Source organism: Sagittula salina (genome assembly GCF_017813235.1).
Lineage (GTDB): Bacteria > Pseudomonadota > Alphaproteobacteria > Rhodobacterales > Rhodobacteraceae > Sagittula > Sagittula salina.
Genome location: NZ_JAGISH010000002.1, coordinates 55,800 through 281,664 on the forward strand (window position 1 = coordinate 55,800; position 225,865 = coordinate 281,664).

At 65.7% G+C, this 225,865-nt stretch carries 212 protein-coding genes, 2 tRNA genes, 1 other RNA gene and 2 pseudogenes (2 of these 217 only partly in view); 125 read left to right on the plus strand and 92 right to left on the minus strand.

Features of this window, described 5'->3' with window-relative positions; all coding sequences use genetic code 11:
* Positions 1–68 carry the 3' end of a 5-oxoprolinase subunit C family protein gene (locus J5474_RS04215; protein WP_209359565.1) on the plus strand. It extends 964 nt beyond the left edge of the window, so the window shows 68 of its 1,032 coding nt (coding positions 965–1,032); the start codon falls outside the window, past its left edge; the stop codon is at positions 66–68.
* Between the two features lie 373 nt (positions 69–441).
* Here the strand turns inward: J5474_RS04215 and metF are convergent, their stop codons facing one another.
* Positions 442–1,308, minus strand: coding sequence for a methylenetetrahydrofolate reductase [NAD(P)H] (metF, locus tag J5474_RS04220; RefSeq protein ID WP_209359566.1), 867 nt, complete (start codon positions 1,306–1,308; stop codon positions 442–444).
* 131 nt (positions 1,309–1,439) lie between these two features.
* On the opposite strand from metF, the gene J5474_RS04225 reads away from it, so the two are divergent.
* Complete coding sequence (locus J5474_RS04225) at positions 1,440–2,345, plus strand: LysR family transcriptional regulator (RefSeq protein ID WP_209359567.1); 906 nt, start codon at positions 1,440–1,442, stop codon at positions 2,343–2,345.
* Between the two features lie 49 nt (positions 2,346–2,394).
* On the opposite strand, the gene J5474_RS04230 is transcribed toward J5474_RS04225, so the two are convergent.
* Positions 2,395–2,760: a hypothetical protein gene (locus J5474_RS04230; protein ID WP_209359568.1), complete on the minus strand. Its 366-nt coding sequence runs from the start codon at positions 2,758–2,760 to the stop codon at positions 2,395–2,397.
* Positions 2,761–2,914: 154 nt separating this feature from the next.
* A complete protein-coding gene (locus tag J5474_RS04235) occupies positions 2,915–3,121 on the minus strand; it encodes a cold-shock protein (RefSeq protein ID WP_209359569.1) in 207 nt (68 codons plus the stop codon).
* Between the two features lie 290 nt (positions 3,122–3,411).
* On the opposite strand from J5474_RS04235, the gene J5474_RS04240 reads away from it, so the two are divergent.
* On the plus strand, positions 3,412–3,726 hold the full coding sequence (locus tag J5474_RS04240) for an ArsC/Spx/MgsR family protein (protein WP_209359570.1): 315 nt from the start codon (positions 3,412–3,414) through the stop codon (positions 3,724–3,726).
* Between the two features lie 29 nt (positions 3,727–3,755).
* Here J5474_RS04240 and J5474_RS04245 read toward each other — a convergent pair whose 3' ends face one another.
* The 5 genes from J5474_RS04245 to thrS form a co-directional block, all read right to left on the minus strand.
* The gene (locus J5474_RS04245; protein ID WP_209359571.1) at positions 3,756–4,304 is read right to left on the minus strand and encodes a DoxX family membrane protein; all 549 of its coding nucleotides are present in this window, start codon (positions 4,302–4,304) and stop codon (positions 3,756–3,758) included.
* Entirely contained in the window at positions 4,301–5,104 is an 804-nt protein-coding gene (locus tag J5474_RS04250) for an HvfC/BufC N-terminal domain-containing protein (RefSeq protein ID WP_209359572.1), read from the minus strand. The genes J5474_RS04245 and J5474_RS04250 overlap by 4 nt, the downstream gene beginning before the upstream one ends.
* Positions 5,101–5,991, minus strand: coding sequence for an MNIO family bufferin maturase (gene bufB, locus J5474_RS04255; RefSeq protein WP_209359573.1), 891 nt, complete (start codon positions 5,989–5,991; stop codon positions 5,101–5,103). The genes J5474_RS04250 and bufB overlap by 4 nt, the downstream gene beginning before the upstream one ends.
* A gap of 68 nt (positions 5,992–6,059) precedes the next feature.
* Positions 6,060–6,362: a BufA1 family periplasmic bufferin-type metallophore gene (locus tag J5474_RS04260; RefSeq protein WP_209359574.1), complete on the minus strand. Its 303-nt coding sequence runs from the start codon at positions 6,360–6,362 to the stop codon at positions 6,060–6,062.
* 394 nt (positions 6,363–6,756) lie between these two features.
* Complete coding sequence (gene thrS / locus J5474_RS04265) at positions 6,757–8,700, minus strand: threonine--tRNA ligase (protein ID WP_209359575.1); 1,944 nt, start codon at positions 8,698–8,700, stop codon at positions 6,757–6,759.
* Between the two features lie 118 nt (positions 8,701–8,818).
* On the opposite strand from thrS, the gene J5474_RS04270 reads away from it, so the two are divergent.
* The 11 genes from J5474_RS04270 (at position 8,819) to J5474_RS04320 (ending at position 18,753) form a co-directional block, all read left to right on the plus strand.
* Positions 8,819–10,078 carry an MFS transporter gene (locus tag J5474_RS04270; protein ID WP_209359576.1) on the plus strand — a complete coding sequence of 420 codons (1,260 nt, stop codon included), beginning with the start codon at positions 8,819–8,821 and terminating at the stop codon, positions 10,076–10,078.
* 44 nt (positions 10,079–10,122) lie between these two features.
* Positions 10,123–10,794, plus strand: a complete 672-nt coding sequence (locus J5474_RS04275; RefSeq protein WP_209359577.1) for a DNA-3-methyladenine glycosylase I — start codon at positions 10,123–10,125, stop codon at positions 10,792–10,794.
* A gap of 228 nt (positions 10,795–11,022) precedes the next feature.
* The gene (locus J5474_RS04280; RefSeq protein ID WP_209359578.1) at positions 11,023–12,459 is read left to right on the plus strand and encodes a lysozyme family protein; all 1,437 of its coding nucleotides are present in this window, start codon (positions 11,023–11,025) and stop codon (positions 12,457–12,459) included.
* 271 nt (positions 12,460–12,730) lie between these two features.
* Positions 12,731–13,471 (plus strand): alpha/beta hydrolase, encoded by a 741-nt coding sequence (locus J5474_RS04285; RefSeq protein ID WP_209359579.1) that lies wholly within the window; start codon positions 12,731–12,733, stop codon positions 13,469–13,471.
* Complete coding sequence (locus J5474_RS04290) at positions 13,468–14,379, plus strand: alpha/beta hydrolase (protein ID WP_209359580.1); 912 nt, start codon at positions 13,468–13,470, stop codon at positions 14,377–14,379. The genes J5474_RS04285 and J5474_RS04290 overlap by 4 nt, the downstream gene beginning before the upstream one ends.
* Before the next feature lie 28 nt (positions 14,380–14,407).
* Positions 14,408–14,836, plus strand: a complete 429-nt coding sequence (locus J5474_RS04295; protein ID WP_209359581.1) for a VOC family protein — start codon at positions 14,408–14,410, stop codon at positions 14,834–14,836.
* Between the two features lie 373 nt (positions 14,837–15,209).
* The gene (locus J5474_RS04300; protein ID WP_209359582.1) at positions 15,210–16,172 is read left to right on the plus strand and encodes an ester cyclase; all 963 of its coding nucleotides are present in this window, start codon (positions 15,210–15,212) and stop codon (positions 16,170–16,172) included.
* Positions 16,173–16,541: 369 nt separating this feature from the next.
* Positions 16,542–17,252, plus strand: coding sequence for an alpha/beta fold hydrolase (locus J5474_RS04305; protein WP_209359583.1), 711 nt, complete (start codon positions 16,542–16,544; stop codon positions 17,250–17,252).
* Positions 17,253–17,386: 134 nt separating this feature from the next.
* An RNA gene (gene rnpB, locus J5474_RS04310) (RNase P RNA component class A) lies at positions 17,387–17,817 on the plus strand.
* 129 nt (positions 17,818–17,946) lie between these two features.
* On the plus strand, positions 17,947–18,114 hold the full coding sequence (rpmG, locus tag J5474_RS04315) for a 50S ribosomal protein L33 (protein WP_007799108.1): 168 nt from the start codon (positions 17,947–17,949) through the stop codon (positions 18,112–18,114).
* 285 nt (positions 18,115–18,399) lie between these two features.
* Positions 18,400–18,753: a hypothetical protein gene (locus J5474_RS04320; RefSeq protein ID WP_209359584.1), complete on the plus strand. Its 354-nt coding sequence runs from the start codon at positions 18,400–18,402 to the stop codon at positions 18,751–18,753.
* A gap of 447 nt (positions 18,754–19,200) precedes the next feature.
* Here the strand turns inward: J5474_RS04320 and J5474_RS04325 are convergent, their stop codons facing one another.
* Together J5474_RS04325 and J5474_RS04330 are read right to left on the minus strand one after the other, a co-directional pair.
* On the minus strand, positions 19,201–19,980 hold the full coding sequence (locus J5474_RS04325) for a Bax inhibitor-1/YccA family protein (RefSeq protein WP_209359585.1): 780 nt from the start codon (positions 19,978–19,980) through the stop codon (positions 19,201–19,203).
* Between the two features lie 124 nt (positions 19,981–20,104).
* Complete coding sequence (locus tag J5474_RS04330; protein ID WP_342454006.1) at positions 20,105–20,347, minus strand: DUF1127 domain-containing protein; 243 nt, start codon at positions 20,345–20,347, stop codon at positions 20,105–20,107.
* A gap of 162 nt (positions 20,348–20,509) precedes the next feature.
* On the opposite strand from J5474_RS04330, the gene J5474_RS04335 reads away from it, so the two are divergent.
* Positions 20,510–21,403, plus strand: coding sequence for a LysR family transcriptional regulator (locus J5474_RS04335; protein ID WP_209359586.1), 894 nt, complete (start codon positions 20,510–20,512; stop codon positions 21,401–21,403).
* 7 nt (positions 21,404–21,410) lie between these two features.
* Here J5474_RS04335 and J5474_RS04340 read toward each other — a convergent pair whose 3' ends face one another.
* Both J5474_RS04340 and J5474_RS04345 read right to left on the minus strand, forming a co-directional pair.
* Complete coding sequence (locus J5474_RS04340) at positions 21,411–21,815, minus strand: hypothetical protein (protein ID WP_209359587.1); 405 nt, start codon at positions 21,813–21,815, stop codon at positions 21,411–21,413.
* Positions 21,816–21,869: 54 nt separating this feature from the next.
* Positions 21,870–22,895 (minus strand): alkane 1-monooxygenase, encoded by a 1,026-nt coding sequence (locus J5474_RS04345; protein WP_209359588.1) that lies wholly within the window; start codon positions 22,893–22,895, stop codon positions 21,870–21,872.
* Positions 22,896–23,129: 234 nt separating this feature from the next.
* On the opposite strand from J5474_RS04345, the gene J5474_RS04350 reads away from it, so the two are divergent.
* Positions 23,130–24,815, plus strand: a complete 1,686-nt coding sequence (locus tag J5474_RS04350; protein ID WP_209359589.1) for an NAD(P)H-dependent oxidoreductase subunit E — start codon at positions 23,130–23,132, stop codon at positions 24,813–24,815.
* A gap of 37 nt (positions 24,816–24,852) precedes the next feature.
* Here J5474_RS04350 and J5474_RS04355 read toward each other — a convergent pair whose 3' ends face one another.
* Complete coding sequence (locus J5474_RS04355) at positions 24,853–25,098, minus strand: hypothetical protein (RefSeq protein ID WP_209359590.1); 246 nt, start codon at positions 25,096–25,098, stop codon at positions 24,853–24,855.
* Positions 25,099–25,330: 232 nt separating this feature from the next.
* Positions 25,331–26,101: a lytic transglycosylase domain-containing protein gene (locus J5474_RS04360; RefSeq protein WP_342454007.1), complete on the minus strand. Its 771-nt coding sequence runs from the start codon at positions 26,099–26,101 to the stop codon at positions 25,331–25,333.
* Positions 26,102–26,203: 102 nt separating this feature from the next.
* Here J5474_RS04360 and ftsY point away from each other — a divergent pair, with 102 nt between their 5' ends.
* On the plus strand, positions 26,204–27,343 hold the full coding sequence (gene ftsY, locus J5474_RS04365) for a signal recognition particle-docking protein FtsY (RefSeq protein WP_209359591.1): 1,140 nt from the start codon (positions 26,204–26,206) through the stop codon (positions 27,341–27,343).
* A gap of 24 nt (positions 27,344–27,367) precedes the next feature.
* Here the strand turns inward: ftsY and J5474_RS04370 are convergent, their stop codons facing one another.
* Complete coding sequence (locus J5474_RS04370) at positions 27,368–27,856, minus strand: MgtC/SapB family protein (protein ID WP_209359592.1); 489 nt, start codon at positions 27,854–27,856, stop codon at positions 27,368–27,370.
* 67 nt (positions 27,857–27,923) lie between these two features.
* On the opposite strand from J5474_RS04370, the gene J5474_RS04375 reads away from it, so the two are divergent.
* Both J5474_RS04375 and J5474_RS04380 read left to right on the plus strand, forming a co-directional pair.
* Positions 27,924–28,826 (plus strand): EamA family transporter, encoded by a 903-nt coding sequence (locus tag J5474_RS04375; RefSeq protein ID WP_209359593.1) that lies wholly within the window; start codon positions 27,924–27,926, stop codon positions 28,824–28,826.
* Between the two features lie 40 nt (positions 28,827–28,866).
* Entirely contained in the window at positions 28,867–29,478 is a 612-nt protein-coding gene (locus tag J5474_RS04380) for an inner membrane-spanning protein YciB (protein WP_209359594.1), read from the plus strand.
* A 480-nt stretch (positions 29,479–29,958) separates the two neighbouring features.
* On the opposite strand, the gene J5474_RS04385 is transcribed toward J5474_RS04380, so the two are convergent.
* Positions 29,959–30,393 carry an Lrp/AsnC family transcriptional regulator gene (locus tag J5474_RS04385; protein WP_209359595.1) on the minus strand — a complete coding sequence of 145 codons (435 nt, stop codon included), beginning with the start codon at positions 30,391–30,393 and terminating at the stop codon, positions 29,959–29,961.
* Between the two features lie 143 nt (positions 30,394–30,536).
* Here J5474_RS04385 and J5474_RS04390 point away from each other — a divergent pair, with 143 nt between their 5' ends.
* The 4 genes from J5474_RS04390 (at position 30,537) to J5474_RS04405 (ending at position 36,584) form a co-directional block, all read left to right on the plus strand.
* On the plus strand, positions 30,537–31,655 hold the full coding sequence (locus J5474_RS04390; protein WP_209359596.1) for a type III PLP-dependent enzyme: 1,119 nt from the start codon (positions 30,537–30,539) through the stop codon (positions 31,653–31,655).
* A gap of 124 nt (positions 31,656–31,779) precedes the next feature.
* Positions 31,780–34,074, plus strand: coding sequence for a xanthine dehydrogenase family protein molybdopterin-binding subunit (locus J5474_RS04395; RefSeq protein WP_209359597.1), 2,295 nt, complete (start codon positions 31,780–31,782; stop codon positions 34,072–34,074).
* 741 nt (positions 34,075–34,815) lie between these two features.
* Positions 34,816–35,883, plus strand: a complete 1,068-nt coding sequence (locus J5474_RS04400) for a DUF2235 domain-containing protein (protein ID WP_209359598.1) — start codon at positions 34,816–34,818, stop codon at positions 35,881–35,883.
* A 224-nt stretch (positions 35,884–36,107) separates the two neighbouring features.
* On the plus strand, positions 36,108–36,584 hold the full coding sequence (locus J5474_RS04405) for a CoA-binding protein (protein ID WP_245216233.1): 477 nt from the start codon (positions 36,108–36,110) through the stop codon (positions 36,582–36,584).
* A gap of 87 nt (positions 36,585–36,671) precedes the next feature.
* Here J5474_RS04405 and J5474_RS04410 read toward each other — a convergent pair whose 3' ends face one another.
* The 3 genes from J5474_RS04410 to hisF all read right to left on the minus strand — a co-directional run bounded on the left by J5474_RS04410 (position 36,672) and on the right by hisF (position 38,240).
* A complete protein-coding gene (locus tag J5474_RS04410) occupies positions 36,672–36,983 on the minus strand; it encodes a phosphoribosyl-ATP diphosphatase (RefSeq protein WP_209359599.1) in 312 nt (103 codons plus the stop codon).
* A gap of 15 nt (positions 36,984–36,998) precedes the next feature.
* The gene (locus tag J5474_RS04415) at positions 36,999–37,406 is read right to left on the minus strand and encodes a hypothetical protein (RefSeq protein ID WP_209359600.1); all 408 of its coding nucleotides are present in this window, start codon (positions 37,404–37,406) and stop codon (positions 36,999–37,001) included.
* Positions 37,407–37,481: 75 nt separating this feature from the next.
* The gene (hisF, locus tag J5474_RS04420; RefSeq protein ID WP_209359601.1) at positions 37,482–38,240 is read right to left on the minus strand and encodes an imidazole glycerol phosphate synthase subunit HisF; all 759 of its coding nucleotides are present in this window, start codon (positions 38,238–38,240) and stop codon (positions 37,482–37,484) included.
* 352 nt (positions 38,241–38,592) lie between these two features.
* On the opposite strand from hisF, the gene J5474_RS04425 reads away from it, so the two are divergent.
* Complete coding sequence (locus J5474_RS04425; RefSeq protein ID WP_209359602.1) at positions 38,593–39,051, plus strand: methyltransferase family protein; 459 nt, start codon at positions 38,593–38,595, stop codon at positions 39,049–39,051.
* Between the two features lie 41 nt (positions 39,052–39,092).
* On the opposite strand, the gene J5474_RS04430 is transcribed toward J5474_RS04425, so the two are convergent.
* Positions 39,093–39,593, minus strand: coding sequence for a rhodanese-like domain-containing protein (locus J5474_RS04430; protein WP_209359603.1), 501 nt, complete (start codon positions 39,591–39,593; stop codon positions 39,093–39,095).
* A gap of 327 nt (positions 39,594–39,920) precedes the next feature.
* On the opposite strand from J5474_RS04430, the gene J5474_RS04435 reads away from it, so the two are divergent.
* The 5 genes from J5474_RS04435 to J5474_RS04455 all read left to right on the plus strand — a co-directional run bounded on the left by J5474_RS04435 (position 39,921) and on the right by J5474_RS04455 (position 45,277).
* The gene (locus J5474_RS04435) at positions 39,921–41,492 is read left to right on the plus strand and encodes a Re/Si-specific NAD(P)(+) transhydrogenase subunit alpha (protein WP_209359604.1); all 1,572 of its coding nucleotides are present in this window, start codon (positions 39,921–39,923) and stop codon (positions 41,490–41,492) included.
* Positions 41,493–41,509: 17 nt separating this feature from the next.
* Positions 41,510–42,985 (plus strand): NAD(P)(+) transhydrogenase (Re/Si-specific) subunit beta, encoded by a 1,476-nt coding sequence (locus J5474_RS04440; RefSeq protein WP_209359605.1) that lies wholly within the window; start codon positions 41,510–41,512, stop codon positions 42,983–42,985.
* A gap of 738 nt (positions 42,986–43,723) precedes the next feature.
* Positions 43,724–44,266: a DUF3291 domain-containing protein gene (locus tag J5474_RS04445; protein ID WP_209359606.1), complete on the plus strand. Its 543-nt coding sequence runs from the start codon at positions 43,724–43,726 to the stop codon at positions 44,264–44,266.
* 121 nt (positions 44,267–44,387) lie between these two features.
* A complete protein-coding gene (locus J5474_RS04450) occupies positions 44,388–44,822 on the plus strand; it encodes a hypothetical protein (RefSeq protein WP_209359607.1) in 435 nt (144 codons plus the stop codon).
* An 80-nt stretch (positions 44,823–44,902) separates the two neighbouring features.
* Positions 44,903–45,277, plus strand: a complete 375-nt coding sequence (locus J5474_RS04455) for a hypothetical protein (RefSeq protein WP_209359608.1) — start codon at positions 44,903–44,905, stop codon at positions 45,275–45,277.
* Between the two features lie 45 nt (positions 45,278–45,322).
* Here J5474_RS04455 and J5474_RS04460 read toward each other — a convergent pair whose 3' ends face one another.
* The gene (locus tag J5474_RS04460) at positions 45,323–45,838 is read right to left on the minus strand and encodes a hypothetical protein (protein ID WP_209359609.1); all 516 of its coding nucleotides are present in this window, start codon (positions 45,836–45,838) and stop codon (positions 45,323–45,325) included.
* Between the two features lie 266 nt (positions 45,839–46,104).
* Here J5474_RS04460 and J5474_RS04465 point away from each other — a divergent pair, with 266 nt between their 5' ends.
* On the plus strand, positions 46,105–46,704 hold the full coding sequence (locus J5474_RS04465) for a biotin transporter BioY (protein WP_209359610.1): 600 nt from the start codon (positions 46,105–46,107) through the stop codon (positions 46,702–46,704).
* A gap of 173 nt (positions 46,705–46,877) precedes the next feature.
* Here J5474_RS04465 and J5474_RS04470 read toward each other — a convergent pair whose 3' ends face one another.
* Complete coding sequence (locus J5474_RS04470) at positions 46,878–48,086, minus strand: bifunctional alpha/beta hydrolase/OsmC family protein (protein WP_209359611.1); 1,209 nt, start codon at positions 48,084–48,086, stop codon at positions 46,878–46,880.
* Positions 48,087–48,178: 92 nt separating this feature from the next.
* Between J5474_RS04470 and J5474_RS04475 the strand changes: the two genes are divergently transcribed.
* From J5474_RS04475 to J5474_RS04485, 3 genes are all read left to right on the plus strand, one after another.
* Entirely contained in the window at positions 48,179–48,484 is a 306-nt protein-coding gene (locus J5474_RS04475) for a hypothetical protein (RefSeq protein ID WP_209359612.1), read from the plus strand.
* A gap of 160 nt (positions 48,485–48,644) precedes the next feature.
* Entirely contained in the window at positions 48,645–49,253 is a 609-nt protein-coding gene (locus J5474_RS04480; RefSeq protein WP_209359613.1) for an NUDIX hydrolase, read from the plus strand.
* A gap of 35 nt (positions 49,254–49,288) precedes the next feature.
* Positions 49,289–49,849: a helix-turn-helix domain-containing protein gene (locus J5474_RS04485; protein WP_209359614.1), complete on the plus strand. Its 561-nt coding sequence runs from the start codon at positions 49,289–49,291 to the stop codon at positions 49,847–49,849.
* Positions 49,850–50,095: 246 nt separating this feature from the next.
* Here J5474_RS04485 and J5474_RS04490 read toward each other — a convergent pair whose 3' ends face one another.
* Positions 50,096–51,469 (minus strand): L-serine ammonia-lyase, encoded by a 1,374-nt coding sequence (locus tag J5474_RS04490; RefSeq protein WP_209359615.1) that lies wholly within the window; start codon positions 51,467–51,469, stop codon positions 50,096–50,098.
* Positions 51,470–51,572: 103 nt separating this feature from the next.
* Positions 51,573–52,300, minus strand: a pseudogene (locus tag J5474_RS04495) (glutathione S-transferase family protein).
* Between the two features lie 228 nt (positions 52,301–52,528).
* Here J5474_RS04495 and J5474_RS04500 point away from each other — a divergent pair.
* Together J5474_RS04500 and msrB are read left to right on the plus strand one after the other, a co-directional pair.
* A complete protein-coding gene (locus tag J5474_RS04500) occupies positions 52,529–53,101 on the plus strand; it encodes a fasciclin domain-containing protein (RefSeq protein ID WP_209359616.1) in 573 nt (190 codons plus the stop codon).
* A 179-nt stretch (positions 53,102–53,280) separates the two neighbouring features.
* On the plus strand, positions 53,281–53,730 hold the full coding sequence (msrB, locus tag J5474_RS04505) for a peptide-methionine (R)-S-oxide reductase MsrB (RefSeq protein WP_209359617.1): 450 nt from the start codon (positions 53,281–53,283) through the stop codon (positions 53,728–53,730).
* A gap of 338 nt (positions 53,731–54,068) precedes the next feature.
* Here msrB and J5474_RS04510 read toward each other — a convergent pair whose 3' ends face one another.
* The 3 genes from J5474_RS04510 to J5474_RS04520 form a co-directional block, all read right to left on the minus strand.
* Positions 54,069–54,692, minus strand: coding sequence for a J domain-containing protein (locus J5474_RS04510; protein WP_209359618.1), 624 nt, complete (start codon positions 54,690–54,692; stop codon positions 54,069–54,071).
* Between the two features lie 533 nt (positions 54,693–55,225).
* The gene (gene gatB / locus J5474_RS04515) at positions 55,226–56,740 is read right to left on the minus strand and encodes an Asp-tRNA(Asn)/Glu-tRNA(Gln) amidotransferase subunit GatB (protein WP_209359619.1); all 1,515 of its coding nucleotides are present in this window, start codon (positions 56,738–56,740) and stop codon (positions 55,226–55,228) included.
* A gap of 172 nt (positions 56,741–56,912) precedes the next feature.
* Positions 56,913–58,022, minus strand: coding sequence for a hypothetical protein (locus tag J5474_RS04520; protein WP_209359620.1), 1,110 nt, complete (start codon positions 58,020–58,022; stop codon positions 56,913–56,915).
* A gap of 618 nt (positions 58,023–58,640) precedes the next feature.
* Here J5474_RS04520 and J5474_RS04525 point away from each other — a divergent pair.
* Positions 58,641–59,570 carry a transglycosylase SLT domain-containing protein gene (locus tag J5474_RS04525; RefSeq protein WP_209359621.1) on the plus strand — a complete coding sequence of 310 codons (930 nt, stop codon included), beginning with the start codon at positions 58,641–58,643 and terminating at the stop codon, positions 59,568–59,570.
* 136 nt (positions 59,571–59,706) lie between these two features.
* Here the strand turns inward: J5474_RS04525 and J5474_RS04530 are convergent, their stop codons facing one another.
* From J5474_RS04530 to pepN, 3 genes are all read right to left on the minus strand, one after another.
* Positions 59,707–60,570, minus strand: coding sequence for a lysophospholipid acyltransferase family protein (locus J5474_RS04530; RefSeq protein ID WP_209359622.1), 864 nt, complete (start codon positions 60,568–60,570; stop codon positions 59,707–59,709).
* A gap of 235 nt (positions 60,571–60,805) precedes the next feature.
* Entirely contained in the window at positions 60,806–61,549 is a 744-nt protein-coding gene (locus J5474_RS04535) for an SDR family oxidoreductase (RefSeq protein WP_209359623.1), read from the minus strand.
* Positions 61,550–61,767: 218 nt separating this feature from the next.
* Positions 61,768–64,332 (minus strand): aminopeptidase N, encoded by a 2,565-nt coding sequence (gene pepN, locus J5474_RS04540; protein WP_209359624.1) that lies wholly within the window; start codon positions 64,330–64,332, stop codon positions 61,768–61,770.
* Between the two features lie 149 nt (positions 64,333–64,481).
* On the opposite strand from pepN, the gene J5474_RS04545 reads away from it, so the two are divergent.
* Positions 64,482–64,802 (plus strand): hypothetical protein, encoded by a 321-nt coding sequence (locus tag J5474_RS04545; protein WP_209359625.1) that lies wholly within the window; start codon positions 64,482–64,484, stop codon positions 64,800–64,802.
* A gap of 266 nt (positions 64,803–65,068) precedes the next feature.
* Here J5474_RS04545 and J5474_RS04550 read toward each other — a convergent pair whose 3' ends face one another.
* Entirely contained in the window at positions 65,069–68,830 is a 3,762-nt protein-coding gene (locus J5474_RS04550) for an efflux RND transporter permease subunit (protein ID WP_209359626.1), read from the minus strand.
* A complete protein-coding gene (locus J5474_RS04555) occupies positions 68,827–70,761 on the minus strand; it encodes an efflux RND transporter periplasmic adaptor subunit (RefSeq protein WP_245216235.1) in 1,935 nt (644 codons plus the stop codon). Before J5474_RS04555 ends, J5474_RS04550 begins: the two co-directional genes overlap by 4 nt.
* Positions 70,762–71,152: 391 nt before the next feature.
* On the opposite strand from J5474_RS04555, the gene J5474_RS04560 reads away from it, so the two are divergent.
* The 3 genes from J5474_RS04560 to der all read left to right on the plus strand — a co-directional run bounded on the left by J5474_RS04560 (position 71,153) and on the right by der (position 74,919).
* On the plus strand, positions 71,153–71,809 hold the full coding sequence (locus J5474_RS04560) for a tetratricopeptide repeat protein (RefSeq protein ID WP_209359627.1): 657 nt from the start codon (positions 71,153–71,155) through the stop codon (positions 71,807–71,809).
* Between the two features lie 194 nt (positions 71,810–72,003).
* Complete coding sequence (locus J5474_RS04565; RefSeq protein ID WP_209359628.1) at positions 72,004–73,332, plus strand: outer membrane protein assembly factor BamB family protein; 1,329 nt, start codon at positions 72,004–72,006, stop codon at positions 73,330–73,332.
* A gap of 120 nt (positions 73,333–73,452) precedes the next feature.
* Positions 73,453–74,919, plus strand: coding sequence for a ribosome biogenesis GTPase Der (gene der / locus J5474_RS04570; protein WP_209359629.1), 1,467 nt, complete (start codon positions 73,453–73,455; stop codon positions 74,917–74,919).
* A gap of 198 nt (positions 74,920–75,117) precedes the next feature.
* Here the strand turns inward: der and J5474_RS04575 are convergent, their stop codons facing one another.
* Both J5474_RS04575 and serS read right to left on the minus strand, forming a co-directional pair.
* Positions 75,118–75,846: a hypothetical protein gene (locus tag J5474_RS04575; RefSeq protein ID WP_425342862.1), complete on the minus strand. Its 729-nt coding sequence runs from the start codon at positions 75,844–75,846 to the stop codon at positions 75,118–75,120.
* A 2-nt stretch (positions 75,847–75,848) separates the two neighbouring features.
* Positions 75,849–77,141, minus strand: coding sequence for a serine--tRNA ligase (gene serS / locus J5474_RS04580; protein WP_209359630.1), 1,293 nt, complete (start codon positions 77,139–77,141; stop codon positions 75,849–75,851).
* 205 nt (positions 77,142–77,346) lie between these two features.
* On the opposite strand from serS, the gene J5474_RS04585 reads away from it, so the two are divergent.
* Positions 77,347–78,108, plus strand: a complete 762-nt coding sequence (locus J5474_RS04585; protein WP_209359631.1) for a calcium-binding protein — start codon at positions 77,347–77,349, stop codon at positions 78,106–78,108.
* 502 nt (positions 78,109–78,610) lie between these two features.
* Here the strand turns inward: J5474_RS04585 and J5474_RS04590 are convergent.
* The gene (locus J5474_RS04590) at positions 78,611–79,228 is read right to left on the minus strand and encodes a trypsin-like serine peptidase (RefSeq protein ID WP_209359632.1); all 618 of its coding nucleotides are present in this window, start codon (positions 79,226–79,228) and stop codon (positions 78,611–78,613) included.
* Between the two features lie 409 nt (positions 79,229–79,637).
* Between J5474_RS04590 and yajC the strand changes: the two genes are divergently transcribed.
* The 6 genes from yajC to ccmB are packed head-to-tail and all read left to right on the plus strand — an operon-like array spanning position 79,638 to position 84,240.
* Complete coding sequence (gene yajC / locus J5474_RS04595; RefSeq protein ID WP_209359633.1) at positions 79,638–79,925, plus strand: preprotein translocase subunit YajC; 288 nt, start codon at positions 79,638–79,640, stop codon at positions 79,923–79,925.
* A gap of 6 nt (positions 79,926–79,931) precedes the next feature.
* Positions 79,932–81,602 (plus strand): protein translocase subunit SecD, encoded by a 1,671-nt coding sequence (gene secD, locus J5474_RS04600; RefSeq protein WP_209359634.1) that lies wholly within the window; start codon positions 79,932–79,934, stop codon positions 81,600–81,602.
* A 1-nt stretch (position 81,603) separates the two neighbouring features.
* Complete coding sequence (gene secF / locus J5474_RS04605) at positions 81,604–82,575, plus strand: protein translocase subunit SecF (protein WP_209359635.1); 972 nt, start codon at positions 81,604–81,606, stop codon at positions 82,573–82,575.
* Between the two features lie 2 nt (positions 82,576–82,577).
* Positions 82,578–82,931 (plus strand): Mth938-like domain-containing protein, encoded by a 354-nt coding sequence (locus tag J5474_RS04610; protein WP_209359636.1) that lies wholly within the window; start codon positions 82,578–82,580, stop codon positions 82,929–82,931.
* Between the two features lie 23 nt (positions 82,932–82,954).
* Positions 82,955–83,587, plus strand: a complete 633-nt coding sequence (gene ccmA / locus J5474_RS04615) for a heme ABC exporter ATP-binding protein CcmA (protein ID WP_209359637.1) — start codon at positions 82,955–82,957, stop codon at positions 83,585–83,587.
* Positions 83,584–84,240 carry a heme exporter protein CcmB gene (gene ccmB, locus J5474_RS04620; RefSeq protein WP_209359638.1) on the plus strand — a complete coding sequence of 219 codons (657 nt, stop codon included), beginning with the start codon at positions 83,584–83,586 and terminating at the stop codon, positions 84,238–84,240. The genes ccmA and ccmB overlap by 4 nt, the downstream gene beginning before the upstream one ends.
* A 64-nt stretch (positions 84,241–84,304) precedes the next feature.
* On the opposite strand, the gene J5474_RS04625 is transcribed toward ccmB, so the two are convergent.
* Positions 84,305–84,931, minus strand: coding sequence for an NAD(P)H-dependent oxidoreductase (locus J5474_RS04625; protein ID WP_209359639.1), 627 nt, complete (start codon positions 84,929–84,931; stop codon positions 84,305–84,307).
* Positions 84,932–85,173: 242 nt separating this feature from the next.
* On the opposite strand from J5474_RS04625, the gene J5474_RS04630 reads away from it, so the two are divergent.
* Genes J5474_RS04630 through J5474_RS04640 form a run of 3 tightly spaced genes read left to right on the plus strand, consistent with a single transcriptional unit; the run spans position 85,174 to position 86,621 of the window.
* Positions 85,174–85,923, plus strand: coding sequence for a heme ABC transporter permease (locus J5474_RS04630; protein ID WP_209359640.1), 750 nt, complete (start codon positions 85,174–85,176; stop codon positions 85,921–85,923).
* A 10-nt stretch (positions 85,924–85,933) separates the two neighbouring features.
* Entirely contained in the window at positions 85,934–86,089 is a 156-nt protein-coding gene (ccmD, locus tag J5474_RS04635; RefSeq protein ID WP_209359641.1) for a heme exporter protein CcmD, read from the plus strand.
* Complete coding sequence (locus tag J5474_RS04640) at positions 86,079–86,621, plus strand: DsbE family thiol:disulfide interchange protein (RefSeq protein ID WP_245216237.1); 543 nt, start codon at positions 86,079–86,081, stop codon at positions 86,619–86,621. The genes ccmD and J5474_RS04640 overlap by 11 nt, the downstream gene beginning before the upstream one ends.
* A 310-nt stretch (positions 86,622–86,931) precedes the next feature.
* On the opposite strand, the gene J5474_RS22975 is transcribed toward J5474_RS04640, so the two are convergent.
* From J5474_RS22975 to acnA, 3 genes are all read right to left on the minus strand, one after another.
* On the minus strand, positions 86,932–87,057 hold the full coding sequence (locus tag J5474_RS22975; RefSeq protein ID WP_280842489.1) for a hypothetical protein: 126 nt from the start codon (positions 87,055–87,057) through the stop codon (positions 86,932–86,934).
* 323 nt (positions 87,058–87,380) lie between these two features.
* The gene (locus J5474_RS04645; protein ID WP_209359642.1) at positions 87,381–87,533 is read right to left on the minus strand and encodes a hypothetical protein; all 153 of its coding nucleotides are present in this window, start codon (positions 87,531–87,533) and stop codon (positions 87,381–87,383) included.
* Between the two features lie 350 nt (positions 87,534–87,883).
* Entirely contained in the window at positions 87,884–90,673 is a 2,790-nt protein-coding gene (acnA, locus tag J5474_RS04650) for an aconitate hydratase AcnA (protein ID WP_209359643.1), read from the minus strand.
* Positions 90,674–90,992: 319 nt separating this feature from the next.
* Here acnA and J5474_RS04655 point away from each other — a divergent pair, with 319 nt between their 5' ends.
* Positions 90,993–91,688, plus strand: a complete 696-nt coding sequence (locus J5474_RS04655; protein WP_209359644.1) for a DUF1223 domain-containing protein — start codon at positions 90,993–90,995, stop codon at positions 91,686–91,688.
* A 119-nt stretch (positions 91,689–91,807) separates the two neighbouring features.
* Here the strand turns inward: J5474_RS04655 and J5474_RS04660 are convergent, their stop codons facing one another.
* Both J5474_RS04660 and J5474_RS04665 read right to left on the minus strand, forming a co-directional pair.
* Entirely contained in the window at positions 91,808–92,707 is a 900-nt protein-coding gene (locus J5474_RS04660; RefSeq protein WP_342454008.1) for a lysophospholipid acyltransferase family protein, read from the minus strand.
* A 164-nt stretch (positions 92,708–92,871) separates the two neighbouring features.
* On the minus strand, positions 92,872–93,927 hold the full coding sequence (locus tag J5474_RS04665) for a flagellar motor switch protein FliG (RefSeq protein WP_209359645.1): 1,056 nt from the start codon (positions 93,925–93,927) through the stop codon (positions 92,872–92,874).
* Positions 93,928–94,122: 195 nt separating this feature from the next.
* Between J5474_RS04665 and J5474_RS04670 the strand changes: the two genes are divergently transcribed.
* Complete coding sequence (locus J5474_RS04670; RefSeq protein WP_209359646.1) at positions 94,123–94,788, plus strand: response regulator; 666 nt, start codon at positions 94,123–94,125, stop codon at positions 94,786–94,788.
* Between the two features lie 415 nt (positions 94,789–95,203).
* On the opposite strand, the gene J5474_RS04675 is transcribed toward J5474_RS04670, so the two are convergent.
* From J5474_RS04675 to J5474_RS04685, 3 genes are all read right to left on the minus strand, one after another.
* Entirely contained in the window at positions 95,204–95,353 is a 150-nt protein-coding gene (locus J5474_RS04675; protein WP_209359647.1) for a carbohydrate-binding module family 14 protein, read from the minus strand.
* Positions 95,354–95,665: 312 nt separating this feature from the next.
* The gene (locus tag J5474_RS04680; protein ID WP_209359648.1) at positions 95,666–96,184 is read right to left on the minus strand and encodes a hypothetical protein; all 519 of its coding nucleotides are present in this window, start codon (positions 96,182–96,184) and stop codon (positions 95,666–95,668) included.
* A 101-nt stretch (positions 96,185–96,285) separates the two neighbouring features.
* Positions 96,286–96,777, minus strand: coding sequence for a Hint domain-containing protein (locus tag J5474_RS04685; RefSeq protein WP_209359649.1), 492 nt, complete (start codon positions 96,775–96,777; stop codon positions 96,286–96,288).
* A 216-nt stretch (positions 96,778–96,993) separates the two neighbouring features.
* Here J5474_RS04685 and J5474_RS04690 point away from each other — a divergent pair.
* The 3 genes from J5474_RS04690 (at position 96,994) to eutC (ending at position 99,260) form a co-directional block, all read left to right on the plus strand.
* Positions 96,994–97,077, plus strand: a tRNA-Leu gene (locus J5474_RS04690).
* 69 nt (positions 97,078–97,146) lie between these two features.
* Positions 97,147–98,520: an ethanolamine ammonia-lyase subunit EutB gene (locus J5474_RS04695; protein ID WP_209359650.1), complete on the plus strand. Its 1,374-nt coding sequence runs from the start codon at positions 97,147–97,149 to the stop codon at positions 98,518–98,520.
* A gap of 8 nt (positions 98,521–98,528) precedes the next feature.
* Positions 98,529–99,260: an ethanolamine ammonia-lyase subunit EutC gene (gene eutC / locus J5474_RS04700; protein WP_245216239.1), complete on the plus strand. Its 732-nt coding sequence runs from the start codon at positions 98,529–98,531 to the stop codon at positions 99,258–99,260.
* A 27-nt stretch (positions 99,261–99,287) separates the two neighbouring features.
* Here eutC and J5474_RS04705 read toward each other — a convergent pair whose 3' ends face one another.
* On the minus strand, positions 99,288–100,538 hold the full coding sequence (locus J5474_RS04705; protein ID WP_209359652.1) for an MFS transporter: 1,251 nt from the start codon (positions 100,536–100,538) through the stop codon (positions 99,288–99,290).
* A gap of 172 nt (positions 100,539–100,710) precedes the next feature.
* Here J5474_RS04705 and J5474_RS04710 point away from each other — a divergent pair, with 172 nt between their 5' ends.
* Positions 100,711–101,346, plus strand: a complete 636-nt coding sequence (locus J5474_RS04710; protein WP_209359653.1) for a DNA-3-methyladenine glycosylase family protein — start codon at positions 100,711–100,713, stop codon at positions 101,344–101,346.
* A 105-nt stretch (positions 101,347–101,451) separates the two neighbouring features.
* The gene (locus J5474_RS04715) at positions 101,452–102,117 is read left to right on the plus strand and encodes an alpha/beta hydrolase (RefSeq protein WP_209359654.1); all 666 of its coding nucleotides are present in this window, start codon (positions 101,452–101,454) and stop codon (positions 102,115–102,117) included.
* A gap of 40 nt (positions 102,118–102,157) precedes the next feature.
* On the opposite strand, the gene J5474_RS04720 is transcribed toward J5474_RS04715, so the two are convergent.
* Genes J5474_RS04720 through J5474_RS04745 form a run of 6 tightly spaced genes read right to left on the minus strand, consistent with a single transcriptional unit; the run spans position 102,158 to position 107,957 of the window.
* Positions 102,158–102,739 carry a VOC family protein gene (locus J5474_RS04720; RefSeq protein WP_209359943.1) on the minus strand — a complete coding sequence of 194 codons (582 nt, stop codon included), beginning with the start codon at positions 102,737–102,739 and terminating at the stop codon, positions 102,158–102,160.
* Between the two features lie 29 nt (positions 102,740–102,768).
* A complete protein-coding gene (locus J5474_RS04725; protein WP_209359655.1) occupies positions 102,769–103,791 on the minus strand; it encodes a uroporphyrinogen decarboxylase family protein in 1,023 nt (340 codons plus the stop codon).
* A 60-nt stretch (positions 103,792–103,851) separates the two neighbouring features.
* Positions 103,852–104,688, minus strand: a complete 837-nt coding sequence (locus J5474_RS04730; protein WP_209359656.1) for a c-type cytochrome — start codon at positions 104,686–104,688, stop codon at positions 103,852–103,854.
* 59 nt (positions 104,689–104,747) lie between these two features.
* On the minus strand, positions 104,748–106,259 hold the full coding sequence (locus J5474_RS04735; RefSeq protein ID WP_209359657.1) for an amidohydrolase family protein: 1,512 nt from the start codon (positions 106,257–106,259) through the stop codon (positions 104,748–104,750).
* A 28-nt stretch (positions 106,260–106,287) separates the two neighbouring features.
* On the minus strand, positions 106,288–107,091 hold the full coding sequence (locus J5474_RS04740) for an IclR family transcriptional regulator domain-containing protein (RefSeq protein ID WP_209359658.1): 804 nt from the start codon (positions 107,089–107,091) through the stop codon (positions 106,288–106,290).
* Positions 107,092–107,093: 2 nt separating this feature from the next.
* The gene (locus J5474_RS04745) at positions 107,094–107,957 is read right to left on the minus strand and encodes a dioxygenase family protein (protein ID WP_209359659.1); all 864 of its coding nucleotides are present in this window, start codon (positions 107,955–107,957) and stop codon (positions 107,094–107,096) included.
* 123 nt (positions 107,958–108,080) lie between these two features.
* On the opposite strand from J5474_RS04745, the gene J5474_RS04750 reads away from it, so the two are divergent.
* The 12 genes and pseudogenes from J5474_RS04750 to J5474_RS04805 form a co-directional block, all read left to right on the plus strand.
* Positions 108,081–108,893, plus strand: a complete 813-nt coding sequence (locus tag J5474_RS04750; RefSeq protein ID WP_209359660.1) for a citryl-CoA lyase — start codon at positions 108,081–108,083, stop codon at positions 108,891–108,893.
* 4 nt (positions 108,894–108,897) lie between these two features.
* Positions 108,898–110,043, plus strand: coding sequence for a CaiB/BaiF CoA transferase family protein (locus tag J5474_RS04755; protein WP_209359661.1), 1,146 nt, complete (start codon positions 108,898–108,900; stop codon positions 110,041–110,043).
* A 49-nt stretch (positions 110,044–110,092) separates the two neighbouring features.
* Complete coding sequence (locus tag J5474_RS04760; RefSeq protein WP_209359662.1) at positions 110,093–110,506, plus strand: YciI family protein; 414 nt, start codon at positions 110,093–110,095, stop codon at positions 110,504–110,506.
* A gap of 23 nt (positions 110,507–110,529) precedes the next feature.
* Entirely contained in the window at positions 110,530–111,579 is a 1,050-nt protein-coding gene (locus tag J5474_RS04765; protein WP_209359663.1) for a C4-dicarboxylate TRAP transporter substrate-binding protein, read from the plus strand.
* 5 nt (positions 111,580–111,584) lie between these two features.
* Entirely contained in the window at positions 111,585–112,139 is a 555-nt protein-coding gene (locus J5474_RS04770; protein WP_245216240.1) for a TRAP transporter small permease subunit, read from the plus strand.
* Positions 112,136–113,446 (plus strand): TRAP transporter large permease, encoded by a 1,311-nt coding sequence (locus J5474_RS04775; protein WP_209359664.1) that lies wholly within the window; start codon positions 112,136–112,138, stop codon positions 113,444–113,446. The genes J5474_RS04770 and J5474_RS04775 overlap by 4 nt, the downstream gene beginning before the upstream one ends.
* A 24-nt stretch (positions 113,447–113,470) precedes the next feature.
* Positions 113,471–113,998: an NADPH-dependent FMN reductase gene (locus tag J5474_RS04780; RefSeq protein ID WP_209359665.1), complete on the plus strand. Its 528-nt coding sequence runs from the start codon at positions 113,471–113,473 to the stop codon at positions 113,996–113,998.
* A gap of 40 nt (positions 113,999–114,038) precedes the next feature.
* Entirely contained in the window at positions 114,039–114,890 is an 852-nt protein-coding gene (locus J5474_RS04785; protein WP_209359666.1) for a fumarylacetoacetate hydrolase family protein, read from the plus strand.
* 182 nt (positions 114,891–115,072) lie between these two features.
* Entirely contained in the window at positions 115,073–115,714 is a 642-nt protein-coding gene (locus J5474_RS04790) for a hypothetical protein (protein ID WP_209359667.1), read from the plus strand.
* 276 nt (positions 115,715–115,990) lie between these two features.
* Positions 115,991–116,455 carry a hypothetical protein gene (locus J5474_RS04795; protein WP_209359668.1) on the plus strand — a complete coding sequence of 155 codons (465 nt, stop codon included), beginning with the start codon at positions 115,991–115,993 and terminating at the stop codon, positions 116,453–116,455.
* Positions 116,456–116,642: 187 nt separating this feature from the next.
* Positions 116,643–117,227: an HNH endonuclease gene (locus J5474_RS04800; protein ID WP_209359669.1), complete on the plus strand. Its 585-nt coding sequence runs from the start codon at positions 116,643–116,645 to the stop codon at positions 117,225–117,227.
* A gap of 193 nt (positions 117,228–117,420) precedes the next feature.
* Positions 117,421–119,091: pseudogene (locus J5474_RS04805) on the plus strand (methyl-accepting chemotaxis protein); the annotation flags it as partial.
* Positions 119,092–119,379: 288 nt separating this feature from the next.
* On the opposite strand, the gene J5474_RS04810 reads toward J5474_RS04805, so the two are convergent.
* The 3 genes from J5474_RS04810 to J5474_RS04820 form a co-directional block, all read right to left on the minus strand.
* Positions 119,380–119,889, minus strand: coding sequence for a bactofilin family protein (locus J5474_RS04810; protein WP_209359671.1), 510 nt, complete (start codon positions 119,887–119,889; stop codon positions 119,380–119,382).
* A complete protein-coding gene (locus tag J5474_RS04815) occupies positions 119,879–121,186 on the minus strand; it encodes a DUF5930 domain-containing protein (RefSeq protein ID WP_209359672.1) in 1,308 nt (435 codons plus the stop codon). Before J5474_RS04815 ends, J5474_RS04810 begins: the two co-directional genes overlap by 11 nt.
* Positions 121,187–121,538: 352 nt before the next feature.
* A complete protein-coding gene (locus tag J5474_RS04820) occupies positions 121,539–121,988 on the minus strand; it encodes a peroxiredoxin (RefSeq protein ID WP_209359673.1) in 450 nt (149 codons plus the stop codon).
* Between the two features lie 71 nt (positions 121,989–122,059).
* Between J5474_RS04820 and J5474_RS23100 the strand changes: the two genes are divergently transcribed.
* The 5 genes from J5474_RS23100 (at position 122,060) to lpdA (ending at position 130,056) form a co-directional block, all read left to right on the plus strand.
* On the plus strand, positions 122,060–125,329 hold the full coding sequence (locus tag J5474_RS23100) for a YhdP family protein (RefSeq protein WP_209359674.1): 3,270 nt from the start codon (positions 122,060–122,062) through the stop codon (positions 125,327–125,329).
* 17 nt (positions 125,330–125,346) lie between these two features.
* Entirely contained in the window at positions 125,347–126,393 is a 1,047-nt protein-coding gene (queA, locus tag J5474_RS04830) for a tRNA preQ1(34) S-adenosylmethionine ribosyltransferase-isomerase QueA (RefSeq protein WP_209359675.1), read from the plus strand.
* A gap of 153 nt (positions 126,394–126,546) precedes the next feature.
* Complete coding sequence (locus J5474_RS04835) at positions 126,547–127,791, plus strand: MFS transporter (protein ID WP_209359676.1); 1,245 nt, start codon at positions 126,547–126,549, stop codon at positions 127,789–127,791.
* Positions 127,792–127,918: 127 nt separating this feature from the next.
* On the plus strand, positions 127,919–128,497 hold the full coding sequence (locus J5474_RS04840) for a DUF924 family protein (protein WP_209359677.1): 579 nt from the start codon (positions 127,919–127,921) through the stop codon (positions 128,495–128,497).
* 182 nt (positions 128,498–128,679) lie between these two features.
* Positions 128,680–130,056, plus strand: coding sequence for a dihydrolipoyl dehydrogenase (gene lpdA, locus J5474_RS04845; protein WP_209359678.1), 1,377 nt, complete (start codon positions 128,680–128,682; stop codon positions 130,054–130,056).
* 154 nt (positions 130,057–130,210) lie between these two features.
* On the opposite strand, the gene J5474_RS04850 is transcribed toward lpdA, so the two are convergent.
* The 3 genes from J5474_RS04850 to J5474_RS04860 form a co-directional block, all read right to left on the minus strand.
* A complete protein-coding gene (locus J5474_RS04850; RefSeq protein WP_245216242.1) occupies positions 130,211–131,389 on the minus strand; it encodes an HD domain-containing protein in 1,179 nt (392 codons plus the stop codon).
* A gap of 23 nt (positions 131,390–131,412) precedes the next feature.
* The gene (locus tag J5474_RS04855; RefSeq protein ID WP_209359679.1) at positions 131,413–131,694 is read right to left on the minus strand and encodes a hypothetical protein; all 282 of its coding nucleotides are present in this window, start codon (positions 131,692–131,694) and stop codon (positions 131,413–131,415) included.
* Between the two features lie 73 nt (positions 131,695–131,767).
* Entirely contained in the window at positions 131,768–132,421 is a 654-nt protein-coding gene (locus tag J5474_RS04860; protein WP_209359680.1) for an alpha/beta hydrolase, read from the minus strand.
* A gap of 229 nt (positions 132,422–132,650) precedes the next feature.
* On the opposite strand from J5474_RS04860, the gene iscR reads away from it, so the two are divergent.
* The 14 genes from iscR (at position 132,651) to J5474_RS04930 (ending at position 144,123) form a co-directional block, all read left to right on the plus strand.
* Entirely contained in the window at positions 132,651–133,115 is a 465-nt protein-coding gene (iscR, locus tag J5474_RS04865; protein WP_209359681.1) for a Fe-S cluster assembly transcriptional regulator IscR, read from the plus strand.
* A 151-nt stretch (positions 133,116–133,266) separates the two neighbouring features.
* On the plus strand, positions 133,267–134,310 hold the full coding sequence (locus J5474_RS04870) for a cysteine desulfurase family protein (RefSeq protein WP_209359682.1): 1,044 nt from the start codon (positions 133,267–133,269) through the stop codon (positions 134,308–134,310).
* A gap of 14 nt (positions 134,311–134,324) precedes the next feature.
* Positions 134,325–135,845 carry a Fe-S cluster assembly protein SufB gene (gene sufB / locus J5474_RS04875; RefSeq protein ID WP_209359683.1) on the plus strand — a complete coding sequence of 507 codons (1,521 nt, stop codon included), beginning with the start codon at positions 134,325–134,327 and terminating at the stop codon, positions 135,843–135,845.
* A 58-nt stretch (positions 135,846–135,903) separates the two neighbouring features.
* The gene (locus J5474_RS04880) at positions 135,904–136,710 is read left to right on the plus strand and encodes an FkbM family methyltransferase (protein ID WP_209359684.1); all 807 of its coding nucleotides are present in this window, start codon (positions 135,904–135,906) and stop codon (positions 136,708–136,710) included.
* Entirely contained in the window at positions 136,707–137,018 is a 312-nt protein-coding gene (locus J5474_RS04885) for a heavy metal-binding domain-containing protein (protein WP_209359685.1), read from the plus strand. The genes J5474_RS04880 and J5474_RS04885 overlap by 4 nt, the downstream gene beginning before the upstream one ends.
* Positions 137,019–137,176: 158 nt before the next feature.
* Positions 137,177–137,380 carry a hypothetical protein gene (locus J5474_RS04890; protein WP_209359686.1) on the plus strand — a complete coding sequence of 68 codons (204 nt, stop codon included), beginning with the start codon at positions 137,177–137,179 and terminating at the stop codon, positions 137,378–137,380.
* 40 nt (positions 137,381–137,420) lie between these two features.
* Positions 137,421–138,020, plus strand: a complete 600-nt coding sequence (locus tag J5474_RS04895; protein ID WP_209359687.1) for a hypothetical protein — start codon at positions 137,421–137,423, stop codon at positions 138,018–138,020.
* A 145-nt stretch (positions 138,021–138,165) separates the two neighbouring features.
* A complete protein-coding gene (gene sufC / locus J5474_RS04900) occupies positions 138,166–138,921 on the plus strand; it encodes a Fe-S cluster assembly ATPase SufC (protein WP_209359688.1) in 756 nt (251 codons plus the stop codon).
* Positions 138,921–140,198 carry a SufB/SufD family protein gene (locus J5474_RS04905; protein ID WP_209359689.1) on the plus strand — a complete coding sequence of 426 codons (1,278 nt, stop codon included), beginning with the start codon at positions 138,921–138,923 and terminating at the stop codon, positions 140,196–140,198. The genes sufC and J5474_RS04905 overlap by 1 nt, the downstream gene beginning before the upstream one ends.
* A gap of 3 nt (positions 140,199–140,201) precedes the next feature.
* Positions 140,202–140,741 (plus strand): YIP1 family protein, encoded by a 540-nt coding sequence (locus J5474_RS04910; protein ID WP_209359690.1) that lies wholly within the window; start codon positions 140,202–140,204, stop codon positions 140,739–140,741.
* Entirely contained in the window at positions 140,738–141,328 is a 591-nt protein-coding gene (locus J5474_RS04915) for a YIP1 family protein (RefSeq protein ID WP_209359691.1), read from the plus strand. The genes J5474_RS04910 and J5474_RS04915 overlap by 4 nt, the downstream gene beginning before the upstream one ends.
* Positions 141,321–142,541, plus strand: a complete 1,221-nt coding sequence (locus J5474_RS04920) for a cysteine desulfurase (RefSeq protein WP_209359692.1) — start codon at positions 141,321–141,323, stop codon at positions 142,539–142,541. The genes J5474_RS04915 and J5474_RS04920 overlap by 8 nt, the downstream gene beginning before the upstream one ends.
* A 110-nt stretch (positions 142,542–142,651) precedes the next feature.
* Positions 142,652–142,728: transfer RNA gene (locus J5474_RS04925), tRNA-Arg, on the plus strand.
* Between the two features lie 1,002 nt (positions 142,729–143,730).
* Positions 143,731–144,123 carry a hypothetical protein gene (locus J5474_RS04930; protein WP_209359693.1) on the plus strand — a complete coding sequence of 131 codons (393 nt, stop codon included), beginning with the start codon at positions 143,731–143,733 and terminating at the stop codon, positions 144,121–144,123.
* Positions 144,124–145,765: 1,642 nt separating this feature from the next.
* On the opposite strand, the gene J5474_RS04935 is transcribed toward J5474_RS04930, so the two are convergent.
* Positions 145,766–146,221, minus strand: coding sequence for a hypothetical protein (locus J5474_RS04935; RefSeq protein WP_209359694.1), 456 nt, complete (start codon positions 146,219–146,221; stop codon positions 145,766–145,768).
* Between the two features lie 117 nt (positions 146,222–146,338).
* Positions 146,339–147,379, minus strand: a complete 1,041-nt coding sequence (locus J5474_RS04940) for a zinc-dependent alcohol dehydrogenase family protein (protein WP_209359695.1) — start codon at positions 147,377–147,379, stop codon at positions 146,339–146,341.
* Between the two features lie 101 nt (positions 147,380–147,480).
* Between J5474_RS04940 and J5474_RS04945 the strand changes: the two genes are divergently transcribed.
* From J5474_RS04945 to J5474_RS04955, 3 genes are all read left to right on the plus strand, one after another.
* Positions 147,481–148,257 carry a DUF2182 domain-containing protein gene (locus J5474_RS04945; RefSeq protein ID WP_209359696.1) on the plus strand — a complete coding sequence of 259 codons (777 nt, stop codon included), beginning with the start codon at positions 147,481–147,483 and terminating at the stop codon, positions 148,255–148,257.
* 19 nt (positions 148,258–148,276) lie between these two features.
* Entirely contained in the window at positions 148,277–148,978 is a 702-nt protein-coding gene (locus J5474_RS04950; RefSeq protein ID WP_209359697.1) for a DUF1326 domain-containing protein, read from the plus strand.
* A gap of 806 nt (positions 148,979–149,784) precedes the next feature.
* Positions 149,785–151,212: a cryptochrome/photolyase family protein gene (locus J5474_RS04955; protein ID WP_209359698.1), complete on the plus strand. Its 1,428-nt coding sequence runs from the start codon at positions 149,785–149,787 to the stop codon at positions 151,210–151,212.
* A gap of 292 nt (positions 151,213–151,504) precedes the next feature.
* Here J5474_RS04955 and J5474_RS04960 read toward each other — a convergent pair whose 3' ends face one another.
* Positions 151,505–152,116 (minus strand): response regulator transcription factor, encoded by a 612-nt coding sequence (locus J5474_RS04960; protein ID WP_209359946.1) that lies wholly within the window; start codon positions 152,114–152,116, stop codon positions 151,505–151,507.
* A 314-nt stretch (positions 152,117–152,430) separates the two neighbouring features.
* On the opposite strand from J5474_RS04960, the gene J5474_RS04965 reads away from it, so the two are divergent.
* Both J5474_RS04965 and J5474_RS04970 read left to right on the plus strand, forming a co-directional pair.
* Positions 152,431–153,090, plus strand: coding sequence for a putative pterin-binding protein (locus tag J5474_RS04965; protein ID WP_245216243.1), 660 nt, complete (start codon positions 152,431–152,433; stop codon positions 153,088–153,090).
* Positions 153,087–155,891 carry an ATP-binding protein gene (locus tag J5474_RS04970; protein WP_209359699.1) on the plus strand — a complete coding sequence of 935 codons (2,805 nt, stop codon included), beginning with the start codon at positions 153,087–153,089 and terminating at the stop codon, positions 155,889–155,891. The genes J5474_RS04965 and J5474_RS04970 overlap by 4 nt, the downstream gene beginning before the upstream one ends.
* Before the next feature lie 203 nt (positions 155,892–156,094).
* Here J5474_RS04970 and J5474_RS04975 read toward each other — a convergent pair whose 3' ends face one another.
* Entirely contained in the window at positions 156,095–156,526 is a 432-nt protein-coding gene (locus J5474_RS04975) for a hypothetical protein (protein WP_209359700.1), read from the minus strand.
* A gap of 188 nt (positions 156,527–156,714) precedes the next feature.
* Between J5474_RS04975 and J5474_RS04980 the strand changes: the two genes are divergently transcribed.
* From J5474_RS04980 to J5474_RS05010, 7 genes are all read left to right on the plus strand, one after another.
* On the plus strand, positions 156,715–157,923 hold the full coding sequence (locus J5474_RS04980; protein WP_209359948.1) for an SAM-dependent methyltransferase: 1,209 nt from the start codon (positions 156,715–156,717) through the stop codon (positions 157,921–157,923).
* 3 nt (positions 157,924–157,926) lie between these two features.
* Complete coding sequence (locus J5474_RS04985; protein WP_209359701.1) at positions 157,927–158,367, plus strand: TrgA family protein; 441 nt, start codon at positions 157,927–157,929, stop codon at positions 158,365–158,367.
* Positions 158,368–158,371: 4 nt separating this feature from the next.
* Entirely contained in the window at positions 158,372–159,487 is a 1,116-nt protein-coding gene (locus tag J5474_RS04990; RefSeq protein WP_209359702.1) for an NUDIX domain-containing protein, read from the plus strand.
* A gap of 73 nt (positions 159,488–159,560) precedes the next feature.
* Positions 159,561–160,589, plus strand: coding sequence for a cysteine synthase A (locus tag J5474_RS04995; RefSeq protein WP_209359703.1), 1,029 nt, complete (start codon positions 159,561–159,563; stop codon positions 160,587–160,589).
* Between the two features lie 134 nt (positions 160,590–160,723).
* Positions 160,724–163,147: a DUF3772 domain-containing protein gene (locus J5474_RS05000; RefSeq protein ID WP_209359704.1), complete on the plus strand. Its 2,424-nt coding sequence runs from the start codon at positions 160,724–160,726 to the stop codon at positions 163,145–163,147.
* A 12-nt stretch (positions 163,148–163,159) separates the two neighbouring features.
* Positions 163,160–163,879, plus strand: a complete 720-nt coding sequence (locus tag J5474_RS05005; protein WP_209359705.1) for an alanyl-tRNA editing protein — start codon at positions 163,160–163,162, stop codon at positions 163,877–163,879.
* A 49-nt stretch (positions 163,880–163,928) separates the two neighbouring features.
* Positions 163,929–164,813, plus strand: a complete 885-nt coding sequence (locus tag J5474_RS05010) for a DMT family transporter (protein ID WP_209359706.1) — start codon at positions 163,929–163,931, stop codon at positions 164,811–164,813.
* 11 nt (positions 164,814–164,824) lie between these two features.
* On the opposite strand, the gene J5474_RS05015 is transcribed toward J5474_RS05010, so the two are convergent.
* The 4 genes from J5474_RS05015 to J5474_RS05030 form a co-directional block, all read right to left on the minus strand.
* Positions 164,825–166,243: a protein adenylyltransferase SelO gene (locus J5474_RS05015; protein ID WP_209359707.1), complete on the minus strand. Its 1,419-nt coding sequence runs from the start codon at positions 166,241–166,243 to the stop codon at positions 164,825–164,827.
* A 275-nt stretch (positions 166,244–166,518) separates the two neighbouring features.
* Entirely contained in the window at positions 166,519–166,965 is a 447-nt protein-coding gene (locus tag J5474_RS05020) for a GNAT family N-acetyltransferase (protein ID WP_209359708.1), read from the minus strand.
* A complete protein-coding gene (locus J5474_RS05025; RefSeq protein WP_209359709.1) occupies positions 166,962–167,906 on the minus strand; it encodes a nucleoside hydrolase in 945 nt (314 codons plus the stop codon). Before J5474_RS05025 ends, J5474_RS05020 begins: the two co-directional genes overlap by 4 nt.
* A 174-nt stretch (positions 167,907–168,080) precedes the next feature.
* Positions 168,081–169,022 (minus strand): radical SAM protein, encoded by a 942-nt coding sequence (locus tag J5474_RS05030; RefSeq protein WP_209359710.1) that lies wholly within the window; start codon positions 169,020–169,022, stop codon positions 168,081–168,083.
* A gap of 228 nt (positions 169,023–169,250) precedes the next feature.
* On the opposite strand from J5474_RS05030, the gene zwf reads away from it, so the two are divergent.
* The 9 genes from zwf (at position 169,251) to J5474_RS05075 (ending at position 179,016) form a co-directional block, all read left to right on the plus strand.
* A complete protein-coding gene (zwf, locus tag J5474_RS05035) occupies positions 169,251–170,702 on the plus strand; it encodes a glucose-6-phosphate dehydrogenase (protein WP_209359711.1) in 1,452 nt (483 codons plus the stop codon).
* A 26-nt stretch (positions 170,703–170,728) separates the two neighbouring features.
* Complete coding sequence (gene pgl / locus J5474_RS05040) at positions 170,729–171,406, plus strand: 6-phosphogluconolactonase (RefSeq protein ID WP_209359712.1); 678 nt, start codon at positions 170,729–170,731, stop codon at positions 171,404–171,406.
* Positions 171,407–171,469: 63 nt separating this feature from the next.
* Positions 171,470–173,044 carry a glucose-6-phosphate isomerase gene (gene pgi / locus J5474_RS05045; protein WP_209359713.1) on the plus strand — a complete coding sequence of 525 codons (1,575 nt, stop codon included), beginning with the start codon at positions 171,470–171,472 and terminating at the stop codon, positions 173,042–173,044.
* Between the two features lie 225 nt (positions 173,045–173,269).
* Positions 173,270–174,019 carry a PRC-barrel domain-containing protein gene (locus tag J5474_RS05050; protein ID WP_209359714.1) on the plus strand — a complete coding sequence of 250 codons (750 nt, stop codon included), beginning with the start codon at positions 173,270–173,272 and terminating at the stop codon, positions 174,017–174,019.
* Between the two features lie 174 nt (positions 174,020–174,193).
* Positions 174,194–174,814: a holin-associated N-acetylmuramidase gene (locus tag J5474_RS05055; RefSeq protein ID WP_245216245.1), complete on the plus strand. Its 621-nt coding sequence runs from the start codon at positions 174,194–174,196 to the stop codon at positions 174,812–174,814.
* On the plus strand, positions 174,805–175,374 hold the full coding sequence (locus J5474_RS05060) for a holin family protein (RefSeq protein ID WP_209359715.1): 570 nt from the start codon (positions 174,805–174,807) through the stop codon (positions 175,372–175,374). Before J5474_RS05055 ends, J5474_RS05060 begins: the two co-directional genes overlap by 10 nt.
* A 241-nt stretch (positions 175,375–175,615) precedes the next feature.
* Positions 175,616–177,592, plus strand: a complete 1,977-nt coding sequence (locus tag J5474_RS05065) for a heme lyase CcmF/NrfE family subunit (protein WP_209359716.1) — start codon at positions 175,616–175,618, stop codon at positions 177,590–177,592.
* An 8-nt stretch (positions 177,593–177,600) separates the two neighbouring features.
* A complete protein-coding gene (locus J5474_RS05070; protein ID WP_209359717.1) occupies positions 177,601–178,077 on the plus strand; it encodes a cytochrome c-type biogenesis protein in 477 nt (158 codons plus the stop codon).
* A gap of 162 nt (positions 178,078–178,239) precedes the next feature.
* Positions 178,240–179,016 carry an enoyl-CoA hydratase-related protein gene (locus J5474_RS05075; RefSeq protein ID WP_209359718.1) on the plus strand — a complete coding sequence of 259 codons (777 nt, stop codon included), beginning with the start codon at positions 178,240–178,242 and terminating at the stop codon, positions 179,014–179,016.
* A 45-nt stretch (positions 179,017–179,061) separates the two neighbouring features.
* On the opposite strand, the gene J5474_RS05080 is transcribed toward J5474_RS05075, so the two are convergent.
* From J5474_RS05080 to gltX, 3 genes are all read right to left on the minus strand, one after another.
* Positions 179,062–179,634 carry a hypothetical protein gene (locus J5474_RS05080; protein ID WP_209359719.1) on the minus strand — a complete coding sequence of 191 codons (573 nt, stop codon included), beginning with the start codon at positions 179,632–179,634 and terminating at the stop codon, positions 179,062–179,064.
* Positions 179,635–179,917: 283 nt separating this feature from the next.
* On the minus strand, positions 179,918–181,210 hold the full coding sequence (gene gltA, locus J5474_RS05085; RefSeq protein ID WP_209359720.1) for a citrate synthase: 1,293 nt from the start codon (positions 181,208–181,210) through the stop codon (positions 179,918–179,920).
* Between the two features lie 82 nt (positions 181,211–181,292).
* Positions 181,293–182,705, minus strand: a complete 1,413-nt coding sequence (gene gltX, locus J5474_RS05090) for a glutamate--tRNA ligase (protein WP_209359721.1) — start codon at positions 182,703–182,705, stop codon at positions 181,293–181,295.
* A 100-nt stretch (positions 182,706–182,805) separates the two neighbouring features.
* Between gltX and J5474_RS05095 the strand changes: the two genes are divergently transcribed.
* Positions 182,806–184,890: a ComEC/Rec2 family competence protein gene (locus J5474_RS05095; RefSeq protein WP_209359722.1), complete on the plus strand. Its 2,085-nt coding sequence runs from the start codon at positions 182,806–182,808 to the stop codon at positions 184,888–184,890.
* Here the strand turns inward: J5474_RS05095 and lexA are convergent.
* From lexA to J5474_RS05130, 7 genes are all read right to left on the minus strand, one after another.
* The gene (gene lexA, locus J5474_RS05100) at positions 184,884–185,579 is read right to left on the minus strand and encodes a transcriptional repressor LexA (RefSeq protein WP_209359723.1); all 696 of its coding nucleotides are present in this window, start codon (positions 185,577–185,579) and stop codon (positions 184,884–184,886) included. The two genes, J5474_RS05095 and lexA, sit on opposite strands and share 7 nt — an antisense overlap.
* Positions 185,580–185,690: 111 nt before the next feature.
* Entirely contained in the window at positions 185,691–186,857 is a 1,167-nt protein-coding gene (locus tag J5474_RS05105; RefSeq protein WP_209359724.1) for a molybdopterin molybdotransferase MoeA, read from the minus strand.
* The gene (gene moaC, locus J5474_RS05110) at positions 186,854–187,330 is read right to left on the minus strand and encodes a cyclic pyranopterin monophosphate synthase MoaC (protein WP_209359725.1); all 477 of its coding nucleotides are present in this window, start codon (positions 187,328–187,330) and stop codon (positions 186,854–186,856) included. The genes J5474_RS05105 and moaC overlap by 4 nt, the downstream gene beginning before the upstream one ends.
* Before the next feature lie 7 nt (positions 187,331–187,337).
* The gene (gene trpC, locus J5474_RS05115) at positions 187,338–188,141 is read right to left on the minus strand and encodes an indole-3-glycerol phosphate synthase TrpC (RefSeq protein ID WP_209359726.1); all 804 of its coding nucleotides are present in this window, start codon (positions 188,139–188,141) and stop codon (positions 187,338–187,340) included.
* Positions 188,138–188,800 carry a uracil-DNA glycosylase gene (locus J5474_RS05120; RefSeq protein ID WP_209359727.1) on the minus strand — a complete coding sequence of 221 codons (663 nt, stop codon included), beginning with the start codon at positions 188,798–188,800 and terminating at the stop codon, positions 188,138–188,140. Before J5474_RS05120 ends, trpC begins: the two co-directional genes overlap by 4 nt.
* A complete protein-coding gene (gene trpD / locus J5474_RS05125; protein ID WP_209359728.1) occupies positions 188,797–189,816 on the minus strand; it encodes an anthranilate phosphoribosyltransferase in 1,020 nt (339 codons plus the stop codon). Before trpD ends, J5474_RS05120 begins: the two co-directional genes overlap by 4 nt.
* A complete protein-coding gene (locus J5474_RS05130) occupies positions 189,813–190,394 on the minus strand; it encodes an anthranilate synthase component II (RefSeq protein ID WP_209359729.1) in 582 nt (193 codons plus the stop codon). The genes trpD and J5474_RS05130 overlap by 4 nt, the downstream gene beginning before the upstream one ends.
* A 184-nt stretch (positions 190,395–190,578) precedes the next feature.
* Between J5474_RS05130 and J5474_RS05135 the strand changes: the two genes are divergently transcribed.
* Positions 190,579–192,348: a divergent polysaccharide deacetylase family protein gene (locus J5474_RS05135; RefSeq protein ID WP_209359730.1), complete on the plus strand. Its 1,770-nt coding sequence runs from the start codon at positions 190,579–190,581 to the stop codon at positions 192,346–192,348.
* 126 nt (positions 192,349–192,474) lie between these two features.
* On the opposite strand, the gene J5474_RS05140 is transcribed toward J5474_RS05135, so the two are convergent.
* The 3 genes from J5474_RS05140 to J5474_RS05150 form a co-directional block, all read right to left on the minus strand.
* Positions 192,475–193,134, minus strand: coding sequence for a DUF1638 domain-containing protein (locus tag J5474_RS05140; RefSeq protein ID WP_209359731.1), 660 nt, complete (start codon positions 193,132–193,134; stop codon positions 192,475–192,477).
* Positions 193,115–193,288 carry a hypothetical protein gene (locus J5474_RS05145; protein ID WP_209359732.1) on the minus strand — a complete coding sequence of 58 codons (174 nt, stop codon included), beginning with the start codon at positions 193,286–193,288 and terminating at the stop codon, positions 193,115–193,117. Before J5474_RS05145 ends, J5474_RS05140 begins: the two co-directional genes overlap by 20 nt.
* A gap of 225 nt (positions 193,289–193,513) precedes the next feature.
* Positions 193,514–194,218 carry a corrinoid protein gene (locus J5474_RS05150; RefSeq protein ID WP_209359733.1) on the minus strand — a complete coding sequence of 235 codons (705 nt, stop codon included), beginning with the start codon at positions 194,216–194,218 and terminating at the stop codon, positions 193,514–193,516.
* Positions 194,219–194,398: 180 nt separating this feature from the next.
* On the opposite strand from J5474_RS05150, the gene J5474_RS05155 reads away from it, so the two are divergent.
* The gene (locus J5474_RS05155) at positions 194,399–195,484 is read left to right on the plus strand and encodes a PA0069 family radical SAM protein (RefSeq protein ID WP_209359734.1); all 1,086 of its coding nucleotides are present in this window, start codon (positions 194,399–194,401) and stop codon (positions 195,482–195,484) included.
* A gap of 43 nt (positions 195,485–195,527) precedes the next feature.
* Here J5474_RS05155 and bmt read toward each other — a convergent pair whose 3' ends face one another.
* The 5 genes from bmt to J5474_RS05180 form a co-directional block, all read right to left on the minus strand.
* Entirely contained in the window at positions 195,528–196,541 is a 1,014-nt protein-coding gene (gene bmt, locus J5474_RS05160; RefSeq protein ID WP_209359735.1) for a betaine--homocysteine S-methyltransferase, read from the minus strand.
* 942 nt (positions 196,542–197,483) lie between these two features.
* Positions 197,484–199,049 carry a glutamine-hydrolyzing GMP synthase gene (guaA, locus tag J5474_RS05165; RefSeq protein WP_209359736.1) on the minus strand — a complete coding sequence of 522 codons (1,566 nt, stop codon included), beginning with the start codon at positions 199,047–199,049 and terminating at the stop codon, positions 197,484–197,486.
* Positions 199,050–199,118: 69 nt separating this feature from the next.
* Positions 199,119–200,378 (minus strand): OmpP1/FadL family transporter, encoded by a 1,260-nt coding sequence (locus J5474_RS05170; protein ID WP_209359737.1) that lies wholly within the window; start codon positions 200,376–200,378, stop codon positions 199,119–199,121.
* A gap of 188 nt (positions 200,379–200,566) precedes the next feature.
* On the minus strand, positions 200,567–201,424 hold the full coding sequence (locus tag J5474_RS05175) for a delta-class carbonic anhydrase (RefSeq protein ID WP_245216246.1): 858 nt from the start codon (positions 201,422–201,424) through the stop codon (positions 200,567–200,569).
* 208 nt (positions 201,425–201,632) lie between these two features.
* Positions 201,633–201,827 (minus strand): hypothetical protein, encoded by a 195-nt coding sequence (locus J5474_RS05180; RefSeq protein ID WP_209359738.1) that lies wholly within the window; start codon positions 201,825–201,827, stop codon positions 201,633–201,635.
* Between the two features lie 224 nt (positions 201,828–202,051).
* On the opposite strand from J5474_RS05180, the gene J5474_RS05185 reads away from it, so the two are divergent.
* Positions 202,052–203,596: a trimethylamine methyltransferase family protein gene (locus J5474_RS05185; protein ID WP_209359739.1), complete on the plus strand. Its 1,545-nt coding sequence runs from the start codon at positions 202,052–202,054 to the stop codon at positions 203,594–203,596.
* A gap of 90 nt (positions 203,597–203,686) precedes the next feature.
* On the opposite strand, the gene J5474_RS05190 is transcribed toward J5474_RS05185, so the two are convergent.
* A complete protein-coding gene (locus tag J5474_RS05190) occupies positions 203,687–203,974 on the minus strand; it encodes a DUF6477 family protein (protein ID WP_209359740.1) in 288 nt (95 codons plus the stop codon).
* Positions 203,975–204,247: 273 nt separating this feature from the next.
* Here J5474_RS05190 and J5474_RS05195 point away from each other — a divergent pair, with 273 nt between their 5' ends.
* Complete coding sequence (locus J5474_RS05195; RefSeq protein WP_209359741.1) at positions 204,248–205,366, plus strand: DUF6456 domain-containing protein; 1,119 nt, start codon at positions 204,248–204,250, stop codon at positions 205,364–205,366.
* A 387-nt stretch (positions 205,367–205,753) separates the two neighbouring features.
* Here the strand turns inward: J5474_RS05195 and J5474_RS05200 are convergent, their stop codons facing one another.
* On the minus strand, positions 205,754–207,256 hold the full coding sequence (locus tag J5474_RS05200) for a catalase (protein WP_209359742.1): 1,503 nt from the start codon (positions 207,254–207,256) through the stop codon (positions 205,754–205,756).
* A gap of 316 nt (positions 207,257–207,572) precedes the next feature.
* Between J5474_RS05200 and lipA the strand changes: the two genes are divergently transcribed.
* On the plus strand, positions 207,573–208,523 hold the full coding sequence (gene lipA, locus J5474_RS05205; RefSeq protein WP_209359743.1) for a lipoyl synthase: 951 nt from the start codon (positions 207,573–207,575) through the stop codon (positions 208,521–208,523).
* Between the two features lie 377 nt (positions 208,524–208,900).
* Here the strand turns inward: lipA and J5474_RS05210 are convergent, their stop codons facing one another.
* From J5474_RS05210 to hpt, 3 genes are all read right to left on the minus strand, one after another.
* A complete protein-coding gene (locus tag J5474_RS05210) occupies positions 208,901–209,773 on the minus strand; it encodes a cytochrome c (RefSeq protein WP_209359744.1) in 873 nt (290 codons plus the stop codon).
* Entirely contained in the window at positions 209,774–210,223 is a 450-nt protein-coding gene (locus J5474_RS05215; protein ID WP_209359745.1) for a c-type cytochrome, read from the minus strand.
* Positions 210,224–210,350: 127 nt separating this feature from the next.
* The gene (hpt, locus tag J5474_RS05220; RefSeq protein WP_209359746.1) at positions 210,351–210,899 is read right to left on the minus strand and encodes a hypoxanthine phosphoribosyltransferase; all 549 of its coding nucleotides are present in this window, start codon (positions 210,897–210,899) and stop codon (positions 210,351–210,353) included.
* A gap of 66 nt (positions 210,900–210,965) precedes the next feature.
* On the opposite strand from hpt, the gene J5474_RS05225 reads away from it, so the two are divergent.
* The 4 genes from J5474_RS05225 (at position 210,966) to J5474_RS05240 (ending at position 214,195) form a co-directional block, all read left to right on the plus strand.
* Positions 210,966–211,409, plus strand: a complete 444-nt coding sequence (locus J5474_RS05225; RefSeq protein WP_209359747.1) for a type II toxin-antitoxin system RatA family toxin — start codon at positions 210,966–210,968, stop codon at positions 211,407–211,409.
* 110 nt (positions 211,410–211,519) lie between these two features.
* Entirely contained in the window at positions 211,520–211,984 is a 465-nt protein-coding gene (locus tag J5474_RS05230; protein ID WP_209359748.1) for a hypothetical protein, read from the plus strand.
* Positions 211,985–212,118: 134 nt separating this feature from the next.
* Positions 212,119–212,679 (plus strand): hypothetical protein, encoded by a 561-nt coding sequence (locus tag J5474_RS05235; RefSeq protein WP_209359749.1) that lies wholly within the window; start codon positions 212,119–212,121, stop codon positions 212,677–212,679.
* A 259-nt stretch (positions 212,680–212,938) separates the two neighbouring features.
* Positions 212,939–214,195 (plus strand): MmgE/PrpD family protein, encoded by a 1,257-nt coding sequence (locus tag J5474_RS05240; protein WP_209359750.1) that lies wholly within the window; start codon positions 212,939–212,941, stop codon positions 214,193–214,195.
* A gap of 50 nt (positions 214,196–214,245) precedes the next feature.
* On the opposite strand, the gene J5474_RS05245 is transcribed toward J5474_RS05240, so the two are convergent.
* From J5474_RS05245 to J5474_RS05260, 4 genes are all read right to left on the minus strand, one after another.
* The gene (locus tag J5474_RS05245; protein ID WP_209359751.1) at positions 214,246–215,424 is read right to left on the minus strand and encodes an ammonium transporter; all 1,179 of its coding nucleotides are present in this window, start codon (positions 215,422–215,424) and stop codon (positions 214,246–214,248) included.
* Positions 215,425–215,771: 347 nt separating this feature from the next.
* Entirely contained in the window at positions 215,772–216,245 is a 474-nt protein-coding gene (locus J5474_RS05250; RefSeq protein ID WP_209359951.1) for a CinA family protein, read from the minus strand.
* Entirely contained in the window at positions 216,245–216,739 is a 495-nt protein-coding gene (locus J5474_RS05255; protein WP_209359752.1) for a phosphatidylglycerophosphatase A family protein, read from the minus strand. The genes J5474_RS05250 and J5474_RS05255 overlap by 1 nt, the downstream gene beginning before the upstream one ends.
* Positions 216,739–217,869 (minus strand): bifunctional 2-C-methyl-D-erythritol 4-phosphate cytidylyltransferase/2-C-methyl-D-erythritol 2,4-cyclodiphosphate synthase, encoded by a 1,131-nt coding sequence (locus tag J5474_RS05260; RefSeq protein ID WP_209359753.1) that lies wholly within the window; start codon positions 217,867–217,869, stop codon positions 216,739–216,741. Before J5474_RS05260 ends, J5474_RS05255 begins: the two co-directional genes overlap by 1 nt.
* A 197-nt stretch (positions 217,870–218,066) precedes the next feature.
* Between J5474_RS05260 and dusB the strand changes: the two genes are divergently transcribed.
* From dusB to J5474_RS05290, 6 genes are all read left to right on the plus strand, one after another.
* Positions 218,067–219,047: a tRNA dihydrouridine synthase DusB gene (gene dusB / locus J5474_RS05265; protein ID WP_245216247.1), complete on the plus strand. Its 981-nt coding sequence runs from the start codon at positions 218,067–218,069 to the stop codon at positions 219,045–219,047.
* A complete protein-coding gene (locus tag J5474_RS05270; RefSeq protein WP_209359952.1) occupies positions 219,047–220,129 on the plus strand; it encodes a two-component system sensor histidine kinase NtrB in 1,083 nt (360 codons plus the stop codon). The genes dusB and J5474_RS05270 overlap by 1 nt, the downstream gene beginning before the upstream one ends.
* Positions 220,129–221,499, plus strand: a complete 1,371-nt coding sequence (locus J5474_RS05275) for a response regulator (protein ID WP_209359755.1) — start codon at positions 220,129–220,131, stop codon at positions 221,497–221,499. Before J5474_RS05270 ends, J5474_RS05275 begins: the two co-directional genes overlap by 1 nt.
* Before the next feature lie 196 nt (positions 221,500–221,695).
* Positions 221,696–223,939, plus strand: coding sequence for a sensor histidine kinase NtrY-like (locus tag J5474_RS05280; RefSeq protein WP_245216248.1), 2,244 nt, complete (start codon positions 221,696–221,698; stop codon positions 223,937–223,939).
* Complete coding sequence (gene ntrX / locus J5474_RS05285) at positions 223,936–225,354, plus strand: nitrogen assimilation response regulator NtrX (protein ID WP_209359756.1); 1,419 nt, start codon at positions 223,936–223,938, stop codon at positions 225,352–225,354. Before J5474_RS05280 ends, ntrX begins: the two co-directional genes overlap by 4 nt.
* A 45-nt stretch (positions 225,355–225,399) precedes the next feature.
* Positions 225,400–225,865, plus strand: partial view of a hypothetical protein gene (locus J5474_RS05290; RefSeq protein ID WP_209359757.1) — the 5' portion only. 149 nt of this gene lie beyond the right edge of the window; 466 of the gene's 615 nt are visible here — the first part of the coding sequence; it begins with the start codon at positions 225,400–225,402; its stop codon lies off the right edge, out of view.

Below are 225,865 nucleotides of genomic sequence, written 5' to 3' on the forward strand. Positions count from 1 at the left end.
CGTATCAACTGGTCAGCGGCATGGTCCGTGGCGACGAGTTCGACGCCACCTGGCCGCATTCGACCTGACCGGCGGGCGGGAAACACTTGGGCGGCCCGTTTTTGGCTGGGGAAGAATGCAGGGGAAAATGTCGTCCGGAACGCACCCCGATGCGGATCACTGCGTCACGCCGGACCGGATCATGGCGGACCTGATGCCGGACATCGCGCCCGCCCTGATCGCCGCATCCGTTTGGAAACCCGGAGCTTTCGGGCCGAAGCGGTGGCGGAGCGGGTCCGCGGGGTCCTGTGGGATGGGGGGCGGGCGGCCTGGCGAGGATCGACAAAGACATCAGACCCCGTCCACGCGACGGGGCACGGGCCGACAGGAAACGGCCAGACCAGAAAAAGCCCGGCGCGATGGATGCGCCGGGCTTTTTCCTGCTGTAGCGGTCGCCGTGGATCAGGCGACGTGTTCCAGCTTCACTTCCGGGGTGACGCCAAGGGCAAAGCATACGTCACGGGTCAATTCCGGGCGGTTGAGCGTATAGAAGTGCAGCCGTTCCACGCCGCCCTCGATCAGCTCGTCGCAAAGCTCGGTGCAGAGCGCCGTGGCCAGGAGATCGGTGCGACCGTCGCGTTCGGCGGTTTCGAAAGCCTCGATCACCCATGTCGGGATCTTTGTGCCGCAACCCTCGGCGAAGCGGCGCGCACCCTTCCAGTTCTCGATCGGCAGAATGCCCGGCGTCACGTATTGGTCGATGCCCGCCTTTGCGCAGGCGTCGCGGAACCGGAAGAACGTGTCCGCCTCGAAGAAGAACTGTGTCAGGGCCTCGGTGGCACCGGCATCGAGCTTGCGCTTCAACCAGTCGATGTCGGCTTGCCCGCTGGCGGCTTCCGGGTGCACGTCGGGGTAGGCGCCGACGCGGATGGTGAAATTGCCCTCCTCGGCCAGTGCCTCGATCAGCTCGACAGAGTTGGCGAAGCCCTGCGGGTGCGGTTCGAACCCGGTGGAGCCCTTCGGCGGGTCGCCGCGCAGCGCCACGATGTCCGACACGCCGACCTTGGCGAAATCACGGGCGACCTGCAGTGTCTCTTCTTTGGTGGCATCGACGCATGTCAGATGCGCCGCGGTACGCAGGCCGGAGTGCTTGTGGATCGTCGCCACCACGTCGCGCGTCAGATCCCGCGTCGTGCCGCCCGCGCCGTAAGTGACAGAGACAAAGCGCGGGCCAAGCGGCGCCAGAACCTGCACGCTATCCCAAAGGCGGAAGGTGCCCTCGATATTTTTCGGCGGAAAGAACTCGAGGCTGATTTCGGGCTTTGTCATGGGGCTTCTCTCGGTCGGGCCCTGACGCGTCGATTGCGACGCTTGGGCAACTGTTTACGGCTTGCTCTCTATATGGCACGTGCAGCATGGTGAGACAAACTCATATATCTCATCTCTAACATGAGGCGCACATGCATATCGAATTCCGCCACCTGCGGACGATCAAGGCAATTCACGATCACGGCGGCGTGGCGAAGGCGGCGGATGTTCTAAACATCACGCAGTCGGCCCTGAGCCACCAGATCAAGGGGCTGGAGGATCAGGCCGGGGTGGAGCTTTTTGTGCGGCGGTCCAAACCGATGCGGCTGTCGGCGGCGGGAATGCGGTTGCTCAGGCTGGCGGAGCAGGTGCTGCCGCAGGTCGAGGCGCTGCAGGAGGAATTCATGGGGCTGCGCGCGGGCAAGGCGGGGCGGCTGCACATCGCCATCGAATGCCACGCCTGTTTCGAATGGCTGTTTCCTGTCCTCGAAGCATTCCGCAAGCAGTTCGGCGATGTGGACGTGGACATCCGTCCCGGACTGGCCTTCGACGCGCTGCCCGCGCTGATGAAAGAAGAAGTCGACGTGGTCATCTCCTCCGACCCGGAAGATCTGGCGGGCATCGAGTTCGTGCCGCTCTTCGACTATAGTCCGGTTTTCGTTGCCTCGGCGCAGAACCCGTTGGCACAGAAAGAGTATATCGAGGCTGAGGATTTCCGGGGTCAGACGCTGATTACCTATCCGGTGGACCGCGCGCGGCTGGATATCTTCAGCCAGCTCCTGACGCCCGCAAAGGTGGAGCCGGCGGCGATCCGGCAGGTGGAACTGACGGCGGTTATCCTGCTGCTCGTGGCATCCAACCGCGGGGTGAGCGTGCTGCCGGACTGGGTGGTGCGGGAGGTGAAGTATTCCTCGGACTACGTGACGCGACCGCTGACGAAGGCAGGCGTGACACGCAGGCTGTATGCCGCGGTGCGCAAAGAAGATCTGGAAAAACCCTATATGCAGGAGCTGATCCGGCTGGCGGGGCAGGAGGCGAAGCGGTTGCAGGCTGCGTAGGATCGCCCCGTCACGACCGTCGAGCGGCGCCGCCGTGGCGCGCCGGCTCTCAGTCGCAGCTGGCTTTTGCCTGGGCGAGCGCCAGTTCCCAGTCGTCGGCATAACGCCAGCCGGATACGCGCGGCTTGCGGCTGCGCAGCACCTGGTTCGCGGTCTCGCGAAAGCAGCCGCAATCGACGCCCGAAAGCTCCGCCTGGCAGTATGCGCCGGGATTGACGATGACACTGCGGCCGCCGCTGTCGCGCGCCTCGATCAGGCCCGGCGTCCCGTCGACCGGGCGGTATTGCTGGAATTCCGGGAAGGTACTGGCGTCCGGCTGTGTCAGGGGCGGCAAGTATTGGACGCCCGCCACAAGCGCGCCGGTGAAAAGCAGGCTGGCGCCGATCATGACGGCATTTGATCCCAGTATGGGCATGACTGTCTCCAGCGGGGCGGCCAAAATGCGCCCCGGACAGCCGGTAGTATGCGGACAAAACGCTAACGAAGAATTAGGGGACGCAGCAAGGGCCGCGACCCGCAGCAGCAGTGTCTCTTTGCAGGCACAATCTGGCGATCAGCCGATTACGGGATCAGTCCAGTTTCAGTTCGGAGGCCATGGTCCGGCCGTCACGACCTTCGCGCAGTTCGAAACTGACTTTCTGATTGTCTGCGAGGCCGGTCAGGCCCGACCTCTCGACCGCGGAGATATGAACGAAAACGTCCTTGCCGCCCTCTTCGGGCGCGATGAAGCCGTAGCCTTTGGTTGTATTGAACCATTTCACGGTGCCGCTTGGCATAGTACCCCGTGCTCCTTTCCAAGTTCCTCGTATGGCTCCGGCCAAGCCGGAACCGCCCTTCAGCGTGCCATCCGCCGCTCAGGCCTGTTGAGGGCTCGGCAGTGCTTGACCCTCGGGAAATCCTTCGACAGATGTCACACTACTTTTGGATAGGCGAACTTCTCAAATTGCAAGAAAAACCCAGTCGTGTTTCAACGGCTGCCCAATTATGTGAAATTGGTTAACGCGGTCTGTGCGTCTGTTGGGCAAAGCATGTGCCGGGCGCCGCTGGGGCCGGAAAGGGAGCGACGATGGACCTTTATGGACTGAAGACATGCGACACCTGCCGCAAGGCGCAAAAGGCGCTGCCGGAGGCGCGATACGTCGATGTGCGGCAGGAGGGCATGCCGGAGGCGGTGCTGGCGATGGCGCTGGAACGCTTCGGGACGGCGCTGGTCAACACGCGGTCGACCACGTGGCGCGGTCTGTCCGAAGCTGAACGGACGGAGGCGCCGGAGGCGCTGCTGAAGGCGCATCCGACGCTGATGAAGCGCCCGCTGATTGTCGATGGCGCGGCGATGCACCTCGGCTGGGGGGCGGATACGCGCGCGGCGCTGGGCGTCTGAGATCTGTGCGCTATCGTTTGGCCACCTGATCAGGCGGGGTGCAAGCGCGGTGCGATCAGACGGTCGAACGACAGCGCACCCGCCCCGGTGACCACCAGCGTCGCCAGCAGCGCACACCAGAGCAGGCGTTCGTCCAGCAACTGGTAACGGCCGTCGAACAGCGCGCCGGGCATCGCACCGTGGCCGATCACGTCGGTGGCGGTCTGCACAACGACAAAGCCGATCATCCCCAGCGCGGCAAGGCGGGTCATGAGGCCGGCGATGATGAGCAGCGGCAGCAACAGTTCCGCCAGCGTGCCCGCAGCGGCAATGGCGCCGTGCAGCACGGAGAGTTGATCCGGGTCGTAGCCCGCGGCCTCGAACTGGCGGGGGAAAATCTGCGCGTAGACGCCGGATTCCAGCGTCAGCCAATCGCGCAGCCCCGGCTCCGCCCGGTCGAGCAGTTTCGTTGCTGCGCTCTTCCAATAGTAGCCCAGCAAGGTCGCGGCAAAGGTCACGCGCAACATGAGCGGTAGCAGCGGGGCAAGGCGGCCGAGTACGGCAGTGATCTGAGCGGAGAGGGCGGCAAGGCGGTTCATGGCCGGTCTCCTGAGATGGCTACCCCGGTGATGGCGGCGGCGGACAAGAGCAGGGTAAGCAGGGGTTCAAGCTCGAAGCCGCGGTACGCCGCCCCCGCGTCGATGGCACTGCCCAGCGGCTGCCCGCGCATCAGCGCCGCGAGGCAGGCCGCGCCGCCGGGCGAAAGGAGGTCGATGCGGGGGTCCAGCGCGGGCCGGGTGATGAGCAGATCCTCGGCCTCGGGGCGCGGCGGGGGCGTGGAAGGGTTCAGCGCGTGGCGGTGGATCTGCCGCAGCGGCCATGGCGAGCGGAGCAGTCGCAGCGCGGAGGCAAAGGTGAAGCGGACGCGCCCAAGCGCCTCGGGCGGCAGGGACTGCAGGCAACTGGCTTGGATGGGGACGCTATCGGCGGCGCGGTAGCTGAGGCGCAGGCTGTATTCCAGCCGCGCGACATCCGGCAACCAAGGCATATGTGCCAGATCGGGCCGTGTGACGAGGAAAGCGGAAAAGCGCGCGCCATATAGCGGCATACGGGGGTCGGAGGGTGGATGCTCGCGCGCGTAGACCGAGGCGAGGCGGTCGAAATTTTCCGCCCCCAGCAGCGCGTGACAGGCGGGAAAGCCCGCGCTCAGCGCCTGTTTCAGCCCGTGGACCACGTTGTTGCGGTAGACCGCCAAGCGTCGTGGCGCCGCTCTGCCCTGCGCGTCGGTCAAGCCGTCTGGCGCAGGCCCCCCGGGGTCCATGAGCGGCCGGGAGAGAGCAGGGGCGAACGATGAAGTGAACGACGGGGCGGATGTCTTGGACACGAATGGCGGGGTCATGCGAGGATCCTTTCGGCAGTCGAAGTCCGTTCTTCGGCGCGCGCAAGGGCGGCCCCGGCGCGGGCGGCTTCGACGGCGAGGTCGGCCCACGGCGGCACGTCGTTGTCACGCTCGATCAGCAGCGGGCGCGGACCGGCGCTGTCGAGCACGAGGTCGAGCAGTGCCCAGACCGGATCGGCAACCGGGCTGCCGTGATCGTCGATCAGCAGCGGCGCGCCATGGTCATCCGAATCTTTGGCGTGTCCCGCGAGGTGGATCTCGCCCACCTCTGCCAGCGCGAAGCTGGCGATGTAGTCCTGCGCCGAGAAGTCGAGGTTGGTGGCCGAAACAAAGACGTTGTTGACGTCGAGCAACAGGCCACAGCCGGTGCGGTGCGCGATCTCCGAAAGAAACTCGGGCTCGGACCAGGTGCTTTGCTCGAAGGCAAGGTAAGAGGAGGGGTTTTCAAGAAGCATCCGCCGCCCGAGGTGATCCTGCACCTGGTCGATGTGGTCGCAGACGCAGGCCAGCGTCGCGGCGGTGTAGGGCAGGGGGAGGAGGTCGTTGAAATAGGCGCCGTCGTGGGTGGACCAGGCGAGGTGTTCCGAGAAGCTGGCGGGAGCGAGCCAGCCCAGCAGGTCGCTCAGCCGGTCGAGGTGGTCACGATCAAGTGGCGCGGGGCCTCCGATGGACAGGCCGACACCGTGCGCGGAAATCGGGAAGCGTTCGGCCAGTGCGCGCAGCTGCGCCAGAGGGCGACCGCCAAGACCGCCCGGCCCGCCCATGTAGTTCTCGGCGTGGATCTCCAGCCACGCGACGGGTGCGGGGTCATCCAGCAGGGCGGTGAAGTGTTGCGGTTTGTAGCCGACGCCGGGGGCATCGGGCAACGTGCGGGTTGAATGGGGCATGGCGTCCTCCGAAGGGGCCGGGGTAGGCCGGGGTACATCCCCGACCTACGGGAGCGATGCGTTTCGGCTCAGCTCTTCGGCAGGTCGCGTTCGAGCGCCTCGAGGCTGCCCATGCGGGACATGCCGTCCATGCCGGCGGGGAGTTCCATCGTCATGCAGGTGCCCTTGTCCACCAGTGTCCATGCGTTGCCCTGATAGTCCATGGTGGAAGTCCCTGCGCAGGTCGTCCCCGGCCCCGCGGCGCAGCCGTTCTCCCCGGCCAGCGCAACGCCATAGCATTTCTCCTGCTCGGCAGCCTGCGCGCCGGTGGCGGCGGTGAGCGCTGCGGTGAAGGCGCCGAGCAGCGCGGTCGTCTTGATGCGTGCGGTCATGTCTGTGTCTCTCCGATTGGGTGGTGATTGCGTCACCAGTGTTGCCGCCCTTGGGCCGGTCGCCCCGGCGGTGATCCAAGGGTGACGTCAGGGGAGAAACCGGGCCATTCACGGGCGCGTGGCTCACGCGGGCGTCAGCGGGCGTGAATACGGCGCCCCCAAAATGGCGTGCACCGGGGGAGAAGGGGAGAGGAGCGTAACAGATGACATCGGTTCACGCACCTTTCGGCGTGAATTGTTACAGCGCCGCCGGCGAGGGCGGCGTCGGCGGATCTTCGCACACGCAGAATGTCAGCAGTGTTACTGGCGGGTGGTCCCGAATGCAGGAGGTGCCGCCCGATAAGAAAAGGGCGGCCCCGATGGACCGCCCCGTTTCTCCAGTGTAGCCCGCGCATCAGCGCATGTCGGGCGGGGTCGCCTCTGTGCCCAGGTCTGCCAGGATGGCGTCGAGCGTCGCGGTGGAGGTCTGCTTCTCGCCAAGGCGGCGGACGGAGACGGTGCGTTCTTCGACCTCGCGGTGGCCCACGGCGAGGATCACAGGCACCTTGCCAAGGCTGTGCTCGCGGACCTTGTAGTTGATCTTCTCGTTACGGATATCCGCCTCGGCCCGGACGCCCGCCGCCTGCAGCGCCTGAACGACCTCCGCAACGTAGTCGTCCGCCTCCGAGGTGATGGATGCCACGACCACCTGACGCGGCGCCAGCCAGAAGGGCAGCTTGCCGGAGTGCTCTTCGATCAGAATGCCGATGAAGCGCTCGAAGGAACCGAGGCAGGCGCGGTGCAGCATGACGGGGCGGTGCTTTTCACCATCCGCACCGATGTAGCTGGCGTCCAGCCGTTCGGGCAGCACGAAATCCACCTGGAAAGTGCCGCACTGCCAGACCCGGCCGATTGCGTCGGTCAGCGAGAATTCCAGCTTCGGGCCGTAGAAGGCGCCTTCGCCCGGGTTCATCTCCGGTTCGACGCCCGCCGCGCGGGTCGCCGCCAGCAGCGCTCCTTCGGCCTTGTCCCAGACCTCGTCCGACCCTGCGCGGGTTTCGGGGCGGTCACTGAACAGAACTCGGAAATCGGCAAAGCCGAGGTCCTTGTAGACCGCCGAGAGGAAGTCGATGAACTTCTGACACTCCGACGCGATCTGCTCTTCGGTGGCGAAGATATGCGCGTCGTCCTGCGTGAAGCCGCGCACCCGCATGATGCCGTGCAGCGCGCCCGAGGGTTCATAGCGCGCGCAGGACCCGAATTCGGCCATGCGCAGCGGCAGGTCGCGGTAGGATTTCAGTCCGACCTTGAAGATCTCCACGTGGCAGGGGCAGTTCATCGGCTTGAGCGCGTTGACCGCCTTTTCACGGGCGTGTTCCTCGTCCACTTCAACGATGAACATATGCTCCTGATACTTGTCCCAGTGGCCGGACTTTTCCCACAGCTTGCGGTCGACGACCTGGGGCGTATTGACCTCCACATAGCCGCCACGGCGCTGCTGTCGGCGCATGTAGTCCTGCAGCATGGTGTAGATCGTCCAGCCGTTCGGGTGCCAGAAGATCTGGCCGGGCGCCTCGGGCTGGAGGTGGAAGAGGTCCATCTCGCGGCCCAACTTGCGGTGATCGCGTTTCGCCGCTTCCTCGAGGAAGTTGAGGTGCGCCTTCAACTCCTCGCGGTTGCGGAAGCCGATTCCGGTGATGCGCTGCAGATTGCGGGAGGTGTCACCAAACCAATGCGCGCCGGAAACGCCCATCAGCTTGAACGCATCGCCGGGCAGCTGGCCGGTGTGCGACAGGTGCGGGCCGCGGCAGAGGTCCTGCCAGTCGCCGTGCCAGTACATGCGGATCGGCGCGTCGCCGGGGATGCGGTCAACGAGCTCGACCTTGTACGGTTCGCCGGCGTCCTCGTAGAACTTGCGCGCGCGGTCGCGGTCCCAGACCTCCGTGCGCACGACGTCGCGGGCATTGATGATCTCCTTCATCTTCGCCTCGATCTGGCCGAGATCCTCGGGGGTGAACGGTTCCGCCCGGTCGAAGTCGTAGAACCAGCCGTGCTCCGTTACCGGGCCGATGGTGACCTTCACGTCGGGCCAGATCGCCTGCACGGCGCGGGCCATGACGTGGGCAAAGTCGTGGCGGACCAGCTCCAGCGCCGGTTCTGCGTCCTGCATGGTGTTGATTGCGATGGCGGCGTCGGCCTCGATCGGCCACGCCAGATCCCAGTGCTGGCCGTTGACGGTGGCAGAAATCGCCTTCTTGCCAAGCGATTTGGAAATCGCGGCGGCGACTTCGGCGGGCGTCGCGCCCTTGTCGAAGGAACGGCTCGCGCCATCTGGGAAGGTAAGGGAAATCTGGGACATCGGTCCTGTCTCCTCGTCGGTTTGGCGCCCACGGAACGCCCGGTTGCGGGTTATGGTCTGTGCCGCCTTCCATGACGGGGGGGACGGGGGCTGTCAAGCCGAGGGGGAAAAGCGGGGCATGAGCGAGACGAGGGAAGCGGCCTATGGCCGGCTGACCGGGGCGACGGATGCCCCGGAGGTTGAGGCGAAGAACGGTCTGCGTCACATGGTGTCGCTCTCGATGACAAAGGTTGCGGACGGGCTGATCGACCCCAAGCTGGTGCTCAGCTGGCTGGCCGGAAGTCTCGGTGTGCCTGCGGCGGTGGTCTCGGCTTTCGTGCCGATCCGCGAAGCGGGGGCGCTGCTGCCACAGATCCTGCTCGCGGGACGGGTCGAGGCGATGCGCCGCCGCAAATGGGCGTGGGTCGCGGGCGCTGTCGGGCAGGGGCTGGCGGCGGCGGCCATCGCGATCGCCGCGCTGCTGCTGGAAGGGATCGCGGCAGGTGTGGCCATCGCCTGCGCTCTGGCGGTGCTGGCGGTCAGTCGGTCGCTGGCATCGGTCAGTTACAAGGACATCCTCGGCAAGACGGTGGCCAAGACCCGGCGGGGCGCGGTCACTGGGATGGCGGGGTCGGCGGCTTCCTTCGCGGTGCTGGGATTTGCGCTCTTGCTGATCTTCGGGATCGGGCAGGGGCCGGACCAGAAAACGGGACCGGTGGTTCTGGCCATCGCGCTGGCCGCTCTGCTGTGGCTGGCTGCGGCCGCGGTATTTTCGACCGTGGAGGAGAAGCCGTCCCGGCCGGAAGACGAGGGCCCGGTGTGGGACCTCACGCCGCTGCGCGACGACCCGCAATTCAGGCGGTTCATCTTGGCCCGTGGTGCGCTGACCGTGACGGCGCTGGCGCCGCCCTACTTTGTCATGCTGGTGGGCGGGCAGGCAGCGCTCTCCGGTCTCGGTGCGCTGCTTCTGGCCTCTTCGGCGGCGTCCTTCCTGTCGTCCTATGTCTGGGGGCGGCTGTCCGACCGCTCCTCGCGGCTGGTGCTGGCACTGTCGGGATTTGTCGCGTCCGTGTTCATGGCTCTGGCGGTGGCGCTGGAGCGGTTGGGGCTGGCGGCGTCCGTCTGGGTCGTGCCGGTGGTGCTGTTCGGTTTGATGGTCGCGTACCACGGCGTGCGGCAGGGGCGGTCGGTCTACCTGGTGGATATGTCGCCGGCGGACGCCCGCGCCTCCTACGCGGCGCTGGCCAATACGCTGATCGGTGGCCTGCTGCTGGCGGTCGGCGCGCTGGGTGGCGTGTTGGCGACATTGGGGCCGGTGGTGGCTCTGGCGGGTTTTGCAGCGCTGAGTGCTCTGGGCGGTGTGCTGGCTTTGGGGCTTGACGAGGTCGAGGCGGAGTGACCGTTTCCCTGCGGAGATAGGCGCCAGCCCCGGAGGTATCGCCCATGCGCAGTTATGAAGAGATCCTTGACATCGCCGCTGACCGAAAGGGCGGACGGGCCGCCGTTCTCGCGGACGTGCCCCCGGTGAAGCCGCCCGAGGAGATCGCGGCCATTCCCGACGACCGCTGGCTGGCGCTGATGGCGCGGGTGCTGTTTCCGGCGGGCATGTCATGGGCGGTAGTGGACAAGAAGTGGCCCGGCATCGAGGCGGCCTTTCATGGGTTCGACGTGGCGCGGGTGGCGCACATGTCGGATGACTGGTTCGACGCGCTGCTCAAGGACCCGCGCATCATCCGTTCGCCGCCGAAGGTGCGGGCGGTGCAGCAGAACGCCGCCTTCATCATGGAGGTCTCGGCGGAGTACGGCTCCTTTGGCCGGCGGGTGGCGGATTGGCCGGTGGAGGACTTCGCGGGTCTCGCGCTGTGGTTGAAGGACGGCGGCGCGCGTTTGGGCGGTACCGCGGGCCCATACGTGCTGCGGCAGATGGGAGTGGAGGGTTTCATCCCCTCTCCCTCGGTCGTGGCACGGCTGGCGGCGGAGGATGTGGTGGACAAGGCCCCCACCTCCAGAAAGGCCTGGGCCGCGGTGCAGGCGGCTTTCAACACATGGAAGGCGGAGAGCGGCGAGAGCCTGACCACTATCAGCCGCGTGCTCGCGCAAAGCGTGGAGGGGTAAAACCCGAGCCGCGAAAAGAATTCAAATAAGCAAATATTTTTCGCCCAAGACTTGCGCTGCATCAAGTCCGGGGCCTGAACCCGCTGCTAACGTTCTCTCATAGCTTGCCGAGCTAAACCAGGCGCCGACAAAGGGTCGGCGCGCATTGGAGGGAAACGACAGATGTTGAATATCAGTGGAAAGATCAGACTTTTCGGTACGGTCGCCTTGGTCTTGGCAGCTATGCCGATGGCAACGGTCACCTTTGACGTGACGCCGGCCCACGCAGCAGGCAATAGCGGCGGTGGCGGCGGCAGCGACAATGGCGGCGGTGGCGGCAGCGACAACGGCGGCGGTGGCGGTGGCGGCAACGAAGGCGGCTCCGGCTCGTCCGGCGGTTCCGGCAACGCAGGCGGTTCGGACGGTTCCGGGGCCTCGGGCAGTGCCGGTTCCGGTGGCCAGCAAGGCCAGTCCGGCGGCAGGGTGATTTCGCCCGACCTGCCGATCGTGCCGGACCCCGACTCGTCTTCGAGCCGGTCCACGTCTTCCGGCAAGGCCCCGGCGGCGGCGCCGGTCCAGCGCACGGCCCCGGCAAGCTCGGGCACCGCGAACCAGGGCGGTGCAGAGCATGAGGCCGCAGGTTCGCACGGCGGGTCCGATGGCGAGGGCGGTCAGCAGGGTGAATACACCGGTGGACAGATGATCGGCCAGACCGGTGGCGGTACCGGCAAGCCGATGACCGACCTGTTCCTTGAACTGACCGGCGAGGACGACGACTCCGACCGGCCGGAATGGGCTGGTGTGCCCGGTGGCCGGGATGGCGCCGGCGGCGGTCAGCCGGACAATGCCGGCAGCACGAAGGGCGATCTTTTCGGTGACCTCTACGTGATCCTGCGCAACGATCAGGGCGTGCCGATCCTGTCTGAAGCCGGCTACGTGCAGCCGGTCGACGCAGAGGGTAACCTGATCAAGCTCGACGAAGATGGCCACCCGGAGGACGAGGAACTGGCCCAAGAGGTCGAGATCGGTCGCCTGAACGTTGGCCGTGCCCCGACGTCGGTGCTGGATCGCCGGGCTGACGAGGTCATCACCCTGCTGAAGACGGCGACCGAGGTCACGACCGATGCCGCCGGGCGACTGGTGCTGACGGTGGACGACGTGACCAAGACCATCGACTCGCCGCTGGAGAACCTTGCGATCTACGTGTCGCTGATGACCACGGGCACCATTCCGGGCGTCGATGACCTGCCGGGCGATGCCTTCGACTTCATGGTCGATGGTGCGTTGACCGCCGAGGATGTGGCCGGGTCGGTCGCCTTCCTGGCAGCCGCCACGGACAAGACGGGCGATTTCTCGGAGGATCAGGTGGCATACCTGAACGCCTTCGTCGGCATCAACACCGTGTCGGTGGGGTCCGTGACCTACTCGGACATCGACTACAGCGACTTCACCTATGACCGGGTGTCAACCTACGGTGATGTCACCGCCAACGTGCTGGTCCAACAGCCGGACGGATCGTGGCTGCCCGAGACGGTGAACATCTATGAGGTGGTGTTCGGAAGCACGAACGTTTCCGATCAAGGAACGCTGACGGCCTGGACACTGGCGGCGGACGATGCGCTGACCGTGGTGGATTACATCCACGAATACGAGGTCCCGGTGATCTTCCAGTCCGCGAGCAACTAAACTCGTAGAGTAATGTGAAATCGGATGGCCCGGCCGAAAGGTCGGGCCATTCCTGTTTTGCCGGGGCGCACCCTGTCGGGCCTCCCGATCCCCCCGGCGCATTACTGCGGCCTCGACCACCTGCCTCCCGGCAATCCACGCGCTCCGCGACGCCCTCCGCTGCTCCGTCGCGGCATGCCGGGACCGTCTTCCTGTCATGCAGGGGCGGGATGATTTCGACCTTGGCGCTGCGACCCGTTGCGGTAAGGTCACCGAAACACGGGAGGATTTCATGGCAAAGGTAGCATACATCGACGGTCCGCGCGGCGAGCGGCTGGCCTATGCGTACACGCCCGGAGAGGGGCCCTGCGTGGTGTTCCTGTCAGGCTACCGTTCGGATATGGAGGGCACAAAGGCGGTACACCTCGAAGCCTGGGCCGCGGCCCGCGGCCGTGCCTTCCTGCGGCTGGACTACGCGGGCCACGGCCAGTCCGGGGGGGTCTTCGAGGATGGCTGCATCGGGGACTGGGCCTCTGATGCGGAGGTGGTGGTACGGCATGTCTGTGCGGGGCCGGTGGTGCTGGTCGGCTCTTCGATGGGGGGCTGGATCGGTTGCATCCTGTCGCGCCGCCTGAAAACGGTGGCGGGTTTCGTCGGCATCGCGGCGGCGCCGGACTTCACCGAAGACGGGTTCTGGGCGCAGTTCACCCGGGAGCAGCGGCGGCAGGTGATGGAGGAAGGGCAGATCCTCATGCCCTCCGCCTACGAAGACCCCTACGTGGTGACGAAGAAGCTGATCGAGGACGGCCGCAAGCACCTCGTTCTGCGCGCCTCGCTCAGGATGCGCGGACCGGTGCGGTTGTTGCAGGGCACGGAGGACGAGGCAGTGTCGCGCCAGACCGCGCTGGCCATGCTCGACCATATCGAGGGGCCGGATGTGTCCCTGACGTTGGTGCGCGGCGCGGATCACCGGTTTTCGACCCCGGAGTGCCTGGCACTGGTTGAAAAGGCCATTGTCGAGGTCGGCGCGTGACGGCCCCCGCAGCCGCGCAGGCGGTGCCGGAGGGCGGCATCACAAAGTGGCTGGCGGCGGGCGAGGCCCGCCTGCCGGATCTGCGGCCGGGCGTGGAGAAGCGGGTGATCTGGCGCGGTGCGCCGGAGGCGGTGACAGATTGGGCGGTGGTCTATGTCCATGGATTTTCCGCCACGTCGGAGGAACTGCGCCCATTGCCTGACCGCGTGGCAGAGGGGTTGAGCGCGAACCTGCATTTCACCCGCCTCGCGGGGCACGGGCGGGCGCCCGCAGCCATGGCAGAGGTGACGCTGGAGGCATGGCTGCGCGACGTGGCCGAAGCGCTGGAGATCGGGCGCCGGATCGGGCGGCGCGTGCTGGTCATGGGCTGTTCCACCGGCTGCACGCTGGTGACGCTGGCGTTGCATCGCGGACTGGCGGCAGGCGTGGCCGGGGTGGTCATGCTGTCACCCAACTATCGCCTGCGCGATCCGCGCGCGTCCCTCATGACCTGGCCGCTGGCGCGCTGGTGGCTGCCTCTGGTGGCGGGGCGGGAGCATGGCTTTGCTCCCCTGTCGGAGGCGCATGGGCGCTTCTGGACCACGCGCTACCCCTCGCGCGCGCTCTTGCCCATGGCAGAGGGGCTGCGGGCGGCGACCGCTCTGGATCATGGTTCGGTACGGGTGCCTGGGCTTTTCGTATTCGACGAGCGGGACGCGCTGGTGGATCACGATCGGACGCGGCAGGTGGCGGCGGCCTGGGGTGTCCCGTCGGACGTTCAGGTGGTGACCACGGGGCCGGGGGACGACCCCGGACATCACGTCATTGCGGGGGATATCCTGTCGCCCGGATTGACGCGGCCGTTGACCGAAACGATCCTGCGCTGGGCGCGTGGCCTGCCGTCGGAACACGTCAGGAACGGCGCATAGGCTGAGGTCCGGAAACAGGGAGAGCGACATGGAACAGAGAGTTAGCCTGATCACGCTGGGATGCAGGGACATAGCCCGCACGGCGGCCTTCTACGAGGCGCTGGGATGGCGGCGGGAGGAAAGTCAGGAGGGGATCGTTGCCTTCGACCTGATCGGGCAGTCGCTGGGGCTTTATGCACTGGAAGACCTCGCCCGCGACATGGGGGTGCCACTGGAACGTCTGGGCGTCGGCGCCGCGACCTATGCTTATAACGTGGCCGAAAAGGCGCAGGTGGCGGAGGTGCTGGAGGCGGCGCGCTCCGCCGGCGCGGAGGTGCTGCGCGAAGCGCATGACGTTTTCTGGGGTGGGCATATCGCTTATTTCGCGGACCCCGAGGGTCACGTCTGGGAAGTGGCGTGGAACCCGCACTCCCTGCTCGGGCCGGACGGGGCGTTCCGCTGGGCGGGCTATACCTGAGGGTTTCCCGCGCGGCACGCTGTCGTCGGGGATAGCTGAGGGTGGGCCAACCGAACAGCGGTATGGCGCCGTCACGCGACCGTCTCTGGCGGGCTGCCTCCGGACCTCGACATGCGCTCCGTTCCGAATCTTCGATATCGCAGAAGGGGGCTCTGCCCCCTCTTCTCCTGCGGAGAATTCACCCCCGCGGTATTTTTCGAACCAAAGAAGCGGGGGACGGGGGCACCGGGCAGGCGTTGTGGTTCGGGGCGCGTGAGCACGGTGGGGGTGAAACCGCTGCGGTCGCGGTGTGATCATCGAAACGAAGACGGGCGCGGTACACCCTTCATTCACTTTTTGCAGGTCTTGCTGGAGCAGCAAGCGGAGAGGCTGAATGCAGGGATTCGATGCACGATTCAGGGATGTTCAGGATTATATCCTGACCGGCACGCGGGAGATCTGGGATGATCGCGGGTTCAGGGGGGGCATGGCGGACCTGTACCATCCCGCCATCATTCATCGTGACGCGCGCGGCGTGGCGCAGGGCGCGGAGGCGGTGGCCGCGCTTGGCCTGGCGGGACTTCTGGCGGTGCCGGACCGGCGGCTTCTGGGCGAGGACGTGATCTGGTGCGGTTCGGACCGGCGCGGTTTTCTGGCCTCTCACCGGATGGTGGCTCTGGGGCGGCATACGGCGCCGGGTCCCTGGGGCGAACCCACGGGGCGGGCGCTGCGCTACCGGATTGTGGCGGACCGGTTCGCGAAGGCCAACCGGATCAGCGATGAGTGGCAGGTGGTCGATACGGAGGCGATTTTTGGCCAGATCGGCGGCGACGTGAAGACCTGGGCCCGCGCGCGGCTGGACCGGACGGACAGCCCGGAGCCGGTCTTCTGCCCGGAGTTCGATGTGCCCGGCCCCTACACCGGGCGCGGCAATGACGAAACATGGGGCCTTGCCTTCGAACTGGTGCTTGAGCGATTGATGGCGGGGCAGCTTTCGGTGGTGCCGGAGCAATATGACGCCGCCTGTCAGCTGGCCTATCCCGGAGGCCGGGACGTGCATGGCTGGCGGGAGGTGGAGCGGTTCTGGCTGGGTCTGCGGCAGGCCTTTCCGGACGCGGAATTCGCGGTACACCATCGTATCGGTCTCGAAGAGCCGATGCTGCCGCCACGTGCGGCGCTGCGGTGGTCGCTGACCGGGCGGCACGACGGCTGGGGGCTTTTTGGTCGTCCTACGGGCGCGCGCGTGCACGTCATGGGGATCAGCCATGTGGAATTCGGACCGGAAGGCCTGCGGCGGGAATGGACGCTGTTCGACGCGGCGGCGATCTGGATGCAGATCCTCGCGGAGGAGGGGTGACAGTCCCCGGGGTATTCCCGATAGGTGCCAGGTCTCAATTTCTTTGTTTGCGGATGGTTTCGGTTGGCGCTTCAGGTTGCCGCCGAAGGGGGCATACCAGCCTTCCTGGGTGAGCCCTGCGGTCGACCGTGGAGGAACCCTGGTGGGTCCGGCGCAGCCCCCCTTGTCGGTTGCGGATGTCACTGGGGCGTGCACGCCATGGCGCCCGGGGCGAGATCGCCGTGTCAGAGGCGCTGCGACGCAGGCTTTACTTCGGGACGTTTCGGCCCTTTTGTCGGGTAGGGCTCTGGCAGCCTTGCTCAGGAAGAGGAACGGGCGGCGTGGTGTTGGGTGTTTTGGCGGGTCTTCCGGAATGCGGGGCGGTGGGTGATGCGTGAACCGGTCGTCTTTCTCCCGGACATGATGTGCGATGCGCGCCTTTTCGGGCCACAACTGGCCGACCTGTCGCGCGAGCGGGCGGTGATGGCGGCGCCAGTCAGCGGCGGTGAGCGCGCAGAGGAGATCGCGTCGAACCTGCTCGATCTGCTCCCGAAGCGGTTTGCCCTCGCCGGGTGTGGCATGGGCGGAGCCGTAGCAATGGAGATCGCCCGCCGCGCCCCGGACCGTCTGACGCGTCTGTGCCTGATGGATACCTCGCCCTTGCCGGAGACACCGCAGCAGGCGGCGGCGCGCGATCCGCAGATCATCCGGATGAAGTCGGGCAAGTTCGAAGCGGTTATCGACGAGGCGCTCCACCTCGACGGTCTGGTTGCAAGCCCGTGGCGGGGCGAAGTCATGGCGTTGATCCGGGACATGGCGCGGGGGTTGGGGCAGGAAATCTTTGTCCGGCAGATCCGGGCGCTGCAGCGGCGTCGGGACCAGCAGGCAACCCTGCGGCGGCTGGCGATGCCCTGCATGGTCCTTTGCGGCGCGCACAACCTTCGGCTGCCGGTAAAGCGGCATCAATTTCTGGCAGAACTGATCCCCGGCGCGGAACTGCGCGTGATCGAGGACGCTGCGCATTTCGCCCCGTTGGAACAGCCCGAGGCGGTGGCCGAGGCGTTGCGCGACTGGCTCTCCATGCCGCTCGTGCTACGCTGACGGGCCGCTCGTGCTACGCTGACGGCGTGGCCGAAATCCGGGAATCCACGGTTCGGATCAGGCGCGTGCCCGGGTTTGGAAACAGCGCGATGAGGGCTTGTCAGCGGGGAGCCTGGGGCGTAGTGGAAACCTGCGCGGAGGGCCGGACGGCCGCCTGGGGTGCGTGCATCCCGGGAGGAAAGTCCGGACTCGCCAAAGCATCGGTGCCGGGTAACGCCCGGGCAGGGTAACCTGACGGATAGCGCCACAGAAAACAAACCGCCACGCCGCCTTGCGGTTTCGCCCGTGAGGGGACCGGCGCGGTAAGGGCGAAACGGTGGGGTAAGAGCCCACCGGGGGGATGGCAACATCGCCCGCATGGCAAGCCCCACCGGGAGCAATGCCTAATAGGGACCTCGCGTCTGGCTGATCGCCTTCGGGCGATATCGGGACAGGGCGGCTTTGGCCCGAGAGGTTCGGGTTGGCAGCTAGAGCCATCCGGCAACGGATGGCCCAGAGGAATGGTCGTCTGAGGGCGGGGCAACCCGCCCGACAACAGAATCCGGCTTACAGGCCCTCCGCGCAACGAAAACCTGTCACATTGCCCCACAGGGCAGTTGACTCCGCCCCTGAGCACAGTAAAAGGCGGCTTCCAGATCTATTTCACGCGCGGGGCCGCCCCGGCGTTGCAAGGGACAACCCCGGGAGAATTCAAATGGCAAAGCCGACGACCATCAAGATCCGCCTGAACTCGACCGCAGGCACCGGCCACTTCTACGTGACCAAGAAAAACGCACGTACGATGACCGAAAAGATGACTGTGCGGAAGTACGACCCGGTCGTGCGCAAGCACGTCGAGTACAAGGAAGGCAAGATCAAGTGATCTTAGCCTGACGGGCGCCCTACGGGGGGTCGAAGATTTCGAAAGGGCCGTGCGGGAAACTGCGCGGCCCTGTCGTATTGACAGGGTGCTGCGATGTTTTCGCGTTTGCAGCAAGTGGCTTGGCTGGCATGGTCTACGATGGTATTCTATTAACTATCTGAATCTCATACATAACTGCTATGCATTTCTGTCTGTGGTCCGGGCGGTGCGTTTCTGTCATGCTGCAATGCAGAAACTCGAGGGCGCGCCCGTCGCTGCCCGCCATCCGATGATGAGGACCCTGACATGACCATTCGCACGCTTGCCGCACTCTCCGCCCTGCTGATGCCGTTCGCCGCCGCTGCCGAGACGGTGACACTGTCCACCGAGGCCGCCGGTGCCACGCTGCACCACGCCACAGTCGACATGTCCGTGTACTGGACGAAGGGCGAGGGGGAAAAGCTCGATCTCGTGGCCTATTACGCGCCCAAGGCGGCGGGCTCGGATGCCGGTCGCCTGCAGATGGCGCTGGGTAATGACGACTCGGTGACGTTCGGCCTGCCGGGGCAGGTGGGGCAGCTCTATACCTTCGCGCGTGACGGCAACTCTGTCAGCGTCACCACCAGCAGCACGGCAACGGTGCAAGTGGCGATGAACTAAAGCTTCACCGGTTCAGTGCACGATAACAGGGACGCATGGGTGACCATGCGTCCTTTTTGCTTTGACGGGGGCAGTCAGGCCTCGGAGTGTGGGAAACGTGCGCCTTTCGAGGCCTGACCCGTCTCGCGCCTGATGGCCTGCGGCGGGGCATCTTCGCATCTTCGGGACCGGAGCAAAGGAGCGGCGGTCTCCAGCGCCGGCACCAGATCCGGGCGCGGGGCGGGCAGGGGATCGCCGACATGGTGCAAAACGTGATTGAGGGCAGACACACGACACTTCCGGCAATCCGCCCGGCGACCCGGCCCGACCGTGCGGCGGGGCAAGACAGCCAAGGTGGGGCGGAAGCCTCTCCTTGTCGGTTTGTCGATGCTGCGCCCGCGTAGCAGAGTGTCCAACAGAAAAGGGCCGGTCTGACAGACCGGCCCTTCGTCCTGCATGCGAACGGGATTACTCTCGTTCGCCCATGAACATGAGCAGGAACTGGAACATGTTCAGGAAGGAAATGTAGAGGCTGAGTGCGCCGTCGAAGGCGGCCTTGTCCAGCCACTCCTGATCGCCATGGGACGCGTGGGCCACGTAGGTGCTCTTGATCTCCTGCGTGTGAAACGCGGTCAGGCCGGCGAAGATCAGCACGCCGATCGCGGAGATTGCCATCATCATCACGCCGGACTGCAGGAACATGTTGACGATCATCGCCACCAGCAGGCCGATCACGCCCATCACGAGGAAGGTGCCCATTCCGGACAGGTCCTTTTTCGTGGTGTAACCCCAGAGCGACAGACCCGCGAAGGCAATAGCGGTCACGATAAAGGTCTGCGCGATGGAGAAGGGTGTGTAGATCATGAAGACCGTGCCCATCGAAACGCCCATGACGGCGGCGAAGGCGAAGAAGCCCAGTTGCACCGCCGAGGCAGAGCCTCGGCGCATCAGGGCGCCCCATCCGAAGAAGATGAACGCCAGCGGCGCAAGCATCAGCACCCACTTCAGCGGCGATACATAAAGCGTGTAGCCGATTTCGGTCAGGTACCGGTCCGCGCCGATCTGGTATTCGTTCGGCACCGAAGTGACGGCCAGACCGGAGATGGCCCAAGCGGCCAACGCGGTGATCAACATGCCCACGGACATCGTGCCGTAGACCTTGTTCATGTGCGCGCGCAGCCCCACGTCAATCTGGGCCGCACGGGCGCCGGATACGCCCCGGGTCCCGATTGTGTTGTATTCAGCCATCAAAGCCTCCGTTTGGTATGGTTTACCCTCCGGGAGGCTAACCCCGGAGAACTCGTTTTCGATATTGGCAGAGACCGGCCGTCATTCAAGGTAGCGATTGGCGATTTTCAACGAAAAACAAAACTCAATCGGTCCAATGTCCGGGTGCGTCCCACGGCGGGCGTGCGGCTTCGGTTCGGGCGGCCTCGGGCGTAAGGCCGATATCGCGAAGCGCCCGCGTATCGAGGTGCGACAATGCGTGACGCTGACGCATCAGTTCGGGCCAGTGGCCGACGCGCTGCTGGAGGCGGGCGAGCAGGTTTTGGCGGGGCCTTGCGGCTGAGGGCATGGCGGGTGGCATGGCGGGGGCGATGAGCGTTGACGGCACGACGAGTCCTTTCCTGAAGCGCGAGGCGCGCAGTTGCGGGGCCGCGCAGCATCAACTTTTGTTATGAAATCCGCAAAAATATCGGGATGCTTGATATGTACCAGCGGTTTGTGCATTCTGGAAACGAATGTTCCTTACCATAGCCATCAAGGGTCGTGATGAATGCGCAATCTCGATATCACCGTTCTGAGATCCTTCGTCGCTGTGGCGCAGGCGGGGGGCGTCACGCGGGCGGCGGGTTTTCTGAACCTGACGCAATCCGCCGTCTCCATGCAGTTGAAACGGTTGGAGGAAATGTTGGGCCTGCAACTGCTCGACCGTTCCGGGCGCGGCGTGACGCTGACTCCGGCGGGGGCGCAGCTTTTGGGATATGCCCAGAAAATGGTGGAACTGAACGACGAGATCTATGCCCGGCTGACCGCCAAGGAATGGGAAGGCGAAATCGTCCTTGGTGTGCCGCACGACATCGTTTACCCCGTCATTCCCCAGGTCCTTCAGCGCATGGGGCGGTCGCACCCGCGCGTGAAGGTACAGCTGATCTCCTCCTTCACCAAGGCGTTGAAGACGCAGTTCGCGCGCGGCGAGGTGGACGTGATCCTGACCACCGAGGGCGGCGTCGACGCCGACGGAGAGACCCTGCGCCAGTTGCCTTTGCGCTGGGTCGGTGCTCCGGGCGGGCAAGCACGCAAGACGCGGCCCCTGCGCGTGGCCTTCAGCCGATCCTGCAGTTTCCGGGAACACGGGCTGAGCGCGCTCGACCGGACCGATATCCCCTGGGACCTGGCGGTGGATTCCGACAGCGACATGACAGTGGACGCCACCATCAGCGCCGATCTGGCAATCACGGCGCGGCTCTTTGGTCAGGCGCCGGCCTTTGTCGAATACATCGAGGACGAGGCGCTGCCCGACCTCGGGTCCCAATTCATCAATCTCTACGCGGGGAACGGAAAGGCCGGCCTGACTCAGGTGCTGTGCGAGTACATCCGTCAGAGTATGGCGGCACCGCGCGGCGAGTGGCCCGCGCGCGCGGGCCATCCGATGGAGGTGGTCTCCTGAGCCGCGTTCAGACGCCAACCTCCGGCCCGTAGCACATCATCGGATCGTTGTTCTGCCGTGCTTCGTACAGCACCGTCGCCCGAGGATCGTTGCGGAAAACGGCGCGCAGCTTCGAACCTTCATTGAAGAAGGTCCAGCACTGCGGGTCTTCCGGCGCATCCTCGTAGACAAAGCAGATCTCCGAGCCATCCGCTTCGTACCAGTAGCCTTCCTTGCAGCGGCCATCGAGGAAGGACCAGCGCACGCGTCGGTCGGGGAGGTATTCCTCCACCCCGTAGGACTGCTGGCCGGAGCCGTAATAAAGGGTCTTGCCATCGACGTATGATTCGAAGGCATTGGCGGAAAGCGGCTCTGCCGCCGACGCGGGCAGGGCTGCACAAAGCGCGAAAGCGAATGCGAGCACGGGTTTCATGCCACATTTCTGCCAGATTTCGGGTCCTTGGCCTAGCCTGGTGTTAAAGATTGGTTAAGCGCGTCGGCGGAGGGCGGCCGGATCGGGCAACCAGGCGCGGGCGCGCCGGTCCATGACGCGTCGCCAGAGCGGGGGCACCAAGGCGATCACCGCCATGACCGGCAATGACTGCGGCAGGATAGGCATGGCGTCGCGGTCGATCTCGAGCCCCGGGTAGGGGCGGGCCGGATGCGCGTGATGATCGGAATGGCGCGGCGCATTCAACATGAGGGCGGAGGAAAACCCCTGCGGTGCGTTCCAGCTATGCTGCGGGCCGACGGGCTCGAACTTGCCCGGGGAAATTTCGCTGCGCTGAAGACCGTAATGCTGCACGTAGTCCGATAGCAGCAACTGCAATTGCGCATAGGCCGACAGCGCGATCAGCGCCAGAACCCCCGCCGTGCCGCCGATACCCCACGCGAGCGCCAGCGAGGTCAGCGCCCCGATCCCGTAGGCTGTGTAGGGCGTGGGTCCGCGCGGGCGCAGGCGACGCTCCGCCCGGTAGCCTTCGACCAGCCCACCGCGCCAGGCCCGTAATGCGAAGCGCCAGAACCCCATGCCCAGCGGGGCGGAGTTCGGGTCGCGCGGTGTCGCGGCATGGACATGATGCACGCGTGGATGCGCCGAGGCGTGAAAACCGAACAGCACGGAGGAATAGACCGCCACGCCCAACCGGCGCAGTCCGCGCGGGGCGCGGTGGATCAGCTCGTGCGCGTTCGAATTGCTTACCTGCCCGAGAAAGAGCGCCAGCGCGAAGAACAGCATCCCCTTCTGTCCCAGAGGCTGCGGACTTTCTGTCAGCATGCAGATCCCGCCGAAAAGCAGGGGGAAATGCGCGAGACCGAGGAAGGCAGCGAGGCCATCGCCTGCCGGAAACTCCGCCTCCGGCACGTCGGGGGCAGCAAGCGCGGCCATCTTGTCCATGAAATACGTGAAGAGGGTGATATACGCCAAGGCCAAAGCGGCAAAGGGGGCGCCCCGCAGGATCGCCAGCGCCAGCAGCACCACCATGCCGAGAGTCGCCAGTGTGAACCGTACCATTCGCCCCCCCCATGCGCCGCCGGTATCATATGGCTTTGCAGGACCCGATACCACTGCCCGATACCATTGCCCGATACCATTGGATGTCTTACGTCTATCGGAACTTTCCGTCACCCATCAGGCAAAACGCGGGGCATTTATGGGCGCGCCCTCGCCGCAAGGTGTCGTTTTTCATCTGCGTGTGGGCGCGGAGCGCGGCTATTGTCCTCGCAGGACGAAGATGGAGGTGTGGTCATGGCACTGGATGAACGCAAGGGTGTCTGGAAAAATGCCCGCGGCAAGGGGCGCACCACGCCGAAGGGGCGCCAGGTCGATGACACCGCGCTGGCCGAGGTGCAAGCGCTGCTGGGCGAGACAGAGCGCCGCCGCGATCTGCTGATCGAGTTCCTCCACCTCATCCAGGATGCTTATGGCCACCTCTCGGCGGCACACCTGCGCGCTCTGGCCGAAGAAATGCGCCTGTCCATGGCCGAGGTCTACGAGGTCGCCACCTTCTACGCACATTTTGACGTGGTGAAGGAAGGCGAGACGCCGCCGCCCTCGCTGACCATCCGGGTCTGCGATTCCCTGTCCTGCGAACTGGCTGGCGCCGAACAATTGCGCGCCGCGCTTGAGGACGGCATGGACCCGGCACAGGTGCGCGTTTTGCGCGCGCCATGCATGGGGCGTTGTGACAGCGCTCCAGTGCTTGAACTCGGCCACAACCACATCGGCCACGCCACGGTGGAAAAGGTCAAGAGCGCCATCGCCGCAGGCGACACCCACGCGCGCATGCCTGTGTACGAAACCCTCGCCGCCTATCGTGCAAAGGGTGGCTATGAGACGCTGACCGCGCTGCGCGACGGCGGCGACTGGGAGGCGGTGCAGGAAACGATCCTCGCCTCCGGTCTGCGGGGGCTGGGCGGCGCGGGCTTCCCCTCCGGGCGCAAATGGGGCTTCGTGCGGGCCAATCCGGGACCGCGCTACCTTGCCGTGAACGGTGACGAGGGTGAACCGGGGACCTTCAAGGATCGCGTGTACCTCGAGCGGCATCCGCATGTTTTCCTTGAGGGAATGCTGATCGCCGCCTGGGCGGTGGAGGCCGGGCGCGCCTTTGTCTACATGCGCGACGAATACCCCGGCATCCTCGCCATGCTGCGCCGCGAGATCGCCGCGCTGGAGGCGGCTCGGATCGTGCCGGAGGGCTACATCGATTTGCGCCGCGGTGCCGGCGCCTACATCTGCGGCGAAGAAAGCGCGATGATCGAGTCGATCGAGGGCAAGCGTGGTATCCCGCGCCACCGCCCGCCCTACGTGGCGCAAGTGGGGATCTTCGACCGACCGACACTCGTTCATAACGTTGAAACGCTCTATTGGGTGGCAAAGGTTTGCCGCGAAGGGCCGGAGATCCTCTCCGGGATCGAGAAGAACGGCCGCAAGGGCCTGCGCTCCTACTCCGTCTCGGGTCGGGTGAGGCAGCCGGGCGTGCACCTGCTGCCCGCCGGGTCCACCATCCGCGACGTGATCGAGGCAGCGGGCGGGATGCTCGACGGTCACACCCTCAAGGCCTACCAGCCGGGCGGCCCGTCCTCCGGCCTGCTGCCCGCGACGATGGACGACGTGCCGCTCGATTTCGACACGTTGCAACCGCACGGCAGTTTCATCGGATCGGCGGCGGTGGTTGTGCTGTCGCACCAGGACAGCGCGCGGGAGGCGGCGATGAACATGCTGCGATTCTTCGAGGACGAATCCTGCGGGCAATGCACCCCGTGTCGGGTGGGCTGCGAAAAGGCGGTAAAGCTGATGAGCGCGGATCACTGGGACACGGGCCTGCTGGAGGAACTGTCGCAGGCGATGGTCGACGCCTCCATCTGCGGATTGGGGCAGGCGGCGCCCAACCCCATCCGCATGGTTATGAAACACTTCCCCGACGAAATCTGACGCAAGGCGGGCGGGGGAATTCCCCGCCCGCGGCTATTCAGTTGTCTTCGTTCTGCTGAGCCCAGAGCACGCAATTGTCGTAGGTGTCTGGCCCGTACTTGATGATGCCGTAACCCTTTTCGACAAGGATGTTCTGTCCGCCGCCCCGGACCTGGTCACAGGCAATAAGGGCGTTGTTGGCATCGACCCTGCCGTTCTTGCTGCCGACGTAGCAGCGTTGCTGGGCATCCGCGGCCCCGGCCGCCAACCCCAAGGCCATGGCCGCGATCAGGAACTGTCTCATTTTGCTCTCCTCTTCCTTGGCACGCTTGGGTTTTCGCATGGCGCAAGGGATGCGGCCTTGATCAGGCGCAATCGACTAAATTTTTTCGGCGCGGGGCTCAATCGGTGCGATAGACGGCACAGATGCAACCGCGCGCCTTGAGCGACCGGCACAGCGACCAGGCCGCGTCGCGGCTGGGCCGCCCGAGGCGCGCCATATAGTAGCCCCTCTTCGGGCTGGCGCGGCTGTTGGATCATATGAGGAAGGGTTCGTTTTTCCCGATCTGACCCCGGCAGGCGCGCGTGACTTTCCGGAACTTCGCCAGCGCCGCCTTTTTCGTCACGCCAAAGGCGACCTGCACGCCCCAAGGCGGCAGTGGCTGGTGCACGGGGGCTACGGGCGGGTAAGGCGTCAGCCGACGGTGCCGCGCCAGCGCGTGACAGGCTGGAAGGAATGGCTCCGTTTTCGACAGGCGGTAGTCGTGTTCCTCGGGCGGGGCGTCGCGCCATGTCTCTGCGGGCAGGCCGATTATGATCGTTACGTAGTCGATGGTTTCCCGCGCCAGCCCGCCGGTCTCGGTGATCAACCCCTCGGCGCGCCGCTCGCCGCCGTTGTATCCCACCGCCGCCAGCCCGTGGTTGCCATATCGGTTCGTCATCTCGCCAAGGTACTGCGCAGAGAACTCCAGCGCGGCGGCAGGGTTGTAGGGATCGTCAAGACCGCGCAGCGCCGCCGTCGACGCGATGAACTGCGCGATACCCATGGCCTGCGCCGGGCTGAGGGCGTGCGGGTCAAAGCGGCTTTCCTGCCAGATCAGCCGGGCAAAGAAACCGGGGTCGAGCGCGTTCTCCCGTGCGAAGGCCCCGATCGCCTGACAGGTGTCATGGGCGAAATGCGAGGGCCGGATGCACTGCACGGCGCCATGCGTTCCGGTGGAGCACAGTGTGCCGGGTTCGTCCGGGCTGGCAGCCCGCACCGGCCCCGAAACACACAATACCGTCAGGATCAGCCACCACACCCGCATGGCGCCACTAAGGTCAAGCCACGCGGTGCAGTCAACTCACACTTTCATTAGCTGCCCCGGCGTATTAGGTGGGATGAACGGTATGACAGAAGGCAGGCGTGCATGTCCTTTTTCGGCAAGCTGAAGAACAAGCTGTTCAAGACGTCCTCAAAGCTGGACGAGGGCCTCGACGCCATCGTCGAGGAGGGCGAGGGCACGCAAGAGCTTGTGGCCACCCCGGCGCCCGGCTCGGCCCCCGCTCCGGCCTCCGCTCCGGCCCCGGTGTCGCAGGCCGACGCCGCGCCGGAACCGCAGGCGCCGCTCCCCTCGCTCGATCCCATGCCGCTGCCCGAAGAGACGGAACCGCAGGGCACGCATCGGCCGGGCCTGCTGGGTCGCTTGATGGGCGGCGGCCGCGAGGACGAACCGCGCCGGGTGCTGGACGACGAGATGCTGGAAAGCCTCGAGGAGCTGTTGATCGCCGCCGACATGGGCGTGGACACGGCGCTGCGTGTGACCTCGAACATTGCCGAGGGGCGCATGGGGCGCCGCGTCTCCGCCCGCGAGATCAAGGAATTGCTGGCGGAGGAAATCGCCCGCGTCATGGAAACGGTGGCGCGTCCGCTGCCGCTGTATCCGTCTAAGCCGCAGGTGGTGCTGGTGGTGGGCGTGAACGGGTCGGGCAAGACCACGACAATCGGCAAGCTCGCGTCCCAGTTCAAGGCCGCCGGCAAGTCGGTGGTGATCGCGGCGGGCGATACCTTTCGCGCGGCGGCGGTGGAGCAGCTTCAGGTCTGGGGCGACCGCGCCGGCGTGCCGGTCCTGACGGCGCCCGAAGGCTCGGATCCGGCCTCGCTGGCCTTTGACGCCATGACAAAGGCACAGGCCGAGGGCGCTGACCTGCTGATGATCGACACGGCGGGACGCCTGCAGAACCGCGCCGATCTGATGGAAGAACTGGCCAAGATCGTCCGCGTCATTCGTAAGAAGGACCCGGAGGCACCGCACAATACGCTTCTGGTGCTGGATGCGACGACGGGCCAGAACGCGCTTGTCCAGACAGAGGCCTTCCGCCAGTTGGCCGACGTTTCGGGGCTTGTGATGACAAAGCTCGACGGTACCGCAAAGGGCGGCGTTCTGGTGGCGTTGGCTGACAAGTTCGGCCTGCCGATCCACGCTATCGGCGTAGGCGAGCAGATCGACGACCTTGCCCCCTTCGATCCGGAGGAATTCGCCGCCGCGCTGACAGGGCTCCAACGCTGACAGGAGACCAACTCTGATCGGGCCCTAATCCGTGTGGGTGCCGAGCCAGCGCTCCACCTGTCCGAGCACGAATAGCACCACGACGACCAGTGCCGTGGCCATGGCAGAAATCGCGATGCTGCCCGCGCCGCAGCCAAGGCCGATGGCCCCGCATAGCCACAGCGACGCCCCCGTGGTCAGGTTCTGCACCTGTCCGCCGGAGGTAAAGATCACTCCCGCCGCGAGGAAAGCCACGCCCGCCGTCACCGCCTCGATCATGCGCAGGGGATCGTGCCGCTGTTCGCCGGTGTTGCCAAAGCTGATCGCGGACAGTTCCTGACCCACGAGAACAAAGAGACAGGCCGCAACCGCCACGAGGATATGCGTTCGGAGCCCGGCAGGTTTGCCTTGCAACTCCCGCTCCAGTCCGACAATGGCCGAGAGCAGCACCGCAACGCTGAGGCGGGTGAAGGCGAGGGATGCCGGGACGACCGAAAAGCTGGCGCCGATTTCGTCGGCGATTTGATTCCACATGCGTTTCCTCCACTTCCGTTTGGAAAGCTAACAGGACAGGGAACGAACCGGTTCCCGGAAGGGGCAGATGAGCGACTGGCTGATTTCACTCGAAGGCACCGCCGCCGGCCACACGCTGGCGCTCTGGCTGGCGCTGGCGGCAGCCCTGCTGCACGCGGTTTTTGGTGCGTTGCAGAAGGGGCGCCACGACCCGTGGCTGTCGCGCGGCGCCATCGACGGGTCTTACGGTCTTATGGCCGCGCCCTTCGCGCTGTTTGTCGTGCCGTGGCCCGAGCCGCACATGTGGCCGATCTTTGCCGGGGCCTTCGTTATTCACTGTATCTACAAGATCCTGCAGGCCTACGCCTATACGCGCGGTGCCTACACGGTGGTCTACCCGGTGGTGCGCGGCACCGGCCCGCTGTTTGCCGTGATCGGCGCGGCGCTGGTGTTCGGAGAACATTTTTCCATGGTCCAATGGCTCGGGGTGGCTGTGCTGCTGGCGGGAATCTTCGGGCTTGCCGTCTACAACTTCCTCTTCCTCGAGGTCGACCGGGAGACGCTGCCGGCCGCGCTCGCCTTTGCCGTGGCGACGGGGCTCTTCGTGGCACTCTACACCACCTATGACGCCTACGGCATCCGCGCCACTGCCAACCCGTTCACCTTCCTCGCTTGGTTCTTCTTCATAGACGGGTTCCTGATGCCGGTGATCGGTATTCTGCGCTACCGGGCGATGGCCGCGCCTCCCGCGCTGGGGCCACTGATGGCGCGGGGCGTGGTGGGGGCGGTGATCGCCTTCTTCAGTTTCGGCTCGATCATGTTGGCCACAAGACTCGACAAGGTCGGCGAAGCGGCGGTCCTGCGGGAGACCTCAACCGTCTTCGCCGCCGTCATCGGCTGGCTGGTGCTGAAGGAAACGGTCGGACCGCGCCGCATCGCTCTCATGAGCTTGATCGCGGCGGGCGCGGTGATCGTTGAGTTGGGCGGCTGAAAGGCTTATCCGGGACCGGAGCAGATGAAGGAGACAGGCCGTGGCAGACGGAAATCAAGTAAACGGCGGGCTCAAGAGCGCGCTTGAATTCGGCCCGGTTCTGGCTTTCTTCGTAGCCTACCTCTGGCTGAAGGACCGGACCTTCACCATCGGCGGCACCGACTACGAAGGTTTCGTCCTTGTTACGGCGGGCTTCATTCCGGTGTTGCTGCTGTCCATGGCGGCGCTCTGGAAGCTGACCGGCCACCTGAGCCGGATGCAGGTGGTCACGGCGGTGCTGGTGGTGGTTTTTGGCGGCCTGACGGTCTGGCTCAACGACGACCGGTTTTTCAAAATGAAGCCCACCCTGATCTACCTCCTCTTCGGGGCTGCGCTCGCTATCGGGCTGATGCGGGGCGAAAGCTGGCTCCAGTCCGTGATGGAAGGGGTCATGCCGCTCCGTCGCGAAGGCTGGATGATCCTCACCAAGCGGGTCATGTGGGTCTTCTTTGGCCTCGCCGTCCTGAACGAGATCATCTGGCGAACCATGTCGACGGAGGTCTGGGTCACCTTCAAGACCTTCGGCCTTACGGCGGCGGTGTTCGGGTTCTTCATGACCCAGGCGGGGCTCTTCCGAACCTATGCCATCGAGGATCAGGACCCCGCGGAGTGAATGTCCCGGCATGGGAAACATATCGAACCCAATGAAATCGGTGGTTTGAACCGGGTCGTTTCACCCGTTTTTAAGCCTTGGGGGGCTCCGCCCCCGCGCGCTGTGCGCGCTCCCCCGCGGTATTTTTGAACCAAAGAAGCAAGGGATTATTAACCACAAGGTGATTTCCTTCTAGGGCGGTACAGGCTGCGGAGCCGATGACCGCAACCGAAGAAGCCCCCGCCTCCCTCATGTGCGTGTTTCAAGCAAATCGGGAGCGGGGGTGGACCGGCGCGGCTGCCAAGGCTCTGCGTCCAGTGCTTCTTTGGTTCCAAAATACCGCGGGGGAGGCGCTCCGCAGGAGCGGCGGGGGCAGCGCCCCCTGCTCCCTTTCGAACCTTGGCAACGTCAAGATGGTGTTTCGATTGCCCGGCTTGACGCGTCGTCTTATCCGGGCGCCCTGCAAGTGAAGGCAAAGCTGGGCTTCCTGTACCCCTTCCCTCAGGTGCCGCGGTCGATCTTGGTGCTTAGGTGAATGAGGCTTTCGGAACTGCGCACGCCCTTGGTTTCGCAGATGCGGTCGAGCGAGGCGTCGAGAGCTTCCGTTGTCTGTGCGCAGAGCGTCACCAGCAGGTCGAAGCGACCGGAGGTCGTGTGCACGCTGTCGACCTCGGGCAGCGCCTTCAGCCGGGCAAGCAGCGCCGGGGTATCGGTCGGAGCGACCGAGATCAACACAGTGGCGCGCAGCGGGGGACGCAGGGCGGGGCCGCGCCGCAGGGTGTAACCGGCGATGGCGCCAGAGGCCTCAAGCCGGTCGAGCCGCGCCTGCACGGTGGTGCGCGCCAGTCCGAGCCGCCGCGCGAGGTCCGCCACCGGCAAGCGGGCATTGTCGGAGAGCGCCGCGATCAGGGTGCGGTCTGTATCGTCGATTTGCATGGCTTTTCCCGTCTATTTGTCGCGTAGCCTGCCACGATTGTTACAGGATGCCGATAGGAATCGACGGCGTTCGAAAAGACACTCGTTACTGAGAGCAAAGATGCAAGGCCGTCGCGGCGGCGAGAGGCGAGCGGGAGAAACAGATGCTGAGAGAAACCTTTCGGATCGATCCGGCGCGCTGGCTGGCGCGCGAGGCACCCGACGAACCTGTGTTCTTTTACGATCCGGTGCGGCTTGACCGTCAGGCGGCGCGGTTTCACAGGCATTTCCCCGGAGAGGTGACCTATGCCGTGAAGGCCAACCCCGACCCGGTGGTGATCGAGGCGCTGGCGCGGGGCGGCATGGCGGCCTTTGATGTGGCCTCGCCCGAGGAGATGGAGTTGGTCGCCTCTGTCGCGCCGCATGCGCGGCTGCATTACCATAACCCGGTGCGATCGCAGGCGGAGGTGCGCGCCGGGCGGCGGCACGGGGTGGTGTCATGGTCCATCGACCGGATGGGAGAACTGGACAAGCTGGGCCCCATCCACGACATGGAGATCGCCGTGCGTCTGAAGCTGCCCGTGGTGGGCGCGGTCTACGATTTCGGGACGAAGTTCGGCGCCTCGCCGGAGCAGGCGGAGGCGCTGTTGCGCGCGGTGGCCGCGCGGGGCGGCATTCCGTCGATGACCTTTCACCCCGGCACGCAATGCCGCGAGGCCGCCGCCTGGGAGGCCTATATCGCCGCCTGCGCTGAGGTGGCGCGGCGCGCGGGCGTCACGCTGGCGCGGCTGAACGTCGGCGGCGGTTTCCCGGCGTACCGGGAGGAGCCTTCGCCGGACCTGGAGGTAATCTTTGCCCGTATCGCGGATTGCGCCGCGCGCGCCTTTGGCCCAGGCGCGCCGCGGCTGGTCTGCGAACCGGGGCGGGCGATGGTGGCGGAGGCCTTCGAGCTGGCTTTGCGGGCCAAGGCGGTATCCGGCGGGGCGGTATTTCTGAACGACGGCATCTATGGCGGCCTCAGCGAGTGGCGTGACCTGCAGGCGTCGCAGCGGCTGACGGTGTTGCGCCCGGATGGCACGCCGCGCGGCGGTCGGCTGGTGGAGCGCGAGGTGTTTGGCCCGACCTGCGACAGTCTGGACCGGCTGTCCGACAAGGTGGCTCTTCCGGAGGCGCTGGAGGAGGGCGATTACATCCTGTTTCACGCCTGCGGCGCCTATTCCACGGCGCTCGCCACCCGATTCAACGGGTATGGCGCGCGGCGCATCGTGACGCTGCTGCACTAGGCTGTCGCGCCGTTGCGCGGGGCGGTGCAGGGGGCGCTCCGCGCCCTTGCCGTACCGTCAGACAGGCACTGGACACCGCGCCGTCAGGGGGTAGTCTCCGCTCAAACAGTTGAGGGAGGGTTCCATGGACAAGTTCGGCAAGAGCCAGTCGGTCACGCGGGTCGAGGATACGCGGTTCCTGACGGGGCGGGGGCGGTACGTGGACGACATCGTGCCGGAGGGCGCGCTGCGGGCCTATGTCCTGCGGTCGCCGGTGGCGCATGCGGTGCTGAAGGGCATCGATGCGGCCGCGGCGAAGGAGGCGCCGGGCGTCCACATGGTCATCACGCAAGGCGATCTGGAGGCGGCCGGGCTGGACGCGCAGATGACCTACACCTGCGCGCCGAACCGCGACGGCACGAAGGGCGCGGCGCCGCGTCGCCCGCTGTTGGCGGCGGACAAGCTGCGCTTTGTCGGGGAGGCGGTGGTGGTGGTCGTGGCCGACACGGTGGATCAGGCAAAGGATGCCGCCGAGCTGATCGAGATCGACTACGAGGAACTGCCGGTGAAGATGGACTATGCTGCGGGCGGCGAGACCATCCACGCCGAGGCGCCGGACAACCGGGCGTTCGATTACGGCATGGGAGACGAGGCGGCGACGGAGGCGGCCTTTGCCCGGGCGGCAAAGGTGGTGTCGCTGGAGGTGGGCGACAACCGCATCATCGTGAATTCGATGGAGCCGCGCGGTGCCTTTGCCGAATGGGAGGGCGACCGGGTGCATCTGGCCTTTGGCGGGCAGGGCGTCTGGGGGATGAAGGCGGAGCTGGCGCGCTGTTTCGGCCTGGACGCGGATCGCGTGCGCTGCACCAACCCCGACGTGGGCGGCGGCTTTGGCATGAAGGGCATGGCCTATCCGGAGTATTTCGTGCTGGCCCATGCGTCGAAGCAGGCAGGGCGGCCGGTGCACTGGATGTCGGACCGCACCGAGGCGATGCTGTCGGACAACGCGGGCCGTGATCTGGTGACGCTGGCGGAGCTGGCCTTTGACGCGGACAACCGTATCCTTGCCTATCGGTCGCATACGAAGTCGAACCTGGGAGCCTATAACTCGCAATTCGGGCAGATGATCCAGTCGTTCCTTTTTTCCCGCGTGCTGACAGGGGTTTACGACATCCAGACGGTGTGGCAGCGCAGCGAAGGATTCTATACCAACACGACGCAGGTGGATGCCTACAGAGGCGCCGGGCGCCCCGAAGCGATCTATGTGCTGGAGCGCGTGATGGACCGCGCCGCGCGCGAGCTGGGGGTGGACCCGCTCGAGCTGCGGCGCATCAACTTCATCAAGCCCGCGCAGTTTCCCTATACGACTCCGGCCGGAGAAACCTACGACGTCGGCGAATTCGAGCGCGTGATGGCGCGGGGGGCGGAGTTTGCGGATATGGCGGGCTTTGCCGCGCGCCGGGCGGCCAGTGCGGCAGAGGGCAAGCTGCGCGGTTTGGGGGTTTGTTATTACATCGAGTCTATTCTCGGGCAGCCGCATGAGGATGTGAAGGTGGAATTCACCGAGGATGGAGCACGGATCTACGTCGGAACCCAGTCCAACGGGCAGGGGCATGAAACCGTGTTCCGCCAGTTCCTGTCGGATCAGACCGGCATCCCGGCGGAGAAGATCGAGGTGATCCAGGGCGATTCGGACCTGATCGCGCACGGCGGCGGCACCGGCGGTTCGCGGTCGGTGACGACACAGACCAATGCCACGCTGGCGGCGGTATCGCTGATGGTGTCGGGCTTTGCCGAATTCCTCGCCGACCAGATGGGGGTGGAGGCGGGGGATGTGTCCTTTGACGACGAACGCTTCCGCGCGGAGGGGTCGAACCTGACCCCGACCATGCTGGAGGCGGCGCAGATGGCGCGGGAGGCGGGTCGCGAGGATCTGCTGGACTGGCAGACCCGGGCGACGTTGCCGGGTCGGTCCTTCCCGAACGGGTGCCACGTGGCGGAGGTGGAGGTCGACACCGAAACCGGCCTCGTGCGCTGCGACCGGTACGCGGTGGTCGACGATTTCGGCAATCTCATCAATCCGATGCTGGCCGAAGGACAGGTGCACGGCGGGGTCGTGCAGGGGCTGGGACAGGCTCTGACCGAACGGGTGGCCTTTGACGACGAGGGGCAGCTGCTGACCGCGACCTTCATGGATTACGCCATGCCGCGGGCCGAAGACGTGCCCTATATCGCGTTCGACACCGAACCGGTGCCGTCGACGGCGAACCCCATGGGGATGAAGGGCTGCGGCGAGGCCGGGACCGTGGGTGCGCTGGCGGCGGTGTCGAACGCGGTGCAGGACGCGCTTTGGGATCGGGGAATTCGGCAGGCGGACATGCCCTTCACGCCTGCCCGGGTATGGACCATGTTGCAGGATGGCGCGATCGCGGCGGAGTGACGGAGCGGGGTGTGCGGTCCCCGATGCGGCGGTGCAGGACACCGCCCGCCGAGGGCTGCCGCAGCGCCGTACCCGGCGCGCGATCGGTCGGGGGCCGGTGGATCACGGTGAAACGAACGGGGTAGCCGCATGGGGCATTGCCCGGCATGGCCGCCTGCGGGGCTTCGCCGCCCGGATAGACTGGCTGTTGGCGGGACTCGTCCGGCGGAGTTCTTCGCGCCCTCCACGGCGCGGGGATGCCGGTCCCGTAGCGCGGGGTCAGGGGCTGCGCTTCGGGGAGTTTCGCGCGCCATGGCCGGCCGCAGTGAAGGGGCCTGAAACGGGGGGCTGCACGAGAGATGAGGATTCCGGTTGCGGTTGCCGGTCCGGCGGTTCCGTCGTGCATGACCGCGCCCCGGGCGCGGCCGACGCGCCGGGAAAAGGAAACCTTGTTTCCACCAGCCCAGGCGGGCGGTTGCTTGCCGTGCGAAGCGCCAGTCGCGATGCCTTTACGCTGTCCCACCACGCGCAGGTCCGCTTCGTGCGGGGCATGTCCGGGTCGATGGGCAGTGCGCGTACTGCAACCGGACAGGCGCAGGCTCTGATTGCCCAGACTGGCAGGGGATGTATCGCGCGCCCTCGTCGCGGGTCGCCATTTCCGGTAGGCCGCGATGGCAAAGGCTCCGTAGCCTCCCGGATCGGGTGTCTGCCTCAAGAGGCGCGGGGATTCCCGTACCGGCAGGGAGGGCCGGAGACGTGGGAATGAGCCACCTTGGCGACCGCTTGGCCGAATGGCTACTGCCTGACGGGCCATCGCGGCATTCCGACTACGCGCCGAAACGCGGCCCGCGCGATCATGTCATCATCTTGGACGGAACGGCGTCGAGTCTCCAGCCCGGGTTCGAGAGCAACGCGGGGCTGACGTGGAAGCTGTTGCGGGAACAGGGGGAATTGTCCCTGTATTACGAGGCCGGTATCCAGTGGCGGGACTGGCGGCAGACGGGGGATGTCATCCTCGGGCATGGCATCGACGGGCAGATCCGCCGCGCCTATGGCTACCTTGCCAGCCGCTACCGCGTGGGGGATCGGATTTTCCTGCTGGGGTTTTCACGCGGGGCCTTTGCCGTGCGCAGTCTTGCCGGGATCATCGACCGCGTGGGCCTGTTGCGGGCACGCCATGCTACCGAGCGGGCCATCCGGCAGGTTTACCGCCTGTATGAATATGACCCCGACGGCGCGACGGCAGAGGTTTTTGCCCGCAAGTATTGTCACGATGTGACCCTGATCGAGATGCTGGGCGTCTGGGACACGGTGAAGGCGCTGGGGTTGCGGCTGCCGGGCCTGTGGCGGCTGGCGGAACCTCGGCACGCGTTCCACAACCACGCGCTGGGGCGCAGCGTGCGGCACGGCTTTCACGCGCTGGCGCTGGACGAGACCCGGCATGCCTTTGCGCCCGTATTGTGGGAAAGGCCCGCGCAGTGGGATGGTATCCTCGAGCAGGTCTGGTTTCGCGGCACCCATGGCGACGTGGGCGGGATGCTGGGCGCCGGTCAGCAGGCGCGTCCGCTGGCGAATATCCCGCTGGTCTGGATGCTGGAGCGGCTGGAAGCCTGCGCCGTGCCCTTGCCGCCGGGCTGGCGGCGGCGGTTTCCCTGCGACGTCGAGGCGCCTTCGGTCGGGACGTGGCAGGGATTCGGGAAGCTGTTCGTGCTGCGGTCGCCGCGCGTGGTGGGGGGCGACCCTTCGGAGCGGCTGCACGAGAGCGTCGAGGCGCCCTGGCTCGTGCGCGAAAGCGGCGGCGATGCGACGGAAGGCAGGCGGCAGGGGTGAGCGTGGCAGAGAGGCGTCATGCGGGCGTCAAGGGAAAATCTCACATTTTATTTACTGGTCTTTAATGTGTGGCATTTGCGCCTATCTCTCTAGCAGGCTCGCAGGGACGGAACCCCTGCGACACCTTCACTGTCCCTCGTTCCGTACCTTGCGCCCGGGTTTCATTCCCGGGCGCTTTTTCTTTTGCGGGCGTGTGTTACCTGTGGTGGCACGGCGCGAAGACCATGGGGGACCGGATGTACGGCGACGCTTTTCTGAAGGAGATCCTGACCCGCACAAAGGTGGTGGCGGTGGTTGGGCTTTCGATGAACCCGGTGCGGCCAAGCTACTACGTGGCGCGTTACCTCGCGTTGAAGGGCTACACGGTGATCCCGGTGAATCCCGGCCACGCGGGCAAGGTGTTGTTCGGGCAGGAGGTGCGGGCGTCTCTGACCGAATGCCCGGAGACGGTGGACATGGTCGATATCTTCCGGCGGTCGGAACACGTCGAACCCATCGTGGCGGAGGCGCTGGGGGCGCTGCCCAACCTCCGCACGGTCTGGATGCAGATCGGCGTCGTGAACCACGACGCGGAGCGGCTGGCGCAGGCGCGGGGCGTCGACGTGGTGATGCATCGCTGCCCGAAAATCGAGTATCAGCGCCTGTTCGGGGAGCTGCGCATGGGTGGGTTCAACACCGGGGTGATCTCTTCGAAGCTGTAGACGGCGAAGGGCGAGTCTGCGCGGATCGCTTAAAGGTGCCCCGCCGATCTGCCCCGCCCGGTGACCTGGCTTTGCGGTGGCGGCGGGCTACTCGGGTCGCGCGGCCTTTTCGGCGAGGCCGGACCGTGTCTGGCGGGCGGACAGCACCGCCATCACCTGCGCCACGGTCACACCACGGGCACGCAGCATCACCAGCAGGTGAAAGAGCACGTCGGCGGCCTCCGAGGCGAGTTTTTCGGGATCGTTCCGCACCGCTTCGATGATGGCCTCGACGGCCTCTTCGCCGAATTTCTCGGCGCATTTTTCCGGCCCCTTGGCCAGCAGTTTCGCGGTCCAGGAGTCATCCGGCGATGCGCTGGCGCGGGCGGCGACGATCTTTTCGAGGTCTTCGAGGGTCATGGCGGGTCCTGAAATCTAGAGACGGGTATCGGCGGTGCGGATGCGATCCATCAGCGCCCAGAGTTGCGGTTCCAGTGGCGTGCCGAGGATCTGCGCGCGGTGGAGCGGGGTGAAGACGGGGCGCGCTTCGGTCTGTTCCGCCTCCGACCAGTCGAGCAGCTGCGGCCCGTCCGGCGCGATGCCGATGCGGATGCCCCAGCGTTCGTCAGGGCCTGCGCCCTCGGTCCAGTCGCCGATGTAGAGCCGGCAGAGCGGCAGGTGGTTCGGCGCATCAAGCGTGACGCCGATGGTGTACCAGCCCGCCGACAGGTCGCCCACGTCGAGGTAGCCGGTGACCACGGTGGTCGGTTTGCCGCAACAGTTGCAGGCAGTGTAGTCCACCGCGCCCTCGCGGATGGTGACATCGCTGGCGTCGGATATCATGGGCGGGCCTCCTCTTGCCGGTTTGTGCGGTTTTACGGCGCGTTCCTCAAGAGGGGGTTAGCGGGCTCGAAGCGATCAGAGGCGGACCGGAATACCCGCGGCCGCCATGTGTTCCTTGGCCTCCTGCACCGTGTAGGTGCCGAAGTGGAAGATCGAGGCGGCGAGCACGGCGCTGGCATGGCCTTCGGTGACGCCTTCCACGAGGTGATCGAGGGTGCCGACACCACCCGAGGCGATCACGGGGATGTCCACCGCATCGGCGATGGCGCGGGTCATGGGCAGGTTGAAGCCCGATTTGGTGCCGTCGCGGTCCATGGAGGTCAGCAGGATCTCTCCCGCGCCCTTTGCGGCGATCAATCGTGCGAAGTCCACCGCGTCGATGCCGGTGGGCTTGCGCCCGCCATGGGTGAAGATCTCCCACTTGCCGGGCGCGACTGTTTTCGCGTCGATGGCGCAGACGATGCATTGCGATCCGAACTGGTCGGCGGCCTCGGCCACCACATCGGGATTGGCCACCGCGGCCGAGTTGAAGCTCACCTTGTCCGCGCCCGCGAGCAGGAGGGCGCGGACATCGGCAACGGTGCGAACACCGCCGCCGACGGTGAGCGGGATGAAACATTGTTCGGCCGTCCGAGTGACGACGTCGAACATGGTTCCCCGGTTCTCGTGGGTGGCATGGATGTCGAGAAAGCAGATCTCGTCGGCGCCCGCCGCGTCATAGGCGCGGGCGGACTCGACGGGGTCGCCGGCGTCGACCAGGTCGACGAAGTTGACGCCCTTGACCACGCGGCCGTCTGCCACGTCAAGACAGGGGATGATGCGCGTCTTCAACATGGCTCGCGGGTTAGCGCGATTCTGCGAGAGGGGGAAGGGGCGGTTTGCGTGGCGCGGCGGGGGGCGCGGGAGTGGTGCGCGGTTGCACAGGGTGGGTTTGAAGGGGAGCGAAGGCTGTCAGAGTCTGGGCGGTGTCGTCTGTTTTGAAGACTTCGGACGACCGCGCGCGGCATTCGTGCCGGCCGCGCCGCGGAGTCTGCCCCCGGTCTCCCGCGGAGCCTCTCCCGGATGTATTTGAACAGGACGGGTGCGCCCGGTTTGCCGTGGACTTGCGCAGCGACCGGGGGCACGTTGGTGGGCGGTCTTCTCGTGGGCCGTCTTGGCGTGGGCGTTTTGGAACAAGGGGGACGGAATGAAGGCGTGGGACAGGTTTCCCGATTGGCCGCCGGTCTGGTTGGCGGTGGCGCTGGCGCTGGCCTGGGCGCAGAAGACCTGGGTGCCTGTCGCGAGTTTCGGTCCCGTTTGGGCCGATCTGTTGGGCGGGCTGCTGGTCGGAGCGGGGGGGATCCTCGCGGCGCTTGCTGTTTTCGAAATGCGGCGGCATCGCACCACCTTCATCCCGCATCGCCACCCGGACCGATTGGTGACGACGGGGATTTTTTCGCGGTCCCGGCATCCGATCTACTTGGGGGATGTGCTGATCCTGACGGGGATGATCCTTTACTGGGACGCGGTGCTGGCGCTGATACTGATCCCGCTTTTCGTCTGGATACTGGAAAGACGTTTCGTGGAGCCGGAGGAGCGGCGGTTGCGCCACCGCTTTCCGCGTGACTGGATACACTATGAAAAGAAGACCCGGCGCTGGCTGTGAGCGCCGGGGCGTTGGAACGGCTGGCAAGAGCCGGGCGCGGCTTAATCGCCCCGGTGTTGGCCGAGACGTGCGTGCGTGCGCTCCTGCACCTGGGCACCGGGGTAGGTCGGCAGGCCACGCTTCAGCCAGCCGGTGCCATTGCGGCCGCCGGCCATGCCTTCCTTGATGTCGACGAGGCCGGGGAAGCCCTGTTTCGCCAGCGTCTGCGTGGCAAAACCCGTGCGGTTGCCGGTGCGGCAGATCAGCGCGATGGGGGTTGCCGGGTTTGTCTCGCGCAGGCGGGCGAGGGAGGCCACGAAGTCCTCGGAGGTCATGTCGAGGCCGATGGCCCCCTCGGCCACGCCGGTTTCGGCCCATTCGTCGGGCGTGCGGATGTCGACGAGGATGATCTCCCCGGCCTTCGCCGCGTCGAAGGCGGTATCCGCATCCATCACGGTGACGGTCTGCGCCTCGGCCCGTGCCATGCGGGTGCCAAGCGCCAGGCAGAGAAGGGCGGATGCGCCAAACGATAAGAAGGCGCGGCGGGTGAGGGTCGGGGTCATGGCTCTCTCCGGTGACGGGTCCGAGCCATGAATAGCGTGCCCTTTTGCGGAGGTCAGGAGGGTGGCCTGCGACAGGTGATCACAGGGCCAGCGGGGAGCGGGGAGGCGGCCGCACTGCATGCCAGTGTACGCAAGTTTGTTGCCGAGTTAGGACATGTTGCGCAACAAACGAATAGGTATCTTTAACTTTCTGTCGACCTGTGGTCTAGAAGCGCCAGATACGGTGGAGCGGTAGGTCAGATGCGTGGACCTATCGCCAAATCGTGATATGCCCGGTGCGGATATCCGTTATCGGTCGAGGATTTCCTGAAGAGGGGGAAGAGAAACGTGAAAATCGGGACACCAACAGAGGTCAGTGCCGGCGAGAACCGGGTGGCGATGACGCCCGATTCGGCGCTTCAGCTGCAGAAGCTGGGCTATGATTGCCTGATCCAGAGCGGCGCGGGTCAGAAGGCCGGGTTTGCCGACAAGCTGTATGAAGACGCGGGCGTGACGGTCGTGGCCACCGCCGAGGCGCTCTGGGCGCAGTCCGACATCATCGCCAAGGTCCGCATTCCGACACTGGCGGAACTGGACTACCTGACCCCCGAGAAGACGCTGATCACCTTCTTCAACCCGGGCGGCAACGCCGAGGGTCTGGAGAAGGCGAAGGAGACGGGCGCGAACGTCATCGCCATGGAAATGGTGCCGCGCATCAGCCGTGCGCAGAAGATGGACGCGCTGTCGTCCATGGCCAATATCGCAGGCTACCGCGCGGTGATCGAGGCGGGCAACAACTTTGGCCGCTTCTTCACCGGGCAGGTGACGGCGGCCGGCAAGGTGCCCCCGGCGAAGGTGCTGGTGGTTGGCGCGGGCGTCGCCGGTCTGGCCGCGATCGGCACGGCGACATCGCTGGGCGCGATCACCTATGCCTTCGACGTGCGGCCCGAAGTGGCCGAGCAGGTCGAATCGATGGGCGCCGAATTCGTCTACCTCGATTTCGAAGAGGAACAGCAGGACGGGTCGGCCACGGGCGGTTATGCCTCCGTCTCCAGCCCCGAATTCCGCGAAGCGCAGCTGAAGAAGTTCCGCGAGCTCGCCCCCGAGATGGACATCGTCATCACCACGGCGCTGATCCCCAACCGCGAGGCCCCGAAGCTGTGGCTGAAGGACATGATCGCGGAGATGAAGCCGGGTTCGGTCATCGTCGATCTCGCGGCGGAGAAGGGCGGCAACGCCGAGGGCACCGTGATGGACGAGCGTGTCGTCACCGACAACGGCGTCATCATCATCGGCTACACTGACTTCCCCAGCCGCATGGCGACGCAGTCCTCGACGCTTTATGCCACCAACATCCGTCACATGATGACCGATCTGACGCCCGAGAAGGACGGTCAGATCAACCACAACATGGAAGACGACGTCATCCGTGGCGCGACCGTGGCGCATCAGGGCGAGATCACCTTCCCGCCGCCACCGCCGAAGGTTCAGGCCATCGCGGCCAAGCCAAAGGAAAAGATCAAGGAACTGACGCCCGAGGAGAAGCGCGCGAAGGAAGTCGCCGCCTTCAAGGCGCAGACCAAGAACCAGGCCATCCTTCTGGGGGTCGGCACGGCGCTGGTGCTGCTGGTGGGGGCGTATGCGCCAGAAAGCTTCATGAGCCATTTCATCGTCTTCGCGCTGGCGTGCTTCATCGGCTTCCAGGTGATCTGGAACGTCTCGCATTCGCTGCACACGCCGCTGATGGCCGTTACCAACGCCATCTCCGGCATCATCATCCTCGGCGCGCTGCTGCAGGTCGGCTCTGGCAGCTGGCTTGTCGTCTTGTTGTCGGCCATCTCCATCCTGATCGCCACGATCAACATCGTCGGCGGGTTCATGGTGACGCGCCGCATGTTGGCGATGTTCCAGAAATCGTAAGCGGGAGAACTAGATAAATGAGCATTGGTATCGTTTCCGCCGCTTACATCGCCGCGGCGGTCCTCTTCATCCTGTCCCTCGGGGGTCTCTCCGGACAGGAAAGCGCAAAACGCGCCGTCTGGTACGGCATCGTCGGCATGGCGCTGGCGGTCCTCGCCACATACTTCGGCCCGGGCATGGGCGGCTACGTCATCGTCCTGTTGATGGTCATCGTGGGCGCGGGCATCGGCCAGTATCTCGCGACCAGGGTCGAGATGACCGAAATGCCGCAGCTGGTCGCGGCGCTGCACTCCTTCGTGGGTCTGGCGGCCGTCTTCATCGGCTACAACGCCGAGCTTGAGATGAACCGCATCGCGGAACTGGTGGCCATGGCACCCACCAGCCTGAACGCGACCGGGCTGGAGGCCTGGCTGCACGAGCAGGGCGTTCAGGGCTTTGCCGCCAAGGTGGCGCACAAGACGCCGGTCGAGCTGAACATCCTCAAGGTCGAGGTCTTCCTCGGCGTGTTCATCGGCGCGGTGACCTTTACCGGGTCGGTCGTGGCCTTCGGCAAACTCGCGGGCAAGGTGACCTCCAAGGCGGTCAAGCTGCCCGGCGGTCACGCGCTGAACGCGGGCGCGGCGATCCTGTCCTTCATCCTGTTGCTGGTCTACATGTCCAATGGTGCGGGCTGGACGCTGATCCTGATGTCGCTGCTGGCCTTCTTCATCGGCTATCACCTGATCATGGGCATCGGCGGGGCCGACATGCCGGTGGTCGTGTCGATGCTGAACAGCTACTCGGGCTGGGCGGCCTCGGCCATCGGCTTCAGCCTCGGCAACGACCTGCTGATCGTAACCGGCGCGCTGGTGGGTTCGTCCGGTGCGATCCTGTCCTACATCATGTGCAAGGCGATGAACCGCTCGTTCGTCTCCGTGATCCTCGGCGGCTTCGGCGGCGCGACGGGTCCGCAGATGGAGGTCGAGGGCGAACAGGTGGCCATCGACGTGGACGGCGTAGCCTCCGCGCTGGAGGATGCCGACAGCGTCATCATCGTGCCGGGCTACGGCATGGCCGTGGCGCAGGCGCAGCAGAACGTGGCGGAACTGACCCGCAGGCTGCGCGCCAAGGGCAAGGAAGTGCGTTTCGCCATTCACCCGGTGGCGGGCCGTCTGCCGGGACACATGAACGTGCTTCTGGCCGAGGCAAAGGTGCCCTACGACATCGTTCTGGAAATGGACGAGATCAACGAGGACTTCCCCGAAACCGACGTGGTCATCGTCATCGGCTCGAACGACATCGTGAACCCGGCGGCGCAGGACGATCCGAATTCGCCCATCGCCGGGATGCCCGTTCTCGAAGTCTGGAAGGCCAAGCAGGTCTTCGTGTCGAAGCGCGGCCAGGGCACGGGCTACTCGGGCATCGAGAACCCGCTGTTCTACAAGGAGAACACCCGCATGTACTATGGCGACGCCAAACAGTCGCTGGGTGAGCTGCTGACCCGGATCAACTGATCCCGCGATCGGATCAACAGTAGGCGCGGTCCTTCGGGTGATGCATTCCGCCCTGTGGGACATAGCCACAAGCAAGCCTGTCGCGGAAACGCGGCAGGCTGTTGATTTACCGCGATATCTGAACACGGCCCGATTTGAACACGGCCTGATTTGAACACAGCCCGATTTGAACGGCCCGATTTGAACGGCGCCTGGGCTGCATCAGGCGAAACATGTGCGAGAAAACAGTCTCGTCTGGGTGCCGTCTGGGTGTCCGTCTGGGTGTCCGCGCCGATGCAAGCGGGCGGAGAGCTCGACAAGGTCGTCGGATTCCCGATCCTCCCGCGGCATCTGCGTCGGGAGGTGAAGAACATCCCGTTCGATGGCCCGCTCGATGCCGGTCTCCGCGGGAACCTGGCGCCGTGGGTCTACAAGGCAACCTGCAACCGGCGGGCACCGTCATGAACCGACGTGGCGTTCGACGAGGCGAAGGCGGCGGGCCGGACCGGATCCCGCAAGAACCCGCCATGTTGAAAGAAGCGCATCCCTCACCACAGGAAATGGCCGCGATGGTTCCCGTCGCGGCCATTCTCATTGCAGCCAGTTCCTACAAACCGTGCCCCACAAGCCGGTATCCGTCAGCCTTCGGGGCCGCCCGTTTTCTTTCGGGACAGCGCGCTATCAGGTGCCTCCGCTCTGGTGGCGCAGTGGGTTTCGCGCTACAACTGGAGCGGTAGACGTTGCCGGTCCGGTACCCCCATGCCTCTTGCTCTTTATACCTTTGGTCATTTCATCCGCCCCGCCGAGGATGCGGTCAACGACGGGTTTCGTGCTCTGAACGACCCGATCTTTGCCCGCGTGAACCGCTCCGAAGGGTTGATCGAGCGGTCCGGCTATGCCTCCGATCCCGGACCGCAGCCCTGGGGCGCAGGAGTCTACCCCCGGCTCTACGAGGAACGCGGCGACGGATGGTCACCAGCGTCGCTGTCGCTCTGGACGGATCTGGAATCGCCTTATGCCTTGACCTATTCGGGACTGCACGCGCAGGCGTTGCGGCGCGGGCGGGAGTGGTTCCGGCAGGGCGACTGGCCGCCGCTGGTGCTCTGGTGGCAGACGGACGACGCGGACCGGCCCACATGGGCGCAGGGCGCGGAACGCTACGAGGTCCTGCACGACAACGGAGCCTCCGCCTTCGGCTTCAATTTCAGACAGGCCTTCGACCGGGACGGCAATCTCACACGCATCGACAAACGTCGTGTCCGGGCGGGCCGCGCCGCCGCAGGATCCATCGGGGTCCCCTGACGGGTCTGCCAGAACAGCCGGGACCACGGGGGTCTTTTCGCGGCGAATTCCCCTCACAGTCAAAGGTCTGCCGGTGGATACTGCCACTGGTCGCGCCGCGCGATCCCGTAGGAGTTGCCATTTGACGATCCATCGTAGTTACCTTGTTCACCCGCCCCTCGCGCTGTTCCGATACGAAGGCCGGGTTGATATGGCCATGCTGCTCGAGGCTTTTGGGGCGCATCGCGTGGACCCGGCGCATGTTCCGGGCTCTGACGTATTCGCGGATCTGACCGATCTGACCGAAGCCGCCCTCGACTTCGAAGTCCTGCGGCACCTTCTGACGGACGCCGCGATGCACTACCGTACCCCATGCGAGACGCGCCTGGTTTTCGTCGCGCCCACTGATCTGGGCTATGGCGTGGCCCGCATGTACCAAAGCATGTCCGCAGGCCTCTCCGCCCATGAGAGAGTGGAGGTCTTGCGCGACCGGACCACGGCCCTGGCGGCGCTCGGCTTGCAGCCCGATCTGGCGCTCTGGATGGCACGCGCGACGCCGGGGAGACGGCAGGGATAGGGAAGGGGCTTGTACCGCGGCTGAAATTCCGATTAAAATTGTCGGATATAATGCCCGCCGGAACAGAAAGGCCTTACGCCATGTCCCACCCAAAGCCTGCGCCCGCCACGGATCACTGGTCCGACCGTTTTCCCCGGCTGCTGGCGTCGGAGCCGCGACTCGACCTTCTGCGCTACGCGTTGCATGGGCTGGAGGATCAAAACCCCGAACACCCTTTGGCGCGCCTGTCGGAGACGCTGACCCGCGCGCTGGGGCAGGTGCCGGAAATCGCCCATCCGGGCACGCCGGAACAAAGCTTTGACGAACGCTGGCTCCTGGCTGCCTTCGAAGCGCTGCGCCGGGCAGATCTGCGGTGGTATCAGTTCCTGCTGCGCTCGCGGATGCGCGCGGGGGATGCCGCCCGGGCGCATTTCGCCCTTATGCAAGCACAGGTCTGGCTGGAGGCGCGCCTCTGACCTCTGCGGGTCAGGTGGAGGAGCGAGGAGCCTTGCCTCGAACGGTCAGGGGATGACCGAACCGCTAAGTCGGCGCTTCGGTAACAAGTCGTCATCCACGGAGGCCTCGGGGTCGAGTGTTGCCGCAGTGGGTTGCTCCCGGACCTCGCGCGCGACGCAGCCCTTGAGAAGCTCGGCAATCGACTCGGCGGCAAAATCATGGAAGGCCAGCGTTTCGGCTTCGGTGCGGAAGACGGAAACCTGAATGCCTCCGTCCGCCTCCGCGAGGCTCTGGTAGATCCGGGCCACCCCGAACGCGACATCGCCGGGCGCGAAGACGCTGATGGTCTTCTGCACGCGATAGGCGTCGTTTTTTTCGCGGACCACGCCGCGCATGCTGCCGAAATCGAGCTGCAGGTCCTCGATATTCCTCAGATCGGAAATTTCGGGCATGGTCGCCCGGTGCAGCGGGTCCGCCACGTGGTCCACCAGATGATCCCGGATCGTGGCGCGATCGATGATCCCGGTGTACACACAGATGGCATAGGCGCCGTCCGGCGCATAGTAACGGGCTATTGGCATAGCACGGCCTCGTGACACGAAGGGCGAACTGCCCAACGTCTTTATTATAAATGAGGAATTCTTGCGCTTCAAATCGCCCTCAGGTTGCTGCGGCGGGAATAGGCGGATTCCAGCCCGGCGATGTCGTCATACCGTGATCGCGCCTGTATACCGGCCGCGCCGGTCCGCTTACGGTTTTCCGCGCGTGCATCCGCGCAATATACTTGCGCGGCGTTCGGGGTTCGGGCACAACCCCGGAAATGGTTTCGACAGGATAGGGGGAACCCATGGACCTTACGTTTGACCGCGACGTGCTGGTGGATACCTTCGGTGCGAAAGAGGGCTCTGCCCTGCGCCTGAAGCAGGCGGCACTGGTGGTTTTCGGCATTGCGGCTCTGGCCGCGTCGGCCAAGATCAGCGTGCCGATGTGGCCGGTGCCGATCACCATGGGCACCTTTGCCGTGCTGAGCATGGGCGCCGCCTACGGCGCACGTCTCGGTCTGGTGACGATCCTCGGCTACATGCTGGTGGGCGCACTGGGCTTCGACGTCTTCGCGGGTTCCTCCGCCGAAAAGCACGGCCTGACCTACATGATGGGCGGCACCGGAGGCTACCTTGTCGGCTACGTGCTGGCCGTGGGTCTGCTGGGGATGCTGGCCCGCGCCGGCTGGGACCGCTCGCCGCTGAAGATGGCTGGCGCCATGCTGATGGGCAACGCGCTGATTTACGTTCCCGGCCTGATCTGGCTGGGCATGCTCTATGGCTGGGACAAGCCGATCCTCGACTGGGGCCTGACCCCCTTCCTGATCGGTGACGCGGTGAAGCTGGCGTTGGCCGCCCTGATCCTGCCCGCCGCCTGGAAGCTCGTCGGCCGCGCACGCGGCTGATCCGGCAGGGCCACGGCTCCAAGCCAACGAACACCGAAGGCCGGACCTCGCGTCCGGCCTTTTTCTGTTCCCGGCCTTTTTCTGTTCCCGACCATTTTCTGTCGGGCCCTTTTCGTTGGGCCTTGCCCTGTTTCCGCCCTTCACCGGGTCGGCGCACGCCCCCACGATTCGCCTCAGGCCAGTTCCGTTTCGATCCGCGCGCCGCTTTCCAGCGTGCGATGCACCGGGCAGCGGTCCGCGATCTCCATCAGGCGATGGCGCTGCACTGTGCTCAGATCCCCCGTCAGGATGATCCGGCGAACAAAGCGATCCAGCCGCCCATCCCCGCCGCCCGCGTCCTGCGCGTGCACCTTGTCGTGGCTCACGTCCACGGACACATGCTCCAGCGGCCAGCCTTTGCGCCGCGCATAAAGGCGGATCGTCATCGAGGTGCAGGCCCCCAGTCCGGCGGCGACGAAGCCGTAGGGCGACATGCCCCGGTTGCTGCCGCCATAGGCCAGCGGCTCATCCGCCAGCGCGTGGTGGTACGGACCCGATGTGATGTCCTGAAGGCATCCGCGCACGCCCGCCTCCGCCACGCGGGTGATCCCCTCCGGGGCACCGGGCGGCGGCGCGGGCGGTGCCAGCCGCAGCGCCCGCCGCGCCCAAGCGGCGATCACGCCCGCGGCGTATTCGGCATCCTCCTCGCGGCTGACAAGGTGATCGGCCCCGTCCAGCGTGACAAGGCTTTTCGGCTGGCGCGCGGCCTCGAACAGCCGCAGCGCGTCCGAGATCGGCACCACCGTGTCCCCCGGCGCGTGCAGCACCAGAAGCACCCGGTCGAGCCGCGCCAGCGTGTCTGTCAGGGACTCCGCCATGAGATCGTCCACCAGCCCTTGCCCGAGTGTAAAGGGCCGACCGCCTATCTCTACCTGTGCCCGTCCCTCCGCCGCGATCTGCGGCAGCGCCTGGGCAAAGCGTTGCGTCAGCCGCGCCGGTTCAAAGGCGGTCCCGATGGTCACGACCGCGCGGGCGGAGGCGATGCGCGGCGCCGCGTGCAGCGTCGCAAGCCCGCCCAGCGAATGGCCAACCAGCAACCCCGGCGCCATGCCCCGCGTATCGAGGAAGCGCGCCGCCGCCTCCAGATCGCCGACCCGGGTCCGCAGCGTGCTATTGGCGTACTCGCCCTGTGAATGCCCCAGCCCGGTGAAATCGAACCGCAGCACTGCGATACCCATGGCCGCCAGCCGCTGCGCTATACGCCGGGCGGCGTGGATGTCCTTGCCGCAGGTGAAACAATGCGCGAAAAGCGCGGTGGCAAGATGCGGCCCCATGGGCAGGTCGAGCCGAGCGGCCAGCGCCTCTCCGTCCAGCCCGTCAAAGGTTATGCGTTCGGTCGGCATGGCGCTTTCTCCCCGGCGGCGGTCAGGCACGAGGATGGTCGCGACCGCGCCGCCCGGCAAGCGGCGGCGACGGGCCTGACGGAAAGGTGAGAATGCTGCAATACATGCTGAGGACCTGCGCGCTCCTCGGTTTCGCGGCTACGGCGACCTCCTTCCTTGGCGCGCTGCATCCGGCGGGCGACAGCCTCGCGGTGTTCCGGCTGCCGATCGCCATTCTGGCCGCGCTGGCGCTGATCCGGTGCGACAGGCCACGCGCGCTGCGGTGGCCGTTGGCGGCCTTGGTGCTGGCGATGCTGGGTGGTCACGTGGCGTGGTGGATGCCGGATGCGGGCCTTGCGCCGGCACCGGGGGACATCGTGCATTACCAGCAGAACCTCTGGGGCGGGCGCAAGGGGTGACCGACTTCGCCGGCCGCGAGCTTGGCGAGGACCCGGATGTCGTCACCTGCAGGAGGTGTCGCGGCTGAACCGTCCCGTTCCGGATACGCTCGGCGCCCGCTATCCCGCGCTGCCTCGGCTCGGACCGCAACGGGCTGCTCGCGCGGATCAGGTGATCGGAATGACAGTGGGGCATACCCACGGCATTGGGCATTTCACGCCCGAATCCGTGCGCGACCAGGATGAATGGCGGCACCTTGCGGCATTCTGTGCACGATACGGGGCAGAGGCAGTGCCCTGCAATCCCCGGATCGGCGGTCATGTCACCGGGAGCGCCTGCCTGCTTTCCCCCGGCGGCGATGCGAAGCTGTTAACCCACCACCGCAAGCGTGACCGCTGGCTGCAACCGGACGGCCATTGCCACGGGCTGGCGGATGCCCGTGCCACCGCCCTGCGCGAGGCGGAGGAGGACAGCGCCCTCTCGGGGCTGCGTCTGCTGCGCGAGGATGTCTCTGACATCGATATCCACGTGATCCCCGCCATGCCGCGCGATTCCGTCCGCCCGCATTACGACGTGCGCTACCTCGTCCAGGCGGCCTCCCACACGGTTACGGTTTCCGGGCAAAGCCACGCTCCGATCCGGGGGCCTCTGCCCGCTCTCGCGCGTTACACCACCGCGCCTGCGCGACCGGCTGGCCTGTCCAAGCCTTGCAGCCACCCCGAGAGGCCCGCCTGGCGCGCCTTTCCCAACCAGGTGAAACTGTTGCTTTACGTAGGGAAATCTGCCTAGTCTCGGATGCGGGATAGATTCCCGGGGGGATAATGATGAAGAGCGAACTGACGGTTCGCCTGGCCGCGCGGCTCTCTGCCCTGCGTGCGGCGCGCGGCTGGACATTGGACCAGTTGGCTGCGGCCAGCGGCGTGTCGCGCGCCGCCCTGTCGCGCCTCGAAAACGCCGAGGTCAGCCCCTCGGCCGACGTGCTGTTCCGCCTCGCCGCCGCCCACGAGATGACACTGTCCCGGCTGATGTCCCTGATGGAGGACGGCTTTGCCGCGCAGGTGAAGCGCGATGATCAGCCGCTCTGGCGAGACGGCGAAAATGGCCTGTCCCGGCGCATCGTCTCTCCGGGGACCCCGGCGCTGGCGGGCGAGGTCGTGGAATGCAAGGTCACCCCCGGCACGCATTGGGTCCAGGAAGCGCCCGAAGTTCCGGGGCAGGAGCATCACCTCGTGATGCTCACCGGCTACATGCACGCCGTGGTCGACGGGGAGGCGCATTACCTGGCCCCCGGCGACGCGCTGCGCTACCGCGAACACGGCGAGACGCGGTTCGTGACCGCCAAGGGGCAGGGGGCGAAGTTCATGCTTTGCCGGATCAGCGCCTGACCCGGCTCGCCCGTATATGAAGAACCCTGTTTCACGCACTGGACCCGCGACCTGCTAGAGGGTTTTGCCCACGCAGTTCGATAATCGGCGGGCGTGCCCCCCGCCTCTTCATCGGTACCTTTGTCCCCCTGAGTATTTCATAAATCGAGTAAACAGAGCCCCAGGCCCCGGCTTCTTTGGTTTCCAAATACCGCCGGGGTCCGGGGCGGAGCCCCGGCGGGTCGGCTTGCAGGGCACGGCGAAACCTCAGCAGTTCGGCACGTTCACCGCCAGTCCGCCCAGCGAGGTTTCCTTGTACTTCTCGTGCATGTCGTGGCCGGTCTGTCGCATCGTCTCGATGGCGGCATCGAGTGGCACGAAATGCGTGCCATCGCCGCGGATGGCCAGCGAGGCCGCGGATACCGCCTTGATCGCGCCCAGACCGTTGCGTTCGATACAGGGCACCTGCACCAGCCCCTTGACCGGGTCGCAGGTCATGCCGAGGTGGTGTTCCAGCGCGATCTCTGCGGCATTCTCGATCTGCGCCGGGCTGCCGCCCATCACCGCCGCCAACCCGGCGGCTGCCATCGCGGCCGCAGAGCCGACTTCCGCCTGACAGCCCGCCTCCGCGCCGGAGATCGAGGCATTGTACTTTACCAGCCCGCCGATCGCCGCCGCAGTCAGCAGAAAATCGGGAATCTTCGTGCGGCTGGCCCCCGGCACGTGATCCAGCCAGTAGCGGATCACGGCCGGCACGACGCCCGCCGCGCCGTTCGTGGGCGCCGTCACCACCTGGCCGCCGGCGGCGTTTTCCTCGTTCACCGCCATGGCGTAGACGCTCATCCAGTCGTTGCACACATGCGGCGCCGACAGGTTCCGCCCGCGCTCTGCGAGCAACTGCTCGTGGATGCGCCGCGCCCGCCGCTTCACCCCGAGGCCGCCGGGCAGAACACCGTCTCCCTCCAGACCACGGTCGATGCAGGCCGTCATCACCTGCCAGATCCGGGCCAACCCCGTGTCCAGCAGATCCGCACCGCCGCGCGACACCTCGTTGGCGCGCTTCATCGCGGCGATGCTCAGGCCGGAGGTCTCCGCCATCGCCAGCATCTCTGCCGCGCTGCGGAACGGGTAGGGGACGGGCGGGCCGTCGTCGGTATCCTTGCCCGCTGCCAGTTCCGCCGCTGTCAGGACAAATCCGCCGCCGACGGAATAGTAGGTTTCCTGCAGGATCACGTCGCCCTGTGCGTCCACGGCCTCCAGCACCATGCCGTTGGCGTGGCCGGGCAGCGCCGTGCCGAAGTCGAAGCGCAGGTCGGCGCCGGGGTCGAACGCGAGCCGCCCGAGGCCATCGGGTCGCAGGGCTCTATCCTCGCGGATGCGCGCCAGCGCCGCCTCGGCCGCCTCGTGGTCGTAGGTGGCGGGAACAAATCCCGCCAGCCCCAGCACCGTGGCCCGGTCCGTCGCGTGGCCGACGCCGGTGAACGCCAGCGAACCATAGAGCGTCGCCCGCACGCCCTGCGCCGCGAAGGGTGCCGCGCGCAGCCGGTCGAGGAAGCGCGCCGCCGCCACCATCGGACCCATGGTATGCGAGGACGACGGGCCCACGCCCACCTTGAACATGTCGAAAACGGATAGGAACATTGCGCCTGCCTTCCTGCTCTTGCCTGCACCCTACAGCCTGGCGTGCGCCGCAACGACACGGAACCGACCATTTGGATGCAGTTTCCACCGGCCTGCCGAACCGTCAGGTCGCCGATCCCTCGGGCGGCACAGCCAGTTGCGGCGTGGTGAAGGGGTGCCGCCCCAAGCCCTCTGCCGTTGCCGCGCGCCGGGTTGCGTCGCGGCGCTCCAGCCGCGCCGCCATGGCGGCAAGCGCCGGGTAATCCGCCAGCGGGAACCAGGCCGTTTCGCCCCTTGGATAAAGCGCGCACCAACGCAGCAACGGCGCCAGATAAAGGTCCAGCAGGTCCACCGCCGGCCCGCGCCCTGCCGGCGCGCGTCCCGCTGGCCCGCGTCTCGCCTGTCGGGCATCGAGCAGCGCCAGCGCGCGCGGCAGGCTCATGGCCCCGTGGCCGGTGTTGTTCCATCCCTGTACCTGTGCCCGAAACGCCGCCTGCGCGGCCCGATCCGGCCCGGCGTATTTTCGGGGTAGAAGGTCATCCGCAATTGCGCGTGCAGCGTGTTCGATACGAAGAACAGCCATTTCAGGAAATCGCCGCGTCCCGGGGTGCCGGGCGCGGGGGCCAGTTTCCCGGTCTCCTCCGCCAGCCACAGCAGGATCGCCGCTGTCTCGAATATCGGGCCGCCGGGTGTCTCCAGCGCCGGGATCAGTCCGGCGGGGTTCACCGCGCGGTAGGCGGCGCTGTCCTGCGCCCGTGCGTCGCGGCGCACAAGCTGCGCGCCCAGTTCCTCCAGCGCGAGCCGGACGATCAAAGCGGCATCGTCGGGGGCGTAGTGCAGGATCGGGGTCATCTGCCATGGGTGCCACGCCGCGCGACGAGGCACCAGCCCCGCCGGAGTCCCGCGCCGGAGTCCCGCGCATGAGTCCCGCGCATGGCCTGCCGTCTGGCATCACGCCCCCGTGCGCGAACGTGATCGGCCGCGCAAAACCGCGCGGGTGTGACGGTCGTATCTGTTTGTGACCGTCGCAGGAATGACCTCGGTTCGACTACGAAGACCAGATCTCAAAGGGAGACACCCATGAAGACGCTGACCACTCTGATCGCTTCCACCGCACTGGCCGCAGGCCTCTCCACCGCCGCACTGGCCGAAAGCCACGCCATGGCCGCCAACCCGATGGTGGGCGGTGCCGAGATGTTCGCCGACAAGACCATAGTCGAGAACGCCGCCAACTCCGCCGATCACACCACGCTGGTTGCCGCCGTGAAGGCCGCGGACCTCGCAGGCACGCTCTCGGGTGAAGGGCCCTTCACCGTTTTCGCCCCCACTGACGAAGCCTTTGGCAAACTGCCCTCCGGCACCGTCGAAACCCTGCTGAAGCCGGAGAACAAGGATCAGCTGACAAAGATCCTCACCTGCCACGTCGTTGCAGCCGATGCGATGTCGGACGCCATCGCGGGCATGATTGCCGATGACGGTGGAAGCCATCCGGTGAACACTGTCGGGGGCTGCGTGCTTCAGGCGAAGATGGACGGTGAAATGATCACGCTGACCGATGAGGCGGGCGATACCGCCACTGTCACCGTGGCAGATGTGAAGCAGTCCAACGGCGTGATCCACGTTATCGACACGGTAATGCTGCCCGCAATGTGATCCAGCGCCGTGATGCTGGGGATTGCTCCATGCCGGACCATTGAGGGCGGTAGGAGTTCTCGCAATCACGATCCCGCGCCCCCGGCTTGCCCCATGGCAGCCGGGGGCGCATCATTTCGGGAAATTCGTGGATGATCGCGCCTGACCAAGACGTTCCACGACCGAAAGAAGGAGCACGCATGAAAAGACGGTATTTCCTGCTGGGCGGTGCGACCGCCGCAGTCGCCCGCCCCGCCGCTGCCTTCGAGATCACCCGGACGGAGGCCGAATGGAAGGCCATGCTCTCGGCCATCGAATACAAGGTCATGCGCGGCGAAGGCACTGAGCGCGCCTTCACCTCGCCACTCAACGCCGAAAAACGCGCGGGCACCTTCCTCTGTCGCGGCTGCGATTTGCCGCTTTATGCCGCCGAGACGAAGTTCGACAGCGGCACCGGCTGGCCGTCGTTCTGGCAGGCGCTCCCCGGCGCGGTAGAGACAAAGCCCGACCGGTCAATCTTCATGACCCGGACCGAGGTACACTGCCGTCGCTGCGGGTCTCATCTGGGGCATATTTTCGACGATGGGCCTAAACCCACGGGTAAACGGCACTGCATCAACGGCGTCTCGCTGACCTTCCGACCGGCGTAAATTTTTTTTGGCCTGTGGTTTGGCCTGTGGTTTGGCCTGTGGTTTGGCCTGTGTTTTGGCCTGTGTATTAGCCGGTGTTTTAGCCTGAGTATTCGCCTACGTGTTGGCCTGAAATCGGACCCCAGATCCCGCCAGAAACGCAGGCACCCGGTCGTTTCGACCGGGTGCCTGTCCGTGAGCAGTTCTTCGGTCGAAGAGGACCTTGTGATGGCGTCAGGGTAGGGCGCGCGCCTGTCGACAAATTCTTCGCCGCCGACCGGACCGTAAACATTTGATGTTACCGCAAAAAAAACGCCTGCAATTGGAACAGTTGCAGGCGTTGGCTGTCGCGATGGCCGTCACTTGAAGCTGCGCGAATCCTTGATCTGGTCCCATGCCCAGACGACCTCCTGCAGCTGGTCCTCCTGGCTGCGGTCGCCGCCGTTCATGTCCGGGTGCAACACCTTGATGAGCTTCTTGTAGGCCTTGCGGATCTCCGCCTTGGTCATGGTGTCCTCGGCCTCGAGAATATCCAGCGCCTTGCGTTCGGTCGGCGGCAGCTTGCGCCCGCCAGCTTTCTTGCGGCCGGGGTTGCGCGTCGCATTGTCGCCCAGAACCTGATGCGGGTCCTCGATCCCGAGACGCGCCCAGGCCTTCGCCTCCGGATCGCGCCAATCGCGGGTCTTGCGTTCCCAGACCTTGTCCGAGGAGGTCTGTGCATTCATCTCCGCCTCGGTCTTGCCGTCGAAGAAGGACCACTTGGCGTTGTACTCGCGGACGTGGTCCTTGCAGAACCAGAAGAATTCATCCAGCACGTCCGGTGCCTTCGGCGCGCGGAATTTACCCGGCTCCTGGCAGCCCTCGTGTTCGCAGACACGCTGGGAGGTTTCGGATTCGCCGGTCATGCCGCGGCGCCCGCGCGGGTTCTTCTTCTTGGCGGACTTGATCGACATATCGAATCCGAAGGGATCGGCTCTGCTCATTTCTCAACCTCTCTCGACTCGGACGCCAGATTTTAGACATTCCACCGGCCATGAACAGGGCCAGAGCGGGTTCTGACAGAAAAAAATATCAGTGCCCTATGAACTCTGCGTGAAATCGCTGCGGGTTTTGCGGGATATGGGAGGCGCGGGGAATGGTATCGCGGCGGGCCAAGCCCGTGGGCCGTGCAAACCCGGGGTGCATGGACGGGCGCGCCGTCGTCGGGGTGATAAAAAGGGGCGGGTCCATGCGGACACCGCCCCGGAAATATGAAGAAACGGATGAAATCCCCCGCAATCAATCATTTGGCAGTGGCGCCCCGATCAATCCTGAAGCTCGCCCTGACCGGCGGGGGAAACCGCGCCGACGGGCGTGACCTGAGGCTACGCAGCGGGAGATCGCCGGGATAGTCCGGGATTCCTTACCTATGGTTAACGAATGGCATGTTCGTGGCAGAAACGCGTGCGCCGCGTTGCGACCGCAAAGGTCGCGCGGAAGCAGGCGGGGCCGCGACCCCGCCGAAATCAGCCGTGGCTCAGAGGCCGAGCTTGCTCATGACGATCTCGTTGACCGCCTTCGGGTTCGCCTTGCCGCCGGTGGCCTTCATCACCTGACCGACAAACCAGCCGGCAAGCTTGGGGTTCTGCTGCGCTTTCTCGACCTGCGCCGGATTGGCGGCGATGATCTCGTCCACCGCCGTTTCGATGGCGCCGGTATCGGTGACCTGCTTCATGCCGCGCTCTTCGACGATCTTCTCCGGGTCGCCGCCTTCGGTATAGACGATCTCGAAGAGGTCCTTGGCGATCTTGCCGGAGATGGCGTCCGACTTGATCAGGCGGATGATCCCGGCCAGCTGCTCCGGCGACACCGGGCTGTCCTCGATCGAATGGTCCTCTTTCTTCAGGCGACCGAAGAGTTCGTTGATCACCCAGTTGGCGGCGAGCTTGCCGTCACCGGCTCCGGCGGCGACCTTTTCAAAGAAATCTGCGTTCACCACTTCGGCGGTCAACACGCCCGCATCGTAGTCGGAAAGCCCGAAATCGGTCACGAAACGCGCCTTTTTCTCGTCCGGGAGTTCCGGCAGGGAGGCTTTGATGTCGTCGACCCAGGCCTGCTCGATCTCCAGCGGCAGCAGATCGGGGCAGGGGAAGTAGCGGTAATCGTGCGCCTCTTCCTTCGACCGCATGGACCGCGTTTCGTTCTTGTCCGGGTCATACAGGCGGGTTTCCTGATCGACCTTGCCGCCCGCTTCGACGATGGCGATCTGGCGGCGGGCCTCGACCTCGATGGCGGCCTGGATGAACCGCATGGAATTCATGTTCTTGATTTCGCAGCGCGTGCCGAGGTGCGAGAAATCCTGCGTTTCCTGGTAGCGTTCGTAGGCGCCGGGCAGGCAGATCGACACGTTCACGTCCGCGCGCATGCTGCCGTTTTGCATGTTGCCGTCGCAGGTGCCGAGGTAGCGCAGGATCTGGCGCAGCTTGGCGATATAGGCGGCGGCCTCTTCAGGACCACGTATGTCGGGGCGGCTGACGATTTCCATCAGCGCGACGCCCGTGCGGTTGAGGTCGACAAAGGACATGTGCGGGTCCATGTCGTGAATGGATTTGCCGGCGTCCTGTTCGACATGGATGCGTTCCACGCGCACAAGGCGGGCGATGCCCGGTTCCATGTCGACAATGATCTCACCCTCGCCCACCAGCGGGTGATAGAGCTGCGAAATCTGGTAGCCCTGCGGCAGGTCGGGGTAGAAATAGTTCTTGCGGTCAAACGCCGAAGTCAGGTTGATCGCGGCCTTGAGGCCGAGCCCGGTGCGCACCGCCTGTTCAATGCAGTATTCGTTGATGACGGGGAGCATCCCCGGCATGGCGGCATCGACGAAGGCGACGTTGGAGTTGGGCTCCGCGCCGAATTTCGTGGAGGCGCCGGAAAAGAGCTTTGACCGGCTGGCGACCTGGGCGTGTACCTCCATGCCGATGACCAGTTCCCAGTCGTGCTTCGCGCCCGCGATCACCTTGGGCTTGGGGGTCTCGAATGTCAGGTCCAGCATGGCGTGTCCTCAGTGGAAAGGGTCATCCGGGGGCTTAATCCAGCGGGCGCGCGGGGGCAAGACTGTTGGCCCATGGTGCGTGGCACCGGTGCGGTGCGGGTCTTGCCGGAGGCAGGCGAGGGGCGTGCCGGGGGTAGAAACGACGGAGGGGGCACTGGCCCCGTGTCCGGTCCTACTCCTTCACCATGCGCACGCCGTCCGGGGCAAAGACGAGGCGGCGGCCCGCCTCCAGCGCGGGGGCGTAGTAGTCGGCAAGCGAGGACCAGGCGCGGATGCGACCGCGCTTTTCCAGATCGTCGCCTTCACTGCCGAGGCGACGGCCGGGGGTGCGTGCCTCTGCCCAGATAAGCGGATGAAGCTCCCGCAGGTGATCCTGCGTGATCCAGCCGAAGCAATCCGCCACCCAGCGGTGCGCGGGCGGCGCGCCCGGAAACTGGCCCACCGTCAATCCGGTGAAGGCGGCGAGGCGGTTGGCCATGTCCTGCGTCGGGCAGCGTTCGAGGATCTCGTGCAGGCCCTCGCAAAACAGGTTGCCGTCCAGACGGTGAAAGGCGGCGAGGTCGCATTCCGCTGCGCCCATGGCGACCCATGCGTACCCCGCCATGCCCCAGGCCTCGCGTGTCTGGGCAGCGACGCGGCGGGCCTCGCGGTCCAGTATCGACCACGAACCACGGCGGTCGGGCAGGGCCTCGCGGCCGAGCGCCTTCATGCTTGCGGGAAGGCGCGGGTCGAGCTCGATCAGATCCTCGTAGTCGTCGGCAAAGCGCGTGGCGGGGGCCGGGTCCGCCTCCAGCACGGCGCAGCGCAGCGCCGCCCAGAGCACGGAATGCTGTTCGAACGGGTCGAAACGGTCCGCCATATGCGCCGCGCATCCCATATGATGCGCCCATGCGGCGCGGCGCGGTTCGGCCAGCCTCGCAGCCTTTGAGCCACCACGCCAGGCCCGCGCCGTCTCCACATGCGCCATGGCCACCACGTATGTCAGCTGCGGCTGGTCCGTATCCGGCTCGTCGCCAAGGCAGGCCTCGAACGCATTGAGGGATGCGCAGACCCGGGCCGTTTCCCCACGCGCAATGGCGGTGCGGGCGGCCTCGACCACATCGGCCCGCGCCCCGAGGGCAAGAAGGTGCGCCAGCGGCGTCAGTCCCGGCGTCAGCTGGCCTTCCGCCTCGGCCGCGCGCATCTCTGCGGCGAGGGTGTCCCATGCGTCCTGCCGGGCGAGGTGGCGGCCACGCTCCAACACGGCCCTGTGGGCGGCGGCTTCCGGGGCAGGGTCGCGCACCGGGATCTCCACCCGAGGTCGCAGCGGCGGCACGCTGCCCACGCCCGGAGCCTGCCACGTCGTTCCGCCCGTCCCGCGCCATGCGTCGGAAACGCCCGCGGCAACCGGGCCGGCCGCCCCGGGCGCCTCGGGCGCCGCGCGGCGCCAGGGCTGCGCCCTCGCATCAAGGGGCGGGCCGGGGTGCGGGGGGCGCCGGGCATGGAAATACGGCAGGGTGAAGCGGGCCAAGGGCAGGGATACTCGCAGATTCGCTGCCTGGCACACAACGCCATGGCCGCGGGGGGAAGGGGAACAAAGGACACCATGAACGGCAGGGGCACGGACAACAGGGGTGGGGTCGCCGGGGACATGGACATCGAGGACCAAGCGGTAGGGGCCGGTCCAACGCCTCCCCCCAGCGACGGGGCAGCTATTGCCGCACAATCGCGCCCCATCGCGGCCAAATCGGGGCGCCATCCGGAACGGGACCGGGCGCACGTCTGGTCTTTCTCGGGTCATTCCCGGGCGCAGATCCGGCAAAGTTTTGCCGAAACCGCCCTATTCCCCACAGATTCGGGTAAGGCTGCGACCATCACGGGTCTTGCCAAGACAAGCAATTATATGCAGCCTCGCGCCGTCATGTTGCGTGTTGCTGCCCTTATCACGCTCATCGGGACAGTGTCGGTCTGGACGCCAGCGGATGCCAATCCGCTCACCGTGCCTGCCGGGCCCGCATCGCCTGAAGTCGGATCTGACCAGGCGGTCTCTGTCTCGTTGCGCCCCGTCACCCGACGCCTCACGGTGCCGAAGGCCCGCTGGGACGCGAAACCAGGTCGCAAGCACTGGACGCTGGCCTCTCTCAAGGCCTTGCGAACCCATGCTCACAATCTACCCGATATCGTACCAAAGGATATAGCAAATTATTGTCCTTCTTATCCGAGTGCGACACGGGAGCAACGGGAGGCCTTCTGGGTCGGCCTGATTTCCGCGCTGTCATGGCACGAAAGCACCCACCGTCCCACAGCGGTCGGTGGCGGCGGGTTGTGGTACGGTCTGACGCAGATCCTGCCCGGCACCGCGCGCGGCTACGGCTGCCGGGCGCGCACCGGCGATGCCCTGAAGAACCCGGAGGCCAACCTGTCCTGCGCCTTCCGAATCATGTCGCGCACCGTGGCGCGCGATCGCGTCATCAGCGCGAACATGCGCGGCGTGGCGGCGGACTGGGGGCCGTTCCACTCCCGCAAGAAGCGATCCGACATGATGGCCTGGACCCGAAAGCAAAGCTATTGCGCCGGTCTGCCACGCTCGCTGCGCCCGCTGGCCCGCACCGAAGGGCTGATGGCTCGCGCCGAACAGGCAAGGCACGACCGGGAAATGGCGCAATACGCCGAGATCCGGCCGGAGGCGCGCCCCGATGTTGTTGTCGCCCGTGCCCGCATCGACCGGATTCTCCCGCAGGCCGAGCAGCCCGTGCGAGAAGCGATGGACATGCCAGTGCTCAGCACCCAGTCCGGGCAGGAACGCTCGCTGGACCTTCGGGCCCATACACGCCCCGCCCGACCGCTCTGAACACCCGCGATAGCTCCCTGAACAGCAAAGGCCCCCGCGAGGGGGCCTTTTTCGCATCAAGATCAAGCGCGGGGCCGGCCCGGCACGTTCCGCTCTTGTGTCTCTCTGCCGACCTGGGGCCGTTCCGATGCCCCTCTCAGGCCTTGCGCCAACTGGGTCGCCGGCTCGCGTCAAGCAGCGAAACCGCCGGGGCCTTCGGCCCGCCAAGCGCCAGCGCCGCGCGGCGCAGTATTTCGATGCCCTCCTCGGATTTCGCCGGCAGGGCGGAGGGAGAAATCGGCTCCCCGATTGTGATGCGGAAGGGCTGGCGTGCCTTGTTCAGCGTTTCGTGAAACAGCGAAATGTCGCGCAACGTCGGGTGCAGCAGATCGAAGAGGTAGAACATGACCGAGTTGCGCGCCCGGATGTTTACCGGGATCACCGGCATTTCCAGTTTGCGCGCGATCATCGCCGCCGAGGCCATCCACGGGCGTTCGTGCAGGGACAGCCCGCGACGCTTCGCCAAACGCCCGGAGGGAAAGATCACCCCAAGCCGCCCTTGCTCCACCGCCGCGCGGCAATAGGCCATGGTCTCGCGCGTTTTCGCGTGGGAACGTTTTTCCTGCCGCCATTCCACCGGACAGATTATGTCGTCGAGTTGCGGCAGCACGCGCACCACGTCCTTGTTGGCAAAGAAGTAGGTGTCGGGCCGGATTTCCGCCAGCGCGTTGTACAGCATGACTCCGTCGGCCAGCCCGGTGGGGTGGTTCGACACGATCAGCGCCGGGCCCTGACGCGGGATATTGTGCAGACCCGCGACCTCCACATCTCGGTAGACCATCTCGCCCAGGAGACGAAAACCGTCCTGCGCGCTAATGTGTTCCAGTTGCGCGGCCACGTCCAGCGTGCGGTCGTATTGAAGGACCCGCTCCAGAACGGCGCGGGCAGCGGCGACAAAGGCGTTTTCCCGGACAAACCAGGGGGCACGTTCCTCGATCAGGGGGTCGATACGGTCTTTCATGCGTCAGCCACGATCACGTTTGCGTAAGGTTTCCATGACAGAGGCTCCGGTTCCTGTCCAGTTTTCTTGGCGTCCGGGCCGGTGCGGCACCGTGTTGCATGCAGGACGCAGCATGTACAAGTTGGGGCATCTGCGTGCGAAAGAAAGGCCCCCGCGCCGTTTATGATCTGTTTAGTGGATAGTTACCGCGACTTAACCATTCCCGGGGTCGTCGTTAACCTTCTTGCCATTTTCATTACCGCCCCCCCGCGACATCGAGGATACTGCGCGTCACATAGGAGGCCCGCTCCGACAGCAGCCAGAGGATCGCCTCGGCGCATTCCTCCGGTGTGCCAGGGCGGCCCATGGGCGGGGTATGGCCGATCTTTTCCAGCCGGTCGGGGACGCCACCCTTGGCGTGGATGGCCGTGGCGATCAGGCCGGGACGGATGGCGTTGACCCGTATGCCCTCGGGCGCCAGTTCATCCGCCAGTCCCAATGTCAGCGTGTCGATGGCCCCCTTGGATGCCGCGTAATCGACGTACATATTGGGCGCTCCCAACCGTGCAGCCGCGGAGGAGACATTGACGATAGCGCCACCCGCGCCCCAGCCGCGCATGAGCCCGACAGCCTGCCGGGCCACCTCGATCGCTCCGAACACATTGACGGCAAAGACCTTTTCGACCCGCTCCGGCGTCAGATCCGCAAGCGAGGCATTCTTTCCGACGATACCCGCATTATTGACCAGCCCGACGCGCCCGGGCTTGATGTCGGAGAGCTTTTCGAACATGCGCGCAATAGCCTTGGGCTTTGAGACGTCCGCCTGAAAGAGGTAGGCCTGCCCGCCCATGCTCTCGACGACCGCCGCCGTTTCCTCCGCGCCCTGCTTGTCCTGGCCGTAGTGCACGACAATGCGCGACCATCCGGAAAACGCCGCCATTCGTGCTGTCGCTGCCCCGATTCCGGCCGAGGCCCCGGTGACGATCAAAAGTCCGCTCATGAAATCCCCCCCCGGCCCCCTCCTGCGCGGGTCTGCGCTCCGGTCCGGAGGCCGCTGCCCGGCGGCGATCCTAGTCCAGTGATCACGGCCCCCACAAGCCCTGGTGGGGAAGGGACACCCCTTCCGCGTCTTCTTGGTGGAAATACCTCCGGGGGTGCGGGGGCAGAGCCCCCGCACGGATCGCCTTGCGCGTAGCGCCAGGCGAAACCGCACCGGCCTCAGCCGTTGAGGATCCGGCTCACCATCTCGTCGGTATCCCGGCTCAGCTTTGGTTTGGCCTTGATCCGTTCCAGCTCCGCTCTGGCAAATGCCCGATGTGCGGAATCGTACCGCTTCCACGTCTGAAATGCCGCGCACATCCGCGCGGTGGTCTGCGGGTTCAGATCGTCGAGGCGGATCAGCATCTCGGCCAGCAGCCGGTAGCCCGCGCCGTCCTTGCGGTGGAAGGCAGCGTGTGATCCGGCCAGGGCGCCCAGCGTGGCACGAAACCGGTTGGGGTTGGTGATGGTGAAATCCGGGTGGCGGGTCAGCCTTTCGGCACGTTCCACCGCCTCCTCCGGCGGCAGGGCGGCGACCTGAAGCCCGAACCATTTGTCCATCACCAGCCGGTCGTGCTTCCACTGCGCGTAGAAGTCCTCCAGCGCAGCCTCCCCGGTGCCGGACTTCACCATCTGGCCCAGAGCGGCAAGCTGCAGCGTCATGTTGTCCGCTGCCGCGAACTGCTCCGCGGCGGCCTTGCCACCGTCGAGCCGGGTCTGAAGCGACAGCACGGCGGAGGCCAGCGCGCGCTTGCCGGATTGTTCCGCGTCGGGGGTATAGGCGCCGGTGACGCGGGATTCTTCGGCCAAGCGGGGGAGGAGGTCGACCCAGCGTTCGGACTTGAACTGGGCCAGGGTCTCGCCGGCCTGATGGATCGCCTCCGGGTCGGGGGTGTGGCCGCGTGCGTACAGGACCTGCGCCAGTTCCGCCGCCGAGGGCCCGGCCATCATCAGAGCACGGTAGGCAGGGTCGAGGCTGTCGTCGCGCAGCACCGCTTCCAGCCCGTCAAGCCAGGCGGTGTCCGGGCCCGCGCCGTCTAGGATCATCGCCAGAAGGCAATCGCGGGCGAGGTCGCGGTTGGCCTCCCAGCGATTGAAGCTGTCGGTATCATGCGCCAGAAGAAACGCCTTTTCGCGCGGGGTAGTGTCCCGTTCCAGCACCACGGGGGCGGAGAAGCCGCGCAGGATCGAAGGTACAGGTTTCGCGGCGAAACCTTTGAAGTTAAACGATTGTTCAGAATCGTTAAGCTCCAGGACCGTGGTCGGCAGCACCTCGTCGCCGTTCGGGTTCAGCAGACCGACGGCGATGGGGATGACCTGGGGCTGCTTGTCCTTCTGGTTCGGCGTGTCGGGCGAATGCTGCCGGAAGGTCAGCGTGTAGGTGTCGCCCTCGAAGCGCTCGGAGACGGCAACGCGGGGGGTGCCGGACTGGGTGTACCAGCGCTTGAACTGCGCCAGATCGCGGCCCGTCGCATCCTCGAATACCTTCAGCCAGTCCTCGATGGTACAGGCCTGCCCGTCGTGGCGGTCGAAGTAGAGGTCGACCGCCTTCGAATAGGCCTCGTCGCCCACCAGCCGCTTGAGCATACCGATGACCTCGGCGCCTTTGTCGTAGACGGTGGCAGTGTAGAAGTTGTTGATTTCCTGAAAGCTTTCTGGCCGCACCGGATGCGACAACGGTCCCTGATCCTCCGGGAACTGGCGCCCGCGCAGATCGATGACGTCTTCGATGCGTTTGACCGGGGCGGAGCGCATGTCGGAGGTGAACTGGCTGTCGCGGTAGACCGTCAGACCCTCCTTCAGGCACAGCTGAAACCAGTCGCGGCAGGTGATGCGGTTGCCGGTCCAGTTGTGGAAATATTCATGCGCGATGATCGCTTCGATGCGTTCGAAATTCGCGTCTGTCGAGGTCTCCGGCGAGGCGAGGACACAGGAGGAATTGAAGATGTTCAGCCCCTTGTTTTCCATCGCGCCCATGTTGAAATCGTCGACCGCGACGATATTGAACACGTCGAGATCGTATTCACGTCCGTAAACGTCCTCGTCCCAGGTCATCGACTTCTTCAGCGCCTCCATGCCAAAGGCGCATTTGTCCTCGTCGCCGGGGCGGACCCAGATGTTGAGATCGACGTCGCGGCCGGATTTCGTGGTGAAGGCATCGGGGTGGCTGACCAGATCGCCCGCGACCAGCGCAAAGAGGTAGGCCGGTTTCGGCCAGGGGTCGTGCCATTCGGCAAAGCCTTCGCCGGTCTTGCCCGGATTGCCGTTCGACAGTTTGACTTTTTCCTCGCCCTCGATGCGCACGGTGAAGATGGACATCACGTCGGGGCGGTCGGGGTAGAAGGTGATCTTGCGAAAACCCTCGGCCTCGCATTGCGTGCAATACATGCCGTTCGACATGTAAAGCCCTTCGAGAGCGGTGTTTTTCGCGGGGGCGATTTCGACCTCCGCCTCCCAGGTAAAGGCGCTATCGGGGACCGCGACGGTCAGACCCTGCGGCGTGACCTGCGGGTCGACCGGCGTGCCGTCGATGCTTGCGGAGATCAACGAAAGTGCCTCTCCGTGCAGGAAGAAGTCCTGCGCCGGCGCGTCCGGGTTCGGGGCGAAACGGATGCGCGACAGGACGCGCGTCGCCTCGGGCGCGAGGCGAAAGGTGAGGTGGACGCTTTCGATGATCCAGCCGAAGGGGGTGTAATCCTTGAGGTAGACGGTTTCCGGGGCAACCTGTGCGGACTGGTCCTTCATGGCGTGCTCTCCTCTTCGCGTGGTGTTTGTGTGGCGGTTTCATGCCGGGGTTCGCGTGGGGACGGAACCGGCGCCTTCGGCCAAGTGTTATGCCTGCAAGACAGGAGCGGCAACCGGCTGCTCGCGCGAAATTTGCACAGGAGGCAACCATGTCTGCACCGCATACGAATATCCACAAACAGGAACGCCGGCACCGCGTGCCGCTGGGCGGCATGAAGCTGGGCGTCATCGTGGCGGCGCTGCTGCTGCTGATATACGTGGCCTATGAATTCGTCGCCGCGACCGGCCCGGATGATACGCAAACCGTGCCCGAAACGACCTCCTCGACGGTGGAGCAATCGGAGCCCGGTCTCGTTACGCAGGACGGCGGCACCACGCAGGAGTCTGCTCCGGCGATGGAAGCCGTGCCCGGCGAGACCGCGCCCGCGCAGGGCGAATCCGGCATCGCGGCGGAGTCCACGGGAAACTGATCCGGCTCTGATCCGGTCAGACAGGGCGCGTCCTTTGCAGGGCGCGCCTTTTGTCGTGGGCAGACCGGGGAGGTGTTCCAGTGCGCGCATGCAGCGCGAGCGTCTGACGATTCTCACCCTGACTGCAATGACCTCACTCAAGTCGTCCCGGGACGTTGGCCCATCCCGGGACGCGCTGGAAAGGGGCGGACAATGACGCTCCGTATTATGTGTTTCGGATGAAGGCCCGTCCTCCTGACCAATCTGGAGAAGCGAAGGATGGAGGGTCACTCCGCCGCGCGCAGTTCCGGGTCCACCGCAACCCTCGCCGGACGGTCGAGGTCTTCCCAGAGGATTTCCGGTGCCTTGATCCGCCGAGCCTCGCGCGCCAGCGCCCAGTCGCGGGCGATGCGCGAGCCGCGCCCGAAGGAGAGCCGGGCAAGCTGCGTGGCGATCCACTTGACGTAGGTCGTGGCCCAGATGCGGATGGCCAGCATCGAAGGGGTGAAGACCAGCGTCAGCACCGTGGCGATGCCAAGGCCGAAGACCACTGCCGTGGCGAGGTTCTTCCACCAGAGCGCCGTCGGACTGTCGACGGAATAACCGCCGCCGAAGAAGTCGAGGCTGAGGCCGAACATCATTGGCGCAAGTCCCGCCATGGTGGTGATCGTGGTCAGCAGAACGGGGCGGATGCGGTCCTCGGCGGTGCGCACGATGGCCTCGATCCGGGGCATGAAGGTGGAGTATTCCTGGAAGGTATCGATCAGCACGATGTTGTTGTTCACCACGATGCCCGCCAGCGCCACGATGCCGACGCCGGTCATGATGATGGAGAAATACTGGTCCATCAGGATCATCCCCCAGAGCACGCCCGCCACGGACATGATCACGGCGAGCAGCACCAGAACCGAATTATAGAAGGAGTTGAACTGCGCCAGCAGGATGATGAACATCAGCCCGAGCGCCCCCATGAAGGCGGATTGCAGGAAGGCCTGGCTTTCGGCCTGATCCTCCTGGTCGCCGGTCCATTCCCAATCGATGCCGTTGGGCAGCGGGTCGGTCTGGAGCCAGTCCGTCAGCACGGCAATGCGTTCGTTGGCGGTGATCGGGATCGCGGTCAGACTGCCCGATTGCAGGCCCTCGGCGATGTCCTTGATGGTCTGGTCCGAGGGCAGGGTGACGGCGGTGTAGCGTTTCTCCGCTCGGCCCGCGATGGTCTCCGGGCCGGAGGCGCCATCGGGAGCGGTGGCCAGCACGGCAAGCGCCGGGGCGGCGGCCTGCTGCGCGGGGTCATCGCCGGGAGCAATGACCTTCACGAGACTGTCGGCCACGTCCGCCTTCACGTCGAAATAACGTTTCTGGTCGATGCGGTTGATCTCGGCCAGCTTTTCGACCGGGGTGCGGGTGATGAAGTTCGACAGGGGGATGAGGCCCGAAGGTGTACGCACCTTCAGCGAATCGAGGGTGGACAGCACGCGGTCCTCCTCCGGCAGGCGCACGCGGATGTCGATTTCCTCGTCGGAGCTGTCCACGCGCATGGTGTCGAGCAGGATGCCCCGCGTCACGAGTTGCACCATGGCGCCCACGGTGGCCACGTCGGCGCCGTAGAGCCCGGCCTTTTCCACATCCACGTCGATCTGCCAGTCGATGCCGGGCAGGGGGCGGGTGTCCTCGATCAGCGTGAGGCCGGGCGTCTGCGCATATTTCTCGCGCGCGGTGGCGGTGGCGGCGACAAGGGCGTCCCAGTCGTCGCCCATCAGCCGCAGGTGCACGGGTTTGCCGGACGCCGGGCCGCGCGCCTGGGCGAGGATTTCAACCTCGATGCCGGGGATCGCCTCCAGTTGCGTCGTCAGGCGGTCTATGATCACATCGCCGTCAAGGTCGTCGAGCGTGATGTCCTCCGCGTGGGAGGCAGCGTAAGCGGCGCGGTCCTCCCAGGGGATTGTTTCCAGCTGGATCTGACCGATGGTGTCCTTCGGTGCCTCCGCCCCGCCGGTGTTGTTGGTCAGCCCGCCGTCGCCTGCAAAGGCGAAGGCGTTCTGGATGCCGGGATCGGCCAGCACGATTTCCTCGGCGCGCTGCACGATGGCGTCCTTTTCCGCGAGAGACAGGTTGCCCCGCGCGCGGACGTAGACGATCGCCTGTTCCGGTTCGCTGTCCACGAAGAAGTTCACGCCGTTGTTGTTCTGCCCGTAGTAGCCAAAGGTAAAGACCACGAAGAAGATCACCGCACCGGCGGTCATCAGCGGCATGATCGGGTTGCCCGCGATGAAGTGGATCACGTGGCCGAACGGAGACCGGCGATAGCTGCCCCGGATGCGCTTGGGCTTGCGCTGGGGGGCGGCGGCGTCCAGCACCACCGACGAGATCACCGAGAAGATCAGGAAGACCACGACGCCGGGCAGGGCGGCCGTCCAGCCCGTCGACGCCCTCGGGGCGATGTAGTCGGGGTTCAGCACCATCATCGCGCCGGTGTAGAGGCCGATCAGGGCCACCGGCACCAGTGCGATGCGCAGCCACCACGGCGCGGCGCGGCGCAGCCCCTGACCCATGCGGTGGATCTGCCGCGACCAGCGCCCCGAAACGCCGCCCATGACAGGCAGGTACACAAGGGCCACGACCAGCGACGCCGACAGCACGAAGATCAGCGTGACCGGCAACATGCCCATGAATTGCCCCGCCACGCCAGGCCAGAACAGCATTGGCAGGAAGGCGCAGAGCGTCGTCGCGGTCGAGGACACCACAGGCCAGAACATGCGGTGCGCAGCCTCCACGTAGGCGTGCATCGGGCCGGAGCCTTCCTCGATCCGCTTGTCGGCGTATTCGACCACCACGATGGCGCCGTCCACCAGCATCCCCACGGCGAGGATCAGGCCGAACATGACGATGTTGGAGATGGAAATGCCCATCAGTGCCAGCAGCAGGAAACACAGCAGGAACGACGTCGGGATGGCAAAGCCCACCAGCAGCGCCGGGCGCAGTCCAAGCGAGGCCAGCACCACGATCATCACCAGTGCGATGGCGGTCAGCACGGACCCTTCGAGCTGAGAAACCATGGATTCGACCTGTCGGGACTGGTCGTTCGACGAGCCCACGGTCAGTACCGCGCGCAGTTCGGGGGGCCAGTTCGCCTCGGCCTCCGCGATGACGGCGCGCACCTCGTCGGCGGTGTCGATGATGTTGAAGCCCTTGCGTTTGACCACCTGCAGCGCGACGGTCGTTTCGCCGTTGAAGCGCGCGGTGCCCTGCCTGTCTTCGAAAGTCAGGCGGATGTCGGCCAGTTCGCCCAGCGTCACGGTGCGCTGGCCGTTGGTCTTCACCGGCAGGTTGTAGATGTCCTGGCTTTCCTCGAAGGAGGCCGGGATCTTGACCGCAAAGGCGCCCTGATCGGTTTCGATCTCGCCCGCCGCGATCAGCTGGTTGTTGTTCTGCACGACCTGGATCAGTTCGGCGGCGGTGACGTTGTAGCTTTCCAAACGCAGCGGGTCGATGACCACCTCGACCATCTCGTCGCGGTTGCCGGCAATGCCGGCCTGCAGCACGGGGTCGAGCGATTCGACCCGGTCCTGAAGATCCTTCGCCACCTTGGCCATGGTGCGTTCGGGCACCGGGCCGGAGAGGTTCACGATGAGGATCGGGAATTCGGAGAAGTTGATTTCGTTGATGGTGTATTTCTCGGCGCCGTCGGGGAACTTGCCCTCGGCGGTGTTCATCGCGTCGCGCACATCGGCGATGATCTTGGTCTTGTCCCAGCCGAATTCGAATTCCAGCGCGAGCCCGGCGTAGCCTTCGGCGGCGGTGCCGGTCATGCTTTTCAGCCCGTCGAGGTCGGACAGCTCCGTTTCCATGGGTTTGACGAGCAGTTTCTCGCTGTCGGCGGCAGAGATGCCGGGGAAGGGGACAGAAACGAAAAGGGCGGGGATCTCGATGTCCGGTTCGCCCTCCTTCGGCAGGGTGGCGTAGGCCCAGCCGCCCGCGATCAGCGAGAGCGCGATGAAGGCGAGAACCATCCGGGCACGGGCGGCGGCCCAGTCGATGATGCCGGTCATTGGATGACTTCCTCATAGCTGGGGGCCACGGGCACGCCGTCTGTGACGTATTCCTGGCCCAGCAGGATGATGTCGGCGGACTGCGGCAGGCCGGTGACCCAGACGCCCCGGCGGGTGTCGCGCAGGACAGAGACGGGCACGAAAAGCGCGGTGTTTTCCCGCGTCACTGTCCGCACGCCCAGTTCGCCATCGTCGTCGAGTGTGAGGGCGGATTGCGGGATCAGGTGGCCTGACGCGCCCTCGGCGGCGATGGCGATATCGGCGGTCTGGCCGTCGCGGATGGTCAGGTCGGGGTTGGCGACCTCCAGTTCCACGCGAAAGGTGCGGGTGGCCGGATCGGCGGAGCGCGAGATGAAGGCGACCTCTCCGGTGACCTCGCGACCGTCGACCAGCCGCGCCCCGGCGCGCGCGCCAAGGTCGAGCTGCCCGACGGCGGTTTCGGGCACATAGGCGACGATCTTGATCGGATCGAGCTGGATCACCGTGGCGCAGGCCGATGCGGGCTGCATCAGCGCGCCCAGTTCGGCGGTGTCGGTTTCCAACAGTCCGGCAAAGGGCGCGTGGATGCGCAGGCGTTCGATCTCCTTGTCGGCGGCGGCGACACCGGCCTCTGCGGACTGGATGGCGGAAGCGGCGCTTTCCTCGCCGGTCATGGCGGCCTGAACTCCGGCGTCGGCGCTTTCGAGCTGCGAATTGGCGGAGATCACGGCGGCCTTCGATCCCTCGATGCCCGACAGGGCGGAGGACACGCGGGCCCCCGCGCCCTGCACCTGACTGCGGGCGGTCTGGACCCCGGCGGCGGCGTTCTCGATCTGGGTCTTGGCGGCGATTACCCCGGCCTCCGCGTTGCGGATGCCCGATTGCGCGGCCTGCACGGAGGCGCGGGCGCTTTCGATGTTGGAGCGGGCAGTTTCGACACCGGCCAGCGCGCCTTCGAGGTTGGATTTCGCTGCCTCGATACCGGAGGCGGCGGATTTCAGCCCCGATTGCGCGGTCTGCACGGCGGCCTTGGCGGTCTCATACGCGGCTTCTGCGGAGGCAAGGCGGGTCTGCGCGGCAAAGCCGTCGCGGGCCAGCGACTTGGCGGCGGTGAGGTTGATTTCGGCCTCGTGCAGCTGGGCCTCCGCCTGCCGGACGCGGGCCTCGGCTTCGGGGACGCGGGTGTGGGCCTCTTCGAGGGAGGCACGGGCGGCGGGGACGCGGGCCTGCGCTTCCTTCAGGCGGGCCTCTGCGGCCGGAACACCGGCGCGGGCCTCGGCCAGACGCGCTTCGGCCTCCGGCACGCGGGCTTCGGCTTCGGTCAGGCGGGCGCGGGCCTCGGGGACGCGGGCCTCGGCCTCCTTCAGGGCGGCGCGGGCGGCGGGGACACCGGCGCGGGCCTCGGCCAGCGCGGCCTCGGCTGCGGGCACGGCGGCCTTTGCCTCCGAGATTCGGGCGCGCGCGGTGGGAAGCTGGGCCTGCGCTTCGGCCAGACGGGCGCGGGCCTCGGGGAGCAGCGCCTGCGCTTCGGCCAGGCGGGCCTGAGCCTCGCGCTTGGAAACCTCGCGGGTGCCGGGATCGACCTCGCACAAAAGCTGCCCTGCCTCGACAAGCGTTCCCTTGCGCAGCGGGGCGGAAACGATCTTGCCAGAGGTTTCGGCGCGGACCTCGACCTGCCGGACAGCCTGCGTTTCGCCGCGCAACTGCACGGCGGCATCGACCTCGCGGGCGGTGGAGTGGCGCGCCATGACGCGGACGGTGCCCGGAGCCAGATCGGTGGCGGCGGCAGAAGTTCCGACGGTTTCGATCGCGGGTTCCCCCGTCGCGGTGGCGGTTTCCTCTTCCGTCTTCGGGGTTTGCCCGGAGAAGGCCATCAGGGCGTCGCGCTGGAGCACAAGGGCATAGAGGACGGCGGCCACGATGATGGCGGTGATGATCGAAACGATGCGCATGCGTGGGCGGTCCCTCATGTCGGCGGGCCGCGCGGGCGGGGTGCCCTGCGGCCGACAGGCAAATCTGCTTTGGTATACGTGTGGCGGTATACGGTCGGTATCGCGGTTCGGATTGAACCGTTTCGTTCAGTTTCTTAGGGTCTCGTTACGGCACCCGCAAGGCGGACGAATGCGTTTTGCATCGATTCCAGACCTGTTTGCGTCTTTTCCTGCCTTGATCTGGCAGGAGTGCCACGCTTGCAGGCAGGGTCGGAGCCGTGAGGAGCGCCGGGCGAGGGGGCGGAAATGGCGCGGGACGGGGCAGGGACAATGGTCCTCCAGGTGTCAGAGAGTGGTGTTGGCAAGTCCGGGGTCAGCCTGTAAGAGGGGGCAAAATGCAAGGGGGGCGCAGGTGAGCGACGCCGACAGTTTCATCGAAGAGGTGACCGAGGAGGTCAAACGCGACCGGCTTTTCGCGGCAATGCGGAAATACGGCTGGATCGCGGTGCTGATCGTTCTGGCGCTGGTGGGTGGCACGGCCTGGCGGGAATATTCCCGCGCGCAGGAGACCGCGGCCGCGCAGGCCTTTGGCGATGCGATCATCGCAGCCGATGGCAAGGAAGGCGCCGCGCGCGCCGAAGCCCTTGCGGGGATCGAGGCGCCCTCGGCTCAGGCCGAGGTGGTGGCGGAAATGCTGGCTGCGCAGGCGGAGGCCGACGCGGGCGAGACAGAGGCTGCTGTTACCCGGTTGCGGATGCTGGCGGGCCGGACCGAGGTGCCCGCAATCTACCGCCAGATCGCCGAATTCAAGGCGCTGCTGATTGGCACAAAGACGCTGCCTGCCGAGGAACGGCGCGAGGGCTTTGACGCGCTGGCCGTGGCGGGACAACCGCTGCGCTTGCTGGCGGAGGAGCAACTGGCGTTGATCGACATCGAGACCGGCGAGACGGAGGCGGCGCTGACCCGCCTGAACGCGCTGCTGGACGATGCGGAGATCACCGCGGGCTTGCGTCAGCGGGCAAGTCAGTTGATTGTGGCGCTGGGTGGCACGCTGCCCGAGCCGGCCTGAGCGGACCCAAGACGGCCTGCGGGCGCCCGGGGAATCCTCCTGGAGCACCCCCTGAGGCAGCCCGAGGTGGTCCCAAGGCGCCAAAGCAGGTCTGGGCCGGTCGGACACAGCGCGGCGGTCCCATGTCCCATGGGGCGGCGGCCCGCGGTGGCCGGTGTTACGAGAGAAGAAGACGGGGCTGGAGAGATAAGACGATGCAGCGCAAGGCATTTATCCTGACGACGCTGGCCGTTGCGGCCCTGGCCGGGTGTGCGGAGAAGGACCCGGTTCTGACCGGTGAACGGCTGAACGTCCGCGACGTTCTGGAAACGCGCGCGGTCGCGGCTGATCCGGTGCATGTCAACGAGAGCCGCGCCATAGCGCTGCCCCCGGCAGTGACGAACGCGAACTGGTCGCAAAGCCCGGTGACGCCCTCGGCACGAGTGGCCAACGCTGCGCTGTCGGCGGCGCCGCAGCCGCTGTTCTCGACCTCCATCGGTACCGGCGACACCCGCCGCAGCCGGCTGAACGCCGACCCGGTGGTGGCGGACGGCCGCGTCTTTACCATGGATTCCAAAAGCGTCGTGCGAGCGGTGTCCGCTTCGGGCGATGTGCTGTGGTCGAAGGATCTGACGCCCGCGCGCGAAAAGACCCCGGTGGGTCAGGGCGGCGGGCTGGCCGTGGGCGGGGGCACCCTGTTCGTCTCCTCGGGCTACGGATCGGTCGTGGCGCTTGACCCGGCGACGGGGGGCGAACTGTGGGAACAGAAGCTGGGCAACACCGCCACCGGCGCGCCGAGCTATGCCGACGGTCTGGTCTATGTCGTTTCGGGCGACACGACCGGCTGGGCGATCGAGGCCGGGAATGGCCGCGTGCGCTGGCAGATCGACGGGCAGGGCGACATCAACAACGTGGCGGGCGCGCCTGCGCCTGCGGTGGGCGACCAGCACGTGGTCTTTGCCTTCGGCACCGGCGCCGTGCAGGGGGCGTTCCGGCAGGGTGGCCTGCGGATGTGGAATTCCGAACTGCTGGGGCGCCGTCAGGGCGTCACCGTGGCGGGCATCGACGACGTGACCGGCGATCCGCTGATCGCCGGGGACGTGGTCTACGCGGGCAACCATTCGGGTCAGGTCGCCGCCATGTCGGTCTACGACGGCGAACGGCTGTGGAGCGCGCCCATCGGCGCGCTGGGGCCGCTGTGGCCGGCGGGGGATTCGGTGTTCTTTGTTTCCGACCGGGAACAGCTGGTGCGGCTTGACGCGGCCACGGGCGCGGAAATCTGGAAAGTCGACCTGCCGGGCTACAAGCCCAAGCGCCGTCCCAACAAGCGGCGCGATGCGGCCTATGCCAATATGGGGCCGGTCATGGCGGGCGGTCGCCTGATGGTCGCGGGCTCTGACGGGTATGTGCGGGCGTTCGATCCGGCGAACGGCGCATTGGTTGCGTCGCTCGAAGTGCCGGGCGGCGCCACGACGCGGCCGGTGGTCGCCGATGGCACGCTGTATGTCGTGTCCAAAAAGGGCGTTCTGCACGCCTTCCGCTGAGGTGGCCCGCCCGGCCAGTCGGCGAGGGTGTTCTTTCCGGGAAAATCGGGGTGGCGCGGGGGCTTTCGCCGCGCGCCGATATGGGTTATCTGCGCCTCTTGATCCGTGGAGCCGAGAGCCATGTCCTTTACACTTGCCATCGTCGGGCGCCCCAACGTGGGCAAGTCGACCCTGTTCAACCGCCTTGTGGGCAAGCGTCTGGCGCTGGTCGACGACCAGCCGGGCGTGACACGCGACCTGCGCGAAGGCGCTGCGCGTCTGGGCGACCTGCGCTTTACCGTCATCGACACCGCCGGTCTGGAAAACGAGACCGACGATTCGCTTCCCGCGCGGATGCGACGACTGACAGAACGTGCGGTGGACATGGCGGACGTCTGCCTTTTCATCGTCGATGCGCGTACCGGGCTGCTGCCGGATGACCGGGTCTTTGCCGAGATCCTGCGCAAGCGGGCGGGGCGTGTGATCCTGGCCGCCAACAAGGCGGAGGGAAACGCGGCCGATGCCGGGGTCTTCGAGGCCTACGAACTGGGTCTGGGCGAGCCGGTGCGGCTGTCCGCCGAGCACGGTGAGGGCATGAACGAACTTTACTCCATGCTGTTGCCGATCTCGGAGGAATTCGAGGAACGCGCGGCAGCGGATGCGCCGGAAACGGACGTGGCGCTGACCGACGAGGAACTGGAGAATGGCGCCGTTCCGGTGCCGACGGCGGCCAAGCCGTTGCAGATCGCGGTGGTGGGCCGTCCGAACGCGGGAAAATCGACCCTGATCAACCAGATCATTGGCGAGGATCGTCTGCTGACCGGCCCCGAGGCGGGGATCACGCGGGATGCGATTTCGATCAGCCACGAGTGGAACGGCGTGCCGATGCGGATCTTTGACACGGCGGGGATGCGCCGTCGCGCCAAGGTGCAGGAGAAGCTGGAGAAGCTGTCTGTCTCCGACGGCATCCGCGCGGTGAAATTCGCGGAGGTCGTGGTGGTACTGCTGGACGCCGCGATCCCCTTCGAGGTGCAGGACCTGAAGATCGCGGATCTGGCCGAGCGTGAAGGACGCGCCGTCGTCGTTGCTGTGAACAAGTGGGACATCGAGGACGAGAAGCAGGAAAAGCTGAAATGGCTGCGCGATCAGTTCGAACTGGTCCTGCCGCAGTTGCGCGGTGCCCCGCTGGTGACGGTCTCGGCCCGGACGGGCAAGGGGCTGGACCGCCTGCAGGAGGCCATCATGAAGGCCTACGCCGTCTGGAACCGCCGCATCACCACGGGCAACCTGAACCGCTGGCTGGAGGCGATGGTCGCGCGGCACCCGCCGCCCGCCCCCCAGGGCAAGCGGATCAAGCTGCGTTACATGACGCAGGCCAAGACCCGCCCGCCGGGTTTCGTGGTGATGTGTTCGCACCCCGACAAGCTGCCGGAGAGCTATTCGCGCTACCTTGTGAACGGCTTGCGGGAGGATTTCGACATGCCCGGCACGCCGATCCGGCTGCACATGCGCGGTCAGTCAGACAAGAACCCCTACAAGGGGCGGCGTCCTAAGAAGCCCGGCGCGCTCCGCAAGCACCTGGGCAAGCTGCAAAAGAAGCAGGACTGACGCGGTGCGCGGCCCTGCCGGGGCCGCGCACGCGATGTCTCGGCCCCGCCGGTTGGCGGGGCCTCGGGGTCACGGCTATGCCGTGACGGGTGAGTATTTGCAAAGCAGAGAAACAGAGGCCCGCGCCGGGTCGGCGGGCGTCGCGTCTGTTTACGGCTGGACGTCGGGGGCGTTCGGGCGCAGCGCTGGGGGCGGGACCTACTCGGTATCGGTGCCGCGCAGGCCGAGAATGGCGATGATTCCGAGGATGCAGAGGCCCACGACCGCAGTGTTCAGCGGGTCGGTGTTCTGTACGATGACGCCCACCAGCGCCCAGATCACCGTCAGCCCGTATTCCGGCGCGCGGTGCAGGCGGTATTGCACGGTCAGCGCGATGAGCAGCGCGAGGATGAGCGACAGCAGCGCTGCGGGCGTCGGCGGCAGAATGCCATAGCCGCCCAGCACCACGCCGAGCGCGACGCAGGCCGCGGCCGTCAGCCAGCCCGCGTAGATCGCCACCGGGGCCTGTTGCAGCCAGCGGTCTGTGATGCCGACACGAAATACCGCCTTCAGGGCCGCGGCCAGCATTGCGAAGATCAGCGCCGTGGCCAGGAGCGGTGAGACCGAGGCCACCGGCAGCCATGTGGCGCCGACGCCGAGGCTCAGGATCATCCACGGACGGTAAGCGGACCAGTCACTATCCTCTGCGCGCCGGATCGCGCCGAAGAGCGCGGCGATCACCAGCCAGAGATAGATCAGCCCCCAGATCGCGAAGGCGTAGCCGGAGGGCTGGACCGGCGGTTCGTCGATCACCCTGGGGAATTGCCCGGGTTCGAATCCGTTGAATCCGGGCACGAGAAAATACGACCCGACGAAAGCCGCGGTGGCCAGCACAAGGCCCCAGGCCCAGCCCAAAGTTTGCAGGCGGGTCTTCGTCGGTTCGGTAATCTTCAAGCCAGCGTACCTTCTGCGGTGAGGCGAGTCTTCCCGCCGAGGTAGGGGTGCAACGCTTCGGGGAGCGAAACAGATCCGTCTGCCTGCTGGCCGTTTTCCAGCACCGCGATCAGGCAGCGCCCGACGGCGAGGCCGGAGCCGTTCAGCGTGCCGACGAAGCCGGGCTTGCCACCGCCCTCTGGCTTGAACCGCGCGTTCATCCGCCGCGCCTGGAAGTCGCCGCAGGTGGAGACGGAGGAGATTTCGCGATAGGCGTTTTGGCCGGGCAGCCAGACTTCGAGGTCATGCGTCTTCTGCGCGCCAAAGCCCATGTCGCCGGTGCAAAGCACCATGGTGCGGTAGGGCAGGCCGAGCTTTTCGAGGATGGCCTCGGCGCAGCGGGTCATGCGGTCGTGTTCGTCCTCGCAAGCGTCGGGATGGCAGATGGTGACCATCTCGACCTTTTCGAACTGGTGCTGGCGCAGCATGCCCGCGGTGTCGCGGCCCGCGCTGCCTGCTTCCGAACGGAAGCACTGCGAATGTGCGGTGAGGCGGCGCGGCAGCGTGCTTTCCTCCACCGTGTCACCGTGCACCGTGTTGGTCAGAGTGACTTCGGACGTGGGGATCAGCCACCAACCGTTGGTCGTCTCGTAGCTGTCCTCGCCGAATTTCGGCAGCTGGCCGGTGCCGTACATCATCTCGGGCTTCACCAGAACGGGCGCCCAGGTTTCCTGCAGGTCGTTGTCGTCGATGTGGGTGTCGAGCATGAACTGCGCCAGCGCCCGGTGGATGCGGGCGACGGCGCCCTTCAGCACCACGAAGCGCGAACCGGAGAGCTTCGCGGCGGTCTCGAAGTCCATGCCCGTCAGAACGCCGGGCAGGTCGTAATGTTCCTTCGGCGTGAAATCGAAGGCGCGCGGCGTGCCCCAGCGGCGGAGTTCGACGTTGTCGGCCTCGTCCGCGCCGTCGGGCACGGTGGCGAGCGGCAGGTTGGGCACGCCCATGAGCAGGTCGGTCAACTGCGTGTCCAGCGCTTTCGCCTGTTCGTTCATGTCGGCCACTTCGGCCTTTTTCTGGCCGACCAGAGCGCGCAGGCGCTCGAATTCGGCCTCATCGCCGCTGGCCTTGGCCTTGCCGACTTCCTTCGAGGCCTTGTTCTGCTCGGCTTGCGCGGTTTCGGCGGCGTGGATGGCGGCGCGGCGCGCCTCGTCGAGCGCGAGCACCTGTGACGACATCGGTTCCGCCCCGCGACGGGAGAGCGCCGCGTCCCATGCGGCCGGATTTTCGCGGATGGCGCGGATGTCGTGCATCACTTTCCCTTTCCAAGGCTGACGAGTCGCCCTGCTTATGCCCGATCTTTTGCGGGGAGGGTAGGGGCCGGTCCGTCGCGTTCGGGTGGCGTTGTTTCCCGGTCGGGGACGATGTGTTTCGCGCTTAACCGGATGTTTCCGCGAATCCCGGAGGATGTCGGCAAACCCGGTCGATCGAGGCGCGCCGGGATCGAGGAGATGACCGATGGGTTTTGGCTTGCTCGCTGTCATCGGGGCGATGGTCCTGATGGCCATTCAATCGGCCGTGGACGATGTTGCCGAACTGGGGGAAGACGTTCTCCGGGACGGAAACAACGTCGCCGGGAGCAACGGGGACGACCAGATCGAAGGCGATGCCGCAGCAAACTACATCCTGCCTGGCGGTGGCGCGGATCAGGTGGATGGCGGGGCGGGGAACGACACGATCTCCGACTGGCCTCTGGGGCTGGAGAAGGCCCGGTCCGACGCCGGGCTGGTGAACCCCGACTGGAGCAGTGACACGTTGCTGGGGGGGCCGGGCGATGACGTGATTCTTGCCACGGGCGGCGCGGATGCGGTCGATGGCGGCGCGGGCGACGACCGTATCAACGGGTTGGATCTGCACCCGGACTCGCCCTACGCGCCGGACCTGCTGACGGGCGGCGCGGGCGACGACTGGCTGGTGGGTAACGATGGCGACACGCTGGTGGGTGGCGCGGGGCGTGATTTCTTTACCAACCTTGTGGAGGACGGGCAGGAGGATGCGCCCGTGATCGTCGAGGATTTCGGCCGCGGCGAGGTGATGGAGGTGCTGGTCTACGACCGGGCGCTGCTGTCGGAAGATGGCGGCGCCCCGGACCACGCGCTGCGCGACGGGCCCGATGGCGCGGTGCTGTCGGTGAAGGGCGTCGACGCGGTGGTTTTCCGGGATGCGCTGGCAAGGGACCTCAACGGGGAGATCCGGGTGCTGGACGGCCGGTCTGTCTGACGTCTCGCCCGCGTTTCGCGGGGGAGGGGCGCGGTCGTTCGACCGGTGGTGATGGTTCAGGGGGTCCAGCTATGCCATTACGTGCAGCGGCCCCAGGTGACACGACTTGGCAAGCCGGGCATTCGAAACACCATCCTCATGTTGCCACGGTTCGAAAGCGGGAAGGGAGCGCTGCCCCGTCCGCGCGGTACGCAGACACCCCCCGGAGGTATTGGGGCCAGGGAGAAACAGACGTGCGGGTGGAGCCGGGGCACGGACGGTGGCCTCCCGCCACCTGTCCGGGCTTGTGGGCAGCGATTGATGGCGTGAGGGAGGCGCTTCCTGTTTGAACGCGGGTGGGCGCATCGAACGAGATTGGGGGCGCTGCCCCCCGCCACTCCTGCGGAGCGACTCCCCCGCGGTATTTTGGAACCAAAGAAGCTTGGGTGTGATCCCGGCAAGGGGGCGCGCGCAGGTTTTTGGTGGGCGCGCCCGTCACTGATGGCGACTGAAGCTTCCGAGTTCAGGGGGTGAGCTGATCGATGAGCCAGGCGTCGAGGGGGACGGCGAGGGCTTCTTCTTCCGAGACTGCGGAGATCACGGCGACGATGCGGCGCGACGCGTCGCCTCCGGCGAAGACCGGGCCGCCGGATTGGCCCGGCTCCACCCGGCAGCGGATGCGCCAGAGGGTGCCTGCCGCCTCCCCGTAGCAGAAGGGGGTTTCGGTCAGCCGGTGGGGCGCGGATTTCTGGTAGCCCATCAGGGTCAGCGGCCCCGGCAGTCCGCCCGAGCCGGTGGTCAGGGGGGCAGGCGCGATGGCCCGGGCGAGGGTGACGAGCGCCACGTCATGTGCAAGGTCCAAGCGGCCCTCCCTGTAGGCCTGCGGGTGGACGGTGACGGCGGCCACGCGCGCGGCTCCGCCGTGGCTCTGGCCGTCCCAGCCCGCGACGAAGGTCATGTCGCCCAGTCGTTTCAGGCGTCCGTCCTGCGGCATGGTCACGCAATGGGCCGCCGTCAGTACCTTGTCCGGGGCGACGAGGCTGGCGGTGCACATTTCGCGGTGGCGGTAGCCTGAGAGGTTGAGGCGGCCAACGGCGGGTTCCGCTGCCTGTGCGGGCACTGCGGCGAGGATGAGTGCCATGAGGCCCGGAGCCATTACGCCGGTCAGAGGGGCGAGACGGCTGAGGCGGGCAGGCCTGCGGAGGCAAGGGGACAAGGCGCGCACGGCGGACTCCGGATGGGTGACGGCGCGCATGGTACGCCGGTCAAGCGCGCCGTCCATGGGTTTGATCGGCCCGCGCGGGGCGGCGGGCAGGCGCGCGGGAAGGCGAACGGAGCCAAACGGGGGATGGCAGGCGAGGGCTGGCACCCGGAGGTTGAAATATGGTGGCGCCAGGGTTTACGAAACCTTGAACAGAGGCGGCCCGGCCCGGCCAGCCGCCTTGCATCCCGCGCAAAGCGGGCATAGGTATCGCGCAATTTCGCGGAAGGCTCCACCGGACCGTCCGATAACAGCAACGATCCGACAGGAACCAGACAGGAGCGCCTCCATGGACCAGCAGACCCTTTCCTCCTTTGTGATGATGGGCCTGATCTTCGCCATCATGTACTTTCTCCTCATCCGCCCGCAGCAGAAGAAGGTGAAGGAACACAAGGCGATGATCGAGGCCATCCGGCGCAATGACATCGTGGTCACGCAGGGCGGGATCATCGGCAAGGTCGCCAAGGTCAAGGACGACAGCGAGCTGGAAATCGAGATCGCCGAGGGTGTGAAGGTCCGCGTCATGCGCGCCACCATCGCCACGGTGAAGTCCAAGACCGACCCCGCCGAGGCCTGATACCCCATGTTGCTGATCGACGCCTGGAAGCGCTGGACCATCTGGCTCATCGTCGCGGTGGGCCTGGTTCTGGCGATGCCGAACCTGTTCTACTCCCGCGTGGAGAGCCACAACGACGCCGTCGCGGCCATCGAGAAGGGCGCCGATACACCGGAGAATCGTGCAGCGGAGGGCGAATGGCCCTCCTTCCTGCCCTCCGGGCTGGTGAACCTCGGGCTTGATCTGCGTGGCGGCGCGCATCTGCTGGCCGAAGTGCGGCTGGGAGATGTCTACAAATCCCGGATGGAAAGCCTGTGGCCGGAGGTGCTGCGCGTGTTGCGCGCCGAACGCGGCACGGTGGGCACGATCCGCTGGAACTCCGCCGCCGTCGACAAGGGCGAGCTGCGGGTGCGGCTGGTGTCGAACCCGGACGCCATGCCGAAGGCCATCGAACTGGTGCAGACGCTGCGCCAGCCGGTGGTTTCGCTGACCGGCGCAGGCACGCATGACCTCGACGTGACGAGCGATGGCGACGAGCTGGTGGTGACGCTGTCGGAAGCCGAGAAACAGGCCACCGACGACCGCACCATGGCGCAGAGCCTCGAGATCATCCGCCGCCGCATCGACGAGGTCGGCACGCGCGAACCGACGATCCAACGTCAGGGCGAGGACCGCATCCTGATCCAGGTGCCGGGCATCGGGTCCGCCGCTGAGCTGAAGGCGATCATCGGCACCACGGCACAGCTGACCTTCCAGTCGGTGATATCACGGACGACGAATGCCGACGAGGCCCCCGGCGCCGGCAACGAAATCCTGCCGGCGATGGACGAGGAGGGCCTGTTCTACATCCTCGAGCAGTCGCCCGTCGTCACCGGCGAAGAGCTGACCAACGCGCAGAACACCTTTGACCAGAATGGCCGTCCGGCGGTGAGCTTCACGTTCAACACCACCGGCGCGCGCAAGTTCGGCGATTATACCGCAGCCAACATCGGCTCGCCCTTTGCCATCGTGCTGGACGACGAGGTGATTTCCGCCCCTGTGATCCAAAGCCACATCGGCGGCGGGTCCGGTATCATCACCGGCCAGTTCACCGTGGAGGAGACCATCAACCTCGCCGTGCTGCTGCGCGCGGGTGCGTTGCCCGCCGGGCTGGATTTCCTCGAGGAACGGACCGTCGGCCCGGAACTGGGGCAGGACAGCATCGACGCGGGCAAACTGGCGACATCGGTGGCCTTCGTGCTGGTGCTCGGCTTCATGTTCGCGACCTACGGGCTGTTCGGGATCTTCGCCAATATCGCGCTGATCCTGAACGTGGCATTGCTGTTGGGTGCGCTTTCGATGCTGGGGGCGACGCTGACGCTGCCGGGCATTGCGGGCATCGTGCTGACCGTCGGCATGGCGGTGGACGCCAACGTGCTGATCTTCGAGCGGATCCGCGAAGAGTTGAAGTCCGCCAAGGGCCCCGCGCGGGCGATCGAACTGGGCTACGAACGCGCGCTTTCGGCCATCATCGACGCCAACATCACCACGCTTATTACCGCTGCGATCCTGTGGTTCGTGGGCTCCGGCCCGGTGAAAGGCTTTGCCGTGACGCTGGGTCTCGGCATCTTCACCTCGGTGTTCACCGCCATCTTCGTGACGCGCCTGCTGATCGTGCTTTGGTTCGAACGCACCCGCCCCAAGACGATTGAGGTCTGACATGAAGCGCCTGAGACTTGTCCCCGACGAGACCTTCTGGGATTTCTTTTCCCGTTCGAAGATCTGGCTCGGTATTTCCGGCTTTGCCGTCGTACTCGCGCTGATCAGCTTCTTTGTGCAGGGGCTGAACTACGGCATCGACTTCAAGGGCGGTACCACGATCCGGACCGAGAGCGCGCAGGCCGTGGATGTCGGCGCCTACCGGGGGGCGCTTGCGACGTTGGGCCTGCAGGATGTCATCATCACGGAGGTCTTCGACCCGACCTTCGACGCAGACCAGAACGTGGCGATGGTGCGCATCGGGGCCGAGGACGAACAGAACGCCGTCAGCGCGGAGCGCCTCGCAGAAGCGGAGGCCGCGCTGCAGGAAGTCGCCCCCGACATCAAGTTCGTCTCCGTGGAATCGGTGGGGCCGAAGGTATCCGGCGAGCTGATCCGGACGGCGATTCTGGCTGTGACGCTCGCCATCGGCGCGGTGCTGGTCTACATCTGGCTGCGCTTTGAATGGCAGTTCGCGCTGGGGGCGGTTCTGGCTCTGGTGCATGACGTGGCGCTGACCATCGGCATATTCTCCGAGTTGCAGATCAAGTTCGACCTTTCGATCATCGCGGCGCTGCTGACCATTGTCGGCTATTCGCTGAACGACACGGTGGTGGTCTTCGACCGGGTGCGCGAGAACCTGATCAAGTACAAGTCCAAGCCGCTCAGAGAGGTGCTGAACCTGTCGATCAACGAGACGATGAGCCGCACGATCATGACCTCTCTGACCACGCTGCTGGCGCTGTTTGCGCTGCTGGCGCTGGGCGGCGACGTGATCCGAGGTTTCGTATTTGCGATGACATGGGGCATCTTTGTCGGCACCTATTCGTCGATCTTCGTGGCCTCGGCCATCCTGCTGCGTACCGGCGTGAAACGCGACTGGTCAAAGACGGATGACGCCGCCGGCACACAGTTTGGCGACGGAAACGTCTGAGGATGCGGCTGAACGAGGTTCAGTTCGGGGATGCCCGACCCGTCGATGGCTACGGGCCGGGCTTCTTCCGAGTCGCGGGGGAGGTACACGAGGGTGCGCTTCTGCTCTGGGACAAGGGGAAGGCGGGCTGGAACGGGATGCACGACACAGAGGCGCTTCTGGGCTTTGTGGGGGAGGTCGATGTGCTTTTTGTCGGCACCGGCGCGGAAATCGCGCATCTGCCGCCCGCGCTTCGCGACACACTGGAGGGCGCGGGGCTGGGGGTGGAGGTTATGAATTCGCCGTCCGCCTGCAGGACCTACAACGTGCTGATTTCCGAAGGATGCAGGGTGGCGCTGGCGGCGCTGCCTGTTTGACGGTTCGGGAGGGGCGAATTTTCATGGAAAATTCGGACACCGACAGGACATTGCGTGCCGACGATCTGACCGTGGCGCGCGGCGGTGTTGCGGTTCTCGAAGGGGTCTCCTTTGTGCTGGACCCTGGTCGAGCGCTGGTGCTGCGCGGGCCGAACGGATCGGGCAAGACCACGCTATTGCGCACAATTGCGGGATTGCAGCCCGCCACGGCGGGCGCGGTAGAGGGTGCGGGCGAACGCATCGCCTATGCCGCCCATGCCGACGGTCTGAAATCCATGCTGACGGTGACGGAAAACCTGACCTTCTGGGCACAGGTCTTTGGGTTCGCGGATATTGCCGGGGCGATGGCGGCCTTCGATCTGCTGTCCTTGCAGGACCGGCTGGCCGGGTCGCTGTCCGCCGGGCAGAAGCGGCGGCTGGGGCTGGCACGTCTGATGGTCACCGGGCGGCCGGTCTGGGTGCTGGACGAACCGACTGTCTCGCTTGACGCGGCCTCTGTCGCGCTGTTCGCGGACGCGGTGCGCGGGCATCTGGCGCGTGGCGGTTCGGCGTTGATGGCGACGCATATCGACCTCGGACTGGAGGCGGACGTGCTGGACGTGACGCCTTTCAAGGCGAAGCCGCGTGCGGCCGTGGAAGACGAGGCCTTCCTGTGATCGCGCTGCTGGTCCGGGATCTGCGACTGGCGGTGCGCGCGGGCGGGGGCTTTGGCCTTGGCCTCGCGTTCTTCCTGATCGTGACGGTTCTGGTGCCTTTCGGCGTCGGGCCGGACACGGGACTTCTGGCGCGGATCGCGCCGGGCGTGTTGTGGATCGGGGCGCTGCTGGCTTGCCTGCTGTCGCTGGACCGTATCCTTGCGCTCGACTGGGAGGATGGATCGCTTGACCTGCTGGCCACCGCGCCCCTTCCGATGGAAGGCATCGTGACGGTGAAGGCGCTGGCTCACTGGATCACCACGGGGCTGCCGCTTGTGGTCGCCGCGCCGGTGTTGGGCGTGCTGCTGAACTTGCCGCTCGGGGGCTATTCCTGGGTCTTCGTCAGCCTCGCGCTGGGAACGCCGGCGCTGTCGGTGATTGGCACCTTCGGTGCGGCGCTGACAGTCGGGCTGAAGCGCGGCGGGCTGCTTCTGTCTCTGTTGGTGCTGCCGCTTTATGTGCCGACGCTGATCTTTGGCGCCGAAGTGGCGCGGCGCGGCGCTGAAGGCCTGGACGTGCAGGTGCCGCTGCTGATGTTGGCGGGGATCAGCTTTGGCGCGCTGGCGTTGCTGCCGTTTGCCAGCGCGGCCGTATTGCGGATCAACCTCAGGTAAGTCGGGGGAGTCCCCCGACCCGAAATCCTGGCGATCAGGCCCATGAGCCCGATCGCGGTATGCGTCAGGCCACGCGGGTAAAGAGGGCTTCGGCGGATTTGCGGACCTTGGGCGCGCCCTCCAGCCAGTCGCCGTCGCCTCGGTAGCCAAGTGTCAGGATCACCTGCGATTTCAGGCCACGTTCGGCAAGCCCGAGCACCTTGTCCGCCTGCGCGGGGTCGAAACCTTCCATCGGGGTCGCATCGACCTTCTGTTCGGCGGCGGCAAGCATCGCAAAGCCAAGGGCAATATAGGCCTGCCGCGCGGCATGTTCGGCGTTTATCGCCGGGTCGCGCGGAACGTAGAGGCCCTTGAGCCCGGTGTAATAGCGGTCCGCCAACTCGGATTTGCCGCGCACTGACTCGCTCGCTGCGTGAACGCTGTCGATTCGCTCTTCTGTGTAGGTATCCCAGCTGGCGAAAACGAGCGCGTGACTGGCGTTCTCGGTGGCGGCCTGGTTCATGCCCATCATGCCGAGCGACTTCTTGATCTCGGGATTGGTGACCACGAAAACCTCGAAGGGCTGTGTCCCGGAAGAGGTGGGCGCCAGGCGGATTGCTTCCAGAATGGCTTCGAGCTTGTCTTCGGGCAGCGTGCGCGCCGGGTCGTAGGCTTTGGTGGCGTAGCGCCAGGTCATGAGGTCCTTGAGCATGTTTTGATCCCGTTTTGGTCAAAGTGCGTGCCGTGTGGAACGGCGGATGACGGGTAGCTAAACTGTTCTGTTCACTTCGCAAGAGGGCGAATCGCGCAGGGACTGTGCGATTGCGAAGGCCCCGGCCTGCGCCACCGCGTAACCGGAACAAAGGCGATTGGTCGCGGGGGTTTGTTCGACCGGATGTTGCGCGGCGGGCGGATTTCGGGTGTAAACGGCCGGAACCAACGATAGGGAGCGCCATGGCGTCGATCTGGGAATATGCCAATCCGGTGAAGTTCATCCGTACCGCGGACCGGCTTCTGCCGTGGCTGTCGGGGCTGGCGCTGGTGCTGATGGCGGTTGGCCTGTTTTGGGGGTTTTTCCTGACGCCGGAGGACTACCGGCAGGGGGCGACGGTCAAGATCATCTACCTGCACGTTCCGGCCGCGCTGATGGCGATCAATGCCTGGTTGATGATGCTGATCGCCTCGCTGATCTGGATCGTGCGGCGGCACCATGTGTCGGCGCTGGCTGCGCGGGCGGCGGCGCCTGTGGGGGCGCTGATGACGGTGATCGCGCTGGCGACGGGGGCGATCTGGGGCCAGCCCATGTGGGGCACCTGGTGGGCATGGGATCCGCGCCTGACCTCCTTCCTGATCCTGTTCCTGTTCTACCTTGGGTACATGGCGCTTTGGTCCGCGATCGAGAACGATGACACGGCGGCGGACCTGACGTCGATCCTGTGCCTCGTGGGGTCGGTCTTTGCGGTCCTGTCGCGGTACGCGGTGAATTTCTGGAACCAGGGTCTGCATCAGGGCGCGTCGGTCATGCGGGCGGGTGCGATCGCGGGCGATACGGAAGAGCGGGTCTCCAACGTCTACGCGGTGCCCTTGTTCGTCTGCATGGCGGGCTTTGCGGTGCTTTTCGTGGCGCTCGTTTTCCTGCGGACCCAGACAGAGATCCGGGCGCGGCGGACACGCGCCTTGCTGGCACGGGAACGGATGGCCTGAGGTGGGGAACATGATGCCGGAACTTGGGAAATATGCGGGCGCGGTGCTGTCCTCTTATGCGGTCTCTCTGGGGCTGATCGCAATGTTTGTGTGGCTTTCGCTGCGCCGGTCGCGCCGGGTGAAACGGGACCTCGAACAGGTGGAGGGGCGTCGCGATGGCCATTAAGCCGCTGATGGTGCTGCCGCCGCTGATCTTTGCCGCCTTCGGGGTGATGGCGTATCTGGGGCTGAAGAACTCGGACGAGACGCATCGGCTGGAGAGCGTCTTTGATGGCGAGCCCGCGCCTGAGATGACGGCGGAGCCGCTGGCGGGCTATCCGGGCATCACGCGCGAGATGCTGGCCTCGGGCGAGGTGACGCTGGTGAACTTCTGGGCCTCGTGGTGCCCGCCCTGCCGGGCAGAGCATCCCAGGCTCATGGAGATGCAGGCGCAAGGGCTGACGATCCTCGGGGTGAACTTCAAGGATCAGGCCGGGAACGCCACGAAATACCTGGGCGAGGAAGGCAATCCCTTTGCGGGGGTGGCCTTTGATCCGGCCGGGCGGACGGCCATCGAATGGGGCGTCACCGGGCCGCCGGAGACCTTCATCCTCGATGGCGACGGGACCGTGGTTTTCAAGTTCGTGGGGCCCCTCGTGGGGTCGGATTACGAGCAGCGGTTCCTGCCCGCGCTGGAACAGGCTTTGGCGGCGCAATGATGCGTGTCCCACGCAGGGACAGTCCTCCGATGCAGTGAAATCAATGGCTTGGCGGTATACCTTCAGGGGATCGTAAGACTTTTCCGAGGGAGAGCCGCCGGATGCCGGGTCGCCGTGGATTCGGATACGGGGCGCCGGGGCTGACCGCCGTTGAGTATTTTTATCAAGCAGAAGCAGGGGGCGGGCGCTGTTTTCCCCGCCGTTGGCGCGTGACCGGAGAGGCGGGCCGGGCTTGCGGCGTGCGGGTTTCTGTTCGCGCGCCGCATGGGGCGGGGTTTGCCTGGGGTGACAGGGAACGTGCCGGGGGCGGTCAGTGATCGCAGGCGGTGCGGTGGGCAGGGGCGCAGGGTACAGGCGGCTGTTCGGCGGCGGCGAGAGCACCCATGAGGGCGAGGACCACGAGGGCCGTGGCTTGCATCAGGGTAAGGAGTTTCATGGCTGGCCTCGGTTGTTCGGGTCGGTCCGCGTCGGACAGGGTTGCGGGCGGCCGCGGGGGCCGGTGGGACGTCTCGGAAGATGGGGACGAAGGCGGCGGATTAAACCCGGGACCCGCGCGCGGAAAGCGTACAGGGTGTCGCACCCCGCGCCCGGTGGCGGGGGTTTGCCGGGGGGGGGAACCGAAGGGCGTTACGGCCAACATGATTGAACGCCAAGTGCAGAAACCGGACCCAGGTGCCGGGCATTCAAAAGTCAAGATACCCCGTTCGTCGGTGCACGCTTCGCGTCGGCGAATATTGGTTGGAAGCGAGATCGGTTCGATCAAAAAGGAATTTCGTCGTCAAGATCTCGGCCGCCGGTCCCATATCCGCCATCAGCCCTCGGCAACTCTTTCCGAGGTGGTTCGATTTTCTTAATCTCTGGGGGCTTGGGCAGTTTGGGCTCGGCTTCTTTGGCGTCGTCGAGAAGCCCCATGATCTTCTCAAACCACGGCCACCAGGGACGCGCACTTTCACGCTCAATGTCTGCACTCAACCCCGCAAGTGACCGGGCCAGATCTGCGAACCGTTCATAGCGAGTGCGAGCTTTACTTACATCTTGGCGGGCTCCGCCAAGATGTCATAGAGCTTTTCTTTCTTCGCATCTGGTGCGGTGGAGATTTCGACTTCACTAAGATTTTTTCTAGCTCGCTGTAACCCCTAAAGGCATTCGGCGTACGGCGGGGGGACGTTGCATGCGCGACCAATGCTGCTTCACAGGTTTTTCTCCCTTGCCAAACAAAAAAGGCGCCCCGCAGGGCGCCTTTTGGTGTTGGGGTGGGGCGGTTATTCCGCGGCCACGGAGCCTTCGGAGGCGAGGTTGCGCAGCACATAGTGCAGGACGCCGCCGTGCTCGATGTATTCCACCTCGATCGCGGTATCGATGCGGCACTTCAGGGTGATCTCCTTCGTGCTGCCGTCGCCGTAGGTGATCGTGCAGGCGGTTTCCTGCAGCGGCTTCACCGTGTCGAGGCCGTGGATGGAGACGGTTTCGTCGCCCGTCAGGCCCAGCGATTTGCGGGTGTCGCCGCCGGTGAACTCGAAGGGGATGACGCCCATGCCGACGAGGTTCGAGCGGTGGATGCGCTCGAAGCTTTCGGCGATCACGGCCTTCACGCCCAGCAGCGCGGTGCCCTTGGCCGCCCAGTCGCGCGAGGAGCCCGCGCCGTACTGCTCGCCGCCGAAGATCACCAGCGGCACGCCGGCGTCCTGATAGGCCATGGCGGCATCGTAGATCGAGGTCTGCGCGCCGTCGGGGCCCTTGGTGTAGCCACCCTCGACGCCGTCAAGCATCTCGTTCCTGATGCGGATGTTGGCGAAGGTGCCGCGCATCATGACCTCGTGGTTGCCGCGACGCGCACCGTAGGAGTTGAACTCCCGCACCGGCACCTGACGCTCCACCAGATACTTGCCCGCCGGGGTGGTATCCTTGAAGGAACCCGCCGGGGAGATGTGGTCGGTGGTGATCATGTCACCGAGGATGGCCAGCACGCGGGCGCCCTCGATGTTGGAGATCGTGCCCGGCTCCTTCGACATGCCTTTGAAGTAGGGCGGGTTCTGCACGTAGGTGGAGGTGGCGGGCCAGTCGTAGGTCTCGCCGCCGTTCACCTCGACCGCCTGCCACTTCTCGTCGCCCTTGAAGACGTCGGCGTACTTGGCCTGGAACGCCTCGCGCGTGACGGTCTTCTGCACCAGGTCGGCAATTTCCTTCGACGTCGGCCAGATGTCCTTGAGGTAGACGTCATTGCCGTCCTTGTCCTGGCCGATCACGTCGGTGGCAATGTTGACGTTCATGTCGCCCACCAGCGCGTAGGCCACAACGAGCGGCGGCGAGGCGAGGTAGTTGGCGCGCACGTCCGGAGAGATGCGGCCCTCGAAGTTGCGGTTGCCCGAGAGCACCGAGGTTGCCACCAGGTCATACTTGTTGATCGCGGCGGAGATCGGGGCGTCCAGCGGACCGGAGTTGCCGATGCAGGTGGTGCAGCCGTAGCCCACGAGGTTGAAGCCGATGGCGTCGAGGTGTTCCTGCAGGCCGGCGGCCTCAAGGTACTCGGAGACGACCTGGCTTCCCGGTGCGAGCGAGGTCTTCACCCAGGGCTTGCGGTTGAGGCCGAGTTCGTGCGCCTTCTTCGCCACCAGGCCCGCGCCGATCATGACGTAGGGGTTCGACGTGTTGGTACAGGAGGTGATCGAGGCGATCACGATGGAACCGTCGTGCAGCTGGTAGTTGCCGTCGGAGGTTTCCACGTAGCCGCGCTTGTGATTGCCCTCGTCGCCGGGGATGTCGCGTGGCTCGGGCGCGCCGCCTTCACCTTCCCAGCGCACCTCGGCGGCGGGGGTGACGTCCTGGCCGTCGCGCACGCCCTTGATGTACTCGGCAAAGGCAGTGCCTGCCTCGGTCAGGGCGATGTAGTCCTGCGGACGCTTCGGGCCGGAGATCGCGGGCACGATGGTGCCCATGTCCAGCTCCAGCGTCGACGAGTAGACCGGCGCATAGGACGCGTCGCGCCAGAAGCCGTTCTCCTTGGCGTAGGCTTCGACCAGCGCGATGCGGGATTCCTCGCGTCCCGACACCCGCAGGTAGCGCAGGGTTTCCTGGTCGATCGGGAAGAAGCCGCAGGTGGCGCCATACTCGGGGGCCATGTTGGCGATGGTGGCGCGCTGCGCCAGCGGCAGGTTGTCCAGACCCTCGCCGTAGAATTCGACGAACTTGCCCACGACGCCGTGGGCGCGCAGCATCTCGACGACCTTCAGCACGAGGTCGGTGCCGGTGGTGCCTTCGACCATCTCGCCGGTCAGCTTGAAGCCGACGACCTCGGGGATCAGCATGGAGATCGGCTGGCCCAGCATGGCGGCCTCTGCCTCGATCCCGCCGACGCCCCAGCCCAGCACGGCGGCGCCGTTGACCATGGTGGTATGCGAGTCGGTGCCCACCAGCGTGTCGGGGTAGGCGACCAACTCGCCGTTCTGGTCCTTGTCGGTCCAGACGGTCTGGCTGAGGTATTCGAGGTTCACCTGGTGACAGATGCCGGTGCCCGGGGGCACGACGCGGAAGTTGTCGAACGCGCTCTGGCCCCACTTGAGGAAGGTGTAGCGCTCCATGTTGCGCTCGTACTCGCGGTCCACGTTCATCTGGAACGCGCGCGGGTTGCCGAATTCGTCGATCATCACCGAGTGGTCGATCACGAGGTCGACCGGGTTCAGCGGGTTGATCTTCTGCGCGTCGCCCCCCAGAGCCTTGATCCCGTCGCGCATCGCGGCAAGGTCGACCACGGCGGGAACGCCGGTAAAGTCCTGCATCAGCACGCGCGCCGGACGGTAGGCCAGTTCACGGTCGCCGCGACCGCCGTTGGCGGCCCAGTCGGAGAACGCCTTGATGTCGTCAAGCGTCACGGTCTTGCCGTCTTCGAAGCGCAGCATGTTTTCCAGGACCACCTTCAGCGCGGCGGGCAGGCGGGAGAAATCCCCGAGTCCCGCGGCCTGGGCCGCCGGGATGGAGTAATAGGCGACCGTCTGATCGCCCGCCGTGAGCGTCTTGCGCGTGCCCGCGCTGTCGTGTCCGACTTGAATGGTCATGAGAACCTCCGGATGGGTGACTACATGGGTGATTGCGCCTCTCTTGCCGCAACGCAACAAACAACTCAAGGGGCCTGCGGCAATTTGTATGCCATTGTATGCAATATTTATGGGCCCCGGTGCGGTGCGGGCATTCCCTGCGGCGCGCTCCATGGCCAATGCGGGGCCAGTGGGGGACCAGTGCGCGAGCGCCATCGCGGGCGAGGCTGGCGTTCATGTGACATTCAGCAGTTTGTCACAGGCTCTCGCAAATGATTGATTGGTCCCGGTCGGGGGGGCGCGATACATCCGATGGGCAAGCACTGAAGACGAGGGGACAATGCGCGGAATTCTGGCACTCGGGTTGGCGATCTGGACGGGCATCGCAGGGGCGGTGCAGGCCGATGATGCTCCCGTCGTGGTGGAACTCTTTACCTCGCAGGGCTGTTCCAGCTGCCCGCCCGCCGATGCGCTGCTGGCGGAACTGGCAGAACGCGACGACGTGATCCCGCTCGCCTTTCACGTGGATTACTGGGATTACATCGGCTGGAAAGACAACTTCGCCTCGCCGAAATTCACAAAGCGGCAAAAGGGTTACGCCCGCGCGGGCGGGTGGAAGATGATCTATACGCCGCAGATCGTCGTCAACGGGATGGAGGACGTGGTGGGATCGCGGCCCGCGGAGGTCGCCGACCTGATAGCGGCGCACGAGGACAAGCCCGCCCACGCCAAGGTCACGCTGACGCGCCGCGGCGACCGCGTGCTGATCCGCGCGCAGGGCAATGGCCGGATGCAGGCCTGCGACGTTTCCGTGCTGCACTACGCGCCCGCGCAAGAGGTTACCATCGACCGGGGAGAGAACGCGGGAAAGACGATTCTGTACACCCACATCGTGCGCGACTGGGACGTGACGGCGCGCTGGGACGGCACCGGCACCTTCGAGATGGAGGTGCCTTCGCCCGCCGGACAGCCGGTCGTGGTGTTGTTGCAGGCACCGAGATACGGGCCGATCCTCGCCGCCGCGCGGCTGGAGTAACGGTTTCACCGTCAGCCGATGCGCTGAAATGACCGGCGGAATTCCGTCAGATTTGCCATTTCCGACAGATTATGCGCGCGCTCTGCCGGACGACAGGTCCAGGCAGCGTCTGGCAGGGCTCACTCTTCGCGGTATTTCGCCACGCGCTTTGGTTTCCAGCGGCGGTGCGTCCACATCCATTGGCCGGGATCGGCCTCGATGCGGACCTCAAGTCTGCGGGTGACTTCGGTCATCATCTCCAGCGGGTCGCCGTGCGGGACGGGGTCCTCGATCACCGCGTCAAAACCAAAGCCGTCGGGGCGGCGGATGCCGAAATAGGGGATCAGCAGCGCATCCGTCTTCAGCGCGATATCGGCAAAGGACAGCGCGGTCGGCGCGGGCTGGCCAAGGAAGGGGATGAGCGTGCCGGAGCTTTCGAAGACATCGAAGGCCACGGCGGCGATGCCGCCTTCGCGGATGTGGCGGATCAGCCCGATAGTGCCGCGACGACCCTGCTCAAAGACCGGTTCACCGACCTCGCGGTAATTGCGGATGTAGCGTGCGTTCATGAAGGGGTTGGACATCGGTCGCAACAGCCCCGCCACGGTGTAGCCCCGCGCCACCAGTGCCGCGCGGGCGCAGATCGGGCTGCCGTAATGGCCGGTGATCAGCAGGACGGGGTGGCCGCTGGCGCGCGCCTCCTCCAGCACTGGCAGGCCCGGCCCGGTGACCGGGTAGGCGGCACCACGGGCCAGCATCTCGGCGGGGTCGTAATTCTCGATCAGGGCGCGGGCGAGGTTGTCGATGGCGCGTTCCGCGATCTCGCGCTTCCGTTTTGCGGGCGTGTCCGGCCAGACGAAATCGAGATTGTCCGCCACCCGGTCGTACCAGCCCAGCGCGGGGGCGGCGAGTCTGCGCACCAGCAGGGAGGTCAGCGCGAGCCTGCGACGTACGGGCAAAAGCCCCGTGACCGCGATATAGGCGTTCAGCGCCATGTCGGCGAAACGCTCGCCTCGGCTGCCCTGCTCTGTGTCGTTCACCGTGCCGTCCTTGCCTGCCCTGGGTGTCCCCCTTCTAGGCAAGCCCCGCCGGGGCGGCAAGCCGGGGCGGCGGGAGGGAGCCGTGTCGCGGCTGTGTCGGGCTGAGCCGGGGGCCTTTGTCGGGTGCGGGGCTGCGTGGAAGGCGGGTCAGGAACGGGGCAGGGTTACTCGTCGGCGTCGGGGTCCAGCAGCTCGATCTCCCCGACAGAGACGAGGTCGCGGATGGCGGAAACCACGGCATTCATCGCCTTCTCGCCCACCTTCGGTTTGACCGAGCCCTTGTTGGCGGCCTCCTCGCGCAGGGATTCGGCCATGCGCTTGGACATGTTCGACAACAGGAATTCGGCGGTGCGGCCGTCTTCTTCCGATGTGGCGGCGGCGATGGCGGTGGCGAGCGTGTCCGGTGGCACGTCGCGGGTGATCTTCGGCACGTCGATGGCGTTGAGCCGTTCCGGGATGTTGGCAAAGGTAAAGATCGCCTTGCGCACGGCGTCGGCGAAGTCCTTGTCCTCCTCCTCAAGCTGCTGCAGCAGTTCGTCGCGCACGGCGGCGTTGGAGTAGTTGAGGATCGCGCCGAGGCGTTCGTCGGGGCGCTTGGCAAAGGCTTTCTCAGGCTCTGCGTCGATCTGCGCGGCGAGGCTGAGCCCGATGCGGTCGACGGCATCGGGGGTGACGCCGGTGGTCATGGAAACCGCATAAGAGATGCGGCGCGCCTTGTCGCCGGGCAGCAGCGACAGCACCTGCGCCGCCTTGCCCACGTCGATCTTCGACATCATGACGGCGGCGATCTCCGTGCTTTCGGACATCACCAGTTCCTCCAGCCGTTCGGGCGGCAGCGCGTTGATGCGGTCCCAGGGGTCGCCGGTCTGGCGCACGCCCGCCTCCTTGCGCAGGCGGGTGGCGGTGCGTGGATTGATCTTCCCGTCGAGGGCGCTGAGCGCGCCGGCCATGTCGCCGGGGAAGCTGAGGCCGATGGCTTCCAATTCGTCGGCGAATTCGTTGACCACCTCGTTCAGAGTCTCGCGATTGATGTAGCGCATGTTGCCCAGAAGCATGGTCAGCTCCTCCTGCAGGTCGTCGGGCAGGGCAGAAAGGGGAACGTCCGACCCCTCGTTGAGCAGGAACTGGACGATGATGGCCGCCTTGGCCTTGCGCGAAAGCGGCAGCGTGCCGCGCGCCATGGGGCCTGGGAGGGCGGCGAGGGCGGTCATGTTCGACATGCGGGTGTCTCCGAAACTCAAGCGTGGGGATGTGGTAACGCTACAAGGTTGCCGGGGCCTTAAGGCGATTGCATCGAGGGAGGGATAAATTTGCACGGAATTGCCGGGATTTCCGGGGACGCGTCTTAACTTTCCGTTGACTGGCCGGGGCGCAGATTGAGCGGCACCGGGGCGCGGGGAAAAGGGGAGATCACGATGTTGGCTTTGCAAAGACATTACGAAGAGGAGGCAGTGGTCCGGGAATTCCCGCCGCCTGCCACCGCTCGGCTGGCACAGGCCACAGGAAGCCCGGGGAGCTGCCTCGTGGTGGATGACGATAGCTTTGACCGCCGGCTGTTGCGGCGTTGTCTCGGCCGGGACCGGTCGGACATGGAAACCTTCGAGGTCGAGAACATCGCCGCCGCGCGGGCCTTCCTGGCGGAGCGTACGCCGGACCTGATTCTGCTCGATCATCGCCTGCCCGACGGGCTGGGCGCGGATTTCGCGCGGGAACTGCGCGCCGACCCGGCCCTGAGCGAGACGATGGTTTGCGTGATCACCAGCATTGACACACGGCTGTTGGACCCGGATGTGCCTTCTTTGTCGAAGGACAGCCTGACTCCTCAAAGCCTGCACGGCATGATCGAACGCTTCCTCGCGGAGCGCCGCGTGGCGGATGGTTCTGAAGCGCGGCAACTGGTGACGGAGTTCGGCGGCGAGCTGCAGGACAGCATGTCGCGCGCCACGGCGCGAATGCTGCTGCTGCTCCGTCGGGTGAAAAGCACATCCCGCCGCAAGCTTCCGCGGGCGACGATGAACGACCTCGAACAACTCGAGGACATGCTGCTGACCTTTTCAGAGCTGTCAGCGCGGCGGAACTGAGGGGACCCCGGACCGGCTGGATGTTGGAAACGGGCACGATCGCCTTCCGTCCAGTCGCGAAGGCGGTCCCGGTCAGGCACCCACTCGAACAGGATCCAGTCGAACAGGATCCAGTCGAATGGGGGCGGTGACGATCAGGCGGTCACCGGAGCGGGATGCGCGATCGGCCGCAGGCGGGTTGGGCGGTTCCGGTCGGGTCTTGCCTTTCGCGAGCGCCCGGATTGAGGGGCGTCGGGTCGCCCGCTAGTCGATGCCCACGATATGGGCATCGACTACCATGGGTGATGCCAAGCAGGGGTGACAACAGTCATGGGTCATGACTATGGGGCCGGGCGACTTCGCCCGGGCCGCTGGAAGATGTCCGGACCCGAGGCAAGCGAACTGCAGCGCTTGCATTGGGCCGCCTTACAGTGTGTCAGCTGCTGACGACCTTGCAGCTCTTGCTGTCAGCATCGAAGACCGTTCCTTCGGCGCAGGACATGGCCTGTGCGTCGTGGAAGGGGCAGGCGCTGGCGGCCAGCGGCGCCAGCGTCAGGATCAGTGCGGTGAAAATCGTCCTTGTCATCTTTTGCACTCCTGTTGGTTACCCCGTGCAGGCCGGGGTGACGGAAGGGTATCACGAGGCAGCAGGTTTTCCTAACGCGAAGCCGTGCCAACGCTTGCGGGCGGGGGGGGCAGACCGTTCCAACCTGCTGGAAAGCGGGCGCAAGGTACCGGCCTGCTGAATACGGGCGGACGGTTCCTGAGCGCGCCGGTCACGCGTCCGGCGTGCCTATGGTTCAGTCGCGCCGTGGAGCGTCAGATCCTGTTCAGGAGACCCCGTTCGGGAGGCTCTGTTAAAAGGTCCTGTTCATGAGGCCGGTTCCGTGCGCCCGGCTCAGTAAGCGTAGGCGGTGCCGGTCGAGATCGCTTCCGCCAGCGTGGCCTCGGCCCATGTGCCGCGCCCGCCTCGGGCGACGTTCTCGCGGTGCTGGATCAGCGCACCGACAAGGTCGCCTTCGAATACCAGCCCCTGACCCGTGTAGCTGCGCGCCAGCAGGTTGTCGGGATTGCGCGCCAGCGCGCGACCGTACCAGGCCCTTGCCTCCGCAGCCGCGCCCCGCCTGCGCGCGAGGAACCCGCGATAGGTCAGTACCCCGTCCGCCTGTTGATCCTGCATGGCGTCGAGTACCAGCGCCGCCATGTGGAACTGCCCGTCGTAGGCGTATTCGCGCACCGCGACCAGCCGCGCGGCGTCGTCCAGCGTCGGGGCGTGGGCGGTGAGGCATTTCTGCGAGGCAGGCTCCCAGACCTGCCCTGTCTTGAACTGCGGATGTGACGGCGGCGCGGAGGTGTCGCCGCCCGCGGCCATGGCGTCAACGGGCAGGAGGGCCAGGAAGAGGGCGGTGCGCGGCATGGGAACCTCCGGCAAAGGAACTGACCCCAGTGTGTCACGAGTCGCCCGTAACCGGCGAGTGTTTTGGACCTGCCTGGGTGTGCCGCGCCGCCGGGCGCAGCCTAGGCGGTGACGAGCGCGTTCGCTGCCAGTTCAAGACCGTCGGCGTAGATGATCTGTGGCGTGTCGAAAACCAGTTCGAAGAGGGTGAGTTCCTTCAGGCCGAGCGGGCGGATGAAGGTGCCGTCTATCATGCGCGCGACGGGAACCAGCGCCTGGGGCGCGCCAAAGAGCGCGGCGGCACGCCAGTCGCGCACGAGGATTTCCTGCGCGGCGCAGAGGGTGACGGCCTGCTCGGGCTTTTGCGTGCCGAGGCTTCCGGCATCGATTCCGACGGCGGCGACACGACGGCGGAAAGGGCGCAGCGCGGCGAGACGTGCGGTGCCTGCGTGGCGCGTGATGACGCTGTCGCCGGGGGTGAGGAATTCGACCGGCAGTTGCCCGTCGAGGGTCAGCACCGGGGTGCCGAGGGGAAGTGCGTTGATGGCCATGCCCGGCGCCAGATGGCGCGCGGGCAGGCCGCCCGCGTCGCGAGGGGTCTGTTCGTGATGCATTGGGGGCGTCCTGCTCTGGTTGCCTGGTCTTGTTTTTTGCCTAATGTTTCGCAGCAGGCAGTCCAAGTCACGGGGTTTTCGCCCGGCTATGCGATCGTTCCGGAAGGTGATTCTTTTGAGTCACGGTTCCGTAGGGGCGGATGCGGGGCAGGAGGTGGGGCGGGATGCATTTTCCCCTCGCACGCCGCGCGGGGCTTTGCTATTCAGCGCCGACGTGCGGGTGTGGCGGAATTGGTAGACGCACCAGATTTAGGTTCTGGCGCCTTTGGCGTGGGGGTTCGAGTCCCTTCACCCGCACCACTCTGAATTCCCTTGCAGTTCTGAGGTGGAGCCGGAAGGATCGTCGGCGATGAGCGGACGGGGCCCGGCATGACGGTTTACAGCACAACGCTCGGCGGGGAGGTGTTCCGCTTTGACGGGTTGGCACGGCTGATGGCGGCGGCGACGCCGGAGCGGTCGGGCGACCAACTGGCGGGGATCGCTGCCGGCTCGGCGGTCGAGCGGGTGGCTGCGCAGGTGGCGCTGGCGGAGGTTCCCCTGCGAGCTTTCCTTGACGAACCGCTGGTGCCCTATGAGGCGGACGAGGTCACGCGGATGATCCTCGATACCCACGACGTGGCGGCCTTTGCCCCGGTGGCGGGGATGACGGTGGGGGGCTTTCGCGACTGGCTGTTGTCAGAGCGGGTGCTGCCGGACAGGCTGGCGCGGCTGGCGAAGGGCGTGACCCCGGAGATGGCGGCGGCGGTGTCGAAACTCATGCGGAACCGTGACCTGATCGCCGTGGCCCGCAAGTGTCGCGTGCAGACAGCGTTTCGCACCACGCTCGGTCTGCCGGGGCGGATGGGGTCGCGGCTGCAGCCGAACCACCCGGCGGACGACCTGGCCGGGATCGCGGCGGCGACGCTGGACGGGTTGCTCTACGGCGTGGGGGATGCGGTGATCGGGGTGAACCCGGCCTCGGACAGCGTGGCAACGGCGACGGAGCTGTTGCACATGCTGGACGGGTTGCGCGACCGTCACGGCATTCCGGCGCAGACCTGCGTGCTGACGCATGTGACCAACACGCTGGAGATGATCGAGGCAGGAGCGCCGGTGGATCTGGTCTTTCAGTCGGTGGCGGGGACGCAGGCGGCGAACGATGGTTTCGGCGTGACGCTGGCAATGCTGGAGGAGGCGCGGCAGGCGGCGCTGTCACTGGGGCGCGGCACGGTGGGTCAGAACGTCATGTACCTGGAGACCGGGCAGGGGTCGGCGCTGTCGGCAGGGGCGCATCACGGCGTCGACCAGCAGACGCTGGAGGCGCGCGCGCAGGCGGTGGCGCGCCACATCGACCCGCTGATCGTCAACACGGTGGTGGGCTTCATCGGGCCGGAATACCTGTATGATGGCAAGCAGATCCTGCGTGCGGGGCTTGAGGATCATTTCACCGGCAAGCTGATGGGCCTGCCGATGGGGGTGGACGTCTGCTACACCAACCACGCGGAGGCGGACCAGGACGACATGGACGTTCTGATGACCTGCCTCGGGACGGCGGGGGTGCATTTCCTGATCGCGGTGCCGGGGGCGGATGATGTCATGCTGAACTACCAGAGCCTCGCCTTTCACGACATCGCGTATATGCGGGAAACGATGGGGCTGCGCGCAGCACCGGAGTACGAGGCCTGGCTGGAGGCGGTCGGGCTGGTCGAGGACGGGCGGCTCCTGCCGGAGGGGGCGGCCGCGCGGCGTCTGCTGGCGTCATGAATGTGGCGATGGATCCCTGGGCGCGGCTGCGCGCCGCCACCCCGGCGCGGATCGGGCTGGGGCGGTCGGGCTGCGCGCAGCCGTTACAGGCGCAGCTTGCCTTCCAACTCGCCCACGCGCGGGCGCGGGACGCGGTGCATGCCGCCGTCGATTGGGACGCGGTGGCGGAGACATTGCCGGGGGCGAGCGTGCGCGTGCGGTCGCAGGCGGAGGGGCGCGCGGACTACCTCAAGCGGCCCGACCTCGGACGTCGGCTGGCGGAGGGCGCGGCGCTGGATGTGGGCAACCCGCCGGATGTGGTACTGGTGATCGCGGACGGTCTGTCGGCAGCGGCAGTCGCAGCCTCGGGTGCGGCGGTCGCGCGGGCGGTGATGGGGGCCCTGCCGGAACTGTCCTTTGGTCCGGTGGTTCTCGCGGAGCAGTCGCGCGTCGCTATCGGGGACGAGATCGGCCACCGCTTGGGCGCACGGCTGGTGGTGCTGCTGGTGGGCGAACGGCCGGGGCTGACGGTGGCCGACAGCCTTGGCGCCTATGTCACCTACGCTCCGCGCGTCGGGCGCCGTGATAGCGAGCGCAACTGCGTGTCGAACATTCACGGGCAGGGCGGTCTTTCGGCGGAGGCGGCGGCGCGCACGATCGCGTGGCTGGTACGTGCGGCGCTGGATCGGGGCCTGACCGGGACCGGGTTGAAGGACGCGTCCCTGGCCCGCGGCGCGGAGGCCGGTCAGTTAGAGCCTTGAATCGGGCGTTTCCGGTCTGAACGCGCCTCAGGCCGGGTCTTTGGGGCGCAGCCAGAGCCAGATCAGCGCACCGCCCGCCAACACGAGGAAGGGCGCCATGGCGAGGTTGACGGCGGTCCAGCCTTCTTGCGGGGCACCGCCGGAGCAGTTCATCAGTCCGCCCGAGGCCAGCGAGGCGAAGGTCACCGCGCCGAACACGATCAGGTCGTTGAGCCCCTGCATCCGCCCGCGTTCGTGCGCCTCGTGCGCGCCCGCCAGCATGGAGGTCGCGCCGATGAAACCGAAATTCCAGCCGATGCCCAGCAGAACCAGTGCGACGAAGAACTGGCTGAGGTCGACGCCGGACAGGCCCACCGCGCCCGCGGCGGCGAGGATCACGAGGCCGATGGCCATGATGCGTTCGACCCCGAAGCGCGCGATCAGGTGACCGGTAAAGAAGCTGGGAGCGAACATGGCGAGCACATGGGCGGTGACGACATTTGCGGCGTCGCCCTTTTCAAAGCCGCAACCGACGACGGCCAGCGGCGTCGAGGTCATCACGAGGTTCATCAGCGCGTAGGAGACGGCGGCGACGATCACCGCGACGGCGATGCGCGGGGTTTTCAGCAACTCCAGACGGCTGCGGCCTCTGGGAGCGTCCTCCGACGGGACGGGAGGTTTCGGGATGTCGAGAAAGAGGAACAGGAAAGAACCGATCAGGTTGACCGCGATCACGGCAGCATATGTGCCGAGGAAGGGGACCACGTAGGCGTCGGCAGTGAGTTTGACCAGTTGCGGGCCGATCACGGCCGAGGCCAACCCGCCCGCCATGACGTAAGAGATCGCCTTGGGCCGGAAATCGTCCGATGCGCTGTCGGCGGCGGCAAATCGATAGAAGCCCTGCGCCGACATGTAGACACCGGTGACGAGGCTGCCCAGCAGGAAGACCGGGAAGGAGTTGGAGAACAGCCCCCAGACCCCGATGGCCCCACCCAGCGCGCCCGCGCCCGCCCCAAGGAAGAAGCCTGCGCGGCGTCCGTGCTTCTGCATCAGGGCGGAGACCGGCGTGGCCGCCAGCATCGACCCCAGCACGATCAGCGAGATCGGCAGGGTGGCAAAGCATGGGTTGGGCGCAAGGCTTTGGCCCGCAAGGCCACCGATGGTGAAGATCATCGGCATCTGGGCGCCGAGGATCGCCTGCGCCAGAACCAGAACCGTGACATTACGGCGGGCGCGGGAGTCGGCCGGAGTGGTGGCGTTGGTGGCGGTCTGCGTGGCAGTCTGGGGGGGCTTGGTCATGGGCGAAGTGGTAGGAGCGTGGCAGAGCCATCGCAAGAGGTGAATATGTGCGGGGTACAATTGCGCATGACGCAGGGGCTTTTGCGCAAGCTTCGGGTCGTGGCGGGGCGGATGGCGCATGAGGTTGCGCCTTTGACAGGTGCCGGGCAGGGTGCCGGAAAAGGAGCATTAGATGAGCGGGATCGAACGGATCATCCGGGGCGAGGACTGCGTGGCGGAGGGGGCGGCGTGGCTTGCGGCGCGGGAGCCGCGCTTTGCCCGCGCGCTGGAGGCCACCGGGCCGCTGCCCCTGCGGCTGCGTCCCGACGGGTTCGGGCAGTTGCTGGGCGCCATCGTCAGCCAGCAGGTCAGTGTCGCTTCCGCGCGGGCGATCTGGGCCCGGCTGGAGGCGGGCGGCATGGTGACGGAGGCGGCAGTGGCCGCCGCGTCCGAGGAGGATCTGCGCGGCCTCGGCCTGTCGCGGCAAAAGGCGTCCTATGCGCAGGCTCTGGCACGGGCGGGGGTGGATTTCGGCGCGCTGCGTGACATGCCCACGGCGGATGTGGTGAAAACTCTGGTGGCGGTGAAGGGCATCGGCGTCTGGACCGCCGAGATCTACGCCATGTTCAGCCTCGGCCGCGCCGATGTCTTTGCGCCCGGCGATCTGGCCTTGCAAGAAGGCGTGCGGATGCTGTTCGCGCTGGAGGAGCGCCCGAAGGAACGCGCGCTGCGCAGCATGGCAGAGGACTGGGCTCCGTGGCGGTCGGTCGCGGCACGGCTGCTTTGGGCCTATTACCATGTCGAAAAGCAGCGCGAGGGGATCGCCTGAGGGGGCGGGGCCGTTTTCCGGCTCGAATCCCGGCGGGCTTGCGGGTATCGCTGGGTGCAAAGGCGGGCTGGCGCCCCGCGCGAGAGGCAAGGGAAGGATGAGGCGATGACGAGGGTTTTGACAACGGGCCGCAAGGAACCGGTTTCGGGCGATGTGCGGTCCTGCGTGGTGTTCCTGCACGGCTACGGCGCGAACGGGGCGGATCTGCTGGGGCTTGCCGATCCGCTGGGAGAACACCTGCCGGATACGCTTTTCGTGGCGCCTGACGCACCCGAAAGCTGTGCGGGCGCGCCCATGGGCTACCAGTGGTTCCCGATCCCGTGGATCGACGGGTCGTCCGAAGAGGAAAGCATGGCGGGCATGGCGCGGGCGATCGATGACCTCGACGCCTTTCTCGACGCGCTGATGGTGGACGAGGACCTGCTGCCGGAGCAGGTCTGTCTGGTGGGGTTCAGCCAGGGCACGATGATGTCGCTGCATGTCGGACCGCGGCGGGAGGACGAGGTGGCGGGGATCGTCGGCTTCTCAGGTCGGCTGCTGCAGCCGGAACTGCTGGCCGACGAGGTGCAGTCGCGCCCGCCTGTGCTGCTGCTGCACGGCGACATGGACGACGTGGTTCCGGTGCAATCGCTGCCGGAGGCGGCAGAGGCGTTGCAGGGCGCGGGCTGGACCGAGGTCTACGCGCACGTGATGAAGGGCACCGGGCACGGCATCGCGCCCGACGGGCTTTCGGTGGCGCTGGCCTTCATTCGGGACAAGTGCGGATTCTGAGGCCGGCGCGCAGGATGTCGCCCGCCAGGGCGCGTGGGGTTCAGTAAGGGTTGCGCGCGCCGCGATCGTCGGACAGCGTACCCTGCCTGTGCCGGACCAGCAGTTCGATGGCGTCGGCGAGGTGTTCGCGGTCGATGTGGTGATCGCCGCGCGCGACGCGGATGCGGTGCGCCTCGATCATGACATCGGCGTGGCGGCAGCCTTCGGGCGGCTCGAACCGGTAGGAGGCGAGCTCAAGCCGCAGGCCCAGCGGGTCGCGGAAGTAGATTGAATCCATGAAGCCGCGATCCACCGGGCCAGAATGGGTCACCCCGCGTGCATCGAGCCGTGCGGCGACCTGCCAGAAGGTCGCCTGGCTGACGTTGAGCGCGAGGTGATGCAGCGACCCCGTAGCCTCCGGCACCGGGTCGGGGTCGGGTTTGCGCGTTTCATTGGTGAAGATGGTGATCAGCCGCCCGTCGCCGGGGTCGAAGTAGAGATGCCCTTCGTCCGGGTTGTCCAGGTTGGGCTGGTCAAAGATGAAGGGCATCCCCAGCACGCCCTCCCAGAAGTCGATGGAGGTCTGGCGGTCGGCGCCGATGATCGTGATGTGGTGCACGCCCTGCGTCTGGATCTTGCGCAACTCGGTGGTGTCGGTCATGTTCTCTCTCCTCAGCCGTATTCCGCCCTGACAATGGCCGCGCCGTCCGCCATCGCCTTCATCTTGCCGAAGGCCACGTCCCGCGGCAGGTATTTCAGCCCGCAGTCCGGTGCCACGACGACCTTGTCCGCGTCCACATGCGGCAGCGCGCGGCGGATGCGCTGCGCGATGATCTCCGGCGTCTCGACCGTCAGGTCAGAGAGGTCGAGCACGCCCACCATGATCGTCTTGCCGCGCAACGTCTCCAGCACGGAGGTGTCGAGGTTCGCCTGCGCCGTCTCGATGCTGATCTGGTCGCAGGTGCAGTGTTTCATCTGGGGCAGGAAGGAATAGCCCTCGGGGCGGGACTTTGTCAGGGCAGCGTAGCCAAAGCAGATGTGCACAGCGGTGGTGCCCGCAGCGCCTTCGAGCGCCTTGTTGATCGCCTCCACGCCGTAGTCCTCGGCGATGTCGGGTTTGCCCTGAAGCCATGGTTCGTCGAGCTGCACGAGGTCGGCACCGGCGGCAAAAAGGTCGGCGATCTCTTCCTTCACGGCCTGCGCGTAGTCCATCGCGGCGTCGGCGGTGGAGGGGTAGTAATCGTTCTGGGCCTGAAGGCTCATGGTGAAGGGGCCGGGCAGGGTGATCTTGACCTTGCGGTCGGTGTGGGCGCGCAGGAATTTCAGGTCTTCGACCTCGACCGGGCGGGCGCGGCGGATCGGGCCGGTGATGCGCGGCACCGGCACCGGGCTGCCGGAGCGGGTCATCACCGTGCCGTAGTTGTCGAGGTCGAGCCCGTCGAGCGCGGTGGCGAAGCGGTTCGAATAGCTTTCGCGGCGGATCTCGCCGTCGGTGACGATGTCAAGACCGGCTTCTTCCTGCTCGCGGATGGCGATGCGGGTGGCGTCGTCCTGCGCCTCTTTCAGAAAGGGTTCCGGGATGCGCCAGAGTTCCCTGGCGCGGGTACGCGGCGGGTACTGGCCTTTGAGCTTTTCGCGGTCGATCAGCCAGTCGGGCTGGCAGTAGCTGCCGACGAGCGTGGTGGGAAAGAGCATGGGGAGCCTCGCGATGCGTTGGTGGGAGGCGGCGCCGCAGGGCACGGCGCCGCCGGTGTGTCAGATGTCGGGTTTGCCGGGGATAGCCCGCAGGTAAAGCACGATGGCATCGAGATCGGCATCGTCCATCCGGGCAAGGTAGCCGTAGGGCATGGGGGGCAGCATGGCGCTGCCGTCGGGGCGGAGGCCCTGCACGATCATCGCCTTCAACTCCGCGTCGGAATAGCCCGCAAGACCGTCCTCATGGTCGGTCAGGTTGGGTGCCACGCTGGTGCCCCAGGGGCCGTGGAACTCGAAACCGCCACGGGCAAAGCCTTCCGGGCTCCAGTCCGGGCCTTTTGGCGTCATCGGGCTGTGGCATTCCATGCAGTGGCCGAGCGCCGCGAGGTAGCTGCCGTAGTCTGCGGTCACGCCCGGCGCGGGTGCCGTGACGGGGGCGGTGGTCGGCGGGCCGTAGGCGGGCGGCAGCGGGACGTGGTAGGTGCTGGTGCCGGGATCGTTTTCCACCGCCGGCGCGGCGCGCAGATAAGCGACGATGGCAGAGAGGTCATCGTCGGAGATCGCCCGGTAGGCGGCAAAGGGCATCGGTGGCCCGATGATCGACCCGTCCGGTCGGATGCCTTCGCGGATGGCGCGGGCAAGGTCCGCGTCGGACCAGTCGGCGATCCGCCCGGCGGGCGTGATGTTCGGGGCGACGGCGCGGAAGGCCGCGCTGTCCTCGACCACGCGGCCGGACAGGTCGGCCCCGTGGTCGGGACCCTGCGGCCCCATCGGCGTGTGGCAATTGCCGCAGCCCATGATGGACTGGACGAGGTATTCGCCCCGCGCAGCGTCGCCTTCGGCGCAGGCGGCGGTGACGGCGGAACACAGTGCGGTCGTGAGTATCAGACGGTTCATTCTACCCCTCCCTCGGGTCGGGAAGGCCGGTCGGCGTGACGGCCTTCCTGTCGCCCAGATTACGCGAAGAGGTCGCGTTCCACACCAGCTTTTTCGAAGATGTAATCGCGGCTCTGTTCGAGTTCGCGGCGCAGTTTGCCGAGGTCGTGACCCAGCAGCTTGCCCTGCCATTTGCGGATCTTGCCCGCGACCATGACGGTGTCGACGTTGGAGCGGTCCATCAGCGTGACCACGGCGCCGGGGGCGTTGTTGAGTGGCGCCACGTTGATCGCCTCCGCGTCGAGCAGGATGATGTCGGCCTCCTTGCCCGGTGTCAGGGAGCCGGTCTTGCGGTCCAGGCGCAGGCCCCTTGCGCCCTCGATGGTGGCGTGGCGGATGGCGTCGGCGGTGCGCATGAGCGCCGGATGATCCGCCTCCCCGGACAGCGCGCGTTCGTTGGCGCGCATCCGTTGCAGGGTTATCAGGCCGCGCATCTGGGTGAAGAAATCCGCCGACATGGTGCATTCCACGTCCGAGGACAGCGACACCGACATGCCGAGGTCGAGCGCCTTCTGGATCGGCGGCTCGCCGTGGCGCATGTGCATCTCGATCGGGACCGAGAGCGAGACATGCGCGCCCGCGTCCGCCGCCGCCTTCCACGCGTCGTCGGTCATGCCGGTCATGTGGATGAAGATGTTGTCGGGTCCGAAGACACCCTTCCTTGCCAGCGCGTCAAAGGTGGGTGTCATGCCAAAGGTGGTCACGACGTGCAGCGCGATCTGGAGGTCGAGTTCGCGGCCGATCTTCCACATCTCCTCGTAGCCGTCGATGTAGATCTCGCCGCCCATGACCATGCTCAGAAGCTGGTCGTCGGAGGAAAAGTAGCGTTCGCGGATGCGGCGGGCGCCGCCGGGGTGTTCCTTGCCTTCCCACCAGCCCTCGAAGTAGCCGAAGACGCCGCGCCGGCCGGCGTCGCGCAGGCCCTCGATGGCGGCGTCGGAGTGTTCGGCGGAGTGGTGAATCTGGCTGACGTCCATCACCGTGGTCACCCCCGCGTCAAGCTGCGCGAGCCCGCCGTAGAGTTCGTTGATGTAGACATCTTCGGGGCGGTAGTGCTGCGAGAAATTGAGCAGCATGGTTTCGTAATAGTTCTTCGCGTTCTCCGGCTTGCCGTCGTTGACCACGATTGCGTCGGAAAGGGAGGACCGCAGGCCGGTTTCGAACTGGTGGTGGTGAGTGTCAATGAATCCGGGCATGACGATCTTGCCTGAGGCGTCGATCACATGGGCGTCGGGGGCGTCGATCTGCGCGGCGACCTCGACGATCTTCGTGCCCTCCACCAGCACATCGCCCTTCGGGTAATTGCCGACAGCGTCGTCGACCGACATGACCACGCCGCCCCTGATCAGGATACGGGTGCCCTTCTGGCCGGAAAGTTCGGGCAGGGGGGCGGCGGTGATCTGTGTCGCGGCGGCCTCTGCCGCGCGGGCGCCGGAAGCGGTTCCCGAACTGCTTTCCGTCGGTGCCGCCATCAACGGGGCCTTGCCGGGGCATAGTGCCCGGGGTGTCGCGGGGTTGCAAAGTCTGCACATGGTCTGTCTCCTCCCAGAGCCGTTTTTTCTAGCCGCCGAGTACCGCCCTCAGGGTCGGGTAGCGGGTCAGTTGATGTGCGATGTGGCTGGCTGCCTCCTGCAGGGCGGGCAGCCGCTCTTCGACCAGCTGTTCGGGGGTGATCATCCCGGTATAGCCCGAGGTGTTGAGCGCGGCGATGGTGGCGCCGTCGGGGCCACGGATCGGCACTGCCAGCGCGGTGATGCCGTAATCCAGCTGGTCGACGGTGGTGGCATGGCCGTCGCGGCGGGCGACCATGATCGCCGCGCGCAGGGCCTGCGGGTTGGTGCAGGTACGCGATGTCAGTTTGCGGGGGGTATAGGCGCGCAGGTAGGCGTCGATCTTTTCGTCCGGCAGTCCCGCCAGCAGCACCCGTCCCATGGATGTGGCGTAGGCCGGGTAGCGTGCGCCCGCCACGGCCGCCGCGCGGCGCGCGCGCTGCACGGTGACGTGAGCGACATAGATCACGTCCTCGCCGTCCAGCGTGCCAACAGAGGACGCATCGCCGAAGCGGTCGACGATGCCGCGCAGGTCCTCTTGCAGCACCTCGTCGATGCGCGCGCTGAAATAGAAGGCAGAGCCGAGCGCCATCAGCTTTGGCCGCAGGTGAAACCGCTTTTCCCTGCGGCCGATGTAGCCCAGCGTTTCCAGCGTCAAGAGCGAGCGGCGCGCGGCGGCGGGGCTGAGACCCACGCGGCGCGCGACCTCCGACAGGGTCATTTCCGGATTGGCGGCATCAAAGGCCTCGAGGATGCCGATGCCCTTGGCCAGAGCCTCGACGAATTCGGCCGGTTTCTCGCCTGTCTCCACCATGCTCAGCCTTCCGGCGCCAGCACGAAATCGAAGGCGCAGACCGCGTCGGGGGTCTTGTCCAGCGCGTAGCCCAGCGCGGCGACATCCTTTGCCGGAGAAACCTTGGCGATCAGGGATTTACGCACGCCGAAGACGGCGTCGTTGTCGATATATTCCATGTTCTCGAAGAAGACTTCGGTGGTTATGGCGTTCATGCCCGGCGCGCGCACGATGTAATGCAGGTGCGCGGGGCGCCACGCATGGCGGTTGCCAGCGCGCAGCAGCCTGCCCACGGGACCGTCGTAGGGGACGGTGTAGGGCTTGGGCAGGACCGTGGTATAGTAGAACCGGCCCTGCTCGTCGGCTTCGAAGACGCCGCGCAGGTCGTATTTGTCCTGCCCCTGCTCCTGTTCCTGAATGGGGTAGGTGCCCGCCGCGTCGGCCTGCCACGTGTCGATGACGGCGCCGGGCAGCGGATTGTGCAGGGTGTCGGTGATCTTGCCGTGCACGAGGATGCAGACCCCGTCGCGGTCGTCCGACAGGTCGCTGCCCAGTTGCTTGCGCGGGGCCTCGTCAAGGTAGAAGGGCCCGAGGTTCGACCCTTCGGTCGCGCCGCCCTTGGTGTTGATCATGTCGACCAGCGCGGAAAAGCCCAGCACGTCCGACAGCAGGATGAATTCGTGCCGCTCCGGGGTGGAGATCTGGCCGCAGTCATAGAGGAAATTCAGCACGCCCATCCATTCCTCATGCGTGACCTGATGCTCGCGCGTGTAGTCGTGAAGGTGGTCGAGCAGCCCGTGCAATAGCTGTTCGAAGCGGCTGCCCTGTTCCGTTTCGAAAGTTTTCTTCACCGCGTCCGTAATGGTGAACTGGTTGATATCCCGCATTGATTTCCTCCCTGGTCGGCATCGCGCGCCATGGCGGCGATAATTGACTTGACGTAAAGCTAAACGCGTCCATAATTTTCGGCAAGAGCAAAAATTTTCGCATTGCGAAAAGTGGGAGATCACATGCGTATCGGAAAACAGGACCAGTCCTTTACCGCCATCGCCACGTCGGACGCCGAAAGCGTGACCGTCCGGGGGTTCGACCTCTGCGAGGACCTGATCGGGAAAATCAATTTCACCGATTACTTCTGGCTCCTGGTGCTGGGCGAAAAACCGTCACAGGCGCAGCGCGACATGATGGACGCGTGCCTTGTCGCCATCGCCGAGCACGGGCTGGTGCCGTCGGTGCAGGCGGCGCGCATGACGCTGGCGGCGGGGCCGGACGCATGGCAGGGCGCCATGGCGGCAGGGTTGCTGGGCATGGGCAGCGTCGTGGCGGGCAGTTCCGAGGCGGCGGGGCAGTATCTGGGAGAGGTGATCGCGCAGGCGGAGGCCGACGGCACCGACATCGAGACCGCCGCCATCGCCAGCCTGAAGGCGCACAAGGCGCAGCGCCGCAAGGTCGCCGGCCTGGGCCACCCGCAGCACAGCGGAGGCGACCCACGCGCCGACCGGCTGCTGGCCATTGCCGACGAACTCGGCGTTTCAGGTAAGTATATCGAGACGCTGCGGATGCTGGGCAAGCACGCCTCGGGCATCATAGAACGGCCCTTGCCGATCAATGTCTCGGGCGCGATCCCGGCGTGTATCCTCGACGCGGGCTGGCCGCCGGAGGCGATCAAGGCGGTGCCGCTTCTGGCGCGGTCGGCGGGGCTGTCGGCGCATTTGTTCGAGGAAGCCCAGCGGTCGATCGGTTTCATCATGTCGCACAAGGCCGACCTTGCCATTGCCTATGACGGCAAGCCTTCGGCCCGGTCGTCCACGGCAGCGGAGTGAACCGATGGTGAAGATTCTCAAGGACATCCGGGTGGTCGAACTGGGCACCTACATCACCGGGCCGGCGGCGGGGATGCATCTGGCCGATCTCGGTGCCGACGTCATCAAGGTGGAGCGGCCCGGCACCGGCGACCCGTTCCGCACCTTCAAGGGCGGGCTTTATTCGCCGCATTACCAGACCTACAACCGCAACAAGCGGTCCATCGCGCTGGACACCAGGGATCCGGCGGATCTGGCCGTGCTGCACGAACTGGTGGCGACGGCGGATGTCTTCATCCAGAACTTCCGCCCCGGCGTGGCCGAGAAACTGGGCGCGGGCGAGGAGGCGCTGCGCCGCGTGCGCCCCGATCTGATCTATTGCGCCATCTCGGGCTTTGGCACCTCCGGGCCATCGCGCGACCGTCCGGCCTATGATACGGTGGCGCAGGCCGCGAGCGGTTACCTGCGGCTGCTGACCCCACCGACCAATCCGCGCGTCATCGGCCCCGCCATCGCCGACGCCGTGACCGGGCAATACGCCGCCATGGGCATCCTCGCCGCATTGCTGGAACGCGCGAAGACCGGCGAGGGCCGCAGGCTGGATATCTCCATGCTGGAGGCCATGTGCCATTTCAACCTCGACAGCTTCACGCATTACTATTCTGTGAACGAGGTCATGGGCCCGCTGTCGCGCCCTGTGGTGTCACAGTCCTACACGTTCGAATGCGCGGACGGGAAATGGGTGGCGATCCACATGTCATCGCCCACCAAGTTCTGGGAGGGGCTGCTGGCCGCCACCGGGCAGGAGCAGCTTACGGACGATCCGCGCTTTGCCGAGCGGCTGGAGCGGATCAAGCATCAGGACGCACTGATCGACCACTTTACGCCGGTCTTCCTGACGCGGACGCGGGATGCTTGGTGCGACCTGTTGCGCGACCACGAGGTGCCGCATTCGCCGGCCTACGATTCCGACGAGGCGTTGGAGGACCCGCAGGCGCGGCATCTGAAGATCAAGGTGGAGGCGCCGTCCTCGGAGCTGGGCACCTTCACCACGGTGCGCGCGCCCTACAACTTCGACGGCGCGCCGGAACTCGACGTGCTGCCGCCGCCGGTGCTGGACGAACACGGCGCGGAGATCCGGGCCGAACTGGCAAAGGCGCGGGCGGGGTAGGTCGGAAAGTGCCTGCGAAGGTCACACGTCTTGCAAGGGGAGGTGCGGGATGAGCGAAGACAAATCGGGTGCGGGGCCGAAATCGGTGCCGCGCGAAGCGGTGCTGGAGGCCTCGAAGGGGATGCTGCAGCGCCAGCTTTACGCGATTTTCACGACGCCGGTGGACGGGCTCGGGCCAGTCTTTGCCGTGATCGAGGAGCATCTGCAATATCAGGTCGGGCTGGAGGCGGAGGGCATCCTGCACGCCGCCGGTCCGATGTGGACCGACGACGAGAAAAGTTGGGAGGGCGAGGGGATGGTCGTGGTGCGTGCCGCGTCGTGCGCGGAGGCCATCGCCATCGCGGAACGTGACCCGATGCACAAGGCGGGCGCGCGGCGGTTCACGGTGCGGCCGTGGCTGGTGAACGAGGGGTCGATCACCATCACGCTGAACAACTCCAGCCAGACATTCACGATAAGGTAACAATACCAAAGGGGAGGACTGACATGAAGGTACTACGCAACGCGCTGTTCGCGGGTCTGCTGGCGATGCCGGTGCACGCGGAGGAGGTGATCGACCTGACGGTGGCGTCGAGCCATCCGACGGTGGTGCCCTGGGTGGGTATGATCCAGACGCATTTCATGGCCCGGACGGACGAGATCCTCGCCGAGACCGGCAACTACAGGATCGCGTGGAACGAGGCATTCGGCGGCCAGCTTTACAAGGCGAACGCGACGCTGACATCGGTCGAAGACGGTATCACCGATGTGGGCTGGGTGTTTTCCTTCCTCGAACAGGCCAAGCTGCCGTTGAGCCAGGCGTCGTCCAACGCGCCGTTCTCGACCTCGAATCCGGCGTTGCAACTGGAGGTGCATCAGCAGCTTCTGGAAAGCAACGAGGCTTTCCGCAACGAATGGGAGCAGCATAACCTGAAGGTTCTGGGGCTGACCGGCACCGACCTCTATGACATCTACACCAAGGCCCCGCTGGACGGCATCGACGCCATCGACGGGATGAAGCTTTCGGCCCCCGGCGTGCTGGGCACCTGGCTGCGCGGCACTGGCGCCAACGCGGTCGATGGCGCGCTGACCACCTTCTACACCGACGTGCAGACAGGGGTTTCCGATGGCGCGGTGACGCTGGCGCTGGGCGCTTTGCCGATCAAGCTTTATGAGGTCGCGCCCTACATCAACCGGTTCGACGCGGGCGGTGCCTTTTCCGGCGCGGTGGCGATCAACCGCGACACATGGGATGGCCTGCCCGAGGAAGTGCAGACCGCCATGGTCGAGGCGGGCAAGTATTACACCCAGGCGCATGGCAAGGATCTGGTAGAACGTCACGAGGCGGCGCTGAACAAGATGGTTGAACTGGGCGCCAAGGTCGTGGACATGCCGGATGGCGAACTGGTGAAATGGGTCAACAAGATGCCCGATGTCGCCAGCGACTGGGCGACCCCGCTGGAAGAGCGGGGCATCCCCGCGCGTGCCTTCCTGTCGGAGTACCTCGATGCGCTGCGCGCGCGCGGCGAAACGCCCGCCCGCGACTGGGACAAATAAGCGCCTTGGCCGGGCAGATCGAAACAGTCGCCTCCCCCCGTGGGGAGGCGTCCGAGAGCGGGATCGAACGGGTCTGGCGCAGGACCGTCGAGGCCATCGCCGCGCTGGGTACGGTATTGATCGGCGTGCTGATGGTCATCATCTGCGCCGATATCCTCGCGCGGAACCTGATGGGCGCCTCGCTGCCGCTGGTGTCCGAAGGGGGCGCGCTGCTGGTCGTGACCATCGTGGCGTTGCAGCTTGCCGCGACGGTGCGGGCCGGGCGCCTGGCGCGTGCCGAAGTGGTCATCGTGCCGCTCACCGCCCGCTTCCCCCGCGCGGGAGCCATCCTGCAAGGGGTCTTTGACCTCGCGGGCGCGGGGGTGCTGGGTGTCATCGCCTGGGCTTCGATCCGGGTGGTGGAAAAGGACATGGTCGCTGCGGAGTTCATCGGCGTGCCGGGCATCGCGACACTGCCGACCTGGCCGTTCCGGGCACTGATCCTGACCGGCTTTGCCATTGCCGCCATGGAATTCGCTGCGCGCGTGTTTGCGGCCCTGCGCAAGGGTACCGGGCAATGACCCCCTTCGAGATAGGCGCAATTGCCATCACAGTGCTGGTGGTCCTGATCCTGATCGGCATGCCCATCGGGGTGGCGATGCTGTCGGTGTCGCTGGCGGCGGTGGTTCTGACCCGCAACGAAACCGTCGCGGTGCGGATGATGACGCAGGTGGCCAACGACAGCCTCGAGGAATACCTCTTTGCCGTGGTGCCGCTGTTCGTGCTGATGGGGCTGCTGGTGAGCGTGTCCGGGGTGGGCAAGGACACCTTCGACGTCTTCCAGGCGCTGTTGCGGCGGGTGACCGCTGGGCTGGGCGTGGCGACGGTCTTTGCCAATGCGGTTTTCGCCGCGATCACCGGGATTTCCATTGCCTCGGCCACGGTGTTCAGCCGGATCGCGGTGCCGGAGATGCGCCGCCACGGCTACACGCGGCGCTTTGCCACCGGGGTGGTGGCGGGGTCTTCGGTGCTGGGGATGCTGATTCCGCCCTCGCTGCTGATGATCGTCTACGCGGTGCTGGCAGAGCAATCGGTTGGGCGGATGTTCCTTGCCGGGATCGGTCCGGGGCTGTTGCTCGCGCTGGCGTTTACGCTGACGATCCTGCTGCTGGCCGGGACGCGGCCCGATGCGGTTTTCGAAACCGGCGACGCGGCGGAATATACCGATATCGGCCTGCTGGACGTGGTGGTGAAATCCATACCCATCCTCGCGCTGATGATCCTCGTGCTCGGCGGTCTTTACGGCGGGTTCCTGAACCCGACCGAAGCCGGGGCGGCCGGGGCCTTTGGGGCGCTGGTGATCGCGCTCCTGCGCCGCTCGCTCGACCGGGGGACCTTCTGGCGGCTTCTGGTGGAGACCGGGCAGATCACCGTTTCCGTGCTGTTCCTGATCCTCGCCGCGACATTCTTCAGCCGGATGCTGGCGCTGTCTGGCGTCCCGCGCGTGTTGGCGGACGTGTTCCTCACGGGCGGGGTCGGTCCCTACGGGTTCCTGCTGGCCTATATCCTTCTGATCGTGGCGCTGGGGTGCCTGATCGACTCCATCTCGATCATGCTGATCGTCCTGCCCATCGCCCTGCCGGTGGCGGAGGCTGCGGGGCTCGACCTGATCTGGTTCGGCGTGATCACCGTGATCGCGGTAGAGATCGGGCTGCTGACGCCGCCCTTCGGGCTGTCGGTCTACACGATCAAATCTGCCATGGACGATCCCGACCTGAAGGTCGGAGAGATCTTTCGCGGCGCCGTGCCCTTCATCCTCGCGATGCTGGCGACACTCGCCGTCATCGTCCTGTTTCCCGCTACGGCCACCTGGCTGGCCCGTCTCTGACCCCAAATTCTGCAAAGGACTCCCATGCCCGAAATCCTGATCGTCCCCGGAAGCCTGCGCGAGGCTTCGTCCTCCCGCGCCACCGCCCGCACCCTGGCCGAGCAGCTGAAAGGCCGCGCTGCCTGCACGACCGCCGACGTGGGAAAGCTGCCGCATTACAACGCAGACATCACCGATGATCCGGAGGTTGCGGCCTTTGTCGCGCAGGTCGGCGCGGCGGACGGGGTGATCTTTGTCACGCCGGAGTACAACTACTCGGTGCCCGGCGTGTTGAAGAACGCCATCGACTGGGCGTCGCGCCCGGCCTACGCCTCGGTCTTCAGGCACAAGCCCTGTTTTGTCGTCAGCACCTCGGGCGGCGCGCTGGGCGGGGTGCGGGCGCAGGCGCATCTGAAGTACATCCTGAACGGGATGCTCGCCCGCGTGTATGCGGCAAAGGAAGTCGTCATCGCGCAGGCCAACGCCAAGGTTTCCGAAGGGATGCTGACCGATGAGGGCACCATCGCCTTCGCCCTTGCCGAGATCGGCCCCTTCGTCGACAGTCTCGGCTGATTTCGCCCCACGGAACCCTCAGGACATACGGAACGACCCCATGCGCCTAGTCAGCTTTATCCGACCCGATGGAACGCCCTCCTATGGCACGGCGGTCGCGGACACCGTGCTCGATGCCGGTGCCGTGCTGTCGCCGAAATATCCCGATCTGAAGGCTGTCCTGGCGGGTGGCGCAATGTCCGCGCTGGAGGGAGCGGGCGCGGCGCTGCCGCTGGCGGACGTTACCCTCCTGCCGCCGGTGCCGAACCCCGAAAAGATCCTCTGTATCGGTCTGAACTACTTGCCGCACATTCTCGAATCCGGCCGGCCGCACCCGGAATACCCGTCGATCTTTACCCGTTACCCGTCGTCCGTGGTAGGCCACGGCGTCCCGATCGAACGCCCGCGCGCCAGCCGCGAATTCGACTACGAGGGCGAACTGGCGCTGGTGATCGGCAAGGACGGCCGCCATATCGCGGAAGCCGACGCATGGGATCACGTCGCGGGCTACTCGTGCTTCAACGAAGGCTCCGTCCGCGACTACCAGAACCACACCACGCAGTTCTGGCCGGGCAAGAGCTTTGAACGCTCCGGGTCGATGGGGCCGTGGCTGGTCACGCCGGACGAAACCGGCGATATCCGCGAAAAGACCCTGACCACGCGGGTCAATGGCACTGTCGAGCAGCACGCGCCGATCTCGGATCTTGCCATCGGCATCCCCGAGATCATCGCCTATGCCTCCACCGTGCTCACGCTCAGGGCAGGCGATATAATCGTGACCGGCACGCCCGGCGGCGTGGGCCGCTACCGCACGCCACAGTTGTTTCTTGAGCCGGGCATGACGGTGGAGGTCGAAATCGGTGGGATCGGGGTTCTGCGCAACGCGGTGGTGGACGAGGCGCCGCTGCCCTGACAGATTGCGGCGCTCCGGGGGGCACAGTACGCAGATGCCCCTCGCTCCGGCACGAAGGCCCGGATGGTGCGACACGCTCAGGCGATCGCCGGCGGAAGCTTGCGCAGGACAACGCGCGCGGGCTTGCCAAGTCACGCGCGCCTGATACCTGTCGGCATAACAAGTGGGACAGGAGGTTCCCGATGCTGAGCAGGTTCTTTACGGCAATGTTGATAATGGCCGCAGCGCCAGTCTGGGCGGAAGGGCCGGGCGTCTGCGCCTACAAGCCTTCCGCGCTGGCCGGCGTGGCTGCGGAGAAGGCCTCCGGTGCCCTGACGGGCGCTGGGGCGGTGGCCAGGGCTGGCGCCGAAGCCGGGGCCAGGGCGGCCGGCAACTGGATGCTGATGCACCCGGGTCAGACCGTGACGCTGGCCTCATCCGCTGCGGGCACCGCCACAAGCGCGGCGACCGGCGCGGCAACCGGCGCGACGGGCCTCGCCGCGACGGTCACGGCGGTGGTGACGGCGCCCGTGACGTTGGTGGTGGGGGCGGTTACTTTCGCTGCGGCGGGCAGCTACGAAGGGTTGTGTTATTTTCAGGTGGAACGGGTGACCGACCCCGCCGAGGTGCGTGCCATCATCGACAGTATCAGCCAGAGCGATCCGCTGGTCTGGACCCGCAACACCGACAAGGGGCCGGTGATGGTTCTGGCCGGACCGAAGGGCGAGACGGTCTATCCCATCAAGAAACTCTATATCGCCGACGGCGTGCTGAAGGTGCGCGACTGGGGGCTGAACACCACGCTGGGCCCGGTGGCCTACGTGGAGCCGGAGGCGGGTCGTTAGGCCGGGACGAAGCACGTACCGCAAGAGGGCATCACAGGAGCAAAACCTGTTGTGTATTTGCGAAAGAGGAGCGTAGCATCAAGTCATTACATTTCGGAGTGATTGCTATGGCGCGTATTATCCTTTCCCTCACGGTTATTTCCGTTTTTTTGAGGGGCGATTGCGCTTGAAGCCAGCGCTGGCGGGTTTGATTGCAAACCATCCAAACTCGCCGGTGCCGCAGCCAGTTCGGCAGCCGCGGCTTTGGGGGGCTCCGTCGCAGCTACAGGTGTCGGCATGCAGGTGGCGGGGTACTACACTCTGGTGCATGCGAGTTCGGGCCTCACGATGCTGGCATCCACAGCAGCTGGCGCGTCGGCGGCGGGAACGACCGGGATCATTGCGGGGACAAGCGGGGCGGTCGGCGGCGCGGCTGCGGTGCTTATGGCACCCGCGACCGTGATCGCGGGCGCGCTGGCGGCTGTTGGGGTTGGTGGATACGAAGGTGTCTGCTGGTTCTATGTCGACCGGATCACTGATCAAAATGAAGTAAACCAAATTGTCGAAAGCATCGCCTCGCGCGATCCTTATGTGACGATCGAGGGTTGGGGTGACAAGCGGTCAATGGTTATTCGGGAGGGCGACAATGTTGACTCCTACCGGATGAACAAACTCTACATCGCCGACGGGATGTTGAAGCACCGAAGCTGGGGGCCAAATCCCAATATCGGCTCGGTCCTGTTTCAGTCGGGGGATGAGTAGAAGCCCACGCAATCCGGGCTGCCCGTCACACGGGCATTACATTGGGGGGCTAGACCTGCCGGTGACCACTTCATCTTGTAAAGCTTGCCTGAGGTCAAACGCGAGATATAGTGGTGGATAGCTGGGGCGGGTCGTCCCGCTCCGGTGTATCGGGAACGAACAGACGGAGCGGAGGACGAGTCCCGCCATGGATGGCGAATTCAGAACCAATTTCGTGCGGGAGCCGGGCGCATTGAAACATCATCCGGCACTTGTGCTGAACGCCGACTACCGGCCCTTGTCCTATTACCCGCTCAGTCTCTGGACGTGGCAGGAGGCGATCAAGGCCAAGTTTCTCGACAGGGTCGACATCGTGGCCGAGTACGACGAGGTCGTGCGAAGCCCGAGCATGACGCTGAGAATTCCCAGTGTCGTCGTCCTCAAAGATTTCGTAAAACCCCAGAAGCGCGTGGCATTCACGCGCTTCAATCTTTTTCTGAGGGACGAATTCCGCTGCCAGTACTGCGGTACGAAGTCCGAGCTGACCTTTGACCACGTGGTGCCACGTGCAAAGGGCGGCATCACCAGCTGGGAAAACGTGGTCGCGGCTTGCGCGCCGTGCAATCTGCGCAAGGGGTCGCGTAGCCTGCGGCATTCGGGGCTTTCGCTGCGCAAGGTGCCGCGGCAGCCCACCGCGGCGGAGCTTCTGAACATGGGGCGGCGCTTTCCGCCCAACCTCCTGCACGAAAGTTGGATGGATTTTCTGTATTGGGATGCCGAGCTGGAGGCCTGAATGCGCGGCTCTTAAAGGGCGCTTAATGGACTGACAGGTATGGCAGGGCGACCTTTCTGACGGAGATCGCTATATGTCGACCCTGTTCCGGGTTCCCGCACGCATAGCCGTGCTGGGGGCCATCGCCATCCTCATTATGGCCGCTCTGTCGGTCGGCCTTTACGAAAAGGCGCGCGGCAACGCCTATGCCATGCGTACGCTCGAAATGCAGAACCTGACGGAAAGCATCGTCACCGTGCTGGCAGATCTTCAGGCGCGGGTCGATGCCGGGGAACTGACACCGGAGGCGGCGCGGTCGGAAGGCCGCCGCGCGGTGGAGGCTGCCCGCTTTGGCGAGAGCGGCTATTTCTTCGCCTTCGATTTCGAGGGCGTTTACTTCGCTCATCCCACCCGACCCGATTTTGTCGGTGAGTCGCAGATCGGGTTCAAGGATGCCAATGGCGTCCCCGTGGTTGCGGAGTTCGTCCGCATCGCCCGCGAAGAGGGCCACGGGCTCCTGCGCTATCATTTCACGAAGCCGAATTCGGACGCCCAGTTTCTCAAGTTGGGTTATGTCAATGTCTATGACGGCTGGAACTGGATCATCGGGACCGGAACCTACGTCGACGATATCGAGGCCGATCTCGCCGCCATGCGGCAGCTGATGATCGGTGCCACAATCGGCGCGGCGCTGATCATGGCGTTGGCGGTGGCGGCGGTCGCACGCGGGATCACGCGTCCCCTGGGACGGCTGCGCGCCCGGCTGGAGCACTTGACTGAGGCGGAATTCGGCGAACCGGTGAGCGATACCGGCAACCGCAGCGAGTTGGGCGACATGGCGCGGAGCCTTGAGGTGCTGCGCAAGACCTTGTCCGACAACGCCGCGCGGGAGGCGGCGGAGGCACGCCATTTCGAACAGCGACGCAGGGTCGTGGACGTGCTGCAGGACAGCCTCGCAAACCTCGCGAAGGGTGACCTGACCTGCGCCATCGACAACGCCTTTCCGCAGGAGTTCGAAAGCGTCAGGGGCGACTTCAACACTGCCCTGATGCGTATCCGCGAAGTGATCGGGGAGATGCGCCAATCCATTGACACTATCTCGCGCGAGACGGAAGGACAGGAACGCTCCAGCCACCAACTGAGCCAGCGGACGGAAAACCAGGCCGCCGCGCTGGAAGAGACCACCGCCGCGCTGCAGGAACTGTCGGATGCGGTAAAGCTGACTCAGACCAAGATGGGGGAGGCCTTTGACATGGCGGTTTCCTCACGCGAGATGAGCGGCGAAGGGCAGGAAGTCGTTCGGCGCACGGCGGATTCCATGGACGAGATCCGCGCCCAGTCGCAGAAGATTTCCGGCATCACCGGGCTGATCGACGATATTGCCTTCCAGACCAATCTGCTTGCGCTGAATGCCGGGATCGAAGCCGCCCGCGCCGGACAGGCGGGACGTGGTTTCGCCGTGGTGGCGGAAGAGGTGCGCAGCCTCGCGGTGGAAAGCTCGCGGGCGGCCAAGGAGATCTCGGGCCTGATTGCGCACTCGACAAAGCTGGTGGACCAAGGTGCCGACCTCGCCCTGTCTTCGGGCAATGCGTTGGAGAAAATCGCCGGGAACGTGCAGAACCTTGCGCAGACCATCGGTACGATCCGCGACTCCACGAACGAGCAGGCGCAGGGCATCTCCGAGGTTGCGACTGCAGCACGATCGCTGGACGAAGTGACGCAGCGAAATGCCGGGATGATCATGGAGAACACCGCCGCCATCCAGCGGCTGCGGCAGATCTCTCGAGGGCTGGAAAGCGCGGTGGGCCGTTTCATCGTCGAAGGAGGCAGCACGTCGACGCGCAGGGCGAAGGTCAGAGCAGAAAAACAGCAGGACGCGGCCTGAAGTCCGAGTGTCCTGTTCCGCTATCCGAGGGCGTTGTTCGCCCGTATCGCTGGCGGACCGGTCGGACGGCTCCGAAACCGTTGCCCAAAGTGTAATGGTCAAGCGCTGTTGGTTCCTCCGCTTTCCTGAAGGGGATAGTCGGGCCAGGGGCAGGTACTGAAATCCCGCAGGGCGCCTGTGAAGCTTATGACATGCCCATGGGCACCGGCCCCACGACACTCCAAAGCCGCCCTGCGGGGCGGCTTTGTTAGTTTGATGCCGGTTCTTCAGCCCTGCTTTATGGGGGACTCAGCCCTGCGGCTGCTGCTGCGGCGCGGCGGCGGCGGGGGCCTGGCCCGGGGCCGGGCGCGTCTTTCCGCCGTTGAGCGGATCGTCCTGGCGCTGCACGGAGCCTTCGAAATGCGCGCCTGACTCGATCGCGATGGTCTTGTGAATGATGTCGCCTTCGACCCGCGCGGTGGCGGTCAGGCGGACCTTCAGACCGCGGACGCGGCCGACGATGCGCCCGTTCACCACCACATCGTCCGCGATGACCTCGCCCTTTATCGTCGCACTTTCACCGATGGTCAGCAGATGGGCGCGGATGTCGCCCTCCACAGTGCCTTCGACCTGGATGTCGCCGGTGGTCTTGATGTTGCCGGTCACGTGCAGGTCGGCCGATAGAATGGACGCGGGCGGCTTTGCCTTGGGCGCGGTGGCCTTGAAATCGCCTGCGGACTGTTTCGGAGATTCGGGAATGCTCGGCTTCGCGGCGTCGGCCGCGGGGCCAGGTTCATTGATTTTGCTCTTAGAAAACATCGTTCGCAGCCTTGATATAGATCATGGGATTGACGGGGTTGCCGCCGACGCGGACCTCGTAGTGCAGATGGGTCCCGGTCGACCGTCCGGTGTTCCCCATATCACCGATACGGCCACCGCGCGAGACCCTTTGACCGACCTTGACTCGAATTTTCGACATATGCGCATAGCGCGTTTCGATACCGAACTCGTGCTGGATCTTCACCAGGCGCCCGTAACCGGAGGACCAGCCCGCGTGAACCACGGTGCCATCTGCCGTGGCGTAAATCGGCGTGCCGTGCGGCGCTGCGAAATCGGTGCCCGCATGCAGGCGGCCCCAGCGGTAGCCGAACCCGCTGGTGAAGCGGAAAGGGTCCTTCAAGGGTGAGGCGAAGGGAGCCTTTTGCGCGGCGATCCGGTAGAGGTTCAGCCGGTCCATCTGGTCGAGGATGCGGTTGGCGCGCTTTGTATCGCCGGAGGGGTCGTCGCCACGGGTGGAGAAGGACAGGGGGGTCAGTGGGCCGCCCTGGCCGGAGTAGCCCTTGCGCACCTGTGCGAGGATACGGTCGGGGTCCATGCCGGCCTTCTCGAACATCTTGTCGAGCGGCTTGACCGAAACCGTCATGGCGTCCTCGAGCTGCCGGAAGATCGTGTCGTTCTTGTCCTGCATCTGCTCGATTTCGGCCTGCATTTCCGCGGCGCGAACCAGCGCGGCCTGTGCGTCGGCGACCACTTGATCGCGTTCGGCGGCGGTCTTGGCCAGCGCATCGGAGAGGATATCGAGCGTGCTGTCGTCACCGGCGGCGGCCAGCGCCGCGCCACCACCCTCGACCTGCTCCTGCAGGGCGGTAAGCCGGTCGGTGATTTCCTCACGCGCCTTCATCGTGTCGCGCAGTGTTGTCTGGATGACATCGATACCGGTCTCCAGTTCGCGGCGCCGGGTCTCGGACTCCAGCAGTTCGGTCTGCATGGAGGAGATCTGCTTCAGCGCGGCGTTGAACCGGTTCTGTGCCGCCAGCGCCTCGCCCGCGCGGTTGTCGCGCTCGCGGGACAGTGCATTGAGGCGCTGCTGGTAAGTGATCTGTTCGCGCTTGGCCTGTTCGCGGAAGTTTCCCGCGCCGATGGAATCCATCAACAGGATCGCGGTCGCGATGGTGGTCCAGGAAATCACGAGAACCGCGCCGGTAAAGGCGATGGCCTGTGTCCCCGACTTCAGCCGGATGAACCGGGTGTCAGTGTCAGACCTGAGAAAGAGCCGGCGTTCCGGAAAGAACCGCTCGAGAATTGCATGTGTCTTGATCGCCAGACGTGTACGCACCTGACCGTCCCTTGTTGTCCCCATCGAAGCTGAAGGTCCCCCAACCCGGCCTCAGTCAAAGGGCTTAAAGGCGGAGGACAGAGGGCGCAACGTTTTTGGGCGACGCCAAAGCATCCACAGGCGGGTTGTGGCTAAACCGGCGAGATTTCGCCGATATGCAGGGGATTCAAGGGGTTCGGTCGGGCGAAGCGGAAGGGGGGCGTGGCCCCTTCCGGGATCGTGGGCAGGGTCGGGCATGCCAGGCGCGGCCTGGAGAGTTCTCCGCGCGCCGCCCCCCTCAACACCCGCGCGCCGTACGAGAAGCGGTTCAGGGGCCTGCAGGAGGCCTGTGGCGAGAAAAATCGCGCACCGCTCAGAGGGCCCGCGCCGCTTCCAGCACCTCTTCGGCGTGGCCGGGCACCTTAACCTTGCGCCATTCCCGCAGGATGGTGCCATCGGCGCCCACGAGGAAGGTCGAGCGTTCGATCCCCATGAATTTCTTGCCATACATGGATTTTTCCTTCCATACGCCGAAACGCTCCGACAGGTCGCCCGCTTCGTCGGAGATCAGCGGCACTGTCAGGTTTTTCTTCGCCATGAACTTTTCGTGGCTGGCGATGGAATCCTTCGATACGCCGAAGACCTTCACGCCCGCCGCCTCGAACTCGGGCAGAAGCGCCGTGAATGCCTCGTTCTCTTTCGTGCAACCGGATGTGTCGTCGCGCGGATAGAAGAACAGCACGTAGGGTTCGCCCGCCAGCGCGGCAGAGGAGGCTTCGCCACTGGTTGACGGAAGCGTGAAGGTGGGGGCCTGTTCGGTCATGCGTGTAACCTTTCGTGAATCGGTCTATGGTCGTTGGACCCGGACAATAAGGCATCAGGCGCGGGCTTCCAGTGAGCGACGAGCAGACGGCAAAGATCAGACCGAAGGGGCGCAGACGGCGCCGGGCATTGCTGTGGACGCTCGGGCTTCTTCTCGGGCTGGTGGCGGCGCTCGGGGCGGCGCTTTGGGCGATGGTCGGGCGCGAGGTGGCGGCGCCGGTCTGGCTCCGGCACGAGATCGAGGCGCGCATCGCCGCCGCCGCGCCGGGAATCAAGGTCAGTTTCGGCCGCATGAGCCTGCTTCTGCAGAAGTCGGGATTGGCGCGGGTGATCCTCTGGGACGTCACGTTGCGCAACGATCAGGGCGTGCTGGTGGCGCAGCTCAACGATATCGAGGCGGGGATTGCGGCGGTCTCCTTGCTCAGGCGTGAATGGCAGCTGCGCGAGGCGCAGGTTTCCGGCGCATTCGTCACTCTGCAGCGCGATGAACGCGGGCGGCTCGGGCTGGCGCTGGGGGATGCCTTTGCCGCGGGAACGCAAGTGCCGGACATTGCCCAGATGGTGGCGCAGGTGGACGCACTGGCGCAGGACCCGCGATTGGCAAAGCTCGACCGTTTCGAGGCGGACGCCCTGACGCTGCGCTACGAGGACCTGCGGGCGCGGCGTGGCTGGACGGCGGACGGCGGCCGCTTGCTGCTGGCACGGGAAGATGGCCATCTGGCACTGTCTGGCGACGTGGCGCTGTTGTCGGGTGGCGACGGGGTGGCCACGGTCGAAGTCGAGGCCTCCAGCGCAATCGGGGATAACGCGTTCGATTTCGGGGTCATGCTGCATGATTTTGCCTCCGAGGATATCGCCACGCAAAGCCCGGCACTGGCGTGGCTCGCGGCGCTCGATGCGCCGATCTCGGGGACCCTCAGCTCCCAGTTGATGGCAGAGGGAACGTTGGGCGTGCTGCAGGCTTCGCTGGATATCGGACGCGGCGTGTTGCAACCGCACAAGGCGGCAAAGCCGCTCCGCTTCAACCACGCGCGCACGGCGTTCAGCTATGACCCGGAAGCGGGCGTGATCCGCTTTGGCGAGATCAGTCTGGACGCGCCGCTCCTGAACATTCGGGCCGAAGGCGTGACGCAGCTGGAAATGGCGCCGGGCGGCTGGCCCGAAGGTCTGACGGGGCAGTTCAGGCTTTCGGATTTGACGCTGGCGCAGGACACGGTGCTGGACCGCGAGATTGCCCTGAGTGGCGCGGATGTGGCGGTCCGCCTCGGGCTCAGGCCGTTCCGGGTGGACATAGGCTCCCTGCAGGTGACCGATCCGGACTTCCCGGTCGCGGCAAAAGGCAGCTTCGAGGCGGGCGAGGGCGGCTGGCGCGTCGCTCTCGACATGACGGCAGAGGAGACGACGCCCGCGCAGGTCATGGCATACTGGCCGGACCGGCTGGTGCCGCGGACGCGCGACTGGGTGGCGCGGGCGATCGCGGGGGGCACGATCCGGAACGTGGTTTTTGCCCTGCGCGCGCGGCAGGGCGAGCCGAAACCGATGACCTATTTTGACCTGAACTTTGCCGACGCGCGGGTGGCCTATGCGCCGAACCTGCCGGCGATTTCGGGCGGCGCCGGGCGTCTGACGATCTATGACCAGCGGCTGGGGCTGCGGGTGGATCGCGGGCAGGTGGACATGGGGGAGGCCGGGGTTGTGCGGCTGGACGGGTCGGAGTTCGTCATCCCCGACCTGAAGCAGAAGCCCGCCACCGGGGAATTGCGCCTGGAGGCGGAGGGGCCGCTGGGCGCGGCTCTGGCCTATGTGGATAACGACCAGTGGCGGGTGCTGCGCAAGGTCGGCAAGGACGCAGGGCTGGCGACCGGACAAGCGGTGCTTTCGGGCCGGGTGACGTTGCCGTTGGCGGATAACATCACGTTCGACGACGTCACGCTGGCGCTGAATGGCCGCGCGGAGGGCGTCGAGAGCCGCGAGGCGGTGCCGGGCAAGGTGCTGACCTCCGGCGCGCTGGACATCACGCTTGAGAACCGGCGGCTGGAGATATCCGGGCCGGTTGATATGTCCGGGGTGCCTGCGGAGGGTGCCTTTGTCCAACCGCTCGACGGGGGCGCGGCCCAGGTGGTGGCCGATGTGGAAATAACGCCAAAGAGCCTGGCTGCGCTGGGTGTAAGGCTGCCCGACGGCATGGTGCGCGGCAAGGGGCGCGGGCGCCTGCGGATCGACCTGCCGAAGGATGGAACGCCGCGTTTTGCGGTGGAAAGCGACCTCGCGGGGCTGGGCCTTGCGGTGCCGCAGATCGGCTGGGCGCTGGGGCCGAAGTCAAAGGGCAAGTTCACCGTAAAAGGAAGGCTGGGCAAGGAGATCACGGTCGAGGACATGACCCTGAGCGGCGGCGGTCTGCGCGCGCAGGGCCGGGTGGCGCTGACGCGCGGCGCCTTCGACCGGCTTGAGCTGGACCGGCTGGAGGTCGGCGACTGGCTGGATATTTCCGGGCGCCTGCGCGGGCGCGGACAGGCTGCCCCGGCGGTGGAAATCGCAGGCGGGCGCATCGATCTGCGCGGCGCGCCCTTTGGGCAGGGCGCGGGGGGCAACGGCGACGGCGCACCGCTGTCGCTGACACTGGACAGCCTGCGGGTGACAGACAATATCGAGTTGCGCCGTTTCAGGGGCAACTTCGACACCGCGCGCGGGCTGGAGGGGCGCTTTGATGGCGTGCTGGGCGGCACGACGCCGGTGCAGGGGGAGGTGATCCCGCAGCGGGGCGGCAGCGCCTTTCGCATTACCGGGGAGGACGCGGGCGACATCCTGAAGGCGGCGAACCTGCTGAAGACGGTGCAGGACGGCAGGTTCCGGCTGGACCTCGCGCCGGTGGCGGGCAAGGCGGGCACATTCGACGGTCACATGGCAATTCAGGGCGCGCGGATGCAGAAGATGCCCGCGATTGCCTCTTTGCTGGACGCGATTTCGGTTGTTGGCATTCTTGATCAGCTGAACGGTCCGGGGATATTCTTTTCCGAAGTGGAGGCGAAGTTCCGCATGACTCCCAACCGGGTGATCGTGACCGAAAGCAGTGCGGTGGGGCCGTCGATGGGGATCTCGCTTGACGGGTATTACGATCTGATCAGCGGGGCGATGGATTTCCAGGGCGTGATTTCCCCGATCTACGTGCTGAATGCGGTGGGACGGCTGTTCGCTCGGAAAGGCGAGGGGCTGATCGGCTTCAACTTCAACCTGCGCGGCACGGTGGGGGAGCCGAAGGTTTCAGTGAACCCGCTTTCGGCCTTGACCCCCGGCATGTTCCGCGACATTTTCCGCCGTCCGCCGCCTAGGCTTTCGCAATAAACACAAGGGGTTGTTCCGTGCGTCTGAGCGATTTCGATTTCGACCTGCCGGAACGGCTGATTGCCACGCGGCCAGCAAAGCCGCGCTCTTCGGCGCGGCTGCTGGTGGCGCAGGGCGATGCGATCACGGATGCGCGGGTCTCTGACCTCGTGGACTGGCTGCACCCCGGCGATCGGCTGGTCCTGAACGATACAAAGGTGATCCCGGCGCGGCTTTCAGGCGTGCGCAGGCGGACCGGCGCTGCGGGGGAGACTGCGGCTTCCATCGAAGTGACGCTCCTGGAACCCCGCGCAGATGGCTGCTGGACGGCGCTGCTGAAGCCGTTGAAGAAGATGCGCGAGGGCGAGGTGGTGCATTTCTCCGATGCGCTTTCGGCCGAACTCGTGGCGAAGGAAGACGGACAGGGCGTTCTGCGCTTCAACCTCTCGGGCGAGGATTTCGACGCGGCGCTGAACGCCGCCGGGGCCATGCCGCTGCCGCCCTATATCGCGGCGAAGCGCGCGGCGGACGATCAGGACCGCGAGGATTACCAGACGGTCTGGGCCCGGAATACGGGCGCGGTGGCGGCGCCGACGGCTTCGCTGCATTTCGATGCGCCGCTGCTGAAACGGCTGGCGGCGAAGGGTGTGACGTTCACCCATGTCACCCTGCACGTTGGCGCAGGCACCTTCCTGCCGGTCAAGGTCGAAGACGTGACCAGCCACCGGATGCACGGTGAATGGGGGCATGTATCGGCAGAGGCGGCGGAAGAAATCGCCGCGACAAAGGCGGCGGGCGGCCGGGTGATCCCGGTGGGCACCACGGCGCTGCGCCTGATCGAGACGGCGGCGCGGGGTGGCGCCATCGCGCCCTTCGAGGGGGTTACCGATATCTTCATTTATCCGGGCTTCGACTTCCGCGTGACGGATGCGCTGATGACCAACTTCCATCTGCCGAAGTCGACGCTGATGATGCTGGTCGCCGCGCTCATGGGGCAGGACCGTATCCGTCGGATCTACGACCACGCGGTGACGGAGGGATACCGATTCTTTTCCTACGGTGATGCGTCGCTGCTGTTGCCCTGACTCCCGTGCGATTTCGGCCCGGATGGGCGGGGAATGGCGCAAACCGAAGAGAATGGTCGCCCTTGGGCATGGAATCGTGACATGGGCCGCCTAGGTGGGAGGGCTGTAAGACAAGGCGGCCCACAAAGGGCGCAGAAGGACTGAGGACGAGCGATGCTGAACGTGTTGGGCAATTCATGGGCGCTGCTGCTGGGCATGCTGCTCCTGATGATGGGCAACGGCCTGCAAGGGTCTTTGCTGGGCGTGCGCGGCGCGGAGAACGGCTTTTCCGCGATGTCCATGTCGATCGTGATGTCGGCGTATTTCGCAGGTTTCCTGTTCGCTTCGCGCATGGCGCCGGAAATGATCCGGCGTGTGGGGCACGTGCGGGTCTTTGCGGCGTTGGGGTCGTTCATCTCGGCGGTGCTGATCCTGTTCCCGGCACTGCAGCATCCGGTGACCTGGACCCTGGGGCGTCTGGTTCTGGGCTTCTGTTTCTGCGGCGTCTACGTCACGGCGGAAAGCTGGCTGAACAATACCGCCACGAACGAGAACCGGGGCAAGACACTGTCGGCTTACATGATCGTTCAAATGATGGGAATCATCGCCGCGCAGGCGCTGCTGGTGGTGCCGGACCCCTCGGGCTTCCTGCTGTTCGTCATACCCAGCGTGCTTATTTCCATCTCGTTCGCGCCAATTCTGCTGTCGATTTCACCGACACCGGCTTTTGATACCACCAAGCGGATGACCCTGAAGGAGCTCTACGCGATCTCGCCGCTGGGGATGGTCGGCATCTTCCTGCTGGGGTCGGTCTTTGCCGCGCAGTTCGGCATGGCGGCGGTCTACGCGACGCAGGCGGGAATGAAGCTGGGTCAGATCTCCATCTTCATCGCGAGCTTTTACGTGGGCGCACTGGTCATGCAGTACCCGCTGGGTTGGATCAGCGACCGGGTGGACCGGCGCGGCCTGATCATGGCGGTGGCGGCCCTGGGTGGCGCCGGAGCGGTTTTCGCGTGGATCGCGGACAGCTACTGGATGATCGTGGGCATGGCTTTCGTCGTAGGAGGTTTCTCCAACCCATTGTATTCGTTGCTGATCGCCTACACCAATGATTTCATGGAGGCCGAGGACATGGCCGCCGCCTCTGCCGGGCTGCTGTTTGTCAACGGGGTGGGGGCCATCGCGGGTCCGCTGTTCATCGGCTGGGTGATGCAGTCCTTTGGGGCCCAGGCCTTCTGGGGCCTGATCGCGACGCTGCTGCTGGCGTTGGCCGCCTATGCGGGCTACCGCATGACCGTCCGCAAGGCGCCGCGCCCCGAGGATACCGGCAGCTATGCGCCCGTGTCGCCGCAGGCGTCTCTGGTGGCGGTGGATATCGCGCAAGATTATTTCATCGACCACCAGGAGGACGAAGAATAATTACCTATCGTGACTTGAATGTTTGACAGATTCTGACAAGAATCGTGATTAGGCAATGCGTTGGGTGCCTGTGTAACAGTTTGAATACGCACCTGAAGGCGTGAGCAGGACCATCGAGGAGGTAGTTATGGTGGGGCCGGAAGACATACTCTCGTTCTGGTTGGACGAGGTCGGGCCGGATGGCTGGTACGCACAGGATGACGCGCTGGACGCGCGGATCCGCGACCGCTTTCTGACCAGCTGGGAAGCCTTGATGGAGGGAAGCTACAGCCTGTGGTTGACCTATCCCTCGGGCGTGCTGGCCTACGTGATCCTCGCCGACCAGTTGCCGCGCAACATGTTCCGGGGGGACGGGCGGGCCTTTGCCTCCGACGGGGTTGCGCTTGCGGCGGCAAAACAGGCGATCCACCGCGGCTGGGACGTGAAGATCGACGACCCCGCACGGCAGTTCTTCTATCTGCCCTTGATGCATTCGGAGAACCTTTGCGACCAGGATCGCTGTGTGCGCCTGATGAAGGAGCGGATGCCGGAGCGCGAAAACAATCTGCTGCACGCGCGTGCGCATCGCGAGGTGATCCGCCAGTTCGGTCGTTTTCCCTATCGCAACGATGCGCTCGAGCGGAAGACCACGGCCGCGGAGGCCGGTTACATGGCCGATGGCGGCTACGGTGCGACCCTGCGCGGGATGATGGCGCAGGCGGCCTGAACAGGCAGCCTGACCGGAACGTCACACGATGCAAGGGGCGGGGTTCACCCCGCCCCTTGGCGTTTCGGGGCAGGCCTTGTGCGAAGGGATCCAGCCGCGGTGAATGGCGGTGTGCGAAAGGGGTTGGGCCTGCCTCAAACCCGCGCTAGCCTGACGGTCAGACGACCGGCAGGGAGGGCCGTATGAGCAAATACGACATGGTGGTGATCGGCGCGGGCCCGGGCGGTTACGTGGCGGCGATCCGCGGCGCCCAACTGGGGCTGAAGGTCTGCGTCGTGGAAAGGGAACACCTCGGAGGAATCTGCCTGAACTGGGGCTGCATCCCGACCAAGGCGCTGTTGCGCACGGCGGAGGTCTATCACCTGATGCACCGCGCCGGCGAGTTCGGGCTGAAGGCCGAAACGCTGTCCTTCGATCTGGATGCGGTGGTGAAGCGGTCGCGCGGTGTGGCGAAACAGCTCAATTCCGGCGTGGGGCACCTGCTGAAGAAGAACAAGGTCGATGTGATGATGGGCGTCGCCCGGCTGGAGGGGCCGGGGCGCGTGTCCATGGATGGCAAGGTGATCGAGGCCGCGAACGTGGTGATCGCCACCGGAGCGCGGGCGCGGGAATTGCCGGGGCTGGAGGCGGACGGAGACAAGGTCTGGACCTACAAGCACGCCCTGCAGCCGAAAAGGATGCCGAAAAAGCTGCTGGTGATCGGCTCGGGCGCCATCGGGATCGAGTTCGCCTCCTTCTACAACGCGCTCGGCGCGGAGGTCACGGTGGTCGAGGTCATGGAGCGGATTCTGCCTGTGGAGGACGCGGAAATCGCGGCTTTCGCCAGGAAGCAATTCCAGAAACAGGGCATGACGATCCTCGAAGGCGCTGGCGTCAAGGCGCTTGATCGTAGCGGCAAGGGGGTCGTGGCGACGATCGAGAAGGCCGGCAAGGTGTCGACGCTGGACATCGACACGGTGATCTCCGCCGTGGGCATCGTCGGCAACGTCGAGGATCTGGGGCTGGAGGATATGGGCGTTCGCGTGGAGCGTACGCACGTTGTCACCGATCCCTTTTGCCGCACCGGGGTCGCGGGCCTCTATGCCATTGGCGACGTGGCAGGCGCGCCGTGGCTGGCGCACAAGGCGAGCCACGAGGGCGTCATGGTGGCCGAACTGATCGCGGGCGGCCACCCGCACGCGGTCGATCCCGACAGCATCGCGGGCTGCACCTATTGCCAGCCGCAGGTGGCTTCGGTCGGGATGACAGAGGAAAAGGCAAAGGCCGCCGGATATGAGGTCAAGGTGGGCCGGTTCCCCTTCATCGGCAACGGCAAGGCCATCGCCCTGGGGGAGCAGGAGGGGATGGTGAAAACCGTCTTCGATGCAAAGACGGGCGCGCTGCTGGGGGCGCATATGGTCGGCGCTGAGGTGACCGAGCTGATCCAGGGCTACGTGATCGGTCGTCAGCTGGAGACGACGGAGGAGGACCTGATGCAGACGGTATTCCCGCATCCGACGCTGTCTGAGATGATGCACGAGTCGGTGCTGGACGCCTGGGGACGGGCGATCCACTTCTGAGCGCGGCGTTCTGCACGGGCCGCTTCGGAACATGGAGACAGTTCCTGTGAAAACCCGGGTGTGTCTGCCCGAAGCTGGCCCGAAACTGGCCCGAAACTGGCCCGAAATCTGAACCGTTTCTGGCGCATGTGAGGCCCGCACCCGGCTCGCCGCCTCAAGCGCGTTCCGACTGCAGTCGGTCAATCACCGCGTATGCCTTCGGCGCGATCCACTGCCAGAGGATGGGTGCGCCGGCCTCGATCTTCGCGCCCACGGTTGTGTCGAAGATCGCGCGCGTGACGCCGTATTCGATCCATGACCCGCCGCCCGCCGCGATGTTCTGGTTCGGCGGGTTGAAGCGGTCGAGCGACTTCGCAAAGCGCGCCTCGGGCGTTGCATTCGCCTCGAATTCGCACCAGAGCGCATGCAGGGGGCCGCCCTCGCCGTCGGGCAGCAGGCCAAAGAGACGGTCGGCTGCGGCGGCCTCCGCTACTTCGATTGCGGCAGTGTCGACGTTGCCGAAAACCGGCGCATCGCCCGCGTCGATCTCGACAAGGTCGTGTAGCAAGAGCTTTGTGATGACCTTGGCCGGGTCGACAGGCGCTGGGGCGTGCTCTGCAAGGATCAGGGCGTAGAGGGCCACGTGCCAGCTGTGTTCCGCGCTGTTCTCGCGCCGCGCGCCGTTCAGCGCCAGCGTTGCGCGGATGACGGTTTTCAGCTGATCGGCTTCCGCAAGGAACGCGAGGCGCGCGGCGAGCGGTCCGCCGGGCGCGGTGTCCCCAGCCATGCGGGCACGGGCCTGTGCATCAAGCGTTGGCCAGTCGCGGGCCATGTAGCGGGCGCGCCCCTCCGTCAGCGTGTGGGCTGCGACCTCGGCGTGGCCGGGTTCCCAATCAGGGGCGAGGAAGACCTGCAGGATCGGCTGCATGTGATCGATGCGTTTGGCGTAGCGGGCCGTGGGGGTGGCGTTGCCTTCGAACTCCCGCCAGAGCGCCATGAGGCCCGCGCCCTGATCAGGCGGCAGCAGGCCAAAGAGCCGGATCGCGGCGGCGTGTTCCTTGCGGGCGATGTCGTGCGGATCGTGGGCAATGTCCACGGGGTGATCGCCCGCGTCGATTTCCACGATATCATGGATCAGCAACATGGCGATTGCGCGCGACAGGTCGCAGCCCGCGGGCATGTCGGGGGACAGGATCAGCGCCCAAAGCGCCACGTGCCAGCTGTGTTCCGCCACGTTTTCGCGCCTGGAGCGATCCATCAGGACATTCAGACGCTGAACGCCCTTGAGCGCGTCGGCCTCTGCGAGAAAGGCCATCTGGCGGTCGAGACGCCCGGGGCGGGTGTATGCGGTCATGCGATCGTCACGCCGGGATTTGGTCAGAGGTTTTCGTTGTCGACGCCCGGTGCGAGAGCGGTGGGGACCGCCTTGCCCTTCTTCCTGGCCTCCAGCGCGGCCTGCACATGCTCTGTCAGGAACAGGCGGGCGCGGCGTTCGGCCAGCCGGATGCGGATAGCGGCGCGGAAGATTTCCTCGGACGAGGGGGAGGAAGCGCCGAGTACCGCGGCGACCTGATCGGGCAGGGTGTCGTCCCCGAGCGCATCCATTGCCTTGATGACATCCTGCGCGAGCTTGTCGGAAAGATCTTCGACCACGGACATGGCGCTGTCTCCGGTGGGCTTGGGTGTGGGACCGACGCGGCGGACCGCGTCGGTGAATATCAAAAGGCCCGCGTCAGCGGGTATTCTCGGTCAGGCGCCGTTTTACATAGCCGGTGACGGTGTCGATCATCGTGTCCATGTGCGGCTCTTCAAAGAAGTGGCCGGAGCCCTCGACTTCCTCGTGCGTGATGGTGATGCCCTTCTGCTCGTGCAGCTTGTTCACCAGGTTGCGCGTATCCGCAGGCGGCGCGACGCGGTCGGCGGTGCCGTTGATGATCAGGCCGGATGCCGGGCAGGGCGCGAGGAAGGAGAAGTCGTACATGTTGGCCGGCGGCGAGACCGAGACGAAGCCGGTGATTTCCGGCCTGCGCATCAGCAGTTGCATTCCGATCCATGCGCCAAACGAAAAGCCCGCGACCCAACAGTGTTTCGAATTCTGGTTCATCGACTGCAGGTAGTCGAGCGCTGAGGCCGCGTCCGAAAGTTCGCCAACGCCCTGATCGTATTCGCCCTGAGACCGCCCGACGCCGCGAAAGTTGAAGCGCAGCACGGTGAAGCCCATGTTGTAAAAGGCGTAATGCAGGTTGTAGACGACCTTGTTGTTCATTGTCCCGCCGAACTGCGGATGCGGATGCAGCACGATGGCGATGGGGGCGTCGCGGTCTTTTTGCGGGTGGTAGCGGCCTTCGAGGCGGCCTTCGGGTCCGGGAAAGATGACCTCGGGCATGTGTGCGGCAGGCTCCTGATGTTCTGGCGCCGCCGGGCGGGGTGCCCGGACGGAGAGCTTTTTGGGGCCGGGAATTCTTGACGACTTCTCTCGGCTACTTTAGAAACGTTCCAAAGTGGCTTGCAGGCCGGAACGGGCTGCGACGCACTTATGCAATCGGGCGGGCAAGGTCAATTGGCGCTGCGCGTTTCGGGCATGTGGTGCGGGAAGTGTGGTCGGGAGAGTACGGATGAAGCTGAGCACAAAGGGGCGTTACGCAATGGTGGCGCTGGTGGATATCGCCCTGCAGCCTCCGGGGGACCTCGTGACGCTGGGGGACGTGTCAAAGCGTCAGGACCTGTCGCTGCCCTATCTGGAGCAACTATTCGTAAAGCTGCGTCGTGCCGGGCTGGTGGAATCGGTGCGCGGGCCCGGCGGCGGCTACCGGCTGTCGAAGTCGCCCTCCGACATTCGGGTGGTGGACGTGCTGGCTGCCGTGGATGAAACCGTGAATGCAATGCACAAGGGCGCGGGTGCTTCCGGCGGCCTGAGCGGGTCGAAGGCGCAGTCATTGTCGAACATCCTATGGCAGTCGCTGTCGGCGCATGTCTATGTCTTCCTGCACCAGACGCGTTTGTCGGACGTGGTGGAACGCGGGCTGGCACCCTGTCCGGCGGTGCCCGCGCTCTTTGCCGTGGTGGAGGACGACGAGTGATGGATTTGGCAACGGGCCGGGGTATCCTGTCGAGTGCGTGGCCACGCGCGCAGGGGCGCGCTGCACCGGCCAGGTGGGGGCTCTGCCCCCGTCCTGCGGGCTCCCCCGGAGGTATTTGTACCAGAAAGAATCGTGAAGGGATGGTCCGGGCGTGAGGCGGGTCTACCTTGATCACAATGCGACGACGCCGCTGCGTGCCGAGGCGCGGGTGGCGATGATCGCGGCGATGGACGTCTGCGGAAACCCGTCTTCGGTACATGCCGAAGGGCGCGCGGCCAAGGCGATGGTGGAGAAAGCGCGCGGGCAGGTGGCGCGGGCTTTCGGGGCGGAAGGGGGCGATGTGGTCTTTGTCTCCTCCGCGACGGAGGCGGCAGCGCTGGCCTGTGCCGGTCGCGACCTGCTGGGGGCGGAGATCGAGCATGACGCCGTGGCGGCGTGGATCGACCCGTGTCTGAAAGTAAATGCGGAAGGGCGCGTCACCGTTGGCGACCCGGCGCGCACGGCATTGCAGCTGGCCAATTCAGAGACTGGCGTGATTCAGGACCTGCCGCAGGGGCTGGCGGTTGTCGATGCCACGCAGGCCTTTGGCAAACTTCCGGTCGCCTTCAACTGGCTGGGTTGCGGGATGGCGCTGGTTTCCGCCCATAAACTGGGGGGACCAAAAGGCGTGGGCGCGCTGGTCATGCCGCGCGGCACGGATCTGCACGCCCAGTTGAAGGGAGGCGGGCAGGAGATGGGGCGCCGTGCGGGCACCGAGAACGTCATTGGTATCGCCGGTTTCGGTGCGGCAGCGGAAGCGGCGGCGCGTGACCTCGACGCCGGGATCTGGGCCGGGGTTGAAAAGATTAGAAACATTCTAGAGTTTGCGATTGCAGATGCCGCCAGAGAAACTATTTTTGTCGGGAAAGGTGCGAAGCGCCTGCCCAACACCAGCTGCTTTGCCACGCCCGGATGGAAGGGCGAAACGCAGGTGATGCAGATGGACCTTGCCGGATTCGCGATCAGCGCGGGATCGGCCTGTTCCTCGGGCAAGGTGCGCGCCAGCCGGGTGCTGCGTGCGATGGGGCACAGCGAAGAGACCGCGGCTTCGGCCATCCGGGTGAGCCTGGGGCCGGAGACGACAGAGGAAGACGTGTCGCGCTTTGTTGAGGCGTGGCTGAAGACATACCGGCGGTTCCGCGAGCGGGCCGCATGAGAGAGGAAATGCGCATGTCCATGACCGATGACGTTACCGTCAAGGAAGGAGTCGATCAGGAGACGGTGGATGCCGTCAAGCAGGTGTCGACCTACAAGTACGGCTGGGACACCGAGATCGAGATGGAATACGCGCCGAAGGGCGTGAACCCCGATATCGTCCGGCTGATTTCCGAGAAGAACGAAGAACCCGAATGGATGACCGAATGGCGTCTGCAGGCTTTTGAACGCTGGTCGAAGATGGAAGAGCCGAACTGGGCCATGGTTTCCTACCCGGAGATCGATTTCCAGGAGCAGTACTACTACGCCCGGCCGAAGAGCATGGCGGAGAAGCCGAAGTCGCTTGACGAGGTCGACCCGAAGCTGCTGGCCACCTACGAGAAGCTCGGCATCCCGTTGAAGGAGCAGATGATCCTCGCCGGTGTGGACGGGGCGGAAAATGCCCCCGCCGAAGGCCGCAAGGTCGCGGTCGACGCGGTCTTCGACTCGGTCTCCGTCGGCACGACCTTCCAGAAGGAGCTGAAGGAAGCGGGCGTCATCTTCTGTTCCATCTCGGAGGCGATCCGCGAGCATCCGGAACTGGTGAAGAAATACTTGGGTTCGGTGGTTCCGGTGTCGGACAACTTCTATGCGACGCTGAACTCGGCGGTGTTCTCGGATGGGTCGTTCGTCTATGTGCCGCCGGGCGTGCGCTGCCCGATGGAGCTGTCGACCTACTTCCGCATCAATGCAGAGAACACCGGCCAGTTCGAGCGTACGCTGATCATCGCCGCCAAGGGTAGCTATGTTTCCTACCTCGAAGGCTGCACCGCGCCGCAGCGCGACATTGCTCAGCTGCACGCGGCGGTGGTGGAAATCATCATCGAGGAAGACGCCGAGGTGAAGTATTCAACCGTTCAGAACTGGTATCCCGGCGACGAGAACGGCAAGGGCGGCATCTACAACTTCGTGACGAAGCGTGCCGATTGCCGGGGCGACCGGGCCAAGGTGATGTGGACGCAGGTGGAAACCGGGTCTGCGGTAACGTGGAAATACCCGTCCTGCATCCTGCGCGGCAACGAAAGCCAGGGTGAGTTCTACTCCATCGCCATCGCCAACAACCATCAGCAGGCCGACACCGGCACGAAGATGATCCACCTCGGCAAGGACACGCGCAGCCGTATCGTCTCCAAGGGTATCAGCGCGGGTGTTGCGCAGAACACTTACCGGGGCCTGGTTTCGATGCACCCCAAGGCGAAGAATTCGCGCAACTATACACAGTGCGACAGCTTGCTGATCGGAGACAAATGCGGGGCGCACACGGTTCCCTACATCGAGGTGAAGAACAATTCCTCGCGTGTCGAGCACGAAGCGACGACCTCCAAGGTGGACGACGACCAGCTATTCTATTGCCGCCAGCGCGGCATGGACGAGGAAGAAGCGGTTGCCCTGGTGGTGAACGGCTTCTGCCGCGAGGTTCTGCAGGCACTGCCGATGGAATTCGCCATGGAAGCACAGCAACTGGTGGCGATCTCGCTCGAAGGGTCCGTGGGCTAAGTCCGTAACGCGGGCATGCGGGGCCGCCCGGACGGAACGCAGGAATAAGGAAGCTGGCGTGAGCGGTGTCATCACTCTGCCCGCAGGGGATGCGATGGAGGAAGAGTACTTCGACCTCCGCCGCGCGCTTCGCGCGCTGGATCGCGGCACGCCGGTGACCTTTCCGCCGATGCAGATGACGCGGGTGCGGATAGGCGACCGTGACCTTGCCTTCTTCACCAACTGCGTGAAGAACCCGCTGCCGCGAATGCTGCGCAAAGGACGCTTTTACGAGGGCGAAGAATTGCGGGACGTGGCGAAGATCTTGCCCGAAGGGGCCGGCGTTCTGGACGTCGGCGCGAACCTCGGCAACCACGCGTTGTTCTTCGCCACTCAGGCGGGGGCGGCGCAGGTGCTGGTGATCGAGCCGAACCCCTTGGCGCTGGCGCCGTTGCTGGCCAACGTGGTGATGAACGAGCTCAGGGGCGTCATAAGAACGGAGGCCCTGGGCATCGGGCTCGGCGCGCGTGCGGAGAGCGGGTTTTCGATCCGGCGGCGGGTGCAGAACCTCGGTCGCTCCCGCATGGAACGGGGCGGGGGTGACGCACTGGAATTGCATCCGGGCGATGCGCTTTTTGCCGACGAGTGGTTCGATCTGGTGAAGATCGACGTGGAGGGCATTGAGATGGAGGTGCTGGAAGGCATGGAAAAGACCATCGCTCGATGCCGTCCTGTGATCTTCATTGAGGTGGACAACGTGAATGCCGACGCCTTTGGCGCGTGGTGTGGGGCGCGGGATTACGGGGTGCACTCAAAAGCGCGTCGCTACCCGGCCAACCTGAACTGTATCGTGCAACCCGTTGAAACCATGGGAGAAGCAATATGATCGTGACCACCACGCCGACCGTCGAGGGGCACTTGATCGCGGAATACAAGGGTATCGTCACCGGCGAGGCGATTCTCGGGGCAAACATCTTCCGCGATGTCTTTGCCGGGATTACGGACATTATCGGCGGTCGCTCAGGCGCCTACGAGAAGTCATTGGCGGAGGCGCGGGAAACCGCGCTGACCGAACTCGAGGAACGGGCCGCCGAGCGCGGTGCCACGGCAGTGGTTGGCGTCGACATCGACTACGAGGTCATCAACAACATGCTCATGGTATCCGCCTCCGGCACCGCCGTGGTGCTGGGCTGAGGGCGGGTGACGCGCTGCGCGAAAGTATAGAAACTTGGATCGGAATCAGGTCGCAATCTTGTCGATTTTCGTAAAAACCGAGGCGTTTGCCATAGTGTCGCCATGGTCGCGGCGCAGAAGCCCCTCGCGTGGGGGCGCGTCGACGATTGGTTGCCACGATGTCCAGAGCGCAAACGGCTACCGAGCAGTGGGCCGGTGGATACTGCCGGGAGACCCGCGCGGCAGAAGTGTCGCTGCGCGAGGCCATGACCCGCATCGAGGCGGGGCCGAGGCCGCGTTGGGCACTCCGTTTGCGCAGTCTGGCCGGGGCAGGGGCGCTGGCAGCCGCGTCGATGCTGCTGGCGGCGGGCAGCCTTTCGTAGCGCGGCGCGACCTCGACACCGGCACCCGCAGGGGGGCGGCATGAGCGCCCCGGTTCTAACCAGACCCGAACTGACCCTGCCGGAGGCGGAGGCCGCGCTGTTGCGTGCTGCCTATGAACGCGCGGGTGTGATCCTCGAGTACGGCTCCGGCGGGTCCACCGTCATGGCCGCCGAGATGCCGGGCAAGACCGTGTTTTCCGTTGAATCCGACCGCGACTGGGCGCAGATGATGCGCCGCTGGTTCTCCGATAACCCGCCCGCGCCGGGCAGCGAAGTGGACGTCATCTGGTCTGACATCGGCCCGACGAAGGAATGGGGGCACCCGGTCGACGCAACCGAATGGCGGCGCTTTGCCCGCTATCCGCTGGAGATCTGGGAAATGACGCATTTCCGCCAGCCCGACGTCGTGCTGGTGGACGGGCGGTTCCGGCAGGGGTGCGCACTGGCCGCAGCGTTCCTGTCCAGGGCCCCTTTGGATCTGTTTTTTGACGATTACATTCGTCGCAAGCACTATCACAAGGTCGAGGAAATCCTCGGCCCCCCCGAAATCACCGGGCGCATGGCCTATTGGCGTGTGTTCCCGCAACCCATTCCGCCAGAGCGGCTGATGTGGGTCATCCGACTCATGCAGAACCCGTGACCGGAAAGCCAAACAACCCTCAAGCCGGCGACAGGCGGCAGGGTAAACGAAACTGCCCTCAAGCTGCGACCGGCGACAGGGCCATCGAACCAGCCCTCAGGTAGCCGTCAGGCGCAAGGGTGAACGAATTGAGAGGAAGAAAGACATGTTGGAAATCAAGAACCTGCACGTGAAACTTGAAGAAGAGGACAAGCAGATCCTCAAGGGCGTGGACCTGACCGTCGAGGCGGGCAAGGTGCACGCGATCATGGGGCCGAACGGTTCGGGCAAGTCGACGCTGTCCTACGTTCTCTCGGGCCGTGACGGCTATGAGGTGACGGAGGGCTCCGCCACTCTGATGGGCGAGGACATCCTCGACATGGAAGTGGAAGAGCGCGCCGCGGCCGGCCTGTTCCTTGCGTTCCAGTACCCGGTCGAGATCCCCGGCGTCGGCAACATGACCTTCCTGCGTACCGCCGTAAACGCGCAGCGCAAGGCCCGTGGGCAGGAAGAAATGTCCGCCGCCGAGTTCCTGAAGGTGATCCGCGAAAAGGCGAAGTCGCTGAAGATCGACGCCGAGATGCTGAAGCGCCCGGTCAATGTCGGCTTCTCCGGCGGCGAGAAAAAGCGTAACGAGATCCTGCAGATGGCCATGCTTGAGCCGAAGATGTGCATCCTCGACGAGACCGACTCCGGCCTCGACGTCGACGCCATGAAGCTGGTCGCGGACGGTGTGAACGCGCTGCGCGACGAGGGCCGCGCCTTCCTCGTGATCACGCACTACCAGCGCCTTCTGGACCACATCAAGCCGGACGTGGTGCACATCATGGCCAACGGCCGCATCATCAAGACCGGCGGCCCCGAGCTGGCGCTCGAGGTGGAGAACCACGGATACGCCGACCTGCTGGCGGAGGAGGTGTAATGTCCCTTCCCAAGGCAAAACAGGACGCGACCGAAGCGCGGCTGGAAAGGCTGAACCTGCCGGAGGGCGGCTGGTCCGCCTCTGCCCGCCGCGACGCGCTGGACCGGGTGACGGCCATGGGCCTGCCCGGCGCGCGTGACGAGTACTGGAAGTACACACGCCCGGACACGCTGAACGCACCCGAAGCTCCTCCGGCGGAGGCACTGGACGCCCACGAAGCGCCGATCTTCGGCGAGCGTGACCGGCTGAAGGTGGTCTTTGTCGACGGTGTATTTGACGCCGGGGCCTCGGACAATCTGGCGATGGAGGGCGTGGAAATCGCCCGCCTCGCGGAGACGGCCGATATTCATTGGGCGCAAGACATCTATGGCAAGCTCGAAACGCGCGGCCAGACGCCTGTGCAACGGCCCCATGCCGCCCTGAACACGGCCTTTGCCAGCGACGGCCTGCTGATCCACGTCACGGGCAAGGCGGCCAAGCCGATCCACATCAACTACGTGCACAAGGAGACGCAGTCCGATGCCATCCTTCACCACGTGGTGAAGGTCGACGCTGGCGCCGAGTTGACCATCCTCGAAAGCGGCCCGGCGGCGGCGCGCTTCAACAAGGTGGTGGAGGCCGACATCGCCGACACCGGCAGGTTGCACCACGTCTGCGCGCAGGGTCGCGATCACGCGCGCCGCGCGGTCACGCATCTGTTTGCGCGCCTCGGCACCGAGTCCGCGTTCAAGAGCTTTACCCTGACCGTCAACGGCGTGTTGACGCGTAACGAGGCGGTGGTCGAGTTCACCGGCGACGACGCGGTGGCACATATCGCGGGTGCCTGCATGGGCGACGGCGATTTCCACCACGACGACACGGTGTTTGTCACCCATGATGCGGTGAACTGCGAAAGCCGTCAGGTCTTCAAGAAGGTGCTGCGCAACGGTGCGGTCGGCGTCTTCCAAGGCAAGATCCTCGTGAAGGCGGGCGCCCAGAAGACCGATGGCTATCAGATCAGCCAGTCGTTGCTGCTGGACGACGACAGCCAGTTTCTGGCAAAGCCGGAGCTTGAGATCTATGCCGACGACGTGGCCTGTTCGCACGGGTCGACCTCTGGTGCGATCGACGAGGATTCGCTGTTCTACCTCTGTGCCCGAGGCGTGCCGCGCGGTATCGCGGAGGACATGATGACCATCGCCTTCATCGCGGAGGCCGTCACCGAGATCGAGGACGAAGGTCTGCGCGAGGATCTGGTGGAGCGGGTCGAGGCCTGGCTGGCGCGCAGGCGCGCCTGAGCCTTGGCTGTCTCGAGCGACATCGCGGCGATGTACCGCCGCCCGGCGGCGGTCGTCCGCGACAAGCTGGCGCGCGTGGTAAGCGAACCGCGCGCGCTGGCCTATCTGATGGCGGCCTGCGGACTGATGTTCGTGGCGCAGATGCCCGGCGCGGTGCGCCGCGTCTGGCAACGCGATCCCGCGTCCTGGGAGGCTGACAGGCAGGCCTTCCAGGAGGCGGTGCAACCGGAACTGGGGGCGACGCTGCTTGGCATGGTCATCCTGCTGCCCCTGTTCTTCTATCTTCTGGCATTGATAATCTTTGCGGTGGCAAGGCTTTTTCGGTCGTCGGTGGCGGGCTGGGACGTGCGGCTGGTCACCTTCTGGGCCCTGCTCGCGGCGACACCTCTGCAACTTCTGGCTGGTCTGACAAGCGCTTTTGTCGGGGCGGGGACGGCCCTGAATCTTGTCGGGGTCTTGTGGGTCGTCGTGTTTCTGTGGTTCCTGTCCACCGGAGTGCGCGAGGCGCACCGCATGGCAGCACAAGACGGGGAGGCGGCATGACGCTTCAGGGGTTCCTGAAACTCGCGGTGGAGACCGTCAGCTCGCCCCGCGACGTGGCGCGGCTGCTGCTGGCCACCCGCCTCTCGAAGGAAGCGGTCTGGACCGCCTTTGCCGCGGTCTTGGTGCTGAACGCTGTGGTCTACGGTGCGACGCTGGTGCTTGATCCGGCACCTGCGGGGGTGCCGATCTTCCTGTCTTCGCCACTGTTCTACCTCGCGGCGGAGGGGGTGACCCTGTTCGGCACGATCGTCTGCGTGACATTGATCGGACGCCTGCTGGGCGGGGCGGGGCGGATGACGGATGTAGCGCTGTTGCTGGTCTGGCTGCAGGCGCTGAACCTGATCGTGCAGGCCGTGACGGCGCTGGTGCTGCCGCTGTCCCCGGGGCTTGCCGGTCTTCTGGTTCTGTTGGCCTCCGGCCTCGGGTTCTGGATCCTGCTGAATTTCATAGACGAGGCGCACGGGCTTGGCAGCCTGTTCAAGGCATTCGTCGTTTTTCTGCTGGGGCTACTCGCCCTCGGCTTTGCGCTCTCGGTGCTGTTGACGGTCGCCGGGGTGACACCGGAAGGGATGATGGGCAATGTATGACGTCCAAGCGGTCCGCAAGGACTTTCCGATCCTCTCGCGGGAGGTGAACGGCAAGCCGTTGGTCTACCTCGACAATGGTGCTTCGGCGCAGAAGCCGCGTGCGGTTATCGACGCGGTGACGAAGGGCTACGGCGAAGAATACGCCAACGTGCATCGGGGGCTGCACTACCTGTCGAACCTCGCCACCGACAAATACGAAGGCGTGCGCGGCGTGATCGCGGGTTTCCTCGGGGCGACCGACCCGGAGGAGATCATCTATACCACCGGGACCACCATGGGTATAAACATGGTGGCCTATGGCTGGGCCATGCCGAACCTGCAAGCGGGGGACGAGATCGTGCTCTCGGTGATGGAGCACCATGCCAATATCGTGCCCTGGCACTTCCTGCGGGAGCGGCAGGGCGTGGTGCTGAAGTGGGTGGATTGCGATTCTACCGGCGCGCTCGACCCTGAGAAGGTCATCGACGCCATCGGCCCCCGGACCAAGCTGGTTGCGATCACCCAGTGTTCGAACGTGCTGGGCACCGTGGTGGACGTCAAGGCGATCTGCGAGGGCGCGCGTGTGAAAGGTGTGCCGGTGCTGGTGGATGGCTCTCAGGCGGCGGTGCACATGCCCGTCGACGTGGAGGACATCGGCTGCGATTTCTATGCCATCACCGGCCACAAGCTTTATGGGCCCTCGGCCTCGGGTGCGATCTGGATCCGCCGTGCGCGCATGAACGAAATGCGCCCCTTCATGGGGGGTGGCGACATGATCCGAGAGGTTCACAAGAACGAGGTGACCTACAACGATCCGCCGATGAAGTTCGAGGCGGGCACCCCCGGTATCGTGCAGCAGATCGGGCTTGGCGTGGCGCTGGAATACATGATGGGACTGGGCATGGAGAACATCGCCGCGCACGAGGCATCCCTGAGGGACTATGCCGTCGAGCGTCTCGGCGGTCTGAACTGGCTGAGTGTCCAAGGTACCACCGCGAACAAGGCGGCGATCTTCTCCTTCACCATGCAGGGCGCGGCCCATGCGCACGACATTTCCACCATCCTCGACAAGAAGGGCGTTGCGGTCCGGGCGGGTCATCACTGCGCCGGGCCGCTGATGGAACACATGGGCGTCACGGCGACCTGCCGGGCGTCCTTTGGCTTGTATAATACCCGCGAGGAAGTCGACGTGCTGGTGGAGGCGCTCGAACTGGCGCATGACCTTTTCGGATGAGGGGGGCGGAGCCGGTCGCACCGTACGCCCGAAAGTGACGTGAAAACTGTTGCCGGAGCCCCGGATTTGCCGTTGCAGGCGGCCGGGGCAGCCGCTATAGACCCCGGCAGGCACCCGTAGCTCAGCTGGATAGAGCGCTGCCCTCCGAAGGCAGAGGTCATAGGTTCGAATCCTATCGGGTGCGCCATATTTTCTTGAACATTGCTCGTGGTGCTCGGGACTCGGCATGATCCGTGGTATGGGTTATGGTTGGGAAACGGGTTGGGGCCTTAACGTCGGTACGCGTTCTCGATGCTTTGCTGGTAATCAGGAGAGTGGTGACCGTAGGTCTTCTCCAAGGTCTGAGGTGAAGTGGAAAAGTAACCGGCCGCGTCGTAAAGGGTCACGCCTCGTTGCAGCATCCAGGTCACGGCGGTGTGCTTCAAGGTGTGCGGGACCACGTCCGACAGATCGATAGGGCGGCCGTGGGCTGTCGCAGCTTCTCCGCGGCAGCCTTGGCTCCGTCGAAGGCCTTCCGAATATCCGCGACCTTCATTCGGAGGATAACGCCGATCCGCTCGACCCGCCGTGTCACCACGTGACTGCAACCCTTGCGCGCCTTGATACGCAAGTATGCCATGTGGCGGGCCGGTATACGGGCTTCTTCCTGACGCTTGTTCGTTGCGACTTTGCTTGGAGGCTTTCGGGAGAGGATGCCACGTCCGAGATCGATGAACGCTTCATCGTCAGTCCCATGTCCGAGGCAGGTGTTGAGGATTGTCGCCTTGCTACTACCTGTACACAGGGCGTGGAAGATAAAGTCGGCTACATGGCGCCCGTCGCAGTTCAGCCTCCGCAGCCCGCGAAGCAGCCAGTACCCCCCTCGATCTCCAGCAGCGTTTCACCAGCATGGTCACCGCAACCACCGAGAAGGCCCGGATGGGGAACAAGGCCGACGCCCTGGCCAAGGACTTCTCCGCCTTCTTGCTCGACAAGCTTCTGGGCGACGCGCCGCGCTGACACCGACGCCCCGGTCTTGCCGTAGCTCCGGGCAGCCCCTCGGCTCGAACCGGGTGCGCCCACGCTTCCCCTGACGGGATAGCGATGGGTTCCACTATCGCAAGGCAGAACCGCCACCGCCTTCGCCCACGCGTCGCGCCTGAATCCGATCGTGGCCAGCGGACGACCCCGTCATGGCCTCGATCCCGCCATGGGCAAGACCACCCTGCTGATCGCCTTCCTGCAGGAGATGATGGTGTCTGAGGAACGTGGAGACGTGGCGGTGCTGATCTGCCTCTCCCGGATCGACGCGGTGAAGCGGATCGCGAAGGAGGTCGGTCTGGACGTGACGGACTTCGCCGTCCTGACCCGCGACGCGGAGGCCAATGCCTTGTCCTCGACACCGCCGAAAGCTGCCCGCATCCTCTTCACCACGCAGCAGAGGGTCACCGCTTACATGCGTGGGGCTGAACGCTTCGAGACAAGCAGGGTGTTCCACTACGACGGGATGCCCCGTGAGGTCCGCGCCTGCGACGAGACCATGGAGCCGGGTGAAGTGATCACCCCCACCAACGTATCGCCGGCTGCGCCCAATCTCGAATGACACGGCGGATGCGATACACGAGCTGCAGCAGAAACTCAACGCGGCGTCGAAAGACGACCGCCTCGACATGCCGGAAGTCCCGATGGCTCATCTTCAAGTGGCTCAGATGCAGGTCGAGCAAGACAGTCCGCTTTACCGCGACCTTGAAGCGCTGATCCAGGTCTCAAGTCGATGTATCCGCTTCGGCTCGTCGTTGGGGGGACGCAGGGGACGGATCAGGCGGTGCGGCGTGAGTTGCCACAGGAAGCCGCTCCTGTTCTGGTCCTCGACGCCCCGGCCCGCGTCCGCCAGACCTATCACCTCCAGGCCCGGCGCGGTCTCATTCGCCGCCTGCGCGCTGCAACCAGGGATCCCTTCGGGTCGGCTGCATGGCGATGATGAGCAGGCTGCGGATGTTCAGGGGGTAAAAATCTGTGTGCCCCCTCCCCCCATGGGGTGCCACCTGGGGGGAGGGGGCGGGGTCAGATTTTCTCGGCCAAGCCGCCCTCAGCCTCCAACCTAGCTCAGCTCCCGCCGTGGCCTTGGCCTCCCCGGGCCAGCCCCAGATCAGGTCTCGGTCGCCGTAGATCACACCGTAGACCCCGATGCGCCTGTTGACCCCGATGCCGGAACGAGAGTAGCCCGTGTCTTGCTGCGGATCATGGCCGAGGCGGTGCCTGCAGCGAGAACACAACCAACCTATCGGATGCGCCATTCCAGTGTCCTCAAGGAAAACGGTGTGGGGCTCGTGTCCCAGCGTGGGACAGATGGGCCTTTTCAGGGTTTTCAAGGGTTTGCCAGATCCTGGTAACCTTTTGTTCAGGTGCCCGCAGGGACATCGGCAGGGGGCCTGATCGGGCGCAGGGCCGGGCCTGGTCGTGACGCTTCGCACGGGCTTTGAGTGGACAAGGGGGGACCGAGGGGGCCCGTTTCCGGATTCTTTTGTGCCGAATGAGCCGGGTCTGCCGCGCAGAGCGCGACGCGCAGCAGGTGCGGACGTCGGGCGCGGTTTTGGCTGCGGACGGTGCGATAATCTGCGGGATCCTGGCCTTCGGCCGTCCCCAGCGCGGCAAGGCGCGGGAGGATGGGGCGCTTGCGTTGCGCGCGCTCGGCACGTTGCCGGGGGATGCCGCCCGCGCGCGGGGTGATTGGTGGCGGGAGGGCCCAGCTTTGCCCTTACGTGCAACGCCCCCGGATGAGACGACGCATCAAGCCGGGCATTCGAAACCATCCTGACGCCGCCACGGATCGAAAGGGAGCAGGGGGCGCTGCCCCCGCCGTTCCTGCGGAGCGGCGCCCCAAGAGTATTTGGACCAACGAAAAGCGGGGGAACGCGGTCCCGGGGCGGGGGCCAGTGTTATGTACCAGGTGTTTCGGCCGGGGCTGGGCGGTGTCCTGACCCTGCGGGGAGGGCGAAGTCCGGCGGTTCCTGGTTCGAAGGGCCGGGCGGAGCCTTTATCTGCGGCATCTGCGGCATCTGCGGCATCTGCGGCCGGAAGTGGACGGCAGGACGTTGGCCGCGGGCCGGGATGCCGTGCTGAGGGCTGCGCCTGGATAGCGGGGATGGGGCGGGCCGTGAAGGGCGGGCCCGAAGGCGGGGCGTGGACAGCAACGCATGGACAGCGGGGCCGGTTGAGGCGGGCGCGAGCGGGGTGGGGACGGATCAGTTCCAGGCCAGACGGTTGTGCGCCGTGTGCGTGAAATGCGGCAGGACGAAGTGCTGGCAGCTGCCGCAGAAGACGCGGGTGGCGCCGATGGCTCCGAGCGCTCCGGCCGGCGCGAGCGAGGAGCCTTCCTGGACTGCCAGTTCGGCGGTACGCATGAGTTGACGTTCGGCGTCGTTCATGTGCCAGACGCCGGGCGGCGCCATGGTGTTGGCGCAGCCCGCCACCGCGTGATCGCCCGCATTGTTTCCGTTCAGGTGGGTCTGGAGCGCGTCGATCATCGTGCCCGTGATGCCGTTGGCGCCGGCCCCGGCAGTCGCGATGAGCAGGACCTTCTGGTTGTTGCCGGTGCTGTAGGCCAGCGCGCCATAGGTCGTGCGTGCGAGGGTCCCGACGGGGACATTGTTCTGAAACCAAGCAAGGGCGGTCTGGACGGCTTCGAGCGGCGTTGCCATGGGGTGGCTCCTGCAATGGGAGTGTGGATCGTGATTTGAAATATGCTGCGATCCTACACGCAGCGCGCGAAACTTTGCAAGGTGGATCGCGGGATTCGGCCCCCACAGGCCGTGCCCTCAGCCGAAGTGGGTGATCACCGTGGCACCGGTGGCGGCGAAGCGGTCCATCGTCATAAGGGCCTGCGGCGCATCGGCAAGCGCGATGCGGTCCCCCACGAGGCGGGCGGGGTCGAGTGTGCCGCTGCGGATCATGTCCAGCATGGCGCCGTAGCGGTGCGCCTGCATTCCGTGACTGCCGTAGAGTTCCAGTTCCCAGCCGATGACGCGATCCATGGGGATGGGCGGGCGCGCCTGCTCGGCCAGCAACAGGCCCACCTGCACATGCCTGCCACGACGGCGCAGCGACAGCACGGAGTTTGCGCAGGTGGTGGGGTGGCCGAGCGCATCGAGCGAGACATGCGCGCCGCCCCCCGTGGCGGCCATGATCGCGGCGGGGACGTCCCCGGTCGTGCCATTCACGGTGACGGTCGCGCCGAAGCTGCGGGCGAGGGCGAGCTTGGTCTCGTCGAGGTCGACGGCCACCACCTGCGCGCCCAGCGCCTGCGCGATCATGATGGCCGAGAGACCGACGCCACCGCAGCCGTGCACCGCGACCCATTGGCCGCCGCTCACCCGGCCCTGGTCGACCACGGCGCGGAAGGCGGTGGCAAAGCGGCAGCCGAGCGCCGCGGCGGTGTCATACCCCATGTCCTCGGGCAGGCGGACGAGGTTGAGGTCGGCGTGGTGCAGGCTGACGTATTCCGCGTAGGATCCCCAATGCGTGAATCCGGGCTGGAATTGCGCGCGGCAGACCTGCTGATCGCCCGCGTGGCATTCCGGGCAGGCGCCGCAGCCGCCGACGAAGGGCACGGTGACGCGGTCGCCCACCTGCCAGTTGCGCACGTCGCGGCCCTTTGCCGTGATGACGCCCGCGAGTTCGTGTCCGGGCACATGCGGCAGGGCGATGTCGGGATCGTGACCCATCCAGCCGTGCCAGTCGCTGCGGCAAAGCCCGGTGGCGCGGACCTCGACGACGACGCCGTGTGGCTCGGGCGTGGGGTCGGGCAGGGTGGCGATCTTCGGGGCCTCGCGGAAGTGCTCGAAGAGGACGGCTTTCATGGGGTCTCCTGCCAAGGGTATGGGGGCCGGGCGATGCCCCGGCTGCAAGAGGGATTGCGCAGCGCGGGCGGCGATGCAAGGGTCAGCACCGGGGAGGACACATGCAACTGGCAGGCCGTGATATTTTTCGGCGCAGCGTTTCCGCGCGCGATCTTTTCTGGCTGGGGTTCTTTGCCGCCGTGCTGGCGGCCTGGGGCTGGCTCTACCTGATGGCGGTGGAACGCGGCGGGCCGCTCTGGGCGGAGACGCTGGCGAGTCTTTGCGGTGTGGAGGCGGGGCGCGCGGGGATCGGCGCGGTCTGGGGCATGTGGGCGGCGATGAGCGTGGCGATGATGTTGCCGACTCTGTTGCCGATGCTGGCCGGCTACCAGCGCTTTGCCCTGCGGGTGTCGCGCCCGGTGGCCGGGCAGGCGGGGCTGGTGCTGGGGTTCCTCGCCGTCTGGCTGGGGTTTTCAGGCATCGCGACGCTTGTGCAGGTGCGCCTGTCGGCGGCGGGGCTGGTGGACGCGCGGGGCGTGGTGTCGGTCGCGCTTCAGGGGGCATTATTGATGGGCGCGGGGCTGTGGCAGTTCACCGGCGTGAAGGCGCGCTGCCAGAGTGCGTGCCTGTCGCCGATGGCGTATTTCCTTGGCCGGTTTCGCGCGGGCTTTGGCGGCGGGCTGCGCATGGGGCTGGAGATCGGGCGCGATTGCCTGGGCTGTTGCTGGGCAATCATGGCGCTGGGATTCGTCGGTGGGGTGATGAACCTCGGCTGGATGGGGGTGGCGACGGTGCTCATGGTGCTGGAGAAGCTGCCCGGTCCGGGGCAGGCGGTGAGGCGGCCTTTGGGCGGGGTGATGGTGGCGAGTGCGCTGGCCGTATGGGGCATGGGGATCTGAGAGTTTTGAGGGAGGAAACATGGGACTGAACCGCAAACCGGAGACCGACAGGCTGCCCGTCAGCCAGAGGATCGACCAGCGGATGCCGAACCCCAAGCGGCGGCGGATGCGCCCGACCGACTGGGCAATCCGGGGAGAGCTGTTCCTGAACTGCTCGTGCACGGTGTTCTGTCCCTGCGTTGTGTCGCTGGGGCGGCACGACCCGACAGAAGGCAGTTGCAAGGCCTGGATGGCGATTGCCATAGACGAGGGGCATTACGAGAACCATTCCCTGAGCGCGCTGAACGTGGGCCTGATGGTGGAGATCCCCGGCAAGATGGCCGAGGGCGACTGGCGCGTGGCGGCCTATATCGACGAGCGCGCCTCCGCCGGGGCCTACGACGGGCTGCTGAAGATCCTGTCGGGCGAGGCCGGGGGGACGACGGGGCTGTTCACGCTGCTGGTCAGCACGATCATCGGCCACGAGCGCGAGAAGGTGGAGATCGTGCGGGAGGGTACGAAACGCGGGCTGTATATCGGGCGCAAGATCCAGGGCGAGATCGAGATGGTCCCCGGCGCGTCGAAGGAGCACCCGGTGGTGGTGTCGAATACCCAGTACTGGATGGGGCCGGACGTGATCGTAGCGAAGGCGAACAAGTCCAAGGTGCGCGACTATGGCCGGGTCTGGGACCTGTCGGGCAAGTCCGGGGAGATCTGCGCCATCGACTGGAAGGGGGCGTGACGCGAACGCCGGAGGACGCGCGGACGTCCGGGCGCTTTGGCGTGTTGCGGAACGGGTAGGCGCAGGGCCACGCCTTTGCCGCCTTCGGAGGCGGATCCGGGTGCTTTTCCCGGCTCTGTCCGCGGCTGCGGACTCAGCATAGTACCCCGACTTCTTTGGTCGGAACGGATGCGGCCGCGCAAAGCGGGGCGGCGTTGCGGAGAGCATGTGCCTGATGCCGCCGGCGTATGTCCGGGCGGCAGAGCGGTTCGGGCCGGACGGCGGGATCTTAGCATGGGCGGAGGCGGCAGGCGCCGAGGACGGAACCGGGTAGAAGATTTGGCCCTGCCGCGCTGGAGACACGGTATCGCGGCGCTGTGGCGCAAATTGTGACGGATGTCTTCGATGGCGCATCACCATGGCAACCAGACCCACAGGATACTGATCTCGGCAGGATCGTCTGTATCGATCAGTGACCCGGTCTTCGGCGGTTGTTACACAGGCTGTAATCCGGGTGGTCCAGAGGACGCCAGCGGCGGGCATCTGGCGCCGGGTTGCCATGCTGGTAGCCTTGGCGACGCTGGCCATGGTGCTGGGTCTTTTTTGCGATGTGGCTGGGCGGGAGGCTGTAGGCGGTCGGCCAAGAAGACGCGATTTCGCCGCGCGTTGCGCGGCCTGCGGCCGCGTCCGGGGCTCTGCCCCGGACCCCGCGGTATTTCTGAACCAAAGAAGCAGCGGCGAGTGTCACTGGCCGGCATGGAAGGCGCTGTTTCAGGGCTTGCCGGGGCGGCGGATGCGCTAGATTGCCTGCCAAAGAAGGAGCCCGCATGTCCGAAAGCGCTGTGAAACCCACCATCGTCTGGATCCGTCGCGATCTGCGGCTGACAGATCACGCGGCGCTGGTCGCGGCCTCCGAGCGGGGCGGGCCAGTCATCCCGGTCTTCATCCGCGACGGCGGGGTGGACGCCCTGGGGGCCGCGCCGAAGTGGCGGCTGGGACTGGGGCTGGAGTATTACGCGGAAGTGCTGGCGGGGCTTGGGTCGGGGCTGGTCTTGCGCTCAGGCCCTGCGCGGGAGGTTCTGGAAGACCTGGTGGGTGAGACCGGCGCGGAGGCGGTATACTGGATGCGGGCCTACGACCCCGACAGCGTGGAACGCGACAGGCGGGTGAAGGAGGCGCTGACGGCAAGCGGCGTGGTGGCAGAGAGCTTTGCCGGGCATGTGATGTTCGAGCCGTGGACGGTGGAGACGCAGCAGGGACAGTTTTACAAGGTTTACACGCCCTTCTGGAAGGCGGTGAAGGGCCGCACGGTGCCGGTGCCCAGGCCCGCGCCACGCGCGTTGCGCGCGCCGCCGCTCTGGCCTGCCGGCGAGAGGCTCACGGACTGGCACCTGGGTGACGCGATGCGCCGGGGCGCGGCGGTGGTGCGGCCCTACGTCCGGCTGGGGGAGGCGGCAGCGCAGGCGCGCCTGGCGGTCTTCATGCGCGACAAGGTGGACGATTACGCGCAGGCGCGGGACCGTGTGGCGGAGGATGGCACATCGGGCCTGTCGGAGAACCTGTCGCTGGGGGAGATCAGCCCGGCGGAGTGCTGGCACGCGGGGCTGCGCGCCATGCAGGCAGGCAAGGCAGGGGCGGAGACATTTCTGAAGGAACTGGTCTGGCGCGAGTTCGCCTACCATCTGATGTGGCATACGCCGCGCCTGCTGACCGACAACTGGCGCCCCGAGTGGGATGGCTTTGGATGGAACTCCGACGAGCGTCGCGCCGAGGTTAGGGCATGGAAGCAGGGGAGGACGGGCGTGCCCTTCGTTGATGCGGGGATGCGCGAGCTCTACGTGACCGGGCGCATGCACAACCGGGTGCGCATGGTGGTGGCGAGTTACCTGACAAAGCACCTGCTCGGCCACTGGCAGATCGGGCAGGCGTGGTTCGAGGACTGCCTGATCGACTGGGATCCGGCATCGAACGCTCTGGGGTGGCAATGGTCGGCGGGATCGGGGCCGGATGCGACGCCCTACTTCCGGGTCTTCAACCCGGTTACCCAACGCGAGCGGTTCGACCGCCATTGTGTTTACGTAAACCGCTGGATCGCGGAGGGGCGGACAAGACCTTCGCAGGAGGCGCTGTCCTATTTCGATGCGGTCCCGGAGAACTGGCGGCTGTCACCCGGCGACGCCTACCCGAGACCGGTGGTGGATGTTAAAGAAGGCCGCGCCCGCGCGCTGGAGGCTTACGCCATGCGGGCGTTCTGAGCTCGGCCCCTCCTTCTTTGGTTTCCCAAATACCGCGGGGGAGACGCTCCAAAGGAGCGGCGGGGGCAGAGCCCCCTTCGCCCTGGTCTGGCCGAGCCCTGCGTGGCGGGGTCGGGGCTCTCATATCGGGCTTGTCGCAACTTTCGGGGGCGACCCCGCTTCGGGAGGCGCGTCCAAGTCTGCTGCCCGCTGCGCAGTGATTCCGAATTTCCCGAATGTTGCGCGGCGGGGAGGCCAGCCACCGCTTTCCGAACCGGTCAGGGTCCCGCACGCGCTGCGGCGCGGGAGAGCGTTACGCCAGCCCCGCATCGCGTGCGATGATCGCCGCCTGCGTACGGTTGTTGACCTTGAGCTTGCGGAACAGCGTCTTCAGGTGAAGCTTGATCGTGGGTTCGGTCAGATCGAGATCGCGGGCGATCTCCTTGTTCGACTTGCCACGCGCCAGCCCTTCGAGCACCTCGGTTTCGCGCCGGGTCAGGTTGGCGACGCTGGAGTGTGCAGGCGCCTCGGGCGCGGCGGTCATGAAGTCGATGGGGGCGTATTGTTCGCCCATCGCCATGAAGCGCACCGCGTTGATAAGCGATTTCGCGGGCAATGTCTTGGGCACGAAGCCGGCCGCGCCGAGGGCAAGCGCCTGCTCGGCGATCTCGCGCGTGGCATTGCCGGATATCAGCGCGACGCGCTGGCCGCCCTTCATGGCCAGCACTTCGGAGAGGCTTTCGAGTCCTTGCATGCCGGGCATCTTGTAATCCAGCAGCACGAGGTTGTAGGGGGGGTCTTCCTCGATCCGGTCGCAGGCTTCGTCGAAGGTGGCGGCAGAGCCGAGTTCGAACCCCTCTTCGCCAAGGAAGGCGATCAACGTGTCACGCAGGAGGTCGTGGTCGTCGGCGATCAGTACTCTCATCATCATGGATCGGGGGCCTGGATCAGGGAACGGATGGGACAGCGCAGCTGCCGGGTGGTCAGGGTATGGCACTTGCCGGGCAAGCCCAAGGGGGAAACCGGAGGGCCGGTCTACCCCTCGGGGCAGCGGTCGGTCAACGATCTCCCGAGATAGATAGATACGGGTTGCGGCAAAATTGCGGCAGTTCAGAAGCATTGTCCATGGTTCAGGGGCAGTTCCGCTCTATCCAATCGGACAGTGCCATGATCCCGATGACCTGATGATTTGACCGGCCACGACTGGCACAAGCTTAAGTGACGCGAAAGGAGACGCCGATGACCATGCCCTCCCTCCCGCTCTGGAAGACTGCGGGGCCGCGCCGAACCGCCCGGATGCTGGCGACGGCTGTTCTGGCGCTCGGGTTGACCGGATTGTCGGACGGATCCCTCTGGCCCGGCGTTGCGGCGCAGACAGCCGCACAGCCGGGTGCCGGGACAGGTGTCGCGGCCGCTGTCGAGACGGGTGCCCGGACGCAGGCAGACACGCAACAGGCGACCCTGCCCAGCCCGAAGGGCCGGGTGCTTCTGACCATCAGCGGCGCAATCGGTGTCACCAATGGCGACGGCGTCGCGCGCTTCGACCTCGCCATGCTGCGCGATCTGGGTGAAAGCACTTTTGCCACCGAAACGATCTGGACTCCGGGAATGCGGAGATTTTCCGGCGTGCAGCTGAAGGACCTGCTGGAGGCTGTAGAGGCCGAGGGCACCACCATCGAAGCCTTTGCCATCAACGATTACCGCGTGGAGATCCCCGTGGCCGATGCCGTCGAAGGCGGGCCGATCATCGCTTATGAAATGGACGGTGCGCTGATGTCGCGGCGCGAGAAGGGGCCGCTCTGGGTGCTTTACCCGTTCTCTTCTTCGGGTGACTATCGCACGGAAGTGATCTATTCCCGCAGCATATGGCAACTCGACCGGATGATCGTGCAGAAATGAACCGGAGCGCGTCGGACAGTAGGGCCGACGGCGCGTTCGACGGATTCCACGAGGCGGGCAAGGACGGCGCGGCCGACTGGGACGCGCTGCGGCAACAGCTGGGCAATGCGTCGGAGCAGGCCGCCGGGGCCGGACCCGGAAAGGGCCCGCTGAACGGGACGGTACCCCGACTGGCAAAGCGCACAACGTGGATGGTGCTGGCGGCGGGGCTTCTGGCCTTGGTGGTCATCGGTATCATGGTGGCGGACATCGTGCGCGAGTTCCGCCATTACGACACCGCCGATTCAGACAACGTGCATTGGGTTCTGAGCCAGGCCGAGGTGGAATTTCTCGAATTCCAGCGCGCCATCGACCTTGCCCGTGTCGAAGGCGGCAGCGGCGCTCTTGAACAGGTGGTGGAGGAATTCGACGTCTTCTACAGCCGGGTCACGACACTCTCGACGGGTTCGCTGTATGAACCGCTGCGCACGACACCGGGCTTCGGCCAACCGCTGAACCGCATCCGGCTCGAACTGGACGCGATGATTCCCGCGATCGACGGGGCACGTCCCGAACTGCGCGCAGCGCTGCCCGAACTCGCATCCCGCAGCGCCCGGTTGCGCCCGCTCCTGCGCGAAATGGCGACCAGTGGACTGCAATATTTTGCGGTGGTCTCGGACCGCAGCCGAGCCACGGTGGCGGAGACCCTGATCCGGTTGGCGACGGTGACAGTCGCGCTGATGATGGCGCTTCTCCTGCTTCTGGCCCACACCCGCCGCGTCAGCCTGCAGATCGAACGCCGTGGGCAGGAACTGGTGGGGGCCTATTCGCGGCTGAATACCATTCTCGAAACGGCGCTGGACGCGGTCGTGGTGACCGATCTCGACGGGCGCATCGTCAGTTTCAACCCCGCCGCCGAACGCATCTTTGGCTGGCGCTACGAGGAAGTCTTTGGTCGCACGATCGGCGCCACCATCGTGCCTGACCACCTGAAGAATGCGCATATGGAGGGGATGCGCCGGATGCACGCGGGCGGCGCCATGCACGTCGTCGGTCAGGGCCGGATGCGGATGGAAGCGAAGCGTCGCAACGGCGAGGTCTTTCCGGTGGAAATGGCGCTGGAACGTGTCCGCACCGGCGGTCAGGAGATCATCGTCGGTTTCCTGCGGGACATTTCCCACCGCGTGGCGCAGGAGACCGAGCTGGTCGAGGCGCGCGACCGGGCGCTGGCGGGCGAGAAGGCCAAGAGCGAGTTTCTCGCGATGATGACGCATGAGATCCGCACGCCTCTGAACGGGATACTCGGCAACCTGTCCCTGCTGAAGGACACGGCGCTGGATTCCGTTCAGGCGCGCTACATGCGTGCGATGGAGACTTCCGGCGCCGTGTTGATGAGCCACGTCGACGCTGTACTGGACGTTGCCCGCTTCGAAGCGGGCGCGCAGGGGCAGGTGGCGCAGGTGGTGAACCTCGGGCGGATGGTGGACGACCTCGTCGAAAGCCAGGCGGGCGCCGCGGCGGCGCGGGGCAATGCGCTGCGCTGGCGCTGGGAGGGAGAGCCTGCCGACTGGGTGCGGCTGGACGCATCGCGGCTGAGCCAGGTCTTGCTGAACCTGGTGGGCAACGCCATCAAGTTCACGCGCGACGGCAGCATAGCGCTGGAGCTGGAATGCGACGGAGAGGACTGGCTGGAGATCCGGGTGATCGACACCGGTCGGGGCATTCCCGAGTCCGATCAGGGGCGTGTCTTCGAGGACTTCCAGACCGCGGGCGGCGCCGCCGGCGACGGATCGGGCAGCGGGACCGGGCTGGGGTTGGGTATTGCGCGGCGCTTTGTCGAGGCCATGGGCGGCGAGATCGGCGTGGAAAGCGAGGAGGGCGCGGGCAGCGTCTTCTGGCTGCGGCTTCCGCTCTGGCGGGTTGCACCGCCGGAGGATGAGGCGCGGGAGGGAGCCGGTGAAGCCCCGGAGAAAGCTGTGGGGAAGGCCCCGGCAAAGGCAAAGGTTTCAGTGCCGCGTTCGGTGTTGCTGGTCGAGGACAACCAGATCAACCGGGACCTTGCGCACGAGATGCTGGAGCGACTGGGACACCGCGTCACGGAGGCATGCAATGGCCAGGAGGCGGTCACGGTGGCCGAGGCAGAGCGCTTTGACCTGATTCTGATGGACATCCGGATGCCGGTCATGGACGGGCTGCAGGCGACCCGGCTGATCCGCGAGGGCGACGGGGCGAGCCATGCCACCCCGGTTGTGGCACTTTCGGCCAATGTGCTGCCGGAGGCGCGAGACCGTTTCGTTGCGGCGGGCATGTCGGGCTTTCTCGCCAAGCCGGTCACTCCGGCGGATCTTGAGCGTGCCATAGAGGCATGGTGCCGCCCGGTGCCGGGAACCTCGTCTGGTTCCTCTTCAGGCGCTTCGGATTCCGTCGATTCGGGTTCTGGCTCGCCGGGCGCGGCTGAGGGTGCCACGGGGGGAGCCACGGGGGGAGCCACTGAGGGAGCGGTTACGGCTCAGTTTTCGGAGGCGCTCGCAGTGCCGGCTCAGGCGACGTGCGGCGGACGTGCGTCGGCGCTCCTCCAGCGGTATCTGGGCGAGGTGGAGGCGCTGTTCGAGGGCCTTTGTGCGGCCGGTGACACGCGGCGGCTGGCAGAAGACGCGCACCGGGTGGCGGGCAGCGCGGCGGCCTTTGGGCAGCCGGGGCTGCGCGATGCGCTGGTGGAACTGGAAGACGCCGCTCTGGCTGGCGATGTCTCGCGGCTTGAGAATGCAATTCGCGCCGCCCGCAGGGCGCGCGCCGAGGCGCCGGAACCGTCGCTGGGCTGAGTCTGATTTGGTGAGCGGCTCGGCTTGCGGTCCCGCGGCGGGGCTGCGTCTGACGATGATCGCATCGTCAGAGGTCCGATGTCAGCTTAATACGGGGCGTGCATCGTACTATTTCGTGCAGTCTGGCGCCGGCCCCTCGCACCGGCCCGGACCCTCGTACCGGCAGTGTCGCTGGCTGCGCGACGCGCGGGGCTCCCGATACCTCAGGAAGAGACGCCCGCCATGGAACTCATCGCCACCCAGCCGGTGCGACCGTTGCCGAAGTTCATCTTGCACATCGGTTTCGCGTCATCGCAGGTCTGGATGTAACCGCCTTCGCCGGGCAGCAGCTGACCGGTGGCGTTGGTGGCGTCAGACCCGTCGTAGATGCTGATGCCGCTGTCTCCCATGTTGAAATAGGCGATGTTGCGCGGCAGGTCGCGGCGCCAGTTCTGCGCCCTCGGGGCCTCCTGCCGGATCGGCGCGGGCGCCGAAAGGCTGGGCGTGCCCGACAAGGTGATGGGACCGCCGGAGGTAGTCTGCGTGGCGGGGTCCGGCGTCAGCGACCGGGTTGCCTGTTTCACCTGTCCGCAGCCTGCCAGCGTCACGGCCAGTAGGCCCGCGCCGAGCCCTGCGATGAAAATCTGTCGTTTCACGACTGTACACTCCTGTAGGCCCGGGGCGTGCCCGTGATGGTTTGATCAATGAATGATCCGGGCCGTGGGACCCGGCGTATGCATTCCAGTAAAACACCACTTCGCGTGAAATCCCAAGCCCCTATGGCTGGCCGGGGTGCCATGACGCCACAATCCTGGAGGTATGGATGAGAATTGTAAGCCCGCCGATGGTCCTGACGACGCCCGAGTATCAGGCCGGCCTGCCGCGTTACTTCGGCCATGTGCTGGCCATGGCGCGGCGCATGGAGCGCGGGCGGCTGGATTTCGTACTGCCCGACGGCCGGCGTTTCCGGGCGGACGGCGCGGCACCCGGTCCGGTGGCGGAGGTGCACCTGCATGACGCCGACGTGCTGGCGCGGCTGGTGCGGGAGGGGGATCTGGGCTTCTGCGAGGCCTACATGGACGGCGATTGGTCGACACCGGACCTGATGGCCTTCCTCGACCTGGTGCACGCCAACGAGGACAGCCTCTTCGACGGGTTTCCGGGGCAGGGCGTGCTGCGCGCGTGGGAGCGGTTCCGCTTTTGGTTGCAGTCGAATTCCAGGCGGCAGGCGAGGAAGAACATCGCGCATCACTACGATCTCGGGAATGCGTTTTACGGGCTGTGGCTGGATGAGACCATGACCTACAGTTCGGCCCTGTTCGAGACGGGGCAGGAAAGCCTGGAGCGCGCGCAGGTCGCCAAGTATGCCGCCATGGTCGACCAGATGGGCGCGCTCCCCGGCGACCATGTGCTGGAGATCGGCTGCGGCTGGGGCGGTTTCGCGGAATACGCCGCAAAGGAGCGCGGACTGAAGGTCACCGGGCTGACCATCTCGAAGGAGCAGCTGGCCTATGCGCGCGCGCGCATCCGCCGCGCCGGGTTGCAGGACCGGGTGGAGCTGAAGCTGCAGGACTACCGCGACGAACGCGGGACCTATGACGGCATCGCCTCCATCGAGATGTTCGAGGCGGTGGGCGAGAAATACTGGCCCGTCTATTTCGACTCCCTGCGTGAGCGGCTGAAACCGGGGCGCAATGCGACGCTTCAGATCATCACGATCCAGCACAAACGCTGGGAGATCTACCGCAAGGGCGTCGATTTCATCCAGAAGTACATCTTTCCCGGCGGCATGCTGCCCAGCCCCGAAGTGTTGCGCGCGGAGATCCAGCGCGCGGGCCTGACTGTCGAGCGGTCCATCGAGTTCGGCGAGAGCTACAGCCAGACGCTGCGACGCTGGCACGAGGATTTCAACGCGCGCTGGGAGGACATCGCACGCTTAGGGTTCGACGATCGTTTTCGCCGCATGTGGAATTTCTACCTCGCCTCTTGCGCCGCGACTTTCCATAGCGGTAACTGTGACGTGACCCAGATCACCATCAAGAGGCCCGCCTGACACATGCCCACTGCCGCACGCCTGATCGCCGCCCTCTGTCTCGCGGTAGTTGGCTGGCTGGTGTCAGAGGCGATCCGGCCGCTTTACCCACCGAACACGAACTTTGGCCTGTTCAACTACGTGAACACGGCGCTGGGGTTCTACACCGGCTGGACGATCCTTGGCCGGCGGGCGGGGCGGGGCATGGCGGCGGGAATTTCCAACGGTTTCACGGCGGCGCTGATGCTGCTGCTTTTCGGTCTGCTGGTGCAGTCGGTCAACGAAATGCTCCGGCTGGCCTTTGCCCGGCACTACAAGGGCGGGTTCGAGGCGGTCACCGATATCTTTGCCATCGGGCTCGACTTTGCCGTGAAGATCGCTGACGGGCAGGTGCTCATCACGCTTTTCGTGGGCGGTATCCTGAGCGGCATCCTTGCGGAAATCGCGGCGCGCCGCTGGGGGTGACGCAGTGAGCGATCTCTTTGTCTATGGTACGCTGTGCGACGCGCAACTGCGCGGCATCGTGCTGGGTCGCGCCGTCGAGGCAGAGCCTGCGCGGCTGACCGGCCATGCGATCCGCGAGGGGCGCGAGGGGCTGGTATGGCCCAGTATCGTCGCGGTGCCGGGCGCAGAGGCGGAGGGCCTGCTGCTGCGCGGTCTGACGGCGGCGGATCATGCCCGGCTGGATTACTACGAGGGCGGGTTCGGCTATGACACGCGTACCGTCCGGGTAGAGACGCCGGACGGGCCGGCGAAGGCGCTGTGCTTTTTCGAGGAGCCGACGCAGGGCGGCGCTCCGTGGTCCCTGACGGATTGGCAGGATCGGTGGGGCGCGGTAAGCCGCAGGGCGGCGCGGGAGGCGATGGAGTGTTACCGGCCCGGCCGCGACAGCGTGGCGGCGCTGATGCCGTTTTTCCGCAACCGGGCATGGGCGGGGGAACTGGCACGCGAGGGCGCACCCGCGACAGTTCGCAGTGCGCAGGACATGGGGGAAGTGGAGGTGCTGTCGGTCCGCGAGGGCTATGACGGGTTTTTCCGGCTGCGGCCCTTCGACATCCGGTACCGCCGGTTTGACGGGGACTGGGGCGAGGTGCTGTCGCGCGAATGTTTCCTGTCCTACGACGTGGCGCTGGTGCTGCCCTACGATCCGGCGACCGATCGGGTGTTGCTGGTTGAGCAGGTGCGATTCGGACCGATCCACCGGGGCGACCCGAGGCCATGGGTTCTGGAACCCGTGGCGGGCATGGTCGACGCGGGCGAGACGCCGGAGGCGGCTGCGCGCCGCGAGTGTATCGAGGAGGCCGGGCTGGACCTGCACGACCTGCTGCCCCTGTCGAAAGGCTATTCGTCGCCCGGCTACAGCACGGAATTCTGTCACAATTACATCGGCCTGTGCGACCTGTCGGGGCGGGAGGCCGTGGGGCTTTCGGGCTTGGATTACGAACATGAGGACATCCGCAATCACATACTGCCATTCGAAGCGACACTGTCCCTGATCGAGACCGGCGAGATCAACGCCGTCCCGTTGCAGGCGCTGCTGTGGGGACTGGCGTCGCGCCGGGGGGCGCTGCTGGGCGGTGCCTGAGACGCTGCGGCCCTTGAGTTCCACCGGGGGCGGACCTACACCTTTCTGAACCAAGGATAGAAGGACCCGCACAATGCGTATCGCAGCCGATCTGGCAGAGGCCGTGGGGAACACCCCGCTCATCAAGCTGAAGAAGGCGTCGGAGATGACCGGCTGCGAGATCCTCGGCAAGGCGGAGTTCATGAACCCCGGCCAGTCGGTGAAGGATCGCGCGGCGCTTTATATCATCCGCGACGCGGTGGCGAAGGGCCAGTTGAAGCCCGGCGGCACCATTGTGGAAGGCACCGCAGGCAATACCGGTATCGGTCTGGCTCTGGTCGGCGCCTCGATGGGCTTCAAGACGGTGATCGTCATGCCCGAGACGCAGAGCCAGGAAAAGAAGGACATGTTGCGGCTGGCCGGCGCCGAGCTGGTGCTGGTCCCGGCGGCGCCCTATTCCAATCCCAACAACTACGTGCGCTATTCGGGGCGGCTGGCAGAGGAACTGGCGCGGACCGAACCCAACGGCGCGATATGGGCGAACCAGTTCGACAACGTGGCCAACCGTCTGGCGCATATCGAGGGCACCGGCCCGGAGATCTGGGACCAGACCGGCGGCAAGGTCGACGGCTTCGTCTGCGCGGTGGGGTCCGGCGGGACGCTGGCAGGCGTCGGCATGGCGCTGCAGCCCAAGGGCGTGAAGGTCGGGCTGGCCGATCCTGAGGGCGCGGGGCTGCTGAAGCTGTATACCGGGGAGGAAAACCCCGGCAATTCCATCACCGAAGGCATCGGCCAGGGGCGGATCACCGCCAACCTCGAAGGCTTCACTCCGGATTTCTGCTATCGCATCGCGGATGCGGAGGCGCTGCCGGTGGTCTTTGACCTGCTGGCGGAGGAAGGTCTGTGCATGGGCGGATCGACCGGCGTGAACGTGGCGGGTGCGATCCGCATGGCGCGCGAAATGGGGCCGGGCCATACCATCGTGACGATCCTGTGCGACTACGGCACGCGCTACCAGTCGAAGATCTTCAACCCCGATTTCCTGCGGGAGAAGGGCCTGCCGACGCCCGGCTGGCTGACCCGCGCGCCCGCCTCCATCCCCGGCGTCTTCGAAGACGCATGATCCGGGACCGGCGTCCGCGCGGGCGTATGACACCGGCCAAGCTCCTGCAAGGGCGCGTTTTTTCGGCTCGATGCCCGCAAGGGCGGGTAATTGCCGCCCGGCTGTGGCGGACAATCGGGGCTGGCGGGGCCGTCATGGCGCTGGCGCGGGTTTTCGCGCTGGCGCTTTGCGTCATGCTGGCGGCGGTTGGCGCGCAGGCTCAGGACGTGCCACAGCCCGATTACACGGAATGGGAGCTTCGCGCCCGCGCCGACGAGGTGAAGCTGGACCTCGGGACGGCGTCGATCAATGAACTGGAATCGATCCGCGCGCGCATGGTTGACTGGCGGGCGCGATTCCTTGCCGCCGAGGCGACCAACCAGACGCGCATCAGCACTGTGAAAGCGCAGATCGATGCGTTGGGTGCGCCCCCCGCCGAGGGCGAGGAGGAGCCGGCCGATATCGCCGCCCGCCGGAGCGATCTGAACAACCAGCTTGCTGAATTGCGCGCGCCGGTGATCCGCGCGGAGGAGGCCTATACCCGCGCCGACGGCATCATCGGAGAGATCGACCAGATCATCCGCGACCGGCAGGCGGATGCGCTGCTGGAACTGGGGCCGTCTCCGGTGAACCCGGCAAACTGGCCCGCGGCCTTCGAGGCGGTGACGACTTCGCTGCGCGCCAGCGGGCAGGAAATCGCGGCGAACGTATCCTCCGCGACCTATCAGGCGGAGGCGCGGCGCAACCTGCCGCTGATCCTGCTGCTGACGGCCATCGGGGGGATGCTGCTGGCACGCGGCAAACACTGGGCCCAGATGGGCGTGGAGATGCTGCGTGGCCGGGCCAGGCGTGGCGCGGGCGTGTTCCGCTTTCTGGTGTCGCTGGGTCAGATCCTGCTGCCCTACATCGGCATCTATGCCCTGATCGAGGCGATCTCTGCCACGGGGTTCAGCGGCACGCGGCTGGATTTCCTGCTGGGGCAGTTGCAGCTTTGGGCGGCGCTGCTGTTCGGGACGCGCTGGCTGGCCGACCAGACCTTTCACGAGGTGGCCGATCGCGCCACCGTGCAGCTGGATGACAACGCCCGCTGGGAAAGCCGACGCCTGGCCAACGGGCTTGCATGGCTATACGTGGCGCGGGCCGTGATCGAGGCATTTGGCGAACTCGACAATTACTCGGACGCGACGGTGGCCGTGGTGGAATTCCCGCTGCTGTTGCTCACCGCCTTGGTTTTGTTCCGGCTGGGGCGGGTGATTTCGGACGAGACCAACGCCAAGGTTCCGGAGGGAGAGGAGCGCAGCGTTTTCCGCGCCCGGATGATGCGCGTCCTTGGCCGCATCGGCATGGTGACGGCGGTGGCGGGCACGGTGATGGCTGCGGTTGGCTATCTGCGCTTTGGCGAATTCTCGATCTACCCTGTGGTGGCAACACTGGCGCTGGCGGCGGTCGTGATGGTGCTGCAACGCTTCATCTTCGACCTCAACGACCTGATCTCGGACCGGATGAAGACCGATAACGAAGGGTTGCTGCCGGTGCTGGCGGCCTTTGCGCTGAGCATGGCGGCGCTGCCTTTCCTTGCGCTGATCTGGGGCGCGCGGGAGGCCGACCTGCTGGAGGTGTGGACGCGCTTCCGTGAGGGTTTCGTTTTTGGCGACACGCGGATCTCGCCCACGGACTTCCTCGTTGTGGCGATCGTTTTTGCCATCGGCTACATGCTGACGCGGCTGTTGCAAGGAGCGCTGAAGGCCACAGTCCTGCCAAAGACGAAGATCGACAAGGGCGGGCAGACGGCGATCACCTCCGGGGTGGGCTACCTTGGCATCTTTACCGCCGCCATCGTGGCGATCACGGCGGGGGGACTGGATCTGTCGTCGCTGGCCATCGTTGCCGGTGCGCTGTCGGTGGGTATCGGTTTCGGTCTTCAGACGGTGGTGTCGAACTTCGTCTCCGGCATCATCCTGCTGATCGAACGGCCGATTTCCGAAGGCGACTGGATCGAGGTCAACGGCACCCATGGCATCGTAAAGGATATCTCTGTCCGCTCGACCCGCATCGAGACCTTCGACAAGTTCGAGATGATCGTGCCCAACGCCGACCTGATCGCGGGCACCGTGTCCAACTATACGCGCGGCAACATGCTGGGGCGGATCATCGTGCCCGTGGGCGTCGCCTACGGCAGCGACACCCGCAAGGTCGAGAAGATCCTGATGAATATCGTGCGCAACCATGGCGAGGTGTTGATGAACCCCGCGCCACAGGTGGAGTTCGTCAATTTCGGGGCCGACAGCCTCGATTTCGAAATTCGGGCCGTGCTGATCGACATCAACAAGGGCATGGCCGTGCGCACGGAGATCCGTCATCAGGTCGTAGAGGCCTTTACCGAAGAGAGCATCGAGATACCCTTTGCGCAGCGCGACATCTGGGTGCGAAACGCAGAGGCCTTCGGGCGCGGCAGCTTTGGCACGCCGGGTGCGGCGCGGCCGACCGAAGTGCCCCCCGCGCAGTCCGTTCCCGGCGATGGGGTGGACAACGACGACGCGGACGGCGATGGGGGAGACGGCGGCGACGGGTCGCGCTGAATGGAGACGGAGATGGACGGATTGCTGTATCGCGAGGACGCTTACCGGCGCGAGGCACCTGGGCGCGTCACCGGGCACACGCCGGAGGGTGGCGTGATCGTGGAGCCTGCGCTGTTCTACCCGAAAAGCGGCGGCCAACCCGGCGACAGCGGCTGGCTGGAATGGGACGGTATCAGCCTCCCCATCGCCACGGCGGTGAAAGGCGAGGACGGCGTGTCCTCCGTGCTGGTCCCGGCGGAGGCCATGGCTCTGCCGCCAAAGGGCGCACACGTGGTGCAGGTGCTGGACTGGGACCGCCGCCACCGCCATATGCGCGTGCACACGGCGCTGCACCTGCTGAGCGTGGTGATCCCGCTGCCGGTGACCGGCGGGCAAATCGGCGCGGACGGCGGCCGACTGGATTTTCTCATGCCGGAGCCGCCGACGGACCGCGATGGCATCGAGGCTGCGCTGAACGCGCTGGTGGATCGTGATCTGGAGGTCTCCGAGGGCTGGATTTCCGAGGAGGACCTCGACCGGCGCCCGGAACTGGTCAAGACCATGTCGGTTCAGCCGCCGCGCGGTGCGGGCCGGGTGCGGCTGGTGCGTATCGGCACCGGCGGCGAGCAGGTTGACCTGCAACCCTGCGGTGGCACCCATGTGGCGCGTACCGGGGAGATCGGCACGCTGCGGCTGGGCAAGATCGAGAACAAGGGCAAGCAGAACCGCCGGGTGGCCATCCAACTGGCCTGAGGGGCTGCGATTTTTCGTCGGAAAATCGCGGGCAGCAAGAAGGTAGCCGATGGCGCGCAAGGATTCGATGGACCTGCAGGGCGCTGCGGGCATGGTGGGCTTCGCCACGGTGCTGGCGTTCAATCAGGTGGTGATCAAGCTTTCGAACGGCGGCTTTGGCCCGGTCTTTGGCGCGGGGCTGCGGTCGGTGCTGGCGCTTGGGGTTTTGGGGCTTTGGGTATGGCTGGCTCGGCGGCGTCTTGGGAATCTACGCGCGACGCTCGGGCCCGGGCTGTTGCTGGGCGCGCTGTTCGGGGTCGAATTCATCTTCCTGTTTCAGGCGCTGGATTCCACGTCCGTTTCGCGCGCCTCGATCCTGTTCTATTCGATGCCGGTCTGGCTGGCCTTGGTGGCGCATGTGGCCCTGCCGGGGGAACGCCTGTCGGCCCGGCGCGCGCTGGGGCTGGTTCTGGCAATGGCGGGCGTCGGCCTCGCCCTGATGGACCCCGAAAGCCGCGCCCACGGCAGCCTGCGAGGCGACCTGATGGCGATCTGTGCCTGCTGGTGCTGGGCCGGCATCGCGCTGACCGTGCGACTGACGCGTGTCTCCGACCTGCCCGCAGAGGGCCAGCTCTTCTGGCAGCTCGCCGTGTCTTCCGTGATCCTGCTTTTGGCGGCGCCGATGTTGGGGCCGCTGCTGCGCGCGCCGGGGATCGTCGAATGGTCGGCGCTTGGATACGGGGTCGCGGTGGCCTCAATGGGCTTTCTGTTCTGGCTCCGGCTGATGGCGATCTACCCGGCTTCCGACATCGCCTCCTTCAGCTTCCTGTCTCCGGTGCTGGCCGTTGTCTTCGGCTGGCTCGTGTTCGGCGAGCCCGTCGGCGGTCAGTTCCTCGCCGCGCTGGCGCTGGTGGCCGTGGGGATCGTCCTGATCAACCGGCGCAGACGGCGCTGACCCAGGCGGGCTCAGGTGCCGCAGAAGGTCGCCGTGACGGCCTCGTGTTCGGTGGGCGGGTGTTTCAGCCAGCCGGTTTCGGCGCGGTTCCCGTAGGGCGTGGCCAATGCGGCGTGCAGCCGGTGGAAAGGCGCGTCGTCGCCTGCCACCGCCGCGGCGATCACCGCTTCGACCTGATGGTTGCGTGGAATGACGCGCGGGTTGGCCGCGCGCATGGTGGCCTGGGCACCGTCCTCCGACGCCAGCCGCGCCTGCCACTCGGCGTGCCAGGTATCGTAGGCGTCGCGGTCGGCGATCTCGTCCCGGGCGGAACCGTCGGTGAGAGCGGCAAAGGTATTGGTGAAATCAGACCCGCCCCCGTGCATCATCTCCAGCAGGCGGCCAATGAGGGCGGCGTCCTCGGCGCGCGGTGCGGCGAGGCCGATCTTGGCGCCAAAGCGGGCCAGCCATTCGTCGCGTAGGAGGGTCGGCATGGCCTCGACTTCGGCCTGGTAGGCCGGCAACGCGACCGCGTCGTCGGCCTCCAGCGACAGCAGGGCAGAGGCCAGCTGCGCCATGTTCCAGACCATGATATCGGCCTGCGCCGCAAAGGCGTAGCGCCCGAAGCGGTCGATGGAGGAGTAGACCCGGCGGGGGTCGTAGGCATCCATGAACGCGCAGGGCCCGTAGTCGATCGTTTCACCTGACAGCGTACAGTTGTCGGTGTTCATCACCCCATGGATGAAGCCCACCGCCATCCAGCGCGTCACCAGCGCCGCCTGTTTCGCAATGGTGGCGCGCAGCAGGTCCAGCGGCGTTTCGGCGTCGGGCGCATGGCGGGCGCGGGTGTGCTCGAAAAGTGTCCGCAGGCTGTCCATGTCGCCCTGCGCGGCGAAGTACTGGAAGTGACCGACCCGGATGTGGCTGGATGCGACGCGGGTCAGGATGGCACCGGGCAGCGGGGCTTCGCGGATGACGTCCTCGCCGGTGCGAACGGCCGCCAGCGCACGGGTTGTGGGGATGCCCAGCGCGTGCATCGCCTCAGACACGAGGTATTCCCGCAGGACGGGGCCGAGCCAGGCACGCCCGTCGCCCCGCCGCGAAAACGGCGTGGGGCCGGAACCCTTCAGCTGGATGTCAAAGCGCGCGCCATCGGGGGCCACGACTTCACCCAGGAGATGCGCGCGCCCGTCACCCAACTGGGGCGAGAAGCCGCCGAACTGGTGGCCCGCGTAGACCTGCGCGATGGGCAGCGCTCCTTCGGGCAGGCGATTCCCGGAGAAGAGCGCCGGAAGGTCCGCCCCCTCCGCGCCGCCGATCCCCAAACGCTCTGCCAGCGGCGCGTTGAAAGCGATCAGCGAGGGTGCCGCGACGGGCTCCGGGTTCAGGCGGGCGAACAGCGGCCCCTCTAGGCGGGCAAAGCTGTTGTCGAAAGGGATCGAAAGGCTCATGGCAGAGATATATGCCCCCAAGGGGCGCTTGCACAGGGGGACACGCATCCCGAGCCTCGATGCGCAGCGCGCAGCTATCGCGCTTCGAACGCGTGTACGCAGTCAGGCCCGCTTCTTTGGTTTCCCAATACCGCGGGGGAGTCTCCCGGAACGGGAGACGGGGGCAGAGCCCCCTCATGCCGGATAGCCCATTTTCGCCAGGCTCGGCTGCAGAGCCGCCGACACCATGGTGATGCGCTCTGCGCAGCCGGGAACGGGCCTCTATCGCTCTAATGTCAGAGCACGCGCGACATGAAGATGTAGCGATCACGCGGACGGAAGCGAGCCCGGCCGTAGAATGTCTGGGCGCGCTCGTCTTCGCGGTCGACTTCGAGGTGCAGCGCCCGCACGCCCGCGTCCTTCAGCGCCTTGGCGATGTCATCGAGCGCATCATGCCCCATGCCGCGCCCGCGCACGGCGGGGCGGATGTAGATTTCGTCCACGATACCGTCGAGACCGCCGTATTCCAGGGACCAGCCAAAGGTAACGGCGATGTAGCCCACCGGTGAACGGCGCGGGCCGATCAGCCAGATGGCCCCGTGGCGCGAATCCTCCAGCAGCGGCATCACTGCTTCGAGCTGGTGCTCGGCCGTGGTGTCATAGCCCATTTCCGCGTGAAAGCCTGCCACCATGGGCAGAAGCTTTGGCAGATCTTCGGGTGTGGCGAGGTGCAGCGATTTCATAGCCGGGCCAGTCGGTCGGTGAGCAGGCGGAAGAAATGTTCGGAGTCGATGTCGCCCATGAAGGTGGCATTGGGCACGCGGTCGGTGACGCCCCACCAGTCGGCGACGGTCATGCCGAGCGTCAGTTCGGACCGGGTTTCCACCATGACGTTGATGTGGCGCCCGGAAAAGAGATGCGGCGCCAGCAGGTAGCCGATCACGCAGGGGTCATGCAGCGGCGCACCTTCGGAGCCGTATTTGGCGATATCGAAGCGTTCGAAGAAATCGGTCATCTGCGCCACGGCGGTGCCCACGCGGGTGCCGATCGCGCGGAAGGCATCGTTGCGGGCCTTGGTGACCAGCGCCTTGTGCGTCACGTCGAGCGGCATGACCGTCAGCGGAACTCCGGAACGGAAGACGATATCCGCGGCATGCGGGTCGACGTAGATGTTGAACTCGGCCGCCGGCGTGACGTTGCCGACCTCGAAATAAGCGCCGCCCATCAGGACGATCTCCTGAATGCGGGCGGCTATGTCGGGAGCGCGCTCCAATGCGGTGGCGATATTGGTCAACGGCCCAAGGGGGCACAGCGTGACGGTTTTCTCCGGCTCGGCCCGGAGGGTGGCGACGAGGAAGTCCACGGCGTGGGTATCTTCGACCGGCATGGTCGGTTCGGGCAGGGTGGGGCCGTCAAGCCCGGTCTTGCCGTGCACGTATTCCGCCGTCACCAGCCTGCGGTTCATCGGGCGATCGCACCCGGCAAAGATGCGCGTTCCGGTGCGGTTGGCCAGTTCGCAGACCATGCGGGCGTTGCGGGTGGTCAGATCCAGCGGCACGTTCCCCGCCACGGTGGTGATCCCCAGCAGCGCAAGCTCGTCGGGCGAGGCCAGCGCGAGCAGGATCGCCACGGCGTCGTCCTGTCCGGGATCGGTGTCGATGATGATCTTGCGGGGATGGGTCATGTAACGGCTCTCTTCTGTCAGGGGCCAGAGGTGCCACGGCCCGGAACGCTGCGCAAGCGGGCGCGATGCGGGTGGCAGGGGCGTGCCGACCGGGGGCGGCGAAGGCTTTTCGACGAAAAGCCTTCGCGGGGGAGGATTTTTCGGCGAAAAATCCTTGGGCATCGGAGATCAGCCTCAGGCGGAGCAGCTGGCCCCGCCGAGGACGCAGAACTTCGCGCAATGCGGGTGATTGAGCGCCACCGGGCGTTCCGCCTGGGCAAGGGTCTCGCCCAGTTCGAATTGTGGGTCGTAGGGCAGGAGCGTGCAGGCCAGAACCGCGGGGCGCGCGGCGCCGCGGCGTTTGACCACCATGCGCGAAGAGGCGCACATGACGCTGTCGGGCCGTTTCCCGAGGATACCCCAGCAGGCGGTGGTGATTTCGGGGACCTCCACGCTTTCGTCCATCTCGGGAAAGAGTACCGTGGTGCCCGGGTCGTACGCATCGATGGCAAACCCTTCGCGCGCGAAGAGGGTGGCGTAGCCTGCGCGAGCTTCGGCGTCGCTTTCGTGCCAGAGCGTGCGGCCCGCCACGGCCATGGTGATCCCGGCGTCGCGCAGCCAGCGCATCCCCGTGACCGTGGTCGCAAAGGTGCCGGCGCCGCGTTCTGCATCGTGGTTGCCCGGGTGGTGATGGTCGAGCGACACGCGCAGGGTCAGCCGGGCGCCGTGGTCCGCCTGAAGCGCCTTCAACCCCGCCCGGACGCGGGGACGCATCATCGGACGCATTGCATTGGTCAAAACCAGCACCTTGTAGCCGCGGTCCAGGGACGCGCGCAGCATGGCGAGGATGCCGGGGTTCATGAAGGGTTCGCCGCCGGTAAAGCCGATCTCCGTCACGCCCCAGTTGCGCGCGTCGAGCTGATCGAGGTAATCGGTGACCTCTTCTGGCGTGATGTATACCAGCGCGTCGTTGGTGGGAGAGCTTTCGATGTAGCAGTTGGCGCAGGTTATGTTGCACAGCGTGCCGGTATTGAACCAAAGCGTCTGCGGATCGCTCAGGGCCACGGTGGCGCGGGCCTCGCCCTTCGCCGTCGTGGCGGGGTCGCGGAACTTGCCGATATTGGCGCTGTCTTTCATCAGTGTCTCCCAGCTGTCCTTCCTTGCTACGCGGGGTGGGACCGGCGGGCCAGACCGAAGATTCCGGCCCACACCATTGTGAAGCGCCATATCGCTGTTAGACTTCCCGCCCAACATGCGCTACAGCGGCGGCGCGCGCCGTCGTTAACGCTAACATATCGGTTTTCAGGCGGACTTGCAGGGGTCCGGGGCATGACAGGCGTGGGCATGGAGAGAGGACAGACAGTCATGGTGTCACGTGTCATTCCAGTGGATCCCTTCGACCTCGTGATCTTCGGCGCGACCGGCGATCTTGCCCGGCGCAAGATCCTGCCGGGGCTGTTCCGGCGCTTCTGCTCGGGGCAGATGCCGGATGACGCGCGAATCATCGGGGCCGCGCGCACGGAGATGAGCGATGATGAGTTTCGCGACATGGTGCGCGACGCGATCCGTGAATTCGGCGGCGGCGCCTATGAGGACGACGCGCTGGACGGATTCCTGCTGCACCTTGGCTATGAGCACATTGATGCCAAGGGCGATGACGGTTGGGAGGCGCTGAAGAGACGGCTGCGCGATGGGCTGGTGCGGGCGTTCTACTTCTCCGTGGCGCCGTCGCTGTTCGGGTCTCTGGCGGAACGGCTGCGGGGGTTCGGGCTTGCCGACGACGAGAGCCGCGTCGTGGTGGAAAAACCCTTTGGCAAGGACCTCGAAAGCGCCCGCGCGCTGAACCGCACGCTGGCGGAGCATTTCCACGAGACACAGATCTACCGGATCGACCATTACCTGGGCAAGGAGACGGTGCAGAACCTGATGGCGGTGCGCTTTGGCAACATGCTGTTCGAGCCGCTGTGGAACGCGCAGTACATCGACCACATCCAGATCACCGTGGCAGAAACCGTCAGCGTCGGGGGGCGCGGATCGTACTACGACCAGTCCGGGGCCATGCGGGACATGGTGCAGAACCACCTGATGCAGTTGCTGTGTCTGATCGCGATGGAACCGCCCGCGCGTTTCGAACCGGATTCGGTCCGCGACGAAAAGCTGAAGGTGATCCGTGCGCTCGACCCGGTGGACTATCACCATATCGTGCGCGGCCAATATGCGTCGGACGACAACCAGCCGGGCTACCGCGCGCATGTCGATAACCCGCGCTCTGTCACCGAAAGCTTCGTTGCGCTGAAATGTCATATCTCGAACTGGCGCTGGGCGGGCACACCCTTTTACCTGCGCACGGGCAAGATGCTGAAAGGCCGCGCGTCGGAGATCGCCGTGGTTTTCAAGGATGCGCCGCATTCGATCTTTGGCCCCGACGCGGGGACGCACCGCAACGTGCTGGCGATCCGGTTGCAGCCCAACGAGGGCATGACGCTGGACGTCACCATCAAGGAGCCGGGGCCGGGGGGCATGCGCCTGAAGGACGTGGCGCTCGATATGTCCTTTGCCGATGCGCTGGGCCCGGATGCGGAGGATGTGCCCGACGCCTACGAGCGGTTGATCATGGATGTGATCCGCGGCAACCAGACTCTGTTCATGCGCGGAGACGAGGTCGAGGCCGCGTGGAACTGGACCGATCCGATCATCGAGGGCTGGACACGGCGCGGCGAAGTGCCCAAACCCTACGAGCCGGGATCGAGCGGACCGGAGGACGCGCTGATGCTGATGCATCGGGACGGGCGCCGCTGGCGCGAGATCAAGGTCTGAAGGAAGGAACCTGGAAAGGGGGCGTCATGACCTACGAATTCCGTGCGTATGCCGACCGCGAAATGCTGTCAATCGAACTGGCGCAACGGCTGGCGGGTGATCTGCGAAGCGCGCTGCAACACGAAGAGCGCGCCGCGCTGGTGGTGCCGGGGGGGACTTCTCCGGGGCCAATCTTTGACGACCTCTGCGCCGCCGATCTGGACTGGAACCGGGTCGACGTCCTGCTGGGCGACGAACGCTGGGTCCCGGAGGACAGCCCGCGCTCGAACACCGCGCTGGTGAAATCGCGCCTGTTGGTGGATCGTGCCGTAAACGCCCGTTTCCTGCCGCTATATGCCGCCTGCGACCGGCCCGAAGAGGCGTTGGAGGCGCTGGCGCGTCCCATCGAGGCGGTGCTGCCGCTGGCGGTGGTGCTTCTGGGCATGGGGGAGGACATGCACACGGCCTCCCTGTTTCCCGGCGCGGACCGTTTGGCAGAGGCGCTGGCCCCTGATGCGCCCACGCTGATGGCGATGCGCGCGTCAGGCGTGCCGGAGCCGCGCATCACGCTGAGCGCGCATGTGCTGAACGGTGCCATGGCAAAACATGTGCTGATCTTTGGCGAGGGCAAACGCGAGGCGCTGCAGGCGGCGAGGGGCCGCCCGCCGCTGGAGGCGCCGATCAACGCCGTTCTGGACGAGGCAATCGTGCACTGGGCGCCCTGAAACCGGCACCAGATACTCGAACCGTACCCAACGACTGACCCGCAGGGGACCGAGGAAATGACCATGTTCGACAAGGTGAAGGCGGAGGCGCGGCGCCTCGAAGGGCGGCGGATCGTGGATATGTTCGACGACGCCCGCGCGTCCGAGTTCAGCGTTGAGGCGCTGGGGATGCTGTTCGACTATTCGAAGACGCAGATGGACGCGGGCGCACGCGACGCACTGCTGGCGCTGCTGGACGCACGCGGCGTGGCGGCGCGGCGCGATGCCATGTTCGCGGGCGAGAAGATCAACGAAACCGAAGGCCGCGCGGTGCTGCACACGGCGCTGCGGAACCTCGACGGTACGCCGGTCATGGTTGACGGGCGTGATGTCATGCCCGAAGTGCTGGCCACGCTCGCCCGGATGGAGGCGCTGGCGGAGGAAATCCGCGCCTCCGATGTGACCGACGTGGTAAACATCGGTATCGGCGGGTCCGACCTTGGCCCCGTGATGGCGGTGCTGGCACTGGCGCCCTACCATGACGGGCCGCGCACGCATTTCGTGTCCAACGTCGATGGCGCTGATATCACGGACACGCTGCAGGGTCTGAACCCCGAGACGACGGTTTTTATCGTCGCGTCGAAGACCTTCACCACCATCGAGACCATGACCAATGCGCAGACCGCGAAGGACTGGCTGGCAGCGCAGGGAACGTCCGCCGAGGGCAAGTTCATCGCGTTGTCTTCGAACAAGGAGAAAGCCGCGGCCTTCGGCATCCCGGAGGCGCGCGTCTTTGGCTTCGAGGACTGGGTGGGCGGGCGCTACTCCGTCTGGGGTCCGATTGGCCTGTCGCTGATGCTGGCGGTGGGGCCGGAGGATTTCCGTGCCTTTCTGCAGGGCGCGCAGGCGATGGACCGGCACTTCCGCACCGCGCCCTGGGCCGAAAACCTGCCTGCCGTGCTGGCGCTGGTGGGCATCTGGCACAATCAGGGGCAGGGACATGCCACGCGCGCGGTGCTGCCTTATGACAACCGCCTGATGCGGTTGCCCGCGTATCTCCAGCAACTGGAGATGGAGAGCAACGGCAAGGGCGTCAGCATGGACGGCACCAATCTGCCCTACGACAGCGGCCCGGTGGTCTGGGGCGAGCCGGGCACCAACGGGCAGCACGCCTTTTACCAGCTGATCCATCAGGGCACGCGGGTGATCCCCTGTGAATTCATGGTCGCCGCACAGGGGCACGAACCGGATCTGCGCCACCATCACGAATTGCTCGTGGCCAACTGTCTCGCGCAGTCGGAGGCGCTGATGCGCGGCCGCTCTCTGGAGGAGGCCCGCGCCAAGGTGGCGGGCACATTCGAGGGTGCGGAACTGGAGCGGCAGGCGTTGCACCGGGTCTTCCCGGGCAACCGGCCATCGACCACGTTGATCTACGACAGGCTCGACCCGGAGGCGCTGGGCAAGATTGTGGCGCTTTATGAACACCGCGTCTTTGTCGAAGGGGTGATCCTGGACATCAACTCCTACGATCAATGGGGCGTGGAGCTGGGCAAGGAGCTGGCCACCGCGCTGGGTCCGCTGGTCAAGGGCGAGGCTGCCATCGAGGGTAAGGACGGATCCACCGCGCAGCTCTTGCGATTTGTCCGGGCGCGGGCCTGAGACGGTCCTATTGGGGCAACTGGGTTTTCGTCAGGGGACCGGAACAGGGATGTCGGGGCGGAAAACCGGCAGGCTATCGGGTCGCGTGACAGGCGGGTTGCGGAAAGGCGGGGCAACGCGCAAAACCGCTTCGAGGTTCCTTTCCAGGAGGAAAATAAACCTCGGAACAGACAGGGGAAATCAGCGTTTCACAGTCATCCAAATGGGAACATGGAGGACCCTAAGATGAAACGCATTCTGATGACCACCGCCCTGGCCGCCCTGATGCCGATGGCTGCCCTCGCACAATCGTCCGACACCAGCGCGGACGCCGACGCCAAGCTGAAACTGCAGCAGGCCGAGCAGGCACAGGCCGGCGAGTCCGACACCAGCGCGACCGAAGACAGCACCATGGCGGCCGAGGCCGATGCGACCGCCAATGCCGACGCCGAGATGTCCGGCGAAGCGGACTCGACGATGACCGCGGAAGGCGATGCTGCAACAACTGGCGACGCAACCATGCAGGCCACTGACGGCACCCTGGCGACCGACGGCACCGACGAACAGATCGCCGGTGGCGTAAATGACACCGCGATGACCGGCGAGCAGATGGGTATGGACACCGCATCCATGGCTGGCGAAGATCTGGGCATCGCGGGCGAGGCTTCGGCCAATTCCATCATCGGCAGCCGCCTCTACGTGATCCGCGGCGACAACGCCGGCGAGTGGGACGCGACGGCGACTTACGACCAGGTCGGTGACGGCTGGGAGCGCGCGGGCTCCGTCCAGGACATCGTGATCGGTCAGGACGGCAAGATCGACGGTATCGTTGCCGAAGTCGGCGGCTTCCTCGGCATCGGCGACAAGTACGTTCTTCTCGAGCTGGGCCAGGCGAAGCTTGTTCCGCTGGACGGTGGCGGCTTTGACGTCGTGACGCACTACTCCAACGAAGAGCTGACGGATATGGACGCCTTCGATACCGCTGCTCTGCAGTAAGGACCGAGGCTGCATTTCTCGAGGCCCGGGCGTTTCGCCCGGGCCTTTTTTCGTGCGCACGCGGATTTTTCGGGCTGACGGCCTGCGCGCCTGCGTACGCCGCCATAAGCCTTGTTTAACCGCGCGGGCGGAGCCTCCGGGCCATCGAGCAGACTCCACGAAAGGAGAAGACCGATGGCAACGAAAAGCCAGGTTCGGCGCATGGCCGAAGAGATCGTCGCCCGCGAGGGCGGCTACGTGAACGATCCCGACGATCCCGGCGGGGCAACCAAATACGGCGTGACAATCCATACGATGCGGCGTCTGGGGCTGGACCTCGATGGCGACGGTGACGTGGACGCCGAGGATGTGAAGCGGATCAGCCACGCGCAGGCGGTGGAAATCTACCTCAACCACTACTTCCTGCGCCCGCGAATCGCTGAATTGCCGGAGGCGCTGCAGGCGTCGGTTTTCGATATGTATGTGAACGCGGGCGGCAACGCGGTGAAGATCCTCCAGCGGCTGCTGAATCAGATGGGCGAGCGCTGCGGCGTGGACGGCAGCATCGGACCGCAGACCATCGCCGCCTGCGCGCGGGCCTACGCGATGGCGTCGAACCACATGCCGGACGCCTATGGCATCGCGCGCCGCAACTACTACTTCCGCCTTGCTGACCAGCGGCCGGCGTCGAGAAAATACGCCCGCACCCGGACCGGTGGCAAGGGCGGCTGGATCAAGCGGGCGGAGGAGTTCATCTCGTCACGATACCACATGACGGACGCCGAATTCGCGGCGCGTGTGGCGGCATGGGGATGATCCAGTCATTGGTGGGCGCCCTTTTCGGTTCGGGCCGAAACGTGGTGGCGGAGACAGCCGAAGTGTTTCGCGTGAACGCCGAGAGGGATGCGGTTCGGGCCGCCTCCGCGCAAGCGGCGGCGCTGGCGCAGATGGGCGCAGAGTTCCGCGTGGCGCAGCGTGGCGCATTCGACCGGCTGATGGATGCGCTCAACCGGGTCCCGCGGCCGGCGATGGCGTTGGGCACGCTGGGGATGTTCGTTGCTGCCATGGTCGATCCGGTCTGGTTCGCTGCCCGGATGGCGGGCATCGCGCTAGTGCCCGAACCGATGTGGTGGCTGCTGGCCGCCATCGTCAGCTTCTATTTCGGTGCCCGCGCGCAATCCAAGGGCCAGGATTTCCAACGGGAGATCGCCGCCACCATGGCCGCCGTGCCGCAGGTCGTGCAGACCGTGCGCGAGGTCGAGGCCCTGCGGGACGTGACGCCCGGCACGCCTGTGGAAGGCGACCCCGAGGCGGACGACATGGCCACGGGAGCGGAGAACCCGGCGCTTGTCGATTGGCGGCGTGCGGCCGGGTAGCGGCGTGTGGCGGCGCTTCGGTCCCCGCCCGGAGGTATTTGGGGAGCGGAGAAGCGAGTATGCGCGCTTCTCCGCTTTGCGGACTTCTCAGGCAGGTTGTAGCTGAAAGGCGGGGGCACGATCTTTGCACCGCGCGCCGTGGCGCAGGGCTATAGCGGAGCCGCTGTCTTGCGACAATGTGATCGCGGTGGGGGCATGATTTCGATTGGCCGGGTGGCGCTGTCTATCTATAAGTCGGCATATGATTGCAGAACTCGGCCACGCCGCCCTCATCCTCGCCTTTATCACCGCCATCGTTCAGATGTCCGTTCCGCTTGTCGGCGCGCACAAGCGATGGCCCGGCTGGATGTCCGTGGCGGAACCGGCCGCGACGGCGCAGTTCCTGCTGGTGGCGGCGTCTTTTGCGGCCCTCATGCACGCCTTCATTACCTCGGACTTCTCACTGCGTCTGGTGGTGGAGAACTCGCATTCCGCGAAGCCGATGCTATACAAGATTTCCGGCACATGGGGGAACCACGAGGGGTCCATGCTGCTCTGGGTGCTGATCCTCGCGCTCTTCGGTGCGATGGCGGCCTGGTTCGGGGGCAACCTGCCGCCGACGCTGCGCGCGCGTGTGCTGGCGGTGCAGGCGGCCGTGGCGGTGGCCTTCTACGCTTTCATCCTGTTCACCTCGAACCCGTTTCTGCGCATGATCGTGCCTCCGATGGACGGGCAGGACCTGAACCCGTTGTTGCAGGACCCCGGCCTCGCCTTTCATCCGCCCTTCCTCTACCTTGGTTATGTGGGGCTCTCGATCTGCTTCAGCTTCGCCGTGGCGGCACTGATCGAGGGGCGCGTCGATGCCGCATGGGGACGCTGGGTCCGGCCCTGGACGCTGGCGGCCTGGGTCTTCCTTACCATCGGTATCGCGCTGGGGTCCTGGTGGGCCTATTACGAACTCGGCTGGGGCGGCTTCTGGTTCTGGGACCCGGTCGAGAACGCCTCCTTCATGCCTTGGCTCTTTGCCGCCGCACTGCTGCATTCCGCCATCGTGGTGGAAAAACGCGAGGCCCTGAAAAGCTGGACCGTCCTGCTGGCGATCCTCGCCTTCGGGTTCTCCCTGATTGGCACTTTCATCGTGCGCTCCGGCGTGCTGACCTCCGTGCATGCCTTCGCCAACGATCCCGAGCGGGGCGTCTTTATCCTCGCCATCCTCGTGGTCTTCACCGGGGGGGCGCTGACGCTTTATGCCGCCCGCGCCGGAGCGATGGAGGCGAAGGGCGTCTTTGGCGTGGTATCCCGCGAAAGCGCGTTGGTGGTGAACAATATCCTGCTGGCGGTGTCGTCCTTCGTGGTCTTCATCGGCACGATCTGGCCACTGGTGGCGGAAATGGCCTTTGGCCGCAAACTCTCTGTCGGTGCACCCTTCTTCGAGGCGGCCTTTACGCCCTTCATGATCTTGCTGGGGTTGATCCTGCCGCTTGGGTCGATGCTGGCGTGGAAGCGCGGGTCCCTGAGCCGCGTGGCACGACAATTGGTTCCGGCGCTGGTGTTGGCACTGGCCATGGGGGGGCTGGTCTGGGCGATCCAGTCGGGCCGCACGCTTTTGGGGCCGGTGGGGGTCTTCCTCGGCACCTGGCTGGTGGCGGGCGCGCTGACCGACCTTTGGTCACGCACGGGGCGTAACCGCGACCTTTCGCGCCTCCTGCGTCTGCCGCGCGCCGACTGGGGAAAGATGGTGGCACACACGGGCCTTGGCGTCACCATGCTTGGGATTTCCGGCCTGATGGCATGGCAACAGGAGGACATCCGCACCGTGCACGTGGGCGAGACCTGGACCTTGGGCGACTATGCCTTTACCCTGAAAGATGTCACGCGCGAGCAGGGGCCGAACTACTTTGCCACGGTGGGCGAGGTCGCGGTGACGCCGGCAAAGGCGCAAGGCGGCGAGATCGCCCACCTTTACCCGGAAAAACGCACCTACCCGGTGCAGCAGATGCCCACCACGGAGGCGGCCATCGACTACCGGTTCCTGCGGGATCTTTACGTAGTCATTGGTGATCCGCAGGGAGACGGTGGCTGGGTCATGCGCGTCTATATCAAGCCGCTGGCGAACTGGATCTGGGGCGGCTGCCTGCTGATGGCTCTGGGCGGACTGCTGAGCCTGTCGGACCGGCGGTATCGCATCGCCGCAGGCGCGCGCCGCCAGGCTGCCATCGGTGGGGTGCCAGCGGAATGAGCCGAGGTATGATCTGGGGTATTGCGTCCCGGCGGCTGGGTCCGGCGCTGGTGTTTGCGCTGGTCGCGACAGTGGCACTGGCGGTGCAGCCTGACGAGATGCTGGACGATCCCGCGCTGGAGGCGCGGGCGCGCGAGATTTCCGCCGGTCTGCGCTGCCTCGTCTGCCAGAACGAAAGCATCGACGATTCGGACGCCTCGCTGGCGCGCGACCTGCGCCTGCTGGTGCGCGAACGGCTGGTGGCGGGGGACAGCGACGCGCAGGCGGTGGAATACATCGTTGGCCGGTATGGCGAATTCGTCCTGCTGAAGCCCACCGCCAGCGGCTGGAACCGGCTGCTCTGGGCGGCGGGGCCGGTCATGTTCCTGCTGGCGCTCGGTCTTGGGTTGACTTATGTGCGCCGCCGCGCGGCCGCACAGCCTGCGGTCGATGAGACCCTCACCGCCGAGGAACAGGCGCGCCTCGATGACTTGATGAAGAACTGAGGCCACGCCACCAGGGTTCGGAGACCGTCCGATCGCCTTCTGCCCGCCCCTGTTCATGCGCTTATCCACGACGTCGCGTCCGGGTTCGAGCGGCCCGCCTTTCGCATTGCCCCTTCTGGCGCTGCGGTGTTTGATGCCGCCAACACGGAACGGGAGAGGCCCATGATTTACGACACCATCACCTACGCGGTGGCCGAGGATATCGCCACGGTGACGCTGAACCGCGCCGATGTGATGAACGCGCTCAATACCCAGATGCGGGCCGAGATCACCGACGCCGTGAACCGGGGCGGCCGCGAAGCGCGCGTGGTGGTGCTGACGGGGGAAGGGCGGGCTTTCTGCTCCGGCCAGGATCTGGGCGACCGGGAGACCGCGGCCAACCTCGACCTCGAGCGCGTGCTGCGCGACGAATACGTTCCGATGCTCAAGGCGATTCACGACTGCCCGGTGCCGGTGATCTGCGCGGTGAACGGTGCGGCGGCGGGGGCGGGGGCGAACCTCGCGCTGGCGGCGGACGTGGTGATCGCCTGCGAAAGCGCCTTCTTCATGCAGGCATTTACCCGGATCGGGCTGATCCCCGACGCGGGCGGGACGTGGTTCCTGCCGCGCCAGATCGGCTATGCAAAGGCAATGGGCGCCGCGCTTTTTGCCGACCGGATCAGCGCGCAACAAGCGTCGGACTGGGGCATGATCTGGGAGGCGGTTCCGGATGCGGATTTCCGTGCCCACGTTGCTGCCCGCGCCGCGCAGCTGGCCTCCGGCCCGACGGCGGCCTACGCGCGCGTAAAACAGGCAATGGAGGCGTCCATGGGCAATGACCTGGATGAACAGCTCGCGGTCGAGGCACGCCTTCAGGGCGAGTGCGGCAAGACCCGCGATTTCAAGGAAGGCGTCGTCGCCTTCATGGAAAAGCGCCCGCCGGCCTACGAGGGGCGCTGAACAGCGAGTCGCTTTCCTCCTGTCCTAGGGGCATAACTCTGCGTGTCAGATGAGGGCGTCGGCCATGTCGGCCCAGTCGAGGGTGTCTTCGGCCTCATCGGTGGCTTCTTCGGGCAGGTCGATCAGCGGCAGACCGGCTATGCTGTCCTGCCCATCCTGCTCGGCATCGTCGTCGAGATCCGGGGTTTCGGCAATGATGCCGTTGGCATGGGGGGCTTCAGGCCGGGCGTCGCCGGGCAATGCGCAGACCGGAAGGTCGCCGGACGGCGTGTTGTCTTCCTCGCAAATATCGTCTTTGGAAGCGGCTGACGGGTCTTCCTCCGGCAGATCGCAGGGAGGCGTATCGTCGGCGGGTTGATCCTCTGTGCGGGTCTCGTCGGCAGTGTCCTTGTCGCAGTTATCTGCCTCGGGGACATCATCCCTTGCGCCGCAGCCGTGTCCGTCGGTGGTATCCCAGGGGCGGTCGTGGCAATCGTCCTCACCCTTGCCGAAGAAGTCGCGCCCACCCGTCTCACCCGTCTGGAGGTCGCCAAAATCGTCCCCGCGCGCCCCGCAGCCACTGGAAAAAGCCGCGTGGGGTTCGGCCAGCTTCGGGCCGAAGGAGGAGAAGGCGCGCATCATGGTTAACCCAATATGTCTGGCGCCCCCACCTGACATGAGCGATGTTTGATCCGGAATGAGGCGGGAATGTGGCCAAGCGCGTCAATTGCGGCGGAAATGCCTGAAACATTATGTTTCCCGTCCGGGCGATGCCCGAATTCGGGCCTGATTCCGCCCACCCTGCCGCTATGTGCCGGAATTGCGGCGCGATGCCTCTAATTCCGGTCCTCTGCTGTGGCAGAGACACAAAAAGGCCCCCGCAGCGACGCTCCGGGGGCCTTGCTTTGATGACTGACCGCGATCAGCGGTTTTCGATATCCACGTAGTCGCGCGCGGTCTCGCCCTTGTAGAGCTGGCGCGGGCGGCCGATCTTCATCAGCGGGTCAGCCAACTGTTCCTTCCACTGCGACACCCAGCCGACGGTGCGCGACAGCGCGAAGATCGGGGTGAACATGGAGGTCGGGAAGCCCATCGCTTCGAGGATGATGCCGGAGTAGAAGTCGACGTTCGGGAACAGCTTCTTCTCTGCAAAATACGGATCCTCCAGCGCCTGGCGCTCCAGTTCCTTGGCGACCTGCAGGACCGGGTTGTTCTCGATCCCCATCAGGTCCAGCACTTCGTCGGCGGACTGCTTCATCACCTTCGCGCGCGGGTCGAAGTTCTTGTAGACGCGGTGGCCGAAGCCCATCAGGCGGAAGGGATCGTTCTTGTCCTTCGCGCGGGCGATGAATTCCGGGATGCGCTCGACAGAGCCGATTTCCTTCAGCATCTCGAGGCACGCCTGGTTCGCGCCGCCATGGGCCGGACCCCAGAGGCAGGCGATGCCCGCCGCGATGCAGGCAAAGGGGTTCGCGCCCGAGGACGACGCCAGACGTACCGTGGAGGTGGAGGCGTTCTGCTCGTGGTCGGCGTGCAGCGTAAAGATCCGGTCCATGGCGCGAGCGAGGATCGGGTCGACGTTGTACTGCTCGGCCGGAACCGAGAAACACATGTGCAGGAAGTTCGCCGCGTAATCGAGATCATTGCGCGGATACACGAACGGCTGCCCGATGGAGTACTTGTAGGCCCACGCGGCAATGGTGGGCATCTTGGCGATCAGACGGTGCGATGCGATCTCGCGCTGACGCTCGTCGGAGATGTCGGTCGAATCGTGGTAGAAAGCCGCCATGGCACCGACCACGCCCACCATGGTCGCCATCGGGTGTGCGTCCCGGCGGAACCCACGGAAGAAATACACCATCTGCTCGTGGATCATGGTGTGGCGGGTGATCGTGTCCTCGAAATGCTCCAGTTCGGCGGCCGAAGGCAGGTAGCCGTACAGCAACAGGAAGCAGACCTCGAGGTAATGCGATTTCTCGGCCAGCTGGTCGATCGGGTAGCCACGGTGCAGCAGCTCGCCCTTGTCGCCATCGATAAAGGTGATGGTGGAATCGCAGGACGCGGTGGAGGTGAAGCCCGGATCGTAGGTGAAGACACCGGCCTGGCCGTACAGCTTGCGGATGTCGATCACATCCGGGCCCGCGGTGGGCGAGTGGATAGGCAGATCAAAGCTCTGACCGTCGATGGTCAGGGTTGCGGTCTTGTTCTCAGCCATGCGTGTCATCCTTCGTGAGTGTGAGGAGGGGCCGCGACAGGGGCGGCCCGCCCGTGAAATCCTAACATGACCGAGCCACCCGTCAGGCGGCGGCCCCGGCCTCACCGAGTCGCGCGAGGGATTCGTCGCGTCCCAGAACCAGCATCATGTCGAAGACCGAAGGAGTGACCGCCCGCCCCGCGAGAGCCGCCCTGAGGGGCGCGGCCAGCTTACCGAATTTTGTCCCTTGTTCTTCGCAGAAGCGGTTCAATGCCGCTTCCAGATCGTCTCGGGTCCAGCTAGCATTTTGCAACTGCGGCGTCAACGCAGCCAGTATACCACGGGATACCGCATCTAGCGCCTTTGCCGCTTTCTCGTCCGGCGAGATCGGTCGACTTGTCAAGACAAACTCCGCCTTTTCAAGCAGTTCCGGGAAAGACTTTGCCCGTTCCTTGAGGCAGTACATGCCACGCGCGAGCCCGTCACGCTGCGTCTCCGACAGCGGCGTACGCTCTGCGGCTGCAAGATAGGCCTCGATTTCTTGCAGCAGCGCGGCGTCCTCCTCGATGGCGATATGCTGGCCGCACAGGTTCTCCAGTTTCTTGAAATCGAAACGCGCCGGAGAACGCCCGATTCCGTCCAGATCGAACCACTCCTTTGCCTGAGCATCGGTAAAGAATTCGTCATCGCCGTGGCTCCAGCCCAGCCGCGCGAGATAGTTGCGCATCCCCGCCGCCGGGTAGCCCATCTTCTGGTACTCGTCCGCCCCCAGCGCGCCGTGGCGTTTTGACAGTTTCTTGCCGTCGGGGCCGTGGATCAGCGGGATGTGGGCATAGACCGGCAAGGGCCAGCCCATGGCGGTGTAGATACCCATCTGGCGCGCAGCGTTGTTGAGGTGGTCATCGCCCCGGATCACGTGGGTCACGCCCATGTCGTGATCGTCCACCACCACGGCCAGCATGTAGACCGGCGTCCCGTCGGAGCGCAGCAGGATCATGTCGTCGAGCTGATCGTTGCGGATGGTCACCGTGCCCTGCACCGCGTCGGTGATGACTGTCTCTCCGTCCTGCGGGGTTTTCAGGCGGATGACATAGGGCGCATCGGGATGTGTGGCCGGAGCAGCGTCGCGCCAGGGACTTTGGAACAGGGTGGATTTGCCCCCGGCCCGCGCGGCTTCGCGGAACCCCTCGATTTCCTCCTGGGTGGAGAAGCACTTGTAGGCCTTGCCCGTGTCCAGCAGTCCGCGTGCGACTTCCGCGTGGCGGGGGGCCCGGTCGAACTGGCTGATGACCTCGCCGTCGTGATCGAGTCCGAGCCACGCGAGTCCTTTCAGGATGGCCTCCGTCGCCTCGGGGGTCGACCGCGCTCGATCCGTGTCTTCGATGCGCAGCAGGAACTTGCCGCCGCGCCCGCGGGCGTAAAGCCAGTTGAACAGCGCGGTACGCGCGCCGCCGATGTGAAGGTAGCCGGTTGGCGACGGCGCAAAACGCGTCACGACCTCGGGGGTCTGGGTCATCTTGGTTAACCTTATTCTAACGTGGCGGAGGTAGCCTTTGCGGGTTTCCTTACCCAGCCGCGCCTTGCGGGGCAAGCGTGCCCCCCCGACGGAGCCGCCCATGCGCCACCTTTACGACCTGCCGGGCCGCTGCATCACCGGGCAACGCGGGTATCTCTTTCCGTGGGCTCCGGTGATTCTGGCCTGCGGGATCGGTGCGTATTTTGTACTGAAATGGGAACCTCCTGTATGGTCGCTTTGGTTGGCGGCGCTGTCCGGCGCGGTTATGGTCTTTTCCGCGCGGAGGAAGACCGTCGCCGGGCTGGGTCTGACTGCGATGGCGCTTGTCGCGCTGGGGTTTGGGCTGGCGGGGGTGAGGGCGCATCGGGTGGCCGGGCCAGTGCTGGATTTCCGCTATTACGGCGCTATCGAGGGCCGTGTCGTGAACATCGACCGGTCCGCCTCAGACGCGGTTCGGTTGACGCTGGACCGGGTCGTGCTGGAGGACATGGACTTCGGCCGGGTGCCGTATCGGGTCCGCGTTTCCCTGCACGGCGAGGATAATGTCACGCCGGAGCCGGGGATGGTGGTGATCCTGACCGGCCACCTCGGACGACCCGGTGGCGCGGTGGAACCCGGTGGCTTCGATTTCCGCCGCCACGCGTGGTTTCAGCAGCTGGGGGCCGTGGGGTACACGCGCAGTCCCGTGCTGATGCTGGAACCGCCCGGGCCTGGGTTGTCCGTCTTCAAGGCGCGTCTGGCGCTGTCGGCGCGCGTGCAGAGGGAACTGCCCGGAGAGACGGGGGCCTTCGCCGCTGCAATCATGACCGGCGACCGTTCCGGCATGGGGCAGGAGCCGCTGGACGCGCTGCGGGCCAGCAACCTCGCGCATCTGCTGGCCATTTCCGGGCTGCACATGGGACTGCTTGCGGGCTTTGTCTTTGCCGCCCTGCGTCTGGGTTTGCTGTTGGTGCCCCGCGTGCGCCACCACTGGCCGGTGAAGAAGTTCGCCGCTTTCGGGGCATTGCTCGCCTCAGCGGGATATCTGGCGCTGTCAGGCGGAAATGTCGCCACGGAGCGCGCCTTTGTCATGGTGGCGGTGGCGCTCACGGCATTGATGCTGGACCGGCGGGCGCTGTCGCTGCGCTCTGTCGCCATTGCCGCGCTGATGGTGCTTGTCTGGCAGCCGGAGGCCTTGCTTGGACCCGGCTTTCAGATGTCCTTTGCCGCGACAGTCGCACTGGTTGCGGTGTTCGAACAGGTGACCAAGGCCCAGGCTGGGCGGCGTCTGCCGCGATGGGCGGGCGCAGTGCTGTCGCTGGTGGTGTCTTCTGCTGTGGCGGGCGCGGCCACCGCGCCGGTGGGCATGGCGCATTTCAACCAGGCCTCTGTCTACGGGCTGGCTGCGAATCTGGTGTCGGTGCCGGTCATGGGCGTGCTGGTCATGCCGCTGGCCGTGGTGGCCGCAATCCTGATGCCGCTGGGTCTGGAGGCGTTGCCCCTTTGGTTCATGGGGCTGGGACTGGACTGGATCCTCGGCGTCGCGCGGGAGGTGTCGTCCTGGCAGGGGGCGACGCGCCCGGTGGTGGCGCCGGCCCCGGTGGTGCTGCCGCTCATCGCCGTGGGTGGGCTGATACTATGCCTCTGGCGGGGGCGTGGACGGCTGGCAGGGATGTTGCCTGTAGCTGTCGCGCTGATGCTCTGGGTGCGGACGGATCGGCCGCCGGTTCTGATCGCGGACACCGCTACGCTGGTGGGTATCCTGACGCCAGAGGGGCGCGGATTGTCGCGGGCGCAAGGGGCTGGTTTCGTCGCGAGCAACTGGCTGGAAAACGATGGCAGCCGCGCGACGCAGGAGGCGGCAGCGGGACACTGGCCGGGCAGCGTGGCGGATCGGCTGGCGCGTGCGCCCGTGCTGGGGGTGGAGGTGCTGCATGTGCAAGGCAAGCACGCCGCACGCGCCCTGACGCGCTGCCACACGTCGCAGGTTGTTGTTTCGAGCGTCGATATCGCCGTGGCGGGCGGTTGCGCCGTTTTCGACCCGCAGCGACTGGCGCAAACGGGTTCTGTCGCGTTATGGCCCGCAGAGAAAGGCACAGGGCTACGGATGGTAACAGCGGCGGAAGTCTCTGGCCAACGCCTCTGGCAGGCCATGCCGCCGGAAGACCGGCGGCTGGCACGCGAAGGCGGTGAGACCGATCAGTAGGTGCGGATCAGCCCGACAAGGCGGCCCTGCACGCTGACCGCGCCACGCGGCAGGACACGCGGTTCATAGGCTGGGTTCGCCGCCTCCAGAACGATCATCTCTCCGCGGCGGCGAAAGCGTTTCAGGGTCGCCTCGTACCCCTCGATCTGGGCCACGACGATGTCGCCGTCGGCGGCATCGGAGGCCTCCCGGATCACCACGACGTCGCCGTCGTTGATTCCGGCCTCGATCATCGAATCCCCTTTCACCTCCAAGGCATAGTGGCGGCCGTTGCCTTGCAGCATACTGCTCGGCACGGCGATGCCCGGCGGCTGGTCGTTGATCGACTCGATCGGTACACCGGCGGCGATGCGGCCCATGAGCGGCAGTTCCGCAACGCCATGCGCGCTGATCTCTGCCGCGGCACCAGGGATGCGGTCAGGGCGGTCGCCGTCAATCACCTGCGGGGCAAAACCGGACGGCTGACCGCCTAGGCTTTCCGGCAGTTTGACGATCTCTATGGCGCGGGCACGATGCGCGAGACGGCGGATGAAGCCGCGTTCTTCCAGCGCCGTGATAAGGCGGTGGATGCCCGATTTCGACCGCAGGTCCAGCGCGTCCTTCATTTCGTCGAACGATGGCGGAACGCCGTCGCGCTGCATGCGCCTGTTGATGAAATCCAGCAGGTCCAGTTGCTTCTTCGTCAGCATCGCTCTCTCGCCCCGTTTTTTGTCATGCGTAACACACAGATTGTTAACGTTTGTTCTACGCATGTTCCTGTTTTGTGTCAACGCGTTTGAGGCGGAGGTTTACGAAACCGTTTACAAGGGAAGGTAGTCCAGCACCTCGCCTTTCCGTCGCGCCGGATCGGCTATGGGGCGCACCAGCAGGGCATTGGCGGTCCCCAAAACGCTCAGAAGGCTGGAATCCTGACGCTCGGCGGCTGTCAGGCCGTCCTTGTTCAACACGGCGCGCATATAGTGTTCGCGCGGCCCGTTCGGACCGAGCGGCGCGGCCAGCGGTGCGCGCAGACGTGGCGCGGAGGCCGCTGGATGTCCCAGCATGGCCCGGATCACCGGCAGCACAAAGACATGGCCGCAGACCATGGCAGACACCGGATTACCCGGCAGGCCGATCATCATGGCGTCGTTCAGGCGACCGGACATCAGTGGTTTTCCCGGGCGCATGGCGACCTTGTGAAAGGCGCGCTCCATCCCGAGGGCCTCTGCCACCGGGGCGACAAGGTCGTGATCCCCGACGGAGGCGCCGCCGATGGTGATGACCAGATCCGCATCCGCGATCAGCCCGAAGGCGTGTTCAAGCGATGCGCGGGTATCCCGCGCGATGGGCAGCAGGCGCGGCTCTGCTCCGTGGGCCGCCAGTAGTGCGTGCAGGCCGAATGTGTTCGACGCGATGATCTGGTCGGGGCCGGGTGCCTCGCCCGGCATGACCAGTTCGTCCCCGGTGGAGATCAGCGCGACGCGCGGCTTTCGCATCACCGGCACGCGGGCGATGTTCATCGACGCCAGCAGGGCGATGTCGTTCGGGCCGAGGATCCGGGGTGCATCTATGGTGGCACCTTCGGCAAAGTCGGTGCCTGCGGGGCGGATATTGTCGCCCGGTTCCAGCCTGTCGAGGATCGTGATGGTATCGCCCTGGCGGGCCACATCCTCCTGGATCACGACGCGTGCCGCGCCCTCCGGGACCGGGGCGCCGGTGAAGATTCGGACCGCCTCACCGTCGCCCACCGGGCCGTGGTGACGGTGGCCCGCGGCGCTTTCTCCGATGACGCTAAAGCGTTGACCGGGCGCAGCCTCTGTCACCGCGTAGCCGTCCATGGCGGAAGAGGCAAACGGCGGCTGCGTACGTTTGGCCGACACCGGGCGGGCCAGAGTGCGACCTGCCGCTTCGATCAGCGGAACCACCTCCGTCGGGAGCGGGCGGACCTGTGCGAACAGCCGGTCGAGAGCTTCGGAGACCGTGATCATTCCGCTTCGTAACGTCCTGATTTGCCGCCGTCTTTCAGGATGACCCGAATGCCGCCGATTTCCATTCCCTTGTCGGCCGCCTTGACCATGTCGTAGACCGTCAGCGCGGCGGTGGAAACGGCGGTTAGCGCCTCCATCTCTACCCCGGTCTGGCCTGCGGTCTTGACCGTAGCCTCGATCCGCAGTCCCGGCAGGGCGGGGTCGGGGACAAGGTCGACGGTGACCTTCGTTACCGGCAGCGGGTGGCAAAGGGGGATCAGGTCGGGCGTCTTCTTCGCGCCCATGATACCCGCCAATCGGGCCACGCCGATGACGTCACCCTTCTTGGCATTCCCGGAGGTGATGAGTTCATAGGTTTCAGGGGCCATCTTTACCCAACCGGCGGCTGTGGCAATGCGCGCGGTTACGGCCTTTTCGGAGACGTCGACCATGTGGGCTGCGCCCTGGGCGTCGAAGTGGGTCAGTTCGCTCATGGGGACCTCAGGCCGGTACGGGGTTTTTCAGCAGGGTTTCCGTCGCTTCCTGCACGTTCTCTTGCCGCATGAGGCTTTCCCCGATCAGGAAGGCGCGCGCGCCGTAGGCCGCCATGTCGGCAAGGTCACGGGGCGTATGGAGCCCGGACTCGCACACGAGGAAGCGATCCGGAGGAATGCGCCTCGACAGCTCCCGGGTTGTGTCCAACGTCAGCTCAAAGGTCTTCAGGTTGCGGTTGTTGACACCGATCAACGGCGATTCAAGCCGCAGTGCGCGGTCGAGTTCCGGGTCGTCGTGGACCTCGATCAGCGCATCCATGCCCCAGCCGCGCGCGGCGTCCTCAAGCTCCGCCGCCTGCGCGTCCGAAACGGAGGCCATGATGATCAGGATGCAGTCGGCCCCGAGCGCGCGTGCCTCCGCCACCTGATAGGTGTCGTACATGAAGTCCTTGCGCAATGCCGGCAGCGAGGTTGCCGCGCGTGCCTCCGTGAGAAAGGATTTTGCGCCCTGAAACGACGGTGTGTCGGTCAGTACGGACAGGCAGGTGGCGCCGCCCGCCTCGTAGGCCCTTGCCAGGTCGGCGGGGTGGAAATCGGCGCGGATCAGCCCCTTGGAGGGGGATGCCTTCTTGACCTCCGCGATCAGCCCGTAGCCGATGGTGGCGGCCTTTTCCAGCGCGGCGGCAAAGGGGCGCACGGCAGAGGCGTCGCGGGCCTCGGCCTCGACCGCGGCGAGCGGTTTCGCGGCCTTGTCGGCGGCGACCTCCTCCAGCTTGTAGGCCTTGATTTTGTCGAGGATCGTTTGGGTCATGGTGCCTCTCCGGTCCAGTCGATGGGGGTCTGGCCTTGCTCTGTAAGCCAGTCGTTGATGCGGGAAAAGGGGCGCGAGCCGAAAAAGCCGCGCCGCGCCGAGAGCGGTGAGGGATGTGCGGTCTCGATCACGAGGTGTCCGGACCCGCGAATATGGCGGGCGAAGGACTGCGCGTGCCTGCCCCAGAGCAGAATGGCGCGGGGGCGGTCGTTCAGCGACGAAAGCACCTGTTCGGTCAGCGCCGTCCAGCCAAGGCGGGCATGGGCTCCGGCCTGTCCCACGGGCACGGTAAGGGCGGTATTGAGCAGCAGCACGCCCTGCCGCGCCCAGTGTCGCAGGTCGCCGTTGACGGGATGGGCGCCGAGGTCGTCCTGCATTTCCTTGTAGATATTGGTCAGCGATCGCGGCAGCGGCTGGACGTCCGGTTCCACGGAAAAAGCCAGCCCGTGCGCGTGGCCGGGGGTAGGGTAGGGGTCCTGACCGAGGATCACGACACGAGTCGCTTCGGGCGAGCAGGCCTCCAGCGCCGCGAAGCGTTGCGGCGCTGGAGGCAGGATATCGGACTGATCGGCCAGTTGCGCCGCGATCCGGGGCAGATCCTGCACGAAAAACGGCAGATGCCGCCAGGCTGCGGGGGGCTGACCGGCGTCAGGCGTCATGCGCCCTGCGTGGCCTTTGCCAGCGCTTCGACCTTGGCCTTTGCGGCACCGGAATCGATAGACCGGGCTGCCTGCGCCACACCTTCGCGCAGGTCGGAAGCCTTGCCCGCGATGGTCAGCGCGGCAGCCGCGTTCAGCAATACAGCGTCTCGGTAGGCGGAGTGCATGCCATCCAACAGAGCACGGAGGGCCACGGCGTTTTCCTGCGGCGTGCCTCCGACGATGCTTTCGAAGGGGTGCACCGGCAGGCCTGCATCCTCCGGGTGCAGTTCCACCTCGCGGATGGAGCCGTCTTCCTCCAGAGACGCGACCCAGGACACGCCGGTGATTGTCAGCTCATCCGTGCCGTCTGAGCCGTGCACCAGCCAGGCGTGCTCCGAGCCGAGTTTGCCCAGCACCTCCGCCATGGGGCGGATCAGGTCGCGGGTGAAGGCACCGGTCAGCTGACGTTTCACCCCCGCCGGGTTGGTGAGCGGCCCGAGGATGTTGAATATCGTGCGCGTGGCAAGTTCCGCCCGTACCGGGCCCACATGGGCCATGGCGGGATGATGCATCGGCGCCATCATGAAGCAGATGCCCACGTCGTGCAGCGCCTTCTCGACCCGGTCGGCGGGCAGCATGACGTTGATCCCCATCTGCCCCAGCGCGTCGGCGGCCCCCGATTTCGACGACAGGTTGCGGTTGCCGTGCTTTGCCACGGTCACGCCCGCGCCCGCCACGACAAAGGCCGTGGCGGTGGAGATGTTCAGCGTTCCCTTGCCATCACCCCCGGTGCCGACGATGTCCATGGCGCCCTCGGGGGCGGCGACCTTGTTGCACTTCGACCGCATGACGGCGGCGGCGGCGGCATATTCGTCTACCGTCTCACCCCGCGTGCGCATGGCCATCAGAAGGCCGCCGATCTGTGCCGGTGTCGCTTCGCCATTGAACAGGATGGTAAAGGCGCGTTCGGCCTGGTCGCGGGTCAGCGGGCGATCGGCGGAGGTGCCGATCAACGGGCGGAGATCGTCGCTCATGCCGGCACCTTCAGGATGTCGAGGAAATTCTGCAGCATGGTGTGGCCATGTTCGGAGGCGATGCTTTCGGGGTGGAACTGCACCCCGTGGATCGGCAGCGTCCCGTGCATCAGCCCCATGATGGTGCCGTCCTCCAGTTCCGCCGTCACTTCGAGACAGTCGGGCAGGGTGGCGCGGTCTACGACGAGGCTGTGATAGCGCGTCGCCTGCAACGGCGATGGCAGGCCCTTGAAGACTGATTTCCCCTGATGGTGGATCGTACCCATCTTTCCGTGCACGATTTCGGTATGCCGCTGCACGGTTCCGCCAAACACCTGTCCGATGGTCTGATGTCCGAGGCAGACGCCAAAAAGCGGCGTGCCGGTCTCGGCTGCAGCCTCTGTTAAGGCGCAGCAGATACCCGATTGCGAGGGCGTGCCGGGACCGGGTGACAGCACGATGCCTGCGGGATTCAGTGCCATGGCCTGCTGTACGTCGATCGCATCGTTGCGCCAGACCTGCACCTCGGCGCCGAGTTCCCCAAGGAAATGCACGAGGTTGTAGGTAAAGCTGTCGTAATTGTCGATCAGGAGCAGCATGAGGGCCCTTTCTTCCATGGCCTGCGACGATTTGGCCGCCCGGGGTCTGGCGGGCAGGCCCCGGGTCGCGGTATACATGCACAGGCGGTGCTTGGGAGGTCAAGAGCCGCAAGGGCGCAGGGGCCGGGCGGTGAAACCGGTACTGCGGCGTATGGGGTGAAACGGGCAGTGAGGGGGTGCAGCCATGGCGCGGGGAATTCTGGCAGGCGTGGTCTGGGGCACGGTGGTTTCGGCCTTTGGCTTGGGGGCGCTTTCGGTCATCACGGGGCCACGCGCCCCGACGGAGCCGGTAGTGGTGCCGGTCGAGAGGTCTGAACGCCAATTCAACGCGAAACCGGAGGCCGTGCCCACGGACGAGGCCCTTTCAGCACGGGGCCAGCCGGCGGCGTTGCCTGCGGTAGAAAGTGACGTTTCAGAGGATGCCGGGGAGAGCGTTGAAGAAGCGGCTGCAAGCCCGGGTCCCGCAAGCGGGGATGCCGCTTCGGAAGGTCTGGCTGAAGCACATGAGGTTGATAAGGAACCGCTCACCCGAGTTCACCTGGAAGGGGAGGGGCAGTCGACCGGTTTGAAGCCGCCACCGTCCGGCTTTGATACGCTGGCAATCGATCAGCCCCCCGACGCGGCCACGGAGGCCCCGCAGATGGACGTGCCTGACGCGGTGGAGGACGTGACTATCCTACCGGAAACGCCTCAGGATGCGCCTCTGTACGCGGCAGCTGTGCCGGAAATTACCGAAATCGCGCAGGATACACCGGCCCAGGAAGGCACGGCACCACCCATGCCGAAGCTGGGCGAGACCCCGGACGGGCCGCAGGGCACCGAAGGGGGCACCGAACGGGTGGACGATACCGTAAACATCACCATGGTTACTGAAGAGCCGCGCGCCACGGTTGCGCCACAGCGACCCGCCCTCCCGGACACGGAGCGCGGCGCCGAGGTCGTGCCGAAACCGTTACCAAAGCCCGAGGTCATGGCCGCCGTGACCCCGACCCCGAAGCCTGCGCCCGAAGATGAGGCGGCAACGGTGGAGGCCCGCGCCGACCCGACGCCAGATCTGGAGACCCCGCCGGACATGGCTCCTGAACCTCCGGCAGAAGCGGCTCCCGAAGGCCAACCGGTTCCGCCGACGCCGCCACGGCTTGCCCGGATGGCGGGATCTTTGGTTGATCGCGAGCGCGCAGGGGAGTCTTCGCGGCTGCCCAGTATCGGTGCGCCGGAGGAGGACGGCGAAGCGCCGTTGACCGATGCAGGCCTGCTGGGTCCGGACAGTCCGCTGGTAAAATACGCCTCGCGCTTTCCGCCACCGGCGGGCGTGCCGCGCATGGCGGTGATCCTCATCGACGACGGCAGTGCCCCCATGGGGCCTGTGGAACTGGAGACCCTGCCGTTCCCGGTCAGCTTTGCCATCGCGCCCGGGCATCCCAAGGCCAGCGAGGTGGCGGAGGGCTACCGCGAGCGTGGCTTTGAAGTGTTGGCGCTGGCGGACATGCCCGAGGGCGCGCAGGCGTCTGACGTGGAGGTGGCTCTCTCCGGGCTGATGGGACTCGTGCCGGGGGCCGTGGGCGTGCTGGAGGGCACGGGCACCGGGCTGCAGGGCAGCCGTGCGGTCGCCTCGCAGGCGGCGGCCTACCTCGGTGCCTCAGGGCACGGATTGGTGATGGAGCCCAAAGGGCTGAACACCGCGCAGAAGCTGGCCTCGAAGGCGGGTGTCCCGGCGGTCACGCTGTTCCGCGATTTCGACGGTGCGGGACAGGACGAGAACCTGATCCGACGCACGCTGGACCAGGCGGCCTTTCGGGCAAAGCAGGAGGGTGAAGTCGTCATGCTCGGGCGGCTGAAAGCGGGAACGCTCTCTGCTCTGATGCTGTGGGGGCTGCAGGATCGCGGCAACAATATCGCGCTGGTTCCGATTTCAGTGGTGCTGAAGGAAGCTGTGGAGCCTGCTTTGGAATGAGCTGCACGCTGTGCCGTCGGTGGTTGCGAAGCAGTGAAGCCGGGGGCAGGTCAGGCTAAGTGATTATGTGTTTTTTCAAAAAGTAGCAGGGCGCCCGTTCACGTATGAGCGGCGCACGAGCACCTGTCAGGCGGCCGCCCAGTGTTCCAGTGTGGTCGCCAGGTCGCCGTAGCCGGTATAGCGTCGTTCGAAGGCCAGGCCGAGGCGGGCGGCGCAATCGCGGGCCTTGGCGGTAAGACTGTCATCCTGTGTCTGGGCGAGGTAGACGAGTTTCTCGTAATTGCCGAAATACATAGCGAGCAGATCCGGATGGCGGTCGAGACCCAGCGGTTTCCAGACGAAAGCGTCGAACTGCCGGGCTAGAAAGTCGGTCAGGTAAAAGGACGTGATTTCGTCGCGGGCGGCGAAGCGGCCCAGCCCGTCGAAGAACGCGTAACAATGCGGGCCTGCAACCATTTCCACGCCGAGGTCGTCGCAGGTACGCTCAAGCTCCCCACCTGTACCGCAATCGGCGTAGACTACGGCAAGCCGGTCGTAGGCGTCGCGGTGCTCGATCACGGCGTCGCGGACGGCATCGGGAATCCGGTCGGGGTGGTTATGCAGGATTGCGGGCAGACAGGTGACGTCCACATGCGCCCAGCCGTTGAGTCGGATCAGCGCAAGGATTTCGCGGGCCAGTGCACCGCAAGCGATGAGCAGCGTGCGACCGCGACCGGAGGCGGCGAACCCCTCGCTCGTCAGCCGGGCGTCGTCGGGAAGGGTGGTTTCAAGTGGTCTTGTCGTCATGGGGCACGGGAGCGGCGGCCCAGAGACCAAAAGCCGCGACGAGGATCAGGATCGCCAGCACCGCGAGCGCCCCCCAGCTCGACAGCGCCCAGAGCGCCAGAACCAGCGCAACGAGGGCCGCAAAGACCAGAAGTGCAAAAGACGTGACGGGCATGACCAATCTCCTCATGACAAGAGTATGATGCAGCAAAGGGTAAAGAAAAAGGCCATTCTACGAATTTTCCGCAATCGGCGACCGGAAAAGGGCGATGTCTGTGTGGGTCCCCATGGGGTGGCTGACCATCGTGGCTGCCCCGCCTGAGTGGCGGGGCCGGTCATTGTATGGCCGGAAGTGTATGTGCCGGAAGTGGATCCATGAGGGGGCCGTCACCCTGGAACGTCAGCCCGCAGCCATCTGGTTATGCTTGCGCGCGATAAACTGTTTCGCGGTTTCCACCGCCACGGCCGCGTCGCGGCAGTAGGCATCGGCACCGATGGCGCGGCCGAATTCCTCGTTCAGCGGCGCACCGCCCACCAGCACGATGTAGTTGTCGCGAATGCCCTGTTCCTTCATCGTGTCGATCACAACCTTCATATACGGCATGGTGGTGGTCAGCAGGGCAGACATGCCGAGGATATCGGCGTCCTCGGCTTTCAGGGCGTCGAGGTATTTTTCGACCGGGTTGTTGATTCCGAGGTCGACGACCTCGAAACCTGCACCCTCCATCATCATCGACACGAGGTTCTTGCCGATGTCGTGGATGTCGCCCTTCACCGTGCCGATGACCATCTTGCCCATACGGGGGGCGCCGGTTTCGGCCAGAAGCGGCTTCAGGATGGCCATGCCGCCCTTCATCGCGTTGGCGGCCAGCAGCACCTCGGGGACGAACAGGATACCATCGCGGAAGTCGTTACCAACGATGGTCATGCCGCCCACCAGCGCCTTTGTCAGGACATCATAGGGGGTCCATCCGCGGTCCAGTAGGATGTTCACGCCTTCCTCGATCTCTTCCTTGAGACCGTCGTAGAGGTCGTCGAACATCTGCTGCACAAGCTCGTCGTCGTCGAGTTCGGAGAGGATGATCTCGTCGTCTTCGTCTGCCATTTCGCGTTTCCTTCTTGCGGGCGCAGGGGCAAGGGTCTGTCGGGGACCGTCCTGCGACTAATCGTCGTTTTCCGTCTACGTCAATTGGCGGATTGCGACATTGGGCGCAGACAATCCGACCTGAGGCATTGAGTTTAGGGGGGGATTGTCAATGTTCCACTTACGTTCTATTTTTGGTGCATGGATGATGAGCGCCACCGTGTCGAACAGGAGCGCCGCCGGGGGCGCGCGGCGCTTACGGCGGAAGTCGGGAGATTCGAACGGTTCAGCCGGGTCGAGGTGGCAGACGGCTGGGACATCCCCGAAGAGAACGGCGTGCTGCGCACCACCGTGCGGGAGGAACGCGCGCGTTCGGTCGTCAACTACGTCGCCTCTCCGGACCTGCCGTTTGACCGATCTCTCAACCCTTACCGGGGATGCGAGCACGGCTGCATTTACTGCTTTGCCCGCCCGTCGCACGCCTACCTCGGGTTGTCGCCCGGGCTGGATTTCGAAACCCAGCTTGTGGCCCGCCCCAACGCGCCGGAGGTGCTGGCAAAGGAGCTGTCGGCGAAGCGCTACCGCGTGCAGCCGCTGGCCATCGGAACCAATACCGACCCCTATCAGCCCATCGAGCGTGACCGCGGAATCATGCGCGCCTGCCTGGAGGTGCTGCGCGCCTTCCGCCACCCGGTCGCCATCGTGACCAAGGGCGTGCTGATCGAACGCGACCTTGATATCCTCGGTGATATGGCGGCGCAGGGGCTGGTGCGGGTGGGCATATCCGTCACGACCCTGGACGCCGGTCTGGCCCGACGGATGGAGCCGCGCTGTCCGGCCCCGGCAAGACGCCTGCAGGCGGTCCGCGCCTGCGTTGCGGCGGGCGTGCCGGTGCGGATCATGGCTTCGCCCATGATCCCGGCGCTGAGCGATCCCGAACTGGAAAAGATCCTCGAAGCCGGAAAGGACGCCGGCGCCTGCTCTGCAAGCTACATCATGTTGCGTTTGCCCCGCGAGGTCGCCGGGCTCTGGCAGGACTGGCTGGCAGAGCATTACCCGGACCGGGCGGCGCGCGTCATGGGACATGTGAAGGCGATGCATGGGGGCGATGTCTACTCCGCAAAGTGGTTTCACCGGATGAAGGGCGAGGGCGTCTACGCCGATCTCGTGGCGCAACGCTTCCGCCGGGCTGTGCGGCGGTTGGGGCTTGATAGCGTGCAGCCGCGATTGCGCTGCGATCTGTTCCGGGTACCGCCGCGCCCGGGCGAACAGCTTTCGCTGTTCTGAGGCGCGCCCGGTGGCAGGTCGAGCCCCCCCGACCTGCGACATCTCAGCCGCGACGGCGGCCGCGGCGCTCTCGCGTCGGGGCCGGGGCGTCGCCCGTCCCGTCGGAGGCGGAGGAGAAGCCACCCAGCCGCGCCGCGATATCCTCCAGCGTGGGCGCCGGACCCTTCGGGCGGGTCTCCAGCGCGTCGCGCATGGCCTTCAGGTGCACCGGCATGGTGCCGCAGCAGCCCCCGATGATGCGCGCGCCGGCGTCCCGGGCAAGGCAGGCGTAATCGGCCATCAGTTCGGGCGTGCCGTCGTAGTGGATGTGTCCTTCGACGTATTTCGGGATGCCTGCGTTACCCTTGGCGATCAGCGGCCGCGTGGTGCCGGTGGCGGCAAAGCCAAGCAGCGTCCGCATCAGGTCCGATGCTCCGACGCCGCAGTTGGCGCCAAAGGCGATGGGCGGGTTCGGCAGGCCCTCGACCATCTCCACCATGGCAGGCGCGGTCATCCCCATCATCGTGCGTCCGGCCGTGTCAAAGGACATGGTCCCGCACCACGGGGCGCCGATGTTGCCAAAGGCTTCGGCCGCCGCGCGGTATTCCTCCGGGGCAGAAATCGTCTCGACCCACAGAACATCCGCGCCGCCGTCCATCAGACCCTTCGCGGTTTCCTCGAACATCTCAACCGCATCGGCGTGCGACAGGGTGCCCGCGGCGCCCATGATCTCGCCGGTCGGACCGACGGAGCCCGCCACAATGATCCCGCGCCCTGCGGCATCCGCCACCTCGCGGCCCAGTTCAGCCGCCAGTTTCGACAGTTCATAGGCACGATGGCCTGCCTCGTGCAGCTTCAGTCGCGACCGGTTGGCACCGAAGGAATTGGTCAGGAAGATGTCCGACCCTGCCTCCACCGAACCCCGGTAAAGTGCGCGGATCTTGTCCTGTTCGGTCTCGTTCCAGAACTCGGGCGCGTCGCCGGATTGCAGCCCCATGTTGAACAGGTTGGTGCCGGTGGCGCCATCGGCCAGCAGCCAGTCGCGGTCGGCCAGGGCGCGGGTAAGAGCGTCGGTCATCTGTTGGGGCTCCTGAGGGACGTTTGGGCGGGTGTTTTCACATCCCCGGTCATGACGCAAACGCATAATCTGCATGAAGGTCATGAGGCGGGCCGCATGTCCGAGCCGTGCAGGGCGAGGCGATGCGACGGCAGGCGGTCCAAAATGGCGAGTCCCGTCCGGAACAGCCCGCACAACAGCTTCATGCGCCTTGCTCCCGGCAGATGACGTATGGCAGCATGGTTGGCGTTCCGAGGGCGGAGTGCAGTGCAGGCCGACGGGGGGCGCCCTGTTCTTGTCCGGGAGGCTGCCCCGCGAAGCGCGTGACAGACGTGGGTCGCTGCGAAGGCAGGCGTCAGAGCCAGCGACCGGGCAGCGCGGTGCAGAGCCCGGCGCAGCCGAGCCTCGGAAACCTGCCCATACCCAATTTTGGCCAAAGGCGTGTCGCGGCTCCGCGATCCTGCGCCAGCGTAAGAACCTGCAGGCGGCCAGTCTCGGTATCGTACCATCTTACCACAGATGCGCCTTTTCGGGAGTGTAACGATCAGCCACCATGCGTTGCCGCGCGCGATGGCCTGTTTCCAGCGTAACGGTGCCGCCAGCGGGATGCAGCCCGACAGTTTCGCATGAAAGAGCTGTCCGAGCCGCGTCCAGTCGCGCAGCACTTCCGGATCGGCCTGCGTTCTGGAGGTGACGCGCTGGCACTCCAGAGAATGCGTTTCGGACTCCAGGGTTTCGGAATTTGTGAAACCCGCGGACAGGCGGCTGCGCAAGCACGCGTCCAGACAGCGCCGGAATGCCCGCGCCCCGTGTCGGGAATGCGTCGCCTCGCGGCTTCTTCTTGGGGAAAATACTCCGGCGGAGCCCCGAAGGGGCGGGGGGTGCACCCCAATGGCGCGCGACCGCAGGTCGCGCGCCGGTCGCCGCGCGTTGCACGGCGAAACCATCGCAAAGCCGCCCGTCTTATTCCAGTTCGATCGTGCCCGGCGGCTTCGAGGTGCAGTCGTAGAACACGCGATTCACGCCCTTCACCTCGTTGATGATCCGGGTCGAGGTCTCGCCCAGGAACTCATGACTGAAGGGATAGTAATCCGCCGTCATCCCGTCGACAGAGGTCACCGCCCGCAGCGCCAGCGCGTAGTCGTAGGTGCGACCGTCGCCCATGACACCCACCGTGCGCATGGGCAGGATTGCGGCAAACGCCTGCCAGATCTCGTCATACAGTCCGTGCTTTCGGATCTGATCAATGTAGATCGCGTCCGCCTTGCGCAGGATCTCCAGCTTTTCGCGGGTGATCTCTCCGGGGCAGCGGATCGCGAGGCCCGGACCGGGGAAGGGGTGCCGCCCGATGAAGGACGCGGGCAGGCCCAGCTCGTGCCCCAGCGCCCGTACCTCGTCCTTGAAGAGTTCGCGCAGCGGCTCCACCAGCTTCAGTCCCATCTTTTCCGGCAGGCCACCCACGTTGTGGTGCGATTTGATCGTGACCGAAGGCCCGCCTGAGAACGAAACCGACTCGATGACATCCGGATACAGCGTGCCTTGGGCGAGGAATTCGGCCCCCTCGATTCCGTCCGCGTACTTCTGGAAGACATCGATGAAGAGCTTGCCGATGGTCTTGCGCTTCACCTCGGGGTCGGACACTCCCTCCAGCGCACCGAGGAAAAGGTCCGCCTCATCGGCGTGGATCAGATTCAGGTTGTAGTTGTCGCGGAACATGGCGACGACCTGCTCTGCCTCGTTCAGTCGCAACAAGCCATGGTCGACAAAGACGCACGTCAGCTGATCGCCGATGGCCTCGTGCAGCAGGATGCCGGTGACGGAGCTGTCGACGCCCCCCGACAGCGCGCAGATCACCTGCTTGTCGCCGACCTGTTCGCGGATCTTTGCAATCATCTCTTCGCGGTAGGCGCCCATGGTCCAGTCGCCGGTGAACCCCGCCAGGCGGATGAAGTTTTCGTAGAGTGTCGCACCGTTGGGCGTGTGATGCACCTCCGGGTGGAACTGTACCGCGTAGAACCGCCGTTCCAGGTCCGCCGTCATGGCGAAGGGCGCACCCGGCGAGGTGCCATAAACCTCGAATCCCGGAGCCAGTTCCGCCACGTGGTCGCCGTGGCTCATCCAGACCTGCTCACGACCCGTTCCGTCCATGAACCAACCGTTGAAGAAATCGGTTGTCCGCTCGGAGGGCGCCACCCAGGCGCGGCCGAATTCGGCGGTGTGGCTTTCGCCCGCTTTGACGCGGCCGCCGAGGTCCTGCATCATGACCTGCTGGCCATAGCAGATCCCGAGGATCGGTACGCCGAGGTCGTATACGGCCTTCGGAGGGCGCGGCGACCCGTCGCGGGTCACGCTGTCGGGGCCGCCGGAAAAGATCACGGCCCGGGGGGCGAAGTCCTGAAGGAACGCGTCGGTGACGTTCTGATAGGGGTGGATTTCACAGTAGACGTTCAGCTCCCGCAGGCGGCGCGCGATAAGCTGCGTGACCTGCGAACCGAAGTCGATGATGAGGAGGCGCTGATGCTGGGTCATGGCGCTTCCCATAGGGCCGCGATGGCCAACGCGCAAGAGGGAGGGCCCGCCGGGGCCCTCCCGACGGCCTTACCAGCGGTAGGTGACGCCGAAAGCGGTTTCGTTCTGGGCCATGCTCACCTTTACCTTCTGGGCCACGCCGGTCAGGGCGGCGTTCGTCCCCTCCACCGAGGTGTCGAAGGCATGCGAGTAGGAGCCGGTCAGGCCCCAGTGCTCGTCTATGCGGTAGGATGCCCCGACAGAGGCGTGCCACTGCGGCGTCGCGGGGGCGAGGCTGTTCATCACCGCCGATGGCCCGTCGAAGGCTGCCGTGGCGTGGCTCACCCCACTGCGGAACGTCCAGCGCGCGTCATGGCGCCAGACTGCGCCGAGGCGAACGATATCCATGTCCTTCCATCCGAACCCCATGCCGTTCGCCGCCCCCAGCGCACCCGACGGCGGGGCGTTGGAATTACCGAGGGCGGCAATATCGGAATACCAGATGCGCTGCACTTCCGCCGTCACCGTCAGCCGGTCCAGCGTGGCGGGCGTGTAGGCCACCCCCAGTGTCGCACTGGCAGGAATGTCGAAATCACCCCCTTCGGCGAAGAGGCCGGCGTATTTGTCGAAGGGCTGCATGTCGATGCGCGTGCGGTAGCTGGCGCCAAAGGCCAGTTCCGCGGTCGGTTCCCACAGAGCCCCGACGGTCACGCCAAACCCTGTGGACCAGTCGTCGCCCTGGTTGGTTACCTTGCCGGGGTTGGCGGAAAGGCCCGCGAATGCCTCCAGTCCGGTGGCGCTGAAGCGTTGCACCGCGAGGATGGGAGCGACGCCGACCGACAGCGTTTCGCTCGCCTTGTAGCTGAGGTTCACGCTCACAAAAGCCTGTTCGAGGTTCACCCCAACCGGGTTCGACCCTGCGCCGAAGCCGGCAAAGAAGTTGGGCTCGTACTCGGTGTTCATGCCGCCGTTGGCGGTGATGAAGGCCCCCAATGCAAACCGGTCGCTGAGGACAAAATTCGCCCCGCCGCAGGGGATGATGAAGTCGTCGTTACGGCTGGTGTAACTGCCTGCGATCAGCGGGCCGCCGGGGTCGATCTCGGTCGAGCGGTCAGGCCGGAAATAGGTCAGGCAGAAGCCCGCCACATTGCCCACCTTGTGTCCCATGGCGGGGTTCATCGCGAGGCCCAGCACGCCGGCTGGCACCGCCACGCCAGCCCCGGCCATGCCCTTCGACGCACCGCCATAACCATTGGCGAAATAGCCGTTCGTCGCCTGTGCGGGCAATGCCGCGACGCAGCAGGCCGCAACCGACCCTGCGCCCAAGAGGCGTTTCATCGTGTCTGTCATGTGGGGGAACCCTCCTCCGTCCCATGGTTTCCGGCCGCGCATGGCCGGTGTGGTTCCGGCTCCTTCGTCTGACGCAAAGGTATTCCAGAATCATTATATTAGAGGTTGAGAATATCATCTGTCACCAAAAACAACCGCTGCGCTGCGGCATGACCCGCACGGCATGGGCGGCCGCGCGGGTTGGTGCATCATTGAATCGGAGCGAGAAGCTCCGGCTTGGTGACGATCTGGCGTACGCCGTGGCTGTGGGTCTCGTTAAAGATGTTGCGGCTCTGCGCCCATTCGTTCAGCGAATGCACGTCGAGCCGTGCACAGTTGGGTCGCACTGCCCATGTAACCTGCAGTGGAGAGCAGACCCGTTCGGTATACTTCGGTCCGGTGGTGGAGCCCAGGAACTGGATCGGGCGTCCGGTGCCGGTGGGGATGGCCTTTGCCTGATGGCGCCCGTTGATCTCGCCGCCGTAGTCAAAATCCATGAAATTCAGAGCGGTAGGGTCATTCACAACCAGGAAGATCTGCGCCTCGACCCGTAGTTGCGGATTGGCGCAGGCATCGGAAAGGCAGGAACCCAGCCCCTCGCCGGGGGTGATGTCGCAGGAGGTATGAACCCAGTGTACCTCGATCGTGTCGCCGGGTTTCACCCCGTGAAAGGCGTTGTGGCCGAGGAACGGGTCCTCCAGCTCTTCATGCGTCAGGTTTGGCGTCTCGTTGCACTTCCAGCCGCCGTTTTCGCCGGGACCGCCGGAGATGGTGAAACCCGGACCCCGGTGTTCGGCATTGGTATGTGTGTGGATGTTGCACAGACTCATCTGCGTTGCGGGCGGCGCCATGGCAAAGGTGCGCTGGTTGATTCCTATGGTGCTGTTCAAGTCGCGGGGCGTTTGCGGACCGTAGCCCTTGCAGGTGCCGCCCGGTGCGCCCGGCGGCGTGGCGCCGGACTCCGCTGCCATCAGCGGTTGGAGTGGCTGGGCGGCAAGCATAAGTACCGCGAGAGCCGTGGATAGAACGTGGGGTTTGGGCCAGGATCTGGGCCAGTGTTTGGGCATGGTGGGACTCCGGGTTTTGGCGTGAAACCTCACACCTGCGTCCGCGACCGGTAGCCCCCGAATCCGTGTCGCAGGCAGGCCTGCGCTAAGTCACAGCTTTAGGGAGGGAGTCCTAAGTGTTCCTCAACGCGGCCCTTGGCCTGGATAAGATTTGATCGAACGCTCGCACGGAATCGGCCCCGACCGTCCGGCCATGGACCCTGAGCGATCATTCCGGCTGCAATGGCTCTGCCGAACGGCGGCCCCGGTTTACCCAGATCGCTCCGGCAATCCAGATCACGAAACACAGAGCGACGGAAAGGCCGAAGAGCACCGCGCCGGCCACCAGACCGGCCAGCGCCACCAGCGTGCCAAGAAGCAGCACGGCGCCCATGCGGATCGTCTTCGGGGTAACACGGGTCATCTTTGCCTCCGGATCTTCATGTCTTCGCAGGACAAACGCGGGTAGCCTGTCCACCGTTCCGCCGGTGGCCGCCCCATCCCGTTCCCGTTTCGTCCCTTCCGTCCCATGTCGCTTTCACCCGTGAAGCGCCGGAAACGTCACAGGACGGGCGGGGCAGCTTCGGTAGAAGGGGGCCTGATACCCGCGGGCGCGACTGGCGTGCCCGCCAGCCACGAGGGCATGAGATGGCAGAAGCAGCAGCGCGCAAGCGGAGCAGGGGTGGCGGCGGTGCCGCGCGCCGGGCGGAGCGGACCTCGACCGCGGTGGAGACGGCGAAGTTCATCCAGCGCAACATTCCGAACTTCGAGGTGCTGAACGACGAGGCGCTCGAAATCATCGAGCACAATGCGGAAACCGTGCTTGAAGAAATTGGCGTCAACTTCGTCAACAACCCCGCCGCGCTGGCTCGCTGGAAGGCCGCCGGGGCGGAGGTGCAGGGCGAGCGCGTCCGAATCCCGCGCGGCCTTGCGCGACAGTTGTGCGGCACCGCGCCCTCGCAGTTCACTCAACACGCCCGCAATCCGGAGAGGTCGGTCGAGATCGGCGGCCGCAGTCTCGTGCTGGCGCCGGTCTACGGCCCGCCCTTCGTGCGCGACATCGATGGCGGGCGGCGTTATGCCACGATCGACGATTTCCGCACCTTCGTGAAGCTGGGTCAGATGTCGAAGTGGTTGCACCACTCCGGTGGAACCGTCTGCGAACCGACCGACGTGGCGGTGAACAAGCGCCACCTCGACATGCTGCTGGCGCATATGACCCTGTCCGACAAACCCTTCATGGGGTCGGTCACAGAACCGTCCCGAGCACGCGATTCCGTGGAAATGAGCGAGATCCTCTTCGGGAAACAGTTTGTTTCCGACAATGCGGTGATGACCTCGCTGATCAATATCAACTCGCCTTTAACGTTTGACGACGTGATGATGGGCGCTATGGAGGTCTACGCCGAAGCGGGGCAGGCGAGCATCATTTCCCCCTTCATCGTAGGCGGTGCCATGGCGCCTGTTTCGGTCGCCGGGACGTTGACGCAGGTGCTGGCCGAAGTGCTGGCGGGGGTCGCCTACAGCCAGCTGGTGCGCGCCGGCGCGCCGGTGATCTTCGGCGCATTCGTGACCTCGATCGACATGAACTCCGGTGCGCCCACATTCGGCACGCCGGAAGCCGCGCATATTACCTACGGCGCGGGGCAACTGGCCCGGCGGCTGGGTCTGCCCTACCGCTCGGCGGGATCGTTCTGCGGCTCGAAACTGCCCGATGCGCAGGCCGCCTACGAGACGGCGAACTCGCTCAACATGGGGCTGCTGGCGGGGGTCAACTTCATGCTGCACGCCTGCGGCTGGCTGGAGGGCGGGCTGGTCGCGAGCTTCGAGAAGTTCGTCATGGACGCCGATCAGCTAGGCGCGCTGCACGGTCTGGCAAAGGGCATCGCTGTCGACGAGACCGCGCAGGCGATGGACGCCATCCGCGAAGTCGGTCCGGGCGGGCATTACCTTGGCTGCGCGCATACGCAGGCGAATTTCAAGTCCGCTTTCTGGCGGTCCGAAGTGCTTGATTACAAACCGTTTGAGACCTGGAGCGAGGAAGGCGCTCGCGATACCGTGGCGCTGGCGCGGGCCCGCATGGACCGGATGCTGGCGACTTATGAGGAACCTGTCATGGACCCTGCGGTACGCGAGGCTTTGCTGGCTTATGTGGCACAGAAGAAAGCTTCGATGCCCGACGCGTTTTCCTGAACGGGCACGCGGTCAGGGGCTTGGCGCGTCGGCCTGCGGAGCTGCTGCGCACCTGAGGCAAGGACGGCGTGGAGGGCAGTCCGGGGCGGCCTAGCGGGCCGCCTCGCGCAGAAGCCGGGCCTCTCCCATCATCGCGGTCAATACCTCCACATGGCGGCTGACCGCGTAGGTGGCGTCCTGCCCCCGACGGCGCTCGTCGAGTTCGGCCTCGATCTCCATCAGACTCATCAATGCCTGCCCGGGGCGCGGCAGGGTGGCATGCCCCAGAACCCGTCTCAGGCATGGGCTGCGGCGATATTCCTGCGCCCCGATCCGCGCGGCGCTGATCAGCAGGCGTGGGCGGCGCAGGTCTTCAAGCAGGCCAAGGACATCCTTCATCGTCGTGCTCCTTCGTGGTCGCGCTGTGGATCAATGCGATCCACCGGCAGTCCATCAGAGCACATCCGGAGCGGGTGTTGCACGCAACGGATCCGTGCGCACGTCACATTCATGTTTGATTATCACTTGTTAGGAATGATCGGACTCGCGGAAAGCTGTTAACCAAAGAGTAACTAACTCACCCATAGGTTGCGACTTGGTAAATGGGGATAAGTCTGTGCAAAAACCGCCGATAACTCTGACCCGGCTCTGGGTCCGGAACGGATGCTGCTGATGATGGCTGCGAGGCCGGGAGATACGGAACAACCGCTGCCCGGATGGGTGCCCGACGCGGTGCGCGTGTACGTCGCGCATACGGAGACGGGCCGCTCCATCCGTGATCTGGCGCGGCATCGGGGGTGTCACCCCTCAACCGTTCTCCGGCAAATCCGGAAGGTGGAGATATTGCGCGACGATCCCCTGGTCGATGCAGCTTTGTGCAACCTGGGGGCAACCGGGAGTGGGGACCCGGCCCCGAGAGCCAGAAAGGACGATAAGCGAATGACTGCTGCCGTGAACATGCCGGTATCCCCGGACGAGACCACGCTCGCGCGGGAAGCGCGACGCATCCTGCGCAGGCTGTGCGAACCCGGCGCGGTGCTGGCCGTGGCCGCCGAGATGGAAAAGGCCGTGGTCGTGCGCGATACCGGCGAAGGCGGCAGCGAGCGCACCGCCGTGGTCGAGGCGGGCATCGCGCAGGCGATGGCCCTGAAGGAGTGGATCCGCTGTGCCACGCCCGCACGGGTGTCGCGCTACCGGATCACCGCCGCGGGGCGGGCGGCTCTGAACCTGATGATGGCCCAGCATGAGACCAAGCTGCGCGGTTTTGCAGAAGCTCAGGCCGGATTCGACACCGGACGCGAGGCGGGCCGCGCGCTCGAAGAGGTCGAGCGTGATCCCCGGATGCGCAAGGGCCGCTATGTTCTGGCAGAAAGCCCGCTGATAGCGCTGGGGCGCCGCCGCGACAAGGATGGCGCGCCGTTTCTGACCGATGTGCTGGTCGCGGCAGGCGAGCGGCTCCGCGAGGATTTCGAACTGTCGCAGTTGGGGCCACGCACCACGCAGAACTGGGACCAGTTCCTGACGGCCGGGGTTTCGGCCCAGGCAGGTTCCGGGGCGGGCAGCGGGGCACAGGCTGCGCAGGAACGCCTGAAGGCTGCGCTGAAAGACCTCGGAGCGGGCCTGGGAGATGTGGCGCTGCGCTGTTGTTGTTACCTGGAAGGGATCGAAACCGCCGAAAAGCAATTGGGCTGGTCGGCGCGCTCTGGCAAGATCGTCTTGCGCATCGCGCTGCAGCGTTTGCGCCGTCATTACGAGGAGCGTGGACGCGCTGGCGGCGATCTGCTGGGTTAACTGGCGGCGATCTGCTGGGTTAAGGTGTCGCTCCGGTCAGCCGGGAGCCAGTGGGGTTGTGGTGACAGCCTCGGGTAACCCGAATGACCGTGGCGCGTCGGCGTCTTGCCCGATGCGCGCGTTGACACTGGCGGCGACGGTCACGCCGAGGGCCACGGCGGCAAATGTCAGTACGGGACGGTGCATAATGCTCTCCATCGTCGGGTTATCCCTGATACGATGGTGGTGATGAAAGCCGTCTGAACATCCCGCATTCTAAGCAAAATCATGCCGTAGAGGAGACTTCAGAGGAGACTTCTGCCAAAAAGCGGCCGGCCGAGAGGGGGGCCGGCCGCGCCCGACGCGCGCGGAACAGGACAGGGAACACAAAGCGCGCGCCGGTATGGTTTACTGTGCGACCTTGGTCGGCGTGTCCGGCGTGACCGGCAGGGCCGGGGCACTCTCGCAGGCCCTGCGGACGCCTGCCGCATAGTCCGGGTGCACGCGCTCGAGCACGGCGTACCAGCGTTCCTTTACCGCGTCCGAGCACGGATCCATCGCCCCGGCCATGTTCTGGTGCAGACGTTCACGTTCCTCATCGTTCAGGACTTCCTTGTAAAGCGCACGCGGCTGGACGAAATCGTCTTCGGTGATCTCCTGCTTGTGGCGATAGGCGTCCGCATCGATCCGCAGCGGCGGCTCGTTGACCGACGGATCGGCGACGGGGGCATCCTCGTACTGGTTCGGCTCGTAGTAGGCGTTCGGGTTGCCGCTGTCGTTCCGGAAGAACCGCATCTGCCCGTCCTTGTGGTAATGCTGGACGCCCGACTTCGGTGCGTTCGCGGGCAATGCCTCGTAATGCGTACCAAGCCGATAGCGATGCGCGTCGGCATAGGAAAACACCCGCGCCTGGAGCATCTTGTCCGGGGAATAGCCGATCCCCGGCACCACGTTGGACGGCGAGAAGGCGGCGTTCTCCACCATCTGGAAGTAGTTCTCCGGGACGGTGTGCATCTCGAGTTCGCCGACCTCGATCAGCGGGTAATCCTTGTGCGACCAGACCTTTGTCAGGTCGAAGGGGTTGAAGGGATAGCGGTGCTCTTCGCCTTCCTTCATGACCTGAATGTACATCGTCCACTTCGGATGCTTGCCGTCCTGGATCATGTTCCAGAGGTCTTCCTGGAAACTTTCGCGGGTTTCACCGATCAGTTTCTTGGCTTCCTCGTTGGTGTAGTTTTCGATCGGTTGCTGGCTGCGGAAGTGGAACTTCACCCAATGGCGTTCGCCTTGGGCATTCCACATGGAGAAAGTGTGCGAGCCGTAACCGTGCATATGGGCGGGGTTCTTCGGGATACCGCGATCCGACATCAGGATGGTTACCTGGTGCACCGACTCGGGCTGGCCCGCCCAGAAGTCGAACATCGCCTCGGGAGAGCGCATGTTGGTCTTGGGGTGGCGCTTCTGGGTGTGGATGAAGTCCGGGAATTTGTAGGGATCACGCACAAAGAAGATGGGAGTGTTGTTGCCCACCATGTCCCAGTTGCCTTCCTCGGTGTAGAACTTCAGCGAAAAGCCGCGGACGTCGCGTTCCGCATCCGCCGCGCCAAGCTCGCCAGCCACGGTTGACCAGCGCGACAGCACATCGCAGCTGTTTCCCACCCGAGAAAAGAGCCCGGCGCGGGTGTAGCGAGTGATGTCGTGGGTGACGGTAAAGGTGCCCTGCAGGCCCCAGCCCTTGGCGTGCACAGTGCGCTCCGGGATGCGCTCGCGGTTCTGGTGGGCGAGCTTTTCCAGAAGCTGGTAGTCTTCGAGCAGGACCGGGCCCCGCGGACCGGCGGTGCGCGCCGTATCGTTGGTCGGGGCGGGCGCGCCAGCGGTCGTGGTCAGGGTGGGGCGTCGATCGTAGGACATCTGTGGCTCTCCTTGCCGAGGTCGGTTGTTCGACCAACGGGTCGGCTGGCCATCACGTTCCATGAAAGTTTGGATATGGTTCGATAGGGAGGGATTATCGGGTTCGCCACGCCTGGCGCGCCGACCCGCCCGGGGTTTCACCCCCGGACCCCGAAGTATTTGGGCCAAGAAGAAGAAGAACAGGCGCGAGCGCACCGAGGTCTCTCGGGTCTCTACCAGACCACGGCGGCGCGGGGGTGGCACCTGCGCGGGCTGGATTTGTTGTGCGGAGGGGCGTAGGAGGGACAAAAGCGGATGTAGCGAGAGGCCCGGAGCCATGCGTGATCTTAAGATCCCCGGCGAGCGTCACCCTGAAAAGGCGCATCGCCCGGACAATGCCCAACCCAAGAAACCTGACTGGATTCGCGTAAAGGCGCCTGGCGGTGAGGGCTATGCCCGGACGCGGAGGATCATGCGGGAGCACAACCTGGTGACCGTCTGCGAGGAGGCGGGCTGTCCCAACGCCGGCGAATGCTGGAACCAGGGCCATGCCACGATGATGATCATGGGCGAGATCTGCACGCGGGGCTGCACCTTCTGCAACGTCGCCACGGGTCGCCCCGATGTGCTGGACGTATTCGAGCCGGGCCGCGTGGCGGATGCGGTGCAGAAGCTGGGGCTGAACCACGTCGTCGTGACCTCCGTGGATCGGGACGATCTGGAGGACGGCGGCGCGGAACATTTCGCCCAGACGATCCGCGCGATCCGCCATCGCGCGCCTGGCACCACTATCGAGATTCTGACCCCGGACTTCCTGAAGTGTTCGCCTCAGGTGCTGGAAGTCGTGGTGGCGGCGAAGCCCGACGTGTTCAACCACAACCTCGAGACCGTTCCGGGGCTTTACCCGACGGTGCGGCCGGGGGCGCGGTATTTCCATTCGCTGCGCCTGTTGCAGCGGGTGAAGGAACTCGATCCGTCGATCTTTACGAAGTCCGGCATCATGGTCGGCCTCGGCGAGGATGCGCAGTCGGTACGTCAGGTGATGGATGACATGCGCGCGGCGGATGTGGATTTCCTCACCATCGGCCAGTACCTGCAGCCGACGCCAAAGCACCACCGCGTGGATCGCTTCGTGACGCCGGAGGATTTCGCGTCCTATGAGAAAGCGGCTCTTGGCAAGGGGTTCCTCATGGTTTCAGCCACGCCGCTGACGCGGTCGTCTTACCACGCGGGCGACGATTTTGCCCGGCTACGGGCGGCGCGTGCGGCGAAGCTGGCACAGGTTTGAGCAGGCCTGCGTGACGCCGGGCTTCATGCGGGGCGGGGCCGGCGGGGGGGCTGCGTGCGGGTGAAGTTGTCAGCTGACAACTGCTAACGCACGCTGACGAAAGACTGAACGAAGGGTTGCCGTGACACGTCGCCAGGTCTGGGCGAGGGCGGCGCGAAGGCGGTATCGCACGACGGAATGCACGCAGCGGTGTCCCGCGGGGGCGTCGGGGATCGGATCACCCGACAGGCCTGTTAGGAGCGACGCGGGCCAAGCGATACGGGTCGGGCGACACGGGCAAAGCCACCGGGCAAAGCTACCGGACCAGTATGCTGAACCGGCGCCCGGCGGTTTGCGGGTGCGTGCCGTGTCGGCATTGCGCCGCGCCAACCGTCCGTTCAGGGCGCGGGCAGTGCCTTTATGTAGGCGGCGACGGCCTGCCGGTCTTTGGCCGACAGCTTTGCGAAGTTGTCCACGACCTCCGCCATATGCCCGCCGACGCTGTCGAAATCCGGGGTGAAGCCGGTTTCGAGGTAATAGGCCACGTCCGCAGCCGACCAGTCGAGCTTGTCCGGCGTCAGGGAAGGGATCGTGCCCTTGCCGTTCGGGTTCGGCGCGCCAGCCAGCCAGCGGGATTTATCCAGCCCGCCCAACGCATTTCGGGGCGTATGACACTCGCCGCAATGGGCCAGCGTTTCTACCAGGTAGCGACCGCGCGCATTGCCGTTCTCTGGCATCACATAGTCGTCGGAGAAGAACAGCAGCTTCCAGCCGCCAAGGCTGCGGCGGATGTTGAACGGAAAGCCCACGTCATGCGGTTTGGACGCGACATCCGAAGCGGGCAGCGTCTGAAGGTAGGCGTAGAGGTCAGCGACGTCCTGCGGCGCCATCTTTGTATAGGCCGTGTAGGGGAAAGCGGGGTAGAGGTGCCGCCCCGCGTCGTCCACGCCCTGCGTCACCGCATTGGCAAACTCCAGCAGCGACCACGACCCGAGCCCGGACGCAGACGGCGAGATGTTGGGCGCGTAGAAAGTGCCGAAATCGGAGGCAAAGGCCTGCCCGCCCGCGAGCACCAGCCTGTCTTCGCCCTTGGCCTCTGGCGCGTGATGACAGGAGGCGCAGCCCGCGGCGGTAAAGAGCCATTGACCGTGTTCGGCGTCGCCGGTCAGCGCCTCGTAATGCTCCGCTGTCACCGTGCCGGGCGCGGTCAGCCACCATGCGGCCCCGGCGGCGATTACCGCCACCGGGATCAGAACCCGTGGCCAGCGCATTTATTCCGGCGCGCGGTAGGTGTCGTGGCAGGCCTTGCAGGCGCCGCCCAGCTGACCCAGCGCGGGTCCGATTGCCTCCTGCCCGGTGGCGGCCACCGTCTGCATGTTCCTCGCGGCATCTCCCAGCGCGGCCCATTTGGATTCGAAGTCGGAGAAGTTGTCCCAGATGTTCGGCTGCGCGCGGGTGTCGTCGATCGACATGCTGTCGGAGCCTTCGGGGAATAGCGTCGCCTGATGCACCATGGAGACGCCGACGATGGAGTCGGCTGCGGCCTGCGCGGCCTCCGCGTCATAGGGCATCGCACCTTTTGCCATGCCGCCGAGAATGCCGACGTTCAGCGCCAGGATGTTGAACTGGCCCTTGCGGCCCTCCAGCTGACGGTTTTCCTCGGCCAGTACGGACCCGGCCAACATGGCCAGCACGGCGGTTGCGGTAACAATCGTCTTCATGATCAGTCTCCCTGTTTTTAATCCACCCAGCATAGTCTGACCGCGCCTCGTGACAAAGAATGCGCGGTTGTGCATCCAATGAGACACTCTATGCGCCACCGCACAAGCTTTGAGTGCATGACCGGGCTCAGTCTGACGAATCCGTGAAGCGGACCTTGCCGATGAAGGGCAGGTTGCGATTGCGCTGCGCAAAGTCGATGCCGTAGCCCACGACGAACTCGTCCGGGATCTCGAACCCGATCCAGTCGGAGCGGAAATCGACCTCCCGCCGCGATGGTTTGTCCAGCAGGGCGATGGATTTCAGTCGCCGCGGATGGCGCGAGGACAGCAGGTGGATGACGTGGCTCAGGGTGTGGCCGGTATCGACGATGTCCTCGACCACCAGCACGTCGCGGCCTTCGATGCCGGAGCGCAGGTCCTTCAGGATGCGGACCTCGCGGCTGGACTCCATCGTGTCGCCGTAGCTTGACGCCTCCAGGAAATCGACCTCCACGGGCAGGTCCAGTTCGCGCACGAGGTCGGCGATAAAGACGAAACTGCCGCGCAGCAGACCGACCACGACCAGCTTGTCGGTATCGGCAAATTCGCGCTTGATCTCGCCGGCCAGTGCCTCGATCCGGGCGGCGATGGCCTTCGCCGTTATCATTTCGTCTACGACATAAGGCCGCTTTGTCATGACATCACCTTGATTTTTCGGGCGGAGCATACGACATCCACCCCCGTTGTCATCAAAAGTAGACCCATGCCCGAGCATTCCGAAACCCGCAAGCTGCCTTATACCGCGCAACAGATGTACGACCTTGTTGCGGACGTGGCCAACTACCCGAAGTTCCTGCCGTGGACCGCCGCCGCGCGCATCCGGTCGCGGGAAAAGGAGGGCGATCACGAGGTGATGCTCGCGGACCTCGTGATTTCGTTCAAGGTATTCCGGGAGAAGTTCGGCTCGCGGGTGACGCTCTGGCCGGAGGACATGCGGATCGATACCGAATACCTTGACGGGCCGTTCCACCACATGGTGTCGAAGTGGGGTTTCAAGGACGTCGAGGGCGGCTGCGAGGTGTCCTTTTTCGTCGACTTCGAGTTCCGCAACCGCATCCTGCAGGGGGCTGCGGGGATGTTCTTCTACGACGCCATGCAGCGCGTGGTGCGTGCCTTCGAACGGCGTGCGGCAGAGCTTTACGGCTGAGAGCGATCTAAGGGCTTCGCTAACCACGATGTGAAGCGCGGGGGGCATTGCCCAATTCGAGTCACATTCTCCGGACATCTCTGGCCTCCCGATCGGAGAAGGAGGCAGCGATGATCGAAGCAACCACACCCAGTCCGGCGACCCTCGCGCTATTTGCTGCGCGCACAGGGGCGGGAACGCCCGATCCGGCGCCGGTTTCGCAGGGCGCCACCGCGCCGAAATTCGGTGTGACGCCGGCCGGTAACCCGGCTTCCGGAGTTTCGGCATTCGGGGTGTCAACATCTGTAACCGCGCCCATGCCGGCGGCGAGCGGTGTGCCGGACCGCGCAGCGATGGGGGTCTATGCCAATCCGGCGTTGACCACCGGCACGCCGGGGCGGGGGGCCGCGACCCGGATCGATGGTCAGCTTTCCTTCGGACGTGGTGTGACGGAGGCCCGGGGTGCTGCGACTGCGCAGGCCGTCGCTGGCCACTCACAGGCGGCCGCAAGCCCCGTGCAGGCGGCCGCAGGCTACGCTCGGGCGGGTGCCGCGGCGGTGCCCCGGGCGACGCCCTTTTTGGATGCGTCCGCCTGAGGTTGTTCGGCTTAGCGGCGCGTTAACCCTTGGGGCCGAAATCCCGGCGCCCAGGGGTCCGCTGCCCCCGTTTGGCCCGATTTGGCGCGCATCCCTAATGTCCGAGTGACATACCTTCAGAAGGGATAAATGAAATGCCCTCATTGTTTTCGATACCGACCCAGGCGCCCGGCGTCAGCCTGCCGCCGCGCGCGCTGAACGAGGTCGAGCGCACGCCCCCTGCCCAGTCGCGCAACGCTGCAAGCGGGGTTTCTTACGGCGACGCGACACAGGGGGCCGGGGCGCCCGCCGCCACGGGGGCGGTCAACGCGCCCTCTGCGGTCCAGCCGCAGCCCGCCGCGGCGCCGCCGGTCTCGACCTCGCAGGCGGGGCGCCTGACCGCCGCCGTGATTTCGCTGCAAGCTAAGGGTGAGGCCCGCGAGGCCAAGGACGAACAGGCGGCAGAGGTGCAAGCGCAGGATGCCCGGACCGAAGCGGTCCGCCAGAGCGCCGAACCGCGCGGCACGGACCAGGAATACATCGAGTTCGAGGGAAACCGCGATGACGTCCGCTCCGGCAACGGCCCGGCCGAAGCGCTGACGGAAAAGGGCCCGGAGGATGAAGGCAAGGCCACGCGCGAGGCGGTTGAGCAATATCGTGATGCCAATGAGACGACCTCCGCTGCAGAGCCCGCGCGCCAGCTGATGAGCGCCTGAGGACCAGTGCGTGACGCGTGGCGCCTGTGAAGCGCTGGTCCTCGATGATCACGGCGTCACGGACGTGCCGGGAAGGACGGGCCGGAACGATGGTGCTGCAATGGCGGCCGAGGATGGCGGCTTCCGGATTTCAATACCCACGCCACCAGACTGACAGGGGCGGCGGAACGAAGCCCTCGGGAAATCCTCCCGGGGGCGTTCCCTTTTGCCGCGGGCTGCGGTTAACCTCCGCCGGAATCCACCAGTCAGAGGCCCCCTCATGTCCACCATCGCATCCATCCTGAGGGCCTCCGAGGCCGCCCTGTCCAGCGTGGAGGCGCGCCAAGTCATGCGGCTTTCCACGGTCGACTGGCTGGCCTGCGGCATCGCCGGACGCGACGAACCCGTGGCCCAGGCCGTGCGCACCATGGTCACCGAAGAAGGCGGCACCCCGCAGGCCACGCTCTTTGGCGGGGGCCGCGTGCCCGCCCGCGCGGCGGCGCTGGTCAACGGGTCGGCCTCGCACGCGCTCGACTATGACGACACGCATTTCGCCCACATCGGGCACCCCTCTGTCGCGGTGCTCTCCGCGGCTTTCGCCATGGGGGAACGTGTGGGAGCGTCGCTCGAGGCGGTGGTCGACGCGGGTCTGATGGGCTGCGAGGCCTCTGTCCGCTTTGGCCTGCTCTTTGGCCGCGCGCACTACCAGGTGGGGTTTCACCAGACGGCCACTGCCGGGGCCTTTGGCGCTACCGTCGCTGCCGGGCGGCTGGCGGGGCTGGACGGAGCGGCCATGACCCACGCGCTGGCGACAGTCTCGACCCGCGCCTCCGGCTTGAAGTCGCAGTTCGGCACGATGGGCAAGCCATTCAACGCGGGCATTGCCGCCGCCAATGGGGTTGAGGCCGCGCTACTGGCGGCGCAGGGCTTCACCTCCAACCCGCAGGCACTGGAGGGCGTCAACGGCTTCCTCGCCACCCACCACACCGATGGTGCCGCCGAGCAGTCCGACCGGCCGCTGATGGTCTCCGTCTCTCACAAGTTCCACGCCTGCTGCCACGGCTTGCACGCCACGCTGGAGGCGCTCGCGACCCTGCCGCGCCCGACCGACGTCGCGGCCATCACCATCGCCACCCATCCGCGCTGGCTGACCGTCTGCAACATTCCCGCCCCCGCCAGCGGCTTGCAGTTGAAGTTCTCCTACCGGGCGATCGCTGCCGCCGCGCTGCTTGGTCATGACACCGCCGCGCTGACCACCTACACCGACGCGCTCTGCGCCGACCCGGCTCTGATCGCACTACGTGAGCGCGTCACCGTCATCGCCGATCCCGCGTTGCAAGAGACCGAGGCGCTTGTCACCCTCGACACTCCCGAAGGCACGCTGGAGGCGCATCACGACCTCGACGCGGCACTACCGCTCGACCACCGCGAGGCACGGGTGCGAGCCAAGGTCACCGCGCTTCTGGGCGAAAGGGCCGATATCCTCTGGCAGGCGATCACCACGAACGCGATGCAGGACATTCTCCGCCTGATGTAAAGCAAAACGGGCCCCGAAAGGCCCGTTTCCATTCCCGATCTGCCCAGAAATCAGGACACGTGATCGTAGGCCCGTTCGCCATGCGCCGCGAGGTCGAGGCCAGTGACCTCTGTTTCCGCGTCCACGCGCAGCGGCGTGATCGCCTTTACCAGGTAGATCAGCACCAGTGTCACGACGACGGTGAAGGCGCCGACGATCACCAGCGACCCCAGCTGTGCCGCCCAGGTGCCCGCGCCAAAGACCGCGATCATGATCGTGCCAAAGATGCCGCCAACGCCGTGCACCGCGAAGACGTCCAGCGTGTCGTCGATCTTTACCGTGTTGCGGATGAGGTTGACCGCCTCCTGACAGAGGATACCCGCGATCAGGCCGATGATCAGAGCCTGAATCGGTGTCACGAAGCCCGATGCGGGGGTGATCGAGGCGAGACCGGCGATGGTGCCCGTGACCATGCCAACCAACGAGGATTTCCCGAACTTGACCCGTTCCCACAGTGCCCAGGTCAGCGAGGCCGCGGCTGCCGAGATATGCGTGACGGTCATCGCCATCGCCGCGCCGCCGTCGGCTGCCAGCTGCGAGCCACCGTTGAAGCCGAACCAGCCGACCCAGAGCATCGACGCCCCGATCATCACGTAGCCGGGGTTGTGCGGGGGTTTCGACGCGTCCCGTCGCGGGCCGAGGACAATGGCGATCAGCAGGGCCGCGAGGCCGGCGGTTTCATGAACCACGATGCCGCCGGCAAAATCCTTGACCCCGGTTTCGCCAAAGATGCCGCCGTCGGCCAGCATGCCGCCGCCCCAGATCCAGTGTGTTACCGGCGCGTAGACCAGCAGCATCCACAGAGCAGAGAACAGAAGAACAAAGCCAAAGCCGATGCGCTCTACGTAGGCGCCGACGATCAGGGCCGGAGTGATGATGGCAAAAGTCATCTGGAACGCGAAAAATAGCACTTCGGGTATGGTTCCCGAAACGGTGTCGGCATCGACGCCGTTCAGGAAAGCCTTGCCCAGTCCACCCCAGAGCGCGCCTTCGCCGCCGAAGGCGATGGAATAGCCGAAGGCAAACCACAGCACGCTCATGACGCAGGCGATGGCATAGCAATGCATGAAAACGCTGAGCACGTTGCGCGCCCGTACGAGGCCGCCGTAAAACAGGGCAAGGCCCGGCAATGTCATGAACAGCACCAGTGCCGTCGCGACGATGATCCAGGCGGTATCCGCTCCAACCATGAAAGACTCCTTCCCTCCTTCGCGCCCCGGGCGGGCCGCGTACAGTCCGAAGGCGCCTATGGCGGGATTCCGCTGCATCGCAAACGATCAATTGGCCGTGCCAGTGAGTAATTCGTCGGCATTTCGCAAAACGCCCGCACCGTAGGCTTTATTTTCGGTTAATGCCTGTTTTGCGGGCAGCGCATGAATGCCGAATTGTTGGCGTTTCCTCAACCTCGGGGTGGCGGGTCCGCCTGAATTTTAGGCGGTTCTTGGACCGGGCACGGGGAGAGGCGGGGCCGCGATACGGGCGGCGGGTGTCGCTCGTGCGGTGCGCAGGGTTTGTATATCGGACTTCCTGACCGGGGTCAGAGTGCGGCGAGGATCATTTTCAGCGCATGCCGCGTTGCCGCATCGCGCACCTGAGCACGGCCAAGTGCGCCATGCTCGACGGTCTCGGTCCGCGTGCCTCGCGCGGTGCTCACTGCATAGCAAACCCGGCCTTCGGGCTTGAACTCCGATCCGCCGGGGCCTGCAATGCCGCTGATCGCAATGGCCACATCTGCCCCCGCAGCGCGGCGCGCACCTTCGGCCATCTCGCGTGCGACTTCCTCGGAAACCGCGCCGTATGTGTCCAGGGTCGTGCATGAAACGCCCAGCATGTCAGACTTCGCCTGGTTGGAGTAGGTGACGAATCCGCGTTCGAAGATCGCGGAAGATCCCGCGACATCGGTCAGCGCGGCGGCGACCTTGCCGCCAGTGCAACTTTCTGCGACCGTCACGATCTTGCCAGTATTCCGTGCGGTTTCAATTATTTGCGCGGTGATGCTCGTGTTTTCCATCATGACATCAGCACCCCGTGTGCAAGGCCCGCCAACACGATGGAGACCAGCGCGGCAAAGATTCCCGCCACCACGTCGTCAAGCATCACGCCCATGGCATCGCCCCGCCGGTCGGCGCGGCCCACAAGCCAGGGTTTCCAGATGTCGAACAGGCGGAAGAGGACAAAGCCCGATACCCAGCCAGGCCAGAGCCGCCAGACCTCGGCCCCCATCATGCCTGCGCCGTAGGCCACGGGCATGATGGCGATCCACTGGCCCACGACCTCGTCGATGACGATCCACGACGGGTCGTGATCTCCGGTTTTCGTCAGCGTTTCCGTGGCCTTGAGACCGAGAACGAAGACCCCCACGGTCAAAGGCAGGAGGAGCCAGAAACCGCCCAGGACGATGATCCCATAGGCCAGCGGCAGCGCTGCCAGTGACCCCCAAGTGCCGGGCGCTGGCCGCAGAAAGCCAACCCCGGCAACAGAGGCGAGCTGTTTCGCGAGCCCCATCACGACGCCACCAGCGTCGCGGTGGCCAGCGCGGAGATGCCTTCCTCTCGGCCGGTGAATCCAAGCCGCTCGGAGGTCGTCGCCTTGATCGAGATGCGTGTCCGGTCGAGATCCATGATGCGCGCCATTTCATGTGTCATTTCATCGGCATGCGGTCCAATCTTCGGGCGTTCGCAGACGATGGTGACATCGATGTTTCCGATGGCAAAGCCCTTCGCACGCGCGAGGTCGACCGCATGTTTCAGAAATATCTCGGAAGCGGCGCCTTTCCACTGCGGATCTGTGGGCGGGAAGTGCCGCCCGATGTCGCCCTCTGCCAAGGCACCATAAAGCGCGTCGGTGACGGCATGCATGGCCACGTCGGCATCCGAGTGGCCTTTCAGCTTGCGTTCGTGAGGAATGCGCACCCCGCAGAGGATGACGTGATCGCCGTCCTCGAAGGCATGCACGTCATAGCCGTTTCCAAGTCTTACATCCATGTCGTCTTGTAACTCCTGGCTTGCGCGAAGAAAATCCTCCGGCGTTGTGATCTTGAAGTTGGCTTCGCTGCCCGGGGTTATGGTGACACGCATACCGGCTGTGCGGGCTACCTCCACATCGTCGGCCGCCGTTCGGGTGTTGGCGCGATGCGCGGCAAGGATGGCGTCATAATGGAAGCCCTGCGGCGTCTGCGCCCGGTAAAGCCCGGCGCGGTCCTGTGTGCCGGCCACGTATCCTTCGGCTCCGACCCAGAGCGCGTCAGAGACGGGCACGGCGGGTGCCGCGGCCTCTACCGTTGCGAGTGCATCTAGCACGCCCTTCACCACCTCTGCGGTCACGCAGCAACGTGCGACATCGTGGATCAGGACCTCGGCAGGCGGATGGTCCGTCAGTGCCTCCAGCCCGAGGCGGACCGACTCGGACCGTTCCGCGCCGCCCGTCACGAGGGTGACGTCGAACCCTGCGCAGGCGGCATCGGCCAAGGCGTGGTCATCGGGGTGGATCACCATGACCAACCGCCCGTAGGGTGCCATTCGCTGGACAGTCCAGCGCGCTACGGGTTGCCCCGCAACCGCGCGCCACTGCTTTGGCAGGCCGCCCCCGGCACGCCGTCCGCGTCCCGCCGCGACAATCAGAATGACCCTGTCCATGCGTCTGTAATCCCTTGCTTTCTCCGTCATAGGCGTAGGAATGCGTGCTTGCAATCCACAGCACGGGTGCACAATTAACAGGCAAATGCTCGCTCGGGCGTCGTCGAGGCGCGGCGAAACATTGAATAAATACAACGACGAGTCTAACTCGGACTAACAGGCGCATGCCTACAATCAGATGCACAAGGACTAGGCATTTGGCCCTATCCCTCGGAGAACGCCCGATAACGCCGCCGGTTTTGCTGGCCCCATTGGCGGGAATCACGGACCTGCCGTTCCGCACGCTGGTCTCGCGCTTTGGCGCGGGACTCGTCGTGTCGGAGATGATTGCCTCCGGCGAATTCCTTACCGACCGCCCCGGTACGCGGGACAAGGCGGAGCTGGGCGCGCAGGTTGAAAATACCTCTGTCCAGATCGCGGGACGCGAGCCGGGACCGATGGCAGAGGCCGCGCGGATGGTCGCGGATATGGGCGCGAAGGTGATCGACATCAACATGGGTTGCCCGGCCAAAAAGGTCACTGGCGGCTGGTCCGGCTCTGCCCTGATGCAGGTGCCCGACCATGCGCTGACGCTGATCGAGGCAGTCGTGGCGGCGATCGACCTGCCGGTGACGTTGAAGACGCGGCTGGGCTGGAACAGCGACTGTCTGAACGCGCCTGAGCTGGCGAGGCGGGCAGAAGACGCAGGCGTGCGCATGGTAGTGATCCACGGACGTACGCGGGCGCAGTTCTACAAGGGCCACGCCGACTGGGCCGCGATCCGGGCGGTGAAGGAGGCGGTATCGATTCCCGTCGTGGCGAATGGCGACATCACCGACACCGCATCGGCACGCGCGGCGCTGGCGCAGTCCGGGGCCGACGGGGTGATGATCGGGCGCGGGGCGCAGGGTGCGCCCTGGGCGCTGGCGCAGGTCGCGGCGGAGATATTCGGCGGCCCCGAACCTGTGATCCCCGAAGGGCGCGCTCTGACCGCGATGGTTTCTGAACATTACGCGGCAATGCTGGAGTTCTACGGTCCGCAGCTGGGCAACCGCGTGGCGCGCAAGCATCTTGGCTGGTACATGGATCGCGCTGGCACCGAGCCCGCCCTGCGGCAGCGTCTGCTGACGGAACGTGACACCGCCGAAGTGCTGCGGATGATCCCCGATGCTCTCGACTGCCGGCAGGTGGCGGCATGATGGGTTCGGAGGAGATGACGATCTGGAATTCGCTGCCGGTGCCGGCAATTCTGATCGACCCGCGCGAACGCATCGCGGAACTGAACCCCGCCGCCGAAGGCTTTCTCAACAACTCGGCCAAGTGGTTGCAGGGCCAGCCGATCTGGGACCGGCTGGCGGTGGATGCCCCGCTGGAGGAAAGCTTGGCCCGTGCGCGGGATCATGGCACGCCACTTTTCGTGAATGACGTCGATGTGGGCACCGGCAGCCGTCCGCCACTGGTTTGCAACCTTCAGATCGCTCCTCTGGCGGGGCGCGAGGGCTGGATGGTGATGCTGATCTCGCCGCGTGAACTGGCGGGGCGGATGACACAGTCGCATTCGGTCAAATCGGCGGCCAAGTCGGCAATCGGCATGGCCGAGATGCTGGCGCATGAGATCAAGAACCCGCTGGCGGGGATCACCGGGGCGGCGCAACTGCTGTCCATGGGCATCTCAAAGGAGGATCAGGAATTCACCGATCTGATCGTGGAGGAGACGCGCCGGATCGTGAAGCTGCTGGAGCAGGTGGAGCAATTCGGCAATCTGTCCGCCCCCGACCGCCGCGAGGTCAATATTCACGACGTGCTGGACCGCGCGCGGCGCTCCGCTCTGCTGGGATTTGGCGCCCACATGAAGATCGTGGAGGACTACGACCCCTCGCTGCCGATGGCCTGGGGTGATCCGGACCAACTGCTGCAGGTGGTGCTGAACCTGGTGAAGAACGCCTCGGAGGCGGCGGACCCGATCAGCGGCGGCACAATCACGCTGCACACCTATTACGAACACAGTTTCCGGCTGCGCCGCGCCGATGGGTCCGGCCAGACACTGCCCTTGCAGATCGAGATCATCGACAACGGCCCCGGCCTGCCGGAGGCGATCAAGGGGGACATCTTTGATCCATTCGTGTCGGGGCGGGAGAATGGCACCGGGCTCGGTCTCGCGCTGGTGTCCAAGATCATATCCGATCATGACGGCTGGATTTCGGTGGATTCCGTCCCCGGCCGCACGGTCTTTCGCATGTCGTTGCCCCGGGCACCCCGGGAAAAGAAGGAGAACGGGTGATGGACGGAACCGTACTTGTCGCCGATGACGACCGCACGATCCGCACCGTGCTGACGCAGGCCCTGACGCGGGCGGGCTGCAAGGTGCACGCCACCTCGTCGCTGACCACGCTGATGCGCTGGGTCGGAGAAGGCAAGGGCGACGTGGTGATCTCGGACGTGATGATGCCGGATGGCAATGGGCTGGAGATGCTGCCGAAGATCGCCGAAGACCGGCCCGGACTGCCGGTGATCGTGATCAGCGCGCAGAACACCATCATGACGGCGATTCAGGCGGCGGAGGCGGAGGCCTACGACTACCTGCCGAAACCCTTCGATTTGCCGGACCTGATGAAGCGGACGGCGAAGGCGCTGGAAAACCGCGGCCGCGCGCCGCGCCGGGACGAGCAGGTGGTGGGCGCCGACGAGCCGGACGAACTTCCGCTGGTGGGCAAGACGCCCGCGATGCAGGCGCTCTATCGCCTTGTGGCAAAGGTGATGAACACCGACCTGCCCGTGCTCATCACCGGCGAGAGCGGCACGGGCAAGTCGCTCATCGCCAAGGCGCTGCATGATTTTTCGGACCGGCGGACGCTGCCCTTCGTTACGGTGACGGCGGGCGATCTGGCGGACCTCGACGGGCCAGCGCGGGTGCTGGCGCGGGTAAAGGGCGGCACGCTGCTGATCGACGAGATCGCCGATGTCCCGGACGAGATCCAGGCCCGCATCGTGCGCATGATGGACGTGCCGGGGGACTACGTGCCGCGCTTCCTTGCGTCGTCGCAACTGGACAGCCAGTCCCTGATCGAGGGCGGCAAGGTACGGCAGGACCTGTTCTACCGGCTCGACGGGGCGGCGATTCAGGTGCCGAGCCTGCGCGAGCGGGTCGAGGACATCGCGCTGCTGACGGAGCATTTCCTTGCCCGTGCAGAACGCGAAGGCGCGCCGAAGCGCTGGCTGTCGGAAGGCGCGCAGGACCTGTTCCGGGTCTATTCCTGGCCCGGAAACGTGCGTCAGTTGGAGAACGCCGTGCGACGGCTGTCGCTGACCAGCCGGTCGGAGGAAATCACCCGCGCAGAGGTCGAGGCGGTGCTGGGCAACCAGCCCGAGACCGGCCCGGTTCTGCGTGGCGGCGACGGCGACAAACTGGGCGAGAGCGTGGCGCGACACCTGCGTCGGTACTTTGACCTGCACGGCGCGATGCTGCCGCCGCCCGGTCTGCATGGCCGCATCGTCCGGGAAGTCGAGGCGCCACTGATCGAAATCGCGCTGGAGGCCACGGGCGGCAATCAGGCGAAATGCGCCGATCTATTGGGAATCAATCGAAATACACTCCGGAAGAAGATCACGGACCTCGATATTCGCGTGACACGCCGCCGCAAGTTGATGTAAAAGGGCCACACCAAGTGTGACCCCGCCGCAATAATCCGAGAAAATATCCGGTGATTTGCAGTGAGAAGGCGCACGAAATGGCGGTCCTTGCACGACTGATCCCCGCAAACGGGGGCGCTCGGTGCATTACAGAAACGAGGTGGGAGTGGCCACGCGGGCAGGTATAACGTTCCGTTCGCCGACATGGGCGATGCTCATGCGGCTGCGCAAGAAGCGCTGGATCGCCAATCTCATGACGCTGGCGCTGGTGGCGCTGGGTCCGGTGCTGGCGCTCGCCACCTTCATGGTGCTCGGGCCGCTGGATCAGGGGGCGTCTACCCGGAGTCTGCGGCTGGTGCTGCTGGCCGACCTTGTCTACGTGCTGCTGCTGGCGGGGCTGGTGCTGACGCGGGTGGCGCGCATGGTCGCGGCGCGGCGACGACAGTCGGCGGGGTCACGTCTGCACCTGAGGTTGACGGCGGCTTTCGTGCTGATGGCGCTGCTGCCGACGATCACCGTGGCGGTCTTTGCCGTGCTCACCATCAACATCGGTCTGGAAACCTGGTTCTCTACCCGCGTGCAGAACGTGGTCGCCGCCTCGCGTGGCGCGGCGGAGGCCTATGAAGCGCAGACCCGCGACGGGCTGACACAGGATGCGGGCGAACTGGCGGCCTACCTTGACCGCTCGCGGTCGCTTCTGGCGCAGCACCCGAACCTTGCGTTGCGGCAGTTGCTGGCGGACGGGCAGGCGCAGATCCAGCGCGGCCTGAGCGAAGCCTTCGTGATCGACCGCACGGGGGCGATCCAGGCGCGGGGCGAACGGTCCTATCTGTTCGATTTCGAAATGCCCTCGCAGGCCGATTTCGCCGCCGCCGACCTGCAGCAGATGGCCGTCATCAGGGATTACGACATCAACGAACTGCGCGCTCTGGTGCCGCTGGCGGCCTATCCCAACCTTTACCTTTACGTCAGCCGCGACGTGGACGGGAAGATCCTCAACCTGCTGGACGAAACGCAGGAGACCGCGCGTTTCTACCAGCAGCAGGAGACGGAGCGCGGGCGGCGGTTGTTCGACTTCGCGTTGCTTTACCTTGGGTTCGCCGTGCTGCTGATCCTCGCGGCGACGCTGGCGGGCCTGTGGTTCGCCGAACGGCTGGCACGGCCCGTCGGGCGGCTGGCCGGGGCGGCGCAGCAGGTTGGCAAGGGCGACCTCGACGTGCAGGTGCCGGAGGAGGCAGAGGGCGACGAGATTTCGATGCTCGGGCGCTACTTCAACCGCATGACTCAGCAGTTGAAGGCGCAGCGCGAGACGCTTCTGGAGAATACGCGCCAGATCGAGCGTCGCCAGCGGCTGTTCGATTCCGTGCTGACCTCTGTCACCTCGGGCGTGGTCGGTCTGGACCCGGACGGGCGCGTGACCTTTGTCAACCGTTCGGCGGAACGGCTGCTGGGATGGCACGAAAACCACCGCGCCGACCCGATCATGGTGGCTGTGCCGGAATTCGGCGAGGTTTTCGACCGGCTGCGCGCGGAGGCGCGGGAGATGGTGCAGATGGAGGTGAAGGTCGTCCGCGAAGGGCGGCTGGAGCACCTTCTGGTGCGGCTATCCACACGGCGGCGGCTCGATGGCAGCCTCGAGGGGTACGTGGTTGCCTTTGACGACGTGACCGATCTGGTCAGCGCGCAGCGCATGGCGGCCTGGGGCGACGTGGCGCGCCGCATCGCGCATGAGATCAAGAACCCGCTGACGCCGATCCAGCTGTCCGCCGAGCGCATCAAGCGCAAGTTCGGCCGTCAACTGGAGGAAGACGACGCCGAAAAGCTGGAGGAGATGACCGGTGTCATCATCCGCCAGACGGACGGGTTGCGGCGCATCGTCGACGAGTTTTCGAAATTCGCGCGGATGCCGGAGCCTGAACGGCGTCCGGAAGATCTGGGCGATCTGTTGCGTGGCGCGGTGTTGCTGCAAGACAGCGGTCAGCCCGCCGTGACGTTCCGGACGGATATTCCGAAGGGCCGCCCGATGCCTGCGGAACTGGATGCTGGCATGATCGGGCAGGCCTTTACCAACCTGCTGAAGAACGCGGGAGAAGCGACGGAGAGTCTGATCGCCAAGGGCCCGCCGGAAGGCTATGCGCCGGAAGTCCGCGTGTCGGCAGAGGTGGACGGGGCGGAGGCGCTCATTCACATCATGGACAACGGTGTGGGTCTTCCGGAGGACCGCGCGCGGCTCTTTGAACCCTATGTCACCACGCGCAGCGAGGGTACCGGGCTGGGCCTGCCCATCGTGCGCAAGATCATCGAGGAACACGGCGGCACGCTCAATCTGGAGGACGCGCCGCCCTTCACGGAGGGCGCCCATCGTGGCGCCATGGCGGTCATCCGGCTGCCGCTCACCCCTGCGGACGCGCAGGCAACGAAACCGGGCTTTGAGCACGAGACAATGGAGAGGACGGCATGAGCGACATACTTATCGTCGACGACGAGCGCGACATCCGCGAGCTGATCGGGGACATTCTCGAGGACGAAGGCTACAGCACCCGGCTGGCAGGCAATTCCACCGACGCAATGGCGGAGATCAACGCGGAGCCGCCGGCGCTGCTGATCCTCGATATCTGGCTGAAGGACAGCAAGATGGACGGGATCGACATCCTGAAGACCGTCAAGCGCGACAACCCGGATATCCCGGTGGTCATCATTTCCGGTCACGGCAACATCGAGATCGCCGTAGCGGCGATCAAGCAGGGGGCTTACGATTTCATCGAGAAGCCCTTCAACATCGATCAGCTTCTGGTGGTGATCCGCCGTGCGATGGAGGCATCGACCCTGCGCCGCGAGAACCAGAAACTGAAGCGCGGCGAGGTGCGGCAGGCGGAGATGATCGGCGAAAGTCCGGGCTTCCGCGCTCTGGTCAGCCAACTCGACAAGGTAACCAAGTCGAATGGCCGCGTCATGCTGACGGGTCCGGCGGGGGCGGGCAAGGACGTGGCCGCGCGCTACATTCATGCGCAATCGAACCGCGCTGGCGCGCCCTTTGTCACGGTGAACTGTGCGGGCGTGGAGCCGGAGATGATGGAGGCCATGCTCTTTGGCCGCGAGTCGTCGAAACGCGGGGTCGAGCCGGGACTTCTGGAGCAGGCGCATGGCGGTGTGATCTACTTTGATGAGGTTGCCGACATGCCGGTCGGCACCCAGTCAAAGATCCTGCGCGTGCTGGTCGATCAGCAGTTCCAGCGTGTGGGCGGCAATGACAAGGTGCGCGTGGATCTGCGGGTGATCTCTTCGACCAACCGCGACCTGCAGGAGGAGATCGCCGTCGGCCGCTTCCGGGAGGAGTTGTATCACCGGCTGAACGTGGTGCCGATCGCGGTGCCGTCGCTGGCGGACCGGCGCGAGGACATCCCTGTGCTGACGCGCCACTTCATCGAAGCCTTTCATGCCGCGCAGGGCCTGCCCCATCGCGACGTGACCGACGATGCGGTGGCGCTGATGCAGACCATGAGCTGGCCGGGCAACGTGCGCCAGCTGAAGAACCTCGTGGAACGCGTGCTGATCCTTGGCGACGGCACCGGACCCATCGAGGCCCGCGAGCTGCCCCAGGAAAGCGGTCCGGAGGGCGACGGCGAGGGCCGTGTGGTTCTGTCGGGCACGCTGGCGACGCTGCCGCTGCGCGAGGCTCGCGAGGCTTTCGAGCGCGAGTACCTGCTGACGCAGATCAATCGTTTTGGCGGGAACATCTCGCGCACGGCGTCGTTTGTCGGCATGGAGCGTTCGGCGCTGCACCGCAAGCTCAAGAGCCTCGGGGTCGTGACCTCGGCCAAGGCGGGGGCGCGGGTCGCGCTGATGGAAGACGACCGCATGATCGACGCGTCCTGAGCGTCGGTCGCAGAGCGACGGGAAGGACCTTCACGGGTGGGACGGATGATGTGGACGAAAGCGGCGGGCGCCTGCCTGCTGGCGGCGGTGACCCTTGCGGGCTGCGCCATGCCCGCACGGGACGAAATGGTGCCGGAGCGCATGGCCTTCGCCGCCTCGGGGATGACGCAGGAGCAGGCAAAGATCGCCGCGCTCAGAGCGGATATCCTCGCGCTGGGGCCGGGGATCGACCCTGCAGAGGCGCAGCGCGTGGCCGAGGTGGCTGTTCTCAAGCCGCTGCAGTGGGCGCGGGACTGGGACGTGGTGGACCCGCCGCTGGTCCATAACATGAAGGTCAATCACGGACTGAAGCCGCGCGGGCTGTGCAAGGACTGGGCCGACGATCTGCAACGGCAGATGTGGGCGTTGAAGCTGCGCACCATCGACCTGCACCGGGCCATCGCCAATTCCCGTAATGTGAAGCTGGAACATTCGGTGCTGATCGTTTCCGCAAAGGGTGCGCGTTTTGAGG

Coding starts and splice junctions, on each gene's coding strand:
- secF (WP_209359635.1), top strand. CDS start 81,604: ATGAAGCGCCTGAGACTTGTCCCCGACGAGACCTTCTGGGATTTCTTT.
- J5474_RS04895 (WP_209359687.1), top strand. CDS start 137,421: ATGAGCGCCCCGGTTCTAACCAGACCCGAACTGACCCTGCCGGAGGCG.
- ccmA (WP_209359637.1), top strand. CDS start 82,955: ATGGAAAATTCGGACACCGACAGGACATTGCGTGCCGACGATCTGACC.
- iscR (WP_209359681.1), top strand. CDS start 132,651: ATGAAGCTGAGCACAAAGGGGCGTTACGCAATGGTGGCGCTGGTGGAT.
- serS (WP_209359630.1), bottom strand. CDS start 77,141: ATGCACGACATCCGCGCCATCCGCGAAAATCCGGCCGCATGGGACGCG.
- J5474_RS04940 (WP_209359695.1), bottom strand. CDS start 147,379: ATGAAAGCCGTCCTCTTCGAGCACTTCCGCGAGGCCCCGAAGATCGCC.
- J5474_RS04530 (WP_209359622.1), bottom strand. CDS start 60,570: ATGAAAGACCGTATCGACCCCCTGATCGAGGAACGTGCCCCCTGGTTT.
- J5474_RS04970 (WP_209359699.1), top strand. CDS start 153,087: ATGAACCGGAGCGCGTCGGACAGTAGGGCCGACGGCGCGTTCGACGGA.
- guaA (WP_209359736.1), bottom strand. CDS start 199,049: ATGACCCAGCATCAGCGCCTCCTCATCATCGACTTCGGTTCGCAGGTC.
- sufC (WP_209359688.1), top strand. CDS start 138,166: ATGTTGGAAATCAAGAACCTGCACGTGAAACTTGAAGAAGAGGACAAG.
- J5474_RS04235 (WP_209359569.1), bottom strand. CDS start 3,121: ATGCCAAGCGGCACCGTGAAATGGTTCAATACAACCAAAGGCTACGGC.
- J5474_RS04370 (WP_209359592.1), bottom strand. CDS start 27,856: ATGTGGAATCAAATCGCCGACGAAATCGGCGCCAGCTTTTCGGTCGTC.
- J5474_RS04675 (WP_209359647.1), bottom strand. CDS start 95,353: ATGACAAGGACGATTTTCACCGCACTGATCCTGACGCTGGCGCCGCTG.
- J5474_RS04960 (WP_209359946.1), bottom strand. CDS start 152,116: ATGAGAGTACTGATCGCCGACGACCACGACCTCCTGCGTGACACGTTG.
- J5474_RS04415 (WP_209359600.1), bottom strand. CDS start 37,406: ATGATATCCGACGCCAGCGATGTCACCATCCGCGAGGGCGCGGTGGAC.
- J5474_RS04535 (WP_209359623.1), bottom strand. CDS start 61,549: ATGAGCGGACTTTTGATCGTCACCGGGGCCTCGGCCGGAATCGGGGCA.
- J5474_RS04555 (WP_245216235.1), bottom strand. CDS start 70,761: ATGCGCATCGTTTCGATCATCACCGCCATCATCGTGGCCGCCGTCCTC.
- pgl (WP_209359712.1), top strand. CDS start 170,729: ATGACCTACGAATTCCGTGCGTATGCCGACCGCGAAATGCTGTCAATC.
- trpD (WP_209359728.1), bottom strand. CDS start 189,816: ATGAGCGACGATCTCCGCCCGTTGATCGGCACCTCCGCCGATCGCCCG.
- J5474_RS05050 (WP_209359714.1), top strand. CDS start 173,270: ATGAAACGCATTCTGATGACCACCGCCCTGGCCGCCCTGATGCCGATG.
- J5474_RS04355 (WP_209359590.1), bottom strand. CDS start 25,098: ATGAGACAGTTCCTGATCGCGGCCATGGCCTTGGGGTTGGCGGCCGGG.
- J5474_RS04625 (WP_209359639.1), bottom strand. CDS start 84,931: ATGCTCAAGGACCTCATGACCTGGCGCTACGCCACCAAAGCCTACGAC.
- J5474_RS05280 (WP_245216248.1), top strand. CDS start 221,696: ATGCGGCTGCGCAAGAAGCGCTGGATCGCCAATCTCATGACGCTGGCG.
- J5474_RS04835 (WP_209359676.1), top strand. CDS start 126,547: ATGCTGAACGTGTTGGGCAATTCATGGGCGCTGCTGCTGGGCATGCTG.
- J5474_RS04375 (WP_209359593.1), top strand. CDS start 27,924: ATGAGCGACTGGCTGATTTCACTCGAAGGCACCGCCGCCGGCCACACG.
- sufB (WP_209359683.1), top strand. CDS start 134,325: ATGTCCATGACCGATGACGTTACCGTCAAGGAAGGAGTCGATCAGGAG.
- J5474_RS04410 (WP_209359599.1), bottom strand. CDS start 36,983: ATGACCCTCGAAGACCTCGAAAAGATCGTCGCCGCCCGCGCCAGCGCA.
- J5474_RS04710 (WP_209359653.1), top strand. CDS start 100,711: ATGAGCGGGATCGAACGGATCATCCGGGGCGAGGACTGCGTGGCGGAG.
- J5474_RS05245 (WP_209359751.1), bottom strand. CDS start 215,424: ATGGTTGGAGCGGATACCGCCTGGATCATCGTCGCGACGGCACTGGTG.
- J5474_RS04950 (WP_209359697.1), top strand. CDS start 148,277: ATGGGACTGAACCGCAAACCGGAGACCGACAGGCTGCCCGTCAGCCAG.
- J5474_RS05215 (WP_209359745.1), bottom strand. CDS start 210,223: ATGAAGACGATTGTTACCGCAACCGCCGTGCTGGCCATGTTGGCCGGG.
- J5474_RS04890 (WP_209359686.1), top strand. CDS start 137,177: ATGTCCAGAGCGCAAACGGCTACCGAGCAGTGGGCCGGTGGATACTGC.
- J5474_RS04285 (WP_209359579.1), top strand. CDS start 12,731: ATGGCAAAGGTAGCATACATCGACGGTCCGCGCGGCGAGCGGCTGGCC.
- ccmD (WP_209359641.1), top strand. CDS start 85,934: ATGATGCCGGAACTTGGGAAATATGCGGGCGCGGTGCTGTCCTCTTAT.
- J5474_RS04390 (WP_209359596.1), top strand. CDS start 30,537: ATGCTGAGAGAAACCTTTCGGATCGATCCGGCGCGCTGGCTGGCGCGC.
- J5474_RS04725 (WP_209359655.1), bottom strand. CDS start 103,791: ATGCTCTTTCCCACCACGCTCGTCGGCAGCTACTGCCAGCCCGACTGG.
- J5474_RS04790 (WP_209359667.1), top strand. CDS start 115,073: ATGCTGAGCAGGTTCTTTACGGCAATGTTGATAATGGCCGCAGCGCCA.
- J5474_RS05260 (WP_209359753.1), bottom strand. CDS start 217,869: ATGGACAGGGTCATTCTGATTGTCGCGGCGGGACGCGGACGGCGTGCC.
- J5474_RS04740 (WP_209359658.1), bottom strand. CDS start 107,091: ATGGTGGAGACAGGCGAGAAACCGGCCGAATTCGTCGAGGCTCTGGCC.
- J5474_RS04230 (WP_209359568.1), bottom strand. CDS start 2,760: ATGCCCATACTGGGATCAAATGCCGTCATGATCGGCGCCAGCCTGCTT.
- J5474_RS05105 (WP_209359724.1), bottom strand. CDS start 186,857: ATGATCACGGTCTCCGAAGCTCTCGACCGGCTGTTCGCACAGGTCCGC.
- J5474_RS04715 (WP_209359654.1), top strand. CDS start 101,452: ATGACGAGGGTTTTGACAACGGGCCGCAAGGAACCGGTTTCGGGCGAT.
- secD (WP_209359634.1), top strand. CDS start 79,932: ATGTTGCTGATCGACGCCTGGAAGCGCTGGACCATCTGGCTCATCGTC.
- J5474_RS04550 (WP_209359626.1), bottom strand. CDS start 68,830: ATGACCGGCATCATCGACTGGGCCGCCGCCCGTGCCCGGATGGTTCTC.
- J5474_RS04305 (WP_209359583.1), top strand. CDS start 16,542: ATGCGTGAACCGGTCGTCTTTCTCCCGGACATGATGTGCGATGCGCGC.
- moaC (WP_209359725.1), bottom strand. CDS start 187,330: ATGAGCGAACTGACCCACTTCGACGCCCAGGGCGCAGCCCACATGGTC.
- J5474_RS04525 (WP_209359621.1), top strand. CDS start 58,641: ATGTTGCGTGTTGCTGCCCTTATCACGCTCATCGGGACAGTGTCGGTC.
- J5474_RS05070 (WP_209359717.1), top strand. CDS start 177,601: ATGATCTGGGGTATTGCGTCCCGGCGGCTGGGTCCGGCGCTGGTGTTT.
- J5474_RS05135 (WP_209359730.1), top strand. CDS start 190,579: ATGGCGCGGGGAATTCTGGCAGGCGTGGTCTGGGGCACGGTGGTTTCG.
- J5474_RS04275 (WP_209359577.1), top strand. CDS start 10,123: ATGCGCAGTTATGAAGAGATCCTTGACATCGCCGCTGACCGAAAGGGC.
- J5474_RS05155 (WP_209359734.1), top strand. CDS start 194,399: ATGGATGATGAGCGCCACCGTGTCGAACAGGAGCGCCGCCGGGGGCGC.
- J5474_RS04295 (WP_209359581.1), top strand. CDS start 14,408: ATGGAACAGAGAGTTAGCCTGATCACGCTGGGATGCAGGGACATAGCC.
- J5474_RS04800 (WP_209359669.1), top strand. CDS start 116,643: ATGGATGGCGAATTCAGAACCAATTTCGTGCGGGAGCCGGGCGCATTG.
- J5474_RS05175 (WP_245216246.1), bottom strand. CDS start 201,424: ATGCCCAAACACTGGCCCAGATCCTGGCCCAAACCCCACGTTCTATCC.
- trpC (WP_209359726.1), bottom strand. CDS start 188,141: ATGACCCAAACGATCCTCGACAAAATCAAGGCCTACAAGCTGGAGGAG.
- J5474_RS05195 (WP_209359741.1), top strand. CDS start 204,248: ATGATGGCTGCGAGGCCGGGAGATACGGAACAACCGCTGCCCGGATGG.
- J5474_RS04425 (WP_209359602.1), top strand. CDS start 38,593: ATGAAGGCGTGGGACAGGTTTCCCGATTGGCCGCCGGTCTGGTTGGCG.
- metF (WP_209359566.1), bottom strand. CDS start 1,308: ATGACAAAGCCCGAAATCAGCCTCGAGTTCTTTCCGCCGAAAAATATC.
- J5474_RS04440 (WP_209359605.1), top strand. CDS start 41,510: ATGAGCATTGGTATCGTTTCCGCCGCTTACATCGCCGCGGCGGTCCTC.
- J5474_RS05250 (WP_209359951.1), bottom strand. CDS start 216,245: ATGGAAAACACGAGCATCACCGCGCAAATAATTGAAACCGCACGGAAT.
- zwf (WP_209359711.1), top strand. CDS start 169,251: ATGGTGTCACGTGTCATTCCAGTGGATCCCTTCGACCTCGTGATCTTC.
- yajC (WP_209359633.1), top strand. CDS start 79,638: ATGGACCAGCAGACCCTTTCCTCCTTTGTGATGATGGGCCTGATCTTC.
- J5474_RS04590 (WP_209359632.1), bottom strand. CDS start 79,228: ATGGCACTCATCCTCGCCGCAGTGCCCGCACAGGCAGCGGAACCCGCC.
- J5474_RS04780 (WP_209359665.1), top strand. CDS start 113,471: ATGCCCGAAATCCTGATCGTCCCCGGAAGCCTGCGCGAGGCTTCGTCC.
- J5474_RS04930 (WP_209359693.1), top strand. CDS start 143,731: ATGGGCAAGACCACCCTGCTGATCGCCTTCCTGCAGGAGATGATGGTG.
- J5474_RS05270 (WP_209359952.1), top strand. CDS start 219,047: ATGGGTTCGGAGGAGATGACGATCTGGAATTCGCTGCCGGTGCCGGCA.
- J5474_RS04345 (WP_209359588.1), bottom strand. CDS start 22,895: ATGGTACGGTTCACACTGGCGACTCTCGGCATGGTGGTGCTGCTGGCG.
- J5474_RS04630 (WP_209359640.1), top strand. CDS start 85,174: ATGGCGTCGATCTGGGAATATGCCAATCCGGTGAAGTTCATCCGTACC.
- bufB (WP_209359573.1), bottom strand. CDS start 5,991: ATGCCCCATTCAACCCGCACGTTGCCCGATGCCCCCGGCGTCGGCTAC.
- J5474_RS05180 (WP_209359738.1), bottom strand. CDS start 201,827: ATGACCCGTGTTACCCCGAAGACGATCCGCATGGGCGCCGTGCTGCTT.
- J5474_RS04240 (WP_209359570.1), top strand. CDS start 3,412: ATGGACCTTTATGGACTGAAGACATGCGACACCTGCCGCAAGGCGCAA.
- J5474_RS05095 (WP_209359722.1), top strand. CDS start 182,806: ATGCGCCACCTTTACGACCTGCCGGGCCGCTGCATCACCGGGCAACGC.
- ftsY (WP_209359591.1), top strand. CDS start 26,204: ATGTCCTTTTTCGGCAAGCTGAAGAACAAGCTGTTCAAGACGTCCTCA.
- rpmG (WP_007799108.1), top strand. CDS start 17,947: ATGGCAAAGCCGACGACCATCAAGATCCGCCTGAACTCGACCGCAGGC.
- J5474_RS04670 (WP_209359646.1), top strand. CDS start 94,123: ATGTTGGCTTTGCAAAGACATTACGAAGAGGAGGCAGTGGTCCGGGAA.
- J5474_RS05130 (WP_209359729.1), bottom strand. CDS start 190,394: ATGCTGCTCCTGATCGACAATTACGACAGCTTTACCTACAACCTCGTG.
- J5474_RS05055 (WP_245216245.1), top strand. CDS start 174,194: ATGGCAACGAAAAGCCAGGTTCGGCGCATGGCCGAAGAGATCGTCGCC.
- J5474_RS04755 (WP_209359661.1), top strand. CDS start 108,898: ATGGTGAAGATTCTCAAGGACATCCGGGTGGTCGAACTGGGCACCTAC.
- J5474_RS04280 (WP_209359578.1), top strand. CDS start 11,023: ATGGCAACGGTCACCTTTGACGTGACGCCGGCCCACGCAGCAGGCAAT.
- J5474_RS05030 (WP_209359710.1), bottom strand. CDS start 169,022: ATGAAAGACAGCGCCAATATCGGCAAGTTCCGCGACCCCGCCACGACG.
- J5474_RS05005 (WP_209359705.1), top strand. CDS start 163,160: ATGGACGGATTGCTGTATCGCGAGGACGCTTACCGGCGCGAGGCACCT.
- J5474_RS05200 (WP_209359742.1), bottom strand. CDS start 207,256: ATGTCCTACGATCGACGCCCCACCCTGACCACGACCGCTGGCGCGCCC.
- lexA (WP_209359723.1), bottom strand. CDS start 185,579: ATGCTGACGAAGAAGCAACTGGACCTGCTGGATTTCATCAACAGGCGC.
- J5474_RS04945 (WP_209359696.1), top strand. CDS start 147,481: ATGCAACTGGCAGGCCGTGATATTTTTCGGCGCAGCGTTTCCGCGCGC.
- J5474_RS05010 (WP_209359706.1), top strand. CDS start 163,929: ATGGCGCGCAAGGATTCGATGGACCTGCAGGGCGCTGCGGGCATGGTG.
- J5474_RS04640 (WP_245216237.1), top strand. CDS start 86,079: ATGGCCATTAAGCCGCTGATGGTGCTGCCGCCGCTGATCTTTGCCGCC.
- J5474_RS04335 (WP_209359586.1), top strand. CDS start 20,510: ATGCGCAATCTCGATATCACCGTTCTGAGATCCTTCGTCGCTGTGGCG.
- J5474_RS04705 (WP_209359652.1), bottom strand. CDS start 100,538: ATGACCAAGCCCCCCCAGACTGCCACGCAGACCGCCACCAACGCCACC.
- J5474_RS04915 (WP_209359691.1), top strand. CDS start 140,738: ATGACGCTTCAGGGGTTCCTGAAACTCGCGGTGGAGACCGTCAGCTCG.
- hisF (WP_209359601.1), bottom strand. CDS start 38,240: ATGTTGAAGACGCGCATCATCCCCTGTCTTGACGTGGCAGACGGCCGC.
- der (WP_209359629.1), top strand. CDS start 73,453: ATGTCCTTTACACTTGCCATCGTCGGGCGCCCCAACGTGGGCAAGTCG.
- J5474_RS04840 (WP_209359677.1), top strand. CDS start 127,919: ATGGTGGGGCCGGAAGACATACTCTCGTTCTGGTTGGACGAGGTCGGG.
- J5474_RS04655 (WP_209359644.1), top strand. CDS start 90,993: ATGCGCGGAATTCTGGCACTCGGGTTGGCGATCTGGACGGGCATCGCA.
- J5474_RS05170 (WP_209359737.1), bottom strand. CDS start 200,378: ATGACAGACACGATGAAACGCCTCTTGGGCGCAGGGTCGGTTGCGGCC.
- J5474_RS05020 (WP_209359708.1), bottom strand. CDS start 166,965: ATGAAATCGCTGCACCTCGCCACACCCGAAGATCTGCCAAAGCTTCTG.
- J5474_RS04490 (WP_209359615.1), bottom strand. CDS start 51,469: ATGTTCCTATCCGTTTTCGACATGTTCAAGGTGGGCGTGGGCCCGTCG.
- J5474_RS04795 (WP_209359668.1), top strand. CDS start 115,991: ATGCAGGTGGCGGGGTACTACACTCTGGTGCATGCGAGTTCGGGCCTC.
- J5474_RS04760 (WP_209359662.1), top strand. CDS start 110,093: ATGAGCGAAGACAAATCGGGTGCGGGGCCGAAATCGGTGCCGCGCGAA.
- J5474_RS04585 (WP_209359631.1), top strand. CDS start 77,347: ATGGGTTTTGGCTTGCTCGCTGTCATCGGGGCGATGGTCCTGATGGCC.
- J5474_RS05140 (WP_209359731.1), bottom strand. CDS start 193,134: ATGACGACAAGACCACTTGAAACCACCCTTCCCGACGACGCCCGGCTG.
- J5474_RS04730 (WP_209359656.1), bottom strand. CDS start 104,688: ATGAACCGTCTGATACTCACGACCGCACTGTGTTCCGCCGTCACCGCC.
- J5474_RS05060 (WP_209359715.1), top strand. CDS start 174,805: ATGGGGATGATCCAGTCATTGGTGGGCGCCCTTTTCGGTTCGGGCCGA.
- J5474_RS04470 (WP_209359611.1), bottom strand. CDS start 48,086: ATGCCGACCGAACGCATAACCTTTGACGGGCTGGACGGAGAGGCGCTG.
- J5474_RS04980 (WP_209359948.1), top strand. CDS start 156,715: ATGGTCCTGACGACGCCCGAGTATCAGGCCGGCCTGCCGCGTTACTTC.
- J5474_RS04610 (WP_209359636.1), top strand. CDS start 82,578: ATGCGGCTGAACGAGGTTCAGTTCGGGGATGCCCGACCCGTCGATGGC.
- J5474_RS05080 (WP_209359719.1), bottom strand. CDS start 179,634: ATGCGCGCCTTCTCCTCCTTCGGCCCGAAGCTGGCCGAACCCCACGCG.
- J5474_RS04905 (WP_209359689.1), top strand. CDS start 138,921: ATGTCCCTTCCCAAGGCAAAACAGGACGCGACCGAAGCGCGGCTGGAA.
- J5474_RS04920 (WP_209359692.1), top strand. CDS start 141,321: ATGTATGACGTCCAAGCGGTCCGCAAGGACTTTCCGATCCTCTCGCGG.
- J5474_RS04250 (WP_209359572.1), bottom strand. CDS start 5,104: ATGACCCCGCCATTCGTGTCCAAGACATCCGCCCCGTCGTTCACTTCA.
- gltX (WP_209359721.1), bottom strand. CDS start 182,705: ATGACCCAGACCCCCGAGGTCGTGACGCGTTTTGCGCCGTCGCCAACC.
- J5474_RS05075 (WP_209359718.1), top strand. CDS start 178,240: ATGATTTACGACACCATCACCTACGCGGTGGCCGAGGATATCGCCACG.
- J5474_RS04480 (WP_209359613.1), top strand. CDS start 48,645: ATGACAGTGGGGCATACCCACGGCATTGGGCATTTCACGCCCGAATCC.
- J5474_RS05120 (WP_209359727.1), bottom strand. CDS start 188,800: ATGACGCCTGACGCCGGTCAGCCCCCCGCAGCCTGGCGGCATCTGCCG.
- thrS (WP_209359575.1), bottom strand. CDS start 8,700: ATGTCCCAGATTTCCCTTACCTTCCCAGATGGCGCGAGCCGTTCCTTC.
- J5474_RS04665 (WP_209359645.1), bottom strand. CDS start 93,927: ATGTCGAACATGACCGCCCTCGCCGCCCTCCCAGGCCCCATGGCGCGC.
- J5474_RS04445 (WP_209359606.1), top strand. CDS start 43,724: ATGCCTCTTGCTCTTTATACCTTTGGTCATTTCATCCGCCCCGCCGAG.
- J5474_RS04860 (WP_209359680.1), bottom strand. CDS start 132,421: ATGCCCGAGGTCATCTTTCCCGGACCCGAAGGCCGCCTCGAAGGCCGC.
- J5474_RS04465 (WP_209359610.1), top strand. CDS start 46,105: ATGGACCTTACGTTTGACCGCGACGTGCTGGTGGATACCTTCGGTGCG.
- J5474_RS04955 (WP_209359698.1), top strand. CDS start 149,785: ATGTCCGAAAGCGCTGTGAAACCCACCATCGTCTGGATCCGTCGCGAT.
- J5474_RS04850 (WP_245216242.1), bottom strand. CDS start 131,389: ATGACCGCATACACCCGCCCCGGGCGTCTCGACCGCCAGATGGCCTTT.
- J5474_RS04405 (WP_245216233.1), top strand. CDS start 36,108: ATGGGGGACCGGATGTACGGCGACGCTTTTCTGAAGGAGATCCTGACC.
- J5474_RS04965 (WP_245216243.1), top strand. CDS start 152,431: ATGACCATGCCCTCCCTCCCGCTCTGGAAGACTGCGGGGCCGCGCCGA.
- J5474_RS04475 (WP_209359612.1), top strand. CDS start 48,179: ATGCTGCAATACATGCTGAGGACCTGCGCGCTCCTCGGTTTCGCGGCT.
- J5474_RS05025 (WP_209359709.1), bottom strand. CDS start 167,906: ATGACCCATCCCCGCAAGATCATCATCGACACCGATCCCGGACAGGAC.
- J5474_RS04680 (WP_209359648.1), bottom strand. CDS start 96,184: ATGCCGCGCACCGCCCTCTTCCTGGCCCTCCTGCCCGTTGACGCCATG.
- J5474_RS04270 (WP_209359576.1), top strand. CDS start 8,819: ATGAGCGAGACGAGGGAAGCGGCCTATGGCCGGCTGACCGGGGCGACG.
- J5474_RS04485 (WP_209359614.1), top strand. CDS start 49,289: ATGAAGAGCGAACTGACGGTTCGCCTGGCCGCGCGGCTCTCTGCCCTG.
- J5474_RS05190 (WP_209359740.1), bottom strand. CDS start 203,974: ATGAAGGATGTCCTTGGCCTGCTTGAAGACCTGCGCCGCCCACGCCTG.
- J5474_RS04750 (WP_209359660.1), top strand. CDS start 108,081: ATGCGTATCGGAAAACAGGACCAGTCCTTTACCGCCATCGCCACGTCG.
- J5474_RS05225 (WP_209359747.1), top strand. CDS start 210,966: ATGCCCGAGCATTCCGAAACCCGCAAGCTGCCTTATACCGCGCAACAG.
- gltA (WP_209359720.1), bottom strand. CDS start 181,210: ATGGCTGAGAACAAGACCGCAACCCTGACCATCGACGGTCAGAGCTTT.
- J5474_RS04695 (WP_209359650.1), top strand. CDS start 97,147: ATGACGGTTTACAGCACAACGCTCGGCGGGGAGGTGTTCCGCTTTGAC.
- J5474_RS05065 (WP_209359716.1), top strand. CDS start 175,616: ATGATTGCAGAACTCGGCCACGCCGCCCTCATCCTCGCCTTTATCACC.
- J5474_RS04245 (WP_209359571.1), bottom strand. CDS start 4,304: ATGAACCGCCTTGCCGCCCTCTCCGCTCAGATCACTGCCGTACTCGGC.
- pepN (WP_209359624.1), bottom strand. CDS start 64,332: ATGAAGGACCAGTCCGCACAGGTTGCCCCGGAAACCGTCTACCTCAAG.
- J5474_RS04395 (WP_209359597.1), top strand. CDS start 31,780: ATGGACAAGTTCGGCAAGAGCCAGTCGGTCACGCGGGTCGAGGATACG.
- J5474_RS05145 (WP_209359732.1), bottom strand. CDS start 193,288: ATGCCCGTCACGTCTTTTGCACTTCTGGTCTTTGCGGCCCTCGTTGCG.
- J5474_RS04510 (WP_209359618.1), bottom strand. CDS start 54,692: ATGAGCAGAGCCGATCCCTTCGGATTCGATATGTCGATCAAGTCCGCC.
- J5474_RS04225 (WP_209359567.1), top strand. CDS start 1,440: ATGCATATCGAATTCCGCCACCTGCGGACGATCAAGGCAATTCACGAT.
- bmt (WP_209359735.1), bottom strand. CDS start 196,541: ATGACCGACGCTCTTACCCGCGCCCTGGCCGACCGCGACTGGCTGCTG.
- J5474_RS04810 (WP_209359671.1), bottom strand. CDS start 119,889: ATGTTTTCTAAGAGCAAAATCAATGAACCTGGCCCCGCGGCCGACGCC.
- J5474_RS04985 (WP_209359701.1), top strand. CDS start 157,927: ATGCCCACTGCCGCACGCCTGATCGCCGCCCTCTGTCTCGCGGTAGTT.
- eutC (WP_245216239.1), top strand. CDS start 98,529: ATGGATCCCTGGGCGCGGCTGCGCGCCGCCACCCCGGCGCGGATCGGG.
- pgi (WP_209359713.1), top strand. CDS start 171,470: ATGTTCGACAAGGTGAAGGCGGAGGCGCGGCGCCTCGAAGGGCGGCGG.
- J5474_RS04885 (WP_209359685.1), top strand. CDS start 136,707: ATGATCGTGACCACCACGCCGACCGTCGAGGGGCACTTGATCGCGGAA.
- J5474_RS05275 (WP_209359755.1), top strand. CDS start 220,129: ATGGACGGAACCGTACTTGTCGCCGATGACGACCGCACGATCCGCACC.
- J5474_RS05015 (WP_209359707.1), bottom strand. CDS start 166,243: ATGAGCCTTTCGATCCCTTTCGACAACAGCTTTGCCCGCCTAGAGGGG.
- J5474_RS04545 (WP_209359625.1), top strand. CDS start 64,482: ATGTCTGCACCGCATACGAATATCCACAAACAGGAACGCCGGCACCGC.
- J5474_RS04935 (WP_209359694.1), bottom strand. CDS start 146,221: ATGGCAACGCCGCTCGAAGCCGTCCAGACCGCCCTTGCTTGGTTTCAG.
- J5474_RS04385 (WP_209359595.1), bottom strand. CDS start 30,393: ATGCAAATCGACGATACAGACCGCACCCTGATCGCGGCGCTCTCCGAC.
- J5474_RS05000 (WP_209359704.1), top strand. CDS start 160,724: ATGGCGCTGGCGCGGGTTTTCGCGCTGGCGCTTTGCGTCATGCTGGCG.
- hpt (WP_209359746.1), bottom strand. CDS start 210,899: ATGACAAAGCGGCCTTATGTCGTAGACGAAATGATAACGGCGAAGGCC.
- gatB (WP_209359619.1), bottom strand. CDS start 56,740: ATGCTGGACCTGACATTCGAGACCCCCAAGCCCAAGGTGATCGCGGGC.
- ntrX (WP_209359756.1), top strand. CDS start 223,936: ATGAGCGACATACTTATCGTCGACGACGAGCGCGACATCCGCGAGCTG.
- J5474_RS04325 (WP_209359585.1), bottom strand. CDS start 19,980: ATGGCTGAATACAACACAATCGGGACCCGGGGCGTATCCGGCGCCCGT.
- J5474_RS04645 (WP_209359642.1), bottom strand. CDS start 87,533: ATGGGGCTTCTCGACGACGCCAAAGAAGCCGAGCCCAAACTGCCCAAG.
- J5474_RS05230 (WP_209359748.1), top strand. CDS start 211,520: ATGATCGAAGCAACCACACCCAGTCCGGCGACCCTCGCGCTATTTGCT.
- J5474_RS04320 (WP_209359584.1), top strand. CDS start 18,400: ATGACCATTCGCACGCTTGCCGCACTCTCCGCCCTGCTGATGCCGTTC.
- J5474_RS05240 (WP_209359750.1), top strand. CDS start 212,939: ATGTCCACCATCGCATCCATCCTGAGGGCCTCCGAGGCCGCCCTGTCC.
- J5474_RS04360 (WP_342454007.1), bottom strand. CDS start 26,101: ATGCGGGTGTGGTGGCTGATCCTGACGGTATTGTGTGTTTCGGGGCCG.
- J5474_RS04430 (WP_209359603.1), bottom strand. CDS start 39,593: ATGACCCCGACCCTCACCCGCCGCGCCTTCTTATCGTTTGGCGCATCC.
- J5474_RS04300 (WP_209359582.1), top strand. CDS start 15,210: ATGCAGGGATTCGATGCACGATTCAGGGATGTTCAGGATTATATCCTG.
- J5474_RS04260 (WP_209359574.1), bottom strand. CDS start 6,362: ATGACCGCACGCATCAAGACGACCGCGCTGCTCGGCGCCTTCACCGCA.
- J5474_RS04455 (WP_209359608.1), top strand. CDS start 44,903: ATGTCCCACCCAAAGCCTGCGCCCGCCACGGATCACTGGTCCGACCGT.
- J5474_RS04785 (WP_209359666.1), top strand. CDS start 114,039: ATGCGCCTAGTCAGCTTTATCCGACCCGATGGAACGCCCTCCTATGGC.
- J5474_RS04565 (WP_209359628.1), top strand. CDS start 72,004: ATGCAGCGCAAGGCATTTATCCTGACGACGCTGGCCGTTGCGGCCCTG.
- J5474_RS22975 (WP_280842489.1), bottom strand. CDS start 87,057: ATGAAACTCCTTACCCTGATGCAAGCCACGGCCCTCGTGGTCCTCGCC.
- J5474_RS04820 (WP_209359673.1), bottom strand. CDS start 121,988: ATGACCGAACAGGCCCCCACCTTCACGCTTCCGTCAACCAGTGGCGAA.
- msrB (WP_209359617.1), top strand. CDS start 53,281: ATGAAAAGACGGTATTTCCTGCTGGGCGGTGCGACCGCCGCAGTCGCC.
- J5474_RS05210 (WP_209359744.1), bottom strand. CDS start 209,773: ATGCGCTGGCCACGGGTTCTGATCCCGGTGGCGGTAATCGCCGCCGGG.
- J5474_RS05150 (WP_209359733.1), bottom strand. CDS start 194,218: ATGGCAGACGAAGACGACGAGATCATCCTCTCCGAACTCGACGACGAC.
- J5474_RS04340 (WP_209359587.1), bottom strand. CDS start 21,815: ATGAAACCCGTGCTCGCATTCGCTTTCGCGCTTTGTGCAGCCCTGCCC.
- acnA (WP_209359643.1), bottom strand. CDS start 90,673: ATGACCATTCAAGTCGGACACGACAGCGCGGGCACGCGCAAGACGCTC.
- J5474_RS04995 (WP_209359703.1), top strand. CDS start 159,561: ATGCGTATCGCAGCCGATCTGGCAGAGGCCGTGGGGAACACCCCGCTC.
- lpdA (WP_209359678.1), top strand. CDS start 128,680: ATGAGCAAATACGACATGGTGGTGATCGGCGCGGGCCCGGGCGGTTAC.
- J5474_RS04350 (WP_209359589.1), top strand. CDS start 23,130: ATGGCACTGGATGAACGCAAGGGTGTCTGGAAAAATGCCCGCGGCAAG.
- J5474_RS04685 (WP_209359649.1), bottom strand. CDS start 96,777: ATGCATCACGAACAGACCCCTCGCGACGCGGGCGGCCTGCCCGCGCGC.
- J5474_RS04745 (WP_209359659.1), bottom strand. CDS start 107,957: ATGCGGGATATCAACCAGTTCACCATTACGGACGCGGTGAAGAAAACT.
- J5474_RS05255 (WP_209359752.1), bottom strand. CDS start 216,739: ATGGGGCTCGCGAAACAGCTCGCCTCTGTTGCCGGGGTTGGCTTTCTG.
- J5474_RS04460 (WP_209359609.1), bottom strand. CDS start 45,838: ATGCCAATAGCCCGTTACTATGCGCCGGACGGCGCCTATGCCATCTGT.
- J5474_RS04735 (WP_209359657.1), bottom strand. CDS start 106,259: ATGTGCAGACTTTGCAACCCCGCGACACCCCGGGCACTATGCCCCGGC.
- J5474_RS04775 (WP_209359664.1), top strand. CDS start 112,136: ATGACCCCCTTCGAGATAGGCGCAATTGCCATCACAGTGCTGGTGGTC.
- J5474_RS04400 (WP_209359598.1), top strand. CDS start 34,816: ATGAGCCACCTTGGCGACCGCTTGGCCGAATGGCTACTGCCTGACGGG.
- J5474_RS04500 (WP_209359616.1), top strand. CDS start 52,529: ATGAAGACGCTGACCACTCTGATCGCTTCCACCGCACTGGCCGCAGGC.
- lipA (WP_209359743.1), top strand. CDS start 207,573: ATGCGTGATCTTAAGATCCCCGGCGAGCGTCACCCTGAAAAGGCGCAT.
- J5474_RS05235 (WP_209359749.1), top strand. CDS start 212,119: ATGCCCTCATTGTTTTCGATACCGACCCAGGCGCCCGGCGTCAGCCTG.
- J5474_RS05185 (WP_209359739.1), top strand. CDS start 202,052: ATGGCAGAAGCAGCAGCGCGCAAGCGGAGCAGGGGTGGCGGCGGTGCC.
- J5474_RS04765 (WP_209359663.1), top strand. CDS start 110,530: ATGAAGGTACTACGCAACGCGCTGTTCGCGGGTCTGCTGGCGATGCCG.
- J5474_RS04855 (WP_209359679.1), bottom strand. CDS start 131,694: ATGTCCGTGGTCGAAGATCTTTCCGACAAGCTCGCGCAGGATGTCATC.